The organism is Burkholderia sp. Bp9143 (genome assembly GCF_003853645.1).
Lineage (GTDB): Bacteria > Pseudomonadota > Gammaproteobacteria > Burkholderiales > Burkholderiaceae > Burkholderia.
Genome location: NZ_QTPO01000001.1, coordinates 1 through 225639, shown reverse-complemented (window position 1 = coordinate 225639; position 225639 = coordinate 1). Strand labels below are relative to the sequence as shown.

Genomic DNA, 225639 nt, shown 5'->3' with positions numbered 1-225639 from the left:
TGCATGACACCTCCGCTGATTTCGATGTGGATGGAGACCCCTGACCAGCAATTCGCGTGCCTTCCGTCGTCTCTGCCCGAGGATCCCGCTCCATTCATTTTTCAAATGCCCCCCAGCCGAATATTTAATTTCCCATCGTCGCGGCGGCCACCCATACTCGCGAACAAATCCGAGACATAACGTCCACGGCGGCCGGGCCCGCGCTGCGTGCACACGCTGCCGGTTCGCGCCCCATACATGGAAGGAGACAAGGCGTGCAACTGGAAGCCACCCACGGCGCGGGCATCGTGCTCGGCGCGGACGACGCATTGCATCGAACCGACACGGCCGCGCGCGATCCCGCGCTGAGCCCGCGGCTGCACAATTCCGACCTCGCGCCGACCAAGGCCGAGGGCCGGACCTGGGGCCGCTACAGCATCTTTGCGCTGTGGACCAACGACGTGCACAACATCGCGAACTACTCGTTCGCGATCGGCCTGTTCGCGCTCGGCCTGTCCGGCTGGCAGATGCTCGCATCGCTCGCGATCGGCGCCGTGCTCGTGTACAGCTTCATGAACCTCACCGGCTACATGGGCCAGAAGACCGGCGTGCCGTTCCCGGTGATCAGCCGGATGAGCTTCGGCATCTACGGCGCGCTGTTGCCCGCGATGATCCGCGCGGTGATCGCGATCGCCTGGTTCGGGATCCAGACCTATCTCGCGTCGGTCGTGCTGCGCGTGCTGCTCACCGCGATCTGGCCGGGCCTCGCCGCATTCGACCAGAACGCGATCCTCGGGCTGTCGACGCTCGGCTGGATCACGTTCGTCGCGATCTGGCTCGTGCAGATCGGCATCCTCACCTACGGGATGGAGATGGTCCGCAAGTACGAGGGGCTCGCCGGCCCGATCATCCTCATCACGACGCTGTCGCTCGCCGCGTGGATGTTCAGCCGCACCGGCGGCCATCTCGCGCTGTCGATCGGCAAGCCGATGACCGGCCTGAAGATGTGGACCGAGGTGTTCGCGGGCGGCGCGCTGTGGCTCGCGATCTACGGCACGCTGGTGCTCAACTTCTGCGATTTCGCGCGCTCGTCGCCGAGCGCGAAGACGGTGCGGGTCGGCAACTTCTGGGGCCTGCCGGTAAACATCCTGGTGTTCGCGACGATCAGCTTCGTGCTCGCGGGCGCGCAGTTCAAGCTGAACGGCCAGATCATCCACAGCCCGACGGAAATCATCGCGACGGTGCCGAACAAGCTGTTCCTCGTGCTCGGCTGCCTCGCGTTCCTGATCGTGACGGTCGCGGTGAACATCATGGCGAACTTCGTCGCACCGGCGTTCGTGCTGACGAGCCTCGCGCCGCACCGCCTGACGTTCCGTCGCGCGGGCCTGATCAGCGCGACGGTCGCGGTGCTGATCCTGCCGTGGAACCTGTACAACAGCCCGATCGTGATCGTCTACTTCCTGTCCGGCCTCGGCGCGCTGCTCGGCCCGCTGTACGGGATCATCACGGTCGACTACTGGCTCGTGCGCAAGCAGCGCGTGAACGTGCCGGATCTCTACACCGAAGCGCCGACCGGCGCCTATTTCTATACGCGCGGCGTGAACCGCAAGGCGCTCGCGGCACTCGTGCCGTCCGCGCTGATCTCGATCACGCTCGCCGTCGTGCCGGCCTTCAGCGCGATGACGCCGTTCTCCTGGCTGCTCGGCGCGGCCATCGCGGGCAGCGTGTACTGGCTGACGGCCGATCGCAAACGGCAATACGAGGCGCGCTCGGGCGAACATATCGCGGTCGCCTGCGCCCAACACTGAACGCAGCATACGGAGTGGGAGTGCACCGATGAGAATCCTGGTAGTCAACGTCAACACGACCGAGTCGATCACCGACGCCATCGCCGCGCAGGCGCGGGCCGCCGCGTCGCCCGGCACGGAGATCGTCGGTCTGACACCGCGCTTCGGCGCGGAATCGGTCGAAGGCAACTTCGAGAGCTACCTCGCGGCGATCGCCGTGATGGACCGCGTGCTGAGCTACGACGAGCCGTACGACGCGGTGATCCAGGCCGGCTACGGCGAACATGGCCGCGAAGGGCTGCAGGAACTGCTGACGGTGCCCGTCGTCGACATCACCGAAGCAGCCGCGAGCGTCGCGATGCTGCTCGGCCACCGGTACTCGGTCGTCACGACGCTCGATCGCACCGTGCCGCTGATCGAGGATCGCCTGAAGCTCGCCGGGCTCGACGCGCGCTGCGCGTCGGTGCGCGCGAGCGGTCTCGCGGTGCTCGAGCTCGAGGAGAATCCGGCGCGCGCGATCGACGCGATCGTCGGCCAGGCCGAGCGCGCGGTGAAGGACGATCACGCGGAAGTGATCTGCCTCGGCTGCGGCGGGATGGCCGGCCTCGACCGGCAGATCGAGGAATGCACGGGCGTGCCCGTCGTCGACGGTGTGTCGGCCGCGGTCGCGCTCGCCGAATCGCTGGTCCGCCTGAAGCTGAAGACGTCGAAGGTGCGCACCTATGCGCCGCCGCGTCCGAAGCGGATCGTCGGCTGGCCGGGCACCTTCGTCAAATGAGCGGCCGCGGGAACGCGTAGCGACATGCGCGGCGCACCGAAGCCGGACGGCCTGCCCGTCGACGCGTCCAACGCAACGGGCGCGCTCGACTTGCTCGACGCGCGGTTGATGCGCGTCCTGCTGGTGCTGCTCACCGAGCGCACCGTCTCGCGCGCGGCCGTGCGGCTGAACATGTCGCAGCCGGCGACGAGCGCGGCGCTCAAGCGCCTGCGCACGCTGCTCGGCGATCCGCTGCTGGTGCGCAGCCGCTACGGGATGGTGCCGACCGAGTTCGGCGCGCGGCTCATCGAGCCGCTGCGCAACGCGCTGCGCGTGATCGACTTCATCCGGATCCAGCAACCGACCTTCGATGCGCGCACGTCGGTGCGCACCTACCGGATCGGCTGCCCCGATTACCTGAACGTGTTGTTCGTGCCGAAGCTCGTCGCGCTGTTCCGCGAACGCGCGCCGAACGCGCAGCTCGTGTTCCATCCGCTCGGCGACGGCTTCGACGACGAACGCGCACTCGCCGACGGCGAGCTCGACGTCGTGATCGACAATCGCCCTGCCCGCTCGTCGCGATTCCGGCAGGACGACCTGTTCGACGATCGCATCGTGTGCCTGATGCGCGCGACGCATCCGCTCGCGCGGCGCGGCGCGATGACCGCCGACGAATTCACGCAAGCCGCGCAGCTGTGCCCGACGCCGTCGTGGCTCGAGGCGTCCGGCGCGATCGACCGCCAGCTCGAACGCGTCGGCCTGCGGCGGCGCATCGTCGTCACGCTGCCGCATTTCGAACTCGCCGCGCATGCGCTCGTGCGCTCCGACCTGATCCTCACCACCACGTACCGGCTCGCGCGCCACTACGCGAAGCTGCTGCCGCTCGGCGCGGTGACGCTGCCGGCCGAGCCGCCCGACATCGTGTACCGGATGACGTGGAACGAATCGGGGGCGTGCGTCGACGGCGTGCGCTGGCTGCGCGGGCTGATCGCCGAAGCGACGCGCAGCTGGCTCGACGCGGAGGCCGCACAGCCGGCCGTCGCGGCGGTTGCCGCGCATGCGGATGCATGGACGAAAGCGCCGATCACCGACGCCCCACCCGAACCGACGCGACGCACACGCCGCCCGCAGGCGACGCATTGCGGCGGCACATCGCAACGGCCGCGCGTCGCGCGCGCTGCGCGCATCCATCGCATCGTGACGAAGTCGCACTGAGTCACGCGTCGCGCATCGGTTGTGCAAGCAACTTGTATGCAACGACGGCGGCCGCGAGCGCGAGCACGCCGCTCACCGTCAGCGCGGCGGCGAATCCGCTCGCGAAGGCCACGGGCGCCGCGTCGGCAAGCGTATGGGCGGCCGACGGCGGCACGTGTGCAAGCGCCTGCGCGAGATCGCCGGCCAGCAGGCTCGACATGAACGGCGCGTCGACGAATGCCCGCACGCCCGGCGCGGCGGACAGCAGCCGGTCCAGGTGCGCATGCGTGCTGGCGGCCAGCACCGCGCCGAGCACGCCGACGGCCGTCACGATCGCCGAGAAGCGGGTGGTCGTGCTGATGCCCGACGCCATCCCGGTCCGGTCCGGCGGCACGCACGCCATGATCGCCTTCTGCGTGTCGCCGTTCATGATGCCGGCGCCGCAGCCCGTCACGAACATGCCGAGCGCGACGAGCCGGTAGTCGCCGCCGGCCGTCAGCGCCGCGGTCGCGAGATTGCCCGCGCCGATCAGCGCGAGGCCGCCCGCCAGCACGCCGCCGGACGACACGCGCGCCGCGAGCATGCCGCCGAGCGACGGTCCGGCGATCATCGCGAACGCGAACGGCAGCATCCCGAGCCCCGCGTCGATCGCGGACATCCCGAACGCGTTCTGCAGGTACAGCGGCAGGAACGTCATCATCACCTGCGCGCACGCCGCATAGCCGAACATCGCGAGCACCGCGCCGACGAAGCGCGGCTGGCGGAACAGCGCGAGATCGATCATCGGCCGCGCCTGCCAGCGCTCCGCGCCGATGAACGCGGCCAGCAGCGCGGCGGCGAGCGCGAACCGGCCGAGCGTCGCGGCCGACAGCCAGCCGTGCGACGGCGCGCCGATCAGCGCCGCGATCGCGCAGGCGAGCGCCGCGCCGAACAGCAGGCTGCCGGCGGCATCCACCCGTTTCGCGTGCGGATCGCGCGACTCGTCGATCGCTATGCGCGCGCCGGCCGCGAGCAGCGCACACACCGGCAGGTTCAGCAGGAACACCCAGCGCCAGCCGATCCACTGCGTGATCGCGCCGCCGACCAGCGGCGCGACGGCCGTCGCGAGCCCCATGCACATCCCCCAGATCGCCCACGCGCGGGCCCGTTCGCGCCCGTCCGGAAAGCGGTTCGCGATCACCGCGAGCGCGGCCGTCAGCAACAGCGCGGCCCCGCCGCCCTTCAGCGCGCGAGCGGCGATCAGCCAGCCGGCCGACGGCGCGATCCCGCAACCGAGCGACGCGAGCGAAAAGAGCGCGAGCCCCGCGCCGAGCATGCGTTTGCGCCCGAAGCGGTCCGCCAGGCCGCCGGCCGGCAGCAGGCAGGCGGCGAACGCGGTCATGTAGGCGCTCACGACCCATTCGATGTCGGCGAAACTCGCATGGAAGCCGCGCGCGATGCTCGGCAGCGACACGGCGACGACGTTCGTGTCGAGCACGATCAGCGAGCACGTGGCCGATGCGACCGCGAGCGTCGCGGCGGCCGGCAGGCGGGTGCCCGCGCGCGCGGCGGCAGGCGCGCCTGCGCGCGGGGCGGGGGAAGACTGGGACATCGACGGCTCCGGAGCAAGAGGAACGAGCCGTATGCTAGGCTGGGACCGTATTGCCTGTCATTGATACAGCCATGCAGTTTTATTGACGAAAAATGCAATCATGAATCCGCTCGAATTCCGTCACGTGCGCGCGTTCCTGAGCGTCGCGCAGCACCTGCATTTCGCGCGCGCGGCGGACGCGCTCGACATGGCGCCGCCCGCGCTCACGCGGCAGATCCAGGAAGCCGAGCGGCTGCTCGGCGTGCGGCTGTTCCAGCGGTCGCGCCGGGAGGTCTCGCTGACGGCGGCCGGTGAAGCCTTTCTCGCCGAGGCCACTGCCGCGCTCGAGCATCTGCAGCGCGGCTGCGAACTCGCGACACTGGCCGAGCGCGGCGAACTCGGCCGGATCGAGATCGGCTACGTGTCGTCGGCCGTCTATTCGGGCACGCTGCAGCGCACGGTCGGCGCGTTCCGCGCCGCGCATCCGCGCATCGAGCTGAACCTGCGCGAGGTGCCGATGGACGACGTCGCGAAGCAGCTCGACGCGGGCCGGCTCGACCTCGCGTACGTGCGTCCGCCGTTGCCGCTGCCGGGCGGGCTGCGGATCGTCACGCTGCAGCGTGACGTATTCGTTGCGGCGGTGCCGGCCGATTCGCGTTACGCATCGATGACTGCCGTGCGTGCCGCCGATCTCGCCGACGCACGCTTCGCGGTGCCCGAACAGGAACGCGGCACGCTCGAAGTCGCACGCCGCGGCCGCTTCGCACCGGTGATCGCCGCGCGGCCGGGCGGGTTGCTCGCGGTGCTCGCGTGCGTGTCGGTGAACGGCTGGGTCGCCGTGATCCCGGACGCGCTCGCCGGCTGCGTGTCGTTGCCGGGTGTCGTGTACCGGCCGATCGCCGGCAAGCCGATCATGTCCGAACTCGCGCTCGCGCACCGGCGCTTCGAGAAGGCGCCCGCGGTGCGTGCGTTCCTGCGCACCGTCCCTGCCGCAGGCTAGGGCCTGTTCCCGCCGATAACGGGCTTGCACAGGCCCCGGGCATTCCGGCGCGCCGCTGGCGGTTGCGCGCCGAGGCGGCCGCGGCCTTTGCTTCCCCTCCGCCATTCACCGCCTCCGCGTGAACTAGCGAATAAGCATTTCGCGATTCGATGTTTGTCGGCGCGAAACCGATTCCGTAATCTGCCCGGCAGCCGCGCGGTCCGCGCGCGGATCACCGAGGACTTGCCGCCGATGACTTCGCCCCCCGCCCCGGCCCGCCGCCGCGCACTGCTGCGCGTAGCCGCCCTGGCCGCCGCACCGCTTGCGGGCGCCGCCGCCCTGCCCGTCCGCGCGGCCGGCCCCGACCTGTCGAATGTGACACTGGTGCTCGGCGACCAGGCCGGCGGCCTGCGCGCGCTGGCCGAAGCCGCACATGTGCTCGACGGCGTGCCATACCGATTTCGCTGGGCCAATTTCCAGGGCGCCGCGCCGCTGTTCGAAGCGCAGCGCGCGGGCGCGATCGATCTCGCGCCGGCCGGCGACCTGCCCGTGCTGACGGCCGCGCTCGGCGATCCGGCGCTGCGGATCGTGGCGACGCGGGTCGGCTCGCCGGCGTCGCTCGGCATCGTCGTGCAGCCCGATTCGCCGGTACGGACCGTCGCCGACCTGAAGGGGCGCACCGTCGTCGTGTCGTCGGCGCGCGGCAGCATCTCGCAATACCAGCTGTACGGCGCGCTGCGCGAACATGGCCTCGCGCCCGGCGACGTGGACGTGCGCTTCGTGCTGCCGGTCGACGCGTTCGCCGCCTTCGAGGCGAAACAGATCGGCATCTGGGCGACCTTCGACCCGTATTACGGGAACGTGGTACGACGCGGCGCACGCATCGTGCGCGACGGCAGCGGGATCAATTCGGGGCTCGCGTTCCTCACGTCGCCGGTCGACACGCTCGACGATCGATCGAAGCGCGCGGCGCTGTCGGACGTACTCGCGCGGCTCACCCGTGCCGGCCAGTGGGCGCTCGCGCACCCGGCCGATTACGCGACCGTCTATGCGTCGCTCACGCGCCTGCCGCGCGATGCGGCCGCCGACATCGCACGCCGGGCGGCGCTCGCGCAGCGCGGCGTCACCGGCGCGGACATCGACGTGCTGCAGCGCGTCGCCGATCGCGCAGCCGCGGACGCGATCCTGCCGAAGCGCGTCGACGTCGCCTCGATCGCGGTGCGCAACCTGTCGGCCGCGTAACCGGCTTCGCACGCGCTCAGCGCGGCGTCGACATGTCGAGATCCGGCACGTCGTCGCCGAACGTCGACGCGACCAGCGTGCGCATCGCCGCGACCAGCAGCGTCGGCCCCGACTGGTTGAAGGTGCAACGCTCGCCCGCCGCCGGCACCGCCCGATGCAGCACCGCGCGCCATGCGCCGCGCCCGCCGTCGCGCTCGAACGCGCCGAACGGCAAGCGCTCGACGAGCGGCCCACCGTCCGCCCACGACGACGACGGCGCGTACGGCACCGGCGCGCAGCCCGGTTCGCGAATGGCCGTGCAACCCGCGCCGTCGACGCGCGGCGCGCCGAGGTCTTCCGCCATCGCCACCCAGAAATCGAGCGGCGCGCCGGCCAGGTCCTGAACTTGCATCGCGCTCTCCAGCGGTCTTGAAAACGTCATCCTAGCGCCGCCGCGCGCGGCCCGCCGACCACCGCTCGACCGGTGTTTTCCCCCGTGAGCCGTCCGCCGTGCAAATCCACCGATATGTGTTACGAATCGGCGATTCCTGCCTACAATGAACGCAACACCTGTCGTCCGGTCCGCGGTGGACTCGCTGGCCGGAACCGAATTCGCGCCGAACCGGGCCGGGCCCGTTCGGCAGACGACAACCGGAACCATACGGTGCAGCGCAGGCCGGATCTCTCGGGGAGCCGCAGCATGTCCACGCACGCCAGGAAGCCGCTGATCTCGCTCGTCGTGCCGTTTCATGACGAAGAAGAGACGATCGACGCGTTCTTTGCCGAAACGCTGCCCGTTCTCGAGTCGGTCGACGGCGTCCGCTTCGAGATCGTCTGCATCAACGACGGCAGCCGCGACTGCACGCTCGATCGGCTGCTTGCGGTCGCCGCCGCCGACACGCGCGTGCACGTGGTGGATCTCACGCGCCGCTTCGGCAAGGAGGCGGCGCTCACCGCGGGCCTCGACGAGGCGGCCGGCGCCGCGGTGATCCTGATCGACGCCGACCTGCAGGACCCGCCCGCGCTGATTCCCGCGATGATCGAACACTGGCGCGGCGGCGCCGAGGTCGTCGCCGCGAAACGCACCGACCGGATGTGCGATCCGTACCTGCAGCGCGCGGCGGCGGCGCTCTACTATCGCGTGCACAATGCGCTGTCCGAGGTGGAAATGCCGGAAAACGTCGGCGATTTCCGCCTGATGGATCGCGAGGTCGTCGATGCGCTGCGTGCGCTGCCGGAGCGGCGGCGGTTCATGAAGGGGCTGTTCGCGTGGGTCGGCTTTCGCACCGCGATCGTCGAATACACGCGTGCGCCGCGCAGCGGCGGCCGCTCGAAGTTCTCCGGATGGCGGCGCTGGAACTTCGCGCTCGAGGGCATCACGAGCTTCAGCACCGTGCCGCTGCGCGTCTGGACCTACGTCGGCCTCACGTTCGCGCTGCTGTCGCTCGTGTACGGCGCCTTCATCGTGGTGCGCACGCTGCTGTTCGGCAATCCCGTGCACGGCTACCCGTCGCTGATTTCCGTCGTGCTGTTCGTCGGCGGCATCCAGCTGATCGGCATCGGCGTGATCGGCGAATACCTCGGCCGGATCTATCACGAGTCCAAGCAGCGCCCCGTCTATCTCGTCAGGCGCCGCTACCGTGCCGAGCGGGATGCCGCCGCGCAGCCGGCGTCCAAGCTGCTGCAGTTCCCGCTCAAGCGCGCGCACGCGGCCCGCCGCCGGACGGCGATGCCGGTGGCCGCCGGCGTCGCCGCCCGCAGGGCGTCGTTCAAGTAGAACCGGGCCGCGGCAATTGGACATTCCGCAGCAATCGATGCGCTCGGCGAAGCGGCCGGTCGTCGCGTGGCTGACACCGCGACGCCTCGCCCTGTACAGCGCGCTGATGCTCGTGCTCTACGCGCTGTTCATCGCGATCTGGGCGACCGTCATTCGTCACGCGCACGGAACCCTGCTGTCGCGCGCCGGCGCCGACTTCTCGATATTCTGGACGGCATCGTATGTGATGCTGCACGGCTCGCCATCGCAGGCGTACGATTTCTCCGCATTCTCGCGGCTGTCGGCCGAGCTGTTCGCGAACCTTCGCCGCGACGCCTTCGCCCCGTGGCTGTACCCGCCCACCTATCTGCTGCTCGTGACGCCGCTGGCGCTGTTGCCCTTCGCGCTCGGCTATCCGCTGTTCGTCGCGTTCGGCGTCGTCGTGCTCGGCCTCGCCGCGTGGCGCGTATCCAACCTCGGCACGATTCCCGGCGCACGGCGCGCCGGCACACTCGCGCTAGTCGCCGCACCGTGCGTGTTCGTCACCGCGACGCTCGGGCAAAACGCATTCCTGACCGCGTCATGCGCGGCGCTGGCCGTCCATTGGGCCGATCGGCGGCCGATGTGGGCGGGCCTCTGCATCGGCCTGCTGTCGGTCAAGCCGCAGATGGCGTTGCTGTTCCCGTTCGTGCTGGTCGCGGCGCGCGCATGGCGCACGATCGCGTGGGCCGCGCTCGCCACCGGCACGTTCGCCGCGCTGAGCGTCCTGGTCTGCGGCCTCGATTCGCTGCGCCTGTTCATCGCCAGCGCCGGACTCGCGCGTTCGATCGTCCTCGAACATGGCGTCGTGTTCTGGCTCGTCTCGCCGACGCCGTTCGCGACGCTCCGCCTTGCGGGCGTGCCGCTCGGCACCGCGTATGCCGCGCATGCCTGTATCGCCGCGATCGCGATCGCGGCCGCCTGCATCGTGTGGGCGCAGTCGCGCGATACCCGCATACGCGCGGCCGTGCTGACGGTCGCGACGCTCACGGCCAACCCGTACGTGTGGCACTACGAACTCGCGTGGCTCGCCATCGCGATCGTCTGCATGCTGTCGATCGGCTGGCGCGACGGCTGGCTGCGCGGCGAACAGGCCGCGATCGCGCTGATGTGGGCGCTGCCGATCGCCGAATACCTGAACCCGTGGCTGCAGCTGCCGCAGATCGGCCCGGCCGTGACGCTCTTCGCGCTGCTCGTGCTGCTGCGCCGCGCGCGGCACGACGCTCACAACGCGAGCCGCGGCGGCACGTACACGCCGTAGTACGGCCCGACGCCCGTCGCGACGCCGGTCATCTTCACGCCGGCGACGAAGTGCCCCTGGATGTACTTGTAGGTGCCGCCGAGCGACACGTCGATGTGGAACGCCGCGAACGCGACGATCGGCACGTAGGTGCTGCTCGCCGTCTGCGTGACGACCGGCAGTACGACCGTCGCGCCGATCGGCACCGACGTATAGAGCGTCGCCTTGACGCCAGTCGCGAGATAGATGCTGTCGCCGATATTGAGCGTCGTCGGATTGCCGGTCACCATCAGGCCGCCCATCGTCGTCGTGTCGGTCGCGGTCGACTGGAACGACGTCCACTGGCCGCCCATGCACAGCGCGCCGTAGGTCTGGCCGTTGGTGATCGAGAACTCGTACGGCAGGCCCGTCAGCGGGTTGATCAGCGGCTGGTTGGTCAGCGAATTCCAGTACTGGTTGTACACGCACTGGTCGATCGCGACCGGAAAGAGCCCGCCCGCCGCCACCCCGCCGGGCGCGGCGAGCACCGCGATCGCGGTCGCGCTGCCGGACGCGCCGGGGATGCCGAGCAGCCCGCCGAGCAGCAACGGAATCGAGCCGCCGTTCACGCCGGGTGCGCGCGACACGGTCACCTGAACCGCCGGCACGTCGTATTGGCCGGGCGTGATGGTGGTCGCCTGCATCGATGCGGGGCTGCGCGTCACGTTCCAGTATCCGGTCGTCACCGTGCCGGTCGCCAGCGGCGCGCCGGCCGCCGAATTCTGCGCGATCACGCCGTTCGCCGCCGGCGCGGCCTGCGACCAGTTCAGCGCGCCGCCCGTCGGCGACATCATCGCGTCGGCCGCCGCGAGCGCGGCCGCGTCGGCAGCGTTCTGCAGCTGGTTGCGCACCGTGGCCACCCACGCGATGTCGATCGCCAGCGCGCCGAACGACAGCAGCGGAATCAGGAACAGCAGGAAGAACAGCGCGACGGCGCCGCGTTCGCGCGCGGCGCCGATGCATGGCGTGCCGGCTGCGTCATTCATAGAGCATCACCGAGCTGGCCGAGATCGTCACCGGGCCGGTCAGCGCACTGAATGCCGAGCCCAGCACCAGCCCGGAATACGTGTAGGTCACCGTCACCGTCAGCGCGGTGCCCGCCGTCGTGCCGTTCGCCTGCGTCACGGTCACGGTCGGCGTCGTTGCGGTGCCCCCGGTGATCAGGCTGTTCTGCGTGTAGGTCGACGCGACGTTGGCGATCTGTGTCGTGGTCAGCATCGGCACGCGCAGCACGACGCCCGCACGCGCGGCTTCGCGGCTCGCGTTCGTGATGACGGCCTTGTCGCACAGAAGCAGGCTCGTGTCGATGATGCCGATCAGCACCATCAGCAGGAACGGCAGCATCAGCACGAACTCGAGGGATACGACGCCGCGCGCGTGGCGGGCGCCCATCGCCCCGCGTGTCATTTTGCGGCCCCCGCGACGGGCGGCACGGCGCGCGGTTCGAGCGCGGCACCCGTCGACGGTCGCGCGGCGGCGGGTGCCGGGCGCGACGCCAGTTGCGCGCGCACGGCCTGGTAGACGCGCAGATTGTCGGCCACCGCGGATGCGGGCAGCTCTGCCGACAGCAGCTTCTTCGCCGAATCGGTGTTGCCGAGCACGCCATACGCGAACGCGAGGTTCTGGCGCGCCTGCCACGGCGCATCGGGCAACCCGGCCACGTCGAGCAGCACGTTCACGCCCTCGCGCGGCCGGTTGCTCAGCACGAGCGACAGCCCGAGGTCGACGCGCAGCCCCTGTGCATCCGGATGCGCGCGCAGCGCGTCCCGGTACACGGCCTGCGCGTCCGCATGGCGGCCCTGCAGGTCGAGCACCGTGCCGAGGCCTTCCGCCGCGAGCGGCAGGTTCGGCTGCGCGGCCAGCACGTCGCGGTAGCGCTGGGCGGCCTCATCGAGTCGACGCTGCCGCAACGCGACGCGCGCGAGCCCGACCTGCGGCCCGAGTTCCGCTGGGGCCTGCTGCCGTGCCTGCTCATAGAGAATCCGCGCACGCTCCAGATCGCCGGCGCGGTAGTTGACGTCGCCGAGCCCCAGGCGCGCCGGAAGCGAATCGGGATGCCGGGCAAGCACCTTCTCGTACAGCGTCGACGCGAGATCGACGTTGCCGCCGGCGAGCGCGCTGTCGGCAATGCGCAGTTCGGCCTGCGGGTCGTCGCTCTTGTGCGACAGTGCCGGCCTCGTCTGGATGCCCGGCGCGCAACCGCTGGTCAGCACGGGCAGCATGGCCGCGAATGCGAGCGCACGGATGACGGATCGTGTCATTTGAATACCTCGAGCAGGCGGATCGCCGCCGGGCCCGCCGCGATCAGGCCGACCGTCGGCAGGATGAACAGCATCATCGGCAGCGTGATCTTCGGCGCGAGCTTCGCGGCCTGCTCCTCGAGCGCGACGATCTGCTCGGTGCGCTCGCTGCGCGACAGGGTTCGCAGCGCCTGCGTGATCGGCGTGCCGAATCGCTGCGATTGCGTGAGCGTCGTGGCAAGCGAGCGTGCCGACGCAAAGTCGACACGTATCGAGAAATGCGTGAGCGCTTCGGCGACGTTGCCGCTCAGCGTCAGCTCATCCGCGCATACCGTCAGCTCGTCGGCGAGCGGCGGGCAAATGCGCTCGAGTTCGCGCGCGACGCGCCGCACACCCGATACGAGACTGTTGCCGGCCATCGTGCAGATCACGAGCAGGTCGAGCGCGTCCGGAAAGCACGCGGCGATGATCCGCCGACGTCGCCGGATCATCGCGCCGAGCACGTATTCGGGCACGATCACGCCGATCACGAATGCGGCGACCATCGCCACCGCGCGGATCACGAAGTATTCGCCGAAGCGTGGAATGTATGGGCTGAACACGATCGCGACGCCCGCGAGCAACACGCCGCAGCTCAGCTTGATGCCGATCATCGACGACACCGCACGCCGCTCGCGAAACCCCGCGCGCGTCAGCTGCAGCCCGAGCTTCGCCCGCTGCATCGGGTCGAGCACGGGCAACCGCTCGCCGAGCTGCGCGAGCCGCCGCGTCAGGTCCTGACGCACCTCGCCCGGCTGCAGCCGCCCCGGCACCAGCGACAGTGTGTGCTGTCCGGCCGCCTGCTGCACGCGCACGGCGATCCGCCGGCGCGTGCCGCCGCCGGGCGTCGCGAGCGCCACCGCGACGCACGCGAGCAACAGCAACAGTTCGAGGCCGCGGGCGGCCAGCATCGACATCGTCATCGCGCGGTATCCAGTTTCGAGATCTTGTGAATCGTCAGCAGTCCGATCGTCAGCAGCACCGCGGCGATCGTCAGCATCACGCGTCCGGCATGCGTGTCGAACAGCAGCATCACGTACGCGCGGTTCACCAGGAACAGCGCGCCGATCATCACGAACGGCACCGCTGAAATGATCTTCGTCGTGATCCGCCCCTCGGCCGTCAACGCGCGTGTCTTCAGGCGGATGTCGCGGCGCGTGCGGATGATGCTCGACAACTCGTCGAGCGTTTCGCCGAGGCTGCCGCCGGTTTCACGCTGCAGCAGCAGGTAAACGGTGAAGAACGAGAAATCCGCGATCATCAGCCGGTCTGCCGCGTGCGTCAGCACGTCTTTCAGATCCGCGCCGACACGCAGGCTGTCGCCCATCGTGCGGAAGGTCGAGCGCACCGGCTCCGCCGCGCTGTCGCCCACCGTGCTGATCGCCTGCGTGACCGGGATGCCCGCGCGCACCGCACGCACGATCAGGTCGATCGCGTCCGGGAATGCTTCGAGAAAACGCAGCCGGAACCGCTCGACCAGCGCGCGATAGCTGGCGCGCATCGCCACCAGCGGCAGCCCGACGTAGATCAGCGGATGGAGGATGCGTGGCAACGCGACGAGCTCCACCACGACGATCGCGGCAATCGCGCCGGCGATCGTGCCGGCGACGACGATCCGCATCCCGCGTTCGCCGCCAACCGCCCGCACGCGCGTCACGTAACGCTGCAGCCACGCACGCGCGCGGCTTTGCCGCCGCGGCAGGTTGAACAGCGCGACGCCGGGCGCGGCGGCCGCACCGGCCTCCCGGCCTGCCAGCGATGGTGCAAGGTGCTGCATCCGCGCGCGAATGCGCTGCTCCGGCGTGCGGCGCGCACGATCGAGCCACGCGGACAGCGCGAGGCCCGCCGCGAGGATCACGACGAATGCGCCAAGCGCGAGCAGGTCGGCGGCTCTCATTGCCGGAATACCTCGGTGAGCGCGTCCTCGACGCCGTAGTACGCGGCGCGCGGCGCGAACGCGGGCCGCAGCGACGACGCCTCGAACACGCCCTTCACCACCTCCCGCGTCGTGTCGCCTTCCTGGCGGAACGCGAACAGGTCCTGCGTGATCACCACCTCGCCCTCCATCCCGACGATCTCGGTGATCCGGGTCACGCGCCGCACGCCGTCGCGCATCCGCTCGACCTGCACGAACAGGTGCACGGCGCTCGCGATCTGGCGCCGGATCGACAGCAGCTGCAGGTTCGCGTTCGCCATCATGACCATGCTTTCGAGCCGGCTGATCGCGTCGCGCGGCGAGTTCGCATGGATCGTCGTCATCGAGCCGTCGTGCCCCGTATTCATCGCCTGCAGCACGTCGAACGCCTCCGCACCGCGGATTTCGCCGAGGATGATGCGGTCGGGCCGCATCCGCAGCGCGTTGCGCACGAGGTCGCGCTGCGATATACCGCCGAGCCCTTCCGTATTCTCCGGCCGCGTCTCGAGACTGACGACGTGCGGCTGCAGCAGTTGCAGCTCGGCCGCATCCTCGATCGTCACGATCCGCTCGTGCTCCTCGATGTGTTGCGACAGCGCGTTGAGCAGCGTCGTCTTGCCCGAACCGGTACCGCCCGAGATCACGATATTCAGCCGGCACGCGCACGCGATCTTCAGCACCTGCAGCATCCCGTGTGAAATATTGCCCTGATGTGCCATCCGCGCGAGCGTGATGTCGCGCTTCGCGAACTTGCGGATCGAGATCGACGCGCCGCGCATCGCGATCGGCGGCAGGACCACGTTCACGCGGCTGCCGTCGGCAAGACGCGCGTCGACCATCGGGCTGCTCTCGTCGACGCGGCGCCCGACCGCCGCCGCGATCCGCTGCGCGACGCTCGTCACGTGGGCGTTGTCGCGAAACTTCAGCGGCGTGAGTTCGAGCCGGCCCGCGCGCTCGACGTACACCTGGTCGGGACCGTTCACGAGAATGTCGGAGACGGTGTCGTCGGCGAGCAGCGGCTCGATCGGCCCGACGCCGAACATGTCGTTCAGGATCGCGTCGACGATCAGCACCTGCTCGCCCGCCGTGATCTTCAGGCGCTCGCGCTCGACCGTGTGCGCGGCCACCTGCTCGATGCCCGCGCGCACTTCGTCGCGCGTCTTCATCAGCGCCGCCGACATGTTCATCGACGTGAACACCGCGGTGCGAATCGCGTCGAACTTGCCGGAGCGAATGAGCGCCTCCTGGGTATCGGCCACCGCCAGCGCGCGCGCGGATGCGGATGCGGGAGCCTGGCTCGCTGTCGGGCCCGGCGCAGGTGCGCCGTCGCGCGGCGCGGCTAGGGAAGCCGCCGGCACGGGCTCCGGCGTCGGCCGTTTGCGGGTACCGAACGTCACGATCCCTTCCTCCATTTGACGAAGCGCGCGTACCACGGCTCGGCGACCGCCATCGATTCGCCGGTGATGCCGTTCGCGAGCAACCGGATCTCGTCCAGGAAACCACGGCGCTTCGTGCCCTCGATCGGCTCGCCGAGGTTCTCGGCGACCGCGAGCGTCTGCGGCTCGTGCGGCAGCTCGCGCAGCCTCACGCCGCCGAATGCGTCCTCGAAGTCGGTCTGCGCGACGCGTCCCTTGACCGGCTCGAGCGGGTTGTTCAGCATCATCGACAACAGCCGCTCGCCGGGCAGCTCCCTCACGAAGCGCGCAAGCCGTGCGGCTTCGTATGCGGCGTGCACCGAGCGATCGGCGACGATATAGACGAGATCGGACACCGCCAGGGCGTCCTCGAACAGTTTGCCGGCGCGGTTGCCCACGTCGAACAGCACGTAATGGAAGCGGTCCTTCAGCATGTCGACGAGCACCGCGATCGCATCGCCGCGCAGCGGCGCGTCTTCGCCGTACGCGAGTTCGGCCGACAGCACATGCAGGCGGTCGCCCTTCGTGACGAACATGCGGTCGAACAACGCGTCGTCGGGACGCTGTTCCATGTTCAGCAATTCGATCAGCCCGTTGTTGCTCGACAGCCCGAGTCTAGAGTTCGCGCCGCCGCCATGCAGGTTCAGGTCGACATAGGCCACGCGGCGGCGCTTCTCGCCCGCCAGGCAGCGCGCCAGGCTCACCGCAACCGTCGTCGTGCCGACGCCGCCGCGCGCGCCGACGAAGCTGACGATCTTGCCGGTGCGCGCCTGCACGACCGATTCCGTCGCGGTCAGCGCGCGCCGCATCAACTCGACGGTCAGCGGCTTCACGATGTAGTCCTGCACGCCGATGCCGAGCAGGTTGCGGAACAGCCCGACGTCGTTCTGCGTACCGATCGCGATCACCCTCACGGACGGATCGCACACGTCGGCGAGCCGCATCAGGTCCGAGACCGGCAGCACCGAATCCGACACGTCGACGATCAGCTGGCGCGGCGAGCGCTCGTGCTGCTGCAGCAACCGGATCGCGTCGTCGCAGTTGCCCGGCTGCACGTGGGAGCGCGTGATCGACAGATCCTGGGCGACGCGGCGGATCACGTCCTCGCTGCCGGCATCGGACACGACCGCGATGAGATCCGCCGCTCCGGCGGAGGCGGCACGCTTGGCGTTCTGGCGGTCGAGGACGTTCATGGGCGGCATCGCGATGGGCATCGGGAATGGGTCAGTGGCCGGGCGAGCCGGTCGTCGTCAACGACTTGTCCGATGCCGGCTGCTTCACGCGATCCTCGACGTAGCGGCGCACCGCGTCGGCGGCAACTTGCGCATCGGCACCGCCGTACGGCACGGGCGCGACCAGATCTTCCGGCCGCGCGAGCATCGCAGCGAGATTCGTGTAGGTCGCGCAGCCGAACGGCACGCCGGGCCGCCCGAACCCCGCATCGACGAGATGCGACGGCTGCATCAGCTTCGCGCAGTCGGGCGGCACCGCGTGCACGCCGTCGAACCCGATCGCGCGTGCATCGGGCAGGTTGACCGGCGGCGGCGCCGACAGGCAGCCTGCCAGCGCCAGCGGCAACAAGGCGGAGACGACGGTTCGAACTCGCATGCGCGCTCCTCCGGTCAGTACACGAAGCCCGCGGCGCCGACGAGACGCGGCGTGTCGCCCGACATCAGGTCGATCCCGAGATTGCGCTGGATCGCGAACTCGAGATCGCTGCTTGGCCGCGCGACGGTGTCGAGCGCCTGCTCGAGCTGGCCGGGGCCGGTCGGCTGCACGATGTACGGCGTCACGATCACGACGACTTCGGTCTTGTTGTCCTGGAAGTTCTTCGACGAAAACAGCCGGCCGATGATCGGCAGCCTGCCGAGCCCCGGGATCTGCGACACGGTATCCGCCGTCTGGCTCTGCAGCAGCCCGCCGATCGCGAAGCTCTGCCCGCTCGACAGCTCGACCGTCGTGTCGACGCGCCGCACGGTGAGCGCCGGCACCTTGATGCCGCCCGACGTCACGCTGTTGCTCGCATCGACCTCACTGACTTCCGGCCGCACCTTGAGGCTGATGCGGTTGTCGGCGAGCACGGTCGGCGTGAAGTCGAGCGACACGCCGAACGGCTTGTAATCGACCGTGATCACCCCCGTGTTGCCGGCCTGCGCAACGGGAACCGGAATCTCGCCGCCCGCGAGGAAGCTCGCGGTCTCGCCGGACATCGCGGTGAGGTTCGGCTCGGCGAGCATCGTGATCAGGCCTTCCTGGTCGAGCGCGTCGAGCACGACGTCGATCGACCAGCGCCCCGCGCGGAACCCGCCGAGCACCGAGAATGCGCCCGTCGGCGACAGGTTGAACAGGCCGTTCGTCGGATCGAACAGCGTGCGCCCGTTGAACAGCCCGCCGACGAAGTTGCCGGCGCCGCCCAGCGAACTCCAGTTGATGCCGAGCTGCTGCGTGACGTTGCGGCTCACCTCGGTCACCCGCACGCGCAGGTTCACCTGGATCGGGCGCGACAGCGTGAGCCGGTTGACGATCTTTTCCTTGTCGCGCAGGTACGGCGCGAGCGACTGCATCACGGCATCCGTGTCGGCCGCGCTCGGCACCTTGCCCGATACCATCAGCGAGCCCGGCGCGCCGGACACCGACAGCTTCAATTGCGGAAAACGGCTGTCGAGCACCGCCTGCAGCGACGCGGTGTCGACCTGCACGATCACCGTCCGGCGCAGGATCGGCCGATGGTTCGCGCCGAGCGCGATCAGCGTGGTGGTGCCGGCCTTCTTCCCGAATACGAACACGGTGCGCGGCGACGGCACCTGGATATCCGCGATGCTCGGGTCCGCGACGAACATCGCGGTCGCGGGTTCGGACAGCGTCAGCATCTCGCCCTTGCCGGTCGCGATCGACAACGCCGCGCCGGCATCCGCCGCCTGCGCGCGCTGCGCGAGCGCGACGCCCGGCGCGACGATGCAGGCCAGCCACCAGAAAGCGATCCAACGAACGATGGGCACCATGCGTGTTCCCGTCAAATGCCGGCCGCCGGGCGGCCAGCCCGAATCGTCACTGCGTCATTGCGGCGGCGCCATCCGTGGCGCCTGCGCCGTCGCGTCCGCGGCGACATTGGCGCCTGCGGGCGCAGCCGGCGCAACCGGCGTGCCCGGCCAACCAGATGGCAGCGGCGGCACGCCCGGCATGCCGGTGCCGCTGCCGTGCGATCCATCGTCGACCGACGAGCCGCGATAGATCACGACCGTGTTGCCCTGCGACGCCGGCCGCGTGCCGGCGTCCGTTCTCGCAGCCGGCGTCCGCTCGGCGCCGCGGGCCGCGCGCGACACGTCGCCGGCCCATACCGGCGGCGTATCGGGTTCCGCTTCGTCACCGCCCGTCGCCTGACGGCGATCGCGCGTCGCGAAGCTGCGCAGCGCCAGAGACAGCGAGCCGAGGCGCGTCGCGACCAGCACGACCTGCGCGGTGCGCGGCGCGACCTCGAGCGTGACCGTGCGCGCGCGGGCCGGCACGTCCGGTGCACTCGCAGGCGTCTTCGCACGCTGGAATTCCGAGCCGACCGCGAGCACGCGCGCGCGCCGCACGACTGTCTCCGCTTCGAACGTGCCGGGCGTCGTCGCGGATCCGCCGATCTCCTGCGTGAGCACCACGTCGACGAAGTCGCCCGGCTGGATCAGCCCCGCGTTGCCCGACACGTCGTCGACCGGCACCGAGATCGCGCGCATGCCGGGCTGCAGCGCGGCCGCGAGAAAATCCGGCGCGCCGGACGGAATCACGTTATCCGCGCGGATCGGCGCACCGGCGTCGACACGGTTGCGCAGCAGCGCGCCTTTCAGGTCCGCGTCCGGTTGCGACTCGACGAACGCACCGGCCGGCACCTGCGTGCGCGGCATGCGCTTCCACGCGAGATCGTTGTCGCGCAGCAGCAGCCCTTCGGGCAGGTCCGCCGCCGCGACGCGCACGCGTACCTCGGCCGCTTCGCCGGGCGCCGACGGCGTCGACGCGGCGACATACAGCTGGCGCAGGATGACCGCGCCGACCGCGGCAGCGATGATCAGCACGGCCATTCTCACGGGTTTGGGCATGGCGGCGTGCGTCCCCCGGTCTAGGTAAGCGAAACCGCGTGAGGAAGCGGCGCCCAGACGGCCAGCGCACCGCCGAGCGCGAGCGCGACGCCGTACGGCACGCCGCGCGTCGCGATCGCACCGGCCGGTGCGATGCGACGCTGCCGTGCCATGGCCACCAGTGCGGCGACGCCGCATGCGACGCCGCTCGCACCGATGAGCGTCAACACCGGGAGCGCCAGCGTCGGGCCCGCCCACAGGAATACGGCCGCCGCCAGCTTCACGTCGCCGCCGCCGATCCAGCCCGCTTGACGCAGGCCGCCGAACAGCAGCAGCATCGCCGCGGCGGTCGCCACATGACCGACGAGCGGCGCGAGCCCTTCGCGCGCAAGCGCCGCCGCGACGAAATACAGCAGCGCGAACGCCAGCACCGCGCGATTGGACAGGCGACGCGCGCGCACATCTTGCGTGGCGAGCGACACCAGCACGAGCGTCGCCGCCGACTGTACGAGAAAGAGCATCGGAGAGCCGTCCGTCGGCGCGCCCCGGCTGGATACGTCGTACCGCTGCGGATCCGTGTGTTCGTCGGCGGCGCGCGGGTTCAGGAGATCAGATCAGCGCCGTGACCTTGTTGATCAGCGCGGTGAACACGGCCGGCAAGCCGCCGGACGTGCTGCTGAGAATCACCCCGACTGCCGCGAGTGCGACCACGACGATGCCGGCGAGCACCGCGTATTCGAGCGAGCTGACGCCGCGTTCATCGCGCAGCAAGGTCTTGACGTATTGCAGCATGACAACCTCCGTGTGACGGGGTCGGTGATCGACCGTTGAATGTAAAGACGCGGCGTTGCTTCGGTGGCGCGCACTGCGTTCGCCCATTCATGACTCTTGCGGTAGCCCGGACATCGGGCCGTTCGCATCCCCCGGAATCCATTCGATCGCTGCCACGCGCGGCGTACGGCAATGGCGTCTGCCGCTAAGTCCACGCGTCTGTTGCATAGCCGCATTGGCACGATGCGGATCACGCTGATTCGTCTAGGGTATAGACAATTTTTTTGGCGATTTCAAATTATTTAGCGTCGGAATGCATTTATGGGAAACGGCCTTCAACGATGAAATACACGCGGATCATTTACCGCTTTTTCGCGGCGTGCAGTAAGAATGTTAATTCCGGGATGCATCGTTTCCGCCGCCACGCCATTCGATGATTTTTATTCAGCTTTTCGATACGCCGCGTGATTCGCATTTGCACATTTAAAACGAATTCGCACCTGCGTCGGCCGGAAACTTTTTCGCTCGAGCCAGCATGATCCGGGAAATATTGCGCACGCCGATCGCATTGCCCGATTCGGATTGGCGCCGCTGTCGCCGACGATCGGTTCGCCGCCGATCGGCATGCGGGACCCGCACGCCGCGCTCGCGCGTGCCGCCATTTCCAATCGGCGACACGCGTGATTTGCCAACCCGAAACGCGGCGATAAGCATCGTTCAAATCGTTGCTTGTCCCGCACCGTCCGTCGACATCCTCGATCTCGACTTCGATCGCCAGCTCTACCGCACGACGCTCGTCGGCGACGTGCCGGTCGGCCCCGACGGCCGGGCATCCGTCGCGCTCGAAGGCTCGCCGGTCGAGGCAGCGGCCGCGGTCGCACTGAACTGACCACCGCCTCGACAGCCGGCGCTCGCGCGCCGGCTTCCCTGATTCAATCCAGCCACACACCGTCGAACCGGTGCCCGCCGAGCGGCGAGAACGTCAGCCCGTGCACGCGCTTCGAGATCGGCAGCGACACGATCGACGTCGCGATCGGCGTGAACGGCACCTGATCCTTGAACACGACCTGCGCCTGCTCGTAGAGCGACGTGCGTTTCGCGACGTCCGCGTTCGTGCGCGCCGCACTGACGAGCCGCTCGAAATCCGCGTTGCACCACTTCGCGAGGTTGCTGCCGTGCACCGCATCGCAGCCGAGCAGCGTGCCGAGCCAGTTGTCGGGATCGCCGTTGTCGCCCGACCAGCCGTACAGGATCGCGTCGTGCTGCCCGTCGCGTTTCGCGCGGCGGTTGTATTCGCCCCACTCGTAGCTGACGATCTTCGCGCGCACGCCGATCCTCGCCCAGTCCTGCTGGATCAGTTGCGCCATCAACTGCGCGTTCGGGTTGTACGGGCGCTGCACCGGCATCGCCCACAGCGTCAGGTCGAAGCCGTTCGGGAATCCCGCTTGCGCAAGCAGCGCCTTCGCGGCGGCCGGATCGCGCGGCGCATCCTTCAGGCGCGGGTTGTACGACCATTGCGCAGGCGGCATCGGGTTCGTCGCGATCGTCGCGTCGCCGTTGAACACGGTCCTGATGATCGCCGTCTTGTCGATCGCGATGTCGAGCGCGCGCCGCACGTCGACGCGATCGAGCGGCGGATGCTGCGTGTTGTAGGCGACGAAGCCCACATTGAAGCCCGTCCCTGAAAACAGCGCCAGTTTCGGATCGCGCCGCACCGTCTCGAGATCGGCCGGCCGCGGGAATGCCGACACCTGGCACTCGCCGGCCGTGAGCTTCTGCAGGCGCGCGGCCGGATCGGGCGTGATCGCGAACACGAGATGCGCGAGCTTCACGTCGTCCGGCTTCCAGTAGTCGGGGTTCGCGTCGTAGCGGATCACCGCGTCCTTCTGGTACGCGCGCAACTGGAACGGCCCCGTGCCGACCGGGAGCTGGTTGATGTCGGCATCGCGATGGCGTGCCGTCAACTGCGACGCATATTCGGCCGACAGGATCGACGCGAACGCCATCGCGAGGTTGCGCACGAACACGACGTCGGGCTGCTTCAACACGAAGCGCACCGTATCGTCGTCGACCTTTTCGATGCGCTCGATATTGCGGTCGAACCCGAGATCGCTGAAGTACGGGAAGCTGACCGGATAGGCCTTGCGGAACGGATCGTCGGGATCGAGCATCCGGCGGAACGTGAACACGACGTCGTCCGCCTGGAACGGACGCGTCGGCTTGAACCACGTGGTCGTCTGGAATTTCACGCCGTGCCGCAGGTGGAACGTGTAGACGCGCTGGCCGGACGACACGTCCCAGCTCGTCGCGAGCGACGGCACGAGATCGAGCGTGCCGCGCTTGAACTGCACGAGCCCGTTGTAGATCGTGTACGTGCTCGCATCGAAATCGGTGCTGGTCGTGTGCTGGCCCGGATCGAAGCCGGCCGGGCTGCCTTCGCTGCAGTACACGAGCGTCTTGCCGGCCGGCGCCGCGAACGCGTGCGTGACCGCGCCGGCAAGCAGCAGCGACGCGGCCATGCCGCGCAGCGCCGCAACGGCAACGGATGTGCGCCGCGCACGATGCGCGGCCGATGAAACGAATGGAATCTTCATGGTGGCGGTCAGGGAAGGACTGTCATGCGAATGACGACCGCCGATCTTCGCGCGCCGCCCGCCGATCGCTTACCAATTAATTCCGCGTTGCTTATCGCCGCGGATGCATCCCGCTGCCGCTGCATGAAAATGTCCACGCGAGCGCCGGGGACATGCCCACGAACGCCGCTACAGCGGCCCGCCCCGCGTCGTGCGTCGACGCCGTTCGCGGCACCGCCTTCCGGCCCCCTGCAGGTTCTCCGGAATGGGCGCATCGTATCGATTGGTCAACGCCGGCAACGGTGCGCGGGGATTCGCCCGGCGTGCACGTTCCGGCGCGGCGTGCCTGCCGGCGCGCCGCCCCTTCCTGGAGGACCCACGATGTCGATCAGTCCCGATACGCCCACTCGTCCCGTGAAATCGCCTGGCCCCGATCACCCGATCACGGTCGAACCGCATCCGTCGCGCGTCGTGGTCAAGGTGGCCGGCAAGATCGTCGCCGATACGCGCCGCGCGCTGGCGCTGCGCGAGGCCAGCTATCCGGCCGTGCTGTACGTTCCGCGCGAGGACGCCGACATGGCGCTGCTGCAACGCACCGACCATGCGACGTACTGCCCGTACAAGGGCGATTGCGCGTATTACTCGATTCCCGCCGGCGGCGAACGCGCGACCAATGCGGTGTGGACGTACGAGCATCCGTACCCGGCCGTCGAATCGATTCGCGCGCATCTCGCGTTCTATCCGGATCGCGTCGACGCGATCGAGGAAAGCCCGCTCGGCACCGATTGAGCACGGCGGCGCGCTGCCGCCCCCGTCGTTCACGTATCGCCCGGCCGCTGATTTGCATATGCGGATTCATTGGTTGGCCGCCGGCCCGCACGGCCGTATCGTCCTGAATTCGGTGCGGGCCGGCCGATCGCGCGCATCGTCCGCATCCGGCTGCGTCCCGTGCCGATCGCGCTGCCAGCCCGTGCGCCCCGTGACCCCGCCAGCAGGACGCCTCGATGAACGACACACCGCACGCAAACCTTGAAACGACCCCGGCAAACCCGCGCCGCCGCCAATGGCTGCACGGCGCGGCCGCCGGACTGGCCGGGCTCGCGCTCGGCCCGCTCGCGGGCATGCCCGCACTGGCCCAGGGCAGCGACAAGCGGCTGCGCATCGGTTTCCAGAAGTACGGCAACTTCGTCGTGCTGAAGGCGCGCGGCACGCTCGAGAAGCGGCTCGCAAGCCAGGGCGTGGCGGTCCAGTGGCTCGAATTCCCGGCCGGCCCGCAACTGCTCGAGGGGCTGAACGCCGGCGCGATCGACGTCGGCACGGTCGGCGAAACGCCGCCGATCTTCGCGCAGGCCGCTGGCGTCGATTTCGTCTATATCGGCAACGAACCGCCCGCGCCGCACGGCGAGGCGATCGTCGTGCTGCCCGATTCGCCGATCCGCACCATCGCGCAGCTGCGCGGCAAGAAGGTCGTGTTAAACAAGGGGTCGAACGTTCACTACCTGCTCGTGAAGGCGCTGGAGCATGCGGGCCTCACGTATGCCGACATCCAGCCGATCTACCTGACGCCCGCCGACGCGCGCGCCGCGTTCGTGCAGCGCAGCGTCGACGCGTGGGTGATCTGGGATCCGTACCTCGCGGCGGCGGAACGGCAGCTCGGCGCACGCGTGGTCGCGAACGGCGACGGGCTCGTGCGCAACACCCAGTACTACCTCGCCGCGCGCAAGTATGCGGCCGCGCAGCCGCAGGTGCTGCGCACGCTGCTCGACGAAGTCGACGCGATCGATCGCTGGGGACGCGACCATGTTCCGGAAGTCGCCGCGCAACTGTCGCCGCTCATCGGCCTCGACGCGCCGACGCTCGAAGTCGCGCTCAAGCGCACCGGCTACGGTGTGCAGCCCGTCACCGATGCGACGCTCGCGTATCAGCAGAACATCGCCGACGCGTTCAGCACGCTGAAGCTGATTCCCGGCAAGGTGACGGTCGCCAACGCGCGCTGACGCACCGCCGACGCGACGCGTTACGGCGAACGCGTCGCGCCGGTCCGCCGCCATTCGTCGTAATCGGTGACGAGGCCCGCGTCGTCGACCGCGATATCGGCCGCATACGTGCCGCTCTCGTAGCGGTACACGTGCTCCGCCGTGCGCGCATAGCGCTGCTCGCCACGCACGATCTCGAACGCCGGAAAACGCAGCCACGCGGTGTGGATCACGGCCGACGCGCCGACCTCAAGCCCGAGACGCCGGATCGGCAGCGTATTGGTCGACGGACTGAAACCGAGATCGATGTCGGTCGCGCCCGCGAGGGCCGGCGCTTCGACGCCGTCGACCGTCCAGCGTCCCGCGTCGCATTCGATCGCGAGTTGCCGGGGCGGCGCAGCGCCGAGCCAATGCGTCACGCGCACCGAGCGCGTCAGCCAGTCGGCGCCGCACACGATCGCGTAGTCGACGCGAAACGGCGTGCCGTCGATCGCGCCCGCCACCGCTCCCGACAGGTCGATGCCCGCGCGCGTCTCGACGAGCCGGCACCATTCGCCCGCCTGCCACGTTTGCGCGATCTGCCATGCGACGCAGCGCGTCTGCGCCGCTTCGTCACGTTGCGTCATGTCGCCGTCTCCCGTCGATCGCTACGTCCGCCGCGTCACCACGCGTGCCGATAGATCGCCAGCGCGTCGGCTTCCGTCACCTCGCGCGGGTTGTTCACGAGCAGTCGCGTCTGCAGCATCGCATCCGACGCCATCCTCGGCAGGTCGCCCTCGCCGATGCCGACCTCGCGCAGCGTGCGCGGAATGCCCGTCGCGACGATCATTCGATCGATCTCGTCGATCAGTGCCTGCGTCCGCGCTTCGTCGCTACCGGTCGCCGACGGCGCGACGATCGCCGCGAGCTCCGCATACAGCGGCGCGGCAGCCGGTGCGTTGAAGCGCAGCACGTGCGGCAACACGAGCGCATTCGACAGCCCGTGCGGCACGTGGAAAATGCCGCCGACCGGATAGGCCAGCGCATGCACGGCCGCGACCGGCGCGTTCGCGAACGCCTGGCCGGCGAACATCGCGCCGACCAGCATCGCTTCGCGCGCGTGGCGATCGTTACCGTCGTCGCATGCCTTCAGCAGGTTGCGCGACAGCAGCGTCAACGCCTGCACGGCCAGCATGTCGGACACCGGATTCTTCAGCCGCGACGACGTATAGGCCTCGATCGCATGCACCATCGCGTCGATGCCCGTCGCGGCCGTTGCCGCGCGCGGCAGCCCGAGCGTCAGCTCGGCGTCGAGGATCGCGACGTCCGCGAACAGGTGCGGCGACACGACGCCCATCTTGCGCGCCTCGCCGACCGTGACGATCGACACGGCCGTCACTTCGGAACCGGTGCCGGCCGTGGTCGGCATCTGCACGAGCGGCAGCCGCGGCGTCGTCACCTTGTCGACGCCGTACATGTCGGCCAGCACCTGCCGCCCCGGCGCGAGCACCGCGATCAGCTTCGCGACGTCCATCGACGAACCGCCGCCGAGGCCGAGCACGATCTCCGCATCGGCCGCCACCGCCCGCGCGGTCGCTTCGAGCACGACGTGCTCGGGCGGATCGGCGACGACGTCGTCGATCACGGTCACTTGCCAGCCGTGCGCGGCGAGGCTCGCCAGCGCGGGTGCAAGCACGCCGCTGCGATGCAGGAACGCGTCGGTGACGACACACAACCGCGCGAGCGCCGGAAAGCGTTCGCACAACAGCGCGCCGAGCCGGCGCGCGGCGCCGAATTCGACGATCTGCGTCGGAACGGTACGGAATTGAAACGGGTTCATTGGGCGCCTCCCGGTGGCGTCGCCGTGCCGGTGTCCGGCTGCACCATGTAGCGCGTCACGTCGCGGCGATCGAGCAACGGAATGATCGCGCCGACACCGATCCGCTGGAAATGCGGCGTTTCCCGATGCGTGTCGAGGCCGTCGGCATCGCGGTAACGCTCGAGGATCACGATGTGGTCGGGGTCGACCGGCGACCGGAAGTACGCGTAGTCGAGGTTTTTCGGCTCGGCACGCGTGGCCGGCGCGAGTTCCGCGAGCAGTTCGATCACGCGGTCGCCGTTGCCGGGTTTCGCGAAGTAATGCGCGATGACCTGCAGGTAGGGTTCGTTCATGCTGCGCTCCGTATTCGCCAGCGGCCCGCCATGACGGGTCGTCATTCCACCAAGCGCGGTCGCTCGTCGATCCCGCTCGTCGAACGTGGCGGTCGGCGGCCCGACACGGCGCCGATGCCTCGACGTCGCATTGTATTGAATCGGCGCGGCGTGCGCAGCGCATCGTCATGCACGCGACGACAACGCTTCCCGCGAGCGGTTCGCGGCAGGCCCGCGCCTCACACCAGTCGGCCGCCCCCGTCGATATGCAGGATCTCGGCATTCATGAAGCCGTTGCCCAGCAGGAACGCGATCGCTTCCCCGACTTCGTCGGCGCGACCGACGCGTCCGCCCGGCAACGCCGACGCGGCCCCGCCGAGGATCGCGTCGCGCACTTCCGCGCCGAATGCGTCGTACAGCGGCGTATCGACGAAACCGGGGGCGACGACGTTCACGCGAATCGGCTTGAGCTCCAGCGCAAGCGACTGAGCCAGTGCTTCGACGCCGCGCACCGCCGCCGCGATGACCGACGTGCCTTGCCCGGACGGGCGGTCCGCCAGCTGACCGCCGGTGAGCACGATCGAGCCGGTCGCGGGCATCAGCGGCAGCGCGGCGCGGATCGCATACACCGGCCCGGCGATACGCTCCTGCAGCGCGGCGAGCAGGTGATCCGGATCGGTGTCGGCCAGCGTGCCGGCGATGAATCGTCCGGCCGTGACGACCAGGTGATCGACGCGCGTCATCGGCTCGAAGACGCGCTGCACGGCAGCCCGGTCCGCGATGTCCGCGATCGCGGTGCGCGCGCCGCCGATCGCCTGCGCGGCAGCCGCCAGCGTCGCGCCGGTGCGGCCGACCAGCGTGACGTTCGCCCCGCGCGCTTTCACGGCTGCGGCGGCCGCGAGGCCGATTCCGGAACTCGCACCGAATACCACCACGTGCGCGCCGTCCAGCGCCGGCGCTTGCATTGCCTCGTTCATGTCGACTCCTCGTCGGGGATTGAAGGTTCACGCACGTTAGGTCATGCTCTGACGAGACGGAATACGACGATTTCGAATAGGGCTCATGCCCGGGAGGAATAAGGTGGACTCGCTGCGTTCCATGCGCCTCTTCGTGCGCGCCGTCGAACTGGGCAATTTCTCGGCGGTCGCCCGCGAGGAAGGCACCGGCCAGCCGACGATCAGCAAGGTCATCGCCGCGTTCGAGCAGACGCTCGGCGTACGCCTGCTCGAACGATCGACGACGAGCGTCGCACCGACCGACGAAGGCCGGCGGTTCTACGAGCGCTGCAAGCGCGTGATCGACGAATACGCGAGCGCGGTCGCCGACGTGCGCGGACAGACGCTGCGGCCGGTCGGCAAACTGGTCGTCAATGCGCCGATGGGGCTCGGCGAGCTGCGGCTGAACGCCCTCGTGCTCGAATTTCTCGCGGCCTATCCGGAGATCGACATCGAGCTGCATCTGACCGATCGCGTGATCGACCTTGTCGAGGAAGGCGTCGATGTCGCGATCCGCCTCGGCCATGCGCTGCCGCCTGACGCCGTCGCGCGCTGCATCGCGTCGTCGCCGCGTCTGCTCGTGGCCGCTCCGCACTACATTGCGCAAGCGCCCCGGATTCGCCACCCGGATGACCTCGCGAAACACGACTACGTCGGCTACGCGCGCCCCGGCATCGGCACCGAACTGGCATTCGAAAAAGGCACGGAGACCATCAGCGTGCCCGTGCGCAGCCGGTATCGCGTCAACAGCTCTCTGGCTTTGCGCGAATGCTTCCTCGCGGGCCACGCGGTGGGCAGCGCGCCTGCATGGCTCGTTCAGGACCTGATCGACGGCGGACAGCTCGTCCGGCTGCTGCCGAAGTGGGAAATGACCGTGCCGCACGCGCTGCATCTCGTCTACGCGTCGCGCCGGTATCTGCCGCTCAGAACCCGCGCGTTCCTGCAGTTCATGACCGAGCGGATTCCCGCGCTGCCCGGGTTCCGGGCAACGGAGCACGCGCCGCGCCGCGCGCGCTGACGAATCGAGCGGCGCCGCGCGTTCGACGGCACCGATCCGCCACCGTTTCCCGAATCCCGACCATTGCATCGCGCGCGGGCGGCGCGGGCGGGCCCTTCGGCTAAAATGCCGCACTTTCCATCTTGTCCGGCCCGCTCGCCATGCAACCCGCTTCCCCCGCCCGATCCGCCTCCCACGGCGCCGACGCTGCAGACCCGTCGCACGACCTCGTCTATGGTCCCAATGACCGGCCGGGGCCGATGGTCACCTTCGTCGCCGCGCTGCAGCACCTGCTGGCGATCATCGTGCCGATCGTCACGCCCGGGCTGCTGATCTGCCAGGCGCTCGGCGTATCGAGTCGGGATACGACCCTTATCGTGTCGATGTCGCTGGTGATTTCAGGCATCGCGACGTTCGTGCAGTGCAAGCGCTTCGGCCCGCTCGGCGCCGGCCTCCTGATCGTGCAGGGCACCAGCTTCAACTTCGTCGGCCCGCTGATCGCCGGCGGCAGCGTGATGGTCAAGCAAGGCACGCCGGTCGAGACCGTCATGGCCGCGATCTTCGGCGTCGTGATCGCCGGCTCGTTCGTCGAGATGAGCGTGTCGCGCATCCTGCCGTTCGTGAAGCGCCTGATCACGCCGCTCGTCACCGGCATCGTCGTGCTGCTGATCGGCCTCACGCTGATCAAGGTCGGCCTCGTCAGCATGGGCGGCGGCTACGGCGCGATGGCCAACGGCACGTTCGCGAGCGCCCAGAACCTGACGCTGTCGTGCCTCGTGCTCGGCACCATCATCCTGCTGAACCGCGTGCCGATCGTATGGGTACGCAGCACCGCGCTCGTGATCGCACTGGTGATCGGCTATGCCGCGGCCGCGGTGCTCGGCCGCCTCGACTTCACCGGCGTGCACCAGGCCGCGCTGTTCCAGGTCCCGACGCCGCTGCACTTCGGCATCGGTTTCTCGTGGTCGTTGTTCGTGCCGATGCTGATCATCTATCTCGTCACGTCGCTCGAAGCGATCGGCGACGTCACCGCCACCAGCAAGATCTCGAAGGAGCCGGTCGAAGGGCCGGTGTGGATGCGGCGGATCAAGGGCGGCGTGCTCGTGAACGGCGCGAACTCGCTGCTGGCCGGCGTATTCAACACGTTCCCGAGCTCCGTGTTCGCGCAGAACAACGGCGTGATCCAGATCACCGGCGTCGCGAGCCGATACGTCGGCGTCTGGATCGCGGGCATGCTCGTGGTGCTCGGCCTGTTCCCGGTCGTCGCGGGCGCGTTGCAGGCCGTGCCGGAGCCCGTGCTCGGCGGTGCGGCGATGGTGATGTTCGGCGCGGTGGCCGCTTCGGGTATCAACATCCTGTCCGGCATCCAGCTCGATCGCCGCGCGCTGCTGATCATCGCGGTGTCGCTCGCGCTCGGCCTCGGCGTGTCGCAGGTGCCCGACATTCTGAACAGCCTGCCGCATGCACTGAAGAACGTTCTGGAATCGGGCGTTGCCACTGGCGGCATCTGCGCGCTCGTGATGAACTGGTTCTTGCCGGAACAGAAGTAACGCGACGGACTCCATGGCGACGCGGCCCGGCCGACGGGCCGCGTCGCGCTCCACGAGCCCGGCTTGGCCGGGCGCCCGACTCTCGCTAGAATCGGTTCATGCCTCAAGTCCCCGTCTCCACGAATGCGCCGGAAGCCAGTGCGATCCCCGTCAAGGAACGCGCGACCGTCGTCTGCTACCGCGAACAGCAGGTCTTGCTCGTTGCGCGCGTATCGTCGCGCTGGGCACTGCCCGGCGGCACGATCAAGCGCGGTGAAACGCCGCTCGAGGCCGCACATCGGGAACTGCTGGAAGAGACCGGCCTCACCGGTCAGACGCTCGTCTATTCGATGCAGTTCACCGGGCTCGCGAAGGTGCATCACGTGTTCTTCGCGGAAGTCGGCCCGGAGCATACAGCCCAGGCGAGCAACGAGATCGAGAAGTGCAAGTGGTTTCGCATCGACAGCGTCGACGAACTGCGCGCGAGCATCCCGACGAAGCGCATCGTCGAACTCGTCTACGAGCACGAAATCCTCGAGTAGGTAGACACCCCACCCCCACCGGCTCGCACGAGCCGATATGATGCGCCCACGGTCCGTCGTCGCGTTCCCTTCCGAGCGAGATGCAGATGAACAGTGCGTACACCTACCGCGGATACACCATCGATGTCCGCTGCGAATTCCGGCTCGACCAACCGCGCGACCACGCGCCGCCGCCCGACACGCTCCGGTTCGGGTTCGTGGCGGTCGTGCAGGTCCGTGCGACCGGCAGCGCGCCGCGCCTGCTGGCGCCGGTCCGGCTTGGCGACGACGGCGGCCACCTGTTCGACGACAGCGTCGATGCGCTGCGCGCAGGCCGGGCGGCCGGCGAAATCATCGTCGACGATCTGTTGGTCGATGCCGGCGCCGCCGATGGGCGGGCGCATTCCTGAGCAGGCGGTCGGCCTGGAACGTTCTGCGCGCCGGCGCTCAGTGCAGGCGCTTTCGTCGTAGTTCGTGCGTGGAATAGACGACGAGGAAGATACCCAGCATCGCGACGCCGGACGCCAGGAAGTCGTTTGCGGTTCCCGCGCTGTTCAGCGATTTCGGGAAGATGCCGAGACTCAGTCCCGCGGCAGCCAGGAGCACGCCTGCCGCCACACCCCACACCGGTCCGGTGGTCTTTTCGATTGTGTTTTTCATACAGCACCCGTCTACAGTCATTACCTGAACGGTGGCGGCGCATGGCGCCGCGTCCACCGCTCGTGCTTCGACTATAGCGGGGAAATAATCGGGGCGGATTCGGTGATTTCACCGATCAAGTTTTCGCCGATCGCAAACGCGCCGAGTCCCGGCGACTCACCATCCGCGGATTCGTTCTTCGCGAGCCGCATTCCCTTCCGTTGCGTCGCGAATACCCCTCGAATTGCGTCAGCCCTTACGCTCCGACGCAGAATTTACGCTTCGTTTCAAAGCTGTCCACATTCTGGACGCACCGCGAAGCTATGCTTCGTTGCACCCACAATTACATCGGAGGGGGATAAACAATGAAGAACACATTCTGGAAGGCCGCACTATGTGCGGCAATGGTGCCGTTTGCACTCGCAGGTTGCGGTGGCGGCGACGGCGGCGGCAGCGTGCAAACCGGCACGCTGCACGTCGCGATGACCGATGCTCCGTCATGCGGTTTCGATCACGTATTCGTGACCGTCTCGCAGGTTCGCGTCAATGCGAATGCGAATGCTTCCGATAACGATGCCGGCTGGTCGACGATCACGCTGGCGGCACCGCAGAAGATCGACCTGCTGTCGCTGACCAACGGCGTGCTCGCCGATATCGGCCAGACCGCGCTGCCGGCCGGCCAGTATCAGCAGGTCCGCCTCGTTCTCGCGCCGAACCAGGGCAACACCCTCGCGAACTCGGTCGTCCCGACGGGCGGCACGGAACAGGCGCTCGCGACGCCGAGCGCGACGCAAAGCGGCTACAAGATCATCCAGCCGTTCACGGTGCAACCGAACACGCTCGTCGACCTCGTGCTCGACTTCAACGCGTGCAAGTCGATCGTCCAGCGCGGCAACGGCACGTATGCGCTGAAGCCGGTCGTCACCGCGATCCCGACCGTCGTGAGCGGCGCGATCTCGGGCTACGTCGCATCGGCCGAAGCCGGCGCGACCGTGTATGCGGAACAGGGTGGCAAGGTGGTCCGGGGCACGGTTGCCGACAGCACCGGGAAGTTCGTGCTGTCGCCGCTGATCCAGAGCTCGACGCAAGGCAACTATGACGTCGTGATCGTGCAGAACAACTTCGCATCGGGCATCGTGCGCTCGGTTCCGGTCGTGGTGAACACGACCACGGCGGTTTCGGCGTCGAACGCCCCGATCGCGCTGCCGGCATCGACGATGAGCACGGTCAGCGGCACGGTGACGCCAAGCGCCGCCGCGTTCGTGCGGGCACTGCAGACCGTCGATGCGAACGCGTACGAGATCACGTCGACCAATGCGAACCTGGATACGGGTGTGTATGCGCTCAACGTGCCCGTGGCCGCACCGATCGTCGGCACTTACTCGGGCTCGCTGCCGGTCGCGCTGGCTGCGTCGCCGGCCGCCGCGGCACAATATACGATCGAGGCGGACGCAGCGTCGGGGGCAACGCAATCGACGAACGTCAACGCAACGACCAGCCAGTCGAACGTCAATTTCAGCTTCTGACGCATCGGCAGCATCCACGAAAGGGCCGCACGGCCCTTTCCTCAATAACGGGAGAACGAAGTGAAGAAAGGGGTTATCGCATTGCTCGCCGCGGCGAGCGTGGTCGGCGCGCTCAGCGGGTGCGTCGCATACGTTCCGGGTGCGCCGGTCGTCGTCGCGCCGCAAGGCGGACCGGGGAACGGGTTCTGCCCGCCCGGACAGGCGAAGAAAGGCAATTGCTGATTGCACGAGGCCCGCGGAAACGCGGGCTTTTTTCATGTGGCCTGCCCTGGAATTTTCGGACCCACTGAAACTTGAGAGAATGGCTTCCAACGGAGAAAAGGAAGTCATGAAGAAGAGCCCGTTCAGCGACGAACAGATGGTGACGATCCTGCGCGGGGCGGGCAAGGCACCCGTCGCCGAGGTCGCGAAGAAGCACGGAATCAGCGAGCAGACGAACTACACCCGGCGACAGCATTTCGATGGCCTGGAGGCGGCCGACGTCAAGCGACTCGAGCAGGAGAACGCATGGTCTGAGCCGAGAACGCCGACCGCCCGGTCGCGACAAACAGGAGCACGCGGCATTCCGCATGCTGCTTCGGTGTGGGCGGCATGACAGCGCAGTGCTTCGCGCCCAGGTGCCGCAAGATTCCATCCTGCCTACCATTCGGCAATGGTCACGTCGTATTCCTCGTCGTAGAAGGCGACAAGAAACTCCTCAGGCATCAGCCACGAGTCGACGCTCACCGTTTGCGCAACAATGTCAACGTCGACTTTCGCGTCGGCATCGACGGTCTTCATCGCATGCTCGATCGTCGAACGATCGTCTGCGTGGATTTCAGTTTTCATCGAGAACTTCACTTTTCACCTCTCCAGTCAACAACGTTCCAATAAAGCAGCTCCTCTCGGAAAACGGGTGCTCGAATCCTCGTTTTACTCGTTGAAGCCTACTTCCGCGACCCTTCCATATCCCGTGCCTCCGCCAGCAAAGTGGTGCCCCGTCGACGCCGTGCACATACCCCGATCGACACCACAAAATATTGTCGACAACCCGGGCTCAATGATCTCGGGAAGCGGTTGAGCCGAATGGACGCTCGTCACCGACGGGGCGCTCGCGACCTCCGTCATGGGATCATTGCCGCGCACTTGCCTCCCCTCTGAATCGCAGGCGATATTGCTTCGGCGTGACATTGAGCCGCCGCGAGAACGTCGTGCGCATGTGCGTCGCGCTATGAAAACCGCATTTGAATGCGACCGTCTTGAGTGGCGCATCCGTGTCCTCGAGGAGTTTCCTCGCCGAATCGACGCGAACCTGCTCGACAAATACCGAAGGCGTCACCTTCGCGTACTTCGCGAATACCCGCGACAACGTGCGCCGGCTCACCGAGGCCGCACTCGCCAGCGCCTCTATCGACAGCGTTTCGGTCATATGCTCGCTCACGTATCGATAGACCTTGCCGAGTATCGGATCCGCGTCCTTGCCGGCCCCGATATAGGGGCTGTACTGAGACTGGCCGCCCTCACGCTGGATATACACGACCAGACGCTTCGCAACCCGCACCGCCAGTTCATGCCCCCAGTCTTCAGCAACCAGCGACAGACATAAGTCAATGCCTGCGGTCACGCCCGCCGATGTGAAGAGCCGCCCGTCCCGAACGAAAATCCTGTCCGGCTGCACGCTGGCGTGTGGAAATTCGTTGGACAGGCGGCCCGCGTCCGACCAGTGGGTCGTCACTTCCTTGCCGTCGAGCAACCCCGCATGAGCGAGCACAAATGCGCCATTACAGACCGAGCCGAAGCGGCTTGCGCTGCGCGCCTGGTTTTGCAGCCACGCCAGAAACGCGCTCGACGGCTGAACATCCGGCAATTGCGGCCCGCCCGCTACCAGCAGCAGGTCCCATTGAATGTCACGATCGGAATAGCCCAGCGAGACGGCCAACTGCATGCCGTTCGAGCAGGTCACGGTGCCCGCCTGGTTCCCGACGAGCGTCACCTCGTATCGTTGATGCTCGGAAAGGAAAGTATTCGCCTCGGCGAACACGTCGAGGGGGCCTGCAACGTCGAGCGCCTGCGCACCTTCGAATACAACGATGGCAACTTTCATGTCGTGACCCTCACGGGTGTAACCCTGCTTCCGTTCGTACAGCCGGCCGGCGCCGGATCGATACAAACCGGTTCAACACCATGGCCGGAATCAACCCGCCATGAATCAGTTTGCTTCATTCCACTTGACTCGCCGGACGGCTACACCAAACGGCGATTGTGGCGCGCGTCATTCCCTGCTCAACCGGCATGGCTTGCGCGATCGCGCAACGCACCACGCGTCGCTGCCTGCTTGGTGCCGATCGCGCGCGAGGACATTTCGTTCTGCTCGATGATCTTCGTGATCTCGGCATCGGCTTGTGCACCATACTGCTCGAACACGCCGGTACGATAGGTCGTTTTCACGGCGGCACCAAGCTGCGTGCCGGAATCGTCGTGCGTATCGGCATCGACCACCATCGACAGCCCGATGCGCAGCGGATGCGCCGCGAGTTCGCGTGGATCCAGCTGGATGCGCACCGGAAGGCGCTGAACCACCTTGATCCAGTTGCCCGTCGCGTTTTGCGCCGGTAACGTGGCAAACGCGCCGCCGGTGCCGGCCGAGAACCCCTCGATCCTGCCGTGATACTCGATGCTCGAACCGTACACGTCGGCCGTCAGCGTGACCGGCTAGCCGATCCGCATCCGCGTGAGCTGCACTTCCTTGAAGTTCGCATCGACCCACACGCCGTCGAGCGGCACGATCGCCATCAGCGGCGTGCCGGGCGACACACGTTGGCCGACCTGGACCGACCGTTTCGCCACATAGCCCGTCACCGGCGCCGGCAACGTATTGCGCGCGTAAGCAAGATAGGCATCCCTGACTTTCGACGCTGCCGCCTGCACGTCAGGATGCTGTCCGACGGTCGTGCGGTCGGTCAGCGCGTGATTCGCGCCGGCTTGCTCGCGCGCTGCATCGCGTGCGGCCTGGGCAGCCTTGACGGCATCGCGAGCGTGGGCGATATCTTCAGCGGAAACGGCGCCCGTGCCCGCAACGGCCTCGCGCCGCCGCAGATCATCGTTGGCGCGAGCGAGATCCGACTCGCGTTGCGCCACATTCGCCGCATAGAAATCGTTGTTCACATACAGGCTGCTCACGCGGCGCACGGTCTGGCCAAGGGCCGCCTCGGCATTCACCAGCGCGATCTTCGCGTCGGCCGGGTCGAGCGTGACGACCGGGTCGCCGGCCTTCACGATCTGCGTGTCGTCCGCATTGACGGCGACCACCGTTCCGGTGACCTGCGGCGTCAGTTGCACCAGGTTGCCGCTCACGTACGCATCGTCGGTCGCCTGGTAATAGCGGCCGACGGTGAAATAGTAGGCCGCATACGCGGCCCCCGTTACCACGACGACCGCCGCCAGGAGGGCAAGCAGGCGCTTGCGCTTGCCCGGAGGCGTCGCGCCGGCGTCCTGGCCGGCCGGATCGGCTTGCGCGCCGCGGTTGGTTGCGCCGCCGCGGTCCACCAATTCGTGGTCGGGCGTGAGGGTATCGCTCATGTCAAATCTCCTTGCCGGTAAGTGAACGTGCCGTTCAATGCGCGGCGACGACGGGATGGGCGGATGCAACAGCATCCACGCTGTGGACGGTATCGGCCGACGTGTCGACGTAGCCGCCGCCGAGCGCCGACGCGAGTGCAATCTGCTGGTCGCGGCGGTTCATCTTCAGGTTCGCAACGGCTTCGTCCGCATTCAGCGCCGTGACATCGGCACTGAGCACGGTCAACTGGTTGGTCAGGCCGGCCTTGTACTGCGTGATCGCCAGCCGATCGGCGTCCTGTGCGGCCTGCCGTGCCGCGTTTGCATCGACGAGTTGCGCGTCGCTCGAGCGGATCTGCGCGAGCTGCGTCGCAACGTCGCTCAGCGCGCCAACCAGCGTTTGGTTGTAGGCGGCCACCGCGTAGTCGAACTCGGCATAGCGCCCTTTCAGTTGCGCGCGCAGTGCGCCTGCATCGAAGATCGGCAGGTGGATCGCCGGTCCGGCCGACGCCGTGCGGCTTGCCGCGCTCAGGAAACGGCCGAAGCCGAACGCGTCGAGGCCGATCGCGGCGCTCAGGTTGATGTCCGGATAGAACTCCGCCTTCGCTTCCTTGACCTGGTGCGTCATCGCGTCGACACGCCAGCGCGCGGCGACGAGGTCCGGACGACGGCTCACCAGGTCAGCCGGCAGGTTGTCCGGCAGGCGCACGTCGTTGCCAATGCCGAGCGCCGGCCGCTCGATCGCAAGGCCGCGATCCGGTCCTGCGCCGAGCAGCGCAGCCAACTGGTAGCGCGTGGTCAGAATGCTGCCGTCGAGTGCGGTGACACGGGCGCGGCTCGTTGCAAGATTCGCCTGCGCGGTCTTGCGCTCCACCTCCGTATCGAGGCCGGTCGCGATACGGCCGGCCGTGATGCGATCGATCTGCTCGCGGCGCGCGACTTCCTGTTGCGCGATGTCGCGCAGCACGTAAAGGCGGGCCAGCTGGTTGTAGGTACGTGCGATTGCGGTGTTCAACGTGAGCGTGACGAATTCAACGTCAGCCTTGCTCGCTTGCGCCTGCGACACGGCGGCCCTCAGGGCTTCGCGGTTCTTGCCCCACAGGTCGAGGTCGTACGACGCGCTCAGCAGGCCCTTGTTCTCGGTCCGCCAGGAACCGGCATACGGCGGCGGGATCATCGCCGTGCCGCTGTACTGCTGGCGCGTCAGCGAGTAGCTCGCGTCGACGCGCGGCAGCGTGTTCGCGTTCGACGCTTCGGCGAAGGCCTGCGCCTGGGCCACCCGCGCACGAGCCTGTTCGATCGTCGGACTGCCGCGCAGCGCCTCGGCGATCAGCGCCTTCAGTTGCGCATCGCCGAACTGGTCGGCCCAGTCGGCAGCCGGCCAGCGGCCTTGCTCGGCCGGCAGGCTGCGGGCCGTATCGAGCTGTTGCGGCACCACGATCCGCTTGTCGCTATGGATGCCCGCATAGTTCGCACATGCCGACAATACCGCCACGAAGATCGCCGACACGCCCAGTTTCAATGCGCGGGCGCCGATGTCGGATCCATTTGTCTGCGATTTCATTTTCTGACCTGTCAGATTAATGATTCAAAAAAAGGCGGGCACGCCCGCCACGCTCACTCGCCGATGAACTTGTGAAGCAAGCGAGACAGCTCTGCGAACTCGGCCTTCGTGAAGTTGCGCAGCCGGGCGTTCAACACATGCGGCGCGACTTCCGGAATCCGGGCCGCGACTTCCTCGCCCTTCTTCGTCAACGTGAGATTGACCACGCGGCGGTCGTCCGCGTCGCGGGAACGTTCCAGCAATCCCTTCGCTTCCAGCTTGTCCAGCATGCGCGTCATCAGGCCCGTGTCGATCCCGAGCAGCTTCGATAGCTCGAACGGCGTGGCGGCCATGCCGCTCCGCATCGACAGCAGAATGCCCATTTGCTGGCTGGTGATGTCGAGGTCCTTGAGCGCCGCGTCCATTTCGGCAACGATCAGGTTGCGCGCCTTGCTCAGCATGAATCCGACGCTATGCGTGAGCGTGAAGCCTTTGATCGTGTAATGGTCCATGGTGCCGTCCTATGTGGTTGATTCAGACAATGACTGCAATGTCAGAGTTTGTCAAGCAGGATTTCCGAATACCACGCCCGGTGTGTCGCGTTGCCCGGATTCGCGTCGGTCAGTGGCCGCCGGCACCCGCGGCACCCGCGCCAGCGCCCTTGCCTGGCTTGGTCACCCAGATCAGCGGGACGATCACGACAAAGATCACGCCCGATATCCAGAAGATGTCGTTCAGGCCAAGCATGGTCGCTTGTGCGTTGAGCGACGCCTCGAAGAAGGCTGCCGCCTTGGCGGTACCGGCGCCGAGCGCCGTCTGCAGATTCGCGATGCCGGCGACGTAGGTCGGGTTGCCCACGTCCGTTTGCTCGGCGAGCCGCGCATGATGGAGGATCGTCCGGTCGTTCCAGCCGGTGCTCAACAGCGACGTCCCGACCGCGCCGGCGAAAATGCGCACGAAGTTGGACAGGCCGGCCGCCGCCGGAATCTTCTCGGGCGGAAGCCCCGACAGGATGATGCCCGTGAGCGGCGTGAAGAAGAGCGCGGTGGGAATGCCTTGCAGCAACGTCGGCAGCACCAGCGTCCACGCGTCGACGCCGGTCGTATAGTTCGAGCGCATGAAAAACACGCCCGCGAAGCCAACGAAGGCCAGCGTGGCGAGCACCCGCATATCGGAGCGCGGCATGATCTTGCCCATCACGGGAGCCAGGATCACCGCGAAGATGCCCAGCGGCGCCGTCACGAGCCCCGCATCCACCGCGCGGTAGCCGAGAAAACCCTGGATCCACTGCGGCAGGATCACCAGGTTCGCGAAGAAGATCGCGTAAGCGACCGATATCGCGACCGTGCCGCCGAGGAAGTTGCGCCCGGCGAAAAGTCGCAGGTCGACGATCGGCTTTGCCTCGGTGAACTCCCAGATCAGGAAGAACACGAAGCTGATTGCCGCCATGATGGTCAGCGCCCAGATCACCGGCGAATTGAACCAGTCGAGGTCCTTGCCCTTGTCAAGCATGATCTGCAGCGACGCGACCCATGCGATCAGCGAGATCAGCCCCACCTTGTCGATCGGAAGCTTGCGCGCGGGTGTATCGCGATCCCGGTAGATCGCCCAGACCGTGCCGGCGGCGAACAGGCCGACCGGCACGTTGATGTAGAAGATCCACGACCAGCTGTAGCTGTCGGTGATCCAGCCGCCCAGCGCCGGCCCGGCGATCGGCCCGACCGTCGCGGTCATCGCCCACAGCGACAGCGCGCTGGAGTTCTTGTCCTTTGGAAAGGATGCCAGCAGCAGCGCCTGTGACAGCGGCACCAGCGGCCCCGCCACCGCGCCTTGCACGACTCGCGCGGCGAGCAGCACGAGCAGGTTCGGTGCAAGCCCGCACGCCGCGGACGACAGCACGAACAGCAGAATCGCCCAAACGAACAGCTTCACTTGCCCCACCCGCTGCGTGAGCCACCCGGTCAGCGGAATCGACACCGCGTTGGCCGCGGCGAACAGCGTGATGACCCACGTCCCTTCGTCGATCGACACGCCGAGGTTGCCGGAGAGCGTCGGAATCGCGACGTTCGCGATCGACGAATCCAGCACATTCATGAAGGTGGCGAGCGCCACGGCGAACGTGCCGAGTGCGAACCTGATGCCGGTCAGCGGCGCCGGCGCACGAGGTTGGGGCGACGAATTCATGTTGCATCCTTTAGTCTGAAATCGAACTGCCTGTCATGGGGTGGAAATATCTGATATGTCAGATATTTGGATAAAAAATTTCGCGTCAGCCATCGAGCAATTTGCGGACGAGCACGCTCAACGCATCGAGGTCGGATTGCGTAAAGTGCGCGAGCCGCCGTCTCCGTATCTCGGGGATGACTTGCGCGCTTCGGGCGATGGTTTCCCACCCTTCTTGCGTCAACGAAACGTCGACCACGCGTCGATCCTTGTCGCTGCGGTCGCGTTCCAGCAGGCCGCGACTTTTCAGCACGTCCAGCAACCGGGTCATGCGGCCGGGGTCGACGCCAACCAACTTCGCCAGCGCGGCCGGCGACCGCGCATCGTCGTAAGCCAGCGCCAGCAGAATGCCCAGTTGCCGCGCATTGATTCCGACTTCCTGGAGCCCCGCGTCCAGTTCCGCAGTCACCCTGTTGCAGGCCTTGCCGAGGGCGATGAGGAAAGGTTGGGTTCGCTCGGATACTTCGTTGACCGGGTCGGTCATCGGCCACCTCCATTTTCTGACATGCAAGATATCTGACATTGCAGATATGTTCAAGAATTTTTAAAGGGGCGCGAAGCAGTCGCGACGATGCAGCCCCAGAAGCGGCACTGACGGGATTTCCGTTCCGGTTTCTGCCTTTCCGAGGGCCGGGTCACGGCCCGCCGGACTCGCACAGCGCCACCTTGTCGGCATCCAGCGCTTCCGGAACGTATTCCCGGAGGAAATCGACGAACGTCCTGATCTTCGCGTCGAGGTATTGGCGCGACGGGTACAGCACGTAGGCCGTCAGTGTCTGTAACTGATATTCGGGCAACACGCGCGCCAGCACGCCGCTGCGAAGCGCCGGCAAAGCCGTCGACAACGGAAGCGCGCCGATTCCGATGCCATCCCGCAACGCAGCACCGAGCGCATCCGGCACGTTGACCTGAAAGTCCGCCGGCGGCAGCTTGAACGTTTCCCGGCCATTGGGGCCGTCCAGATGCCAGCGATCGCACGGAAACACGGACGTGACGATCTGCAGGCACGCGTGCCCGTCGAGCTCCGGCACCGTGCGCGGCGTGCCGTGTGCGCTCAGGTAGGCGGGCGCCGCGCACAGCACGCTGTGTACGGTGCCGAGCCGATGCGACACGAGGCCCGAGTCGGGCAGATCCGCCGAACTCAATTGCAATGACACGTCGTAACCCTCGTCGAGCAGATCGGGCACGTGATGCGACAACGTCAGCTCGACGGATACCGAAGGATTGCGTGCCCGATAGCGCACGACTGCCGGCACGACGTACGCCTGGCCGAAGCCCGTCGTCGCGTGCACATGCAGCTTGCCGGACGGCCGGGCCTGGGCATCCGCGGCCTCCGCTTCGGCCTCGTCGATGTACGCGAGAATCCGCTCGCATCGCTCCAGATATCGCTGCCCCGCCTCGGTCAGCGCGATGCGACGCGTGCTGCGGTTGAGCAGGCGCGTGCGCAAGTGCGTCTCCAGCTGCGCGATCGATCTCGATGCATGCGCGGTGGTGATGTCCTGGCGCCGAGCGGCGCTGGTGAAGCTGCCCTCTTCCGCAATGCCGACAAAGATCCGCATCATTTGCAGCGTGTCCATCAACACTTCCCTCGAATGAAATCGCCTCGCACCCGATTTTGTCCGGTCCTCAATAACGACCCGACATGGGTAACGGTCGGCGGTGCGGCCATCGCCTCCGACTCCCCCGGCTGCGCCCTTACTCGTCAATCGCCGCGTGCAGGAATTTCTCCTGGCGCGCGATGTGCATCGACTTGTAGCCGGGTGCGGTCGATGCCGTTGCCTCGGGTCCGATATAGCGCAGCGTGACAGGCGCCTTCACGATGTCCAGCAGTTGTTCCAGCACAAAATTCCACGAACCCTGGTTTTTCGACTCTTCCTGACACCAGACAACACACTTCAGATTCGGATAGTGCGCCAGCGCCGAACGGATCTGCGTCACGGGAAACGGATACAACTGCTCAACGCGGATCAACGCGATATTGTCCTTTTGCGCGTTGCGCCGGCGCTCCAGAAGTTCGTAATAGACCTTGCCCGAACACAGGATGACCCGGTCGACCTTGGACGCCGCTTCGGCCGTAGGTGCTTCAGCCAGAATCTCGTTGAATCGGCCCTTGGCGAGATCGTCCAGGCTGCTGACGGCCTCCGGATGGCGCAGAAGCGACTTGGGCGTCATCACGACCAGCGGGACGCGATCATGCAGCACGGCCTGCATCCGCAGCAGGTGGAAGATCTGGGCCGGCGTCGTAGGCTGAACCACCCGCATGTTGTTCTGTGCACACAGTTGCAAATAGCGCTCGAGGCGCGCGGACGCGTGCTCCGGCCCCTCCCCCTCCTGACCGTGCGGAAGCAGCATCGTTACGCCGCTTTGTTGCCCCCACTTTGCAGCCCCCGCGGACAGGAAGTTGTCGATCACGACCTGCGCGCCGTTCGCGAAGTCGCCGAACTGTGCTTCCCACAATACGAGCGCGTTCTGTCGAACAACCGAGTATCCGTACTCGAAGCCCAGAACCGCAGCCTCCGACAGCACCGAGTTGGTGACCGAAAATCGTCCTTGGTCATCCGACACATGATGCAACGGGACGTAGGTGCCTTCCGCCCGAATCGACCGTTTCTGATCATGGAGCACCGCGTGGCGATGGCTGAACGTGCCACGTTCACTGTCCTGCCCGCTCAGACGCACGTCGATGCCAGCGGCGAGAAGCGACGCAAAGGCCAGATGCTCGGCCATCCCCCAATCCAGCGGACGCTTGCCTTCCGCCATCTCGCGACGTGCAGTCATCACTTTTCCAACCAGCGGATGCAGCGCGTACTGCTCGGGAATGCGCGTGATGTTGCGTGCAAGTCGATGAACGAGGTCCGGCAAGGGCGGCGCGTAATAGATGCGGCCGACGTTTCCATCGAGCAGTTGCGGCCAGCTCACTTCTTCGTTCGCTTGATAGGCCGGCTTCCTCGCTTCGGCGGTTTGCGCGGCGTCGAGACGCTCACGGTAGTCATGGACATACTTCTCGACGTCTTCCGCCGTCAGAATCCCCGCGTCCACCAGTTTCCTTGCATAGAGCGCGCGGACACCAGGGTGGCCCGCGATGGAGCGATACATCAACGGTTGCGTGATGTTCGGCGTGTCCTGTTCCTGGTGGCCATGGCGGCGGAAGCAGACCAGCTCGATCACGACGCTCTTGCCGAACGTCGCACGAAAATCGATTGCCAGGCGTGTTGCGGCAACGACCGCCTCGGGGTCGTCGCCATTGACGTGCAGGATCGGCGCCTCGATCATCTTGGCAATGTCGGTGCAATAGAACGACGACCGGACATCCCGCGGGTCCGACGTGGTGAAGCCAACCTGGTTGTTCACCACCACATGTATCGTGCCGCCCGTGCCGTAGCCGCGGGTATTCGACAGGTTCATCGTCTCCATGACGATGCCCTGCCCCGAAATCGCGGCGTCGCCGTGAATCTCCACCGGCAGGACCGCACTCGCACCTTGCCCCAATACTTCGGCGCGCGCACGCGCGATACCCTGGACCACCGGGTTCACGATTTCCAGGTGCGACGGATTGAACGCAAGCGTGACCTCCGCCGGCCCGGTTGCCGTCGGGAGCAGGCCGGTAAAGCCCTTGTGATACTTGACGTCGCCCGCCGGAAGAAGGTTCGCGGTTTTTCCCTCGAACTCGTCGAACAGCGCAGCCGGCGGCTTCCCGACGATATTGACGAGAACGTTCAGGCGTCCACGGTGCGCCATGCCGAGAATCGAGCTCTTGACGCCCCTCGTCGCACCATATGCAACCAGTTCATCCAGCAGGACGATGAGCGACTCGCCCCCCTCGAGCGAAAAGCGCTTCTGACCGACATAGCGCGCATGCAGGTATTTCTCGAGGCCTTCGGCGGCCGTCAACCGCTCGAGGATGTGCAGCTTGTCACCGCGATCCAGGCGCGCGCTCGAACGCGACGACTCGAGACGCATGGGCCACCAGTCGCGCTGCTGCGGATCGGCCAGATGCATGAACTCGGCGCCCAGCGTGCCGCAATATGTCTCCGTCAGCGCCTGCACCAGATCGCCGAGCGTCGCGTCTTCGTCCGGGAAATGCGTGCCCGACATGCTGAACGTCGTGTTCAGGTCCGCCTGGGACAGATCGTAGTAAATCGGGTTCAATTCGGGCACGGGCACTGGCGCCGTCCAGCGCAGCGGGTCCAGATGCGCATTGCGGGTGCCTACCATGCGATAGGCCGAAATCAAGGCCTGCACGGCTACCTGCTTCCGGGCGAAACCGAGTACCTCGCTTTCCGAACGCCCGCCAGTGCGCGCCTTCTTGGCCAACTCGACGAAACGAGACACGACGGGTGCGTGCGCAACGTCGCCGGCACCCGATCCGTCAGCCGCCGGGACGCCCTGCAACGCGTCGAAATAATCGCGCCACTCGGCCGCCACAGTGTTTGGGTCCGCGAGGTACGCCTCGTATTGCTCCTCGACATAAGAAGCATTGCCTCCGAACAGGAAGGAGGTATTCCGGTTCCGCATCATCATGATGACTTTGTCCTCTGTCGGGCTCATGCCCGATATCTGCCACGAATGTATCCAAGGCAGCACCCGCTCCCGCCTTGGCCAAGCCAATGCATTCACAGGCACACGAAGACAAAGATCCACATCTGAAAGGAGGCAAGATCTCGTGCCACCCAGTTCGCGTCAATTCGTGCAAGACCCCGTGACTCAAGCCACCGGGTTCCCGTGCCCGCCAGGACCGGCCGTCTCCTGACCGCCGGTAAGGACAGTTTAGGTTCTGCGGGTTTTCACTGACGCGTTAGCTACGGCAGTTTCGGGACATTCAGCATTCATTTCCGGACATCACGTCAAGATCGCCGGTCATTCACAAGCATTGCCGATGAACGCGTCGTTCGTTTAATCCCGTTTCTGCGAGAGATCAGGGACATGACCGCAAGACCCGAGGTCAAGCAACGGCTGAACACGAAATAAGGTGTTGAAAGCGCCTTGTACCAGCACCTGTCTCGACTGGTTATCATCGGCGTGCAAGAGGGCTGCGCTATCATTCAGGCAGCGAGCTGGACACTGTACGAGGCTCTGAAGTACGACGCGCAGAAGATTCGCAACTTCGACTGGAGCAGCGATCCGATCCTGCGCTTCTCGGCGCCGATGATTCGCCGCGAGGGGATCCGCCACTCATGGACACACTGCTTTCGATGCGCGTGTTTACACGCATCGTTGAAACGGGCAGCCTCACGCGCGCGGCGGACACGTCAGGTCTGACGACACCGCGCGTGTCCGCGCTGCTGCGTACGCTGGAACAGCATCTCGGCTGTCGGCTATTGAACCGCACAACCCGCAGGCTGTCGCTGACCGAGGATGGGCAGGCGTACTACGAGCGTTGTGTCGCGGTGCTACGCGAGATCGACGAGATGGAGGCGTCGATGTCCCACTCGCGCAACGTGCCACGCGGCCGCCTGAAGGTGAACCTGCCATCCGCGATGGCCAAGCGGATCGTGGTTCCCGCACTGCCCGCCTTTCTCGTCGCCCATCCGGACATCACGGTGGAGCTCGGCGTGACCGATCGCCAGATCGACCTCGTCGGCGAGGGTGTCGACTGTGTCGTGCGGGTCGGCGCGCTCGACGACTCCGGGATGATCGCGAAGCGCATCGGCAGTCTCACGACCTGCACGTGCGCGTCGCCGTCGTATCTCGAACGATACGGCGTCCCGGAAACGATCGACGATCTGACCCAACACATCGCGGTCAGCCATGTGTCGGCCGACACCGGCCGGCCGCGGAGCTGGGATTTCGTCGTCGACGGCGACACGCACATCGTGCAGATGCGCGGCACGGTCGCGGTCAACGAGGCGGATACCTACATCGCGTGCGGACTCGCGGGCCTCGGATTGATCAAGACCACGCTGTTTTTCGTCGAGCCGTATCTGAAATCCGGCGCGTTGCAGGAGGTCCTGCCCAAGTTCAATCCGCCGCCGCGGCCGATCTCCGTGCTGTATCCGCCGAATCGGCACATACCGGCCAAGCTGAAGCTCTTCGTCGACTGGCTTGCCAGCGTATACGCGCAAATCCCGACACTTCAGGGCAAGCGATGCTGAGCGGCGGCGGACACGCACAGCACCGACACGTGGATCATCCCGTTGGCATCAAGCGCATGCGTCGGGTCACGGTGAGTGCGTCATCGCCGGTCGGCGCGATGAAGGCATTTTGTTGGCAATAGAAAGTGAATCGTGGCCAACGCAACGATATTCGGCCACGTTTCCGCGCCGACAGGCACACCGCGACGCGGGCTTCTCCTCGACGCCACTGCCAGACCGGGTCGATCATGATCGCCGGCTCCATGGACAATGCGCAATCGGACCAGCGTCATCGTTCTCCCGACGGCAACAGTCTTTGTGCAAGATCGGGATTTTTCAGGTGCGAGCCACTGCATAAGATGCGGGTCATCGGTCGCGGCGCTGTCGCCGATTCCGAAACCACCCTCACAGGAGCTCGTCATGAAATCGTTGATCCGTCTCGTTGCCGCAACTGCAGCGTTGTCCGTTTCCCTCGGCGCGTTCGCGCAGACGAGCGGCCAGGTGACTCGCGCGCAGGTGCGTGCGGAACTGGCCCAGCTCGAACAGGCAGGTTATCGTCCGTCCGCCGAAGAGCCGTATCCGGCCGATCTCGAGGCCGCCGAAGCCCGCGTGCACGCGCCCGACACGAGCGGTTTCGGCAACAATGCGGTGCCGGCCGCCCAAGTCGGCCACGCGTCTGCCGCGAAGACATCGCCGCGCGATTCGATCTTCTTCGGTCAATAACGTGCCGATCGGTCAGAAGCGGCGTGTGCCCGCGCCACACGCCGCTTCAGGTATGAAGAATACGCGACACTAACCGCCGCCCCTCCTCGCGCGGAGACAATTCCCCTCATTATCTTTCCTGTCTCATCGGAACACCCGCTGAATCAACGTCACCAGCACACCCGCCAGTCCCAGCACAGCGACCAGTCTGAAATAGTCGATATGTGCCAGCAAAGCCGATTCCCGGGCTAGCAACTGGGCGACCTGGGCCGTCGCCATCTGCGCTGCCGGCGCAGCATCGGTCACGGTGGCCAACGACTCCTGGAGCTTCTGAAATATCTCGACGTAAATGGGATCGTTCGACGCCACTCGTTCATTGAGAACGGCATAGTGCGCCGTCGTTCGCCATTGTTGCCCGAGTGTGGCCAGCGTGATGCCCAGCGCTACGCCGATTTGCGCAAGCATGTTCTTCATCTGTTGGGCATTCGCGAAAACCGACGCGTCATAGTCCAGTTCGCGGAAGGTGCTCACGGCAGCCACCGGCATGACGATCGGGATGAATAGGCTGTAGATGGCGAGCGCCGGCAGAATATCTCGCCACATATCGGCCTGACCATCGATCCCGGAGAGCAATGCGCCGAACACGGCAAGTGCAAGGAAAGCGACAACCAGAAACTTTCGTGGGGCGGGATGACGTGGCAAGGTCCGCATGACGACCCACCAGGCCAGCGCTCCTCCCGCAAAACCCAGTGCCTCGAAATTGCCCACGGTCGCCCAGGCAAAACCCAAGGTTCGCTGCAGCATCATCGGAACCATGTAGTTGTTTGCGCCAAGCATCATGTAGACAAACATGAACAAGGCCACGCCCGATACATAGCGAACGTTCAGCATGTGGCGTACACGCAGAATGGGGTTATCTCCGACATGCTGGGTGCGCCCATAGAACATCAGACCGACGACGGCCAAGGCCATCGCCACCCATATGAACAATACGTTCCCGTAGAAGTCGTAATAAAAGCGCTGCAGTGCGTAGAGGAGTAGAAAGCTTCCGCTTATCAGGAAAATCTGTGGCCACAGATCCGGTCGGGAACGAAGTTCCGGCTCGACCAGCGGCCGATCGTGCAGGACCACGGATGCCAGCAGCACGGCCAGTCCGCCCAATGCGGCAACGAGCCAATAGATGGCGCTCCATTTTTCATGGGATACCGCGAGAGAGGCCAGCCAAGGCGCCGCAGCCGTGTTCAGCGCCACACCACCGACAAGATACTTGATGCCGACGAAGCGCGCGGGTCCGGCAAGCGCGTGATGAACCATCATGCGGGCAGACGTGAACAGTGCCCCACCACCGAGCGCCATCACGGCCCGTCCCGCCAGGAATGACGAGAAGTCGTCACTGATCGCGCATAGCACGGCGCCTCCCGCGCAAATGGCGGTGGCGTACTGGACGAATCGACGTGGTCCAAGGCGCTCCACGAACCAGCGTTGCATGGAGATCGAGAGGATCGCCACGCTCGCGTAAACTGCCGCGGCGAGGCTGAAATCTTCGGGAGCCATGCCCAATTCGCCCATGAGCGGACCGGCGGCAAAAGCGGTCATTCCCGACTGCAGAAAATCGATGGTGACCAACAGAAAAATCGTGGCGTAGAGCAGGCGCCCTGGACCGCTGGGAGACATGACGAAGCCCCTCTTTATCCGCGAAGCCGTTATTGATTCGCCTGGATGATCTTCTGCACGACGTCGTCTGCACGCGCCAGTTCGCCGGCGAATACGTCAGTCTGGTAACCGTGGGCGCGAGATCCTGGAGCGACCAACCGTGTTCCGTTGCGCTGCTGCGTGTCGACCACGACTTTCATCGACAAACCCAGTTGCAGGGGATGTGTCGCAACCTGTTGGGGATCAAGCGCTATGCGAACCGGCACGCGCTGCACGATCTTTATCCAGTTTCCGGTGGCGTTTTGCGCCGGCAAAAGTGAAAACGCGCTGCCGGTACCGGCGTCCTGCCCGATCACCGTGCCCTGATAGACCACGTCGTCGCCGTACACGTCGGCATATAAACGGACGGGCTGCCCAATTCGGATATGCCGCAGCTGGGATTCCTTGAAGTTGGCATTGACCCACAGGCGGTCCAGCGGCACCACCGACATCAACGAGATCCCCGGGCTGATCTTCTGGCCTACCTGTGCGCTACGCTTGGTCACCACGCCAGTCACGGGCGCAGGCACCTCGGTCCGGTAAGCTGCCACATAGGCATCGCGCACCTGAGAGGACACAGCCAGGACATCGGGATGCGTAGCAAGCGTGGTGTGGTCGACCTGTGCAATGCTCGCAGCCAATTGATGGTTCGCGGCATTCAGCGCGGCGACAGATGCGCGTACGGCGTCTTCCGCATGTCGGGCCTCCTCGCCCGAGATGGCGCCACTGCCCACGAGTTCCTTCCGGTGAGCCAGATCGGCCTTGACCCTGACCAGTTCGATTTCCCGCAGTTGCTGGTTTGCGCGGCCCTGCTCGACAGCAGCATATTGGCTACGCACCTGGCGTACCGTCCTGGCCAGCAGAGCTTCGGCTCGCTCCAGCGCGAGCTTCGCGTCGGTATCGTCAAGCTTGACCAATGGGCTTCCCGCGGTGACGTAGTCGGTGTTGTCTGCATTAATGGCCGTGATGACACCACTGACCTGAGCGGTCACCGATACGACATTGCCGTCAACATAGGCGTCTTCCGTGGACTCCCTGTACCGGCCGGCAACGAGCCACCAGATGGCGATGCCGAGGGCGACCAGCACGACCAGGATCACAACCGCGATTCGCCAGCGAAGCGCACTCCCCCTGGCACCGCCCGAATCGCCCGGCGGCTTGCCGTCAGCACCAGAATCACCTGCGCTTGCATTCATGGTGAGCCCCCTGGTGTCAGGATTCGTCAGCGACGCGAGGATCGGGGGAGGCCGTCGGTACATAGCCTCCACCAAGCGCGCGAATCAGGTTCAATCGCAACTCGCGATCGCGAGCTCGGGATTCGATGACCAGGCGCTTCTGCAGCAATACCTGGCTTTCGGCGATCAACACCTGCAGATAATTGGCGACGCCATTGCGATACTGTCTGATGGCCAGGTCATACGCATGCTGGGCAAGTTGCAGGGCCTGGTTCTGCTCCGTCTCTTGCGCCTCGAGCCAACGCAGCGATACCAGTTGATCGACCACATCGTGGAGGGCATCGATCAAGGTCGCGTTATACGTCTCGACCGACTCGTCGTAGACGGCCTGCTTCAATGCGAGATTGCCGCGGCGGCGACCACCGTCGAAGATGGGCAGCGACACAGCCGGGCCGATACCTATCACCCGACTACCGGCCGACAGAAAGTCGTCAAAGCCGAGCCGTTGCAATCCGACGAAGGCATTCAGGCTGATGTTTGGATAGAACTGTGCCCTGGCCACCTTGATGTCCCGGCGAGCCGCTTCGACCCGCCATCGCCCCGCGACAACATCGGGGCGACGACCGATCAACTCGACGGGAAGATCAGTCGGCAATTGCACGATCCCGATTTTGGCCAGATGCGGTCGTTGTATGACCAGGCCGGCATCCGGCCCCTTTCCCTGAAGTGCTGCCAGCTGATTGTCGAGCAGGGCGATGGATTCGTTGAGCGACACAATGCGCTCGCGCGCAGCCGGCAACGCGGCCTCGGCCTGGGTCAGTTCCAGTTCGGAGTCGATCTGGGCAGCCACCCTTCGGCGCGTCAATGCCAACGTCTGCTCGCGTTGCTTCAGCGTGCTTTCGGCAAGGTCACGCAGATCGTAGGCGGCATCCAGGCGCAGATACGTTCTGGTCAACGTCGTGGTCAGCACCAGCCGCGCGGCTTGCAGATCGACCTCCGTGGCATGGGCATGATCCAGCGCCGCCTCCATGGCCGCACGATTCTTGCCCCAGAAGTCGAACTCATAGCTGACTCCCAATGTTGCGTCATTGACGGTTTGCCACGTGCCTGCAATCGGTGGCGGCACGGTACCTTTCTCGCTGAAGCGCAGACGCGCGCTGGTGGCGCTGGCGTTGATCTGCGGGTAGAGCGCGGCCTCGACGATGCCGGACACGGCCTGCGCAGCCCTGACTCGCGCCTCGGCAACGTGCAGGCTTGGCTGCCCCTGCAGTCCATCCCTTATGAACCGGTTCAACTGATCGTCGCCGAGGTCGGTCCACCACGCGTCCGTCGGCCAGGCCGCGGTCGAAAACGAAACCGATGAAAGGCTGTGCGCCACTTCCAGATTCTGCGGATCGATGGCCTCGGCGCGAGTGCGCAAGCCGCTCGAACTCGCGCACGCCGCAAGCAGAATGGCGGCGAGCATTGCAGGGACTCGCTGAATGAGCCCCCGTTTCATGAGGCAACCGTAACCATGATCTCGCATGTCCCCGTTCTTGTAGACGTGAACACTTCTCAGGGAGTCGCTTCGAGCGCCATGGAGTCATGCTGCCGATGAGGCCGGATGACATGGATAACCCCGGAGGACCTCAATGTCGCGAACACGTCGAGCATCGACTAAAGACCCCAGGGCCACATACAGTCGTCAACGGGTTCGTTCGCGACAGTATTGCAAAAAAAACACGCACACACGAGATCTGCCTTCCGAAGCGATGGTTCACCCGGCCCAATCCCATCGCACTCTTCCGCCGGACGCAAGCACGAACGCTCAAGTATTGAAGAGGTCGTGCCTGCCGCTTGGCGCCAAACCGCACCGCAAGTCACTGCTCGCGTAGCGGACGCCCGATCGAGCCCTACATCACGATTGACTCGACCGCTCGTCACAGGTGCAAGTAAACGTGCTTGCCAAATGCGCGTATCACTTCTTCATTCCGAGACAAGAAAATCCACTGGCCCACTCGAGTCGAAACGAGAAGCCCGGCGTCGATCAACGTCGCGATATGCTCCGATACGGTCGACTGTGATAGACCGCTGCGCGCATGAATCGCATTCGCCGAAACGCCATGACGAAGGTCGAGCGGCCCCCGCGCGAACACCTCGTTCGGCGTCTTCAGCCACCCCAGGATTTCACGCCGAAAGGGGTTCGCAAGGGCCTTATGAATCAGATTCGTATCAAACATGATGTGCAATCAAGGATTGGAATCGAAGTTGATGAAACGGAGCAAAGCGCGCGGTGGCAAATGAAATGCAAGACGCTGATTAAACTATTCCACGCCAACGCCCGCTTCCAGCACCGCTGTTCCAGAACGCGACATCGTCAGAACATGTCCGTGCCGTGCTGGCTCCCTGCATCCTGAATTTCTCCTCCTTGGCCAGGCCGAGCCGGGATAAACGGCCCCGTAACCATCGTCGAGTAGCTTTGACCCGGCCCCACCATCGGGAACACGTCGGCGTTCGGGTCAATCATCACTTCGAGAAAGGCGGGTCCATCAAACTCGATGAATGCCCGGAGCGTGTCCTCAAGCTCGCTCGTCGCTTCAACGCGACGGGCAAATTCAAACCCGTCGGCCTGTGCCGCCATCACGAAATCCTTGCGATGCAGCGCCTTGTCGCTCACGAACATCCGGCCATCGAAAAACAGACGCTGCCACTGCCGGATCATCCCGTCACCGCAATTGTTGAGGACCAGCACCTTCACGGGAACGCGATACGTACTCGCCGTTTCCAGTTCGCCGACATTCATCCGGATGCTGCCGTCACCGTCGATATCGATCACAAGGGCATCCGGCCGCGCCAGCTGCGCGCCGATCGCCGCGGGCAGCCCAAAACCCATCGTCCCCATGCTGCCGGACGTCAGAAAGCTGCGCGGCTCGACGAAATCGAAGAACTGCGCGGCCCACATCTGATGCTGGCCGACGCCCGTCGTGACGATGGCCCGCCCGCCGGTCATCTCGCCAAGCTTCTCGATCACGAACTGCGGCTGAATCGCCGCGTTGTTCCGGTCGTAGTTCATCCCGTGGCCACGCTTGAGTTCCGCCACACGGTCGAGCCAGTCAGAGGGGATTGGCACGACACGGTCATCCCGCATCAATGACAGCAACGCGTCCTTCGCATTGCCCACGTGACTCCACTGCGCTCGCTTGACCTTGTTGATCTCCGCCTCGTCGATGTCGATGTGGGCAACATGGCGCGCGCCCGGCGCGAACCGTTCGGGACGGCCGCCAACCACCCGATCGTCGAATCGGGCGCCCACCGCGATCAGGAAGTCGCAGTCTTCGACCGCGTAGTTCGCGCAGGCGGCACCATGCATGCCCAGCATGCCAAGCAACAGTTCGTGTCTCGCCGGCATCGCGCCCAGGCCCATGAGCGTGGTCACGACCGGAATCCTGTAGCGCTCCGCAAACTGCCGCAGTTCCGCCGTTGCGTCGGCCGCGACAATGCCGCCGCCCACGTACAGCAGCGGTCGCCTGCTTTGCGCCAGGAGATCGAAGAATTCGGCGCGCTTGCCCTCGTCGAGACGAGCGCCCCTTGCCACCATGCGAAGACGATCCGAGTACCCGCGAAACTGCAAGGTACCGTGTCCGAGATAGGGCCCCGTCCAGTTCTGGATGTCCTTGGGCACATCCACGACAACCGGCCCCGGACGGCCGGTGCGCGCGATTTCGAATGCGCTGCGCAGTGTCTGTTCCAGTTTCGCTGGGTCGGTCACCAGGAATACCTGCTTTGCACACGCCGACATGATGTTGAAGACGGGCGCCTCCTGGAACGCATCGGTGCCGATCATGGCGCGAGGCACTTGTCCGCATATCAACACGACGGGAACCGAATCACCGTTGCAGTCGGCGATCGGGGTCACCGCGTTCGTCGCGCCGGGGCCGGACGTCACCATGAACACGCCGACCTTGCCGCTCGCACGTGCGTAACCGGCAGCCATGAAGCCTGCGGCCTGTTCATTGGCCGGCACGACGAACCGGATCTGGCGCTCGGGGTTTTCCTTGTTCAGTTCGTTGTGACGAAACACGGCGTCGTAGGTGGGCAGGATTGCGCCCCCACTGTATCCAAACAGCGTATCGACGCCCTGCTCCTCGAGTACTCGCAGGATGATGTCGGCACCCGACATCAATTCGTCGGCGTGAGGCGGCTGCGGAAGGACTTGCGAAGTAACGCTCGGGTTTTGGGTCATGGCTGACTCGCATGGAAACCGGCGCTGACGGCGTCAGCAACCTGGATCAAAGAGGGATGTCCCTTCCAACTCGAGAACAGCGTATGTTCGACACCAGTTTGTGGACGATTGCGCCGACGGGTTTTCCGTATCCGGCCCGGTCCATCCAGCACTTTCTTGAGTGCGCGCCTGGAAGAATTGCGAAGGTGGGTGAGGAACATTTTGCCCACGATCGAACTTGCCCGCCTGCCCATGAAGCGTGTTTGAAGGCCAAAATGGGCCGCATCCGGGCCACGACGAATCGTGACGTCGCGCATCGCGCCGATGCGTGGTCGGCCAGCGACGATCGAGAAAAATGCAGACAACGCTTGCGTTCGGCTTTCTTCCAAAGCGGAAAAAGTCAATTACCGGACCGCGTGCCCCTGCGATCCGATCCTTGCGGTAAGCTGCCGCAACCCACGTTACTGCGGCCCGGCGCGCCGGTTTGTGCTCGGTTCGCAACGGCACCTTCCTGCCCGGACACGCAGATCAGTCACCAAGGACACTGGCATCCGTGAATCGCGCCGATACGCCCCAGCCTCTACCGGATATTCTCGAGCCGGGCTTGTCGGTCATATTCTGCGGCATCAATCCGGGGCTTCGTTCGGCATCGATTGGCCACCACTTCGCGAACGGAAGCAATCGGTTCTGGCGTGTCGTTCACCTCGCGGGGTTTTCTCCCGAACAGATTCGTCCCGAACAGGATCGCACGCTGCTTCGATATGGTTGCGGCCTCACCACGGCGGTTTCGCGTCCGACGGCGCGGGCCGACGAGCTGTCGCGCTCGGAGATCGCGACGGCCGCATCCGACTTCGAGCGGAAGATCGAACACTATGCGCCCCGATACATCGCCTTTCTTGGAAAAATCGCGCTGGCTGCCATGTCAGGCAAGCGCGAGATTCAGTGGGGGCCGCAACCCGATGCGTTCGGCGGTGCGCGCGCGTGGGTCCTGCCGAATCCAAGTGGCCTGAACAGGGCGTTCGACCTCGATGCGCTGGTGGCCGCCTACCGGGCATTTCGCGTTGCCGTCGCGTCCACGCCTTGAAGTTGTGCGTTGTTGCGCAGTGTCTCGGTAACGAAATCCACGAACGCCCGCACCTTGCCGCTGGCCCCTCGCCGCTCGACATGAAGCAGGTTCACCGGGATCGGCTCGGGCTCGAAATCCGTCAGGACAGGCTGAAGCCTGCCGTCGAGCACCTCGGGCGCCGCCTGATACGACAGCAACTGCGTCATCCCCACGCAATCGACGGCAGCCAGAACGGCAGCGGGAACCAGGTCGACGATCATCCGCGGCCGAAGCCGGACCGGCACCCGCGAACCGTTGTCGTCGAACACCCACTCGAACGGCAGCGAGACACCCGTGCATGACACGCAGTCGTGATGGATCAGGTCTCGCGGATGAACGGGTTCCCCATGTGCGGCGAGATAGTCGGGCGCCGCGTACGTTCTCCGCCGCACAAAACCCAATGGAACGGCGAATATCGACGAGTCTCCCAGGTGGCCGATCCGGATGGCGATATCGACGCCCTCCTCGAGCAGGCGCGTGGCTCGGTCGATATACACGGCGTTGATGCCGACATCGGGGTAACGCCGCACGAAGGCATTCGCGAGCGGCGCAATGAATCGCTGGCCGAACAGCACTGGCGCCGAAATGGTCAACGTGCCCACCGGGTTCTGGTGATCGACGGCAATATTCATCTCGGCGTCCGCGATCACGTCCAGCACCTTGCGGCAGGCATCGGCGTATGCCGTGCCCGCATCCGTCACCCGGATGACGCGCGTGTTGCGTGCTAGCAGTTGTGCGCCAATGCGGGCTTCCAGCGCATGGACCGCCCGCGAGACCGCGGCGGTCGACAGTCCAAGCTTCTCCGATGCGGCGGTGAAGCTGCCTCGATCAACGACGGCTACGAAGGCTTCCATCTCGCGCAACTTGTCCATTCCGACTCCCGACCTGACCGACCGAATCCGTGCATCGCGATTGTATGCGTGGCGTCCGGCCAGATGACCCTTCACAACATCACGTGGCACGAAAGTGCGTCAGGATGGCCGCTATCGGTCCATTTCGAGTCGGCATGAAGCGGCCACGTGTGCCGCGCGTCGTCAGCGAGGCTCGCCATATCGGCCGGACAGAAAAAGACTCTTTCGGGTTACGACGGTTGTGACGGCATCTGTCGTCGCCGTGGCAGATTTTGCTCACTCATTGGCCCAAAACCTGACTCGCTCACGCTTTGGGAAAGTCGCGCCATCTCCGACAATGATCTTCATCATCAGGTGGTCGCGACACGCCGGAAGAGCGGCCCGCGTCACCGGCGTCGAGCGTTTTCCACATCACGTCGCACCGTAACCGAACGAGAGTCCCCATCATGTTTTCCGCAATGCTTGAAGTGGCGCCCATACCCGAACAATTCGATGCCTATCTCGGCATGGCGAAGATGCTTCGGCCCGAACTCGAAAAGATCGACGGATTCGTCGACAACACCCGCTATGCGAGCCTGACGCGTGACGGATGGCTCCTGTCGCTGTCGAGCTGGCGCGACGAGAAGTCGCTGGTGCGCTGGCGTACGTCGACGAAGCACCACACCGTGCAGCAAGCGGCGCGCGATCGGATATTTTCCGACTACCACCTGCGCATCGGCCAGGTCGTCAAGGATACGTGCGTGCCCGCAGGACAAGTCCTGCAGGAACAGCGTCTGGACGTCACGGAGGTGGGCGCCGGCACGGCAGTGACGCTGCTCGATGCGACGTGCGCACCGCACTGGCCCAAGGAGGCCGGCGCGGAAGCCGTGGCCGGCCTGCTGGGACTCGACCGGGAGGCACCCGGGCTCGTCGCATGGGACGCGTTCGACGCGCTGTTGACGCCGGGTGACGTGATCGTGGTGGCGACGTGGCGCGACCAGGCCGCCGCCGACGCATTCGAACGCGACGCGAACCTGCCGCAGGGCATGCGCCTTCGGCATATCCGCATCGTTCGCGAGTACGGCATGTTCGATCGTCGGGAAGCACCTCAATACTTCGAGGCGGTGCGTCCTCATGCATGACGCACACCGTACGCCGATGCCGATTCGATCTGCCGTTAGCCCGCCCCCCTTATGAGCACCGCCAACCCTGTCACGACCGGAACAGCCGAATCGACCCTCGCGCGACCGTCGGCGCGCGTTCCGTTGCAAGAGCCGGAGACGCGGGGACAACCGGCCTCCAAGCAGGCGACACTGTCGCTTCGTGTCGCTGTCGGCCTGATCGGGATGCTGTTTGCATCCCTGCTCGCGATACTCAACGAACAGGTCACCGCGTCGGCGATGGCCGATATTCAGGGCGCGCTGTCGATCGGACATGACGACGGGACGTGGCTGACCGTACTGTTCGAAGCGACCAACGTCGCGACGATGGTGTTTGCTCCGTGGTTCGGGATCACCTTCACGCTGAAGCGATTCACGATCGGCGCCGTGCTCGCCACGCTGCTCCTCGGGGTTCTCTGCCCGTTCGCACCGAACCTGCTTGCGCTTTACGTGCTGCGTGTTCTGCAGGGGATCGCCGGCGGATGCCTGCCGCCGATGCTGATCGTCGTGGCGCTGCGCTACCTGCCGCCGAAGGTCAAGCTGTACGGGCTCGCTGGCTATGCGCTCACAGCAACCGTCGGGCCGGCGCTCGGCACGCCGCTCGCGGCGTTGTGGACGGAGTATGTCAGCTGGCGCATGGCCTTTCTTCAGATCGTGCCGCTTGGCGTCGCGAGCTGTGTCGCGATCCAGTTCGGGCTTCCAGCGGATCCGCTCAAACTCGAACGACTGGCTTCATTCAACTGGATCGGATTCCTCACCGGATATCCGGCCGTTACCATGCTCGTGATCGGGCTGCTGCAAGGCGATCGCCTGGACTGGCTCGATTCCGGGTTCATCTGCGCGATGTTTGCCGGGGGCGCGCTGTTGCTGGTGGCATTCCTTGTCAACGAATGGTTTCACCCGCTGCCCTTTTTCAAGTTGCAGATGCTGGGCCGCCGTAACTTCGCGCACGGCCTCCTGACGCTCGCGGGCGCCGTGGTGTTGCTCGTCGGCGTCGCTGCGATACCCGGCCAGTATCTCGCCCGGGTTCACACCTACCGTGCCTTGCAGACGGCCCCCCTGTCGTTGCTGGTTGCGGTGCCGCTCCTGATTACGCTGCCGTTGACGGCGGCCGTGCTGAACCTTCGTCAGGTTGACCGCCGATGGGTCCTGGGTATCGGGCTGTGTCTCATGGTCGCGACGTGTCTGATGGGGAGCTTCATGACCTCCGAGTGGATTCGCGACAACTTCTACCTGCTTCAGTCGTTGCAGATCGTGGCCCAGCCGATGGTGATCCTGTCGATCCTGATGGGCGTCACGACCGGCCTGCCGCCAACGGAAGGCCCTTTCGCGTCGGCGATGTTCAACTCGTTGAAGGCGTTCTCCGCGGCTGCGGCAACGGCCCTGATCGAAGGGCTGGGCACCGATCGTGAGCGCTTTCATTCGAACGTGCTGGTGGACCATCTGGGCAACAACCCGCTGGTGACGAGCCAGAGTATCGACGCCGCGCATGGCCTGGGCGAACTCGCACACCGGATCCACGAGCAGGCATGGGTCCTGACTTCAGCGGATCTTTATCGGGTCATGGCGGGTGTCGCCGTTGCCCTCCTTCTCCTTGTTCCGGTATTGCCCGTGCGGATCTATCCGCCGTGGAGCACTACACCAGCCGCGCCCCATTAAGGGACGAAATCATGTCGACTCTCACCCGTTCTCCTCTCAAGATTGCTTGCATTGCCGCCGCGGCCGTTGTGGTCGGCATTGCCGTATGGGCCTGTACAAGCCGCTTCTCCGCGCCGGGTACCGAAGCCACGAACGATGCCTATGTGCAGGCGGATTTCACGCTCGTGGCGCCACGCATCGCCGGTCAGATTTCCGACGTGCCGGTTGGCGACAACCAGTCGGTAAAGGCTGGCCAGTTACTGGTGCGCATCGATGATCGCGACTTCCGGGCAGCATTGGCGAGCGCGCAGGCGGACGTCGCGGCGGCCAGGGCGGCCGTTGCAAACTATGACGCCGAGATCGCGCGGCAGCCTTCGCTCGTCGAGCAGGCTCGCGCGACGCTGCGATCCGATCAGGCGGGTATCGCGTTTGCGCGAGCAAACGCGTCGCGCTACCAGAGCCTTTCGGAAGCCGGTGCGGGAACGACGCAGGAGCAACAGCGCGCGTCGAGCGCCCTTGACGAGCAACTTGCGCAGCAGGCCCACGACCAGGCCGCGTTGACGGCAACCGGGCAGAACCTCGACGTGCTGCGCACCCAGCGTGACAAGGCGGCCGGCGCGCTCGCGCGGGCCGAGGCGGCGCTCGAGCAAGCCACGCTCAACCTGTCCTATACCGAGATCCGCGCGCCGGTCGACGGCAAGGTCGGGCGGCGTTCGGCGCGGGTCGGCGCATTCGTGACACCCGGCGCGGCGATTCTCGCGATCGTCCCGCTCTCGGACGCCTATGTCGTTGCCAACTTCCAGGAAAACCAGATCACCGACATGCGGCGAGGCGCGGGGGTTCGTATCAAGGTCGACAGCTTTCCGGGCGTCGTGATTCGAGGCCATGTCGACGGTCTTGCGCCCGCTACCGGCGTGAGCTTCGCGCCGATCGCGCCCGACAATGCAACGGGCAATTTCACGAAAATCGTGCAGCGCGTGCCCGTCAAGATCACGATCGACCGCGGGCAGCAGGCGGCATCCGCATTGAGCGTGGGGCTTTCGGTCGAAGCGGAAGTGGCCGTCGGCGACCTTCGCGATGCACCCGCGAACGGAGGGAACGGGAAGTGAGCACGAGCGAAATCTCCGTCCGTGAGGCGGTCCTGGCGATACTCGCCAGTCTGGTGATGGCGGGATGCACCCTGGGCCCGGACTTCGAACGTCCGCGGACACCGACACCCGACGTCTTCAACCGCACGGAAACCGCGCAAGCATCGAGCAAGCCTGTCGAATCGCAATTCAGTCCGGATTGGTGGACGCTGTTCGACGATCCGATGTTGAACGCGCTGGAAAATCAGTTGGCCGGCGCGAATCTCGACGTCGCCGCGGCGTCGGCGCGTTTGCGGCAAAGCCGGGCCGAACAGCGCGTTGCGGGTGCGGCGGAATATCCGACGCTCGACGGCGCCGCGTCGTACAACCGCGAGCGTGGAAGCGAGAACGGCATCTTGTCGCTGCTTGGCGTCACGCCGACGCAAACTCAGCCGCAATCGGCCGCGGGCAGCACGCCGCTCGGCGTGGCGCCGCTGCCGGGATCCAAGGGTTCGCCGGCTTACAACCTGTACCAGGTCGGCCTGGATGCATCGTGGGAGATCGACATCTGGGGCCGGGCTCGACGCGGTGTCGAAGCGGCAACCGCGTTGACGGATGCGTCATACGAGGATCGCAATGCGGTCTTGCTGTCTTCCCGTGCCGAGCTCGCGCGTGACTATATCGAGTTGCGCGACACGCAGTCGCAGCTCCAGATCGCGAGACAGAACCTCGAGATTGCTCGCGACGCGGTGAAGCTGACGCAAGTCCGCGTGCGGGAAGGCGTGACGACGGACCTGGATGTCGCCAATGCGTCCGCGCAGGTCGAGTCGATTGAAAGTCTGATTCCGACGCTCGAATCGAAATGCGAGACCACGATCAACGCGATGGGCGTATTGCTCGCGAAGGAACCGGGTGCGCTGCGGCAGACGCTCGGCGAGCCGCGCGCCGTTCCGCCGCTTCCTGAAAAAGTGCCGATCGGTTTTCCGTCCGAACTCGTGCAGCGCAGGCCGGACATCAGACGAGCGGAGGCGCGGTTGCATGCCGCCACCGCGTCGATCGGAATGGCGAAAGCCGACTTTTATCCGCGCATAGCGTTGAATGGCAGCGCGGGATTCCAGAGCCTTCAGCTCTCGAGCCTCGCCAACTGGGCATCCGGTCAGTTCGTCGTGGGACCGTCGATTACGCTTCCGATCTTCGAGGGCGGACGTCTGAAGGGCATGCTCCACTTGCGCGAGGCACAACAACAGGAAGCCGCGATCAACTACCAACACACCGTGCTCGTCGCGTGGCGGGAGGTTGACGATGCGCTGGTCGTCTACGACGCCGAACAGCGCCGGCGCGATCGCCTCGTCACGGTGGTGTCCCTGAACCGGCGCGCGCTCGCGATCGCTCGGCAACGGTACAAGGCAGGCGCGGCCGACTATCTCGACGTGCTGAACGTGCAGAAGCAACTGCTCGAGGCGCAGAGCAATCTCGAGCGCAGCAAGGCGACCGCCGATACGAATCTCGTCACGCTTTGCAAGGCACTCGGGGGTGGGTGGGAATCGGCGTATCCGAGCTGAGCCGAGGCGTTTCTTGTAGCCATCCGGCCAGTGAGTTCCCTTCTCTCCTGGAGACAAGGGGAACTCGATAAGGAAGCGATTGACCGACGAGCCTACCCATATTTGCCCCAGCGGCAATCCAGGATCCGCTGCAATGCGTCGCCGGCAAAGCGGCGTCGAGAAAGTTTCCGACAAAACGCCCGCAAAGTTGTACCGATGGGCACTACTCGATTCGGGAGACTCCCTACAAGCCGCTGGACCGGCCAGCGCTTCATGGACACTCACGAGCCATGGCGTGCGTTGCGCCGCTCAAACGCTACAGGTGACAAGTCGCCGGCGAAACCGTGCCGGCGAAATGGGGTTGTAGAACATCTCCATGTCATCGAAGGCAATTGTGGTTGCCGTCACGGCAACCGCTCCGTCTCCGCCACCGGCTCGAGCAACGAATCGTCGTCCCCCGCACCGCGTTCGAAGCGCCGCGCCAGCCGGTCGAAATACAGGTAGACGACGGGCGTCGTGAACAGCGTGAGCAGTTGCGACAGGATCAGCCCGCCGACGATCGCGATGCCCAGCGGCACGCGCAACTCGGCGCCCGCGCCATGCCCAATCGCGAGCGGCAGCGCGCCGAACAGCGCGGCGAGCGTCGTCATCATGATCGGCCGGAAGCGCAGCACGCAGGCCTGGCGGATCGCCGCGGCCGGCGCGAGGCCCTGCTCGCGCTCGGCCACCAGCGCGAAGTCGATCATCATGATCGCGTTCTTCTTGACGATGCCGATCAGCAGGATGATGCCGATCATGCCCATGATCGACAGGTCCTGCCTGAAGAGCTGCAGCGCAAGCAACGCCCCGACGCCCGCCGACGGCAGCGTCGAGATGATCGTCAGCGGATGGATCGGGTTCTCGTACAGCATCCCGAGCACGAGGTACACGACGACCAGCGCGGCGAGAATCAGATACGGCTCGCTCGCGAGCGATGCCTGGAACGCCTGCGCCGTGCCCTGGAACGCGCCCGAAAGCGTGTCGGGCTTGCCCGCGGCCGCCTCCGCCGCGCGAATGGCCGCGACCGCGTTGCCGAGCGATTGCCCCGGCGCGAGATTGAACGAGATCGTCACGGCCGGGAACAGCCCCTGGTGGTTGACCGAGATCGGCGACACGTTGTTCTCGATGCTCACCAGCACGTTCATCGGCACGAGTTCGTTCGTCAGCGGAGAACGCACGTACAGGTGCGCGAGCGCGTCGGTCGTCAACTGGAAGGCCGGATCGACCTCCTCCACGACGTGATACTGGTTCAGCGACGTGAAGAGCGTCGCGATCTGGCGCTGGCCGAACGCGTCGTACAGCGTGTCGTCGATCGCCTGCACGGTGATGCCGAAGCGCGACGCGGTGTTGCGGTCGATCACGATCGTCGCGCTCGTCGCCGACGCCTGCTGGTCGGACGTCACGTCGGTCAGTTGCGGCAGCGTGGCAAAGCGCTTCGTCAGGCGCTGCGCCCACAGGTTCAGCTCCTGCACGTCCGCGTCCTGCAGCGTGTACTGGTATTGCGCGGCGCTGATCCTTCCGCCGACCTGGATGTCCTGCCTGACCTGCATCGACAGCGTGATGCCCGTCACCTTCGCCAGCTTCGGCCGCAACCGCGCGAGCACCTGCGCCGCGCTCGCCGTGCGCACGCCGAACGGCTTCAGGTTGATCATCACGCGCCCCTGGCTCACGGTGGGATTCGGGCCGATCCAGTAATAGGTGTTGTCGACGGCCGGATCGGCCTCGACGATGCGGCCGAGCTGCTGCATCTTCTGCGCCATCGCCTGCGGCGAGATGTCCGGCGCGGCCTGTGCGACGCCCATGATCAGCCCCGAATCCTCCTGCGGGAAAAAGCCTTTCGGCATGGAGACGAACAGCGCGGCCGTCAGCGCGACGGTCGAGACGGTCACCGCGAGCATCGTCTTGCGATGCGCGAGCGCCCAGTCGAGGCCGCGCTCGTAGCGGCGCTCGACCGCGACGAACGCGACCTCGAGCCAGCGTTCGAGCGTGCGCAGCCGGCCGCCGTCCGAGCCCGGCGGGCGAATCAGCCAGCCGCACAGCATCGGCGTGACGGTCAGCGACACCAGCGCCGACATCACGATCGCGACGCTGACGGTCACCGCGAACTCGCGGAACAGGCGGCCGACGATGCCGCCCATCATCAGGATCGGGATGAACACGGCGATCAGCGAGATCGTCATCGACACGATCGTGAAGCGCACCTCGCGCGCGCCGAGCAGCGCGGCACGCATCTTCGGCACGCCCTCCTCGATGTGGCGCATCACGTTCTCGATCACGACGATCGCATCGTCGACGACGAAGCCGACCGCGATCGTGAGCCCCATCAGCGACAGGTTGTCGAGGCTGTAGTCGAGCAGAACCATCACGCCGAACGTCGCGACCAGCGACAGCGGGATGGTGAGGCTCGGAATCACGGTGGCCCAGACGTTGCGCAGGAACGAGAAGATCACCATCACGACGAGCGCGATCGTCAGCATCAGCGTGAACTGCACGTCGTGCACCGACGCGTCGATCGTCTGCGTCCGGTCGCCGACCACCTGCACGTGCGCGGCCGCGGGCAGCGACGCCTCGAGCTGCGGCAGGCGCGCCGTGATATTGCGGATCGTCTGGACGACGTTGTAGCCCGGCTGCTTGTGCACGTCGATGATGATCGCGCGCTCGTGCTGCAGCCATGCGGCCTGCTGCGTGTCCTCCGCCGCCTCGACCACGGTGCCGAGATCGTCGAGCCGCACCGGTGCGCCGTTCTTGTAGGCCACGACCAGATTGCGGTAGCTCGCCGCCGACGTGAGCTGGTCGGTCGCATTGAGCACGACCGAGCGGTCCGGGCCGTTGAGGTTGCCCTTCGGCGCATTGACGGTCTGCACGCCGACGATCGAGCGGACGTCCTCCAGCGTGAGCCCGCGCGCCGCGAGCTTGTCCGGGTCGAGGCGGATCCGCACCGACGGGCGCTGCTGCCCGTGGAAATCGACGAGGCCGACGCCGGGCATCTGCGAGATCTGCTGCGCGAGGAAATTCTCCGCATAGCTGTCGAGCTGCGTGAGCGTCAGCGACGGCGAGGTCAGCGCGAGCGACAGCATCGTGAAGTCCGCCGGGTTGACCTTCTCGTAGGTCGGCGGATTCGGCATGTTCTTCGGCAGCGTGCCGCCGGCCGCGTTGATCGCCGTCTGCACGTCCTGCGCCGCGCTGTTGATGTCGCGCGACAGATCGAACTGGATCGCGATCGAGGTCGTGCCGAGCGAGCTCGACGACGTCATCTGCGTGATGCCGGAGATGTTCGACAGTTGCCGCTCGAGCGGCGTCGCGACCGAGGTCGCCATCGTGTCCGCGCTCGCGCCCGGCAGCTTCGCGACGACCTGGATGGTCGGAAAATCGACCTGCGGCAGCGGCGCGACGGGCAGCATGAAGTACGCGACGAGCCCGACGAGCAGCACCGCGAGCGCGAGGAACGACGTCGCGACGCGCCGGCGGATGAACAGTTCGAGCAGGCTCATGACGACGCATCCAGCGTGGCGGCCGGCGCGGGTGCCGCGGCTTCATCGCGCGCGTCGACGCGCTTCGCCGCGACGGGCGTGCCCGGATTGAGGCGGCTCTGTCCTTCGAACACGACGAGATCGCCGGCAGCGACGCCGCTCACGATCTCCGTCATCCCGTCGACCGCGGCACCCGTCCGCACCGCGCGCAGTTGCGCCTTGCCCGACGCATCGATCGCATAGAGCTGCGGGCCCGCCTGCGTGTTGACGATCGCACGGCTCGGCACCGCGAGCCGCTGGCGGTCGGTGCGCAGCAGCACCTGCGCGTTGACGAGCTCGCCCGGCCACAGCTTGCGATCGGTGTTGGCGAATGCGCCCTTCAGCCTGATCTGCCCGGTGGTGCGGTCGACCTGGCTGTCGATGAAGCTCAACGTGCCCTGCGCGAGCGGCGCGCCGCCCGCGCGTGCCGTGACGGACACGGGCAGCGGCGCGCTCTGCTGGCCGGCCAGCACGTCGGGCAGCACGTCCTGCGGCACCGAGAACTGCACGTCGATCGGCTCCATCTGCGTGACGGTCACGATGCCCGTCGCGTCGCCCGGATGCACGATCGCGCCGAGGTCGGCCTCGCGGGCGCCGACGCGCCCGGCGAACGGCGCCATCAGCGTCGTGAAGCCCAGTTGCAAGCGATCGTTCTGCACGATCGCCGCATCGGCCGCGACCGTCGCCGTCAGCGCCTTGACCTGCGCGCGCGCCGTATCGACGCTCTGCGTCGTCGCCGCGCCGATGCCGACGAGCTTCGAATAGCGGTCGAAATCGAGCCTTGCGTTCTCGAGGCTTGCCTGATCCTTGCCTTGCGTCGCCTCCGCCTGGTGCAACTGGGCAGTGAGCGGCCCCTGGTCGAGCTGCGCGAGCACCTGCCCGGCCTTGACGTCCTGTCCTTCCGCGAACAGCACCCGCTGCAACTGGCCATCGACGCGGACCTTCACGTCGACGGCGTTGCGCGCCTGCACGGTGCCGACCGCGACGGCGCGGATCGGGAAATCGGCCAGCACCGGACGGCCGGCGACGACGGGCACGGCCGGCGCGGCGGCATGCGCCGCGTGTTTCGGCCACTGCCACCAGACGATGAGTGCGAGCGCGGCGGCAGCGCCGACGGCGAACCCCGGCGAAAGGCGGCGGCCGTGCCGCGGCGGTTGTTGCGGAGGAAGATCGGCGGCGTGATTCATGGCGCGGGGGAATGGGATGAAGTGTCGGGCAGCGCGGCGGGAACGGTCGCGCTGGCCACGGCCGGCGTGCGTTCCGTCACGCCGAAGCCACCGCCGAACGCGCGGAACAAGCCGACGGAGGCCTGCAGCCGCGCCAGGCGCGTCTGCACGAGTGCGTCGTCGGACTGGTAGCGCGTGCGCTGCGTATCGAGCACGGTGAGGAAATCGACGGTGCCGCTGCGGTACTGCGCCTCGGCGAGTTGCGCGGCCTTGCCCGCTGCGTCGGCGGCCTCCTGATCGGCCGTCTCGACCTGCTGCTGCTGCGACGCGGCGCTCAGCATGTCCTCGACGTCCTGCAGCGCGGTGACGATCGTCTGCCGGTAGTCGGCGACGCTCTTCGCGGACGCCGCCTCGGTCGCGTGCAGTTGCCCACGCAGCGCACCGCCGTCGAAGATCGGCGCGGTCAACGCGGCGGCTACGCTCGCGAACGGGCTCGACAGGAAATGCGACAGCGCACTGCTGCTCAGCCCGCCGTCGGCCGTCAGCACGAGGTTCGGAAAGAACGCGGCGCGTGCCGCACCGACGTCGTAGTTCGCCGCCTGCAAGCGCGCTTCGGACGCGCGAATGTCGGGGCGCGTGTCGAGCAGGCTGGCCGGCAGGTTCGGGCGCGGCTGCGGCACCGCGATGCCCGCGAGCGGCACCGCCGCGACGTCGAAGCCTTCCGGCACCGCGCCGACGAGGGTCGCGAGCAGATGGAGGTTCTGCCCGAGCTGCTGGCGCAGCGCCGGGATCGTCGCGTCGAAGCTCGCGCGCGCGTTGCGCTGCTGCTGCACCTGCAGCTCGGTCGCGACGCCCGCCGCCTGCTGGGCCTGCAGCAACGCGAGGATGCGCGCGGCATTCGCCGAGATCGACTGCGCGAGCGCCACGCGCTGCCGCAGGCTCTGCACCTGGAAATAGGTATCGACGATCGAGGCGGTCAAGGTCAGCGCGACCGTGTCGCGGTCGAAGCCCGCGGCTTGCGCGAGCATGCCCGCCGCGTTCGCGTTGGCCGCGTTGCGGCCCCAGAAATCGATCTCGTAGCTCGCCTCGGCGAACAGGCTCTGGCTGCGGCTCGAACTTCCCGAGCCCGACGAACCGCTGCTGCCGCCGCGGCGATGACTGCGATCGAACGTGCCGTTCAGCGACAGCGACGGATAGAGCGGCGCGCCGGCCTTCTCCGCGTTGGCGCGTGCCTCGTCGACACTGGCAAGCGCCGACGCGAGCGAATAGTTGTGCTGCAGGCCGCGCTCGACCAGCGCATCGAGCGCGGTGTCGCCGTACGCGCGCCACCAGCCGCTCGCCACCGGCACGGTACCGGCGAGCGACGCCTGCGCGGCATCGTTCCACGCGGCGGGCGCGGCCGGCGCCGGCCGCTGGTAGGCGGGCACGAACGAGCAGCCTGCCAGCGCAAGCGAAGCCGCCAGCAACGTGGCGGCGGCCCGGCCTCGAAACGACCTGTGCGATGCGGCGCGCCGGGGCGGCGAACCGTTCGACCGAAGCATGAAGCGACTCCCTCGCGACTATGATGCGACGAGGATAGCGACGCGTTCCTGTCCGGCCTTTCGCTCGAAGATGAAATAAATTTCATGCGCGGCGGCGTGCGCGGCGAGCGCCGCGTGCCGGCTCAATCGCCCGCGCGCACCATGTAGCCGGCGCCGACGACGGTATGGATCAGCGGCTGCGCGAAATCGCGGTCGACCTTGCCGCGCAGCCGGTGCATGTGCATGTCGATCACGTTGCCGCGCGGCTCGAACTGGTAGTCCCAGGCCGCCTCGAGCAGCATGCCGCGCGTGACGACCTGCCCCGCATGACGCATCAGGCACTCGAGCAGCAGGTATTCGCGATGCTGCAGCTGCAGGTCGCGGCCGCCTCGGCTCGCGCGGCGCGTGCGGCGGTCGAGCGACAGGTCGGCCACGCGCAGTTCGTCTTGCAGCCGCGAGCGATCGGCTCGGCGCGCCAGCGCCTCGACGCGCGCCAGCAGCTCGGAGAACGCGTAGGGCTTGGCAAGGTAGTCGTCGCAGCCGGCGTGGATCCCGGCGACGCGGTCGCCCAGGCCCGCGATCGCGGACAGCATCAGCACCGGCGTCGCGCGATCGTGCTCGCGCAGGCGCCGCACCAGCTCGATGCCGTCGAGCCCCGGCAGCTTGCGATCGGTGACGATCACGTCGTAGATGCCCTCACGCGCAAGCGCGAGCCCGAGCGCGCCGTCGCCCGCCGTATCCACGACGTGGCCGCTCTCGGTCAGGCCGCGCGCGATGAACTGCGCGCCGCGCGCGTCGTCTTCGACGATCAGGATCCGCATGCTGGAACGAATTAGGTTAAATTTATTTCATGTTGGCGCGAACCGGATGTTGGACAAGCCGGTGCATACTGCCAGCGCCTAGTTTACGCTTCGCGCGCGGCCGGCGAGCCGATGCCCCTTCCCTGGCGGATTCCTGATGCCCACACTCCTGGTCGTCGAAGACGATCATCAGACCCTCGACGAAATCGTCTCCGCGCTCACCGACTACGGCTGGGCGGTCGAATCCGCGCGGACGGGCCGCGACGGCCTCATGCTCGCGGTCGCGAAGCGGTACGACGCGATCGTGCTGGACCGGATGCTGCCCGGCGGCCTCGAAGGGCTCGGCATGCTCGCGGCGATCCGCAGCGCCGGCGTGACCACGCCCGTGCTGATCCTGAGCGCGCTGTCCGCGGTCGACGAGCGCGTGCGCGGCCTGCGCGCGGGCGGCGACGACTACCTGACGAAGCCGTTCGACTTCATCGAGCTGACCGCCCGCCTCGACGCGCTGATGCGCCGCCGCGACGCGCCCGCGAGCGCCGAGCACGCCTACCAGGTCGGACCGCTGTCGCTCAACCTGCTGACGCGCGAAGTCACCTGCGCCGGGCGGCCGGTCGCGCTGCTGCCGCGCGAATACCTGCTGCTCGAATTCCTGATGCGGCACGCCGACCAGACCGTGAGCCGCACGATGCTGTTCGAGGCCGTCTGGGGCTATCGCCTCGACGAGCGCACCAACGTGATCGACGTGCATGTCAGCCGCCTGCGCAAGAAGCTCGATCCGACCGGCGCGCTGTCGCTGATCCGAACGGTACGCGGCTCGGGATATACGCTCCGTGCAACTGACTGACCTCCATCGCACCACCAGCTTCCGGCTCGCGACGCTGTTCCTCGCGATGTTCGGCATCGTGTCGCTCGTGCTGTTCGCGTACCTGTACGTCGAGATCACCGGCTTCGAGACGGAACGCGTCGACGACTGGCTCGTGCGCGAACACGCCGCCACCGTGCGCGACGCCAACGCCGACCTCGCCGCGCGCTTCACGCACCAGAGCCAGTTCGATCCGCGCCAGCAGCGGCCGTTCGGCCTGTTCGACGCGCAGGGCAAGCACGTCGCGGGCGGCTACATGGGCGACCGACCGCCGATCCCGGTTTTCGACAAGCCGTTCTCGATGCGGCTGACCGTGAGCGGGGAGCGCCACGTTCCAGGCCGCTGCATCGCCGCGCGGTTGCCGGACGGCCGCACCGCGCTCCAATGCCAGAACACGCGCGAGCTCGACCACTTCGACGAGGAACTGCTGCACGTGCTCGTGACGGCCGGGCTGCTGATGCTGCTGACGGGGCTCGTCGGCGCCGCGTTCGTCGGCGTCGGCGCGGTGCGGCGGCTCGACGCCGTCACGCGCTCGATCGAGGAGATCGTGTCCGGCAACCTGAGCCAGCGGCTGCCGGTCCATACGAAACACGACGACATGGGGCGGCTCGTGCATGTCGTCAACGGCATGCTCGACGAGATCGAGCGGCTGATGCACGAGGTCAAGGGCGTGTGCGACGCCATCGCGCACGACCTGCGCACGCCGCTCACGCGCCTGCTCGCGGGGCTCGAACGTGCGCAGCGGCGCGCGCGCAGCGAGGCCGACTATCGCGCCGCGATCGACGACACGATCGCCGAGGCCGGCAGCATCCTGCACACGTTCAATGCGCTGTTGCGCATCTCCGAGATCGAATCGCACGCACGACAGCAGAATTTCGCCCTCGTGGATCTCGCCACCGTCACCGACGACGTCGTCGAGTACTACGAACCGACCGCCGAAAACAAGCGCATCACGCTCGACTATCGGCGCGCGCCGGATGTTTCGTTCGAATTGCGTGGCGACCGCAACCTGCTGTTCGAGGCATTGGCCAATCTCGTCGACAACGCGATCAAGTTCGCGCCGGACGGCGGCCACGTGTCGATCCAGCCGTTTCGCGATTCGGCGGGGGTCGGCATCACGATCGCCGACGACGGCCCGGGCATCGCGCCGGACGAGCGGCAGGCGGTGCTGCAACGCTTCTATCGCGCGGAGACGAGCCGCCATACGGCCGGCAGCGGCCTCGGGCTCAGTCTCGCTGCCGCGATCGCGACGATGCACGGGATGACGCTGCGCTTCAACGACGTCGACGTCGGCTGCAGCGTCACGTTGCATGCGCCACGCGCGCGCGGAGAAGCGGCCGCGAGCCGGACAGCACGGCGCCGGTGAAGCCGGACGTGCCGACGCTCTGGCCTTTCAATATCCTTCGAGGCTCAAGCGTCAGGCACGGTACGACGCACAGGATTGCAGGCGAGCATCGACGCCCGCCCGCACAGGCGCCGCGACACGCGCCAGCACGTGCGCTCGCTCACTGTCGCGCGCGCAGCGCGGCTTCGACGAACGCGTTCGTGTAAGTCCGGTCGACCTTCACCGACGCGTAGGCCGGGTTGGCCGCGGTGAGCACCTGCCATTCCCGGGTCGCGCCGTCGTCCGGCATGCGACCGTCGTTCGCGAACATCGGGATCTCTTCCTTCAGCACCTTCAGGTATGCGGCGCGGTCCTTGCCGACGATCTCCGGTGGAATCACGGCCATGATCTGCTCGGGCGCATGCGTGTTGATGTACTGCAGCGTGCGCACGAACGCATCCGCCAGATGTCGCGCAATCTCCGGATGCGCACGGACGCGCGCGCTCGACATGTAGACCGTGCTCGACGGGAACAGCGCGCCGAGCGCCTGGCGCGTGCCGTCCACCGACGTCAGGTCCGCGAACACCGAGGCCACGCCCTTCGACTCGTAGACGTCGCCATCGGGGGTCGGCGCGACGACGAAATCGGCGGCGCCGTTGCGCAGCGCATCGACATTCTTCTCCTTGCCGTCGGTCCCGAGCCGCATGTAGTCGCCGATCGCATGACCGCCGGCCAGCACGAGCGCGTTGGCGACCGTGCTCTTCGACGACCCCGCGCCGCCCGCGATGAAGCGCGCGCCCTTGAGATCGGCCACGCTCCGGTACTTCTCCCTTGCCTGGTTCGCGACGAGCACCTTCGCGCCCGGTGTCACGCCGAGCGTGACGACCGCTTCCGTGTCGATGCCTTGCGCCTGGTTGACGACGTTGTGATGGTAGTACGCGACCACCGCATCGACGCGCCCGTCCTTCAGCATCTCGGCCGTCGACACGTCGTCGCGAATGTTCATGACGGTGACGGTCGCGTTGCCGTCGTTCAGGTAGCCGAGACGCTCGGCGAGCACGACGGGGAAGTTGCGGATCGCCTTGATCTCGTCGACGAGCAGGACGATGCGCGGCGGCGTGACGGTGGCAGCCCCGGCGGCGGGCGTGGACGGATCGGCGGCCCGTGCGTGACCGGCCAGCACGCATGCGCAGACGAGCGCGGCAGTGAGTTTTTTCATCGGATGTTCCATCGGAGCGAATGCTTCATGTTCATTGATTCACGGCGACGGGGTCGGCGATCACCACCTGCTCCTCGGTCCGCACGTTCTTCTTGCTGTCGCTGATCGCCTTCCATTCCGGATTGCTCTTCAGGCGCTCGCGCACCTTCGCGACCACGGCTTCGCGCGCGCTGAGCGCGGCCTCGTCCCTGTACTGCAGGACCACCATCGCGTTCCATGGCCGGCCCGCGGGAAACTGGCTCGTAAAGAGCGCGTAGCCGGACAGCACGCCTTCGTCCCGCCATCCGTCGAACTGCGGGATCACGTAGCTGTCCGCGTACTGCTCGTACTCGCCCGCCGACACCATCGTCTTGTACGGAATCACGACGTACACCGCGTTTGCCGCCGGCTTGCCCGGCATCTCCGCGCGCTTCGTATCCACCGGCGTCGTGCGGATCGCGGTCGTCACCGCGAGCGCCTTGCCCGACAGCGCCGCCGGCCGTGCCTGCTCGATCGTGCGCCAGCGATAGAGATCGTCCGGCGACGCGAACGTCAGCACGGCCATCGCGTCCCAGTTATCGGCGTCCGCATAGCGATTGAACAGCAGGCTGTACTGCCGGATGCGCCCGTCGTGCTTCCAGCGCGCGAGCTCGCGCGCGGTCGACTGCGCCAGTTCGTGGCGCAGCGCCGGCCGGTTCGCGGGCGTCGTCTGGTACGTGATGATCAGCGACAGCGCGGCGGTGTCGGACGGCGCCGCCGCATGCACCGCGCCGGCCTGAAGCGCGCCCGTCAGCGCAACGGCGGTGGCGACGGTGCGCCCGAATGCACGAATCGAAATGAGCTTCATGATGGTCTCGTCGAAGGCGAATGGTGGATGGCGATTGGCGCGTCAGAAATCGATCTTGGCGAGCATCTTCACGCTACGGTCCATGCCGGTACCGAGCGTGCCGGTCTGCACGGAGTTCCAGTAGCGCTTGTTGAACAGGTTGTCGACGGCCACCCTGAAATCGACATGCTTGCCGGCGATCCGCGTCGAGTAGCTCGCGCCGAGCGAGTAGATCGTGTAGCCCGGGATGTAGCCCTGGTTCTGCGGATTGACCGGGCGCTTCGTGACGAACGACGCGCGCACCGTCAGCGACAGGCCGGGCAGCCAGGACGGCCGGTGCGTCAGCGCGACGTTGCCGATCCACTTCGGCGTGTTTTCCGGCGTGCGGCCCTTGATCGTCATGTCGTTCACCGGGTTCTGCACCGCATGCAGGTACTGGATCGCCTCGGACACCGACCACTGGCGCGTGATGTCCTGCGTGAGCACCGCTTCAGCGCCCTGGTATTCGATCGTGCCGTCGTTCGCGAAAATCTGCGTGACCGAATTCGTCACCGCGTTCGCGCGCTTGATGTCGAACACGGACGCACTGACCTGCAGCCACCGGAAGTAGTGGTCGCGCACGCCGAACTCATACTGCGTCGACACGGCCGGCGCGAGGACCTGGTACGCATTCTTCGCGTTCGCCGGCGCGACGCCGCCGTCTTCGATCCCCTTCATGTAGCTGGCGAACAGCGTGGTGGTCGGCAGCACGTCGTAGAGGATGCCGAACGCGGGCGATCCGACCCAGCTCGCCGACGACACGAACCCGTCGTTCGCGGACGACCGGCTCTCGCGGAACCCGAGCAGAAATTTCCACTTCGCGCCGATGCCGACGACGTCGTAGGTATAGAGGCCCGTATCCGCGTTGACCTGCTTCGGCAGCGACGTATCCGGCTTCGTCGGCACCGGCGCGGGCAGCGCGATCGGATCGAAGATGTTGACGCGCACCGGCAGCACGATCGTGTTCTGCGCGGGCGTCTCCGCGATCCGCTCGCTGCGCGACACGCCGAACGTGATGTCGTGCGTGAGCGGGCCGGTCGCGAACTGGCCGAGCAGCTCCGCCCGCTTGTACTTGTTGAAATAGACCTGCGTCACCTCGTTCACGGTCGCGATGCCGCCCGCACCCGTAAATACGTTGTAGCCGCCGATCCGCGTCGTGAAGCGCGAGCGATCCGAATCCGACTGGCCGATCTCGGCGAGCACCTTCCAGCCCGGCGCGATGTCGTAGTCGACGCGGCCCTGCAGGTTCGTCGTCTTCGCCGAGAACACCGCCCATGGGCCCGACAGCAGGTTGCGCGGATCGGGCACGCGCGGCAGCGTAATGTGCCCGTTGACCGCCGTCGGCAGGCTGATGCTGCCCTGCTCGACGACCTCCTTGCGGAAGGTCTCGACGTCGAACTGGAAGTGCAGGCGATTGGTGACCTGCCAGTCGGCGCCGACACTGCCGAACCAGCCGCGCCCGGACGCGCCGTGCACGCCGTTCTCGAGATGCGTGTCGGACGCGTTCACGCGCAGGCCGAACTGCTTCTCGCTGCCGAAGCGATGGCTGACGTCGGCCGCGACGCCGATCTGCCCGAACGAATTGCCGAGCAGCGCGAGCGACGCGACGTCCTTGTCCATCGGCGCGCGCTTCGTCACCATGTTGATGATGCCGGCCGGGCTCGCGACGCCGAACATCAGCGCGTTCGCGCCCTTCAGCGTCTCGACGCGCTGCTTGTTCTCCGCCGGCACCGACATCACGTTCGCGGTCGGCAGGCCGCCGTTGAGCCGGTAGTTCGCGAACAGGTTGACCTTGATGCCGCGAATGCTCGCCGCATCGGCCGGGCTGCCGGACGAGTTGGTCGGCGTGACGCCGGCCTGGTTCTTCACCGCGTCGGTCACGCCCTCCTGCGCGGTCTGCAAGGTCCCCGCGCCCATCACTTCCTTCGTCATCGGCAGCGATTCCTTGTTGCCGAGCGCTTCCTCGTTGAGCCCGGCCGCGACCACCGACGTCGCCGCTTCGAGCCGCTTCGGTTCATATAGTGCGGCGGCGTCGGGGATCCGCTTGCGCAGTTCGTCGCGGATCGTCTCGACCTTCTTCACGAGCGTGGCCTGCTCGTCGCCCGCGCGGTAAGGCATCACGACCGCGAGCGCGCCGACGGTCCGGCCCGACGCATCCTGCAGCGGCAACTCCACCTCGAGACGATCGCCGTCGCGGCCGACCGCAAGATGCGTCTTGCCGGTCTCGATCACGTCGCGATCGTCCGCGTCGGCGGGCTTGCCGATGCGGCCGATATTCGACGCGATGATCGGCGCGTCCCCCCCGCCCGGACGCGCGACATGCATCGCGAGCGCCATCACGTCGCGACGCTTGCGGATCACGTCGTCGACGAGCGCCTGCGCATATGGATTGGGCGGAATGCCCGTGTTCGTCAGCACCGGATCGAACAGCTCGTTGCCGTAGCGAATCTGCCGGCTCAACTCGTCACGGATCACCGCGCCCGCGCGGATCAGCGCATCCTGGTCGAGCCCCGATCCGGGCGGATACGGGAACGTCACCTCGAGCTCGCCGATCACCTTGCGCGTGACGTCGAGCAACGGCAGATGCACTTCGACGTTCTGGTCCGCCCGCTTGTTGATTTCGACGAATGGCGTGCCGGTCTTCACCACATCGAGATCGTCGCGGTCCGATTTCGTGCCGATCCGCTTCGCGGACTTCGCTGCGACGATGATGCTTTCCGACTCGCCGGGGGGGCGCATGTGCAGGTCCAGCTCGACGAGCTCCGGATGCAGTGCGACCGTCCGCTCCACCAGTGACTGCGCATAATTCTTCGCCTGCCCGCGCTGCTGCACCTGGGCATCCGCGTGCGAACCGCCGTCGGCCTGCGCGTAGAGCGCCGGGGAAAACATCGCCATGACGGCCATTGCCACCATCGTCTTTCTGATCACGGTCTCCTCCAGGTTGCTATTGATATCGGTATTCGATCCGGTCGCGACGGGCGCCCGGTCAGATGTCCAGCACCAGCAGATCGCCCTTCGCGCGCGAGCAGCAGGGCGTGAAGTGCCCGTGCCGCTCGCGCTGCGCGTCCGTCAGCACGCAGTCGAGATGCTCGACCTCGCCGGCGATCACGCGCGTGACGCACGTGCCGCAGACGCCCTGCTCGCACGACGTCGGGATCCTGACGCCGTATTCGGCCAGCGATGCGGTGACGGTCTTGTGTCCGGGAATCCGGTACACCCTGCCCGTGCTCGCGAGCTGGACGTCGAACGCATGCGTCGACGCCGGCGTCTGCGCCTGCGACGCGAAACGCTCGTAGTGCAGTTGCGGCTCCGGCCAGCCGCGCTGCCGCGCCGCGTCCAGCACCCGGTCGATGAAACCGGCCGGGCCGCACACATACAGATGCGTGCGCGGCGACTGGCTGTCGAGCACGCGCTCGACGTCGAATCGCTGCGTGGGATGCCCGTCGCTGAAGTGGTAGCGCACGCGGCCCGCGAACGATGCGCGCGCGAGCCGCGGCAGGAACGCCGTGCGCAACCGCGAGCGTGTGCAATAGTGCACTTCGAAATCGGCGCGGCGCCGCGCGAGCCGCTCCGCCATCGCGACGATCGGCGTGATGCCGATGCCGCCCGCGAGCAGCAGCGAGCGCGGCGCCGATTCGTCCAGCGCGAAGTGATTGCCCGGCACGCCGATCTCGAGCAGGTCACCTTCGCGAAGGCGGTCGTGCATCGCCACCGAGCCGCCGCGCGAGTGCTCGACGCGCAGCACGGCGATCTGGTAGCGATGGCGCTCGCGCGGATCGTTGCACAACGAATACTGGCGCACGAGACCGTCGCCGAGATGCACGTCGATATGCGCGCCGGCCGTGAACGGCGGCAGCTTGCGTCCGGCCGGGTCCGTCAGCTCGAACGCGCACACGCCGTCGGCCTCGATCGTCTTGCTCGCGACGCGCACGGTGATGCGTGCGTGGTTCGGGGCCGTGCGCTGCGTGCGGCGCAGGAAGTTGCGGATGCCGGTGTAGGCGAGCACCGGCACGCATAACGCGGCGGCCAGCAGCAGCAGTTGCCCGAACACGCCGCCGATCGCGCCGGTGTGCCACGACAGCGCCCAGAAATAGAGCTTGTGCCCGATGCTGCTGTCCCGATACGGCACGTACCGCAGCACCTTGCCTGTGTACGCATCCATGAACAGCATCGTGCGGGCGTTCGCGTGCGGTGCGTCGCGATCGATCAGGTACATCTCGACCGGGTCGCGCGGCTTCTCGGGAATATGCAGCAGCGCATCCCGCGGCTCGGGCGACAACGACTGCGCGGTGCGCCAGAAGGTGTCGAGCGGCAGGCGCGCCGCGCCGTGCGCGGGCACGGCCGACTTCGGCGGCTTCGCGGGCGCCGGCGAGCCGACGATCGTGTAGATGCCTTGCGCATACCAGTCGAATGCCCACGGCAGCCCGGTCAGCACCATCGACAGCAGCACCACGCTTGCGTATGCGCCGATCGTGCGGTGCAGGCGGTACGCGGACACCGTGCCGCGCGTGCCGGACCGGAGCGTGAACGCATGCCGCCAGCCGTGGCGCGTGCGCGGCCACCAGAGCGCGACACCGCACACGATCATCGACAGGCCGAACACCATCGCGCTCGTGCCGGTAATCAGGCTGCCGTGCGGCATGAAGCGGAAGCGATGAATCTGCTCGATGGTGCCGAGCAGGCCGCCGTAGCGCGAGCGCTCGCCGAGCACGTCGCCGGTACACGGATCGACGTAGACGAAATGCTGATCGGTGAAGCGGACCATCGCGGACGGCATGCGCCGCGCATCGTGCTGGCCGGCGACGAGCCGGATGTAGTCGAGCGTCGCGCCCGGCCGCGACGCGGCCGCGTTCGCGGCGAGCGTATCGAGCGGCACGCGCGCCGTGCAGGCCGGCACCGTCAGCAGATCACGATTGAGCACCGGCTCGAGCTCGGGGCGGAACACGATCGATGCACCCGTGATCGCCATCGCCAGGATCACGAGGCCGACCGTCATGCCACACCAGCGATGGACCTGCAGAACGATGCGATGGAGTTCGGGTGTCATGAGGTTGCCCAGGCGACGACGTTGCATGGTCATCATCTTTGTCGGCAAACCTGAATGAAAGCTGAATTTGGGGGGATGTCGGGGTAAGTCCCGATTCGTCGCGCGTCGTTCGCATTGCCCGCGATACGCGGGCGTGTGACGAATCTGAACCGGACATGAACGCTACCTGAATTCGTGTTCAGAATGATCAGCATAAACCCCGCCCTGCCCCATGCCTCGCTTGTCACGGCGTACGCGCTGCGCTAGCCTGAAACTACCCTGACAGGCAGTTTTCATCATGAAGATCCTCATCCTGGAAGACCAGCGCAAGCTCGGCCTGTTTCTCAAGCAGGCGCTCACCGAACGCGCGTACACGGTGACGTGGGTCGAGAGCTGCGCACAGGCGCGCGAAGCGCTGTGCGAGTCGAGCTACGACGTGATCGTGCTCGACCTCGGCCTGCCCGACGGCGACGGCCTCGACCTGCTGCGCGAATGGCGCTCGGCCGGCTTCAACGAACCGGTGCTGATCCTGAGCGCGCGCGATGCGGTCGAGGATCGCGTGAAGGGGCTCGACGTCGGCGCCGACGACTACCTGCCCAAGCCGTTCAGCATCGAGGAATTGCTCGCACGCATGCGCTCGCTGCTGCGTCGCCAGTCGTCCGTCAAGGAAACCGTGCTGCAGCACCAGGGCATCAAGCTCGACCTGCTGAGCCGCACCGTCCACCTGAACGGCAAGCCGATCGACCTGACGAGCCGCGAGTTCGCGCTGCTGGAGATCTTCCTTCAGAACCCCGGCCGCATCCTGACACGCACGCTCATTGCCGAGAAGATCTGGGAATCGCATTACGATGTCGACACCAACCTGCTCGACGTCTACATGAGCCGGCTGCGCGGCAAGTTCGAGGCGCCGCTCGGCAAGCCGCTGTTCAAGACGGTGCGCGGCGTCGGCTACCAATTGATATGAAATCCATCGGCGCGCGCCTCGCGCTCAGCTACGTTCTCGCATCGACCGTCACGTTCGCTTCGCTGTTCCTGGCCGGACGGTACTTCATCGAAGGCCATGCGATCCACGCGCTGGACCTGCTCAATCAATCGGAATTCGAACAGATCCGCGCGAGCATCGCGCCGCTCGGCGCCACGCCGTCGGAAGTCGAGTGGCGCCAGCGCGTGCAGGCAATGTCGAGCGACAACCTGGAACTGTTCTTCACCGAGATCTACGGGCCCGGCGGCGCGGTCGTATTCCGATCGCCGGGGCTGCACGGGCACGATCTCGCGCCGTCGGGCCGGCAGCAGGCGTTCAATGAGAACGTCAAAGGCCTCGGCGAGCTGCGCGCCGGCAAGTTCGCGCTCGGCCCCTACACGGTCGTGATCGCGACGTCGAAGGGCCACGTACGCGTGGTGATGAGCGCGTACGAACGCACGTTCTACGGGCTGCTCGTCGTGATGATCGCGGTCAGCAGCGTGATCGGCTACGGATTGAGCCGGATGGCGCTGCGGCCGCTGCGGCTGATCCAGGACACGGCCGACCGCATCCGCTCCGACAACCTGAGCGAACGGATCCCGGTGTCGCGCGCGCGTGACGAGATCTCGGATCTCGCGCGCCTGCTCAACCAGATGTTCGACCGCCTCGAGGATTCGTTCAACCAGATCCGCCGGTTTACCGCCGAAGCGTCGCACGAGCTCAAGACACCGCTGACGCTGGTGCGCCTGCAGGCCGAGAAGCTCGTCGTCGACGGCCAGCTGACGCCCGGGCAGGAGCAATCCGTGCAGATCCAGATCAAGGAACTGGCGCAGCTCAATCGCATCATCGAGGACCTGCTGTTCCTGTCGCGCGCCGACGCGCGCGCGATCACGCTGGACCTGCGGCCGCAGGATCCGGAACCGTTTCTGCAAGGTTTCGCGCAGGACGCACACGTGCTCGCCGAATACCGCGAGCAGCGCTTCTTCCTCACGCATCACGGCAGCGGCCTCGTCGCGATCGAGCCGAAGTGGATCCGGCAGGTGCTGCTGAACCTGCTCAGCAACGCGCTCGCTGCCTCGCCCGCGGGCAGCCGCATCACGTTGCGCTCCACGCTGATGAACCAGTGCTGGCAGGTGTGTGTCGAGGATGAAGGGCCCGGCGTCGCGGCCGAACAGCGCGAGCGCATCTTCGAACGCTTCGTGCGCGTCAATCGTCCGGGCAACGAGGATAAAGGCAGCGGCCTGGGCCTCGCGATCTGCCGCAGCATCGTGGAGCTGCACGGCGGGCGCATCTTCGCCGAAGCCGGGCCCGGCGGCCGCGGGCTGACCGTGGTCTTCGAGATTCCCGCGACGACGGCGCCCGACACCGCCGGCAACGTCGCGGCCAGCACGTTCCACCCCACCGGCGCGGCCTGAGCGCGCCGCGTGCGTGCGTCACGGGTCACGCGTCACAGGTCGCGCTGGTACCCGACGTAATAGGAAAAGCGGTTGGTGTCGCTCACGTGCGTGATGCCGCGCCCGAACGAGAACAGGATGCGGTCGTGCTCGGTCATCCCGTAGATGCCGCCGAGGTTGAAGCCGACCGCCGACGGGTCGTCCACGCTCGCCGCGCCCGTATAGAAGACCTCGCCGCCGAGCTGGAGCCTGTCGCCGAACTTGCGCAACGCGGCCCAGCCGGCCGTCCAGTAGCCGTTCCGGCCCGCATGACGATTGACGACGTAACCGCCGCCGCCGAACGTCGTCCAGTCGCCGATCGATTTCTGCATCCACAGCGGCAGCAGCACGTGCGCATGCCCGTCACCGAGGCCGAGGCGATCGTTGCCGGTCGGCAGCGTGACGCTCGGCGCGAACGCGACCTGCGGACGCCAGCCCGTGTCGTCCTCGGTGATGAAGCGGTACTTCGCGCCCAGCTCGGTATCGCCGAAGCCGTAATGCGTGCGATCCCCGCTCGCGTGCATGAAGGCCATCCCGGCATTGACGCTGACCTGCAGGTTGTCCAGCAGCCCGTAATTGACCTCGACACCCGGCAGCAGCCCGGCGTGACTGCCCTGCCGCACGGTGCCCGACGCGGCGGTATCGATCTCGAAGTGCCCACGCTCGACAGGCTCGGGATCGTCGGTCACGAACGGCGGGCCGGCAAGCGCGGCATGACTGAACAGGCATGTGCCGACGGCGAGCATCGCGTGGACGAAACGCGTGCGACGCGGCGCGCGGCGCGCGGCCGGATCACGGGTGAATGGCATGAGGCGGATTCTCCTGAGCGAAAGGTGGGCCGGGCCGCGGGCGAACGCCCGCCGTCACGCGGCAACGCGATAGGTCGGATGAAAGACAGGGGGAACCGGAACAGACGCGGCGCGGCGACGGCCACGCCGAAGATGGAATGCCGGGCCGGTCCGTCACACGCGCGGACCGGCCCGGCGCGCGGCGATCAGTGACCCGCGTCGGAGAACTGCGGCGGGCGCCACTTGAGCAGCCGGTTCTCGAACTGCGTGAGCACGAACTCCGCGCCCAGCGCGACGACGGCGAGCACGATCATCGCGGCGAATACGCCGGCCGCGTTGAACGCGCCTTGCGCGGTCGAGATCAGCAGCCCGATGCCCTGCCTCGAGCCGAGGAACTCCCCGACCACCGCACCGACCAGCGCAAAGCCGAAGCTCACGTGCAGGCTCGCGAGAATCCAGCTCATCGCGGCCGGCAGCACGACCGTCAGCGTCACGTCGCGCTTCGATGCGCCGAGGATGTGCGCGTTCGCGATCAGGTTGCGGTCGGCCTCGCGCACGCCCTGGAACGCATTGGCGAACACCACGAAGAACACCATCACGACCGCCAGCGCGACCTTCGACGCCATGCCGAGCCCCAGCGCGATGATGAACACCGAGCCGAGCACCACGCGCGGGATCGAGTTCGCGATCTTGATGTAGAGGCTGAAGACGTCGGCGAGCAGCTTGTTGCGCCCCAGCGCGATGCCGGCCAGCACGCCGCCGACGCTGCCGATCAGGAAGCCGAGCGCGGTTTCCTCCAGCGTCACCAGCACCTGCACCCACAACGGGCCTTGCGACGTGCCCTCGATGAGCCACTGCGCGATCTGCGCGACGATCATCGACGGCATCGAGAAGAAGAACGGGTCGATCCAGCCCAGGCGGCCGCTCAGCTCCCAGCCGCCCAGCGTCACGACCAGCACGGCCACCCGGAGCACATAAACCAGCGCCTGGCGCCGACGCATGCTCGCCTGCGCCTTCACTTCCACCTGCCGCATTTCGCGCTCGTGCGCGGCACTTCCTGTCATTGACGTATTCATGCGATTCCTCGACGCGCCCTCGGGCGCTCAGATGTGGACCTCGTCGCGCAGATCGTTCCAGATCTGGCGCGACAGTTCGATAAAGCGCGGCGAATAGCGCGATTCCGCGACGTCGCGCGGCCGCGGCAGGTCGATTTCGTAGGACGTCTTCACGGTCGCGGGACCCGACGTCAGCACGAACACCTTGTCCGCGAGCGCGATGGCCTCCTCGATGTCGTGCGTGACGAACACCACCGACGCGCCGTTGACGCTCCACAAGTGCAGCAGCTCGTCCTGCATCAGCGTGCGCGTCTGCACGTCGAGCGCCGAGAACGGCTCGTCCATCAGCAGGATCTCGGGCTCGTTGATGAAGGTCTGCGCGAGCGCCACGCGCTTGCGCATGCCGCCGGAGAGCTGGTGCGGATAGTGACGCTCGAAGCGCGCGAGGCCGACGCGACGTATCCATTCCATCGCGCGTTCATACGCCAGTGCCTTCTTCTCGCCGCGATACAGCGGGCCGGCAGCGACGTTGTCGAGCACGCTCTTCCACGGGAACACCGCGTCGGACTGGAACACGAAGCCGATCCGGCGGTCGATGCCGGTGACGGGTTCGCCCCAGATCCTGACCGCGCCGGCGCTCGGCGTGGCGAGGCCCGTGATCAGGCTGAGCGTGGTCGACTTGCCGCAGCCGGTCGGGCCGACCACGGCGCAGAATTCGCCCTTGGCGACGGTCATGCTGAAATTCTGCAGCGCCATGATCGCCTTGCCTTCCGGGCTGACGAAGCGGCGGCTGACGCGATCGAGTTCAATGGCCGGGACGTCGGCCGGCGCGGCGACGGGGTCCGGCAGGGTTGCCGATGAGGCTGGGGCTGTCATGGAGTGCCACCTATGGAAACAGGTTGGAATCGACGCAGCGCCCGCGGCGGCCCGCTGCCGGGCCGCCGCGGCGCGCATGCTTACTTGATCTGCACGGCGTTGACGAACTCGGTCGTATAGGTCTTCGCCAGATCGATCTTGTGGCCCGACACGGCCTTGTCGAACGCCGACAGCACCTTCAGCACGGTCGCGGGGCCCGATTCCGGCATGCGGCCATCCGGAATGAACGTCACCTTGCCGGCCGCCAGCGCCTTCACGTACATCGCGCGGTCGCCCGCGTAGTAGTCGGCCGGCATCTGCGCGGTGATCTCGTCGGCGCTGTGCGTGTTGATGTAGCGCAGCGTCTTGACGAACGCGTTGGCGAGCTTCTGCACCGTTGCCTTGTGCGACTGCACCCAGCCGTTCTCCATGTAGAGGCTCGCGGCCGGGTACAGCCCGCCGAGCCACTTCTGCGTGCTTTCGGGCGAGCGCAGGTCGACGAGCACCTTCGCGTCGCCGCCGTTGACGAGGCGCGACACGGTCGGCTCGGTCGTCATGCCGCCGTCGATCTTGCCCTGCTTGATCGCGGCGATGAACGTATTGCCGGCGCCGACCGGCAGCGACGTCATCTCCGACGTCTTCACGCCGTGCGACACGCCGAGGTACTGCGTGAGAAAGTTGGTCGACGAGCCGAGCCCCGTCACGCCGAGCGTCAGGCCGCGGAAATCGGCGGGCGACTTGACCTTGTCGGCGACCTTCGTCGAGATCAGCTCGACTTCGCCCGGCGTGTGGCTGAACTGCACGACGGACTGGATGTACTTGCCCTTCGCCTGCAGGTCGATCGTGTGGTCGTAGAAACCGACGACGCCCTGCACGCCGCCGGCGATCAGCTCGTTCTCCGCATCGACGCCGGCCGCCTCGTTGACGAGCTCGACGTCGAGGCCCTGCTCCTTGAAATAGCCGAGCCGCTCGGCGAGCTTGGCCGGCAGGTAGATCTGCTTTTCCATGCCGCCGACCATCAGCGTGATCTTCTCGCCGGCTTGCGCGGCCGGGGCCAGCGTCCCGAGTGCCAGCGCGCCGAGGGCGATGTGCAGGACAGTGCGTTTCATGGGATGTCTCCTCCAGAGTCGATAGGTGTGGCGTACCGCCTGCCCTGCGCTTGCGCCTGTTTCCCGGCCGCGCGCAGGGGTTCACGGAACGATTTCAGTTATACGGAGCAACCTTAAAATCAGGCTGAACGGAAAATGAATCCCTGTTCAGGGATGACGCGACGTACGCGCGGACTGCGGCGGGACACGCGCGCGAGCCGGTCATTCGAGCTTCGCCAGCTCTTCACGCGCCTCGGCCGCGGTCAGCGGAAAGTACGCCGAATAGCGCACCGGCTCCTGACCCTCGCGGCTCAGGATGTAGCGCAGGAATGCCTTCACCGGCGGTGCGAGCGGCTGGTTCAGGCGGATGTACATGTAGCGCGTGAGCGGGTATCGGCCGCTCGCCGCGTTCCGCGCATCGAGTGCCACGTACGGCTCGCCTGCCGCACGCGCGACCGCCAGCGTCTTGAGGCCGGGAATGCCTTCCTCGAGTCCGCCGAAGCCGATCGCCCCCGGATCGCGGGCGATCGCGTGCGCGGTATCGTCGATCGATCCCTCGTGCACGGCTGCATTCCACGCGCCGCCGTGCAGCACCATGGCCTGCATCGACATCGCATTGGGCGCGACATGCGGCGGCATGTAGATCGCGATCGGGCGGTCGGCCCATTCGCCGGTCAGGCCGAGCTGGCCCCATCGCGTGATGCCCGGGTTGCGCTGCAGGATCGATGCGAGCTGCGCGAGCGTGATGCCGGCGAGCGGGTTGTCCGGGTGCACGAAGATCGCCTGCGCCGTGGTCCGTTGCGGCGTGTCGAAGCCGCCGCGCGCGACGCGGATCTCGAGCGGCGCCGCACGATGGCGGACCTGCGCATACGCGGCCCGTTCGTCCGGCCACAGCTCGCGGCCCATCGGCGCCATCTCCGTATCGCCCGCGAGCAGCGCGTGAAAGCCGTTCAGCGTGCCAAGATGCTCCCAGCGGCGGCCCTTGCGCACGCCGGCCTGCACGTGCGTGAACGCGTCGATCCACGTATCCATCAGCGACTTCATGCCGTCGCTGCCGATGCTGTCGATCGCGCCGTGCAGGCCGGCCACCGGGCGATAGTCGGGCAGCGCGGCATCGAGCGGCGGCAGGAAGCCGTCGAGCTTCGCGCGTTCCTGCGCGGCGGCGCTGGCATCGAGCGGCGCGAAATCCTTCCGCGCGGCAACGACCGCCTGCCCTTCGCTGCTCAGCGCGAACATCAGGAAGGCCTTGATCCTGGGCGGCAGCGGCGCGCCTGGGCGCCGGTTCACCGCGAGATAGGCCGCCTGCCCGTCGCGCGTCGCGACACGCACGAGCAGCGGCGACTTCATCATGTCGCCGGCAAACTGGTGCGCATACGGCTGCAATTCCGTCGGCAACGGCTCGCGCGCGAGCGGCGCGATGTCGGCGTCGCCGAACATCAGCGCGCCGAACGCCGTTGCGCTGCCGGCATGCCGCCAATGCGGCCCGCGCCGGATGCCCGGCTGGCGCTGTTCGAATGCCGCCAGCCAGGCGTCGAGCAGCGGCCCCATCGCGTCGTCGCCGACGCTGTCGAGCGTGCCGTTCAGGTGCGTCTGCGCTCGATAGGCCGGCAGCACAGCGGCGCTGTCGGCCGCTCGCGCGATGCCCGGTGCCGCGAACGCAAGACAGGCCAACATCAGGGCGGGACCGGCGCGACGCCCGCGTCGTAATGGCAGTGGCGCCGAACGCGCGTCCTGCAGGCGGGATGGATGCGGCAGCGACAGCATCGACGGCAATGCGCGCCGCGAGAAGAAATCGAAAGCAAGCACGAGTGTCTCCTGCCTGTGGTGGGAGATCGCGCAACGGCCCGGCTTCCGGTCGGGAATGCCGCCCCGCCGTCGCGCCGGGAGAAGCCGCCCCAACGTTACGGGCAGACGGTGAAGCGAACCTGAACCGATGCTGAATATTCGTTCATCCTCGGCGCGGACATTGCATGAACGGATTTTCAGGATGTCTTCAGACTGCGTTCATCCGGCGACACTATCGTTGGACCCAACGCATCGGCACGTACCCCGGTTTTCCGCAGTCCGGGCCGGCCGCACAATAGCGCGGTAGCCGTACACGGCTTGCTTCAATAAAGGAGGAGACAACACGTGAATCGAATCGAACCCCGTTCCGCGACCGGCCGGCTTGCGTCGTCCGGCCGCCTGCGTCGACTGGCCGTTTCCGCGGCTGCCACGGCTGTTGCATCCGTCTCGGCATCCTGGATGACGGGTGCCGCGGCGGCTGACACGCCGATGGTCGAGTGGGTCGTGCCCGCGCTGAAGACGGCGACACCGCAGACCAAGGAGCAGGCCGACGAAGGCATGAAGGTCGGCCGCGCGCTGCTCGAGCCGGAGATCCTGCAGCCGCGGCTCGACGCCGCGCTGCCGGACTTCCGGCCGCGCACCGACCTCAAGCTGTCCGGCACGTTCGCGGGCGCCGCATCCGACGTGCTCCCATCGCTCGTCAACCGCTGGATCGAAGGCTTCAGGAAGTACTACCCGAACGTCGACATCCACATTTCCCCGCCGTATGCGGGCAGCCTCGGCGCGAAGGAACTGGTCAAGGAGAAGCTCGACTTCGTGTTCGTGTCACGCGAACTGAAGCCGGACGACGTCACCGACTTCAAGGCCAAGTTCGGCTACAACCCGCTCAGCGTGCCGATTTCGGGCGGCTCGTACCGGCATTTCGGCTTCCTCGACGCGATCGGCTTCTTCGTCAACAAGGACAACCCGATCGAAAAGCTGAGCTACGCGCAGATCGACGCGCTCTACTCGCGCACGCACCTGCGCGGCGGCAAGCCGATCCAGACCTGGGGCGACCTCGGGCTGACCGGCGAATGGGCAGACAAGCCGGTGCATGTCTATGCGATCAAACCGTGGAACGGCTTCGAGGAATTCGTCCGGCAGCGCGTGCTGAGCGCCGACGGAAAGCGCGGCGAGTGGCGCGACGACATCCACTACGACAAGCTGGTGTTCCCGCTCGCGAAGGATGTCGCCGACGATCGCTACGGCATCGGCTTCTCGGGGATCGCGTATATCGACGCGCCGGTGAAGATGCTGCCGCTCGGCGAATCGGACAGCGGCCCGTTCACGGCGCCGACGTACGAGAACGTCGCGCTGGCGACCTACCCGCTGAGCCGCCTCATCTACTTCAACACCAACAAGGCGCCCGGCAAGCCGCTCAATCCGGCGATCGCCGAGTTCCTGCGCTATGTGCTGAGCAAGCAGGGGCAGCAAGCGGTGCTCGATCACGCGATGTACGTGCCGCTGCGCGCACGGCAGGCCGAAAGCGCTCGCGCGTTGCTCGCCAACTGACGCGGCAGCGCCCCTCTCCAGCCCCCTATCCGGCGCCGCCCCCGTCCTGCCGGGCGGCGCCGTCTCCAGGAGTCTTCACATGCACCGCTCTCCCAGAGCCGCTGCCGCTGCGGCCGCGCTGCTGCTCGCGTCCGCATCGCTGGCGCACGCCGGCGCGCCGGCCGCGCCCTACGCGCAGCAACTCGTCGACACCACGTTGTCCGCGCATCCCGAACTGACCATTCTTGCGCTGCACGTCACGCCGCCGGCCGGTGGCGAGAACGTGATCATCGCGTCGAACATCGGCCGGATCGGCAAGCCGGCCGACGCCGACGACCTCGCCGTACTCGACAGCGGGCAGCCGCGCGTCGAGCCGACGAAGACGGGCGACCTGTCGGTCGAGCTGCCGATGCACGACTCGGGCGGCAAGACCATCGGCGTCATCGGCTCGACGTTCCATTACACGCCGGGCAGCGATCGTGCCGCGATCATGCAGCGCGCCGAGCAGGTACGCGACGAGCTCGCCGCGCGCACGCCATCGCTGGCCGCGCTGTTCCAGCCGGCGCGTTGACGTGCGCCGCGCGCCGCTTGCCGCTCGCCTGAAATTTCATTCAGGAAAGCTTCAGGTCGCGTTCAGCTTCGTGGCCCACCATCATGACAAGGCGGAAGCCCCGTCGCACACGCAGCGCGACGGCACCGCCGACGACAGGCCGGCCCGATCCGCGCACGCCGGATACGCAACACATCTCATCGCCTCGCAGAGGGCGACTTCACGAAACCAACTTGGCAATCGGTTCAATCAGGAGACACTCATGAAACAGACGCAGAAGATCAGCGGGTTGCGCAGGACGGCGGCGGCATCGGCCGCGGCGATGATCGGCCTGGGAATGCTGGGCGCACTGACGTCGCCGCCCGCATTCGCATTGAAATACGCGGCGGTGGAGCACCATCTGAAAGTCGATCCGTCGATTCCGGCCTGGCACCCGGGCGAGGTCCAGTCGGTGCCGGAGGAGGAACTGCGTCTCGTCGGCGCGGACGTGATGGACGAAATCACGCTCGGCTGGATCAAGGCGTATCGCAAGGCGTATCCGCGCCTGAGCGTCACGATGGAAGCGAAGGCTTCCGGTGCCGGCGGCCCGGCGCTCACCAACAACACGGCGGACCTTGCGCCGGTCGGACGTGAACTGCTGCCCGCCGAGGAAAAGGCGTTCGTCGACAAGTACGGCTACAAGCCCCTCGCGATTCGCGTGGCCACCGGCAGTGTCGGCTCGCTCGGCAAGACAGCGACGTCGGTGATTCTGGTCGACAAGGACAACCCGATCAAGGGCCTGACGATGGCGCAGCTCGACGCGATCTACTCGAAGACGCGCAATCGCGGCCACGCCGATATCAACACCTGGGGCGACCTCGGCCTCGGCGGCGAATGGGCCGACCGGCCGATCCACCTCTATGGGCTGAAACCGGTCAACGGCATCGAGTACTTCCTGAAGCTGAACCTGCTGGAAGGCGGCGAATACAAGGACAACATCCAGTTCGTCAAGGGCAAGGGCTTCACGCACGCGTTCACCGTGGCCGCCGAGGACATGGCCTCGCATCCGGGCGGCCTCACCTACGCGCTGCTCGCGAACGTCACGCCCAACGTGAAGGTCGTGCCGCTCGCGGCCGGCGACGGCGGGCCGTACCTCGCGCCGACGCTGCAGAACGTGTACTCGCACAAGTATCCGCTGTCGCGCTACGTGTACATCTTCGTCAACAAGAAACCGGGCGAGCCGCTTCAACCGAAGATCAAGGAATTCCTGAAGCTGGTGCTGAGCCGCCAGGGACAGGATGTGGTCGCGAAGGAAGGCGTCTATATCCCGCTGACGCCGACGGTCGTGAAAGAGGAACTGGCAAAGCTCGACAGCGCGGATTGATCGCGTGACGCGGGCGGGCATCGGCTGATTGCACCGCCCGCGTCGTCCTTGTCCTTGTGTAGTGAAGCCGGGTCGGTTGCCGCATCCGACGCGTCGAGGCAAACGGCGTGGCGAGCACCTCGCCCGGTTCGTCGCGGCGCGATGCTCGGCCACTGCGGGATACGCACGCCGCCATCGGCGCAACGTCCTCCGCCATGCGCGCCGATCGTCGCATGGCCTCTCCCTGCCGCCGGCGCACCGGATTCCCTCCATTCAAGCTGCTTCAGCGAGGTTTCGATGACGTGGTCCACGAAGACAGGCCGCCACGATTGGGTCGGCATCGTGCTTTGCACGGCGGGCGTGCTGTCGCTGTTCATGGCGCTTCATTCCGCGTGCGCGGCGACTGGAACCGACGCACGACCGGCTCCGCGTGTTTCGTCCGTGTCGTCCGTTTCAGCGGATGCGCCGCAAAAGCCGTCCGTTCCCTCAAGCTGAATTTGCATTCAGATCGCGTTAACGCTCGTTCAAGGTGACGCCCCTACACTCGATTTCACCTGCTTCGACAACGCCCGCCGGGCCAAGAGAGGAGACACATGAAGACCCTGACCAAGACCTTGATCGCCGCGACGCTCGGCGTGATGTCGGCATCCGTGCTGTACGCCGCCGACCCCGCACCGCACCCGCGCAACTGGACGCCGCCGACGACGAAGATCTTCGCGCAGAAGCTGTCCGAACAGATCATGAGCCAGCATCCCGAGCTGCTCAGCGTGACGTTCCACGGCGTTCCGCCGGGCATGACCGACGCCTACACGATGTTCGCGGGCTCCTATCTCGACCGCATCGGCAATGCCGACGATCCGGACGACATCGACATTTCGAAGAAGGGCATCACGATCGTCGACCCACGCTGGCACCGTCCGAACGACACCGTCAAGAAGTTCGTGATGATGCTGCCGCTGCGCGACGCGAGCGGCCAGAACGTCGGCGAGATCGTGCTCGCCTACAAGAACGACGGTGCGAATGCGAAGGGCGAGAAGGCCTTCTTCCTCGCGTCGACGGCGCTGCGCGATGCGCTGGAGAAGCAGATTCCGACCTACGGCGCGTTGTTCGAGCCGGCAAAGTGAGCGACACGCGGTCCGCCGTCAGCTTGCGAAGCGTCCTTTCCCGCGTGGCGGGACGGACGCTTCCCTCACCGATCCATCCCTGTTCAGGAGGCTGAACATGCGTTTGCGAATTTCCGCGATCGCGTCGCTGACCATGCTCGCGGCCGCGGCCCTCTGCGCGACGGTCTCGCCGGCCGCCCATGCGGCGACATCCGCGGCTGACGCCGCCGGCGTGGCCGGTGCGCCGTTGCGGCTGGTCGGCAGCACCGCGCTGCCGGACTACAAGGGCGATTTCGACCACTTCGCCGCCGACATTGCCGGCGGGCGACTGTTCCTCGCCGGCGAGGACGGCGGCACGCTTGAAGTGTTCGACCTCGCCACCGGCAAGCACCTGCGTACGGTCAAGGGCTTCGACCAGCCGCACGCGATCCTGTACCTGCCCGACCTGAACCGGTTGATCGTCACCGACAGCGGCGCCGGGATGACTCGCATCGTCGATGCCGCGAGCTATCGCATCACGGGCTCGATCCCGCTCACCATCGGGGCGGATTCGATGCGCTACGATCCGTCGCGCCGCCACATGTACATCGTCACCGGCGGCAAGAACGCGGAGCCGAAGATGCAGCAGACGATCGTATCGGAAGTCGATCCGCGCACCGGGCGCCGCGTCGGCGACATGACGTTCGACACCGATTTCACCGAGGCGATGGCGGCCGAGCAGCACGGCCACCGCCTGTTCGTCAACGTGACCGGCAAGAGCACGCTGGCCGTCGTCGACAAGGCAACGCGCAACGTGATCGCCCGCTGGCCGATCGAGGGTGCGGAGCTGAACGCGCCGATCGCGTATGACGAGGCGCATCAACGTCTGTTCGTCGGTACACGCAAGCCGTTCAAGCTGCTGGTGCTCGATGCGGCCAACGGCAAGACGCTGGCGTCGTTCGATGCGCCACAGCGCACGAACGAGGTGATCTTCGACGCGGTGAACCGTCGCATCTACCTGGCGGGCGACGATTACCTGGGCGTGATCCAGCAGAAGGATGCGGACCACTACGAGGAAATCGCGCGCGTGCCGACTGCGAAGGGTGCCAAGACGGCGATCCTGGTGGCTGCCCGCAAGCGCCTCTATGTGGCAGTCTCACCGGGTGACGCGGGTTCAGGCGGGCAGTTGCTGCGCTTCGATGTGCTGCCGGGCGGCGTGAAGACGCTAGCCGGGAAGTAACAGTTGGCCGCGTTGCGCGTCGTGGCGAATCGGGACGTATCCACTTCGCCACGACGCCGGGAGGATGTCAGAAAGGGCGATGCGAGAGGAATCCGCATCGCCCTTTTGTTCGGTTGGCGACCGTAGCCAGCTCCCGCAAACGCTCACCGTTCACGCTCGGTCGGCATTCGCTCACGCTCTTGCACGAGCACCTGGGCGTGGAGTCCGCGGCGGACCGAGACCCATCGGAATACCCGGGAGCCTTGAATGGCGGAAGGCAGCCGACGCCAACCACCTCTCTCACAGACCCGCCAGGTAAGACTCCCTCAATCGCCGATGGTCTCCTACCCACGACTCTACCCATATTTGCGGGCTGCGATTCTAGGCGCGCGGCAAGAACCGGCGCGATCTATATGAATCGAGGAAATCGAACGCCTGGGCGCGCGTGACGGTCGCTGCGGTAGCGTTCGCAATAGGCCCCAGCATCGCCTTGAATATTCGGGCTACCTCGACCGCTCCCTTCGTCTTCCGATTTACTTCTACATGCCCTTCCATGTAGTCACTGCACAGCTCCCTGACGGTGTAGGCAGTTGGTAATGGACCGAGAGTCGTCACTTCTCTCTTTCGACGCAGTGAAGAAAGCTCGGCGCCAGAATCACGCTCAACCCGATTCCTTTCCCAAGCGGAGATTGCAGCAGCAAAAGCCATCGCGGGCCACTCGCCGAGCTTCACTTGTCGCATGCGGCCGTCGACCGGCGACTTGTAGACGCGTGCATCAAAGCGCATTCTTCCCTCGGCGTAGGTTTTCTGTACAACGCCACAGAAACCTACGCCGACGCAGCAAGTTTAGCTAAGCAGAGGCAAGCGTTGACGCCACGCCGGAGGCGACGAGAAGCTCTGAATTTTCATTAACATTCAACGACTTAAAGACATCAACGGATCAATCCAGACCACCTCGGACAAAGCCGAAATTTCGACTATTCGTTCTCTTCGAAGTAATGCCCGAACTTCACCTGCTTGGTTCGGATGTAACGCTCGTTTTCCTCGCGCACGGGCACCGCGAGCGCCACGCGTTCGCACACGGGAATGCCATGCTTCACGAGCGTGTCGAACTTCTTCGGGTTGTTGCTCATCAGGCGCACCGACGTCACACCGAGGATTCGCAGGATCGCGGCGGCCGAGTCGTATTCGCGGGCGTCGTCGGGCAGGCCGAGGTCGAGATTCGCCTCGACGGTATCGCGCCCCTGCTCCTGCAGCGCGTACGCGCGGATCTTGTTGCTCAGGCCGATGCCGCGCCCTTCGTGGCCGCGCAGATACAGCAGCACGCCGCGGTCTTCCGCTGCGATGTAGCGCAGCGCAAGATCGAGCTGCTCGCCGCAATCGCAGCGGAAGGAGCCGAACACGTCGCCGGTCAGGCATTCGGAATGCAGCCGCGTGAGCACGGACTGCTCGCCGGTGACGTCACCCATCACGAGCGCGAGATGTTCGGCATCGCTGCCCGATACGCGGAAAGCGTACGACGTGAACGTACCGTAGCGCGTGGGTAGCGACGCGGTGGCGACGAGCGTCACGCACTCGTCGGCCTGGCCATTGCCCTGCGTGGGCGATTGGGGACGCGAAGACATCATGAATTCAATCGAAACGATCAGGAATGTAGGAATTGTGTGGATAGTGCGTGACCGGAGTTTACCGCTAATCTGGAAACGTCACGCGACTGCCGCAGCAGGCCCGGCTATACTGGGCCCATCGGGTGCCGCGCATCACGCCCTGCCTTCCCTGCATCGACCTGCACACGGAGAAAGCAAATGAGCACGACTGTCGCGCAAATTCTCAAAGCCAAGCCGGATTCCGGCCGCACGATCTACACCGTCACGAAAGCCGATTTCGTCTACGACGCCATCAAGCTGATGGCGGAGAAGGGAGTCGGCGCATTGCTGGTCATGGACGGCGACGACATCGCGGGCATCGTCACCGAGCGCGACTACGCGCGCAAGGTCGTACTGCAGGACCGTTCGTCGAAAGCCACCCGCGTCGAGGAAATCATGACGGCCAAGGTGCGCTACGTCGAACCATCGCAATCCACCGACGAGTGCATGGCGCTGATGACCGAGCACCGGATGCGCCACCTGCCCGTCCTCCAGGACGGCAAGCTGATCGGCCTGATCTCGATCGGTGACCTCGTGAAAAGCGTGATTGCCGACCAGCAATTCACGATCAGCCAGCTCGAACACTATATCCATGGCACCCCGGCGGTCACGTCCGCCTGACCCGTCCCAGCAAAAAAGGCCCAAACGCGCGAGCGTCTGGGCGGGAAAGCCGCCGGAATGCGGCGACGGAGGTTCTGCTCTGCTGACGCAGACGCGCACAAGTGGCGCGCGTCCCGTCGGTCACATGCTGTGCTCGGGCAGACCCGGGGATATTCAGTTGCCGAAGTAGACGGCGTTCACGGGATTCGGGGCTTCACGCGTCATGCGGCGGCCCGACTGGCCTGCGCCCGTCGCCACCGCACCATAGCCGCTCGTATCGGCTTGAGCGAGCATCGGCTGGTTCGGCTGGATCCGTTGTTCCGCGGCCTGGATGTTCTGCGGATATTGCGGATCGCTCGCGAGCGGCTTGTAGCCGTTCTGTTCGAGTTGCACGAGTTCGGCCCGGACCTGGTCGCGGGTCAAGCCCTGCTCGGACTGTGCGAACGATGCGATCGGGGCGGCAAGAACGGATGCAGCGATCGCTGCGTAGATGATCGACTTCATGATGGACCTCCGAAATATGTTCTCTTTTGACGTCGCTCCCGGCGTGACTGTCTGAAGCGATGGATCAAGTGTAGTGCTCGCAATACCAAGGGAAAACCCTTGGTTTGAACATACAGCGTTGCATTTTTGGAAAAAATCGACCACCGTCGTCCCAAGAGATCGCGATCACTTAAATCATTTCCACAACAATGCCTGACGAACAGCCGACAGCCGAATCACCGATCCGGAAGGTTGTGTTGTAGAATCGTAAGGTTATATCCGTCAGTCAATATCCCATTCACCATGCAAGCGCCCACGCCCCTCTTGGTTTCGCCGTCCGGCCCAGCCGGCGTGCGCGCGCGCGCCGGCCATCCGGCGCACCCCTGCGTTCGACGCACGGCCCAGGCGCCGCTCGCCCCTGCCCGGCGCCTGATCTGACGGCACGGCCTCCTCCCGGAGCCAGGTCAGACAGGCTCCGGGCGATCCCCATAGGCACGCCCCGCCTGCCCCATGCCGATCATTTGGAGAACTGCCATGAAACAACGCCTTTACCAGTTGACCGAACTCGACGTCGCTCGCCTCGAGAAGCACGCCGAACACAACCCGCGCTTCCAGACAATGCTCGACGCGCTGCTCGAACGCGCGGACATCGTGCAGCCCGACGCCATCAAGGCAAACGTCGTGACGATGAACTCGCAGATCACGCTGCTCGACGAAGCGACCCAGGAGCAGGCCACCTGGACGATTGTTTATCCGGATGCCGCCAATCTCGAACTCGGACGCCTGAACGTCTTCTCGCCGGTCGGCATGGCGCTGCTGGGCACGCAGCGCGGTCAGTTGGTGAAGGTGCTGCAGCCGAGCGGCGTCGAAAAACTGATGAAGGTCGCGGCGATCGTGTTCCAGCCGGAAGCCAACGGCGAATACACGCGCTGACGCCGCTGCCGGCCGGCAGCGCACCTGTCGGCCACACCAAATAAGAAAGCGAGGCCCAGGGCCTCGCTTTTTTGCGTCCGGACGATACGTGCCTCCGTCGCAGTCTTCGTCGCTGCATTCGACGGGCGTAAAAAAAGGCGCCCGAAGGCGCCTTTTTCGATACTGCGAAGCTGGTTACCCAGCCGTCACGCTTAGAAGCGGTGACGCAGACCAACCGTTGCTGCGGTTTGGTTGATCGACGAGCTCGGCAGCGTGTTGACATCGCCGTTGTAGATCGATGCGCCAACGCCGTTCTTCGCAGCGCGCTGGTACACAGCTTGTGCGTAGACGTCGGTGCGCTTCGACAGCGAGTAGTCAGCTTGCAGGCCGAACTGGTTCCAGTGCGTGCTTTCGCCAGCAACCTTCGCGTTCGTGTACGTGTACGCTGCGCCCAGGCCCAGAGCCGGCGTCAGGTTGTACTTCGCGTTGACTTCGTAGTTGTCAGCGTGGAACGTAGCCGCGCCGTTAGCTTGGTTGTCGATACGCGATTGCGTCCATGCTGCGCCAACTTGCGCCGGGCCGAATGCGTATGCAGCAGCCGCGCCGTACGTGCGCAGGCGGCCTTGGCCGTTGAACAGAGCCGACGACGAGTCAACTGCGCCCGTGCTGTTGTTGTTCGGGTTGTTCGCTTGCGAGTAAGCTGCACCCAGCTTCAGGCCTTGGTACTGGTACGACACGCCGCCGCTGTAAGCACGGTTGTTGCCGAAGTTCGTGCTGTTCGAGAACGAGTACGTGCCGCCGAATTGCAGGCCAGCGTAGTTCGCGCTTGCGAACTTGATCGTGTTGTTAGCCGAGTAGCCGCCGTTCGTGCTCAGGTTGTCGTTGTTGAACGGGTGAGCGAAGTAGGTACCGCCCCACGAGCCCGTTGCGGTCAGCGGTGCCAGGTAGTCCTGGACGGAGTCGTACTGCTTACCCAGCGTAACCGTGCCGTACTGGCTCGACAGGCCGACGAAAGCCTGGCGGTTGAACATGCCGTTGTTGTTCGCGAACTTGCCGTTGCCGATGTTGAAGCCGCTTTCCAACGTGAAGATCGCCTTCAGGCCGCCACCGAGGTCTTCCGAACCACGCAGGCCGAAGCGGCTCTGGTCAATGCCCGAACCCATCGACCACAGCGACTTGCCTTGGCCGGCTGCGTTCTGGACGTTGCTTTGGTAGGTGATGCCTGCGTCCAGCACGCCGTACAGCGTGACGCTGCTTTGCGCGTGAGCGACGGTAGCGAACGATGCTGCAGCTGCTGCAACGATCAGAGTCTTGTTCATTCGTGGAGCTCCCTTCTAAAAAGAGGCAGGTCTCGCGACCTTGTTCATAAACGGTCTGCAACCGCCCGGGAACGCCATCGGTCCTTCTGGCCGCGCCCGGATAGTTGCCCGTTTGGGAACCGTGAGTTTAGGGGTGTACCCTAGGGGCGCGATCTGCAAATAAAGAAATAAGCTTTTCCAGAACTAGAAATAATGAAAGTGGGGACGCGTTATAAGTATTTGTTTTAACGTCCTTTTTTGACCTCTTGACGAAGCCTTTTTGGAGGCATTCATCGCACCATTCTTTCGTGTCATCGGCTTGACGGTTGCATAGAAACAACAAGCGGAATCGATGGAACCACACGAAAACGGTAATTTTTACCCAAAACAATCTCAAATATTGGGCTTGGCCACCTAAAACGCGGCGGTCGATCCGTAAACACACGGCCGCGCGGCCGGAGCCGCCCCCATTCGCCGTCGGCGCCTGCCCCAACGGGAGACCGGCGGCGACGCCCCGGCTATCGCCGGGTCGTAGTGACACGTGGTAACAGCCTTAACGGACCGCGTAACCCGGCCACCGAACCGGCGGGCTAATGTAAGGCAACCCCGATTACATATTAGAGGACCCGCCATGAATCGACGCTCGTTGTTGCGCGCCATCGGACTGTCCGCCGCCCTCGCCGCCACCGGCGGCGGGCTACGCACCGCCTCGGCCCAGCCCGTGCCGCCCGGGTACCGGCCGCCCGGACCGCCTCCGGGGCCCGGCAGGCCGCCTTATTCCGACCGCCCGGGCTACGCGCCGCCGGCACCGCGGCATGATCGCCGGCCACCGCCGCCGCGGCCGCACGGCTATGTCTGGACCGACGGCTACTGGCGCTGGCAGCGCGGCCACTATATATGGGTGTCCGGACGCTGGGTCGCCCGCCGCCCCGGGCGTCGGTGGGTGCCCGGCTACTGGCGGCGCCAAGGGCAGGTGTGGGTCTATGTCGACGGCACCTGGCGATAAGTCGTCCGGCGCGGGGCCGCATACGGCGGGCGGCCCCGCTCCACCCGCCGCAAAAAGACGGGCCGCACCATTCAAACGCCAATCGCCCCCCGTACGTCGCGCCCTTCGCAACTCCGCATACGCAAGCAACGCCATGAAAACGTTCGGATAACGCAATCACCCGATGCCGCCGCAACACACGCATTCCGTCGCCGGTTGCCACGCGACGGCACGACCTACTCCGTTGAACGCCCGCTGCGCTCCCGCTCGCGCGCGCGACGACGGGCGGCGCAAATCGCACGATGATGTTCGTCGGCCCAGCGGATCATCGCGTGCATCGGCGTCAGGAAAGAACGCCCGAGGTCCGTCAACGCATATTCGACGCGCGGCGGCACCTCGGCATACAGCGTGCGGCTGACGAATCCGTCCTGCTCGAGCCGCTTGAGCGTGCGAGACAGCATCTGCTTCGACACGTCGCCGATCGCACGGGCGAGTTCGTTGAAACGCATCGTGCCGCCGGACAGCGCCTCGATCACGAGCAGGCTCCATTGGTCGCCCATGCGGTCGAGCACATCGCGGATCGGGCACGGCTGATCGAGTTCGACGGATTCGTCGGCGGACGGAAATGGCATGACGGGATTCTCTTTCACGGGCAACGCATGGTCACCGCGGTGTGACCTGTTCACACCGCAGTGACTTCTTGTGACAGGTTCGCGGCAACTGTACCATTCGATCGACTCGATGGCCGCGCGGATTTTCCAGTTCTACGAAGCATGCGGACGCGCATCGCCGGCACCCCGTCGCCTGCCGCCGACGACGATCGGCGTCATCCACGGACGCACACCACGCACCGCGCGTCCGTTCACGAATCCCCAGACAAGGAACCTGGCACATGTCACCGCTCCGCTCCCCCGTCCGCGCCGTTGCCGCGTTCGTCCTGCTAGCCGCGTCGACGGCCGCGCTGGCCGCCGGCCCGGCCACGCGCGATCTGGCCGCCGAGGAAGCCAACCGCCAGCTCGTGCTGACGTTCTACGACCGCTTCTTCAACAAGCACGAAGCGGTCGAGGCGGCCGCCGTCGTCGCGGACGACTACAAGCAGCACAACCCGCACGTGCCCGACGGCAAGAAGCCGTTCGTGTCGTACTTCGTCGGCGCGTTCCAGAAGCACCCTCAATCGCGCGCGCGGATCGTCCGCAGCGCGACCGACGGCGACCTCGTCTATCTGCACGTGCATGCGACCGAGCGTCCGGGCGACCGCGGCGAAGCGGTGGTCGACATCTTCCGCGTGAAGGACGGCAAGATCGTCGAGCACTGGGACGTGATCCAGCCGGTGCCCGAACAAGCCGCGAACGCGAACACGATGTTCTGATCGGGCGGCCCGCGCACCGATGCGCGGCCAACACCTCGCGACACGGCACGGGCACGCAAGCAGTCGACAGCGTCGACATGATGTTCTTCGCGGCGGAGACGATCCCGGCGGCACCCGTCACGCACTCGATCGGTATACGCTGGGCGACTGGCGCAAAGACACGCTGCTCCCGCCTATCGAACGCGTCACCGATTCGCAGCTCGTGCTCTCGTGCAACGAGGACATCGACACGACGACGCTCGGCGCGATCGTGACCGTACAGACCCTGTGGACCGCCGCGCGCGAAGAACAGCAACCGCTCTACCGCGACCTGCTCGGCCCCGAGCGCACCGCGCGCAATTATCCGTTCCGCAGCCTGCGCAACGCGGGCGCGATGCTCGCGGCGGGTTGACTGGTCGGTGAGCATGATGGACCCGACGCAGATCATCCAGACCGGCGTCACGCACCGGCTGATCGATCCGCCCGCCAGCCCGCCGTGGAATCCGCACGAACGCCGCGACCCGCTCACGATGCTCGAGGCGTATACGATGAACACCGCGTATGCGCTGTGCTTCGACGACTGAACAGGCTCGCTGGAGGCGGGCAAGGATGCCGAGTCTCGCGATCCTCGACCGCAATCCGTTCGAGCACCCGATCGGCACGTTCGCGCAAATGCGCGTGATCGTGACGTGCTTCCGCGGCGAAGTCGTCTACGCGGCGTCGGGCTGGGCCGATCGAGCACTTGAGCGCGGCCTGAGCGCGGGCCGCGCGTACGTCAGGCGACGTCGAACGCGAGCACCTGCTCGGTCGTCAGCACGTCGCCGAACGTGTCCGACAGCGCGGCCAGCGTCGCACGATGGAGGTCGTGGTGCGGCATCGTGCCGCCGTCCGCGACGTCGAGATCACGCGTCGCGCATGCGTCGTCGACGATGATCACCGCATAGCCGAGCGGCACCGCATCGCGGGCCGCGCCGGCGACGCACGCATGCGTCATCAGCCCGGTGACGATCAGCGTGTCGATGCCGGCCGCCTTCAGACGCGCGTCGATGTCCGTCGTCGGGAACACGCTCACCGAGGTCTTCTTCACGACCGCGTGATGCGGCGCGGGCTGCAGGTCCGCATGAAAGCGGAAGCCGTCGCTGCCGTCGGCGAACAGCAGGCCGTCGGCCGCGCCCACGTGCTGGATGTGGAACACCGGGATGCCCGCGCGATCGGCGAACGCGATCACGCGCTGCGCGTTGCCCAGCGCACGCGGCCCGTCCGGAATCGGCAGGCGGCCGCTGAAATATTCGTTCTGGAAATCGATCACCAGCAGCGCGGTGCGAGCGGCATCGATCGACGTCGGCACGCTCGCGCCGGCCAGGGTACGGATGGTCGGATGTTGCATGGGTCGCTCTCTACTCCAGGTTGGCACATCGAACGGAACGACGGTCCGGCAAGGCCGGCGCCGCCGCACGCGGCCCCGCGGCAGGTTGCCGCCGTGGGCTGGCCTGCCGTGACCGCGAGGCGCCAGTGTCGGGCCGCACGCCCCCGCGCGACAGCGTCCCGCAAGACAATGTCCGACAGGATCGGGCCAACCTGCACGCAACCGTCCACGACAGCGCGGCGGCCAGCCACGAGAACAGCGGGTACGTGACCGTCAGCAGCGACAGCGTGCCGACGATCAGCACGGGCGGCCGGCCAATCCGGTCCGACACGATCGCCGCGACCGTATGCAGGCTGACGCTCAAGGTGCCGAACGCCGGAAAACGCGTGGAACGCCTCTCCCTGCTCCTCCCCGCTTTCCGGTCTTCACCTCGTGTGCGCTTCGTCGCGGCGCCGTATGACGCCCGCGCAATCCAGACCACGCAACTCGTCCGTTTGGATGGCACGAAGTACCGGCTTTGTTGCCATCATGGCCGTCACTCATCGCGCGGCGCCCCGCTACGGAGACACCATGAACGACACCGACGTGTCGGCCCCTGCATGAGCGGGCCCGCGCGCGTCCCCCTTCTCTCACAGGAGCAAACACGATGAAACGACTCGAAGGCAAGGTGGCGTTGATCACGGGCGGTGCCCGCGGCCAGGGCGAGGCGGAGGCACGCCGGTTCGTCGCCGAAGGCGCACGCGTGGTGATCGCCGACGTGCTGGACGACGCGGGCCAATGCATCGCGGCGGAACTCGGCGACGCCGCGCGCTACCAGCATCTCGACGTGACGAACGAAGACGACTGGCATACCGCCGTCCATGCGACGCTCGCGCATTTCGGTCGGCTGGACATCCTCGTGAACAACGCGGCGATCCTGAAGCTCGTGCCGATCGAATCGTGTTCGCTCGACGACTATCGCAAGGTGATCGACGTCAACCAGGTCGGCTGCTGGCTCGGCATGAAATCGGCACTGGCCGCGCTGAAGGATGCGGGTGGCGGCTCGATCGTCAACGTGTCGTCGACGGCCGGAATGGAAGGCGTGGCCGGCGGCAGCGCCTATGTGTCGAGCAAGTTCGCGGTGCGCGGGATGACGAAGGCCGCCGCACTCGAGTTCGGCCGCTACGGCATCCGCGTGAACTCGGTCCACCCTGGTGGCATCGACACCGCGATGGCACGCCCGCCGGAATACGCCGATTTCGACCCTTCGTCGATCTATGGCGGACTGCCGATCGCGCGCATCGGCAAGCCCGACGAAGTGGCGAGCCTCGTGCTGTTCCTCGCGTCCGACGAATCCGCGTATTGCACGGGTTCGGAATTCATCGTCGACGGCGGGATGCTCGCGGGCAGCACATTCCACTGATCCGCACCGCAGTCGACATGCAATGCGGTGCTCAATACCCCTTCGGCTGAATCGCCGGGGCGCCGACACCGCGCGCCGCCTGCCCGCCGCCGCGCACGAGGAAGCGCCCGCGCGGGCCGTACACGCCTTCTGCTTCCGGATACATCGTCAGCAACACGAAATACAGCAGCCCACCGACCACCAGCGACACCGGCACGCTGAGATCGAGCCCGCCCGCGAGATTGCCGAGCGGCCCGACGAACTGGCCCGGCAGGTTCACGAACGACAGTCCGACGAAGGCCGCCGGCAGCCATGCGCCCATCGCGCGCAGGTTCCAGCCATGCGTGAACCAGTAGTGACCGCCGCGCAGTCCGCGGTTGAACACCTGCAGGTCGTCCGCGAGATAGAAGCCGCGGCGCGTCACGTAGCCGATCACCATGATCGCCATCCACGGGCAGCTGAACGTGTCGATCAGCGTCGAGAACGTCGCGACGCTTTCGACCAGGTTGAACCAGAAACGGCCGACGAAGATGAACGCGATCGCGATCGTGCCGATCAGCAGCGTCGCGCGCACGCGGTTCAGGAAGCGCGGAAACATGCTCGACACGTCGAGGCCCGTGCCGTACAGCGCGGTCGTGCCGGTCGACATCCCGCCGATGATCGCGATCAGGCACATCGGCGGCAGGAACCAGCGCGGCGATACGGCGAGCAGCCCACCAACGTAGTCGTTCGACGCGATGAACGCGGGCGCCTTCGACGCGATGATCGTCGCGGTCGCGAGACCGAAGAAGAACGGCACGAAGGTCGCGAACTGCGCGGCGAACACGGCGCCCATCACGCGCCGCTTCGGCGTCTGCTGCGGAATGTAGCGCGCCCAGTCGCCGAGCGTCGACGCGAACGACACCGGGTTGCTCAACGCGACCAGCACCGCGCCGACGAACGCGGCCCAGAAGCCTGCACTGCCCGGGTTCAGCGTGCCCGCGTAGTTCATGTCGAACATCCCCGCGAACGCGAACAGGCCCGCGACGAACAGCAGGCTCGCCGCCCACACGGCGATCTTGTTGACCCACAGCATGAAGCGGAAGCCGTAGATGCAGACGATCAGCACGAGCACCGCGAACACCAGGTACGCGGCGCCGAGCGTGAAACCGTTGACCGGCACGCCGACCATGTCGTGCGCGCCGCCGACGAGCGCATCGCCCGAGCTCCACACCGCGAGCGAGAAGAACGCGATCGACGTGAGCAGCGCGAGGAACGACCCGACGATCCGGCCGTGAATGCCGAAATGCGCGCCGGACGACACAGGATCACTCGTGCCGTTGCGCGGGCCGAACAGGCTCATCGGCGCGAGGATGCAGGTGCCGGCGAGCACGCCGAGCACGATCGCGCACACGCCGGCCTTGAACGACAGCCCGACCAGCACGGGAAAACTGCCGAGCACCGACGTGGAAAACGTATTGCAGCCGCCGAACAGCAACCGGAACAGATCGATCGGACGCGCATAGCGCGATGCATCGGGAATGCGCTCGAAACCGAACGATTCGACTTGCGTAATCCTGCCTTCAGCCATTTGTCTCCAGCTCCTCTGGTGCGTCGTTACGGCCCGCGACCGCGGCCATACGACACATCGCCATCAATTCGCGGCCACTCTAAACCGGATCGGGCGGCGCAAATATCACGCATTCGAGACGTTTACGACGAAGGAGAACAATGTTTCGCGGCGGCGCATCGGCCGGTTGCCGCACCATGCTGGCGGCGCGGGCGATGCAAGGTGCGACGACCGATGCGCCGGGCTGCCGCCGGCGCGCGAGCCGCGTCCTACTGCCCCGACTGCGCGAGCGGCGCGACGGTCGTCACGCCGACTTCGGGAAGAGGTTGGGCCGACGATTCGCCTTTGCCGTCGTGACAGCCCGACAACGCCAGCAGCAGTGCACAGGCCGCGCCCAAAGGCGATGTCCTGCGTAGGGATAAGGAGAGCATGATGCCTCGCGACGGGTTAAACTGCCGCGCAGCATAAAAGTTGAAGTTAACTTCAAGTCAAGCTTTCCCGGAGGGCGTCATGGGTATCGACGAAACCCCGCAATGGCCGCTGATGTCGATCCGCGAAGTGGCCGCGCGCAGTGGCGTGCCGGCATCGACGCTGCGCTTCTACGAGACGCGCGGGCTCATCAAGTCGCACCGCAACGGCTCGAGCCATCGCCACTATTCGCGCGCGGTGCTGCGGCTGATCGCGTTCATCGTGTTCGCGCAGAAGATCGGCTACTCGCTCGACGAGATCGCCGAACAGCTCGTGAGCCTGCCGGAAGACACCGCGCCGACCAACAAGGACTGGCAGCGGCTGTCGCGCGGCTGGAAGCAGCGCGTCGCGAACCGGATCGAGGAACTGCAGCGGCTCTACATCAACCTCGACGAATGCATCGGCTGCGGCTGCCTGTCGCTGAAGCGCTGCAAGCTGACCAATCCCGAGGACCGCGCGGGCCGCAACGGGCCCGGTGCGCGGCGCTGGCTCGGCGATACGCCGCCCGACCTCGACTGACGCGTGCGGCCGGCGCGACGCTCGACGCCGCGCCGCTTTCCCGCCTCACCCGCCCCGCCAGCCGCCGCTCACCGCGATCGCCGTGCCGGTGAGGTAGCCGGTTTGCCCGAATGCTGACGGTTGGTAACCTTGGCATCACCGGGCACTGCATGGAGACAGGTCAATCACGCCTGCGCGCAGGCCGACTTCGCGCCGCGCGCGGCGCTCAGACGCGCAGGATGTTGAGCGCGACGTCGAGCACGGCCTGCCGGAACGCATCCTGCCGCGTGGGCAGCGACGTGAATTCCAGCATCAGGTGGCTGTACGACACCGTCGTGCCGACCGCGCTCGCGATCATGAAGAACAGCACGTTCGGATCGACCGGGCGGATCTCGCCGGCCTCGACCGCGTCGGCCAGCAGCGGAAACATCGCGTCGTGATACGGGCGCACGATCCGCTGCTGCAGGCAGTCGAGCCGCCCGCCCTCCTCGGTCGCCGCCGTCGAGAAGAACATGCCGACGTCCGGCTCCTCGAATTCGTGATCGACGCACAGCTCGATCGCGCGCCGCACGCGCTCGCGATGCGGCAATGACGACGTGCGCAACGCGCGCAACGCATCGAACAGCGGCTTGGCGAGGTCGACGATCTGCTCGACGACGGCCAGCCACAACGCCTCCTTCGTGCCGAAATGATGGGCGATCAGCGCGGCGTCGACGCCCAGTTCGCGCGCGACCTCGCGCACGCTCGTCGCATCGTAGCCGCGCTTCGCGAACGTGCGGCGCGCGGCCCGCAATATCACGTCCGGACCGACGGACGCCTCCGCCAGCGGCCGCCCGCGCGTACGCCGTTTCGATGGCGCGCGCTCAGTGACTTCAGCCACGTTTTTCTGCTCCCGTTGAATGAATCGAACGCCCGTGTTCGGGCCCCGGTTCCACATCGCCAAAACCGGGCCGCCTGCCCCGCTTCGTTGACACGCGAAGCCGGGAAGCGCTAGGATCATACCTTATTCATCACGTGATGATTTATCCATGACAACCCCTACTCGCATCGTGATCGTCGGCGGCGGCATCGCCGGATTGCAGCTCGCGACCCGCCTCGGCGAGCGTCTCGGCCGCACCGGGCGCGCCCAGGTCACCGTCGTCGACCGCAGCCCGACCCATGTCTGGAAGCCGATGCTGCACACGATCGCGGCCGGCACGCGCGACGTGCAGCAACAGCAGGTGATCTTCCTCGCCCATGCGCGCGATCACGGCTATACGTACCAGCCCGGCGAACTGAAGGGGCTCGATCGCGCGCGCCGCCGCGTGCAGCTGGGCGAGATCCGCTCGCAGGACGGCGAACTTGTGATCGACGCGCGCGAACTCGAATACGACGTGCTGATCCTCGCGCTCGGCAGCCAGGCCAACGATTTCGGCGTGCCGGGCGTGCGCGAGCACTGCTACTTCATCGACAGCCAGCAGCAAGCCGAAACCTTCAACGAAGCGCTGCGGATGCGCGTGTTCCGCAGCATCGCGCGCGACGAGCCGTTTCGCGTCGCGATCGTCGGTGCGGGCGCAACGGGCGTGGAGCTGGCGGCGGAATTGAGCCGGCTGCTGGAAGTAGCGCAGGCCTATGGGGATGCGACGGTGCGCGAGCGGCTGCAGCTCACGCTGCTCGAGAGCGGCCCGCGCATCCTCGCCGCGTTTCCGCCGAAGATTTCAGCGTCGGCGCAGCGGCGGCTCGAGCAGATCGGCTTTCACGTGCTGACGTCGACGCGCGTGACGGCGGCCGATGCGAACGGTTTCCACTACGGCGACGGTTCGTTCGCCGAAGCGGATCTGATGGTGTGGGCGGCCGGCGTGAAGGCGCCCGATTTCATGCAGGCGCTGGGCGGGCTCGACACGAACCGCGCGAACCAGATCCTGGTCGAGTCCACGTTGCAGGCCACGACCGACGAGCACGTGTTCGCGATCGGCGATTGCGCGAGCCTGCAGCCCGACGGCCATGAACGGCCGCTGCCGCCCACCGCGCAGGTGGCGACCCAGCAGGCCGAGCATCTCGCGAAGCACCTCCCCGCATGGCTCGACGGCAAGCCGCTGCCGCCGTTCGCGTTCCACGATTTCGGCGCGCTCGTGTCGATCAGCGACTACGACGCGTTCGGCACGCTCGGGCAATTCGGGTTCTTCCGCGGCGGCTTCATCCAGGGCCGTTTCGCGCAATTCAGCCACCTGATGCTGTACCGGCGGCACCAGCAGGCGCTGCACGGATTCTCCAAGGCGACGCTGCAGTGGATCGCCGAACGGATCAACGGCTGCGTGCAGCCGCGCATCCGCCTGTCGTGAGGCCGCGGGTCGCGGCATCGCGTAACGTTTCGAGGAAAACAAGGATGAGCAACAGTGCAGTAGCCTGGCTCAGGACCGTCGCCGCGATCGGCAGCTTCGACATGCCGTCCGTCTCATGGGCCGCCCCGCGACGGCGCAGCATCTCGCGCGATCGCCTGCCGTCGTGGGACGCGACAAGCCACCCGACGATCAGCGTGCTCGAGCGGCCCACGGCCGACACCGTGATGATTTCGTGGTGCGACGCGTGCACCGGCCACTACGGTTACCAGAAGTGGCGGCAGTTCACGACGCGCAAGCGCGGCGTCTGTGCGCTGTCGGGGCGGCCGATCGCGGCCGGCGACAGCGTCTATGCACCGCAATTGCTCGGCTCGGCGCCGGGCAACGCCGCCGCGATGGTGCTGGCGGCGTGTATCGACGAGGCGTGTGCCGTTTAAACGGTCGTCGCCCGACCGGCGCCATAGGCCGGATCGCCGTTCTGCCGTTCCAGTTCCGCGTCGAGATGCGCGGCATGCGCCTTCGCTTCGGACTCCGACATCAGCTCGCCCTCCCACTTCGCGACCACGGCGCTGGCGATCGAGTTGCCGACCGCATTGGTGGCCGAGCGCCCCATGTCGAGGAACGTGTCGACGCCGAGAATCAGCAACAGCCCCGCTTCCGGGATATCGAACTGGTGCAGCGTCGCCGCGATCACGACGAGCGATGCGCGCGGCACGCCGGCCATCCCCTTCGACGTCAGCATCAGGACCAGCAACATCGTGATCTGCGTGCCGAGCGACAGGTGGATGTTGTACGCCTGCGCGATGAACAGCGACGCGAACGTGCAGTACATCATCGAGCCGTCGAGGTTGAACGAATAGCCCATCGGCATCACGAAGCTCGAGATCTTGCGGCGCACGCCGAACCGGTCGAGCGCGTCGAGGATCTTCGGATACGCGGCTTCGGAACTCGCGGTCGCGAACGACAGCATGAACGCTTCCTTGATCAGCGCGAGCAGCTTGAACACGCGACGGCCGAGGAACAGCAGGCCGGCGATCACGAGCGTGCTCCACAGCAGGAACAGGCTGACGTAGAAGTCGCCCATGAACACCGCGAACTTCAGCAGGATCGACAGCCCGTTGATCGCGACGGTCGACGCCATCGCCGCCAGCACCGCGAGCGGCGCGAGCTTCATCACGTAGCCGGTGATCTTCAGCATCACGTGCGCGAGCTGGTCGATCGCGGCCACGAGGATCTTGCCGCGCTCGCCGAGCGCCGACAGCGCGACGCCGAAGAACATCGAGAACACGACGATCTGCAGGATCTCGTTGTTCGCCATCGCCTCGGCGATCGACTTCGGCACCATGTGGCTGACGAAATCCTTCAGCGTGAACTTGGACGTCGCGAGATGCGCGGATGCGCCGATGTCCGGCAGCGGCAGGCCGAGGTTCTCGCCGGGGCGCAGCAGGTTTGCCATCAGCAGCCCGAGCAGCAGCGAGATCAGCGACGCGGTGACGAACCAGCCGAACGCCTTCACGAACACGCGCCCCACCGACGATGCGTCGCCCATGTGCGCGATGCCGACGACGAGCGTGGAGAACACCAGCGGGCCGATCACCATCTTGATCAGCCGCAGGAACACGTCGGACACCAGGGAGATATAGCCGGCGATCTCGGTCGCCGATTGCTTGTCCGGAAACTGCGTGTAGATCATGTAGCCGATGAAGATGCCGGCCGCCATCGCAAGCAGGATCCAGACTGCCGCAGACATTCGTTTGTTCATAACGGAACTCGACGCACGGTGCAGGAATGAAAGAAGGAAATGCGCGCGCCGGTGCCGTGCCACGGCGCGCGTTGCGGGCCGGTCATGCCCTGCATTCCGGGCAGCCGCCACGCTCGATACTTCGAAAGTCCGCGAACGGACGCGCTGTCGCTGTCGCGGCCCCGGCGCTCGCGCGATGGCGAACGCCGGGACAGCCGTTCAGCGTGATGCGATCCAATCAGATCCGACCCGGTCAGTACCCGATCGCCGAACCGGCCGGGCGGCGCGGATCGTTGACGCCGTAGATGTAGCCGACGCGCACGTTGCCGGACACCGACGAGTCGTTGCCGGAACTCTGGTGGCTCACCGCCTCGGTGCCGGGCAGGCCGACCATGATCAGCTCGGCGGCGCCCCACGGCGTCTGCTCGGTCATCTTGTAGCCCATGTTGCGCAGGATCGCGACCGTATCGGGCGACAGGCCGCGGGTCTCGTAATAGACCTCGTCCGGCAGCCATTGATGGTGGACGCGCGGCGCACCGACCGCATCCTGCGGCGTCATCCCGTAGTCGATCACGTTCAGCACGGTCTGCAGCGTGATCGTGATGATGCGCGAGCCGCCCGGCGAGCCGACCACCATGAACACCTTGCCGTCCTTCTTCACGATCGTCGGCGCCATCGACGACAGCGGACGCTTGCCCGGCGCGATCGAGTTGCGCGTGCCCTGCACGAGGCCGAACAGGTTCTGCGCGCCGACCTTGACCGTGAAGTCGTCCATCTCGTCATTCAGGAAGAAGCCCGTGCCCGGCGCGATCACCACGGCGCCGAAGCGGCCGTTGACCGTGTACGTGGTCGACACCGCGTTGCCGTCGCGGTCGATGATCGAGTAGTGGGTCGTCTCCGGCTTCTCGTGCACGCCGACGCCCGGCTGCACGTCGACCGACGCCGTCGCCGTCTCGCCGCTGATCTGCTTGCGGATCTCGGCTGCATATTGCTTGCTCGTCAGCTTCGCGACCGGATTGTCGATGAAGTTGGGGTCGCCCAGCAGCGTGTTGCGATCCTCGTACGCGTGGCGCATCGCCTCGGTCATGTAGTGGACCACCGAAGCCGACTGGTAGCCGAACTTGCGCAGGTCATACCCTTCGAGGACGTTCAGCGTCTCGCACATCGTCACGCCGCCCGAGCTCGGCGGCGGCGCCGACACGAACTCGTAGCCGCGATACGTACAGGTCAGCGGCGCGATGTCCTGCGCGCGATACGATGAGAAATCGGCCGCCGTGATCAGCCCGCCGCCGCGCTTCGCGGCCGCTTCGACGATCTTCGGAATCTCGCCGTGATAGAACGCGTCGGGGCCCTGCTCCGCGATGCGCTCGAGCGTGCGCGCCAGGTCCTTCTGCACCAGGCGGTCGCCCGGCTGCAGCGGCGTGCCGTCCGGGCGCAGGAAGATGCGCGCGGCTTCCGGGTCCTTCTTGAAGCGGTCGATCGTCGTGTCGAGGATGTCCGTATCGCCGCGCGTCAGCACGAAGCCGTCGCGCGCGAGCCGAATCGCCGGCGCCATCACCTGCCGGCGCGTCAGCTTGCCGTACTTGCGCTGCGCGAGGTCGAGACCCGCGACCGTGCCCGGCACGCCGACCGCGCGATAGCCGTACAGGCTGTCGTCCGGAATGACGTTGCCCTTCGCATCGAGATACATGTTCGCCGAAGCCGCGGCCGGCGCCGTCTCGCGGAAGTTGATGAAGCGGTCGCGGCCGTCGGCCAGGTGCACGGTCATGAAGCCGCCGCCGCCGATGTTGCCGCAGCACGGATTGGTCACCGCTTGCGCGTAGCCGACCGCCACGGCGGCGTCCACCGCGTTGCCGCCTTCCTTCAGGATGTCGACGCCGATCTGCGACGCGAAGTGCTGCGACGACACGACCATGCCGTTCTTTGCTTCCACCGCGGGTTCCGAAGCGGCGAGCGCACCTGCGCTCATGGCCGACAACAGGGTGAGTACTACGAGCCGCCTCATGACGGAATCCTCCAGACGAATAACCGGGCGCATGCCGGGATGCGCGGCCCGTCCCGAGGGTGAGCCGACGCTGTTGATCCGGCATGTAATGAACAATACATTCCGGCGAGGCCGCGATCATAGCATCGGCATTTTCATCTCAAAACCTAGGGTTATCACTGAAATTATGCGCAGAATTACGCGCCGGTCGGCCGTGTGTTATGTTTGTTTTATTACACATATGAATGATCGATGCTCAGTGCGATGCGTCCCTCTAATCTGCAGCCGCACACGGCCCGCGGCGCGTCGATCGGCTAACATGGATGGAGTCGCCGGCAGACACGTGTGTCTGCCGTTTGTCATTTGAATACGAGCAAGCCGGAGTGCCCGATGGGGACAAGCATCAGGGCGTTGCTGCTATCGCAGATGGATAGCTTCACGCCGTCGGAACAGAAGGTCGCGCACGCGCTGCTGGATCGCTATCCGAGCCTCGGGCTCGGGCCGATCGCGAGCTTCGCGAAGCAAGCCGAAGTCAGCGACCCGACCGTGTTTCGCTTCGTCGTGCGGATCGGCTTTCCGAACTACTCGTCGTTCCAGCAGGCGCTGCACGACGAGATCGACACCGCGATGAATTCGCCGCTCGCACGGATGGATGCGTTCCACTCGGAATCCGGCATGCGCGACAGCCATGCGGCGATCTTCCAGCGGCTCTCGCAAGCGCTCGCCACCACGATCGAGGGACTCGATGCGGCGGCGTTCGACGAGGCGGTGACGCTGCTGGCCGATCCCGATATTCGCGTGTTCTGCGGCGGCGGGCGTTACACCGCGCCGCTCGCGTCGCTGTTTTCGTTCACGCTCGCGTATGCGCGCCCGCATGTGCACTACGTCGAGCCGAACGTGAATCTCGCGTCGGTCTCGCTGACGGACATGGGGCCCGGCGACGTGCTCGTCATTTTCGATTTCCGCCGCTATCAGAAGGACAGTGTCCGGTTCGCGCAGGCCGCGCACCTGCTCGGCGTGCGCGTGCTGCTGATCACCGACGAATGGCGCTCGCCGATCAGCGCGTTCGCCGAGATCGTGCTGCGGATCCAGGGGCGCCCGTTCGCGATGCTGCAGACCAACGTGCCCGCGCTCGCGCTCGCCGAGGCGCTGGTGATCGGTGTGACGAACCGACTTCCCGAGCTGGCGCGGCAGCGGATGGAGAAGATCGAGCGGCTCAGTACGGGCGGGATCGAGTGGGATACGAATCAGCGGGATTTGCCGGAGTGACGGTCGGACGTCATTCGGGCGCGGGCGTCAGCTCTCCACATCCTCGAGACTGAACACTTCCGTCTTGTCGTTGTACGAAAACACTTCGCCGTAACGCCCCCAGTCGATCACCGCGTCGAGCGTTTCCTCAGCCGCCTCGTCCGACAGGAAATCCTCGAGCTCCTGCTCGAAGCGCACCCGCGGCGCGCGATGGCCCGGGCGCTCGTTCAGCACCTTCCTGATCCGCGCCGCGAGCGGCACGTGCTTCAGCAGGTGATCCGCGAACATCAGCTTGCGCTCCTGCGTGCCGAACTCCGCGAACACGCGCGCCGGCGGCATCAGGAACACGTCGCCTTCCCGCACGTCCGCGAAGCCGAGGTACTGCAGCACTTCGGCGATCGGGAACAGTTCGTCCACTTCCAGATGCAGCGTGCGCGCGATTTCCGGCATGTCCGCGCGGCCGTGGTACGGCGCCATCGCGAGCGTCTCGATCAGGCCGGCCATCAGGTTGGTCGACACGCGCGGCATCCAGCTGCCGAGTTCCAGCCCCTTCTTCGTCGCCTCGTTGGTCTGGCGCGCGGTCATCTTCGCGTAGATGTCGTCGACGAGCTTGCGGAAATCCGGATCCAGCCGGTTGCGCGGATGCTTGAACGGCACCTTGATCTCGGCGATCACGCGGCCCGGGTTCGACGACAGCACGAGAATGCGGTCACACATGAACACCGCTTCCTCGATGTTGTGCGTGACGATCAGCACCGACTTGATCGGCATGCGGCCTTGCGTCCACAGGTCGAGCAGGTCGGTACGCAGCGTTTCGGCCGTCAGCACGTCGAGCGCGGAAAACGGCTCGTCCATCAGCAGGATCGTCGGGTCGACGACGAGCGCGCGCGCGAAGCCCACGCGCTGACGCATGCCGCCCGACAGCTCGCGCGGATACGCGTTCTCGAAGCCGTCGAGACCGATCAGGTCGATCGCGGCGAGCGCGCGTTCGCGCCGCTCGCGTGCGCCGACGCCGAGCGCCTCCAGCCCGGCTTCCACGTTCTGCAGCACGGTCAGCCACGGGAACAGCGCGAAGGTCTGGAACACCATCGCGACGCCTTCGGCCGGGCCGCGCAGCGGCTCGCCGAGATAGGTCACGTCACCGCCGGTCGGCTCGATCAACCCGGCAATGATCCGCAGCAGCGTGGACTTGCCCGAACCGGAGCGGCCGAGCAACCCGACGATTTCGCCCTCGCGCAGCGACAGGTTCGCATCGTCGAGCACGAGCAGTTCGCCCTGCGTCTTGTTGAAGCCGCGGCAGACGTGATCGACACGCAGGATTTCCTCGCCGAGACGCGGCGGCTGGAGCGGCTGGGACGTCTGGGCGGGGGCGTTGATAACGGTCGAATTTTGCATCGCGCTTACTCTCAATCCAGACGGAGCCGGGATTCCGCATAGGCGTACATCGGACGCCACAGCAGACGGTTGAACAACGTAACGAACAGGGACATCACGGCGATGCCCAGGATGATCTTCGGGAAATCGCCGGCCGCGGTGGTCTGCGCGATGTACGAGCCCAGGCCGTGCGCGACGACCTTCGTGTCGCCCCACTGCACGAACTCGGACACGATGCTCGCGTTCCACGCGCCGCCCGATGCGGTGATCGCACCGGTCACGTAGTACGGGAAGATGCCGGGCAGGATCGCCTGGCGCCACCACTGCCAGCCGCGAATGCGGAAATTCTTCGTCGCTTCCTTGTAGTCGTTCGGATAGGACATCGCGCCTGCGATCACGTTGAACAGGATGTACCACTGCGTGCCGAGCACGATCAGCGGCGACAGCCAGATGTCCGCGTTCAGGTGGAAGTGGACGATCACGATCACGAACACCGGGAACAGCAGGTTCGCCGGGAACGCGGCAAGGAACTGCGCGAGCGGCTGGATCTTCTCGGCGAGCGCGGGGCGCAGCCCGATCAGCACGCCGAGCGGCACCCAGACCACCGACGCGATCGCGATCAGCACCAGCACGCGCAGCAGCGTGATGAGCCCGAGCAGGATCACGTGGCCGACCTCGCCCATCGTCACGCCGGTCGCGACGAAGCTGACGACGCGCCACACGACGTACAGGGTCAGCAGGATCACGAACGCGCCCCACACGATGTCGCCGACGCGCGACGAGCGACCGTTCGACGCGACGCGTGCGCCGACACCCTTGAACGACGGCACGCGCAACGGAATCCGCGCGGCCTGCGACAGCAGCCAGCCTGCCGGCACGAGCAGCTGATGGATCAGGTGCGTGCGGCGCAGCATGTCGAGCAGCCAGGATTGCGGCGCATCGCCCGATGCGGTGTTCTCCATCCGGAACTTGTCGGCCCATGCGACGAGCGGGCGGAACAGGAACTGGTCGTACGCGAGGATCACGACCGACATCGCGACGATCACCCACCCCACCGCGCCGAGATTCTTGTCCGAGATTGCCTGCGCGAGATACGCGCCGATGCCCGGCAGCGTGATCGTCTGGTTGCCGACGGTGATGGCCTCCGACGCGACGACGAAGAACCAGCCGCCCGACATCGACATCATCATGTTCCAGATCAGCCCCGGCATCGAGAACGGCACCTCGAGCTTCCAGAAACGCTGCCACGATGTCAGGTGAAAACCGCGCGACACCTCGCCCAGGTCGCGCGGCACCGTGCGCAGCGACTGGTAGAAGCTGAACGTCATGTTCCACGCCTGGCTCGTGAAGATCGCGAAGATCGCCGCGAGCTCGGCGCCGAGCACGCGGCCCGGGAACAGCGCGAGGAAGAACGTGACCGTAAACGAGATATAGCCGAGCACCGGCACCGACTGCAGGATGTCGAGGATCGGTATCAGCACCATGCCGGCGCGGCGGCTTTTCGCGGCGAGCGTGCCGTAGACCAGCGTGAACACGAGCGACGCGACCATCGCGGCGAGCATCCGCAGCGTCGTACGCAATGCGTATTCGGGCAGGTTCGACGGATCGAGCGAGATCTTCTGCGTCTGCAGGGTCGCGATCGGTGCCATCGTCTGGTGGAAACCGACGATCGCCATCGCGAGCATGCCGATGATCAGCGGAAACGCGACCGCGTCCCAGCGGTTGGGGAGCACACGCCACGCGGACGCGTTGGCGGTGCGATTCGGATCGAAGAAACTGATATCCATCGGTAGCGTCTTGGTCGAATTGAAAATCGATGGGGGCGGCCGATCGCCGCGTCAGCGAGTGCGGCTCGGAACAGGTTCCCGGGCGTCGGGCGTGCGATCGCCGGCAGCCGGACAAGGCAGCGCGAGGCTGATGGTGCGCGTACGATGATCGGCCGCGCCGCTGGTTTCCGTTGCCGCGAGACTCGGCATGAGGGGCTCCGGAGAGGTGATTCGGTGTCGCAGGCTATCGGGCGGGCATGACGCAAATGTGACGTGTCACTTACAGGACATTGACAGGCCATCCGTCAGCGATCCGTCAGCGTCGCGCAAGCCGCGAGCGACCGCGTCCGGTCTCGTAATACGAGGGAATAAATCCGTCGCCGCATCGGTATGGCATGCGAAGGTGCCGGCTTACTCCAGGACGATCCGGCCGTCCGGTTCCGTCACACGAATGCGAGGCTCACATGTCTTCATCGACTCCCACCCGCCCGTCGCGCCGCAAGGCCCTGCAATGCATGGCGTTCGGCGGCCTCGGCACGCTGTTTACGCTATCGGGCGGCATCCTGACGCCGTTCGATCTCGCGCTCGCGCAAAGCGGCGCCGCGCTCCCCGCGGACAAGGGCCGGCCGCTGTTCGTGCAGATCAGCGACACGCACATCGGCTTCAACAAGGACGCGAATCCCGACGTCTCGGCCACGCTGCGGCAGACCATCGATCTCGTCAACGGGATGTCCGCCGCGCCCGCGCTCGCGATCCATACCGGCGACATCACGCACCTGTCCAAGGCGGCGGAGTTCGACCAGGCATCGCAGTTGCTGTCGGCGCTGCGCGTGCCGGAGCTGCACACGGTGCCCGGCGAGCACGACGTGACCGACGGCTCGGGCGCCGAATACTTCAGCCGGTTCGGCAAGGCGTCGGACAACCGCGGCTACTACAGCTTCGATCACGCGGGCGTGCACTTCGTCGCGCTCGTCAACGTGATGCACTTCAAGCCGAACGGGCTCGGCAGCTTCGGCGACGAGCAGCTCGCGTGGCTCGCGCAGGATCTCAAGGGGCAGTCGTCGAGCACGCCGATCGTCGTGTTCTCGCACATGCCGATGTGGACCATCTACGAACCGTGGGGCTGGGGCACCGGCGACGCGCCGCAGACGATGGCGCTGCTGCGCCGCTTCGGCTCGGTCACCGTGCTGAACGGGCACATCCACCAGATCGTGTCGAAGGTCGAGGGCAACATTACGTTCCACACCGCGCGCTCCACCGCGTTCCCGCAGCCGACGGCCGGCAACGGCCCGGGCCCGGTGCCGCTCACGGTGCCGCGCGACCGGCTGCCCGCGATGCTCGGCGTGACGACCGTCGACTTCGCCGGCCATCCGGTGGCTGCCTCGCTGCACGACACGACGCTGGCCTGATCCCTTGATCCCCTGATCCTGATAAGCAAGGAAACCGACATGACCTTCTTCAAGCCCTCGACGCTGGCGGCCGCGCTGATTCTGGGCACGGCCGCCGCCGGCACGCCGCTCGCCGCATTCGCGCAAACCCCGGCCGGCCCGCTCGTGACGATCCACAATTTCATGTTTTCGCCGATGTCGACCACCATCAAGGCCGGCACGACGGTCACGTGGAAGAACCTCGACGCGGAACCGCATACCGTTGTCAACGACGCGGGCGTCTTCCACTCGAATGCGCTGGACCAGGACGAGACCTACTCGTTCCGCTTCGACAAGCCGGGGGTGTACAAGGTGTTCTGCGGGATTCATCCGTACATGAAGGAGACCATCACCGTGGAATGACGCGGCGCGCCGCCAGACGCGCGACGATTCGACACCGCGGAGCGAAGCCCGTCGATCGCCTACACTGGTTCCAACCGGCCGGCCTCCCGCCGGCCGTCACCGACCGCGAGGCAAGCGATGACGGCAAGTCAACCCGCACACCCGAAGCTCCCCGGGCAGGTTGTGCTCGTGCTTCAGGGCGGCGGCGCACTGGGCGCCTACCAGCTCGGCGTATTCGAGGCGATGGACGCGTCGGGCATCCAGCCCGACTGGGTCATCGGCACGTCGATCGGCGCGATCAACGCGGCGCTGATCGCCGGCAACACGCCCGCGCACCGCGCGCAGCGGATGGCCGAGTTCTGGCGCCACGTGACCGAACGGACCGCAGTGAACGTGCCGGGCTTCCCGACCGGCTGGGACAAGATCGGCGCCGAACTCGCGGTCATCGGCGCGGGCATCCCGGGATTCTTCCGGCCGAATCCCGCCGCGTGGCTCGGGCCGCTCGCGCGGGTCGGCGTCGAGCACGCGTCGTACTACGTGGTCGAGCCGCTGCGCGACACGCTTGCATCGCTCATCGATCTCGACCTGCTGAACGCGCGGCGGCCGCGACTGACCGTCGGCGCGGTCAACGCGTGCACCGGCACGATGCGCTATTTCGATTCGCGCGACCGATCGCTGGACCTCGACCACGTGATGAGCTCGGGCGCGCTGCCGCCCGCGTTCCCGGCCGTGAGGATCGACGGCGCGCCTTACTGGGACGGCGGCATCTATTCGAATACGCCGGTCGAGGTGGTGCTGGACGATGCGCCGCGCCGCAGCTCGATCATCTTCTCGGTGCAGATGTGGAATCCGGTCGGGCCCGAGCCGCAAAGCATCTGGCAGGTGTCGGAGCGGCAGAAGGACATCCAGTACGCGAGCCGCACGGACGGCAACATCGCACGGCAACAGCAGATTCACCGGCTGCGCCACGTGATCAAGGAACTGGTGATGCGGCTGCCGGAGGCGGAACGCACGTCGGCCGATGTGAAGGCGCTCGCCGCGTGGGGCTGCCAGACGACGATGCACGTGATCAAGCTCGCGGCGCCGCGGCTCGACGGCGACGATCAGTGGAAGGACATCGATTTCACGCCTGACGGCATCGCGGCGCGCCGGCAGGCCGGGTTCGACGCGACGATGCAGGCGATCGCCGCGCGGCCCTGGGACCTGCCGATGGACCCGACGGAGGGGCTCAGCGTCTGGAGTCCGGAAGCGAACCGGATCGGCGAGCGGCACAACTGACGCCGCCGGCGCAACGTCCACGCGCGCTCCGTCCTGCCCGCTGTCGGCTTATAGTGCGCGCACGATGCCGCCGTCGACGCGAATGTTCTGCCCGGTGATGTAGCCGGCGCCTTCCGACAGCAGGAACGTCACGGTCTGCGCGATCTCCTGCGTCTTGCCGAAACGGCCGACCGGAATGCGGGCGACGATCTCGGGCGTCTCCGGCCAGCTGTCGATGAAGCCGGGCAGCACCGAATTGATGCGGATGTTGTCCTTCGCATGGCGCTCGGCATACAGGCGCGTGACGGAACTGAGCGCCGCACGCAGCGCGGACGACACCGGCATGGCCTGTTCGGGCGCGTCGGCCGCGAAGCTCGAGATGTTGACCACCGCGCCGCCGCCCTGCTTCAGGAAGACGGGCGTCACCCGGCGCAATACGCGAACGACGTTGAGCACGATCAGGTCGAGCCCTTCGTGCCACTTGTCGTCCTCGATGGCGAGCAGGTCGCCCTTCGGCGGATGCCCGGTGTTGTTGACGACCGCATCGATGCGGCCGTACTTCGCGAGCGTCTCGTTCACGAAGCGCTCGATGTCGGCGTCTTCGGTGACAGACCCCGCAACGCCGAAACCGCCGAGTTCCTTCGCGAGTTCGACCGCGCTGCCGGACCGCGACATCAGCGCGACGCGATAACCGTTGTTCGCGAGGTCGCGCGCGATCGCGGCGCCCATGCCCTTGCCCGCCGCCGTCACCAAAGCCACTTTCTCTACAGTCATGCCGTTCTCCCGGACAGGTCGGCTCAGCGCCGCAATCGTCGTTCCAAAGCGCCACTCTAGAACTCTATAATCGACTTGTCGAACGATGATTTCTCCATCCACCCTGTAGAATTTCTACTGCATGAAGGCGCTATCGCGTACTCGCCGGTTCCCGCCGCTCAATGCGCTTCGCGCGTTCGAGGCCGCCGCGCGACACCTCAATTTCCGGCTGGCCGCCGACGAACTCGGCGTGACCCAGGGCGCGGTGGCGCAGCAGGTCAGGCATCTGGAGGACGCCGTGGAGGTGCAGCTGTTTCGGCGCCTGCCCAGGGGGCTGGCGCTGACGCGCGAAGGGCTCGAGTATTTTTCGTCGGTCCAGCGTGCGCTGCAGATCATCTCCGACGCGACGGACGCCCTGGGGCAGCGCCCCACGGTTCTGGCGGTCAGCACGACACCGTCGTTCGCGTCGAAGTGGCTGATTCCGCGCCTGTCGGACTTCGGTCGCCTGCACCCCGACATCGAGGTTCGCGTCATCGCCGACGAAAGGCTTGCGTCGTTCCGGGCCGACGGCGTCGACATCGCGATTCGGCTGGGCAAGCCGCCATTCCCGGCCGGCCTGGTCGCGGAGCGGCTGTCTCCGCTCGATATCTTCGCCGTCGCCAGCCCGAAGCTGCTCGACAGCGGTCCGCCGATCCGGAACCCCGCCGACTTGTCGAAGCACGTGCTGTTGCACGACGCGCACGATCTGTGGCCCGAGTTCATCGACAAGCTCGGTGGCAAAGGGCTGGCCGATCCGACGAAAGGGCCGCGGTTCAGCCAGTCGCTGCTCGCCATCGACGCCGCAGTCGCGGGGCAAGGCATCGCGCTGACCAGCGAACCGCTCGTCGAGCGCGACATCGCGGAAGGCAGGCTGCGGCGCGTGTTCGATTTCTCGTTTCCGATGTCGCTCGGGTTTTACGTCGTGTTTCCGCAGGCCAATGCGCATTCGGAAGCGCTCGAGGCCATGCGCAGCTGGTTGTTCGCCCAGTACGCGCACGCGTGATCGGCTTGCCCCGCGAGCATGAATCAGCACGTGCTCAGCAATGCTGCAAACTTATCGGCGAGTGTCGGGCGCGAACGATGCGGCCAGATCGCACTGAGTTCGAACAGTGGCAGCGCGTCGACTTCCCGCACCTCGCACACGCGCACGCCGGCGAACTGGATCGCCTTGACGGATTGCGGCAACAGCGAAGCACCGCAACCAGCGGCAACGCACGCGAGCACCGTCAGCGATCGGTTGGCATCCTGAACGATGTTGGCTTCGCAACCGAACTTGCGAAACGCGCTGAGGATGCCAGCACGCACGACCGGCAGCTGTCCATGCGGAAACCACACCAAACCGATGCGCGCCAGTTCCGCGAGGCCGAGCTTGCCATCCTCGGCCAGCGGGTACGACGCCTGCACGACCGCGTGCAAGCGCTCGCGGACGATCAGCTTCTCGCGCATCCGGCCGCGTACGGCAACCGGCGTATGCAGCAATCCGATGTCGATCTCGCCGGATTCAAGCGCGCTGGCCTGCTCCGCGTTGCTCATTTCCCGCAATGTCAGCTCGACATCGGGAATCGCCGCGCGCAACGCCGCGATCGCCTTGGGCATGACCTCGAATAGCGCCGCGGATGCGAAGCCGATGGTCAGCCTGCCGCCACGTTGCGCGCCGATATCGCGCGCCCGTTTTTCCGCCGCTTCGATTCGCGACACACTCAGGCGAATGTCCTCGGCGATCGCTTCGCCCGCAGGCGTGAGCGCAGCGCCGCGGCGCGTGCGCGCGAGCAGCTTCACGCCCAGGTCCTTCTCCAGCCGCGTCATGGCCTGGCTGAGCGCCGGCTGCGCTATCCCAAGCTGTGCCGCCGCGCCCGTGACGCTTCCCGCATCGACGATGGCGAGAAAATACTTCAACGTGCGAATCGACTCCATGATCGACTTTCCATATCACAATGCTATGAATGAACAACACTTCCATAGTATGCACGCGTTCCTCACATTCCTAGAATGGCGTCAAATCGATTAACAGCGGCCGCCCATCAATCCTCGCGCGCGGCCAGCCCCCGGAGACGACCATGCGCTGGTATCAGGAAATCACGCCCATCGAGCGACGAACGTTGTGGAGCTGCTTCGGCGGATGGGCGCTCGACGCCGTCGATACGCAGGTGTTTTCCCTCGTCATCCCGTCGCTCCTGGCCACATGGGGCATCAGCAAGGGCCAGGCGGGATTGATCGGCGGCGCCACACTCGTGGCGGGCGCGCTCGGCGGATTGCTCGCCGGCATCCTGTCGGATCGCGTCGGCCGGGTGCGTGCGCTGCAGATCACCGTGATCTGGTTCTCGCTCTTCACGTTCCTGAGCGCATTCGCGCAATCCTTCGAGCAGTTGCTTGTGCTGAAGGCCCTGCAAGGCATCGGCTTCGGCGGCGAATGGACGGCTGGAGCCGTACTGCTCAGCGAAACGATGAATCCCAGGCATCGCGGCAAGGCCATGGGCATCGTGCAGAGCGCGTGGGGATTCGGCTGGGGCGCCGCGGTGCTGCTCTATATGGCGGTCTTCTCCTTCGTTTCGCCGCAGTGGGCCTGGCGCGTTCTGTTCGCGATCGGTCTCGTCCCGGCTCTCCTCGTTCTCTACCTGCGCCGCAATGTGGTCGAACCGCCACGCGAGCCGAAAATCGCACGCGACGCCGCCGCGCAGCGCGGCGTATTCAGCATCGTCGCGGGAATTTTCGATCCTGCGGTGATCCGCACCACCATCGTCGGCGGCGTGATCGGACTAGGCGCGCATGGCGGCTACCATGCGATCACGACCTGGCTGCCGACGTATCTCAAGACCGAGCGCCATCTCTCGGTGCTGGGTACCGGTGGCTATCTCACGGTCGTCATCGTGGCGTTCATCGTCGGCTGCTTCGTGAGCGCCTGGTTGCAGGACCGCATCGGGCGACGCTGGAACGTGATCCTGTTCGCCGTCTGCTGTACGGTGATGGTGAACGTCTACACGTTTCTGCCGATCGGCGACACCGCCATGCTGCTTCTGAGCTTCCCGCTCGGCCTCTTTTCGGCCGGCATTCCCGCGACGCTCGGCGCGCTGTTCAACGAGCTGTATCCGCAAGGCGTGCGCGGCACCGGCGTCGGCTTTTGCTACAACTTCGGCCGCATCGCATCGGCCGCATTTCCGGTGCTGATCGGTCACATGAGCGGATCGATGTCGCTCGGTGCGGCGCTGGGCATCGACGCCGGTGTCGCCTACGGCCTCGTCGTCGTTGCCGCGCTGATGCTGCCCGACACGCGGCGCCGGCTCGTTCCGCCGCGGCACGAGAACGGCGCGCAGGCCATATCGCGCAACTGAGTGCGCGCACGTTCGTGCATCGACGCATCGCTCAACGTCAATCCGATTTCAAGCCCCGAAACGATGGACCGCTTCCAGCCCGCAAACCCGGCCGCCCCCTTCGATGGCCTTTCCCCGGCATCCCTGACCTGGCTCGACGAGACCACGACGTGCATCAAGGGCATCGATACGCATGCGCACATCTTTGTGCAAGGCCTGCCGCTCGCAGCACGACGCCGTCATGCGCCCGACTATGATGCAACGCTGGATCAATACATCGCGCAACTCGCGGCGCACGGCCTGTCGCAGGGCGTTCTGGTGCAGCCGAGCTTTCTCGGCACGGACAATGCGTTCCTGCGCGCGGTATGCGAGCGCTATCCGCGACGCTTTCGCGGTGTTGCCGTTGTCGCGCCAGAAATTGCCGATGCCGAACTGGAAGCGCTGGACGCCGCACATATCGTAGGTGCGCGGCTGAACCTGATAGGGGTAGCACTGCCGGATTTCGGCGATCGCCGATGGTCCGCGCTCCTCGCGCGCTTCAATGCGCTGCGTTGGCACGTCGAAGTCCAAGCGAATGCGGAGGATTTGCCGGTCGTGCTCGATGCGCTGCTTCGCCATGATTGCACGGTGGTCGTCGATCATTTCGGGCGGCCCGACGCGCGTCTACGCGCCGCAGATGCCGGCTTTCGCTATCTGCGATCAACGGCCTCTTCCGGCAACGTATGGGTCAAGCTCTCCGCGGCCTATCGTAGCGCCGACAACTCGAACGGCACCGAGCATGGGCGCGCGCTCGCCACGGCATTGCTCGATTCGTTCGGTCCCGAGCGTCTGGTATGGGGTAGCGACTGGCCGCACACGCAGCATCGTCATCTGATCGACTATGACGGGGCCGTAGATGCGCTGGAATACTGGATTCCCGATCAGGCGGCGAGAGACAGGGTGATGACAGTTTCCGCCGCGGAACTTTTCAGGTTCTAAGGTCCTCTTGCATTTGCCGTAATCCGCAACTTGCCAGCTGCGCGGCGAGGCTGTCGTGGAATACGAGACGGACGGGCACCCGGGGGCCGGAACGTGGTCGGATACCCGTCGCGCCGCTTGCCGTTGATAACTGCGCTGCAGCGCTTCCGGAAGTCTTTCCTCGAGGTGACGATCTCGCTCCAGGTACGGCCATCCGCGGCGGTTTACGAATGGGTCACCGGCGGCCGCTGCGACATCGGGATCGCCAGCCCCAAAAGCGGCTTTCTCGGTGTCGAGGAAGAACCCCTCATGGCATGGCCCGGTGTCGTTGCGGCCCCCGCCAGCCAACGGTTCGCGCGATTGAAGCGCCCGATCGTGCCGGCCAACCTCGACGGCGAGCCGTTCCTTGCATTGGCGCTTGAGGACGGCACCCGTCATGTGATCGACCAGATCTTTGCCGATTCACAGGTGCACCTCCATCCAGATCGCGACCCAGTACGCCGAAACGCATGCATGCGCGAAGAGGTCATGAGCGGCCTTCGTGCGCTGCTCCATGCCGACAACTCATCAACCCCACTCCCATCAGTGCCATCGCACATATCGCCTTTTTCCGATATATGATTCGCCCATCGACGATACCCGTTTGCACCGGTTTTCCGAACACCACACCCTTTCCATGCCGACCGAACTCGACATCGACGCGATCCTGAAAGCGCTTTCGAACCCTGTGCGCCGGGAAATCCTCGTCTGGCTGAAAACGCCGGGCGCGCATTTCCCGGAGCAGACGCTGCCGTACGACCACGGCGTCTGCGCCGGGCAGATCGACGCGCGCTGCGGGCTGTCGCAATCGACCGTCTCCGCGCACCTCGCGACGCTGCAGCGCGCGGGGCTCGTGACGTCGACGCGGATCGGCCAGTGGGCGTTCTTCCAGCGCAACGAGGCCGTCATCGACGCATTTCTCGACGCCCTGCGCCGCGAACTCTGACCCAGGCCATGCGGGCCGCACGCCGCGCACGACGCGCCGGCCGTCCCGCCTTTCGTGAAGAGGTTTTCTGCCATGCCCACCCTGTTCGACCCCGTTACCCTCGGCGACCTGACCCTGCCGAACCGCGTCGTGATGGCGCCGCTCACCCGTGCCCGCGCCGGCAGCGCGCGTGTGCCGAACGACCTGATGGCGCGCTATTACGCCGAGCGCGCATCGGCCGGCCTGATCATCAGCGAAGCGACTTCGGTCACGCCGCAGGGCGTCGGCTACGCGGACACGCCGGGCATCTGGTCCGACGAGCAGGTGGAAGGCTGGAAGCGCGTGACGCAAGCCGTGCACGCGGCGGGCGGCCGTATCGTGCTGCAGCTCTGGCACGTCGGCCGGATCTCCGATCCAGTATTTCTGAACGGCGACCTGCCGGTCGCGCCGAGCGCGATCGCCGCGGGCGGCCACGTGAGCCTCGTGCGCCCGCAGCGTCCGTTCGTGACGCCGCGCGCGCTCGAACTCGATGAAATTCCGGGTATCGTCGCCGCGTACCGCAAGGGCGCGGAGAACGCAAAGAAGGCCGGCTTCGACGGCGTCGAGATCCACGGCGCGAACGGCTACCTGCTCGACCAGTTCCTGCAGGACAGCACCAATCGCCGCACCGATGCGTACGGCGGCCCGATCGAGAACCGCGCGCGCCTGCTGCTCGAAGTGGTCGACGCGGCGATCGACGTGTGGGGCGCGGGCCGTGTCGGCGTGCACCTCGCGCCGCGCGGCGACGCGCACACGATGGGCGATTCCGACCCGGCCGCGACGTTCGGCTATGTCGCGCGCGAACTCGGCCGCCGCAAGATCGCGTTCATCTTCACGCGTGAATCGTATTCGGGCGACCACCTGAGCCCGCGCCTGAAGGAAGCGTTCGGCGGCCCGCTGATCGCGAACGAGCAGTTCACGCTCGAATCGGCGCAGGACACGCTCGCGAGCGGCAACGCCGACGCGATCGCGTGGGGCAAGCTGTTCATCGCGAACCCGGACCTGCCGCGCCGCCTCGAGCTCGGCGCACCGCTGAACAAGCCGGTGCCGGAGACGTTCTACGCCGAAGGCGAAACGGGTTACACCGACTACCCGGCGCTCAGCGACGCGGCCTGACGGCCGGCGCCCCGTTCATGCGCGCACGTCCGCGCGCATGAACACGCGGCACGTCTCGTCGAGCCCACGTGCGACGTGATGCGCGCGGATCGCACGCAGCGTGTCGTCGAGCGATGCGTCGTCGATGCTGTGGAAGCCGAGGCGCGCATAGTACGGCGCATTCCACGGCGCATCGCGGAACGTCGACAGCACGACCAGTGCGATGCCGTCTTGCGCGGCGCGCGTCATGATCCGTTCGATCAGGCGCGCGCCGATCCGTTGCCCCGCATGCGACGGCGCGACATCCAGTTCCTCCAGATAAAGCCGCCGCGCATCGAGCAGCCGGTAGAACGCGAAACCCACGCACGTCCCCGCTTCGTCCGTCGCGACATACGCGCGACCGTCGTCGATGCGTGCGAGCACGTCGGCCGCATCGGTCGGCTCGCCTTCGGCGATGCCGGGCATGCCGATGTCGCGAAAGCGCTGGGCGGCGGCCACTTCCACGGCGGCCATCGCGGCCGCGTCTTCCCGCGTGGCGGGACGAATCCGGATCGGTACTGTCATCACAACGAGGCAGGCGGGCAAGAACGGCCGTCACTATAATCGAAACTTCATACCTTTCGAACGCCCTGCTCTCGAGGTTCGTCATGACGCTGTCCGCGCTCGCCGTGTTCGCCATCGCCCTGCTCGTCACCGCCGGCACGCCCGGCCCGAGCGTCGCCGCGCTCGTCGCACGCGTGCTGACGAACGGCGTGCGAGACGTGCTGCCGTTCCTCGCCGCGATGTGGATCGGCGAGGCGCTGTGGCTCACGCTGGCCGTCGCCGGGTTGTCCGCGTTCGCGCGCACGTTCGAGACGGGGCTGCTCGTTCTGAAGCTGCTTGGCGTCGCGTACCTGCTGTTCCTCGCGTGGAAGATGTGGACCGCGCCGACCGACACGAAGGCCGGCGACCTGCCGCACGGCCAGTCGCCGTGGCGCATGTTCGTCGCCGGCACACTGGTCACGCTCGGCAACCCGAAGATCATGCTGTTCTATCTCGCGCTGCTGCCGACGATCGTCGACCTCACGCATGTCGGCGTCGTCGCGTGGGCCGAGCTCGTCGGCACGATGCTCGCGATCCTGATCCTCGCCGACTGCTTCTGGTCGCTGCTTGCGGTGCGTGCGCGCGCGTTTCTCACTTCGGCACGCGCGAAGCGGATCGCGAACCGCACGAGCGCGACCGCAATGGCGGGGGCAGCGGTGGCGATCGCGACGCGTTAGCGGCTCATTCGCACGACATCTCGTCGTTGCGGAACGGGCCGGGCGACGGGCCGCCACGCCCGCCGCCGCCGCGCACCACAGCACGTTACGGCGTCCCGGCGCTGCAGCAATAGGCCAGCAGGAACGTCGCGGTGCCCGTGTCGCCCTGCACGATCGCGCGTATGTCGCCATTCAGCTTCGTCATCGCTGCCGTCACGTAATCCGGCGCGGGCAGCTTGGCCGTATTGAAGTCGTGCACCGCAACCGCGACCGGCCTGTTGTCCTTCGTCTTGGGCGAAGCCAGCGCCCGGTCTTCCGCGGCGAATCGCTGATCGCGCGTGGCGACCGCGCCGACCTGCCCCGCGCAATAGCCGTGCGTTCCCGACATGATGTGAATCGTGTGCCCATCGCCGCTCAGCCCGGCCGCGATGGTATTGAGTGCCGCTGCGACGTCCCTGACGGTGCAGGGGCCGTGAAAGCCCCAGATCTGCACCGCGTTCGGGGTGTCCTTCATGATGTTGACGAGCGTTGCCATGACCTCTCTCCTTGCAGTCTGCGTGGCGGAAGGTTCGCGTAGCTGCCGGCGCGGCTTTCCATGACGCCGTTCCCGAGCCGGCGCGATGCCGGGCACGCGGTGCCCGTTGCGCCCCGCCGAGTTGAAAAACATGCGGATATCCGCCGACGGGCTCGATCGAACCGTGCACGCCCACGGACAGTTCAACCTTATCCGTCGGCATCGGTTCGCAACATGGACCGCTCGTCACACCTTCGGCAACGGGCCGATCTTCACGGGAGCCAGTCGGTACTAGCAGCCCATCGATCGACACCGCTCGCCCGACGCGGGCGCGTGATCGTTGCACTCGACCAGCGCCCGCACCAACGCCCAGTCATCGTCGTCGCAGAAATCGAGCAGCATCGCACCACACGTCCCACGTTGCGCACGCAACCGCTCGGCGAGCCGTGCCTGAATCCCCTGCACCCGGCCGTCGCCGCGCGCGACCACCGACGGATTCGCACCCATCCCCGTCCCGCTGCAGAAATTGATCGCCCAGCGGCCGCTCTCCGGCGACGGCATGCCGCTCAGCAGCGCATCGATCACCCGCCACTTGTAGTGGATCGACCCGGCGACGGGCACACGGTACTCGTCCTGAATCACGAACGCCGCATCGGGATGATCGATCGTGAAAGTCGCGTTGTCGGGCCACGCGGTCAGGTCGATGCCCAGCGGCCGGCGACTGCGGAACCGCCGCAACAGCATCACCGTGCCGCGCACGTCGCCGAGCGCCGGCAGCGCGCCGCCCGCATGCCAGCGCAGTCGCGGGTGACGTGCGCAATGCGCATCGAACGTCGCATCGAAACCGCGCGTGCACGCATGCGCGGGCCATTCGTCCTTCACCGACATCACGATGCATTCGCGCGGATGCGCATCGAGAAAGCGCGTGCAGTCCGCGAGCACGTCGTCGAACGACATGCCGAGCGCGATCCCGCCGTGATGAATGTCGAACGCATCGCACCGGTGCCGGCAGCGGATGTCGAGCAGCCGCACGCCGTGCGCGAGTTGCGCCGCGAGCGGCGCGCGCTGCGTGCGTACGAGCGGATCGTCGACCGTATACGCACAGGTGTCATGGCTGCCCGGTAGGGTCAGCGTATGCAGCGGCCGCGCGTCGTCGAGTGCCGACATCCAGTCGGCCAGCGGCGTGGAGGCTTCGTGTCGCGAAGGGATCATGAATCGATGACTAACAAGGAAAGAAAGACGTGGGTGACCGCGTCGGATGTCGCCGTGCGGGCCGGCGTGTCGCGCTCCGCGGTGTCGCGCGCGTTCTCGCCGACGGCGAGCATCGCGCCCGAAACGCGCGAACGCGTGATGGTAGCCGCGCGTGCGCTCGGCTACCAGGTCAACCTGATCGCGCGCGACATGATCACGCAGCGCAGCAGCATGATTGGCGTCGTGACGGCCGGGTTCGAGAATCCGTTCCGCGCGCGGCTGCTGTCGGACCTGATGGCCGCGCTCGGGCAGCGCGCGTTCACGCCGCTCGTGACCAACGCGGATGACCCGCATCAGGTCCTGCAATCGCTCGAACGGCTGCTCAGCTACCGGATCGCGGGCCTCGTGATGACGTCCGCGTCGCCGCCGCTGTCGGTCGCACGACAGTATCTCGACCACCGGATCCCCGTCGTGATGATCAACCGCGAAGCGAACCTGCCGGGCGCGGATGTCGTCGTCAGCGACAACGCGGCGGGTGCCGCCCATGCCGCGCAACGACTCGTGCAGGCCGGCGCGCGCCGGCTCGCATTCGTCGGGCCGCGCACCGCGAGCTACAGCGCACGCGCGCGCGCGGACGCGTTCGAGCAGGCGCTGCAACGCGGCGACGCGTTCGATGCGACGCTCGTACGCGTCATCGATACGCGCACCGACACGCATGCATGCGGCATCGATGCCGCGCGGCAACTGTTCGCGTCCGGCGAGCGCCCGGACGGCGTGTTCTGCTCGTCCGACCTGCTCGCGCTCGGCGTGATCGACGCCGCCCGCGGCACATTCGGCCTGCGCATGCCCGACGACCTGCGCGTGATCGGCTTCGACGACATCCCCGCCGCCGAATACGACGCCTATCGGCTCACGACGCTGCGCCAGGATACGCAAGGCCTCGCGCACGCGGCCATCGACCTGCTCGCCGACCGGATCCAGACCTTCGACGGCGCCTCGCGCACGCGCGTCGTGCCGGTTACGCACGTGGTGCGGCATAGCTGCGCGTAACGCGTCGCGTCACTTCAGCCCGCCGGCGAAGCCGCGCAGCAGGTAACGCTGCACGTACCCGGCGACAGCAAGCGTCGGCAGCGACGCCAGCAGCCCCGCGCTCATCAGGTCGCCCCAGTCGATGCCGTTCTCCGTCACGTAGCCGGCAATCGCGAGCGGCAGCGTGAAGCGGCTCGGCGTCGACACGAACAGCAGCGCGATCAGGAACTCGTTCCATGCGGCGATGAACACGAAGATCGCGGTAGCGATCAGCCCCGGCGCGCACAGCGGCAGCACGATCTGCACGAGCCGCCGTGCGCGACCCGCGCCGTCGATGCACGCGGCCTCCTCGTATTCGACCGGCACGTCGCGCACGAACGCGAGCAGCATCCAGATCGCCATCGGCAGCGCATAGATCTGATAGGCGAGCATCAGCCCGAACGTCGAATCGAGCAGATGCAGCCGTTTCGCGAGCGCGAACAGCGGCACGGCGATCGTGATCGGCGGCATCAGCTTCAATGCCAGCACGAGCATCAGGAACAGCACATCCAGCCGCGCCGGAAACCGCAGCCGCACGAGCGCGTAGGCGGCCGGAAACGCGAGCGTCAGCGCGAGCAGCGTCGTGCCGAATCCGACCAGCAGCGAATTGGCGAGCGGCGCGCCGATACCGTTCGACCACACCGACGCGAAATGCTCGAGCGTCGGCGCGACCGGCCAGATTCGCAGCGGATGATCGAGGCGCTCGAGCGTCGGCATGAACGCCGCGCCTGCCATCCACAGACACGGCAGCAGCAACAGCGCGAGCGCGACGACGCGCAGCACCCACGGCACGGCGCGACCGAATGCGGCACCCGCTCGCGCGTGCGCGATGCCCGCGGATCGCGCCGTCATGCGCGCCGCTTGCGAACCGTCTGCCATACGTACCCCGAAACCAGCAGCGCGGACGCCGCGAGCATCAGCACCGACGCGGCACTCGCCGGCCCGACGTTGAAGAAGCGGAAGCCCGTGTCGTAGATGTAGGTCGACAGCGTCTGCGTCGCGTTGCCGGGGCCGCCGCCCGTCAGCGCATAGACCTTGTCGAACAGCTTGAACGTGTCGATCGAGCGCAGCAGCAGCGCGAGGCCGATCTGCGGCGCCGCGAGCGGCAGCGTGACGTCGCGCAGGCACTGCCATTCGCTCGCGCCGTCGGTGCGCGCGGCTTCGTACAGTTCCTGCGGGATCGATTGCAGCCCGGCCAGCACGATCAGGAACGCCATCGGCGTCCACTGCCACACGTCGACGAGCGCGAGCGACCACAGTGCGAGATGCGGATCGGACAGCCAGCGCACGCCTTCGATGCCGAACGCGGCGAGCAGCGCGTTCAGGAAGCCGTCGAAATTGAGCCAGTTGCGCCAGATCGCCGAGCACACGAGCGTGGACAGCATCATCGGCAGGATCGCGAGCGGCAGCGCGAGGCGCCGCCCCGGGAACGCGCGCACGAACAGCAGCGCGAGGCCGAAGCCGAGCGCGACCTCGACGAGCGACGCCGCGATCGTGAAGCGCAGCGTGTTGCCGAAGCCGGCCGCGAACGCGTCGTCGCCGAGCACCGCGCGATAGTTCGCGAGCCCGATGAACGCGCGCCGGCCGGCCGCATAGTCGACCCGGCAGAACGAGTCGATCAGCACCTGCGCGACCGGGTACAGCGCGAGCGCGGCCAGCACCAGCAGCGCGGGCCCGAGCAGCGCGACGAACGGCAGGCTGCGGCCGAGAGCTTTCATGCGCGGATTCCGGGCGATGCGTGGCGGGCCGTCACTTGCCGGCCACGGCCATCGCCTGCGCGATCTTCTGCTGCGCCTGGCGCAGCGCGGCGTCGGGGGCGGCCTGTCCGGTCAGCGCGAGCTGCAGCTGGTCGCCGAGAATGCTCTCGACCTGCTGCCAGTCCTTCACGCGCGGCCGCGCACGGCCTGCCTCGAGCGCCTTCAGCTGATCGGGATACCAGCGGTACTGGCGCACCAGCGCCGGATCGGTGAACACGCTGCGGCGCGTCGGCGGAATGCCGATTCCGGCGAGGCGCGTTTGCGTGTCGCGCGAGCTCAGGTAGGTCAGGAAATCCTGCGCGAGCTTTGCATGCGGCGCATCCTTCGGAATGCCCATCTGCCAGATGCCGAGCATCGGTGCCGGGCCGGCCGTCTGTCCGGGCGGCGGCTGCAGCGCGATCTGCCCGACCACGCGCGACTGCTTCGGATCGTCGAGCGCCGGAATCCACGCCGGCCACACCTCGATCGACTGCGCGGCCGTGCCACGCTGCAGCGCGTCGCGCACTTCGGCGGCGCCGTACACGTCGACGTCCTTCGGCGCGGAGGCCTTCAGCGCGAGGAACGTCTTCAGCGCGGCCTGCGATTCGCGCGAATCGATCGTCACGTTGCCGGCACGGTCGAACACGTCGCCGCCGTAGGCCCACAGGATCGGCAGGAAACCCGTCACGACCGGATTGCCCTTGGTACCGCGGAACACGACGCCCGACACGCTCTTGTCCGCGCCGCCGACGGTCTGCGCGATCTTCAGCACGTCGTCCCAGTTGCGCGGCGGCTGCAGCTTGTACTTCGCGAGCAGATCCTTCCGGTAAGCGAACATCTCGACGTTGCCGACGATCGGCAGCGCGTACAGCGCGCCCGCCGCGTTGCGGCCGAGCGCGACCGCGGACGGCACGAGATCGGCATCGGCAAGCGACGCCGGCAGCGGCTTCAGCCAGCCGTTGCCGATGAATTCGGGCGCCCACGTGTCGTCCATCATCACGAGGTCGTACGTGCCGGTGCCTTCGCGCATCGACAGTTTCAGCTTCTGGTACAGGTTCGCGTTCGGCAGCTTGAGCAGCTCGATGTCGGTGCCCGGATGCAGCTTCGTGAAGCCGGCGACGGCGTCGGCCAGGCCCTTGCCGTAGATATCGTCGCGGCCCGCGATGACGAGATCCGCCGCGAAGGCGTGCGAGGCGGCAAGGGACAGCGCAACGGCGGCGGACAGCGCGCGCAGGCGGCTCAGCAGGGTCATGAGGTCTCTCTCGATCGACGTGGTGGCGGGTCGGCCTCGCGTTGCACACGTGTGCAACGCGGGCGACGCTTCGGGCAGCCTGAAGCGAACGCCATTGTTCACGTCGATCGTTAAGAATTTGTGGCACGCGGCGGAACCGGCCGCCATCGCCGCCGGCCGCCCCGCGCGTGTCAGCCCGCGTGCGCCGTCAGAAGTTCACCCGAATCCCGGCCATCACCGCGAGTTGCCGGCTCGAATTGCTGTTCGCGAGCACCGGGATCTGCGCGTAGTTCACCGCATTGCCGTTCGCGTCGGTGCCGAGCCCCGTGCCGCTCGCGATCTGGCCGATCGCGACCGCATACAGCGCCGTGCGCTTCGACAGGCTGTAGTTCGTGCCGACGTTCACCTGGTGGAAGCGCGTCGTGCCGCGCCCGTCGGTGTGTGCCGCATTGAAGATGTACGCGACGCCGCCCTGCAGCGCGGGCGTGAACATGTACGTAACGTTCAGCTCGCCGATATCGAACGTGAACGCTTGCGTGCGCGGCTGCGCGTCGGTCGAGAAGTAGCGGCTGTCACCGAGCCGCGTGTGCGTGTAGGTCAGCGCGACCGTCGCCGCGCCGAGCGTCACCGAGCCGCCCGCGCCGAACGCGCGCATCGAGCCGGCGTCCTGCAGCAGGCAATACATCGCGCCCGGGTTGCTGCACGCGAAGTCGCCGATATAGCCGCTCGCGCCGCCGAGTGCCGCATCGAGCGGCTGGTGCAGGTCGAGATAGCCGACCGAGAACGCGACCGGCGCACGGGTATAGGTCGCCGCAACCGAATAGCCGCGCTTCGCGGAAAAGTCGCCGGCCTGCCCGCCGAAGCTGAACGTGCCGCCGAACGTCAGGCCGTTGAAGTCCGCGCTGGTGAATTTCACCGCGTTGTTGAAGTTGAACGCGGCGTTGAGGTTGTCGACGTCACCGAGGTGCGAGCCGTACGGCGTCGCCCAGTTGTTGCTCGATACATAGGCGCCGAGCATGTCCGTGTACGAGTCGTACTGCCGGCCGAGGCCGAGCGTGCCGATCGCATCCTGGCGCAGTCCGACCCATGCCTGCCGGCTGAACGCGGTGCCGCCCTGCAGCGCCTGCCCGTTCGCGGACAGGAACTGCTGCTCGAGCGAAAACACCGCGCTGAGCCCGCCGCCGAGCGGCTCGGCGCCCTGAAATCCGAAGCGGGACGGCACGAGGTTGCCGCCGCCCATCTGCCATGCATGGCCGCCGCCCGTGCTGCCGTCGGCGCGCGTGAACTGCTGGTTCGTCGAATAGATGATGCCGGTGTCCACCGTGCCGTACAGCGTCACGCTGCCGGAGGTCTGCGCGTGTGCATGCATGCAACCCAGCGTGGCCGCGACCGCGGCCAGTCTTCGTCCGATCTTCATGTCCCGCCCCTCTGATGTCATCGATTCGCAGTGCAAACCGATCGTGTTGTCGATATGGGTGGCAGGACTGTATCCAGCGAAAATTCGGGACCCCTATCCCAAATCAGCAAATGGTGAAGCGAACGGGCGACACGCGACGGCACTCGGCTGCACCGTCCCGGTGCGAAGACGTCATTCGGGGCGCAAGGTTTGCGACGGCAGCTCGCCGAACAGGTCGCGATACTCGCGCGCGAAATAGCCGAGATGCGTGAAGCCCCAGCTCGCGGCGGCCTCGCCGACGCCGAGCTGCTGCGCGGACGTCGTGCGCAGCAGGCGCCGCACCGCGTTCAGCCGGATGGTGCGCAGATAGCCGACGGGCGTGACGTCGGCGACGCGCTGGAAGCTCGTCTGCAGCGTGCGGCGGCTGCAGCGCAGCGCCCGGCACAGCTCGAGCACGGTGACAGGTTCCTCGGGCCGGTCGCGCAGATGCTTCTCGCAACGGCTGACGATATCGCTGTAGGTGGCGTGCGTGATGTCGCGGCGCTCGACGCCGATGCCCTGCTCGAGCGCATCGAGGAACATGCCGAGCATCGCGTCGCGGAACATCTTGCGGGTGGCCGCGTATTCGAGGCAGCCGGGGTTGCGCTGCGCATCGTCGATCAGCGACGACAGCCGCGCGCCGAGCGCGACGCCTTGCGCGTCCGACAGCCGCGTGACGTGCCGCAGCTTGCGCGCGCCGGCCGCGCCGAACTCGGCCTCGCAGAGTTCGTCGACCATGTCCGACGCGGCGCTGATCCCGACCAGCCCCATCCCTTCCGGCGTATGGAATTCGAAATCCTCGCCGGCGCGCAGCGCGAGCAGCGCATAGCCGTCGATCGGCTGGCCCTGGAACGTGCCGGCGAGCGGCACCGACAACGGCACCGCGAGCGACGTGCGCCCGGCCGGCGAGAGACCGGTTTGCGCGACACGCCGGTTGGTCGTCTCGCGGAAGAAATGGAAGTCGTCGTACAGCACCTGCGTGACGGTGCCCCTGAACCGGCCCGGCGTCATCTGGCGGTAGACCTGATGCCAACCCGCGATCGCGAGTCCGTGGTCGTGCACGTCTTCGTGTGAGCGTGACTGGAACAGCATCGGCATCTCCGGTAAAACCCTGATTCCACGTTGCGGCCGCACGGCGCGCAGCGGCACAGCTTACCCCCGCAAAATTCCGCGCAGTGCGGTTTCGAATGCAAGACAGGCCGCCGACAGCGCGGCGGCCTGCTCGCCGGTCACGCGGACATAGCGGCGAAACGCCGGCATCCGGTTCACGACCTCGCTGCCGCCGAACGGCACGACGGCGAGCGTCCAGCGCCCGTCGCACGCGTCGATCGTGCAGTCGGTCAGGTGCAGCGGGCGGAGCGCGTCGGCAAGTGACGAATCGGCGACGAGCGCGGCCACCATCCGCACGAATCCGGGGTCGCATCCCGGCACGGGTTCGGCCGCGACGCCGGTGCGCCGCAGCCAGCCGGTCTGCAGCACGCGTGCATGGCCCTGCCCGGCCGGACCGTCTGCGTTGATCGACACCTGCACGCTGACCGTATGCATCAGGAACTGACGGTCGACGCATTCGGCGATGTTCACGCGCACGCCGTTCGGCAACCAGGCCGTCGCGTCACCAGCCCCGCCGTCCACTTCGCGTACCGCACCGAGGTCGGCCAGCACGCGCGCGGCGATCGTGCCGGGCCGGTGGCCGGGCGGCGGTGCATCGGGCGCCGCGCGCCACCGGGCGAATGCGAGCCTCACGATGCGACGTGCTCGTTGCGCAGCACTTCTTCCACCGGCACCGGCTTGAACGGATGCCGGCGCTGCACGACGACCGTCCAGAACAGCGCATAGAGCGCGGTGAGCCCGAGCATCGCGCCGAACGGCACGTAGATGTCGCGCGCGTTCATGCCGGGCGGCGTGATGTACCAGATCGCGAGCACGATGCCGACGCTCGATACGATCTGCGGCAGCGGAAACAGCGGCGAACGGTACGGGCGCGGCAGATCCGGACGGCGGATGCGCAGCATCACGACCGACGCGGTGACGAGCAGGTACGCGGTGCCCCATGCGCAGGTCGCGGCGAGCACGAGGTGCATGATGCTGTCGAGATTGCCGTTGATCAGCCATGCATGGAAGATCGGCACGACCGCCGCCGCGACGATGCCGACCACCGGCGTCTTGAAGCGCGGATGCAGGTACGCGAAGCAGCGCGGCAGCGCGCCGTCGATCGCCATTCCGTACAGGATGCGCGGCAGCCCGGCCATCAGCGTGTTGATCGTCGCGGCGCCCGCGCACAGGAACGCGATGCCGAACCAGACGCGGCCGAAGGGCCCAAGCACCTGCAGCGCGAACGCGGGAATCGCGCCCGGCGTGTCGAGCAGGTGCGTGAGGCCGTCCGGGCTCACCGGCACGTTCGCGACCTGGCGGCGGATCGCCGCGCCGTACAGGAACATGCAGATCGCGACGCCGACGAGGCCAAGCGCCATCGCGCGCGGAATCGTCCGGCCCGGCGCCTTCATTTCCGGCGCGAGCGGCGTGACGAACTCGCAGCCGACGAACATGAACATCGCCATCCCGACCAGCGACAGCACGGCCGGCACCGACGTGCCGACTTCCGAGCCGCCGAACCAGCCGTCGAGATGCACGGCCGGCGCGGCCGCGAGGCCGAGGATCCCGAAGATCATCAGCGACAGCCACATGCCGGCCGTCAGCACGATCTCGAGCTTGCTGAACACCTTGATGCCGATGATGTTGGTGATCGCGAACGTGACCACGAGGGCGACGCCGACGAGCCACGAACTGTTGTGCTTCTCGAACGCGGCGTTCAGCGATTCGAAGTTCACGAGCGCCATGATGCCGCTCAGGATCGTCTCCGCCGTGCCGGCGAACACGTGCACGAGGAAATACGCGGAAATCGTGCCGGTGATCGCCCAGAAGCGGCCGAGCCCGCACGACAGGTAATCGTAAACCGAGCCGGCCGTCGGCAGCATCGCGGCGGCTTCGGAGAACGTCGTCGCCTGCGCCTGCATCATCACGAACGCGATGATCATCGCGACCGCGAACGCCCAGCCGCCCATCCCGAAGCCCGATGTCGCGGTGAGAATCACCGGGCTCGCCATGATGAGGCCGACGGCACTCGCCAGCGCGGTCGGAAAACCGACCGCGCCCGCCTTCAGCACCGTGCCGCCGCCCGTTTCAGCCGACGCACCGGCGGGCGTATCGCCCGCGGCGCCGGTCACTCCAGACCATCCGGACATCCTTGTCTCCTTCCTTTGTCGGCCGGCGCCGGCGCCGCGGCGCCCGCTCCGTTCCGTGCTTCGCGGTCGGCCCGGGACGGCGCTTCAGCGCGTCGGCACCCGGGCCCCTGTCGATCCAATCCTGATCCGATGTCGAAAAAATACGCAGGCAAAATAATCCGGTCATAGCGCAAATCGGCAAACCGGCGGTGGCGAGCGGGTTATCCCGCCCTCCACCGCCGGTTCGGTGTCACGCGCTTACGGCATCACGGCGTGTCGGCCTCACGCGAACGGCACGGCCTCGAAGCCCGCCGCGAGCGCGTCGACGATCCGGTCGAGTTGCTCGCGCTGGATGACGAGCGGCGGCGACAGGATGATCTTCGTGCCGACCGGACGCACCAGCACGCCGTGCTCGCGCGCCACTTCCGCGACCGCGTTCGCGTAGCCGGACAGCGGGTCGATCGGCTCGCGGGTCTGCTTGTCCGCAACGAGATCGAGCGCGAGCATCAGCCCCTTGCCACGCACCTCGCCGACCGCCGCGAAACGCTGCGGGAACGACTGCAGCGCCTCGAGCAGATATGCGCCCTGCTTCGCCGCGTTCGCCGGGAGGTCTTCCTTCACGATGATGTCGAGGCTCGCGATCGCGGCCGCGCATGCAACCGGGTGCCCGGCGTACGTGTAGCCGTGCATGATCGCGCCGCCGAAGTCCGCGTTCGCGGCGAATGCGTCCTCGATCCGCGCGTTCACGGCCGTCGCGCCGAGCGGCACGTAGCCGGACGAGATCCCCTTCGCGAGACACATGATGTCCGGGCGCACGCCCCAGCCGCGGCTGCCGAACATACTGCCGCTGCGGCCGAAGCCGGTCACGACTTCGTCGGCGATCAGCAGTACGCCGTAGCGGTCGCACACCTCGCGCACGAGCGGCCAGTAGTTGGCCGGCGGCACGATCACGCCGCCCGCGCCCTGCACCGGCTCGGCGATGAACGCGGCCACCGTGTCGGGGCTCTGGAACTGGATCTCGCGCTCCAGCATTTCCGCGCAGATCCGGCCGAGTTCCTCCGGATCCTGCGTGAACGGGTTGCGGTACAGCCACGGCGTCTCGACGTGGAAGCAGCCGGGCAGGTTCGGCTCGTAGTTGCGGCGGAACACCGTGTTGCCGTTCACCGACGCGCCGCCGAAGTGCGTGCCGTGATAGCCCTGCTTCAGCGAGATGAACTTGGTGCGGTCGGCCTGGCCACGCACCTTCCAGTACTGGCGCGCGATCTTCAGCGCGGTCTCGATCGAGTCGGAGCCGCCCGAGCTGTACAGCACGCGACGCATCCCTTCCGGCTCGAGCATGTCGATCAGCTTCTTCGACAGCTCTTCCGCGCGCGGATGCGAGATGCCGTCGAACAGCTGGAAGTATTCGAGCTCGTCGAGCTGGCGCACGATCGCGTCCTTCACTTCCTGGCGGTTGTGCCCGACGTTCACGTTCCACAGGCCGGCGACGCCGTCGACCAGTTGCTTGCCGGTTTCGTCGAACACGTAGCAGCCGTCGCCGCGCACGATGCGGATCGGCTTGCGCCGTTTCATTTCGTTCGGGTGCAGCATCGGGTGCCAGAACTTCGCTTCGTTGTAGCTCATTGCAGTCTCCACTTTCGGATCGGTTGAACCTGGATCGCGGGCGATCGAGGTTGTCGGGGTGTTCGTCGTTGGCGCAGCGTGTCAGTGCGCGATGCAGACGGATTTGGTTTCGGTGAAGCCTTCGATCGCGTACTGGCCGAACTCGCGGCCGATGCCCGATTGCTTGTAGCCGCCGAACGGCATCGACGGATCGAGCGGAATGTGACAGTTCACCCACACGGTGCCGGCCTCGATCTGCGGCACGAGGTTCATCACGCGCTTCAGGTCGTTGCTCCAGATGCTCGCGGCGAGGCCGTACGGCGACGCATTGGCGAGTCGCACGGCGTCGGCCGCATCGTCGAACGGCACGACGACGATCACCGGGCCGAACACTTCGTCGCGCACGATCGCGCTGTCCGGATGCGGATCGGCGATCACGGCCGGCTTCACGTAGTAGCCAGGCAGGTCGTCGGCCGGCGTGCCGCCCGCGAGGAACGTGAGACCCGCGCGGCGCGCGCCTTCGATGTGCTGGACGACCTTGTCGCGATGGTACGCGGAGACGAGCGGGTTGATCTGCGCGGTGGTGTCGAGGCCCGCGCCGAGCTTCATCGACTGCGCGACGCCCGCGAGGCCGTCCGCGAGCCGCGCGAACTTGCTGCGATGCACGTAGATGCGCGACGCGGCCGCGCACACCTGCCCCTGGTTGAAGAACGCGCCGGCGGCGACGCCGTCGAGCGCCTGCGCGACGTCGACGTCGTCGAGCATCACGATCGGGTTCTTGCCGCCGAGTTCGAGCGAGAAGCGCGTCATGTTCTGCACGGCCGCCGCGCCGACCAGCTTGCCGGTCGCGGTCGAACCCGTGAACGAGATCTTTGCGATCGACGGGTGGCTCGACAGCGCGGCGCCGCACGTGCGGCCGCCGGTGACGACGTTGAACACGCCGGGCGGCACGCCGGCTTCACGGGCGAGTTCGGCGAGGCGCAGCGCGGTGAGCGGCGTTTCCGGCGACGGCTTCAGCACGATCGTGCAGCCGGCCGCGAGCGCCGGAATCAGCTTCCACACCGCGATCATCAGCGGGAAATTCCACGGCACGATCGCGGCGACCACGCCGACGGGCTCCTTGCGCGTATAGGCCGTATAGCGCGCGCCGGGCGGGAACGGGATCGACACGTCGAGCGTCTGGCCGGTGATCTTGGTGGCCCAGCCGGCCATGTAGCGCACGTATTCGACGCTCGCGCCGACCTCGATCGCGCGCGACACGTGGATCGACTTGCCCTGGTTCAGCGTTTCGAGTTGCGCGAGCGTTTCGGCGTCGGCTTCGATCAGGTCGGCGAGCTTCAGCAGGATGCGCTCGCGGTCCGCCGGGCGCAGCCCGCTCCACACGCGGGTGTCGAAGGCGTGCTTCGCGCTCGCGACTGCGCGGTCGACGTCGTGCGCGTCGGCATCCGCGACCGTCGCGAGGCGCTCACCCGTCGCCGGGTCGTACACGTCGAGCCGCGCGGCCGCGTGCGCGGGCTGCATGGCGCCGTCGATGAAAAGGCCGAAGTCGCGTGCGACGAAGGTGCGCACGGTGTCGCTGACGGCGACGAAGTTCGTGGTGCTCATGGGTGTCTCGATGTTTGTCATGGCTGGGCCGCGTGCGCTCGGGCATGCGGGCGTCGAACCACTGTATCGACGGGGAATCGCGCCCGGTGAGCGCAAATTGGCAGCGCGTTGGGGGATCGAAACGCGGGTGACGCGGGAACGTGGAATGGCGGCGTGCGAACGCCGCGCTATCGTCGGATGAATGGCGCGGCGTGAATGCGGGTGCGGGTGCGGGAAAATTTACAGGAACAACGCACCCACCAGCTCCGTGCGGTTCGACACGCCGAGCTTCCGGTACATGCGCATCAGATGCGTCTTGATGGTCGGCTGGCCAAGCGCGAGATCGCGTGCGATCTCCTTGTTCGAGCGGCCGTCGCGCACGAGGCGCGCGATCTGCTCCTCGCGGTAGGTCAGCCGCTCTTCGCAGCCGATCCGGTGAATCCCCCGCCGCACGCGCAGCAGCGGACCCAGCGCGGCTTCGGCGACCGGCTGAAGCCGTGCCAACGCGTCGATCTCGCCCGGCGCGAACCGGCCCGCCGTGCTGTTGCCGTCCGCGTCGCCTTTTCCGAAACGCAGCAGCGAAAACGCGCCGACCGTCCGGCCCGCGTCGTCGCGCAGCCAGATCTCGACGACATCGGCGACATCGTGCCGCCGCAGGAAACGGGTCCAGTACGCGGACGCATCGCGTCGTTCATCAGGCAATTGGGACGCGAGCGTCACGACCGCGCGGTCGCCCGCCGCGCAGCGCGACGGGTGCAGCGGATCGAGCATCCGGTAGCGCGCGATGTAGGTGCGATGCATCGCCTCCGGCATCCCGAACAGCTCGAAATCGGCCGGCTCGCCGCTCACGTCGAGCCGGTAGAACACGATCGCGGACGGGCTCGCGAACGCGTCGAACGCGTCGACGCACGCGCGCAGCGCGCGCTGCCAGTCGGCGGCTTCGTGATCGGCGGGAACGGATGAGGTCGGCATGAGGGGAGCGGCCGGCGGCCGAACGCGTCGAAGTTCGGGCCAGCCTACCGGCGCCGAAATGGGCCGGTGAGCACAAATCGGCAATTCGTCCGCGGGTGGTGGATGACGGGCGTGCCGTGTCTCGACGACGGAATCGGCGACGGGAAATCATGCGCCGTGAGCCGTGCAATCGAAAACGGACGTCGAAGGCGGCGCGAAACATCGCGCGCATCGATCAAGCGCGATCGGAACGATCAGCGGTGTTTCCGGAGCGGCCGCGCGTGCGGCCTCGACGCGGAGGCGCGGCAGCGTGTGCGCCCCGCCCTGTCAGTCAGGGTCCGTGTCAGTGCGCGTTCGCGGCGAACGTATCGCAGACGCTGACTTCACCCGACTCCAGCCCGCGCCGCAGCCAGTACACGCGCTGCTCGCTGGTGCCGTGCGTGAAGCTCTCCGGCACGACGTAGCCCTGGCCTTGCTGCTGCAGCCGGTCGTCGCCGATCGCGGCCGCCGCCTTCAACCCCTGCTCGAAATCGCCGGGCTCCATCAGCCGCTGGTTCGCGCGCTGCGCATTGTTCGCCCAGACACCGGCGAAGCAGTCGGCCTGCAGTTCCATCCGCACCGACAGCGCGTTCGAGCGCGCTTCGCTCGAACGCCGGCGCGCGGCATCGACCTTGTCGGAAATGCCGAGCAGGTTCTGCACATGATGGCCGACTTCGTGCGCGATCACGTAGGCCTGCGCGAAATCGCCGCCCGCGCCGAACCGCTTGCGCAGTTCGTCGTAGAAGCCGAGATCGATGTACACGTTGCGGTCGCCCGGACAGTAGAACGGCCCCATCGCGGTCTGGCCGGTGCCGCACGCGGTCGGCGTCGAGTTCGTGAACATCACGAGCTTCGGCGGCTCGTACTGCGCATGCAGCTGGGTATTGAAGACGCCCGTCCACGTGCGTTCGATATTGCCGAGCACCTTGCGCGTGAACACCGCGCCGGGGTCATTCGCCGGCGCACCCTGGTGCTGCGTGGGCGCGGGCTGCGCCTGCTGCTGCCGGCCCTGCAGCGCCGACGCGCCTTCGAGCACGACGCGCGGGTCGATCCCGAAGAAATACGATGCGGCCAGCGCGACCACGATCGTGCCGATGCCGATCGTCGCGCGCCCGCCGCCGAAACCGCCGCCACCGCGTCGATCCTCGACGTTCACGCTTTCTCTTTCGTCGTCCAGCCTCATTGCCGGCCCCTCCCTGTTCTTGTCGATGGTCCGGCCGCGCGATGCGCGACCGGGCGATCAGCCACCGCGACATGCGCCATCGGCAGACGCGATGCATCCGTATCGGGCGCACGCGCACGCCGATCGTGCTGCCTGCCGCTCCGCTTGCACGACGGAATCGGCCGGCCGGCGCGCCACGCACCGGTGCGCGGGCTCGCCCGCGCTATTTTGCCGGGCTTTTGCGACATATCTCAAAAATACGGAGGATAGAGCGATTCGGCGCCGAACATCGTCAGTCTTTGCAAAATGGCCGCGACCGTGCCGGTGGCGCCGGGCGCCGACCTCGACCGTCCGGCCGGTTCGCGTTCATCCTTTCGGCGGATACCGGCGTGCATCGGCGCCGCCTAAAGTGACCGGAGACGACACCCTTCCGGAGAACGACATGACGCACCCGCAACCCCGTACGATCGCGATCACCGGCGCAGGCACCGGCATCGGCGCTGCGTGCGCGCGCCGCTTCGCCGCCCGCGGCGACCGCATCGCGCTGATCGGCCGGCGCCGGGCGCCGCTCGACGCACTCGCCGCCGAGACGGGCGGCCTCGCGCTCGCCGGCGACGCCGCGAGCACGACCGACTGGGCCCGCTTCCTGCCGGAGATCGCCGAGCGGTTCGGCCCCGTCGATGCGCTCGTCGCGTGCGCGGGCGGCCGCGGTCTCGGCCGCGCGGACGAAACCGACGACGCACAGTGGCGCGATGCGATGCATGCGAACCTCGACACGGCGTTCGTCAGCGCACGCGCGTGCGTGCCCGACCTGATCGCGCAGCGCGGCAGCATCGTGCTGGTCGCGTCGATCGCCGCGCTCGCGGCCGGACCCGGCGTATGCGGCTATACGGTCGGCAAGCATGCGCTGCTCGGGCTCGCGCGTTCGCTTGCCCGTGACTACGGGCCGCACGGCGTGCGTGCGAACGCGGTATGCCCGGGCTGGGTCCGCACGCCAATGGCCGATGCGGAAATGGAGCCGCTGATGTCCGCGTACGGCGACACGCTCGACGGCGCGTATGCGCGCGTGAGCGCCGACGTCCCGCTGCGGCGCGCGGCCGATCCGGACGAGATCGCGGCCGTGTGCGCATTCCTGGCCTCGCCCGACGCGTCGTTCGTGACCGGCGCGACGCTCGTCGCCGACGGCGGCGCGATGGTCGTCGATGTGCCCACGCTCGCGTTCGACAAGCTTTGATGCACGGGGATACGCCGCCCGCACGATCCATCGTCGATGCACGGGGACGCGCCGCCCGCGTGCGCATCGTCACGGGCAGCCGCGCTTGCCCTCGGGCGCGATCGCCCGTCCCCTCGCCCGGCGGTATGCGGTCGAGGTATTGCCGGTCGAGGCGTGATGGAAGGCGGCGCGTGCGCAGACAATAAAGGACATGACCCGCACGTGGGCCCGTTACCCGCCTGCGCCGCTCGCCGTCATCGCAGGCAGCCCAGCCCCGTCAGCGCCTCCTCCACCGCCGTATCGAGCGGCGTCGCCGGCTCGCGGCCGAGCACCGCCGTCACCCGCGCGTTATCCATCCGGAGCGGCTCGCGCCACAGATAGCGCATCTCGAGCATCTCGCGCATCGTCGTGACGAACGGCGCCGCGACCCACACGAGCCACCACGGGAATCGCCGCACCGTCGGCCGCATCCCGTGCCGTTGCGCGACGCGGCGCACGGCCTGCGCCATCTGCGTGCCGTCGTCGTCCCAGTGCCCGCCGAAGTGGAAGCGCGCGAACGGCTCCAGCGTGTCGCGTCGCTCGACCAGCTCGACCATCGTGCGCGCGACGTCCGGCAGGTACGCCCACTGATGGCCGACGCCCGGCCGGCCCGGCACGCTGATGGCCGCGACGGGTCGCCCGGCCTTGACGAGCCCCTGCCCGAACCAGTTGTTGCCCGCGTGCGCCCCGAAGAAATCGCCGGCCCGCACGATGATCGTCCGGACGCCCTGCGCGGTCGCGGCCTGCAACCGCCGCTCCATCTCGACGCGGATCGTGCCCTTGCGCGTCACCGGATGCTGCGGTGCCTCTTCGCGCAACACCGGAAACGCGTCGGGTCCGTAGTTGTAGACCGTCCCCGGCAGCACGACGGTCGCCTGCGCCACCGTCGCCGCCGCGATCGTGTTGTCGAGCATCGGCAGCACCTGCGTCGACCAGTTCCGGTACCCGGGCGGGTTCACCGCATGCACGATCACGCCGCAGCCGCGCGCCGCGCGAACCACCGCCTCGCGGTCGAGCGCGTCGCCGCGCATCCACGCGATCCCGTCGCGCTCCACCGTCTCGGCGTCGAGCCCGCGCTTGAGCGCGCGTACCTGCCAGCCGGCAGCGCGCAACTGACGCGCGACCTCGCCGCCGATGCCTCCGCTCGCGCCGAGCACGAGTGCCTGTCGTTGCGTTCCGCCTGCGTTCGCCGTCATTGCCGTTCTCCGTGAATGAACCGTTGTCAGCACGCATTCTGGCGCGAGGCCGCCTAACAAGGAATTGCCGAACCCGATCCATCAGCTATACATTTATGTATGACTATCGATCTGAACTGGGAACGTTACCGCACCTTCCTCGCCGTGCTGACGGAAGGCTCGCTGTCGGGCGCGGCGCGCGCGCTCGGCATCACGCAGCCGACGGCAGGCCGCCACGTCGCCGCGCTCGAAGCCGCGTTCGGCCAGACGCTGTTCACGCGCTCGCCGTCGGGGCTGCTGCCGACCGAGGCGGCCCTTGCGCTGCGCGGCCATGCCGAAGCGCTGCGCAGCGCGGCGGCCGCGTTCGAACGCGCGGCCGCGAGCCACGGCGCGGGCGTGCGCGGCACCGTGCGGATCTCGGCCAGCGACGTGATCGCGGTCGAGGTCCTGCCGCCGATGCTCGCGCAGTTGCGGCGCGATCATCCGGGGCTCGTGATCGAACTGGTGCCGACCGACCGCATCCAGGACGTCCTGAATCGCGAAGCCGATATCGCCGTGCGGATGGCGCCGCCCGCGCAGGAAGCGCTCGTCGCGCGGCGCGTCGGCGACATCGACGTCGGGCTGCATGCGCGCGACGACTACCTCGCACGCAACGGCACGCCGTCGACGATGGACGAACTCGCGCATCACACGCTGATCGGTTTCGATACGGTGACGCCGTTCATTCGCGCGGCCGGGCGCGGCCTGCCGTTGTGGAAGCGCGATACCTTCGCGCTGCGCACCGACAGCAATCTTGCACAACTCGCGATGATTCGCGCGGGCTACGGGATCGGCTTCTGCCAGAACCGGCTCGCGCAACGCGACGCGCGGCTCGTGCGCGTACTGCCGGACGGGCCCGCGATGAAACTGGAAACCTGGGTGGTCATGCACGAGGATCTGCGGACGAGCCCGCGTTGCCGGGCCGTGTTCGATGCGCTGGCGAACGGGCTGCGTGCGTATGCCGAAGGGACGGCCGACTAGGCCGTTCGCCCCCGCCGCGCGTGCGAATCGCCGCGAAGCGCGCTATTCGTAGATCTTGCCGGCGAAGAGGATGTCCGCCATGCGCCGCCACGGGTTGTCGGGCAGGTCGTAGCAGCGCAGCCCTTCCTCGGACGCTTCGGCCCAGTCGACCATCGCCTCCAGGTACTCGCCGATCGAGCGGTTTTCCCAGCCGAGCGCGGCGGCCGCGTACGGCGCCGGCGGCACGTCGGCCTCGAGCTGGCGCTCCTTGTGCCAGTCATGACCGAGCACGCGCAGGAAATGGATCAGCGAGCGCTCGTCGACCACCCGCTCGAGCGCGTGCTGCAGCCGCGCGGCCATCTCGCCTTTCAGTTCGTCGTTCATGCGTATCGCCCCCTGCTACGCAACGTTCAGAAAGCTTCCACCTCGCACCAACCGGGATACGCTTCCTCGACGATGAAGAAATCGTCGAAATAGACAGCCCGAGCCGTTCGAGCGACCTCATGCACGCATCGGCAGCGTCGCCGCCGAAGAACGGGCCGAGCGACACCAAGCGGTCCGACTCGTCGAAGCAGTCGGCGAAATTGAATTCGCGCATGACGGCAGACAGGTCGATCGCTTTCTCGACCAGCGCCGCGCGTCGAACGACAATCCCGAAATCTCTCGATATTTTCATCGGTACCGACTCCCGTCGAATACGTGCCTCTGCGCTCGCGCGCATGCCTGCTTCACATCAGCAACTGCCGCGACAGCACCTCGCGCGCCTGCGTGACCGTCTTGCGTTCGCCAGGCATCGGCGGCGTCAGCGAGAACACCGCGTCGGGCAGCGCCGGCAGCCGGTATTTCGCGCCGAGCCGCACGAGGCCCTCGCCGATCGCCGATGCGCACAGGCAGCCGACGCCGAGCCCCGCCGCCAGCATCGACTGCAGCCCCGCGACGCCCGACGCGCTGTGCACCAGCACGTACGGCGCGTGCTGCTCGGCGAGCGAGCGCACCGCGATCTGATGCATCATGCAGTCGTCCGGCAGCAGCACGAGCGGCAGCGGCTCGGGCAACTGCTCGGCGAGCGCGGGCGACGCGACCCACGACAGCGGCTCGCGCCGCAGCACCCAGCGCGTATCGGCCGATGCAGGCCGGAACGGGCCGCTCGACAGGTTCATCACGACGCCGAGATCGATCTGCCCGCGCGCATGGGCAGCTTCGATCTCCGCGCTCTTCATCGCACTCACGTGCAGGCTCAGTTGCGGGTAGCACTCCCGCAACCGCGCGAGCAGGCCCGCGACTTCATGCGTCCGGTAGTAGTCGGTGATCGCGACGCGCAACTCGCCCTTGATCGCCTGTCCGCGCACGTCGTCGAACGCGGCCTCGTTCAGCGCGACGATGCGCCGTGCATGCTGCAGCAGTCGCGCGCCGGCCGGCGTCGGCTCGACGCCGCGCTTGCTGCGCACGAACAGCGGCACGCCGGCGCGCGATTCGAGCTTGCGCACCTGCTCGCTGACCGTCGACTGTGACAGATGCAGCAGCGGCGCGGCTGCCGTAAGGCTGCCCGCATCCGCCACCACCGCGAACGTGCGTAATTGATCCAGGTCGAAACCGCGCATCGCCCTCTCCATCCATCGAATAACCCGATGGATGCTACCACCAATTCCCGCTTTTCCGAATCATCGACGGTCCGCAGAATATCGGTTCAACGGCCGGCCTGAAGCCCGTTTCGACGGGATTCAGCATGCGTTACGGCCCTCATTGCTTCGGACCTCCGTTCATGACCGACAACACCCTTGCCCCCTGCGCGCCGGCCGGCGCGGCCGCCGCGGCACCGTCGCGCAGCCATCACGGCTGGGCGCTCGTGGTCCTGCTGGTCGGTGCCATTCTGCCGCCGCTCGACTACTTCATCGTGAATCTCGCGCTACCGGCCATTCGCGACGGCATCGGCGCACGGCCTGCCGAGCTGCAGCTCGTCGTGTCGGCCTATGCGTGCGCGAACGCGGTCGTGCAGATCACCGGCGGGCGTCTGGGCGACCTGTACGGCCGCAAGCGGATGTTCATGATCGGGATGGCCGGCTTCGTCGTCGCATCGACGCTGTGCGGGCTCGCCGGCAGCGGCGCGGTACTGGTCGGCGGCCGCGTGCTGCAGGGCCTGTTCGCCGCGATCCTCGCGCCGCAGGTGCTCGCGACGATCCGCGGCGTATTCAGCCCGCAGGAGCAGGTGCGCGTGATGGGCTTCTACGGTTTCGTGTTCGGCCTCGCGGCCGTGATCGGCCAGCTCGGCGGCGGCGCGCTGATCAGCCTGCATCCGTTCGGGCTCGGCTGGCGCGCGATCTTCCTGGTCAATGTGCCGATCGGCATCCTCGCGCTGCTCGGCAGCTGGCGCTTCATCCCGGAAAGCCGGCCGCCGCGCGGCCTGCGCATCGACGTTCCCGGCACGGTGCTGCTGTCGCTGTTCCTGCTGATGCTCGTCTATCCGCTCACGCACGGACGCGACGCGGGTTGGCCGCTGTGGATGGTCGCGTGCGCCGCCGGCGCGCTGCCGATGCTCGGCGCGCTGCTGGCGGTCGAAGCGCGCCGGCTCACCGGCGGCCGCGATCCGCTGCTCGACGTGCGCCTGCTGCGCAACCCGGTCGTCGCGCTCGGGCTCATGCTCGCGTTCCTGTTCTACATGCTGAGCGCGTTCTTCCTGAGCTATGGGATCTATCTGCAGGGCTGCCTGAACTGGTCGCCGCTCGCATCGGGGCTGGCGATCCTGCCGCTCGGCATCGGCTTCCTCGCGAGCCCGCTGCTGATGCCGCGCCTCGTCGCCCGGTTCGGCGGCTATCGCGTGCTCACGCTCGGCTTCGCGATGCTCGCGGCCGGCGTCGCGACCGCCGCCGCAATGGCCGGCGAACACGCGCCCGGCCCGGGCTTTTATGCGGGCATCGCGTCGATCGGCATCGGGCAAGGCCTCGTGCTGCCGTCGGTCGTGCGGATCGTGCTCGCCGAAGTCGACGCGGCGCGCGCCGGGGTCGCATCCGGCATGGTCACCGCGATGCTGCAGATCGGCGCAGCCGTTGGCGCGGCGACGCTCGGCGGGCTGTTCTTCGCGCGGCTCGGCGCGCACCCTGGCGCGGTCGACTACGTGCAGCGGTTCAGGGCGGCGATGTGGGCGCTGACGGCCGTGCTGCTCATGTGCGTTGCGTTGTCGGCCGCGCTGGGGCCGATGCATCGGCGGGCGCGGGCCGGCGCGTGACGACACCGGGCCGGGAACACGTCGCCGGCGGCGAAACCGGAACGGTGCGTGCGCGGCCGCTTGCCGGCATCGGCATCGGGCTCACTTCACCGGTGATGCTTCTGTTGCGCGTGCCGCGCTTCCCATTCGGCCAGTTCGACGCGATAGCGCGCCAGTGCTTCGTCGTACAGGTCGAACACGCACGGCGAACAGCCGCTGTTGCAGCAGTCTTCCAGTTCGGGTTGTACGGGCGGGGTCGGACGCGGATCGTCGTCCGGCGTATCCACGGCGGCAGGCTTGGTCACGGCTTCAGTCACACGATGTCGGATGAACAGTATACGGTGAGGGGCAGCGCCATGCAGGCACGGGTGTCCACGGAGCCATGCATCGGCATCTACCGCCGACCAACAGGAGCCGCATCATGGCCGAAGCAGTGAATCCGCCGGAAGTCTGGGCGCCGTTCGGCGCCTTCTCGATGGCCGTGGTCCAGGGCGACGGCCGGATCGTTCATCTGAAGGGACAGGTCGCACTCGACCGGGACGGTCACGTCGTCGGTGCCGACGACATGCGCGCGCAGGTTCGGCAAACGCTCGGCAACATTCGCGACGTGCTCGCCGCGCTGGGCGGGCAGCTGCAGGACGTGATCTCGCTGGTTCACTACGCGACCGACATCAACGCGTTCATGCAGGCCAGCGACATCCGCAAGGCGTTCTTCGCGGAACCCTATCCCGTGACGACGACCGTCCAGGTCGAACGTCTGTACCGCCCCGATCTGCTGATCGAAATCGCGGCGATCGCGGAAATTCCGCGTGCGCGATTTCGCATGCCCTGACGCCGCACTCGCGTGCGACAGCCGCCCCCTACGCCACGCGGCCGCTCACCGGAATCGATGCGCCGGTGATCGCCTGCGCATCGGCCGACAGCAGGAACCCGATCGTCGCCGCGATCTGTTCCGGCCGGACCCAGCGCGAGAAATCCGCGTCCGGCATGTCCGCACGGTTCGGCGGCGTGTCGATGATGCTCGGCAACAGTGCGTTCACGGTCACGCCGCGATCGAGCAGTTCCGCCGCCAGCGCCTCGGTGAGCCGCGCGACACCGGCCTTCGCGGCCGCATACGCGCCCATCCCCGCGCCGGCCTTGAACGCCGCGCCCGCGCCGATGTTGACGATGCGGCCCGCCGGGCTCGCCACCAGGTACGGCAGCGCGGCCTTCGACGCATTCAGCGCCGTCTTCACGTTCAGTTCGTACATGCGGTCCCACGTGGCCGCGTCGCCGTCGGCGATCGTCTGCCACACGAACGCGCCCGCGATGTTCAGCAGCGCGTCGACCCGGCCGAATTCGCGATTCACGGCTTCAAGCGCGCGCGCAGCCGCCTGCGGATCGACGAGATCGATGCCGCCGATGCGCAGCGCATCGGCCGGCACGCCGGGCAATGCCTGCGCGTCCGGCGCCGCGCCGCGGCCGATCAGCGCGACGCGCGCGCCGCGCTGGCCGAGCCAGGCGGCCGTGGCGACGCCGAGATGGCCGAATCCGCCGGTGATCGCGACTGCCTTGCCTTTCAGGTCGTGTTCCATCGATGTGCTCTCCAGGGTCGAGGGGGATTGGATGATACGTGGTTCGGGGCGATGCCGGCCGCGACACGGACGTACCCGGCCGGCGTTTCGACAGCGTAGCGCCGTTCACGCTTCCGCGCGCGCGGCGACGAACGCGTGGCCGCCGACGAAGCCGGCCAGCTGCCCCCGCCGCGGCCATGACCGCGCGCACCGCGCATGCCGGCCGGCAGCCGGGCATAATGCGCGATCGCGATACGCCGCGCGGTGCGCCGCGATCGCATCGGCGTCTTGAGCAGCCTGCGCCGTTCCCGTCATGAAACCCGAACTTCACCCCGTCTATCCCATGCAAGTACTCGTCGTTGGCACCGGCAAGCTGGCAACCGAACTGCTCGACTCGCACCAGCTCGACCCGGCAACCTGTCGCGTGATGACCTGGTCGGACCGCGCACGCACCGAAACGCGTTCGATCGTCGTTCACGCCGGATCCGGCCGCGAGCTGCCTGCCGCGATCGAATTCTGCCGCGCCACGCGCTCGCCGCTCGTCGAGCTGTCCACCGGCTCCGACCTCGAAACCGGATCGCACGACTTCCCGGTCGTGCTCTGTCCGAATACGAACATACTGATGCTCAAATTCATGAGCATGCTGGAAACCAGCGGCCATCTGTTTCGCGACTGCCGCATCAGCGTGACGGAGTCCCACCAGGCCAGCAAGACGTCCGTGCCGGGCACCGCGGTCGGCATCGGTCAGTCGCTCGGCGTGCCCGCGCAGGACATCCGCTCCGTGCGAAACCCCGACGAGCAGCGCGACGCATTGCAGATCCCCGACGATCAACTTGGCCGCCATGCGTTCCACCGGATCCGAATCGAGGATGGCGCATGCAGCCTGCAGTTCGAATCGCGCGTGTACGGCGCGTCGCCTTACGCGGATGGCGTGTCGCGGATCGTCGAGGCCGTCCGGCAGCACGAACTCGAACCTCGCCGATACTCGATCGTGGAGTTCATCCACAACGGCTGGCTGTAGGCACAAGCGTGCGCGGGTCGGCCGACGGCGCCTCTGCCGGCACACCCGGCGGCCGCCACCGCGCAATCGTCAACGCACCCGTTAGCCGTTAGCCGTCGCCCAGCACGGCCCCGCTCTCCGGCAACGTCGCGCCGCCATCGACGACGATCGTCTGCCCGGTGATGTACGCCGCATCGGCCGACGCGAGAAACAGCATCGCGTTCGCGATGTCCTCCGGCTCGCCCATCCGCGCGAGCGGGATGTCGCGCGCGATCTGCGCGACGACCGACGCATCGCCGAGATTGCCGAGATTGCCGGCCGCCGGCGTGCGGATCATCCCCGGCTCGACGCCGTTGACCGTCACGTTGCGGCGCGCGAGTTCGAGCGCCGCCGCGCGGATGAAGCCGTTCACGCCAGCCTTCGACGCCGCGTAGTGCGCGAGCCCCGGATAGACGACGCGCGGCCCCGTCACCGACGACGTCACGAGCAGCCGCCCGGCTCCCGCGCGCTCGAATGCCGGCAACGCAGCCTGCGCAAGCCAGAAAAGCGCCGACAGGTTGACCGACAACGTGCGCTCGAGTGTCGGTTCGTCGATCTGCGCAAACGGGGTCAATGGAAAATATGCGGCGTTGTGAACGACGACGTCGAGCCGGCCGCCGTCGCGCTCGACCGCCGCGACGAGCGCGCCGAGTTCGTCGCGGCTCGCGGCGTCGACGCGATACGCACGCGCATCGCCGCCCGCGCTGGCGAGCGCGTCCGCCTGCGCGGCGGCCGCATCGCCGTTGAGATCGGCGAGCGCGACGAACGCATCGGATTCCGCGAAACGGCGGGCAATCGCCGCGCCGATTCCCTGCGCGGCGCCCGTGACCAGCACGACGCGTCCGCCGAAATCCGCACGCAGGCGGCCGCTGCCGAGCACGGCGTTCATCGCCGCGCCTCGCCGCCGAGCGGATGCACGGTCTCGTTCAGCACCTGCGCATGCGCGCCGATCGGGAAGTTCGACAGCGTGCCGAAATCGCCGCCCTGATAACCGAAGATCTTGCCGTCCGTCTTGCGTTGCGCGAGATCGATCAGCACGACGCCGAGCGTCGGCACCACCTTCTCGCGCCACACGAACAGATACAGTTGCTCTGCAATCCTGAAGTAATGGCAGCGATCCACGTCCGCCAGCCCGCCTTCGACGCCCTGCAGGCACTGCCACGCGTAGAAGTTCTCGTTCAGGTAGATGTGCTCGTAGCATTCGGTCGGGCTGTAGCGATACATCGTCCGCTTGCCGATCAGTTCGCGCGTGGGCCCGTGCAGCGGGCCCGGCCGCGCATGGCCGCCGAGCGTGCCGTGCCGGAACGTCGCGTCGACGCCCGTCAGCGGCAGCCCGCGCGCGACCCGCGTGAATGCGTCGACGTGCGTGTCGGCTTCGGTCGGCAGCGTGCCGATCACCGACGTCCACACGCCGTTGCCGACGTCGATCACGAGGCTGACCGACGTCGCGCGCGCCACCGGGTCGATGTAGTCGACGAAGTACAGGTCGTCGCGCAGCCGCGTGACGCGGCACGGCGCACGGCCACCCGTGTCGGTCGCCGCGTCGCGCCGTTGCAGCGCACCCGCCTCGAATGCATAGACGCGCCATGCGCCCGATGCGTCGCCGAGGGCCAGCGACCGCCCGACGAGCGCGTTCACGGGCGCGAGGATGTTCGCGTCCGCCGCGAAGCCGTCCGCGAGCGCGCCAACCTGGATGAATACCGGATCCTGTCGTTCCACCTGCCGTCTCCCGCGCAGCTTCAGGCCCGGCGGGCCGTATACGCTGCTCATGTGCACATGGTGCGGGCTGCGCGCGTCACGCGGTATCGGCCAAAAGGATGAAGGGCGCGCGGCGCCGGAACGCGCTAAAGTGCACGTGATCCGCGCCGCTGCTGGCGCGAGGAGCGCTCATGCACCGTGTCACCCATTACCGACGGACCGATGAAGGCATCGAGGCGATCAGCCTCGAGTCCGACCGCACGTTTCCGCGGCATGCGCACGACGAGTTCGGGGTCGGCGTGATCGTCAGCGGCGCGCACCGGTCCTGGAGCGGCCGCGGGCAGGTCGACGCGCTGGCCGGCGACGCGATCATGGTCAATCCGGGCGAGATGCACGACGGCATGCCGATCGAGACGGGCACGGGCCGGCGCTGGCGGATGCTGTATCTCGCACCCGCGCTGGTCGCGGGCGTCGCGGCGGAAGAAGGCCTCGGCGGCGTCGAGCTCGCGCATCCGGCCGTGCGCGACGCGCGGCTCGCGGCCGCGTTCGGCCGGTTGCATGCACGAATCGTCGCGGGAGATACATTGCCGCTCGCCCGCGACGAGGCGCTCGTGACGCTGGTCGCCGGGCTGCTTGCGCGGCATTCGAACCGCGTGCTGCCGGCCGCCGGCGTCGCGCCGGCGATCCGCGTGGCCCGCGAGCGGCTCGATGCGGCTCCCGCCGCACCTGTCTCGCTGGCCGAGCTCGCCGGCCTGAGCGGCGTGAGCCGCTTCCAGCTGCTGCGCGGGTTTTCGCGCGAACTCGGCATCACGCCGCACGCGTATCTGGTGCAGTCGCGCACGCGGCTGGCGCGGGCACTGCTCGCGAGCGGCCGGCCGATCGCGGATGCCGCGGCCGAAGCCGGTTTTGCCGACCAGAGCCACCTGACACGCGCGTTCGCACGCCAGTTCGGGATCACGCCGGGACGATTCACGCAAACCGGCTGACGGGCTTCGCGGTCCCGGCACGGCCGCCGCCGGTCGCGCGATATCGTCGATCGCTGCCGTTCAGCAACGACGATGGCGCTTGATGGCGGCGCTATCGGTCATCCGGAGACACCGGACGCAGTGCCGCTCCGCTCACCGGCGCCGCTGCAATTTCGTTCAAGACGCCCGCGCCGCCGCACGCGATGATGCGGCGCATGAAAACACGACTGATCGGCTATCTCTATCTCGCCGCCGCAATGGCAGGCGTCGGCAGCACCGTCATCGCGAGCCGCCTCGCGGCCGGTGGCCTGCCGCCGTTCGCGGCCACCGCGCTGCGCTTCCTGATCGCAACCCCGCTGCTGTTCGCGCTGATGCGGGCGCAGCGGATGCGATGGCCGCGCGTCTCCGCACGCGACGCCGTGCTGCTGGTCGTCCAGGCTGCGGCGGGCGGTGTCGGCTATACGGTGCTGCTGATCAGCGGCACGAAGCTGTCGTCGCCCATCGACGCGGGCGTGATGCTCGGCACGCTGCCGGCGATGTCGACGCTGATCGCGGCGATCGTGCTGCGCGAGCGGCAGACGCCGCGCGACTGGGGCGCGGCCGCGCTTGCCACCGCCGGTGTGCTGTTCGTCACGTTCGCGCCCGGCCAGGCCATGCCGTCGCTCCGGACACTCGCCGGCGACGCGCTGGTGCTGGCGGCCGTCGCTTGCGAGGCCGTGTTCATCCTGCTCAACCGGCGGCTGTCGGCGCCGTTGCCACCGCTCGCGCTGTCGACGGCGATGTCGGGCCTCGGCTTCGTGCTCGCGCTGGTGCCGGCCGCGTTCGAATGGCACGCGCTGGCGACTGGCTGGAACGTCGGCGCGGTGTCGGCGATCGCGTACTACGCATTGGTGCCGACCGTGCTCGGCTATCTGTGCTGGTATGCGGGTTCGGCGCGCACGAGCGGCACCGAAGCCGCGCTGTTCACGGCGGTCGCGCCGGTCTCGGCCGTGCTGTTCGCGGTCGCGCTGTTCGGCGAGACGCTGGGCGGCACGCGACTCCTCGGCATCGCGCTCGTCGTCGCGGGGATGCTGGTGGGTGCGATGCGGCGGCGTGAACCGCCGGCACGCGAAACGGATGCACGGTCGAGGTCGCCGGCGCGGCCGGCGGCATCCACGTCGGCCGCTACCGATTGATCCGCGTGAGCGACGACTGTAGGAATGTGTCCGCACACGGCAAAATCGTTGCGTCCCACAGCCCAAGATGCAATATTCGCGTGGCCGGGCCATTTGACAACCACCGAACAACAATTCGCAACGCCATGAACAAGAAGGAAGCCAAAACAAGAATCGCGGCGCTGCTGTCCGCGGGCGCGAGGAAAGCCGATGTGCTCGCCGAGCTGGCCGGACAGGGCCTCAAGGATCGCGTGCTCGCGCGCCTGATCGCGTCGCGCCCCGATCCCGAGCTGTGCAGGAAGAACAAGGTGCATACGTGGGTCCTGATCGGGCTCGGCATCGCGCAGTTGGTGATCAGCCTCGCACTCGCCTATCTCATCTTGGCGGACACACTCAGCGAAGGCGCCGCGCTGCTGTTCCTCGCACTGACGGTACCGCTGTCGCTGCTGTTCATCTGGGGCTTCGCGACCCATCGCGTCGGCGCGTATCACGCGTTCATCGTTCTGTCGCTGCTGCAAGTACCGAAGACCATCGCCGATCTCGGCCGCGACCCGTCGGCCGCGCTGCCGACCCTCGGGGTGACGGTCATCCTGGTCGGCTACGTCTGGTTCGTCCGCAACCGGCTGTTCCCCGACTTCGGCTGGTTCACGCCGCGCAAGGTCGAAGGCCGTTATGCGTTCGTGGAAAGCACCTGACGAAGCGCCCGCCTTCACCACACACCATGAAAAAGGCGCCGGGCCACCCCGCAATCGCGGGACGGCCCGGCGCCTTCTGCATTCCGGAACCCGGCAGCTTATTTGGCCTTCTCAGCCGTATCGCTGATTGCCTGACCACCCTTCGAAATGTCCTGCCCCATGCCTGCAACGGTATTGCAACCGGCGAGCGCGGCGGTCACCACCAGCAGCACTGCAGCAATCGTACGCGTCATTCTCATTCTCCTTCGAGTCAGCAAGCCCGACCGGGCGAATCGTATGCGGCGTGGTGCCCTGCGGTGCGCAGGACACGGGGCCTGACCTGATTATACGGAGACGGCCGCCGTGTGCCAGTGCCGTCCCGCGCATCACTCGGCCGGTCGCACAGATTTCCCTTGACTTCGTCGGCACGCGAACTAATATACGCACCGCGTATATTTTTCATCAGGTGCCGCCGATGACCGTTCCCCAGCAAGCCTTCCTGCGCGACGCGATGCGCCGCCTCAACATGACCCGCGAAGCGTTCGCGAGCCGCATCGGCGTAAGCCGCCGTGCACTGGATACATGGCTGTTGCCCGACGACTCGCAGGAATCGCGCGGAATGCCCGAGATCGTCGAACGCTTCGTGTCGGAAATCGTCGACCGCGCGGCACCGGATGGCGGGGACTATACGCAAAGCGTAGACAAACAGGGGCTCGCGAAGCAATTCCTGTTCGAAGGCAAGCCACAGCTGATCTCGGTGGACCAGTTCTCGCGCGACTCGGTCGAGGCGTTGTTCCGCGTCGCCGACGTCATGCAGCCGATCGCACGCCGCCACAAGATCTCGCGCGTGCTTGAAGGCGCGGTGCTCGGCAACCTGTTCTTCGAGGCCAGCACGCGCACGCGCGTGTCGTTCGGCGCGGCCTTCTGCCGGCTCGGCGGCTCGGTGTGCGACACGACCGGCTTCACGTTCTCGTCGATGGCCAAGGGCGAATCGATCTACGACACGAGCCGCGTGATGGCCGGCTACGTCGACGCACTCGTGATCCGCCACCCGGAGAAAGGCTCGGTTGCCGAATTCGCGCGCGCGACCAACCTGCCGGTGATCAACGGCGGCGACGGCCCGGGCGAACACCCGAGCCAGGCACTGCTCGATCTCTATACGATCCAGCGCGAGTTCTCGCGGCTCGGCAAGATCGTCGACGGCGCGCATATCGCGCTCGTCGGCGATCTGAAATATGGCCGCACCGTGCACTCGCTCGTCAAGCTGCTGGCGCTGTACCGCGGGCTGAAGTTCACGCTCGTGTCGCCGCCGACGCTCGAAATGCCGGCGTACATCATCGACCAGATCGCGACCAACGGCCACGTGATCGAGCAGACGAACGACCTCGCGGCCGGGCTGCGCGGCGCGGACGTCGTCTATGCGACGCGAATCCAGAAGGAGCGCTTCACCGATGAGTCGTTCGAGGGCTACACGCCGGATTTCCAGATCAACCAGGCGCTCGTCGACTCCTTCTGCAAGCCCGACACGCTGATCATGCACCCGCTGCCGCGCGACAGCCGGCCCGGCGCGAACGACCTGTCGGTCGACCTGAACCGCGATCCGCGCCTCGCGATCTTCCGGCAGACCGACAACGGCATTCCGGTGCGGATGGCGATCTTCGCGGTGCTGCTCGGCGTCGAGAATCTCGTCCAGCACTCGATGCGCGACGCGACGTGGCGCCCGCCGGCGTACCTCGGGCCGGAGGATGCGGTGTTTCACGGGATCGATTGACCCACATCCGGTATCGCGCGGCCGCCCTCGACTACTTCAGTTCAGGGGGCACGCACGGACTTAACGCACAACGCGCCGCCTTGCACGGCGCGTTTTCATTTTCGGCGCGGGTAACGCGAGGGCGGACAGCCCGCGTCAGCGAGCCCACGGATCGATCACGCGCAGGCCCGCCGATTCGAACGGCGCGACGTCGCGCGTGGCCACGATCAAGCCGTTCGCTGCGGCGGTTGCAGCGATAAGCCCATCGGCAGGTGCCATCGCGTTGCCCGCGGCACGCGCCTTCGCGCGAAGGCTCGCATACGCTTTACTGGCCGCATCGTCGAACGGCAGGATTCGGCCGCGAAACAGCGGCACGACACGCTGCTCGATGCTTTGGTGCAGCCAGTCCCGCCGTCGCCCTTCCGGCAAGGCTGCCACGCCGAAGCGCATTTCCGCGAGACTGATCGCGGCAAGAAACAGCGTCTCGACGTTCTGCGCGTCGAGCCAATCGATCACGGCCACACTCGGCTCGCGTCGCAGCGGCTCGGAAATGACATTGGTATCGACCAGAATCATTCGAAGCTCATCGGATCGGTCGGCGATCTGTCGCGCGGAACCTCGAAATCGATGCCTCCCGCTTCGCGCCCGATTTCAGCCAGCAGCGTTCCCAGCTTGGGCCGCCCGCCGGGCCGAACGGCCTGCTCGAGGATATCGCGCACCTCTGCTTCGGTACTGCGGCCATGCTGCGCCGCACGGATTCGAAGCGCGCGATGTACCTCGTCGGGCAAATTTCGAACGGTAATCACAGGCATGATGCACCCCACCACAATTGCTTTCAATGCATGCATGCTATCACCTTGCTGTCACTCCGGACGAATGAAGACACAACCACTGTAGCTCGCTCGGCAAGGCCTTCACACTCGGCCAGTCGGCCATCCTCCCCGCCCCGCCAGCCCGTAAAGCCTCCGTAACATTCGTCAACAATCCCCTCACAAACGCGAACAAGAACGCTTCTCATTTAAAAATAAATTACATAGAATGCCGCTTGAAAACAAATCGTAATAATTCCCGGCGGCATGCACATTTCCGTAGCGCGTCGTTCCCGGGGCCACACTGCGAGGTCGAAGCGCACCATGAAGTCCCGTCCTGAAGAGCAGAAGCTCGGCAAATTCACCACCCTGTGCAGCGTGCTCGCCGCGAGCCCTGCGTTCGCCGACGGCACGCCGCCGCCCGCCCCGGTCAGCAACGAAGGCCACCTCGCGCCGATCGAGGTCCAGGGCAAGACCGAGCACAGCTACAAGGCGGACTTTTCCGCATCCATGAAATTCACCGCGCCGCTCGTCGACACGCCGAAGTCGGTGACCGTGATCCCGCAGGAGCTGATCCGGAACAGCGGTGCGGCAACGCTGACCGAAGCGCTGCGCACGGTGCCCGGCATCACCTTCGGTGCCGGCGAAGGCGGCAACCCGCTTGGCGATCGTCCGTTCATCCGCGGCTACGACACGCAGGGCAGCATGTTCGTCGACGGGATGCGCGACACGGGCGCGACCACGCGCGAGATCTTCAACACCGAGCGCGTCGAGATCACCAAGGGCTCCGACGGCGCATACGGCGGCCGCGGCGGCGCGGGCGGCAGCATCAACCTGATCACGAAGGCGCCGCACCTCGGCACGACGGCCGCCGCGAGCGCAGGTTTCGGCACCGACCGCTATCGCCGCTTCACCGCCGACGGCAACTGGCAGTTCGCCGATCACGCGGCGTTCCGCCTGAACCTGATGAGCCACAACAATGACGTCGCCGGCCGCGACGCCGTCAACAACGAGCGCTGGGGCGTCGCGCCGTCGATCGCGTTCGGCCTCGGCACGCCGACGCGCGTGACCGCGAGCTACTACCACCTGTCGACCGACGACATGCCCGACGGCGGCATTCCGTACTTCTACACGACGTCGAACAAGCCCGCGAACGTCGACACGATTTATCCGGCGCCCGTCGACCGCCACAACTTCTACGGGCTGATCGACCGCGACTTCCGCAAGACCACGTCGGACATCAGCACGATCAGGATCGAGCACGACATCACGCCGGGCCTGACGGTGCGCAACACCACGCGCTACACGGAATCGACGCAGGACTACATCTGGACGCAGCCCGACGACAGCCAGGGCAACGTGGTCAACGGCAAGGTCTGGCGCCGCAACAACAACCGCAACAGCTCGATCAACAGCCTCGCGAACCTGACCGAGCTGTTCGGCGAATTCCGCACCGGCCCGTTCAAGCACAGCTTCACGACCGGCATCGAGCTCTCGCGCGAGTGGGGCAAGCGCGATTCGTACACGGTCGCGACCGACAAGGGCACGATCTGTCAGAAAGGCATCGGCGCGCCGTCCGGCTACAACTGCACGAGCCTGTGGTCGCCGAACCCGAACGATCCGTGGGCCGGTTCCGTCACACGCAACAACGACTATGCGCATGCGCGCACCACGACCAAGTCGATCTACGGCTTCGACACGATCGAGCTCACGCCGCGCTGGCAGATCAACGCCGGCGTGCGCGTCGACGATTACTCGACCCGCTTCACCGACACCAGGGCCAACGGCGGCAAGACCTACACGCGCGACGACACACTCTTCAACTGGCAGCTCGGCGCCGTGTTCAAGCCTGCGCAGAACGGCAGCATCTATGCGTCGTACGCGACGTCGTCGACGCCGGCCGGCATGCTGCTCGGCGAAGGCGACGAATCGGGCAGCGCGCTGAAGCCCGGCCGCGGCGGCGTCGGCCCGAACGCCGATCAGATGGCGCCCGAGAAGAACCGCAGCATCGAGCTCGGCACGAAGTGGAACGTGCTGCACGACAAGCTGTCGCTGACCGCCGCACTGTTCCAGATCGACACGACGAATGCGCGCGTGACGCTGCCGAACAACCAGTACGCGATGGTCGGCAACAAGCGCGTGCAGGGTCTCGAGCTCGGTGTCGCCGGGCAGATCACGAAGCAGTGGCAGGTATTCGGCGGCTATACGTACATGAAGAGCGCGCTGCGCGACAACGGCAAGGACAGCGCGAACAACGGCAACCGCTTCCCGAACACGCCGAAGCACAGCCTGACGATGTGGTCGAACTACGACGTCACGCCGAAATTCACCGTCGGCGGCGGCGCGTTCTACATGTCGGAAGTGTTCGGCGATCCCGCGAACCTGCGCGCGGTGCCGTCGTACTGGCGCTTCGACGCGATGGCGCAATACCGGATCAACAAGAAGCTCGACCTGCAGCTGAACGTGAACAACCTGTTCAACCGCACGTACTTCGATCAGGCGTATCCGGCGCACTACGCGTCGATCGCGCCGGGCCGCTCGGCGTTCGTCACGCTGAACGCGCGCTACTGATCGATGGAGACCGTCTCGCTGAAGGCGCTCGCGTCGGTGTCGCCGCGCGCGTTCGCCGACATCCTGGCCGGGCCGCCCGAGCGTGCCGCCGCATGGGTCGCGGCGGCCGCCGATAACGGGATCGTCGACGCGCAGGCCGTCTACGGCCAGTACCTGCTCGACGGGCACGGCGTCGCGCGCGATCCGGCTGCCGCATTCGGCTGGTTCCGGCATGCGGCGCGGGCCGGTCACCCGATGGCGATGAACATGCTCGGCCGCTGCTACGAGTTCGGTTGGGGCACGGCCGCGTGCGCGCCGGTGGCCGTGTACTGGTACCGGCTCGCCGCGCAGGCAGGGCTCGACTGGGGCATGTACAACTACGCGACGGCGCTCGCGCTCGGCAACGGCGTCGACGAGGATCGCGCCGCCGCGCTCGACTGGTTTCGCCGCGCCGCCGCGCTCGGCCATGCGAAGTCGATCAACCTGATCGGCGGCTTCTACGAGGACGGCTGGGTCGTGGACGTCGATGCCGACGCCGCGTTCGACCACTATCGCCGCGCCGCCGAGGCCGGCGATTTTCGCGGCCAGTTCAACTATGCGCGGCTGCTCGCGGAGCGCGGGCGCATCGACGATGCACTCGCCTGGCTCGCGCGCGTGCCGGCCACCGCTACCCCCGCGTTCGTCGCGAAGATGCGCGCGTATCTCGCGTCGTCGCCACTCGCCGCGTTGCGCGCGGCGGCGATGCGGTTGCCGTCTCACGGCATGGAATTCGAATCATGATGCTTCATATCCCCGGCGTGTTGACCAAGGCGCAGGTCGCGCAATGCCGCGAGATGCTCGATGCCGCCGACTGGGTCGACGGCAACGCGACGTCCGGCGCGCAGTCGGCGCTCGCGAAACGCAACCGGCAGTTGCCGGAAGGCTCGCCGGTCGCGCGTGCGGTCGGCGATGCGATCCAGGATGCGCTGGCCCGACATGCGCTGTTCTTTTCGGCGGCGCTGCCGTTGAAGGTGTTCCCGCCTCTGTTCAATCGCTACGAAGGCGGCGAGACGTTCGGCACGCATGTCGACAACGCGATCCGGCTGCTGCGCGGCACGGATTTTCGCGTGCGCAGCGACCTGTCGGCGACGCTGTTTCTCGAGGAACCGGATGCGTACGACGGCGGCGAGCTGTGCGTGGATGATACGTACGGCTCGCATCGCGCGAAGCTGCCGGCCGGCGATCTCGTGCTGTATCCGGCGTCGAGCCTGCATCGGGTGACGCCCGTCACGCGCGGGGAGCGCGTCGCGTCGTTCTTCTGGATCCAGAGCATGGTGCGCGACGACGGCGACCGCACGCTGCTGTTTCAGCTCGATACGCAGATTCAGGCGTTGTCGGCGGAAAAAGGCGCGAAGGATCCGATGGTCATTTCACTGACGGGGATTTATCACAACCTGTTGAGGAAGTGGGCGGATGCGTAGGGTGAACCGATAACGCCTCACCCGTGCGGAACAACATCGGCCGAGGGCGGCGCCCCGTCGCTTGCATCGGATCGCCACGCGCGTCTAAAATGACCATCGTCAAATGACCATGCTCATATCATGATGCCGCACGCTCCCGTATCGAAATCCGAATTCAAGGCTCGCGCACTCGAATACTTCCGGCTCGTCGAGGCTTCGGGCGAAAGCCTCATCGTCACCGATCACGGCAAGCCGACGCTCGAGATTCGGCCGTACCGCGCACGCGAGGCTCAGCCGTTGGACATATTGCGCGGCTCGGTCATGCGCTACGACAATCCTCTCGATCCGATTGCGGAAGATGATTGGGAGGCGTCACGGTGATCGTGCTGGATACGCATGCATTGGTGTGGTGGGTGGCGGGCGATCCTTCGCTCAGCAAGAAGGCTCGCGGCGCGATCGATCGCGCGCGCGGCGAAGGGACGCTCGCTGCTTCCGCGATCTCGGCATGGGAAATCGCGATGCTGGTGCGCAACGAGCGCCTCGCGCTGACGATGGACGTCGATGCGTGGCTAGCGACGGTTGCGCAGATCGACGGCATGCGCTTCGTGCCCGTCGATGCCGACATCGCCGCGAAGTCCACCGCGCTGCCCGGCACGTTCCACAAGGATCCGGCCGACCGCATGATCGTCGCCACCGCACGGCGCCTCGGTGCGCCGCTCGTCACCCGCGACGAAAAGATTCGCGCATACGAGCATGTCAGGACGCTCTGGTAAGCCGCATGCCGCCGGGCAGGCGAAGCCGATGCAATGCTTCCGCCCGGCGACTCGCATACCGGCGATTCATCTAATCAAATCACCTTCGACGAGCCACACCGGCGACACGACACTCATCGGCATCAGCGTGACGAATTACCCGCCGGAATCGTGGCATTGGCCGCTCGGCGGCCGAGATTGACCCGGGATGCCGAGTGAATCGCACGCCATCTCCGGCCCTGTCGAGAAAACCATGCTCAACGAACCCGTTCGCCGACATTCTTTCCGACGGTAGCGAGCACGCGTCGGTAACATCCGCACTTGCCGATCCATGCCCGCTCCCGCACAATCGGGCCACCTGCCTCCCTCCCCCCGCGCCGATGTCCTATGCGTCACTCGCCACCGGCGTCCTGCTCGCCGGCGGTCTCGGTCAACGCTTCGACCCAAGCGGTCTGCACAGCAAGCTGCTCGCGCTGCTTCCCGACGGCACGCCGGTCGCAGTCGCGGCCGCCCGTCATCTCGCGGCGGCCACGGCCGACGTGATCGCCGTCGTACGCCCCGGCGCCGAAAAACTCGCGATTCTGCTGAACGAAGCCGGCTGTCAGGTCGTCTATGCGCCCGACGCGACGCGCGGCATGGGTGCCAGCCTTGCAGCCGGTGTCCGCACCACGCCGGAAGCGACCGGCTGGCTGGTCGCGCTCGGCGACATGCCGTGGATCGCGGCGTCCACCTACGAAGCGGTCACACGCGCCCTCGATGCCGAAGACGCATCGATCGTCGCCCCCATGCATCGCGGCATGCGCGGCCATCCGGTCGGCTTCGCCGCGCACCACTTCGATGCGCTCGCCGCGCTCGACGGCGATGCCGGCGCCCGCGCGCTGTTCGCCAGCGCACCGGTGAACCTGCTCGACGTCAACGATCCCGGCATCCTGCGCGACGTCGATACGCCCGCCGATCTACGCTGACATCGGAGCGCGCCGGCCGCATCGCGCATCGCGGATGCGTGCCGTCGCGCGATCGGGCGCGATCCGTGCAGAGGCTTGCATGCCGCCGGCAATCCGCGTGCCGCCGCGAGAATCCCGCTGCAAACCCCCGCCCGATTGCCTATAACGGAGACGAGGCGCGCCCGCCGCGCCACCGCCGTCACGCATTGCGCGAGTTCCCCATGGACCACACGACCCCGATGCCCGAGCCCCCGGCCGACCCGAACCGCGATCCGGAAGACGATCCACTGTCGCCTCCGCCGCCGGGGCATCCTCACGACAATCCGCAGCAACCCAACGGGCCACCGAGCAAGGATCCCGTCTAGCCGTGCATCGGTACACGTCGGATTTTCCCGCGCGCGCTCCGAACGGTTCACGAAACCACGCGCCGGACGCTGCTGCCCCTACACCGCCGCGCCTTCCCGCGCCACACGCACCTCGTACGTCTTCAGGTGGTTGTACGCGATCCGCAACAGCGACAGCGCATCCGCCGCCTGCGGGTCGCGGCGCGCGAGCAGGTCGCCGATCACGTGATCGGCTTCGACCCGTGCGCGGTTCTCGACGTCGCGCAGCATCGACGCGGTCAGCGGCGACGGCGTCAGCACCATCCGCCGCATCCGCTCGACCGCGGCGGGCTCGGGCCGGTAACCGTTGTGGGCGGCGATCGCGCTGCACTCGTCGAGCATCGTCTCGAGCAGGCGTCGGCCGTCCGGCGCGGCAAGAATCTCGCCGATCGAACCGCGAAACAGCGACGTGCTCGCCGCGAGCGTCGCGAGGAACACCCACTTGTCCCACATCCGCGCGGCGATGTCGTCGCTGAGCGTCGCATCGAAGCCCGCGCCGCCGAGCACGTCGGCCACCGCGCGCACGCGTGCCGATTCGCCGCCGGCGAGTTCGCCGAACGACAGCCCGTGCGTGTCGTTCAGGTGCACGATCCGCTGCTCGCGATCGAGCGTCGCCGCGATCACGCACAGGCCGCCCAGCACCTGCGCGGCACCGAACCGGTCGCGCAGCACGTCGAGATGGCGCATCCCGTTGAGCATCGGCAGGATCAGCGTCGACGGCCCGACGAATGGCGCGAACGACGCGATCGCATCGTCGAGGCTGTAGGCCTTGCAGCTCAGCAGCACGAGGTCGAACGGCGCGGCCGTATCGCTCGCGCGCAGCGTCTGCACGTTCGCGAGCGTCAGGTCGCCGCGCGGGCTGCGGATCAGGAGCCCGTCGCGCGCGAGCGCGGCCGCGCGGCCGTCGCGCACCAGGAACGTCACGTCGCGCCCCGCCGCCGCGAGCCGGCCGCCGAAGTATCCGCCGACCGCGCCGGCCCCCACCACCAGAATTCGCATCGTTGCCTCCTTTCAGGTTCGTTCGACGTCGCCGCCCCGCGCCCGACCGTCCGGGCACGACGCGCCATCGCCATCGCCATCGCCATCGCCATCGCCATCGCCATCGCCATCGCCATCGCCATCGCCATCGCCATCGCCATCGCCCGACAGTATAGCGATGCCGAATATGTATATGCATAGATTCCCGTACCGCGCCCGATGGTGTCGGGCTGCGGCCGTTTCTAAGGGATTTCCCGTCTACGCCAACGTGCGTTGCGAGCCGTCAAAGAGTTATCCCGTCACGCCGTTCCGGCGCGCTTGTTCGACCGACCGACCTCACTACCCATGCGCACCCTTTCCCTGAACCAGAAACTCGCCTCGATGATCGTCATTCTGTGGCTTGGCCTGCTCGTGATCGCCGGCATCGGCGCGTGGCAAACGCACGCGTCGATGATCACCGACCGCCGCGACCAGCTGGCTTCGCTGGTCGCGCAGGCGACGAACGTCGCCGACCACTACTACAAGCTGTCGCAACAGAACGCATTGCCGGAAGCCGACGCGAAGCAGAAGGCGCTCGAGTCGATCGCCGCGATGCGCTACGGCACCGACGGCTACATCTCGATCAACGACTCGAAGCCGGCGATCGTGATGCATCCGATCAAGACCGAACTCAACGGCAAGGACATGTCGAATTTCACGGACCCGAACGGCAAGCATCTGTTCGTCGAGATCGTGAAGGCCGGCAACGGGGAAGGCGGCAAGGGCTTCGTCGAGTATCTGTGGCCGAAGCCGGGCGCCGACAAGCCGCAGGACAAGACCAGCGCGGTGCAGCACTTCGCGCCGTGGGACTGGTATCTGGTGACGGGCATGTACATGAACGACGTGCGTTCGGCCGTGCTCGCGAGCGTCGGCCGCTGGCTCGCGATGACGGCCGTGCTCGGCGCGATCGCGACCGCCGTGATGGTGCTCGTGCTGAAAAGCGTGCGCGCGAACCTCGGCGGCGAACTCGAAGTGGCGCTCGACGCCGCGCAGCGCATCGCGCAGGGCGACCTGACCGCACGCGTGAACGTGAAGCATGACGACCGCGGCAGCCTGCTGCATGCACTGCATACGATGCAGAGCGGGTTGATCGACATGGTGTCGCGCGTGCGGATGGGCACGGAGAACATCAACGTCGGCGCGGGCGAGATCGCGTCAGGCAACACCGACCTGTCGCAGCGCACCGAGGAACAGGCGGCCGCGCTCGTGCAGACCGCGTCGAGCATGGACCAGATGACCGCGAACGTGAAGCAGAACGCGGACAGCGCCGCCCAGGCCGCGACGCTCGCCGGCCAGGCCGCGCAGGTCGCGACGCGCGGCAGCGAGGTGGTCGACGATGTCGTGCGCACGATGAACGAGATCACCGACCGCTCGCACAAGATCGGCGACATCATCGGCGTGATCGACGGGATCGCGTTCCAGACCAACATCCTCGCGCTGAACGCGGCCGTCGAAGCGGCGCGCGCGGGCGAACAGGGCCGCGGCTTCGCGGTGGTCGCGGCCGAGGTGCGCTCGCTCGCGCAACGCTCGGCGACGGCCGCGAAGGAGATCAAGTCGCTGATCGTGTCGTCGAACGAAACCGTCGAGCACGGCGCGACGCTCGTCACGCGCGCGGGCGAGACGATGGCCGAGATCGTGCAGTCGGTGCGGCGCGTGAACGAGATCCTCGACGAGATCAGCCATGCGTCGCGCGAACAGAGTGCGGGGATCGAGCAGGTCAACCGTGCGGTGGGCGAGATGGACCAGGTCACGCAGCAGAACGCGGCACTCGTCGAGGAAGCCGCGGCCGCCGCGCATTCGCTGCGCGACCAGGCCGAAGCGCTGCGCGACGCGGTCACGCGGTTCGCGTTGCCGGCCTGACGTCGCCTCATCCGTCGGAATCCCGCGGAATCCGACGAATTCCGACGGATTCCGCCTGACGGGCCGGCAACGCGCGGTGCCGGCTCCGCGTCTCTTCCGCGTCTCTTCCGCGTCTACCCCGCGTCTACCCCGCGCCGCCCGGCCGGCCCACGGCCTTGGCACCACCGAACCCCATCCCGGCCGCCCGCTGGATCAGCTCGATGTCGTTGGTCACGCCGAGTTTCTTCATCGCGCTGATCTTCTGCGCACTGACCGTCTGCTTGCCCTTGTTCAATCGCTGCGCGATCGTCTTGATCGGCACGCCGGCCAGATAAAGGCGTATCACCTCGATCTCGCGCGTCGACAGTTTCACCGGCGGCTGGTCGTGTTCGGCGAGCGCATCGAGCGCGCGCCGGACGAGCGGCGACAGATAGCGCCCGCCGCTGTAACTCGAATGGATCGCGGTGACGATATGGCCGACTTCGTCGAACTTGCTGACGAGGCTCGCGCCGCCTTGCGCGAGGATCGAGCGGAAGATCACCGGATTCTCGTTCCCGACCAGCGCGACGATCCCGACGTTCGGGCGCGTGCGGCGCAGCCAGTCGAACAGCGCGAGGCCGTCCATCTGCACGTCGCCGCGGATCGCATAGTCGACCAGCACGATGTCGCACTCGAGGCTGCCAAGCGCCTCGACCAGTTCCCCCGGAGTCCGGGAGACGCCAACGAGATCGATCGCGCACGCGTCGCCGGCAATGTGTTCCATGCCCGCGAGCGTCAGCGGCCAGTCGTACGCGAAAACAGTGCGAATACTGAATTTCCCCATGCGCAGTTCCAGAAGGTTCGCCGGGCCGCGCGACACGGAATGCGTGCGCGGCCGGATCGGCGTTGAATCGACGTTCGGGATATTTTTATCCCGACCGTTATTCTAGGAAGCGGCGCACGACCGGGATATCGGACGGCGTATAGATTGGCCTGCTGGAACGTAATACGAGTTTGATATTTGCGCCGATTCGACCGTTCGGTGGCATCCGGAATCGGCCGGACGGCCAACGTTGCGGGTGGCGCGGGCAGCACGGACGGCCCGCGGGGTAAAATTGCGGCCTTTGCATGCCATTCCGGGCATACGGGCACCCGGCGACCGGCCAGGGGCAGCGCGCCGTTCCCGGCCGCGCGCCCCGCCCGTTCGCCGGCGGCCCGTACTCCCCGCTTCCTCCATGACCGAATCCGATCTGCAATCCGACGACACCACCATCCGCGAAGACGGCCTCTGGCGCGACAACGGCTGGACGGCCCGCATCATCAAGAACGAAGACGACGACGGCTGGGCCGTCGAGATGATCAAGGACGGCGAAGCCGAGCCCGCGCTCGTCGGCCCGTGGACGATGGGTCGCGACAAGAAGAACCCGAAGCCGATGGACGCGAACGCGTTCCGCACGCTGGTGAAGACCGCGACCGAGGTGCTGATGCGTCACGAGCAGCAGCGCCGCGCGATGCTGCACAAGGAAGTGACGGTGCAGGACGGCGACGGGCAGGATGTGTCGGTCACGCTCGACATCGTGCCGGACGAGTTCGAGCCGTATGCGCAGCTGAAGGCGTTCGACCCGTACGGCGACCTGCTGGCCGACGCGAAGGTGTCCGCCGGGTTCAAGCTCAACAAGGCCAGCGCCGCACGCTGGGTCGAATCGGGCTTCGAACGGCCGGCCTGACGCGGCCCACCGCGGCCGCGCGGGTGCAACCGGCGTCAGTCATGCAGTCCATGCGCGGTCATCAGGCGGTATAGCGTCGCGCGCGAAATCCCGAGCTCCGCCGCGGCGTTGGCATGCTGGCGCCGATGCCGCAACAGCGTTTCCTCGATCGTGCGCCGCTCGGCCCGCCGGCGCGATTCCGCGAGCGTCGGCGGCCGGTGCAACGTGTACTGGTCCAATTCGAGGTCGGCGGCCGAGATCAGCGGGCCGTTCGCCATGACGACCGCGAAACGGATCCGGTTGATCAGCTCGCGCACGTTGCCGGGCCACGCATGGTTGTGGATCGCCTCGATCGCGCACGGCATGAAGCCGCGAATCCGCTGCGAACTGTCGCCGCGATAGCGCTGCAACATATGCTCGGCGAGCAGCATGATGTCGCGGCCGCGCGCGCGCAGCGGCGGCTCGTCGATGCGCAGCACGCACAGCCGGTAGTACAGGTCCGGGCGGAACCGCCCCGCCTGCATCGCGGACTCGAGATCGACGTGAGTCGCGGACACGATCCGCACGTCCACCGGAATCGACGTGTGCCCGCCGAGCCGCTCGATCGTGCCCTCCTGCAGGAACCGCAGCAGGCTCGCCTGGCTCTCGAACGGCATGTCGCCGATTTCGTCGAGAAACAGCGTGCCGCCGTGCGCGGACTCGATGCGGCCGATCTTGCGCTGATGCGCGCCGGTGAACGCGCCGCGCTCATGACCGAACAGTTCGGCCTGCAGCAGCGTCGACGGAATCGCCGCGCAATTCACGACGACGAACGGCGCGTCGGCGCGCGACGAATGCTGGTGGATCGCCGCCGCGGTCAACTCCTTGCCGGTGCCGGATTCGCCGGCGATGAACACGGCGGCCTCGGTGTCCGCGACCTTGCGGATCGTCGCGAACAGGCGACGCATCGCGTCGCACGCGCCGATCATCACGCCGCCGGGCGGCGCGGCATCGACGGCCGGATCGCTTTCCGCCAGTTTCAGCATCCCGTACGCATGGCCGACAAGATAACCGATCGTCGTGTAGGCCATCGCATTGCACATGTAGTCGAAGCAGCACCGGCGGATCAGGTGCGCGATGGTGGCGTCGCGCAGCCGCTCGCTGTCGGCGAGCGCGACCCAGCCGATCCGCGGATCGCGCAGCAGCGCCTCGAACAACGCGACGTCGGGCGACGCGAAGTCGTCAAAATCGACGATGCCCGCATGCAGGCGGTTCGTCTTCACGAGATTGAGTGCGTCCGCAACGGATTTCGCGCGCCGCACATCCCAGCCGCGCGACGCGAGACAGTCGACGAGACCGGCGTCGGGATGCTGCGACAGGTATACGAGCGGGCGCGACAGCACGGCATGGTGACGCCGGACCGCGACGAACGGCGGCGTGCATGCGGCGCGTTCGCCGTCCTGCGGGTCTGACAGACTGATGGAGCAGCAATGGTTCACGATGGCCTCGTCGCGCAGGGTTGTCCGTGCAGGAAAGTTTCCTTGTCTGCCGAACACGACGCGATGCGTACCGATCTGCGGTTCGACGAACACCGCCGTCATCGGCACGCATGCATGCTGTGTTGTCGGGACGAATAGCCAGGCCGATCCGGATGCCCCCGACTGGCTTATGGCGAGTTGGCCAACCCGTATCCTGATCGCGTCACGTCGACCGCTCGCCGGTACGTCCATTGACGCAAGCGGCATGCCACGCGTTATTCCGCCGACGGCGGCGCGCCGCCGGCCGCGGCGATGCTCCATCAGATCGCGAGGGCCGGCATGTTTCGTTTCACGAATGTATCGCGACAACGGGCGTCGCCGTCCGACGATCGAATGACACGAAGCAACGCCGGAGGAATCGGCCCGCGCCGGCGGAATCGAAGCGCAATTGATTCAACCGTGAAACCGTCGACGGAATCACGCTGCGATCGACGGTTCGGGCGCGTGGCCAGAAGGAGTCAATCCGGATGCGGCCGACGCGCGTCACGGCGACATGACCCATCCCGCCGCTACGTGCCGAGCAGTTCCTTCTTGCGCAGATGCACGACATCGCGCATCGGCGGCGCGCCGAACAGCCGGCTGTATTCGCGGCTGAACTGCGACGCGCTTTCGTAGCCGACGGTCGCGGCCACCGACCCGACGTCGCCGCCCTGCCGCAACAGCAACCGCCGCGCCTCGTGCAGCCGCAGCTGCTTCTGGTACTGCAACGGGCTCAGCGTGGTCACGTGCTTGAAGTGATGGTGCAGCGACGACACGCTCATGTTGACCGCCTGTGCGAGCGTGTCGACGCGCATCGGCTCCGCATAGTGATCGCGGATCCATTCGATCGCGCGTGCGATCCGGTGCGTCTGGCTGCTCGCGACGGCCATGTGCCGCAGCCGCGCGCCCTGCCCGCTCGTCATCAGCCGGTACAGCAGTTCCTTTTCGATCAGCGGCGCGACCACCGGAATGTCGGCCGGCGTATCGAGCAGCCGCAACAGCCGCAGCGCGGCATCGAGCAGCGGCGGCGTCAACTCGGCGAGCGCGATGCCCTCGCCTTCCGGGCCCGCATCGTGCTCGGGCAGCCGCATCTCGGCCGCGAGTTCGACGATGCGCTGCAGATCGAGGGTGAGCGACAGGCACAGGTAAGGCGCGTCGGGCGACGCCTGCGTGACGCGCGAGAGGATCGGCAAGTCGATCGACGTAATCAGGCAATTCCGCGTGTCGTATTCGTAAGCCTGGCCGGCCACGATCACGCGCTTCGCGCCCTGCGCGGCGATCACCAGCGCGGCGCGCGACACGCCGCAGCCGAGATCGACCGGATGCGCATGCCGGTGCAGCATCAGCGCCGGCACGGCCGTCGAGTGGGAGCCGTCCGACGGCGCGAAACGGCCGATCAGCGACGCCAGTTCGCGCCGCCCGGATTCGCGCGACGCCGCGATATCGGTCATGTCCATGACGGACTCCTCGCTTCATTTCCCTGAGTCGCGGAAGCATAGCGAATCGCTCGCCGGCGCGCCCGGGATTTGCAGGATTGTTCAATAAATTTGCAGAATTGGGTAGACGTAAAGATCGGCCGTTCGCGCACACTGCCACCTGGTCCGGCGCATGCCGGGTTTTCCCCACGGAGACAAAAAATGCCCACCACGTTTGTCCTGAACGGCAAGAGTGTCACGCTCGACGCCGATCCGTCGATGCCCGTCCTCTGGGCGATCCGCGAGCACGCGGGGCTGACCGGCACGAAGTTCGGCTGCGGCATGGCGCAGTGCGGCGCGTGCACCGTCCATCTCGAAGGCCAGGCCGTGCGCTCGTGCGTGCTGCCGCTCGCCGGCATCGCGGGCAAGCACATCACGACGATCGAAGGCCTGCAGAGCAAGCCCGCGCAGGCCGTGCAGGCCGCCTGGGTGAAGCTGCAGGTGCCGCAGTGCGGCTATTGCCAGTCCGGCCAGATCATGTCGGCCACCTCGCTGCTCGAACAGAACCCGAAGCCGACCGACGCGGACATCGACGCCGCGATGAACGGCAACCTCTGCCGCTGTGCGACCTACGCCCGCATCCGGGCCGCGATCCAAGACGCGGCCGCGACACTGGGAGCCTGACCATGACGATCGAACTCGACAACCCCGGTTCGGTGCGACCGTCGCGCCGCACGTTCCTGAAGGCCGCGGGCGCCGCGGCCGCCGTCAGCCTGACGATCGGCTTCGAATGGGCCGGCCTCGGCCGCCGCGCGCTCGCCGCGACGGCACCCGCCGCCGACTTCGCGCCGAATGCGTTCCTGCGCATCACGCCCGACGGCGCGGTCACGGTCATCGCAAAACACGTCGAAATGGGCCAGGGTGCCTATACGGGCATCGCGACGATCGTCGCCGAGGAGCTCGACGCCGACTGGTCGAGCGTGCGCGTCGAAAGCGCGCCGGCCGATGCGAAGCGCTATGCGAACCTCGCGTTCGGCACGATGCAGGGCACGGGCGGCAGCTCGGCCATGTCGAACTCGTGGCAGCAATTGCGCGAAGCGGGCGGCAAGGCCCGCGCGATGCTCGTGTCGGCCGCGGCGGCGCGCTGGAAGGTGCCGACGGGCGAACTGACCACCGCCAACGGCGTCGTCACGCATGCGAAGAGCGGCAAGACGGCCGCCTACGGCACGCTCGTCGCCGACGCGTCGAAACTGCCGGTGCCCGACCAGGTCACGCTGAAGCAGCCGGCCGACTTCAAGCTGATCGGCCATCGCATTCCGCGCGTCGACGCGTCGGCCAAGTCGAACGGCACCGCGCACTTCACGCTCGACACCACCTTCCCCGGCATGCGCGTCGCGCTGCTGCAGCGCCCGCCGCGCTTCGGCGCGACAGTCAGGTCGTTCGACGCGACGGCCGCGAAGGCCGTGCCGGGCGTCGTGTCGGTCGTGCAGGTGCCGGGCGGCGTCGCGGTCGTCGCAAACGGCTTCTGGGCCGCGAAACAGGGCCGCGACGCGCTGAAGGTCGAATGGGATGAAACGAACGCCGAAAAGCGCGGCTCGGACGAGATCATGCGCGAGTACCGGCAGCTCGCCGCGAAGCCCGGCGCGTCCGCGCGCAAGGACGGCGATGCCGACGCGGCGATCGCGGGTGCCGCGCGCAAGATCAGCGCGACCTACGAATTCCCGTATCTCGCGCACGCGCCGATGGAACCCCTCGACGCGGTCGTCAAGCTGACGGCGAACGGTTGCGAGATCTGGGCCGGCGACCAGTTCCAGACGGTCGACCAGGCCAACGCGGCCAGGGTCGCGGGCCTGAAGCCCGAGCAGGTGCGGATCCACACGCTGTACGCGGGCGGCAGCTTCGGCCGGCGCGCGAACGCGTGGTCAGACTACGTGGTCGAGGCCGTGTCGATCGCGAAGGCGCTCGGCGCGGACGGCAAGCCGGTCAAGCTGCAGTGGACGCGCGAGGACGACATCCAGGGCGGCTTCTATCGCCCGATGTATTTCCACAAGCTCGACGCGGGGCTGACCGCCGACGGCCGGCTGGTCGGCTGGCGCCACCGGATCGTCGGCCAGTCGATCCTCGCGGGCACGCCGTTCGAAGCGTTCATGGTCAAGAACGGGATCGACGCGACGTCGGTCGAGGGCGCGGCGAACCTGCCGTACGCGGTGCCGAACGTGTCGGTCGAACTCACCACCACCAAGGTCGGCCTGCCGGTGCTGTGGTGGCGCGTGGTCGGCAGCTCGCACACGGCCTACGCGGTCGAGGCGTTCATCGACGAGGCCGCGCACGCGGCGGGCAAGGATCCGTACCTGTTCCGCCGCGACCTGCTCGCGAAGGAGCCGCGGATGCGCGCGGTGCTCGAGCTGGCCGCGCAAAAGGCCGGCTGGGATCCCGCGAAGCCGCTGCCGAAAGGCCGCGGGCGCGGGATCGCGGTGGCCGAGGCGTTCAAGAGCTATGTCGCGCAGGTGGCCGAGGTGTCGGTCGACGCCGACGGAAAGGTGAAGGTCGAGCGCGTGGTGTGCGCGGTCGACTGCGGGATCGCGATCAACCCCGACATCGTCGCCGCGCAGATGGAAGGCGGCATCGGCTTCGGGCTCGGCGCGGCGCTGCACAGCGCGATCACGCTGAAGGACGGCCAGGTCGAGCAGCGCAACTTCGACGGCTATCACGTGCTGCGGATGGCGGAGATGCCGAAGGTCGAGGTGCATATCGTGCCGTCGGCGGAGGCACCGACCGGCGTCGGCGAGCCGGGCGTCGCGCCAATCGGGCCGGCGGTCGCCAACGCGATCTTCGCGGCGACCGGCAAACGGCATTACGTGCTGCCGTTCGATTCGGGCGACACGGCGAAGGCTTGACGGGCGGGTGAAACGCCGGCCGCGTGACGGGAACGTCGCGCGGCCGGTTTTTTTATTGCCTGCGTATTGTCGAAATGCCGGCGAAGCGGGTTCCGATGTAGGGTTCGAAGTCGGCAAAAATCCCCGCCAACCTCTTGATTTTGCGTGGAAACCAGTTCATTCGAGCAGGGTTCGATGTAGGGTTCGCAGTCCACCCGACACCGACCAGCCGGAAGGAATCCGCGCGTTCCCCCACGTTACGCCGCCCGTAACGTCCGTAACGTTCCCGCTTGATGCTACGTAACAATCCTTCAATATTGCTCCGACCCCTCCAAAGCCCACCCCGCATCCCGCGTTAAAAATTCTTTTAGATTCAAGGCTGGCGCGCCGCCCACCCCGCCCCCACCACCCGTCGTTTCCTGACAGCCCAGCCCTGGCCCGGAAGTTGCGGTACATGACCCGCAAACACTCCTTTACGGACATGCGAGGGCCAACATGGATTGCAAATACCTGTACATCGACAACATAAAAATCAACTTCGTGCGCCGCACGATCGAAATCGACAACACAGTCGTCGACGTCACGCCGCGTGAATTCGATGTCGTCGAATTCCTGCTCGACAACATGAACAAGATCGTGCCGCGGCAAGCGATCCAGGAAGCGGTCTGGGGCCGCGAGCTCGGCGTGTCGTCGCGTACGCTCGACACCCATATCTCGCGCATCCGTTCGAAGCTGCGGCTCGATCACGACAAGAACCTGCGGATCATCCCGATCTATGCGGTCGGCTATCGGCTGGTGCTGTTCGGCGCGGCCATGACGCACGTCGAGCGCCACGATGCGGCGCCGCTACTGCGCGCCGCACCGCACCAGGCGCTGGCCGCCGACTACGCGTAACGCGCGACGGCTCACCCGCGCGCCGCCACTGCACGGCGCGCCGCCAAGGCTCCCCCAACGCGCGGCGCGTTCGACGTGCAGCGCTCGCGGCCCGGCACGCCTGCCCCGCCGCACCACGACCGCCGCCTCCGGGCGGCGGCCGCTTTTGTGCGTGCGACGCCGCACGCGGCCACGCCACCGCGCGACAGGCTTCGTAGCTCGCCGCCGCCCGCGCGGCCGGTAGACGCGCGCGACTACGGATTCCGGCGCGGCACGCGGCCGGCACCGTCCCTACAATCGACGCAGCAGCCGCGCGCCCCCTGCGCCGCCGGCCACCACAACCCGTCGCACCAACGCCGAATCCGCCCTGATCCCGCCGTGCCTGCGCTGTCCCTGACGAATGCCGACGCCGGCGACGCCGCGAACCGGGCCCTGCCCGCCGCTGCCCCCCCGGCCGCCGCGGCGCCCGCCGTCCCGCCCCCGCCGGCCGCGGTCGCGCTCGACGCGTCGCCCTGGCTGCCGCGCCTGTCCGCGGCCGCCGCGCGCGGGCTGTCGCATGCGTACGGCGCGACGGCCGCGGTCCCGGTCACGCTCGGCGAGCACGCGTACGAGGTGCGCTGGCGCGTCGATGCCGAACCGACCGCCGACGCGCATGCCTACCGCTTCGTCATCGGCCCGGCCGCCGGCACGCTGTGGGTCGATCCGGTCGCGGAAACCGCATGGCTCGGCGACGCGGCCGACCCGGCCGTGCCGGCCGTGATCCGCGCGGCGCTGCTCGCCGACCTCGCCGCGCCGCTCGCGGCCGTGCTGCAGGCCGCGACGCGGCAGCGCGTGGAACTGCTGCCACCGCCGGCGAGCGTGCCCGCATGGCGCACCGCGCCGGCCGCGCTGCGCTTCGAGCTGCGTCGCGCCGACGGTGCATGGCGTTGCCACGGCGCGCTGCTGTTCGATGCGCCGGACGCGCTCGCCGTGTTCTTCGCGGCGCCGGCGGCCGCGCGGCCCGACACGCTTGCCGCGTATGCGAGCCTGCCGGTGCCGCTGGTATTCGAGATCGGCCGGACCGAGTTGACGATGGCCGAGCTGGCCGACGTCGTCGGCGGCGACATCATCGCGATCGAGCGCTGGCGCGCGCACGAGCAGAACCTGCTGTGCATCGCGCGGGTGCCGGCCGCGCCGGCGTGGGAGATCACCGGACGGCCGTCGGGCAACCGGCTGACCGTCGAACGAATCAGGGAGATGCCTTTGGAACCGACCCGCACCGACACCCCGCCCGCGACCGGGCACGACGCGTCGCCGGACGACGCACCGCGCTCGCTCGACGGCCTCGCGGTCGACCTGCGTTTCGAATTGCCTCCGACGTCGATCCCGCTCGGCGAACTCGGCACGCTGCAACCCGGCGCGGTGATCGAACTGCAGCAAGGCATCAACCAGAGCGTGATCCATCTCGTCGCGAACGGGATGCTGATCGGCACCGGCCACCTGATCGCGGTCGGCCAGAAGCTCGGCGTACGCGTCGTCACGCTGACGCAGCCCGCGCCGCGCGAGCGCTGAACGATGGGCAGCCTGCCGAATCCGGTCGCGCTGATCGCGGTGATCGCCGCGCTCGGCATCGCGCCGTTCGCGGCGCTGATGGTGACGAGCTATACGAAGCTCGTGGTCGTGCTCGGCCTGCTGCGCTCCGCGCTCGGGATCCAGCAGGTGCCGCCGAACCTCGTGCTGAACGGTATCGCGCTGATCCTGTCGCTGTTCATCATGGCGCCGGTCGGGATGTCGATCCGCGACGCGCTGCAGGCACGCCACTTCGACGCGTCCGGGCAGCTGTCGACCGCCGATATCGGCGCGCTCGCCGATGCCGCGCTGCCGCCGGTCAAGGATTTCCTGGTGTCGCATACGCGGCAGCGCGACCGCGAATTCTTCGTGCGCACCGCGACGTCGGTCTGGCCGAAGAATCGCGCGGACGGCATCAAGGACGACGACCTGCTCGTGCTGGTGCCGAGCTTCACGCTCGCGGAGCTGACCAAGGCGTTCCAGATCGGTTTCGTGATCTATATCGTGTTCATCGTCGTCGACCTGCTGGTCGCGAACATCCTGCTCGCGCTCGGGATGCAGATGATCTCGCCAACGACGATCTCCGTGCCGTTCAAGCTGCTGCTGTTCGTCGCGCTCGACGGCTGGTCGCTGCTCGTGCACGGGCTCGTGCTGTCGTATCGCGTGTCGGGGGCGGGATGAATGCGCCCGGCCTGCGCGGCGCCGTCGCGAGCCTGTGCGCGACGATCGCACTGGCACTGGCACTCGCATGCGCGGGCATGCAGCCGCGCAGCGCGCACGCGGCGGGCAACGCCGCAGGCTTCGCGCAGCTCGCGCGCGCCTGCGCGCCGAACGTCGATCCCGACACGCTCGCCGCGCTGGTACGCACCGAGTCCGGTTTCAATCCGTATGCGATCGGCGTGGTCGGCGGCCACCTGACGCGCCAGCCCGCGTCGCTCGACGAAGCGCGCGCGACCGCGAGCGAGCTGGCCGCGCGCGGCTTCAGCTACAGCGTCGGTCTCGCTCAGGTTAACGAACGAAATTTCACGAAATACGGCCTCGACGACACGACGATGTTCGAACCGTGCCGCAACCTGCGCGCGGGCGGCGCGATCCTGACCGACTGCTTCGCACGCTCGTCGAACACCGGCCGTCCCGCGCAGGCCGCGTTGCGCGCGGCGCTGTCGTGCTACTACAGCGGCAACTTCACGACCGGGTTCTCCAGCGGCTATGTGAGCCGCGTCGTCGCGAGCGCGCGGCGCAACGCACGCGAAGGCGGCGTCGAGCCGATTCCGGTGGTCAGCGATACGCCGCCGCCCGCGCGGCAACGGCGCATGGACGCGGCCGCGACCACGCCGCCCGAACGCGCGCACAGGCTCGCGTCGCCCGCGGCATCCGCCGACGCGCCGTCGTGCCATGCGCGCCCGGTCGTGATGATGTGCCGTGGATTGTCGGCGAGCCAGGCGAAGCGGCTGTGCGTGAGGTGTCTCGATCAGTGAGCGGCCGCACGCGGCCGGGATGACGGGCACGACAGGCATGGCATGACACGGCGCGCTGCGTCATCCCGCTTCATGCGGCGCGCTGATGTTCCAGCCACGCCTGGAACATCAGCACCGTCCACAGCTGGTGCTGCCAGTTCATCCGGCCCGTCTGGTGCTGCCGCCACAAACGCTCGACCGCCTGCGCGTCGAAGAAGCCCTCGTCGCGCAGCCGCGACGGCTGCAGCAGCGCGTCGGCCCAGTCGCGCAGCGCGCCGCGCAGCCAGTGATCGACGGGTGCGCAAAAGCCCTGCTTCGGCCGATCGATCAGCGCCGACGGCACGTACTGGTCCAGCAGCCGGCGCAGCAGCGCCTTCGGCTGCCCTTCCGGCAAGCGCACCGACGCGGGCACGCGCCACGCGAATTCGACGACGTGATGATCGAGGAACGGCATGCGCGTCTCGAGACTCACCGCCATCGCCGCGCGATCGACCTTCGCGAGGATATCGGTCGGCAGGTACGTGAGCGTGTCGATCGCCATCGCCTGCTCGGCGAAGCTCAGGTGCGCGGGCCACGCGGACACCGTATCGAGCGGCGTCGGCGGCTCCTGTCCGGCGAGCGCGAGGCGCTCCGGATGATGCACCGACGACATCAGCAGCCGGTACAGCCCGATGCGGCTCTCGGCCGTCATCACGTGGCCGAGCTTGTGCAGCCGGTCGCCGATGCGCGTCGCCGAATCGCGTGCCTCCACGCCGCCCCATGCGCCCTGCGCGACCGCCGCCAGCTGGTCCGCATGATCGGGGCGCAGCGCATGCAGCGCGGCGGCGATCCGCGCGCGCACCGCCGCCGGCACGCGATGCAGCTTGCGCCACAGGCGCGGCGTCAGGAAGTAGCGCGTATAGCCGCCGAACAGCTCGTCGCCGCCGTCGCCGGACAGGCTCACCTTCACGTGCCGTCGCGTCAGCTCCGACACGAGGAAGGTCGGAATCTGCGACGCATCGGAGAACGGCTCGTCATAGATCGTCGGCAGTTTCGGCACGACGCCGAGCGCATGGTCGGCCGTCACGTAGAGCTCGGTATGCCGCGTGCCGAGGTGGCGCGCGACCGCCTTCGCATAGCCGGCCTCGTCGTAGCCGGCTTCGTGAAAGCCGATCGTGAACGTGTCGACCGGCTTCGCCGACTGCGCCTGCATCAGCGCGACGATCGCCGACGAATCGATACCGCCCGACAGGAACGCCCCAAGCGGCACGTCGGCTTCCATCTGCCGTGCCACCGCCTGGCGCAGGATCGCGTCGAGCTGCCCGACGGCCTCGTCGGCACTGCCTTCGAACGGCTGCTCGCGGCCGGCTTCGATCGCCTGCTCGAGCGTCCAGTACGCGCGCACGCGCGGCGTGTCGCGCGCATGCTCGAACTGGATGAAGGTGCCCGGCGGCAGCTTGCTGATGCCGCGATAGATCGTATGCGGCGCGGGCACGCTCGACTGGCGCAGGTACAGGCACAGCGCGTCGCGATCGATCGTGCCGTCGAAGCCCGGATAGCCGCGCAGCGCCTTGAGTTCCGACGCGAATACCAGTGCGTCGCCGATCCGGCCGTAGTAGAGCGGCTTCTCGCCGATCCGGTCGCGCGCGAGCGTCAGCACCCGCGACGCGCGATTCCACAGCGCGAACGCGAACATGCCGGTCGCGCGCCTCAGCGTCGCGTCGACGCCCCACGCGGCGATCGCCGCGATCAGCACCTCGCTGTCGGAGTGGCCGCGCCACGCCGGTGCGCGACCCGCGCGCTCGAGCGCCGCGCGCAACTCGCGATGGTTGTAGATTTCGCCGTTGAAGACCATGACGTAGCGGCCGCACGCGGATGCCATCGGCTGCCGGCCGTGGACCGACAGATCGACGATCGCAAGCCGCCGATGGCCGAGCGCGATACCGGCTTCCGGGTCGACCCAGAGGCCCTGCCCGTCCGGCCCGCGATGCGCGAGGCTCGCCGTCATTCGCGCGAGCGTGCCGCGCGCTGTCTCCTCATCGATGGCGACGCTATTCAGAAAGCCGTCGATTCCGCACATTTGATTTGTTCGCCCCTGTTGACCTGTTCCGTCAGCGGCGGCGCAACCTCGCAGGCCGCCGTCAGGCTGACGGTCGAGCCATATTACGAAGAAATAAATCAGCAATAATTCATGGGTGAATGTTGACCAGCTCCGGAAAAAAAACGGCGTCAAGCGCGGCGTGCGATCGGCCCGGTGAGCCGGAAACAGGTCCACATCACGGCGTATCGCCGGGCCGCGCACATGCCGGTGTTCCGGCCCCGACAGGTCGCGCGCGTCAGGCCGCGCCGGTCGCCCACTTCAGCAACTGCGCGACCTCGCGGAAATGCTGCTGCTGGATCGTGCCCTTTTCAGGCGTGCTCTCGTACAGCGCCTGCGCGAGGCCGGCGTTCGCGAGTGTCGGACGCAGCGCGTCGCGCGCGAGCCGCACGATCCGTTCGGCCGCCTCGCCTTCGCCACGCGCGAGCACCCATGGCAGCGTGCCGGGTCCGCCGTAATAGAGCGCGACCGCAACGCTCGACGAATAGACGACCACCGACGCGAAACCGATCCGGTCGGGCAGCGACGAGAACTGCGCTTCGCGCGCGAGCTGCCGGCGCTTCGCCTCGACATGCGGATCGCCTTCGTCTTCCTTGTGCTCGCGCCGCACTTCCTCGATCGACATCTTCATCTTCTGGCTGAACTCGCGTCGCTGGTGCACGATGTCGATCAGCGCCATCACGATATAGATCAGCGCGGCCCAGCCGAACAGCAGCATCAGCAGCTTCACGATCAGCGCGAGAATCGACATCGGCCGCGTGAAGCCGGACTGCACCGCCGGGTCAAGCGACTCGACGATCAGCCAGCCGAGCGTCGCGACCAGCAGCACGGTCTTCAGCAGCATCTTCGCGAGATTCACGAGGTTGCGCATCGACCACATGTTCTTCAGCCCCTCGGCCGGATTGAGACGCGACAGCTGCGGCACGAGCCGGCTCCACGCCATCACGCCGCCCACCTGCACGAAGCCCGCGAGCAGGCCGGCCAGCAGCCCGGCCGCGACGATCTGCGCGGACAACATGGCCCAGTCGCGCGCCGCGCCGTCGATCAGCACCGCGATCCGCGCGGACGGATCGGCCGCGCCGGCCGCGTCGAACACGAGCCGGAACAGCGCCTGCAGCCGCGCGAACAGCGTGCCGAGCCCCACCGCGAGCGCAACGCACACGCCGACGAAGAACGCCGATGAGATCGTCTCCGCGCTCTTCGGCACGTCGCCCTTCTGCCGCGCCTCGCGCAGGCGCTTCGCGGTGGGCTGCTGGTTCTTTTCGGCCATGGGCGCTCCGGTTCCGGCGGGCCGTCACGCGCCGCCATGCGCGGCGAACAGCGCGCGCAGCAGCGCCATCAGCCCGCTGTCGGGGCTCAGCAGCGCACGCAGCGACGCGTACACCACCGGCAGGAACAGCACCATCATCAGCAGCGCGAGCGCGCTCTTCAGCGGCTGCGCGAACACGAAGATGTTCAGCTGCGGCACCGCGCGCCCGACGAGGCCGATGCCGAGCTCGACGAGCACCAGCACGATGATCACCGGCGCGGCGAGCTTCACCATCCACTCGAAGATCGTGTCGGTCTGCCGCACGACGAAGGTCTCCAGCATCGACGAGAAATCGGGGCCGAGCGAGCCGATCGGCCACCACGCATACGACTGCGCGAACAACTGCACGAGCACCTGCAGGCCGCCCGCGGTGACGAACAGCGCGATCGCGACGAAATTGAGGAAGCCCGACGTCGGGCCGCCCTCGTGCCCGCCCATCGGATCGAAGAACGCGGCGCTGCCGCTGCCGGTCTGGAAATCGATCAGATAGCCGACGCCCTGGATCGCGAACAGCACCGCGCTAAACGCGCCCGCGAGCAGCATGCCGACCACCGCCTCCTTCGCGACGAGCAGGCACCACATCAGGAACGGCAGCGCGGCGACCTGCGCCGGGTCGATCACCGGCGCGACGAACGCGGCGATCACGACCGCGATCCCGTTGCGCACGAGGCCCGTGACGATCTGCTCGTTGAACACCGGCACGACGAACATGATCGGCAGCAGGCGCGGCATCACGTAGAGCAGCGGACGCAGCGTGCCGGCGATATCGTTGAAGTTCGCCGCGTGGTCTAGCATCGGCGCTCCGCGGCGGCGGGTGCCGGGTCGTCGGCGGGGTTGGCTGCAACGGTCGAGTCGGCCGTGTCGGCAGCATCGGCCGTATCGGCATCCGCCGGTCGCGACACCATCTCCGCATCGAACGCGGCGGCCATGTCCGGCTGCCCCGATGCATGCCCCTGCGCATCGCCCGCCCACACGCCGGCCGTCGCGAAGCGCCGCACCGCATGCGCGTCCGCGACCTCGTCGGCATCGCGTTCGACCCGCGCGGCGCGTGCCTGCAGCGCCTTCTCGCCGGCCTTGTCGAGCTTGTCTTCGGCGGCCTTCGCCTTGCGCGCGGCGCGCTGCAGGTCGGCGAGCGTCGCCTCGTGATCGCGATGCACGTGCGTGGCCTCGCTGACCGACGCGTTCGCGACGCCGATATGCCGGTCGAACGTGCGCGTATCGGCCGCCGCGTTCTGCAGCGCACGCGCCTCGCGCACGTCGTCGGCGAGCCGCGTCTGGATCGCGGCCTTCGCGGCGACCTGTTGCGCGAGCTGGGCGTGCGCGGCGTCGAGTGCGCGCCGGCTCTGCGCGGCGACGCCCTGCTGGCGCGCGGCCGCCACGCGCGCGATCTGGCTGCGCATCTCGCGCACGCGCTTCAGGCGTGCGAGCGTCGCGAGCACGAGGCGGTCGTCGGCTTCAGACATGGTCGTGCGCGAGTTTCGTCAGCTTCGCGAGCAGCGCGTCGAATCGCACGTCCTCATGCGACGCCTGCGCGCAGAACGCGCCGATCGCATCGCGCGCACGCAGCGCGAGATCGCCGAGCCGGTCGCTGCCTTCGCGATACTCGCCGATCTGCACGAGCAGCTCGATTTCCTGGTACTTCGCGATCAGCTCGCGCACGCGCGCGGCCGCTTGCTGATGCGCGCGGCTCGCGACGAGCGGCATCACGCGCGACAGGCTCGCGAGCACGTCGATCGCCGGATAGCGGTTCGCGAGCGCGATCTTGCGCGACAGCACGATGTGGCCGTCGAGGATCGATCGCACCTCCTCGGCGATCGGATCGGATTCCTCATCGCCTTCGACGAGCACCGTGTACAGCGCGGTGATCGAGCCGGTCGCGCCCTGCCCCGCGCGTTCGAGCAGGCGCGGCAGCACGGCGAACGTCGACGGCGGGAAGCTGCGCCGCGTCGGCGGCTCGCCGCTCGCGAGGCCGACCTCGCGCTGCGCGCGCGCGAAACGCGTCAGCGAGTCGACCAGCAGCAGCACGCGCTTGCCCGCGTCGCGGAAGTGCTCGGCGATCGCGGTCGCGACCAGCGCGGATTTCACGCGCTCCATCGCCGGGCGATCGGACGTCGACACGACGACGATCGAGCGCGCGCGCACCTCGGGCGACAGGCTGTGCTCGATGAACTCGCGCACTTCGCGGCCGCGTTCGCCGACCAGCGCGATCACGTTCACGTCGGCCTGCGCGCCGCGCGCGATCATCCCGAGCAGCGTGCTCTTGCCGACGCCGGACGGCGCGAAGATGCCGACGCGCTGGCCGACGCCGAGCGTCATCAGGCCGTCGATCACGCGCACGCCGGTCGGGAACGGCGTGTCGATCATCTTGCGCGCGAGCGGATTCGGCGGGTCCTGCTGCGTCGATACCCACGCGGCGCCCGTCACCGGCCCGAGATCGTCGAGCGGGCGGCCGAGCCCGTCGAGCACGCGGCCGAACAGCGCTTCGCCGACCGGAAACACATGCTCGCGCCCGGACGGCACGACGGTCGTCTCCGGCGACAGGCCGGCCACGTCGCCGAGCGGCGTGAGCAGCGTGGTCTGCCGCGAGAAGCCGACCACTTCGGCAAGCAGCGTCGGCTGGTTCGGCGTGCGCAACTCGCAGATCTCGCCGAGCCGCGCACGGATGCCGGTCGCGTTCAGGATCTGCCCGACCGCGTGATTGACGCGGCCCTGCACCGACACCGGCGAGAAAAACGCGAGCCCCGCGTCGAGATCGCCGACGAGGCGGCCGCGATCGAACGGCGCGGCATCGTCGTCGCTACCGGCGCCGAACGGCTGCGGATCGTCGAGCGGCGCGTTCATCGCGTCGTGCCCTTCAGCGCGTCGCGGCGGATCGCCTGGCGCAGCGCGTCGATCTGCAGATCGAGGCTCGCGTCGATGCGCCCGGACGGTGTCTCGACCGTGCACGCATGACGTTCGAGCTGCGCATCCTCGACGATGCGGATCCTCTGCCGGTTCGACTGGCCGGCGAACGCGCGCTCGAGCGCGTCGCGCATCTCGTCCTCGCGGCCCGGCGCGACCCGCACGATCAGGAACGCCTCGTCGCGCACGAGCGGCGCGATCCGCGCGAGCGCCGCCTCGTACAGCTTCTGCGTGCCCATCTCGCCGACGATCGCGCGCACGGCCTTCACGACGATGTCGGCCATCGAATCCTTCATCGACTCCATCGTGCGCGCGGCGGCCAGCGCCTGCGTGTAGGCCTGCGCCGCATGCTCGCGCTGCGCGCGGCGCATCCCTTCGTCATAGCCGGCCGCCTGGCGCTTGTCGAATTCGCGCTGCGCGTCGGCGACGATGCGCGCGGCCTCGTCGCGCGCGGTCGCGATCACCGCGGAGGCGTCGAGCAGCGCCGCGTATTCGCGCTCCTTGAGCACCTTGCGCTCCGACAGCAGCTGCAGGTTGTCGCTCGTGATCAGAAAAGCCAGTCCCATGACGCAAGCCTCTCGGGAATCAGAAACAGGAACAGCAATTCGCCGAACTGGTCGCGCTGCGCGCGGTTGAGCCAGTACGGCGCCTCGTCGTCGATCGCGCGGTTGAATTTCAGGCGCGCGCGCCGCGCGACCGCGTCGCCCGCCACGCCGATGAAATCCGCGAGCAACCGGCCGCCGCGCGCACGGATCACGACCGGCAGCGCGGCCGGATCGGCACGCCACGGTTCGAGCGTGTCCGCGAGCGCGCCGAATTCCGGCGCGCGCTCGAGCGCGAGCTCCAGCGCGTCGCCGCCGAGCTTCGCCGCGACTTCCGCGCGAATGCGCCGCACGGTCAGCGCGTCGCGCAGCCAGCCGCGATGCAGCAGCAGCCCCGCATACGACGCGAGCTGCTCGAGCGCCGCGCCGGGCAGCAGCGCGAGCCGGGCACACGGACTGGCGACGTCGAAGTCGTGGTGCCCGGCCATGCCGTTCGCGTCGAGCAGGTGGCGCGCCAGCAGCTTGCGGCCGGCCGGGCCGAACGCGTCGGGCGAGCGATAGCGCGCGGGCCACTCGGCCGGCACGCGCGTCACGTGCAGATAGCGGTCGGGCCGCAGGTTGAATTCGCAGACGAGCGCGTGAAACGCCGCACGCCGTCCGGCGGGCGGCAGCGCGAGCGGCTGCAGCCACGGCAGCGGCGCGGCGTCGGGCGTGGCGCCCGGCGGCAGCGCGGCGTGTTCGCTCATGCGCCGTCGCGCGCGCCGTCCGGCGTGCGCAGGCTGCCGCCCGACTGCGCGGTCCCGCCGCCCGAACCGTTCGCGCCGCGCGGCGTGCCGACCAGCCCGGCCAGCCGGGCGCCGAACATCCCGCGCCGCGCGGCCGACAGTGCGATCACCGCGCAGGTCAGCAGGATCAGCGCGAACACCAGCCAGCCGAGCGGCGAGCGCAGCCGCAGGATGTCCGACACCGCGCTGCCGATGCCGTCGACGCGCGTCGTGCGCGCGGCGGCCGGCTGCAGGAACAGCGACACGTTGTCGTACTGCAGCCCCTCGATGCTGTGCGCGACGAGATCCTTGACCATCGGCGCCATCGCGCGCAGGTCCACGCCGGGCCGGTAGCGGATGTACACGGCTGCCGACGACGGCTTGATCTTGTCCGCGAGCGGGTCGTTCTCCGGAATCACGACCTGCACGCGCGCGACCACCACGCCCTCGATGTCCTGCAGCGTGCGCGACAGGTCCTGCGACACGCCGTACAGGTAGCGCACGCGCTCCTCGGCGGGCGTCGACACGAGCCCCTGCTTCTGGAACAGCTCGCCAAGGCTCGCATAGCTCGGCTTCGGCAGCCCGTTCGCCTGCAGCACGGTGAGCGCCGACTGCATGTCGCCGTCCGCGACGCTCACCTGCCATGCGTTGCGATCCGACGTGTCGCGCGCGTCGTTGTCCTTCGACGCGCTGATGCCCGCGTCGCCGAGCACGGCGACCATCTGGTTCGCGTCGCGCTCCGACAGGCCGGAGTAAAGCTCCTTCTGGCAGCCCGCCAGCAGCGCGAGCAGCCCCGCGAGCAGCACACGCGCCGCCCGGCTGCGCCACGCATGGCTGCGCGGCGTCGAATCGATCGTCGTCATCGTTTGTCCGCTTCATCGCGCGCGCGGCCGTCGGCGGCCTGCGCGCTCGTCACTCCTGCGTCTTCAGCACCGTGTGCGTGAAGCCGTTCGCCGCCTGCGCGACCGACAGGCTCAACTGGTATTCCGAAATCGTGGTGGTCGCCGTCCACTGGAAATCCATCGCCTGCACCATCGTCATCAGCGGATCGCTGCGGTTGTCCGCCATCGACGTCAGCATCTCGGTGCGATGCTTGTCGATGTTCGCGTACCGCGTGTCGAGATCGTTGCCGTACGTGCGCAAGCGCTCGACGAGCGACGAATGGTTCGCCTGTGCGGGCGTCGCGGGCGTCATCTGCACCGCCGGCGCCGCATCGGCCGGCGCGCGCGACATCGCGACGCCCGACGCCGACGGCGACGCCGCGGCCGGCGACGCACCCGGCTGCATCAACGCATCGAACTGGCGCACCTGCGCCGGATCGGACGCCGTGCCCGCCTGCTGCACGGCACCCGCGAGCGCGGCCGCGCCTGGCGGTGCCGCGCCTACGCCTGTTACCGACATGATCGTGTCCTCCTTGACCGGCAGCGCCGGGAACTTGCCGGCCGGCACGCGCACACGCCCCGCCGGGCGCCCGTCACGGGCGGCCCCGGCATCTGGCGTCGCGCGGCACGGCCGGCGACCGGCGTCATGCGCGGCCGGCGGAACTCAGGTGTTGCGCAACCTGGGCGTTCGCCGTCCCTTCCTGCGCGGTCACTGCGTTGCTGGTTTCGAACGTCGCGGTCGACTGCTGAACCTGGAAGTTGATCTTCGTCAGTTCGAGCTGCGTCTTGGTCAGGTCGTCCGCCTGCTGCTGGACCTGGTTCGTGTTGTTGGCACCAGTCGGGGGGGTACTCATGTTTCGCTCCTTTGCGTGAACGTCGGTGAACTTCTTCCCTCTTCCGGCGGCGGCCCCATGCCCCGCCGGCGACGTGACGCGCCGCATGCGCGCGGCGTGTCGCGTAATGCGCGCACCGCGCGACACGCGATGCGCAGGTCCTGTCGCGGCGCTAGTGCGCCGCCTCCTTCGATGCACCGGCCGCGGCAACCGCCGGTACCGCCGGCGCATCCGGCAACAGCGTCGGCCCCGGCACCGGCTGCGCGACGCCGGCCGCCGCGCCGCTCGCGAGCGGCGGCACGGGCGGCGCCGGCGCCTGCCCGGGCGCGTTCGCGGACGGGCCGCCGAGCGGCATCGTGATGCGTTGGCCATTACGTTCGAACACCACTTCGTCCGGGCCGATCGACACGACGGTCGGCCCTTCCTTCAGCCGCGCGCCTTCGAAATAGCGGCTGCCGTCGGCCGTCTCGATGTAGCGCTGGTCGCCGTCGCCCGCGAACACGGTCGTGATCTCCGGAATCCCCGCGATGCCGCCGAGCGTCGTCGCGGTGCGCGGCGCGGCGGCATCGGCGTCGCGCACGTGGTCGACCACCTCGAGCGCCGGGCGCGCGTCCTTCATGTAGTTGCGGATGCGCGGCTCGATCTGCGCGCGCTCGGCCGCCCCCGTCAATTCGATCCGGCCGCGGCCGAGATAGGTGACCGTCAGCGCCGTGTCGCTGAAATACGTCTGCGCGGTCGCGACGAGATCGCTGACCACGTAGATGTTGCCGAGCGCCGCGTTGTCGACGCCCGCGACGATCTGCGCGACGCGTTCCCGCGCGGCCGGATCGCTCACGTAGCCCGACACGATCACGCCGTCGTCACGCGGCGCGACGGCGAGCTCCGGATACGCATGCAGCAGCAGCTGCAGCCGGTGCGTGCGCGCGAGCACCGATTCGTGCTGCCACGGCAGGCGCCCCGACCACGCGACGAAGCCGTAGCCGAGCGCGCCGAGCAACACGCCGATCCACAGCGCGACGACCGCGATCACGAGTCGCCGGCTGCCGAGACGGCGCAGGCCGCCCGTCAGCCAGCCGAGCCACGCGGCCTCGCGCGCGGCATCCGGCGCGTCGGCCTCGTCGGGCACCGCGACGCTCGCCTGCGCGTGACGCGCGATGCCGAGCTTGATCGAGCCGACCGTCACGACGTCCTGCGGCGTCATCGAGCGGCGGCCCGCGCCGAGCGGCTCGTCGTTGAACAGCACCGGTGCGCCGCCGTCTCCGCCGTGGTTCTGCACCGTCACCGCGAGCGCGCCGACCTGCAGGCACACCTGTTTCGCGCCGATCTCGCGATCGGGCAGGATCACTTCGCAGTCGGCCGCGGTGCCGACCCAGTTCGCGCCGCGCGCGAGCGACATCGTGCGGCCGTACATCGGTCCGCTGAGGAAGCACAGGTTCCACGGCGACGCGAGCGCGGCCGACCCGGCCGCGGCGCCCGCCGCGCCGCCGGCCAACGCGCCGTCGCCGTGCGGGTCAATGATGGTCGTCGACATGGGTGGATGCTCCTGCGGTCGTCGCCACGGGCTGCGACGCCGAATCCTTCGGCGGCGGCGGCAGCGCGGGCGGGCCGAACTTCGTGCCGGGCAGCGGCGCGGGCGTGAGCGGCACCGCGATGTCGTTGTCCGGCGGGCGATACATCGACGTGCCGTTCGAACCGGCCGGCCCGTCCGCGCCCGGGTTCACGGGCGAGCCGTCCGGCGCGTACATCGACGCGGTCGTCACCACGCGCGGCGTCAGCAGGTAGAACCGCTCCATGTGGTTGCCCGACTTGTCGGTGTACTTGAACAGGTTGCCGATCAGCGGGATGTCCGACAGCCACGGCACGCCGCTCTTGTTCAGCCGCACCTCGTCGTCGTTGAAGCCCGCGATCAGCAGGCTCTTGCCTTCGTCGATCATCGTCTTGGTGACGATGTTGCGCTGCTGGATCACCGGCACGTTCGACACGGCCTGCCCCGGCACGATGTTGCCGTCCTGGATGTCGATCGACATCATCACGCTCTGCGGATTGCCCGATACGGCGGCCGCGTTGCGGATCGCCTCGTCGACGATCATCGGCGTCACCTTGATGCTGGTGCCGGTCGTCACGCTGTACAGCGACGAATCCTGGTAGCCCTGCACCTGCACGTAGAACTGCGTGAGGTTCTCGAGAATGGCCTCGGTGTTGTCGAGCGCGAGCACCTTCGGCTTCGAGCGCAGCTGCGCCTGCCCCTTCTGCGCGAGCGCGTTCACGCGCGTAAGAAGGTAGTTGCGCAGCGAGCCGCCGATCGACGCGGTCAGCGCGATGCCGGTCGGCAAGAAGGTGCCGGTCTGCCCCGCCTCAGACGTGCCGATGCCGAACGTCAGCGGCGGATTGCCGGCGCCGTTGAACTGCGTGTTGCCGTTCAGCGGGTTCTGGCCGTTGCCGATCTGCACGTCGCCGTGCGTCGTGTGCAGGCGCCAGTCGATCCCGAGGCTGTCGAGCGAATCCTCGTTGATGTCGATGATCGTCACGTTGATCTCGACGATGCGCGGCCGCTCGTCGAGCTGGTTGATCAGCGACTGGTAGCGATACATGTTCTCCGGCAGATCGCGCACGATCACCGCGTTGATCGCCGGGTCGGCGACGATCTGCGGCAGCGTGTCGCCGCCGCCTCCGTTCGAGAACGGCGAGAAGCCGCCGGCAGCGCTGTCTGCACCGCCATAGCTGCCATAGCCGCCCTGCCGCGCGCCGCCGGAAATATCGGGGAAATCGAGCCGCGGCACCGCGATCGTCAGCCCCGAGCCGAGCTTCACCTGGCGCGCGGCCTGCCCGAGCGGCGTGCTCGACGGCAGCTCGTTCGTGCCGCCGCCCTTGCCGAACAGCCGGCGCAGGATCGTCGCGACGCCCGGCACCGTCACTTCCTTGCCCGAGCGGTTGATCGTGAAGTCGGACGCCCAGCCGTACCTGAGCCGGAACGCGCGGATGTCCGCATGCGCGCCGTTCGCCGACGGATCGCCGACCGAGCCGACCGCCTGCCGCACGAGCTCCACGTAGCGGCGCGGGCCGGCCACGTACACGCTGTTCGCGCGGTCGTTGATCACGAGCGTGTAGCGCTTGTCGGGAATCTGCATCGCCTGCAGCGCGCGGCCGATCTCGCCGGCCGCGTTCGGCGGGATCGGGATCATCTGCGTCTGCGACTGGTCGGCCGGGTCGACGTACAGGAACGATCCGTCGTAGTACCACGTGAGCCCGTAGGTCGAGCAGATCGTGTCGAGCGTCTGCTGCGGGGTGCCCGCGAAGCGGCCGCTGATCACGCCGTCGACCTTCGGATCGACCACGGCCGTCACGCCTTGCGACGATGCGAGCTCGCGAATGAAGTCGCCGATCTTCTTGCCGTTCGCGACGATCGTGAACGGCTTGTTGCGCCAGCGCAGTTCCGCCGCGCGCGCCGGCTGCGCGACCGTCATGCACAGCGATGCCGTGAGCAGCGCGGTCGCGCACATGGCGAGCGCGGCCCGTTGCAGGCGGCGCGGTTGAAACCGGATCGGGGCGACGCGTCGACGCATCAAAACACTCCTGTGGAAGAAACGAACATGCGTTCCAGCGCCTGCTGCGCGAAGCGCAGCACCTCGCTGCCGAGCCAGCCGGACAGCAGCACGAGCGCGACCATCACGGCGATCAGCCGCACCGCGATGCCGATGTTGGCGTCCTGCACCTGCGTGACGGCCTGCAGGATCGCGACGACGAGCCCCGTGACGGTAGCGATCAGCACGATCGGCAGCGACAGCAGCAGCACCAGCATCAGCGCCTGCCGGGTCAGGTCGAGGATCGTCGAGCTCGTCATTGCGCGACTCCCGGCGCACGTACGCCGGCGCCCGCGCCGAGCGTGCCGTCGTCGGGCGGGTTCTTCACCCAGCCGACCGTATGAAGCTGCACGTCCTCCTCGACCTCCTGGTACGACAGCACCGCGAGTTCCGGCAGCACCGGCTGCAGGATCGTCTTCACGTAGCGGCGCGCGCCGAGCGCAACCATCACCGCGAGCCGCGCGGCGCCCTGCGGGTTGCCGTGCCCGGCCGTCTGCGATGCGGTTGCGGCCTGCACGATCGCGCGTACCTGTTCGCCGATGTCCTGCTTGATCGCGCTCGACAGCGCGAGGAAATTGCCCTGCTTCGTGCGCATCACCGCGTTCTCGATCCGCTCCTGCAGGTTCTGCTCGAACAGCACGACGCGCAGTTGCCGCGTCGCGCCTGCATGACGATCGGTGATCATCCGGCGCAGGTCGACGCGCACGAGCTCGACCAGCGCGATCACGTCGTCCGGCTCGTTCGGCGCCCACGTGATCAGGCTCTCGAAGATCACGCGCAGGTTGCGGATCGGCACCTGTTCGGCGAGCAGCCGGCGCAGTACCTCGGTCACGCGCTGCAGCGGCACGAGCCGCGTCAGTTCGCCGACGAGTTCCGGGTGCTCGCGGCGCACCAGGTGCACGAGTGCCTGCGTTTCCTGGATGCCGAGCAGCTCGTCCGCATGCTGGCGCACGATCTGCTCGACGTGCGCGGCGAGCGCGCCCTCGCTCGTCAGCCACTTGCCGTCCGGCGCCGCGCCGTCGGGCTTGATCCACAGCGCGGTCGCGAACGGGCCGAACGCCTCGGCCGGCTGGCGCTCCGCGCGCTCCGGCAGCGGCGCGACGCCGTCCCACAGCAGCCAGCCCGGCTTCAGCGCGCCATGCGCGGCGAGCACGTCCTGCAGATAGATCCGGTACGTGCCGGCCACCGCCCCTTCGTCGTCGTTCAGCGTGATGCGCGGAAACACCGTGCCGATATCCGCGTCGACGCGCGCCTTCGCGCTCGACAGCGCGGTCTGCAGATGCGCGAGGTTCAGCGTCGTGCGCAGGTCGTCCGACAGCGACACCGCGATCAGCGACGTGACGCCCGCGGCATGCGACACCTTCGCGGGCTGGCCGTCGTCGGTCGCGCCGATGCGGCCCGCGATATGAATCAGATTGAAGCTCGGCGCGGTCGTCTTGCGCTTCAGCTGCGTGAAGGCGAACGCGCCGAGGCCGAACGCGATCAGCGCGAACGACCACTTCGGAAAACCCGGCACGACCAGGAAGCCGGCCAGCACCAGCGCCGCGATCAGCAGCGCGCGCGGGTGCGCGCCGAGCTGCTCGCCCAGCTGTTCGCCGAGCTGGCGCTGCCGCGTGTCGCGCGTCGCGACGCGTGTCGTCACGATGCCGGCCGCGATCGACACCAGCAGCGACGGGATCTGCGACGCCATCCCGTCGCCGACCGTCAGGATCGCGTAGCGCTGCACCGCCTCGCCGATATCCATCCCGTGCATCAGCGTGCCGACGGCGATGCCCGCGACGATGTTGATGAATGCGATCACGAGGCCCGCGATCGCGTCGCCCTTCACGAACTTCATCGCGCCGTCCATCGCGCCGTGCATCTGCGATTCCTGCTCGAGCTTCTCGCGGCGCTCGCGCGCTTCGTCGGCGCTGATGATGCCCGCGCGCAGATCCGCGTCGATGCTCATCTGCTTGCCCGGCATCGCGTCGAGCGAGAAGCGCGCGCCGACTTCGGCAACCCGTTCCGAGCCCTTCGCGATCACGATGAACTGCACGACGGCGATCACGAGGAACACCACGCCGCCCACCACGACGTTGTTGCCCACCACGAGCCGGCCGAATGCGTCAATCACGTGGCCCGCGTTCGCGTGCAGCAGGATCAGCTTGCACGACGCGATGTTCAGCGCGAGCCGGAACAGCGTGGTGAACAGCAGCAGCGCGGGAAACGACGAGAAGCTGACCGCAGACGGCACATAGGTCGACACCGTCAGCAGCACGACGCTCGCGGCGAGGTTCAGCGAGATCATCCCGTCGAGCGCGGCCTGGGGCAGTGGCAGGATGAACAGCGCGACCACCGACACGATGAACGCGGCGAGAAACAGGTCGGCGCGCGGCGACGCCCCGAGACGTCGCCCGGACACGCTGCGGCCGGCGGAAAAGATCCGCTGCCAGTCGCGAGGGAGCGCCTTCGGTTCTGCCATCGTGCCGTCGTCCTGTCGTTGTCGCCGGCGGGCGCGGGCCGTCATGCCCCGCGTCGCGCGGACCGTTGAATGGGACGAGTGTAGCGACGCGAAACCGCGTAAAAAGGGATGCGCCTCGTAGCGTCGCGGCGGTTTTCCGGCGACGATCGGATCGGACTACGAAACCCGGCGATGCCTGTGCGCGCGCATCGCCGGAACCGCTTCCATCGCGCGGCGGGCGCCGCGCGGGTAGACAGGGTCAGGACTCCAGACGGCGTGCGGCGAGATACGCGAGCTGCGCGCGGTTCTGGACGTTGAAGAGCTTTTCGAGCGAACGGATATGGTGACCGACCTTGTGCAGCGACGTGCGCAGCGCGCTCGCGATCTCCTGGTCGGACAGCCCGTGCACGAGGCGCTCGAGCACCTGCTGCTGCTCGTCGCCGAGCGCGAAGCCGCGCATGCGCGCGATGCGCGCCTCGAGAAACGGCAGCGCGACGCGATGCACGGCGAGGCTCACCGACAGCGCGCCGCCGATCACGCGATCGTCGATCCAGTCGGTGCCGTGGGCTTCCGACGTCACGTTCACCGCGACGCGCAGGTCGAGCCGCGGCGCCGACAGGCTGAAGATCACACCGCTGTTCATGGCGTGCGCACGCAGATGGCCGGCCAGCGCGAGCACCTTGCGGTCGCCGCTGCCCTGCGCGGACGACTCGATCTCGTCGAGCCGCCACGCGACCGGAAAGCCGCTCTGCCGCACCTGCGCGAAGCGCGGGTCGCTCTCGTAGAGCATGCCCTCGATATACGGCTGCATGAACGTCGCGGGTGCGAGGTCGCGCAGCAGATGCGCGCACAGGATGCGCCGCCCGATCATCTCGTACGCACCGTAGCCGAGCGTGCTGAAGCCAATTTGCCGCAATCGGGCATGGCATTGGGCGAAATCGACGGGAGTCGCGTCGGATTTACCGGGCGCAATTTGAATGCCGGTAAAAACGTCGCGCTCGAATGGTTGAATTTCCTTCGAATAAGCGGCAGCGGCCGCGATATCGGCTTGCGAGAACCACTCGACGCGGGGCGCGTCGTCAGCATATGTCATGAGGAGCCCACCCTTTCCCAATATGTGAAACTGCCCCGTCACGATCTGGTCTTTTCTTTATGATTTTCTGGTCGTCTCTATACCGGTGCGAATATGAACCTTTCGCCCGAATTAGTATTACGGCATATTACGCGCACACAGGCATTTTTGTACAATGCCCCCGCGTTTCGTCTGGATGACGATCGGCGCATATCATAAAGATGCTCGATCGCATCGTCGCGAGCGCCGTGCACGACACGGCTGCCGCCGCGCGATGCGCGTCGATTCCGAGGGATGGCTCATGTCCGATATTGCATTGCAAGAAGAAGCGGTCGCCCCAACCTTGCCCCGTCCGCCCCGGCGGACGGTCGCCTGCACCGACGCGTCGAGAGCGCGCCCGGTGCAGGTCGTCTGGTGCGACGACGTCAAGCGCGGCGACATCGCGCAGCCGCACGCGCCGAAGCTCGGCGTCGCCGATACGCTCGCGCACGCGCAGAGCACCGCGGAGCGCAACCGGATCGTCGCAAGCCTGCTGCACCTGACGGGCTTCTCGACGTTCGCGTATTTCGCGCTCGAATTCTCGCGGGAGCGCGTCGAAAGTCTCTACCTGCACGAGGCGTTCACGCCGACCACCTATCGCGGCGACTACGTTCGGCACAACCATCACGACATCGATCCGCGCACGCTCGACGCGCGCGTGTGCAACATGCCGATCGTGTGGGACCTGCAGCAGTTGCGCCGCGAACACCGCGAGCGCGACAACGGCCCGTGCGTGACGCCGGCCGCGCTCGACGGTTTCCTGCAGACGATGCAGGACGACGGCATGTGCAGCGGCATCATGTATTCGATGGCCGTGCCCGGCACGCGGCTGCATGCGTTCATGAGCTTCACCGCACCACGCCGCACGCGCGAGTGGATCACGCCGGCGACGATCGAGCAGGCGTTGTCGATCGGGCTGTCGGTGCACAAGTTCGCGTCGCCGCAACTGATCGCGACGTCGCGCGAACGCACCGTGAACGGGCTCACGCCGTTCGAGCAGGAACTGCTGCTGGGCATCGCGGAAGGCGCGTCGGACAAGGAGATCGGCCGGCGCCTCGACACCAGCGCGCACAACGTCGACTATCACCTGCGCAAGCTGCGCAAGCGCTTCGGCGTCGCGAACCGGATCCAGCTCACGTACCTGACGTCGAAGCTCGAGCTGATCTGACGCGCACGCCATTTGCCCGCGTAAACGCACATGCCGGCCTCGCGGGCCGGCATGTGCGGGTTGCGGCGCGGTGCCGGCTCCGGCGCCGCTGCCTGATAGACGCGCGCCGTTACTTCAGCAGCGTCATCTGCACGACCTTGACGATCACGAGACCGACCGCGATCACCAGGTAGCCGCGCAGCACGGCCATCCAGACGCGCGTCGCGACCGTCATGTTCTGCGGCGCGAGCGTGTCGAGCGGCGGCATGCGCCACGTGGCACGCAGCGCGCGATCGATGCCCGGCTCGACGACGCGCTTGTTGCGGCGGATCAGCACCGTCGCGAGATAGCCGGCAATCGCGAGCACCGTGCCGCCGACCAGCACGTCGACGATCGCTTCGCCGCTGATGTCGGGATACATCACCGACGCGGTCAGGATGATCGACAGCAGCACGAGCACCCAGATCACCGCGCCCGTGAAGATGTTGAGCTTCGTCGAGTTGACCCACGGGCCGAGCACCTGGCGATCGTTGCAGAGCACGAGCAGGAACACCGTCGCGCTCGGCAGCAGCACGCCGGCGAGCGTCTGCACCGCTTCGGTCAGCAGGCCGAGCGGGCTGCCCGGGATCAGCACGAGCGCGGCAGCGGCCGCGACGATCCCGAAGTAGACGAGATAGAAGCCCTTCGCATCGGACACGCCGCGATGCAGCGAGTGTCGGATCTTGAACACGTCGCCGATCGCGTACGCGGTCGACAGCGACACCGCCGCCGCGCCGATGATGCACGCGTCGAGCAGCGCGACCGCGAACAGCGTCGCGCTCGTGCGGCCCGCATACTTCTCGAGGCCCGCGATCACGCCGCCCGCGTCGGTGAAGCTGCCCGCTTCCGGATGACCGCCGAACAGCGCGGCGCTGAAGCCGATCATCGCGACCGCGCCGATCAGCACGAACGCGATACCGATCCACAGATCGACCTTCTCGTACTTCATGAAGCGCGGCGTGATGCGCTTGTCGATCACGTAGCTCTGCTGGAAGAACAGCTGCCACGGTGCGACCGTCGTGCCGACGACGCCGATCACGAGCAGCATCACGTCGGACAGCTTCGCGTGCGCGGGCCAGTTCGGCACGAAGAAGTCGCGCGACATCTGCGCCACCGGCGGGTGGATCGACACGAGCACCGGCACGAGCAGCAGGCTCAGCACGCACAGTACGATCGCGAACCGCTCGAAGCGCCTGAAGTCGCCGGTACTCACCGCCGCCATCGTCAGCGCGGCCGCCACGCACACGCCCGCAACCTTCGGGAGCCCGAAGAAAGCCAGCACGAACGTGATGCCGATGAACTCGGTGACGATCGTCAGCGCATTGAGCAGGAACAGGTCGATCACGCTGAACGCGCCCCAGAACTTGCCGAAGCGCTCGAAGATCAGGCGCGCATGGCCGACGCCCGTGACCGCGCCGAGACGCAGCACCATTTCCTGGTTCACGTACAGCACCGGCACGAGCAGCAGCAGCGTCCACAGCAGCGTCGTGCCGTAGTTCTGACCGGCCTGCGTGTAGGTGCCGAATGCGCCGGCGTCGTTGTCGCCGACCATCACGATCAGGCCGGGGCCGATGATCGCGAGCAGCGTGCGCAGGCGCGCCCACCACGTGCCGCGCGCGGCGGTGTCGTGATGCGCGATGGTGCCGAGCGCGCCGCGGATGTCACCCAGGTGGGCTTCGTCGAGCACGGCGGTGCGTTCGACGGCGATCGGTGGAGAGACGTTGGATGGCGTGGACATGATGAATTCCGTACGGCTGGTTTTTTTATCCGGTCAAGCGTGTGGTCTTGGAATACGCGCGCGGAACGGGCCCGTGCGCGCATGCCGAGACGCGCTCGGCGTTTCGGTTCAGTAGAGCAGCGATTTCAACCGGGTGAACAACCGGGAGAACACCCGCGGACGGGCGTCGAGCATCAGCATCGCGTCGTAGTGCGGGCGCGATTCCGTGACGTGCGGAAGATTCGACAGCAGAAGGCCGAAGTTCATGGTCTGGCTCCTGGCGGCAACGGCATGCATGCCTGCCGCGTGGTGGGCGCGGGGCCAGTCCGGGGCCTGAACGACGTGTCAGGCTAGTCGGCCGGAATGTCCCTGCGACCCGGGTTCAAAAGGGTCTGTGCGTGCAAAGGGCATATGGGACAACTGTCACTGTCGTTCATGGCGGCTCCTGTGCGGTGTTCCGGAGAACACGGTTGGCCGCCGCCCGGCGCGCGGGCCGCCGTTCGGGCGCATGCGACATGCATGCGCGAACGCGGCCGCGCACCGGGCGGCGGCGAAACCGGGCAGCGCATGCGCGAACGCATCACGCTAACCGGCGCGAATCAGGGTGCACGTAGGGGGTTACTGCGAAATACTGCTGCGCGCACCGTTTGCCTGGGGGACAAACGGCGGCTTCGATGAGGCGCGGACGTCGGTCGCTCAGGCGGAAACTTCGTTCGAAGATCGACTACTGCAGGCGTCCAAGGCGGCGGCCCCAAGAGTGAAGATGGCGGATTCTATGGACCGGCCGAAACGGAAGTCAACCCTTTGAAGCGGGCTTGACGGAATATTTTTTCGGGCTCATGCGAACTGAAAGATTCGCGCCCCAAATGACGCGCCGCAACCTTTCAGCGCGTCGGACCGCATGCGCCGCCGATGCGTGCGAGCAACAGTCGCCGCGCACCGCCGGCGGGCGGTCGTGCCGTGCATCGACCGGCCCGGGCATGGCGGCGCTGGCGGTGCGAGATGCGCAACGTCGCCGCCTTTTTTGCTTGCACCGCAGCAAAACTCGCGACTACAATCCGCCGCAATTCATCAAGGGAGTCCCTTCGTGGACACATGCTCCAGTTGCAGTTCGATGCCGGTCCAGGCCGGCCAAGCCATCGCGAGATAGCAGCCAGACGCATGTCATTCGCCGCTAGCTCGCATTCGTCGGGTTAGCGCGCTTCCTCCCGGGCCGGCATCGCCGGATTGTCCGTGTCGCACGCTCCGTTACGTTCCAACCGCCGATCGCCGGTCGCATCATGCACCCGCGCTCGATCACGTCGTCCGGCATGCGCCGGACCGGACGGAGGCACGTCATGTTCTTTCAATCGTTCGCGGTCAGACTCAAGCGATTCGCTCGCGTCGCGTGCGACCGCTCGTTCGTTTCGGTCCTTTCGCCACTCGCCCACACGCTCGGCAACTGGCGCGGCACCGCGCTCGCGCCCCTGTCGGCGGCGCCCCGGCCGCTCGACTGCGCGCTGGTCGGCGCGATGGCGGCTGCCGTCGTGCTCGTCGCGCTGCTCTGCACGACCGCGTCGCGCCTCGGCTTCGCGCAGGTATGGCGGATCGGCGGCTGGCTGCCGTAACCGGCTGCGCGGAACGCGCCGTGTGCCTGCGCGCCGTCGCCCGCCCCTGCTCCATCGCTTCACGTTTCCATTTCTTCAGCCTAACTAATCAATCGAATAACGGAGCCCGCATGAAGAACCGCTTCGAATCCGCACGGCGCACACCGCGCCTCGACGCGCTCGCCGCGCTGTTGCTGTCGCTCGCCGCCGCGCCCGCGTTCGCGCAATCGTCGTCGCCGGCCGCGGCCGAACCGGCGGCCGGTGCCAGCGACGCTGCCGCCGCCCCCGCACAGGCCGCCGATGCCGCCGCGCCCGCTCCCACCGGTTTCTGGGAACGTTCGAACCTGCTCGGCAACATGGGCGGCCTGCGTGACGTGCTCGGCGATCACGGCGTCACGCTGAACCTGCAGGAAACCAGCGAATACCTGTACAACGCCGCGGGCGGCACGCAGCGCGGCGGCGCCTATCAGGGGCTCACGCAATTCGGCTTCAACGTCGATACGGAGAAGGCGATCGGGCTGCCGGGCGGCACGTTCAACGTATCGGCGCTGCAGATCCACGGCACCAACCTCACGCAGCGCTATTTGCGGACACTGCAGACCGCGACCGGCATCGAGGCGAATTCGACGACGCGCCTGTGGGAACTCTGGTACCAGCAGGCGCTCCTCGACGGCAAGGCCGACGTGAAGGTCGGCCAGCAGAGCGTCGACCAGGAATTCATGGTGAGCCAGTACGCGGCGACGTTCATGAACGCGACGTTCGGCTGGCCCGTGCTGCCGTCGACCGACCTGCCGTCCGGCGGCCCCGCGTATCCGCTGTCGTCGCTCGGCGTGCGGCTGCGCGTGAAGCCGGCCGACGCGTGGACCGCGCTGGTCGGCTTGTTCGACGGCAATCCGGCCGGCCGCAGCGACGGCGACGCGCAGGTGCTGAACGCGCACGGCACCAACTTCAACCTGCGCAGCGGTGCGTTCGTGATCGGCGAACTCCAGTACGCGCTGAACGCGCCGCCCGCCGATCCGAAGGCGCCGCAACTGGCCGGCCTGCCGGGCACGTACAAGCTCGGCTTCTGGTATCAGTCGCAGCACGCGAACGACCCGCGCGTCGGCACCGACGGGCTGTCGCTCGCGAATCCGGCCAGCAACGGGATTCCCGCCACGCATCGCGGCAATTACGGTTTCTATGCGGTCGCGGATCAGATGGTGTGGCGGCCGTCGGCGGACAGCCCGCGCTCGGTCGGCGTGTTCGCGCGCGTGATGGGCGCGCCGGGCGATCGCAACATCGTCGATTTCGCGGCGAATGCGGGCGTGACGCTCAAGGCGCCGTTCAAGGGCCGCGACAACGATACGGCCGGCATCGCGGTCGGCTACGCGAAGATCGGCTCGCATGCACGTGCGCTCGACGGCGACACCGGCACCTATACGACGCCCGGCTATCCGGTGCGCCGCGCGGAAACGGTGATCGAGGCGACTTACCAGTACCAGGTCGCGCCGTGGTGGCAGCTGCAGGCCGACCTGCAGCACTTCTTCCGGCCGGGCGGCGGCATCCCGAACCCGAATGCGGCCGGCGCGCGCATCGGCGACGAAACGGTGATCGGCGTGCGCACGACGATCACGTTCTGACACCCGCGCATGCGACACGGGCCGGACTGCCGCTTGCGCGGCGATCCGGCCCGTGCGCGTTCAGATGCCGGCGTGCCACGCACGCCGCGCGTCACTCGCCATACAGCCCGAGCAGTTTCAGCGTGACGCCGTTGGTCCAGCCGAAACCGTCCTGCAGCGGATATTCGCCGCCCCCGCCGCCGCCCGCGCCGGCGCCTTCGACCACGTACTTCTCGACGAGCTTGCCTTCGGTTGCATACACATGCTTCACGTCGGCCAGGAAGCGCGTGCCGATGTCCTTCGCGAGCGCCGGTTCGCCGTAACGGCGCAGCCCGTCGATCGCGATCCACTGCAGCGGCGCCCAGCCGTTCGGCGCATCCCACTGCTGGCCCGTGTTCTCGGTCGTCGTCGCGAGGCCGCCCGGCTGCAGCAGCGTCTTGCGCACCTCGCGCGCGGTCGCCTTCGCGCGCTCGGGCCAGGCGACACCCGCGAACAGCGGATACAGCGCGGCGGCCGTCACGCCGTCGCGCGGCTTGCGCAACGGCCAGTCGTAGTCGCCGTAATAGCCGCGGCGGTTCCACAGATAGTGGTTGATCGCGGCCGCGCGCCGCGCCGCCCGTCCGGAAAAGTCCGCGACGCACGCGACGTCGTGCGTGACCGTGCAGCCCTTCACGATCGTCGTCTCGAGATGGAACATCAGGCTGTTCAGGTCCACCGGCACGATCGACGTCGTGCGGATCGTCGCGAGCGTCCTGCCGTCGCCGAACCAGCGCGAGCTGTAGTCCCAGCCGCTTTCGGCGCCCGCGCGCAGGTCGCGGTACACCTCGTTCGCGGGGCGATTCGGCACGGCCTTCGCGGTCGTCACATCCTCGAGATACGACTCGTCGCGCGGCGTGTCGCTCGCGTCCCAGTAGCGGTTCAGCACCGCGCCGTCCGGCATCGCGACCACGTTGCGCGCGGCCTGCCCGCGCGGCGTCGTGCTTTCGCCCTGCATCCAGTACGCATGCTCCTTGCGCAGCGCCGGCAGGTACTTCTGGTAGACCTTGTCGCCTTCCGCCTGCGCGGCGAGCGTAACCATGTAAGCGAAGAACGGCGGCTGCGAGCGGCTCGCGTAGTACGTGCGGTTGCCGTTCGGGATGTGGCCGATCGTGTCGATCAGATGCGCGAAGTTGTCGAGCATGTCGTCGACGAGATCCTCGCGCCCCGACACCTGCAGCCCGAGCATCGTGAAATAGGTATCCCAGTAGTAGCCTTCGCGGAAGCGGCCGCCCGGCACCACGTACGGCTTCGGCATCGGGATCAGCGAGCCGTATGGCGGCACCGTCGCGCTGGTGCGCGTGAGCTGCGGCCACAGCCAGTCGATGTGCTGACGCAGTGTCTGGTTCGCCGGCGGCGTGACCCCGCCCTCCGGCGGCGGCGTGAAGTACTGGTCGACGAACGCCTTCAGCGAGAAGCCCGGCTGCGACTTCTGTTGCTGATACAACTGCACGATCGTCGCCGGATCGGCGTTGGGCGTCGCGTCGACGAAGGTCTTCTGGTCGGGATAGAGCTGGGCGGTCTGCACCGCGACGAACAGGTCGCCGTAGAGCTGGCTCGGCGGCGGCAGCAGCGTGCCGGAGGCCGGGCTCGCGAGCGCCGCCGTGGCGGGCGCGGCGGACTGGCTGGCTGCCTGCATCGCGGCTTGATTGGCACTGTCGGCTTGCGCGGCGCAACCGGCGACGGCGAGGTAAGCGACGGCGAGAATGGCAGCCCAGCGCAGACGCGGCGCGGGCACGGGCGGATGCGAGGCAGGATGCGATGCGGTCGATGCGGCACGACGTAACGTCATGACGTGTCCCCTCCTTTCGATGGTGAGTGGATCGGCAGGGGTCTCGTTCGCGCGTGCGCTCGTCTCGATGGCCGTCGATCGATGCGCGTCGTTGTGTTCCGCAGATGAGCTCCGACTGTCGCACGAAACGCGCATCGCACGCAAGTTTCGCGGCCGGGCCCGCAGGCGCGCGTCATGTGTCATGTCATCAGCCGCGGTCGTCTCTTTTTCCGCGCACGGTAACAGGAACGACTGTTGCAACATGCGGAACAAGCGTTGTCTCACGTGACGCAACGACCACATTGTGGGCATAATGGCGTCTTTACCGCGCGCCCTGCCCATGTCGCCCGTCTTTCTAGCACCGCTCATCGTTGCCTGTGCGTTGTTCATGGAAAGCGTCGACGCCAACATCATCGTCACCGCACTGCCCGCGATGGCGAGGGACTTCGGGCACAATCCCGTCACACTGAACATTGCGATCACGGCCTACGTGGTCGGCCTCGGCGTATTCATCCCGATCTGCGGATGGCTTGCCGATCGCTTCAGCGCACGTTCCGTCTTCCGCACCGCGATCGGCATCTTCGTCGCCGGCTCGCTGATGTGCGCGGCCGCCAACTCCCTCGGCGTGCTCACGTTCGCGCGCTTCGTGCAGGGCGTCGGCGGCGCGATGATGGTGCCGGTCGGCCGGATCATCATCTTCCGCGCGGTGCCGCGCTCCGAACTCGTGCGCGCGATGAACTACCTCGCGATTCCCGCGCTGTTCGGGCCCACGGTCGGGCCGCTCGTCGGCGGCTTCATCACGACCTACCTGCACTGGCGGATGATCTTCTTCATCAACGTGCCGATCGGCATCTACGGGATCTACCTCGCGAGCAAGCACATCGCGAACACGCACGAGGCCGATCCCGGTCCGCTCGACTGGTTCGGCTTCCTGCTGTCGGCGAGCGGCGCCGCGCTGCTGCTGATGGGCCTCACGCTGATCGACGGCTCGCTCACGTCGCGCGGCAACGCGATCATGATGTGCGTGGCCGGCGCGGTGATGCTCGCGCTCTACGTGCCGTACGCGCGCCGCAAGGAACGGCCGGTGCTCGACCTCAGTTTCCTGAAGATCCCGACCTACCACGCGAGCGTGGTCGGCGGGTCGCTGTTCCGTATCGGCCTCGGTGCGGTGCCGTTCCTGCTGCCGCTCGCACTGCAGGAAGGCCTCGGGATGAGCGCGTTCCACTCCGGGCTGATCACCTGCGCATCCGCGTTCGGCGGCGCGGTGAGCCGCTCGACGGCCACCCATACGCTGCGCCGCTTCGGCTTTCGCACGGTGCTGATCTACAACGCCGCGTTCGCCGGTCTCGCGATCGCCGCGTACGGCCTGTTCCATCCGGGCATGGCGACCTGGGCGATCTGGACGATCGTGCTGGTCGGCGGCATCTTCCCCGCGCTGCAGTTCACGAGCCTCAATTCGATGATCTACGCGGATATCTCGCAGGCCGACGCAGGTCGCGCGACGAGCCTCGGCAGCGTCGTGCAGCAGATGTCGCTCGGGCTCGGCGTGACGGTCGCCGGCCTCGTGCTGCACGTGTCGCACTGGCTGCAGGGGCATCAGACGATGGTGTGGTCGGATTTCTGGCCCGCGTTCGTCGTGGTCGGGCTGTGTTCGTTCGCGTCGATTCCGATCACGCGGCGGCTGCCGCCCGGCGCCGGCGACGAAGTCGCGCGCGGCAAGCGGCAATAGCGGCAATAAATGGGCAGTCTGGCGGGGAAAAGGCAGGCGGCGGAAAAACCGGAAAAACAGAAAAAATCAGCGGACATCCACACGGGGCCGGTGCACAGCCGCATGGATGTCCGCTCAGGGCTCCGGGTCTCTCGTTGGGGGTTGAGAATCCCGGATCTGCTTCCTGCGTGCCATTGACATATGTGCGTCGGAAGCCGAATCGTTGCGCGCATATTTCGTCGCGCCATGACTGCACTATAAGGAAAGTCGCGCCGCGCATCTGTCAACCATTGTCAGACGCGTCGCGTGCGCGCGTCGCACACGTGTGCCGCTTTCGCGCTAAAGTGGTGCCCGCCCGCCACCCTCAGCTGCCGCTCCGATGCTTACGCTCTCGCCCGCCGCCGCCCGCGCGCTGCATCTCGCCGCGCAGGGCCTGCTGACCCCGCCCCGCCGCAAGGCCACCAAGGCCGACGTGCTCGACACGATCCGCCGGATGGCGCAGTTACAGATCGATACGATTCACGTCGTCGCGCGCAGCCCGTATCTCGTGCTGTTCAGCCGTCTCGGCGATTTCACCCCGCAGTGGCTCGACGAACATCTCGCCGAGGCGCGCCTGTTCGAATACTGGTCGCACGAAGCATGCTTCCTGCCGGTCGAGCAATTCGGGTTGATGCGCTACAAGATGCTCGATCCGTCGGGGATGGGCTGGAAATACGCGGCCGACTGGCACGCGCGGAACCGCGCCGACATCGAGCGGTTGCTCGCGCGGATTCGCGACGAAGGCCCCGTGCGATCGGCGGATTTCATTCGCGAAGACGGTGCGAAAGGCAACGGATGGTGGGACCGCAAGCCCGAGAAAAAGCATCTGGAAGTGCTGTTCACGACCGGTCACCTGATGGTGTCCGAGCGCCGCAATTTCCAGCGCATCTACGACGTGCGGGAGCGCGTGCTGCCCGGCTGGGACGATGCGCGCGACCTGCCGCCGCGTGACACGGTGCTGCCCGCGCTGCTCGACTACACGTGCCGCGCGCTCGGCATCGTGCGCGCGGACTGGGTGGCCGATTACTATCGGCTGCCGCGCCGTTCGTACCGCGCGGAGCTCGAGCGGCTCGCGGACGCGGGCGAGCTGATTCCTGTAGAGATCGCCGACTGGAAGGAGCCGGCCTACGTGCATCGCGCGCTCGAAGCGCTGCTGCCGGCCGCCGCGGCCGACACGCTGCGCTCGACGGTCACGACGTTGCTGTCGCCGTTCGATCCGGTGGTGTGGGACCGGCGGCGCGCATCGACGCTGTTCGGGTTCGACTACACGATCGAGTGCTACACGCCCGCGCACAAGCGGCGCTACGGCTATTTCTGCCTGCCGGTGCTGCATCGCGGCCGGCTGATCGGGCGCGTCGACGCGAAAGCGCATCGCGCGCTCGGCACGTTCGAATTGAAGGCGGTGCATGTCGAGCCGGGCGTGCGGTTCGGCACGGGGCTCGCGGCCGACGTCGCGAAGGCCGTGAAGAAGCTCGCGGCGTGGCATGGCACGCCGAAGGTGACGGTCGCGCACGCGCCGCCCGAATTGACGAAGGCGCTGGCCGGTGCGTAGTGCCGGTGGAGTCGCGCCGAGCGGCGACGACGCGTGGGCCGCGTGCTGCCGCTCAGCTCCACCTGGCCGTGCAACTCAGTCGCGCAGCTTGCGAAACCGCGGCGTGCCGTCCGGAAGGTTCTCGTTGAACATCGCTTCCGGCCGTACCCACAGGCCGCGCGCATGCGGCCACAGATGCTCGTACACGACCACCGACTCCTCGGTTTCGGAATGACGGGCGACGCCGATGTAGCGATACAGCCCGCCCTTGTAGTGACGATGCGTGGCGAGCTGTTCGGCTTCCTGTTCGGTCATGATCTGCTTCCTTTCGGCAAAAACGAAAGCGCGTATTGTATGCGTTCGTATGCGCTCGCCGCGCGTCAGCGTTTCGCGTAGATATCGGGACGGCGGATCTCCATCAGCCGCTCGGGATTCGCGGACGGCCCAAAACCGACCGGCCGGTACAGCGCGTGCGCGTCGGTCGTCACGAGCATGATGCGGCGCAGGCTCTGCACCATCTGCTGCGCGAATACGTGGTCGATCAGCGCACGGCCGTAGCCATTGCCGCGTTCGGCCGGCAAGACGAACACGTCGCACAGGTACGCGAACGTCGCGTGGTCGGTCACGAGCCGCGCGAACCCGACGAGCCGGTCGTCGACATACGCGCCGAAGCACAGCGAGCCTTCGATCGCACGCTCGACGACGTCGCGCGGAATGCCCTGCGACCAGTACGCATCGCGATGCAGGAATTCGAAGATCGCATCGATGTCGAGTTCGCGCTTGTCGGTGGAAAATCTCAGCGTGGCGGGGGTGGCTGCGGGCACGTCGGCTCTCCGGAAGGATCGGGGCGGAGCAGCAACGATAGCGCGGTGTGGGCCGGGCCACAAGCGACGCCCGACCTGACATGCACATCAAGGAATCGTGCAGCCAACGTAGCCCGATTCGATGATATCGTCGCCTGCTCGATCAACCTCCCGCATCGCCTCATGCCCTATCGACTCATCGCGTTCGACTTCGACGGCACGCTCGCCGATTCGCTCGACTGCTTTCTCGCGGCGCTGACGGAGGCATCGCGCCTGCACGGCTTTCGCGACGCGACGCCCGAGCTGCGCCCCGCGCTGCGCGGCATGTCGGCGCGCGAGATCATCCGCGCGCTCGAGGTGCCGATGTGGAAGGTGCCGCGCGTGACGATCGACATGCGGCGGCTGATGCGTCCGCGCATCGCGCACGTGAAGCTGTTCGCCGGCGTCGACGCGACCTTCGACGCGCTCGCCGCACGCGGCATCCGCATCGCGATCGCAACGTCGAACACCGAGGACATCGTGCGCGACCGGCTCGGCCCGCACGCGAGCCGCTGCGTCGATACGTTCGCGTGCGGCATTCCGCTGTTCGGCAAGGCGCGCCGGCTGCGCGCGCTCGTGCGCGAAGCGGGCATCCCGCCCACCGACGTGCTGTACGTCGGCGACGAAATCCGCGATGCCGAAGCGGCACGCCGTGCGCGCGTCGCCTTTCAGGGCGTCGCATGGGGTTACACGGCCCCCGACGCGTTGCAAGCGCATTGCGCGACGCCGTTGCTGCCGCGTCTCGACGCACTGCTCGATCGCGTGTGAGGGTGCCGTGCGAATCGCGCGGCCGATTCGACGCGTCGTGAAGCAACCACGCGACGCCCTGCCCGCACGACGATGAAACGCCGATGACACGCGAGCACCTCGCATCGATTTCATGCGCGCCGCGCACGCAAAAATTGCCGCCGCGATGTACCCGACAGGTACGCCCTACCTGTCCGCGCGCGCACCCATCGATTCGTCTTACCAACCGTTACACAAACCACAGCGCGGTTGCACCTGCTACCGGACCGCTCTCCTAGAATCAGTCGGGCCGGGAAACACTTCGAACGCCGCCGCGGCAGAGCGGCGAGCGACTCCGGCCCGGGCGCGCCCGGTCTCTCTCGCACAGCTGCGGATCACGCGATCCGTCCGTTAATCAGAGCCCCGATCGAAAGGAGGTCCCATGAACCGCTTTCCCCAAGTCTCGCGCCTTGCATTGTCTGCCGCTGGCCTGCTTCTTGTCGCCGTGACGGCGACCGCGCAAACCGCGCAACCGGCGCCGGCCGCACCGGCCGCCGCCACGCAGACGCGCATCCACGAAGCCGACCAGACCTTCATCACCGACGGCACGAAAACCGTGTCGACCCAGCACGACGCCGCACGCATCGCCGATTCGCGCACGTCGGACAGCCAGGTGAAGGCGTTCGCGCAACGCGTGTCGACCGACGACGAGAAGATCATCCAGGCGATGCGCGCGGCCAGCCCGCGCGGCGTCGACGTGCCGGCCAACGATCCCGACACGGCCGTGCTGGACAGCATCAAGAACCTGCGCGGCGCGGAGTTCGACAAGGCGTACATCGAGCAGGTCGCGCTCGCCGGCGAGCAGAAGGCGATCTCGGCATTCCAGGCCGAAATCGCGTCGGGCCGCGACACGAAGCTGAAGGAAGTCGCACGCCAGGCGCTGCCGATCCTGCAGGCGCACTACGCGGACGCGGAGAAACTCGCTAAGCGTCATCACCTCGCATCGGCGCAGTAACGCGATGCCCCGCCGCGCATCGCGCGCGGCACGCCGCTTCCCCCTCGTCGCGTCGCCGTCCCCCTCTCCGGCGGCGCGACGCCTGCGCCACCCGCTTCACGTTACGTCGCGAGCTTCGCCCGCAACCGCTCGCGTACCTCAGGCCATTCGTCGTCGATGATGCTGAAGCGCACCGAATTGCGCTTGCGCCCGTCGGGCATGATCCGCTCATGACGCACGATCCCTTCCTGCTTCGCGCCGAGCCGCAGAATCGCCGCGCGTGACTTCTCGTTCAGTTCGTCGGTCGTGAACTGCACGCGCACACAGTGCAGCGTGTCGAACGCGTACGCGAGCAGCAGCCATTTCGCTTCGGTATTCGCGCGCGTGCGCTGCGCCGATTCGCTCAGCCACGTATGACCGATCTCGAGCTTGCGATTCTTGCGGTCGATCTTCCAGAAACGCGTGCTGCCGATCGCGCGGCCCGACGCACGCTCGACGATCACGAACGGCATCACGGTGCCGGCCGCGCGGCCTTGCAGCGCGGTGTCGATATAGGCGTCGACCGTATCCTCTCCCGGCACGACCGTGACCTTCAGATTCCACAATTGACCGTCCGCCGCGGCATCGAGCAGCGCCTGCCGGTCGGCTGCCTCGAGCGGCCGCAGTTCGACGCGCTCGCCGGTGAGGGTCGGTTGTTCGACAGAAGATGAAGCGTCGGTCATGACGGGTTCCGTTTCCGTGAAAGTGGCGACAAGGATGCGCGCCGCGAAACGCCCATCATACGACCAGCGTCAGCCCGGCAGCGCGGCAAGCCGTTGGCGAATCGCCGTCGCTTCGCCGCGCAGCGCATCGGCGAATGCGTCGACGAGCAGGCTCTTCGGCCGGTGCTCGGGCACGATCACGCTGACGCGGTACGGAAACGAGCGTGTGAGCGGCCGCACGTGCAGGTCGCGCCCGACGAAATCGAGCGCGGTCAGCGGATTGACGATCGCGGCACCGAGCCCCTGCCGCACGAACGCGCACACCGACACAGCCGACGGTGTCTCGACCACCGAACGCGGCGCGACGCCGAGCTGCGCGAACGCCTCGTCGATCAGGATCCGGTACGGGTCGTTCAGCGACAGGCTCACGAACGGGCGATCGGCGAGATCCGCAAGATCGATCGCGCGCCGCGCGAGCAGCGGATGGCCGTCGGGCAGCACGCAGACCTCGTCGACTTCGAGCAGCGGCGTGAGCACGGTGCCGGCCGGCGCGACGTCGTGTTCGGTCAGCCCGAGATCGTAGCGCTGCGCGGTCAGCCACTCCTCGAGCACCGGCGACTCCTGCGTCGCGACCGACACGCTGACGCCCGCGTGTGCGTCATGGAAACGCCGGCAGGCGCCAGGCAGGATCGCGTGCGAAAACGCCGGCAGCGCGATCACCGACAACTGGCCGTCGCGAAACTCGCGCAGCCGCGCGGCCGTCGCCGCGACACGCTCGAGCCCCACATACGCGAGCCGCACGTCGTCGAACAGCGTGAGCGCGGCCATCGTCGGTCGCAGCCGGCCGTGCGAGCGCTCGAACAGCGCGAAGCCGACCACCTGCTCCATCCGCGCGAGCTCGCGGCTGATCGTGGGCTGCGACGTATAGAGCATCTCGGCCGCACGCGTCGTGCTGCCGGTAACCATCAGCGCTCGGAAGACCTCGATGTGCCGGTGTGTGAGCATGACCATATATATCAAAAATGAATCGAATGTCGACAAACAGGCATTTTACTGTATAGCTATTCAGGCGCATCATTCACGCTATCCGTTCATTCGATCCGATTTCTCCGCCATGTCCCTCGATTCCCGCCAGCTCGCGACGCTCGCGCAGCAATACGGCACCCCGCTGTGGGTGTACGACGCCGACGTCATCCGCGACCGCATCGCCCAACTGCGCCAGTTCGACGTGATCCGCTATGCGCAGAAGGCTAACTCGAACCTGCATATCCTGAAGCTGATGCGCGAAGAAGGCGCGTGCGTCGACGCCGTGTCGCTCGGCGAGATCGAGCGCAGCCTCGCGGCGGGGTTCAGTCCGGCAGGCGAACCGGAAGGCGTCGTGTTCACGGCCGACCTGATCGATCGCCCGACGCTCGCGGCCGTGCTGAAGCATGGCGTGACCGTGAATGCCGGCTCGCTCGACATGCTCGCGCGCGTCGGCGAGCATGCGCCCGGCCATCGCGTGTGGCTGCGCGTGAATCCCGGCTTCGGCCACGGCCACAGCAACAAGACCAACACCGGCGGCCCGCAGAGCAAGCACGGGATCTGGATCGACGACGTGCCGCGCGCGATCGAGATCGTGCGCCAGTATGGGCTGAAGCTGGTGGGCATCCACATGCATATCGGCTCGGGCGTCGACTACGGCCACCTGTCGCAGGTATGCGACGCGATGGTCGACCTCGTCACGTCGCTCGGCCACGACGTCGAAGCGATCTCCGCCGGCGGCGGGCTGTCGATTCCGTATCGCGACGGCGAGCCGCGCGTCGACGTCGGTCACTACTTCAGCCAGTGGGATGCCGCGCGCAAGCGGATCGAACGGCATCTCGGCCACGCGGTGCGCATCGAGATCGAGCCGGGCCGCTTCCTCGTCGCCGAGGCGGGCACGCTCGTCACCGAAGTGCAGGCCGTGAACCACCGGCCGAAGCACGACTTCGTGCTGATCGACGCGGGCTTCAACGACCTGATGCGCCCGTCGATGTACGGCAGCTACCACGCGGTGTCCGTGCACGCGCAGGATGGCGCGCTGCCGGCCGGCCGGCCGCTCGTCGACATCGCGATCGCGGGGCCGCTGTGCGAATCCGGCGACGTGTTCACGCAGGATGCGGGCGGCGTGGTCACGCACCGCAAGCTCGCGCAGCCGCAGATCGGCGACCTGCTGTTCCTGCACGATGCGGGCGCATACGGCGCGTCGATGTCCTCGAACTACAACAGCCGGCCGCTCGCGCCGGAAGTGCTCGTCGATCGCGGCACGCCGCGGCTGATCCGCCGCCGGCAGACGATCGACGAACTGCTCGCGCTCGAAACGTTCGAGTAACACGCATAACACGCGCACGCGCGTTCGACGACTCGAACGCCAACGGCCAGGCTTGCCGCTACCGGCATGCCTGGCCGTTTTGCTTTTCGGCGGTTGTCCTCGGGGCAACCGCTCGACCACGTCGTAGCACCTGATGCTGCACACCCCGTGCAACCGCAGCAGATCGCTTGCACCGGGTTCCATGCACGGAGAAAAACATTCCACGCCGCGTGGAAAGTCCGTGCATTTTTGGAAGCACTTTCCTTTTTGACAAAACTAAGATTGCCCTCAGTCGTTCAGCATTTGCGTCACCGGATACGCATCGACGATGCAGCCGGTCTCCCCCACTCGCAAGCCGCACGGGCACTCATGAACACGATGCTTGAACTCTTCGCCGCGCACCGCTACGCCACCGTGCGCGAACGCATGCCGTAACGCCTCGCGGCACACGGCTCGCGCCGTCTCTCGCCGCATCTTTTCCCGCGCCGCATTCGACTGCGGCCCGCTTCCCGCCCACGGCGACGCCGCCCGTCGCCGCGGATGCGCTCACCCTGAATTTTCGACAACGACGTTTCGACAACAACCCGGAGACAACCATGAAGCCCTTCACCCCGACGCTCAAGCAAACCCTCGCCGCCGTCCTCCTCTGCGTGGCGGCCACGGCATCGCACGCGGCGGACCTGCTCGACACCGTCAAGCAGGCCGGCGTGCTGAAGATCGCGCTCGAAGGCACCTACCCGCCGTTCGACTATCGCAATGCCGAAGGACAACTCGAGGGGTTCGATGTCGACGTCGCGAAGGCGGTCGCCGCGCGGCTCGGCGTGAAGCCGCAGTTCGTCACGACCGAATGGAGCGGGATTCTCGCCGGGCTGCAGGCCGGCAAGTTCGACGTGATCGTCAACCAGGTCGCGATCACGCCGTCGCGCCAGCAGGCGCTCGACTTCAGCACGCCGTATGTGTATTCGTCCGCGCAGCTGCTGCAACGCCAGAACGACACGCGTGCGTTCAAGTCGCTCGACGAGCTGAAGGGCAAGAAGGTCGGCGTGACGATGGGCAGCAACTACGTCGATCTCGTGAAGACGGTGCCCGCGATCGATCTGCAGGTCTATCCGGGCACGCCGGAGAACCTGCGCGACCTCGCGGCCGGCCGTATCGACGCGGCGGTCAACGACCGCCTGATGCTGAGCTACCTGATCAAGAACTCGCACCTGCCGCTGCGCCCGGGTTCCGTGCTCGCCGGCGGCGAGGACCGGATGGGCATTCCGTTCCGCAAGGGCAATCCGAAGTTCGCGAAGGCGATCGACGATGCGGTCGCGTCGCTGCAGCAGGACGGCACGCTGAAGAAGATCTCGATGCAGTGGTTCGGCTCGGACACGACGAAGCCCATCACGCAATAACGCAGCCGCCACGCGCCCGCGCGCACGAACGCGCGGGCCGGCCGCCGCCTACCCGAAACACAAGCGGCACACGACACACAATCAGGAGACACGCGATGGAAGCACTCGATCTGGTCATTCAAACCCTGCCCGTGATGGTGAAGGGCGCGCTGCTCACGCTGAAGTTCGCGGTGGCGTCAATGGCGCTCGGCCTCGTCGTCGGGCTCGTCGTCGCGATCATGCGGATCGGCAGCAACCGGTTCGCGTCCGGTCTCGCGCAGGGCTACGTCAGCCTGATGCGCGGCACGCCGCTGCTCGTGCAGATGTTCGTCGTCTACTACGGGCTGCCGGATCTCGGCATCACGCTCGACCCGACGACGGCCGGCATCTTCACGCTGACGCTCAACGCCGGCGCGTACCTGTCGGAAAGCATGCGCGGCGCGATCCTCGGCATCGGCCGCGGGCAATGGGCGGCCGCGCACAGCCTCGGCCTCACGCACGTGCAGACGCTGCGCTACATCGTCTGCCCACAGGCGCTGCGCCTCGCGGTGCCGAGCCTCGGCAACACGCTGATCAGCCTGATCAAGGACACGTCGCTCGTGTCCGTGATCACCGTCACCGAGCTGCTGCGCTCGACGCAGGAAGTGATCGCCGCGACGTTCCAGCCGCTGCCGCTCTACCTCGCGGCAGCCGCGATCTACTGGGTGCTGAGCACGCTGCTCACGCGACTGCAGGGCCGCGTCGAGACGCGCCTCTCGCTGCCGTCCACGCATTGAGCCTGCGCGCGTCTTTCAACCCGAAACTCAACCACGGACAACCCATGATTACGCTCGACAACGTTTCCAAGTGGTATGGCAAGCATCAGGTCCTTTCCGCATGCAGCGCGGCGGTATCGAAAGGCGAAGTGGTCGTCGTCTGCGGGCCGTCGGGCTCCGGCAAGTCGACGCTGATCAAGACGATCAACGGCCTCGAGCCGTTCCAGAAGGGCAGCATCGTCGTCGACGGCATGCGGCTCGGCGATCCGGCCGCGAAACTCGCGCAACTGCGCGCGCGGGTCGGCATGGTGTTCCAGCATTTCGAGCTGTTTCCGCACCTGTCGATCACCGACAACCTGACGCTCGCGCAGGTCAAGGTGCTCGGCCGCCGCAAGGACGAAGCGATCGAGAACGCGATGAAGCTGCTCGATCGCGTCGGCCTGAAGGCGCATGCGAGCAAGTATCCGGGGCAGTTGTCCGGCGGCCAGCAGCAACGCGTCGCGATTGCGCGCGCGCTGTCGATGAACCCGGTCGCGATGCTGTTCGACGAGCCGACCTCCGCGCTCGACCCCGAGATGATCAACGAAGTGCTCGACGTGATGGTCGAACTCGCACGCGACGGCATGACGATGGTGTGCGTCACGCACGAAATGGGCTTCGCGAGAAAGGTCGCGCATCGCGTGATCTTCATGGACCAGGGCGCGGTGGTCGAGGATGCGGCGAGCGATGCCTTCTTTGCCGCGCCGCGCTCCGAACGCGCGCGCGACTTCCTCGACAAGATCCTGCACTGACCGCGCGACGGCTTCGCTCCGAAATGACCGACTCTCAAAGGACGACATCTTGAACCAACCGCACTCGACCGACACCCTGCTCGCACACGAAGGCCGCACGCACGGCCAGCCCGGCTCGCCGGTGAACCCGCCCGTGTATCGCCAGTCGACGCTGCTCTTTCACGGCACCGACGCGCTCGACGCGGTGCGCGGCACGCCGCTCGCGTACGGGCGTCACGGCAGCCCGACCACGCGGGCGCTCGAAAAGGCGCTCGCGCGCCTCGAAGGCGCGCACGCCGCGCTGCTGACGCCGAGCGGGCTCAGCGCGATCACGACCGCGCTGCTCGCGGTGCTGAATCCCGGCGACCATCTGCTGATGGCCGATTCGGTATACGACCCGACCCGCTCGTTCTGCGACGAGACGCTGGCACGCCTCGGCATCGAGACGACCTACTACGATCCGTCGATCGGCGCCGGCATCGCGTCGCTGATGCGGCCGAACACGCGCGCGGTCTTTACCGAATCGCCGGGCTCGCTGACCTTCGAGGTGCAGGACATTCCCGCGATCTGCCGCGTCGCGCATCAGCACGATGCGGTCGTGCTGCTCGACAACACGTGGGGCACGCCGCTGAATTTCCGCTCGTTCTCGCACGGCGTCGACGTGTCGATTCACGCGGCGACCAAATACATCGCCGGACACTCCGACGTGCTGATGGGCGTGATCCTGACCACCGAAGCGCTCGCGCAGAAAGTCACGCGCTGCTACCGGCAGCTCGGGATGACCGTCAGCGGCGACGACGCGTATCTCGCGCTGCGCGGCCTGCGCACGCTGTCGGTGCGCCTCGAACGCCACCAGCGCAACGCGCACGTGCTGACCGAATGGCTCGCGCGGCAGCCGGAAGTCGCGCAGATCCTGTATCCGGCCCGGCCGGGCGACGCCGGCCATGCGCTTTGGCAGCGCGACTTCACGGGCGCCTGCGGATTGTTCGGCCTGGTGCTGCATCCGCAGCCCGACGATGCGGTGCGCGCGCTGCTCGACGGCATGACGTGCTTCGGCATGGGCTACAGCTGGGGCGGCTTCGAAAGCCTGATCATCCCGTCGAATCCGTCGCGTCACCGCACCGCGACGCAATGGACGGCGGCCGGCCCGCTGCTGCGCATCCACGCGGGGCTCGAGCATCCGGACGACATGATCGCCGACCTCGACGCCGGTTTCGCGAGACTGCGCGCCGCCGTGGCCGCGCTCGCGGAAGCCTGACCTCGGGCGCGTCGCACGCATTACCCCGCACGATCCTTTTTCTTCAACGTTCGACCACCACTGATAGCGAGGCCATCATGAAAGACACGCTGTTCATTCTCCGCCCAGGCTTTTTCAAGGACTCCGAAGGTCCGTTCTACTGCGGCGATTCGGTTGCCGTCGAAGGGCTGCTGAGCTTCTATCCGCAGTTACGCGACGCCGTCGCGGTCGAGTACGTCGACGCGCTGCGGCCGCGCCGGCCGATCGTCGCGCTGATCGGCGAGGACAATCAATCCGCGCCGGTGCTCGTGCTCGGCGACGGGCAGGCGCCGAAGGATGACGCGATCGGGATTCGCGAACACAACGGCCGCCGCTTCATCGATTCGCCGGCCGATATCCGGCGCTACCTGTCCTCGCAATACGGCGTCGCGCACGTCGCGTAAGCATGCCGGCGCCCGATCTCGACGGGTGCCATCGAACGGGGCGCGCGGCAAGCGTGTCCCGTTCGCCGTTTCCGGCACGCACGTCGCCACGCGCGTGCCATGTACTCGGCCACGCGGATTCACCGCTACCGATGACCGGCCAGGGCACCCCACCCTCGGCCGCATGAACTTCGACGCAACGCGACACCGGCTGCCGGCACACCCCGGGGCCCGCCGCGACCGGCGTCAGCCGGGCGAACTGCAGGCAGGCGCGAACGCGAATGCCGCCGGTTCGGACGGCACGTGGCGCGCAAGCCACAATGCGGCCTCGGTCCGGTTGCTCACGCCGATCTGGCGGAACAGCGCATACAGGTGATTCTTGATCGTGCCTTCCGCGACGTTCAGCACGCGGCAGATCTGCTTGTTCGACTTGCCTTCGGCCAGCAGCCGCAGCACGTCGCGCTGGCGCGGCGTGAGGCGCTCGAATGCGCGATCGTCGCCGGCCGGCACGCCGCCCGGACGCGCCTGCGTCGCACCGCCGTCGTTCGGCGGCACGTAGATCGCACCGGCCGCGACCCGGCCGAGCGCATCCGCGAACTCGTCGGCGCTCGCGTGCCGGTCGATGATGCCGGCCGCCCCCGCCAGCAGTGCATCGGCGATCGTGCGGCGGCACACGGCCGCCACCACGCACAGCCACGGCGCGCCGGCGAACGCCTCGTTCAGCACGCTCGGCCAGCTCGGCCGCGCGGCGTGCTCGTCGCATTCGATCGTGATGGCCTCGACCGTCTCGGGCAGCAACGCATCGCGCAAGCGCAAGACGTCCTCGGGACGGCGGGCCGACCAGACATGCCAGTCGACGTCGCGTTTACACAGTACGTCCGCCACACCCGCGACGAATAACGGCGGGCTATCGATCATCAGAACGTTCATTGCGCGGTTTCCTCGAAATCGGGATGCTCGGTTTAGGTTTTTTTGCTTCCCTACCCGGCGTTTTTTTTACCGCTGTTTCACGCACCGCGCACTAGGCCCGTCGCTCCGTGACGAATGGCCTAATTCGTCCACACCGAGCCCCGCCACGCATGCCGATGCCCGTCGCGAACCGGCCCGGGCCGCCGGACATGACGGACGTCATATTTGGTAAACGTCTTCAATTTCGTAACGTGAATAACGACAGCGAATTTCCGTTGTCTTCCACGCGAAGAGGAGTTTATTCATGGACGCGAATTTCATCGGCTCAGTGATTAACGCTTTACCCATGGACCAAATGATCGCCGGCCCGTTAAAAGCGATGATCAGCGCGCAGACGCAGGCCGCGAAGAGCTACGCGGATTTCCTGATGCAGGTCTGTATCCAGGGCGGCAAGGCCGTGGCCGTCCAGTTCGATTACGACGAGACGCTGGTGGACGAAAGCGGCGTGTCGAAGGGCGTCGTGCAGAAGACGATGCGCATCCCGTTGCTCGCGGCGATCGTGCACCCGATCATCGCGATCGAGGAAGGCACGATCGACTTCGAGATGGAGATCACGCAGTCGGAGAAGTCGTCGTCGTCGACCGAGGCCGGCGGCGAATTCCAGGCGAAGTTCGGCTGGGGGCCGATCAGCGTCAGCGTGTCCGGGCGCGTGTCGCACAAGGCGGAGCAGACGCGCAGCACCGACACGCGCGCGAAATACTCGATCCATACGCAGGTAAAGCGCCAGTCGCCGCCCGAGGCGCTGATGCGCGTGATCGACTTCCTGACCGAAGCCGCGACCAAGCCGGTCGTCACCGAAGGCAACGCGAAGGCCGTGAAGCCGCTGCCGACGACACCGACCGACGGCAAGCTGGTCGGTGATGCGTCGGGGGCGGGCGGTAGCGCGGCCGCGCCTGCCGGCGCGGGTGCGGATGCCCAGCAGCCGGCGCACGCGTAAGCGGGCGGACCGGCCATGTTCAGGCTCTTCAGACGGTCGCGCCGCGCGGGCGGCGGCGGGCACGACGACGGGGATACGCGTCCGGGCGGCGGCACGGCCCGGCATGAACCGGACAGGCCGGTCCCGCCGCCGGCCGCGCCGGCAGCGGGCCATACCGGCGCGGTGGCGGGCGCCGCTGCACCGGTGTCGGTAACCGACGATCCGGCGCGCCACGCGTCGCCCGATGCCGCTGGCTGGCCGGCCGGTGCCGCGCCGGGCACGAACGACTCATCGACCGCCCCGCCCGGCGCGTCCACCGGCGGCTTGCCGCCCGCTCCACCGGCCCCACCCATCCCGCCGGCGCCGCCCGCCGCCCCACCCGGCACGCCGGCCGACGACGAACGCCCGCCGCCGCGCGGCATCGCGCTCGACGAGATCGCGCGCGGGATGCAGCACGCCGCCGCTGCCGCGAACCAACTGCTCGCGCACCAGTACACGGCCGTGCTCGACCAGTTCTTCGACCTGCGCGACGACGGCCTGCTCGCGCCGCGCGAGGTCACGGTCGCGCTCGACGCGGAGCACACGATGCCGGTGCCGCTCGTCGCGCTCGCCACGCCGCGCGGGCTCGCGCTCGACCGGATGATCGTGCACCTGACCGTGCGCGGCGACTTCACCGAGGCGGTGCCGGCCGGCGGCGTCGCAGGCGACGACGACCAGCGCGGCCGCTTCTACGTGACGTTCGCGCCGCGCTCCGGAAAGAAGGACGCCCAGGGCAATGCGCGGCAGCGCGACACCGAGCACATCGACATCGAAATGCAGTTCGCGGCGCTGCCGCCGCCCGAAGCGATCATGCGCGTGATCGACGAATACACGCATCGCCTGGTGCCGCGCGCACGGCCGGGCGTCAAGGAGAACGACGATGGCGAACCAGCCTGAACGCACCGGCGAGCAAGGCATCGCGCTGATCAAGCAGTTCGAGGGGCTGCGGCTCGCGCGCTATCTCGACGCGGTCGGCAAGCCGACGATCGGCTATGGGCACCTGATCCTGCCGAACGAGCGCTTCGCGCGCCCGCTCACGCCGGTCGAAGCCGAGGCGCTGCTGCGGCGCGACCTGCGCGGCGCCGAGCTGAACCTGCGCAAGCTGCTGCGCGTGCCGGTCACGCAGCAGCAGTTCGATGCGCTGATGTCGTTCGTCTTCAATCTCGGCGCGGGCCGGCTGCGCTCGTCCACGCTGCTGCGTTACCTGAACGCCGGTGCGAGCGCGCGTGCGGCCGACCAGTTCCTCGTCTGGAACAAGGCGGGCGGCAAGCCGCTCGCGGGGCTCACGAAGCGCCGCCAGGCCGAGCGCGCGCTGTTTCTGTCGTGAGCACCGCGAAGCCGCACTGGCCGAACGTCACGGGTCGCCGCGCATGCCGTTCGCGCCATTTCGCATGTCGTCGGCTGCCCGTAAGCTGAAACCGTCACCGAAGTCTTGCCGCACCCGATCCGTTCCAATCATTCGTCATCCGCCACGCGTCACGACAGGAGCCCACATGAACGTCACTCGCCCGCCCGGCCGCACGATGCCGCCCCGCCTCGCCGTTTCGCACGCCGTGCGCCGCGCGCTGGGTGCCGCCTGCATCGCCGTCGCCGTTGCCGCCTTGGCGGCGGTCGCCCCGCAAGCCGCCGTCGCCGCCACCGCCACCGCCGATCCGCTGCCTGCCTACGCGGCCAACCTGCAGCGCACGTCGGTGTCCGGGCTGTCGTCCGGCGGCTTCATGGCCGCGCAGTTCGACGTCGCGTACTCGAGCCGGCTGATCGGCGCCGGTATCGTCGCGGGCGGCCCGTTCTATTGCGCGGGCGTGAACGCGCTGATCCCGCCGGCGGTGGCCGCGACCACGCTGTGCATGCAGCCGATCGGCCCCGCGCCGTCCGCGGCCGATGCATGGCTCGCCGCGCGCACGTTCGCGCAGCGTGGCGAGATCGACGATCCGGCCGCGCTGCGCGGTCAGCGCATCTACGTGTTCAGCGGCGCGAAGGATACGGTGGTGTCGACGCGCGTCGTCGACCAGACCGCGCGCTTCTACACGCTCGCGCAGGTCCCGGCCGCGAACCTCCAGTACCGCCAATCGCCGGAGGCCGGGCATGCGTTCATCACGAACCGCCCCGAGGACAACGCGTGCGGTGCGAACGCGAGCCCGTATATCGACAACTGCGACTTCCAGCAGGCGCACGACATCGTGCGCTGGATCTACGGCACGACCGACAAGCCGCTCAATCCGCCGGCCGCGCAGGCAGGCGGCAAGCTGCTGAAGTTCGACCAGCGCGCGTTCGATCCACAACGTGCCGCGTCGCTAGGCGATACCGGCTACGCCTACGTGCCGGCCGATTGCGAGCGCGTGACCTGCGCGGTGCACGTGGTGTTCCACGGTTGCGTGCAGAACGTCGCGGCCGTCGGCGAGAGGATGATTCGCGGCGTCGGCTACAACGAGATCGCCGATACGAACCGGCTGATCGTGCTCTATCCGCAAGTCGAGAAATCGGCCGTCAATCCGCTCGGCTGCTGGGATTTCTGGGGCTATACGAGCGCCGATCCGCTCCACCCCGGTTTCTACCGCCGCGACGCGCCGCAGATGGCCGCCGTGATGCGGATGGTGCAGCGCCTCGGCGCCGCGCGTCAGTAATCCGCGTATCGGCCGCCGTCACGCCGTCATCGCCCCTTCTTCACGAGGAATCGCCATGTTCTCGACGTTCATCGCCCAATGGGAACGCGCGCACGCCGACGCGCTCCAGCTGTTCGGCAAGGCCGCCGCGCAGACGACCGACACCGGCGGCACACCCGGCGGCCCCGCGTGGCGCGCGTTCGCGCACACCGCGCTGCTCGCCGGCCACCGCTACACGGATGCCTGCCAGGCCGCGACCGACGCGTGGTGGCGCGGCCAGCTCGAGCGATTCGCGCTCGGCGGTTCGGCCGCCGCGGTCAAGGAGCTGGCGGCCCTGAACGCGGATCTCGCGACGCGCTTCACGCAAAGCCATCTGCAGCATGCGGGCGCGATGGCCGATGCGGCCGCGCAATACCTCGACGATCTCGGCCGCACGCGCGGCCCGGCCGATGCCGCGATGGCGCTCGGCCGCCTCGCCGGCGACCTGCAGGCCCAGGCGCGTGCGCATGCGCTGCACGTCGCGTCGCTCGCGAACGGCGTCGCGCCCGCGCTTGCTCAGTGGGCCGACCGCACGCTGCGCGATGAACGCGGCACGCCCGATCAGGAGCAAGCGTCATGAACATCAAGCTCCGCTTCATCAATCGCTCGAACGACTGCGGCAACAGCGAGGTCGTGCTGTTCCAGCGCGACGTGATCCCCGATCTCGACGCGTTCGCGATCGCATGGAAGGTGATCCGTTATTGCGGGCGCGACTGCTTCCATCCGTTCGACTACTCGACCGATATCGACGTCGCGCTCGGCGACGAGCACGGCAACTTCTCGCCGCGCGTCACGGCGCCCGCCGGCGTGCGCCTCGTGGTGGACGCGCAGTCGACCGGACGCGGCCGGCTCGTGCCCGACCCGGCCGACGCGTCCGCCGGCGACATCGAGGTCGTCAACCGGATGCGGCGCGGCGCGGTGAACGTCAACGCGTTCAGCGCGGGCCGGCTGATCGCGGTGAAGGAAGCCGTCGCGCCCGGGCAGAAGGCCGTGTTCCGCTTCACGCCGACGCTGTGGATCGGCGTGGCGTCGCAGGTGCAGGAAAGCCGCGCGCTGCACGCGGCGGTGATGTCGAGCGCGAACACGCTGCTGCCGCTGGCAGGCGTCGCCGCGGCCGACATCGTGATGACGGGCGGCGGCACCGGCGCCGACGCGCAGCCGTTTGCGTTCGCGCTCGAACATGTCGTGCGCGCGTAGCGCCGCCCGATACGGATCGAACCGGCTTGACGGCACGGCTTCGCGGCCGGGCCGGCGGGAAAGGTGTGCGGCAGACCGACTGCCGTTTTTTCAAACTCAAGGAGCAACGACGTGGATATCCAACTGAACCTGATCAACCGCTCGAACGACGCGAACAACTCGAGCGTCGTGATCTTCCAGAAGAACGTGGCAACCGACTTCGACGAACTCGCGATCGCGTGGAAGGTGATCCGCAATTGCGGCCAGGGCGACAACCATCCGTTCAAGTTCCCGATGACGATGAGCGTGAGCGCGAGCGACAGCTGGGGCAACTACATGCCGCAGCAGGTCGCGGCGAACGGCCAGGTGTTCCAGGTCGTGCGCTCCAGCTCGGGCGACGTGCTGCAGCTCGGCGGCGACCCGGGCGCGAGCGCCGAGGTGCAGGTGCGCAACGATCTGCCGGCCGGCGCGATCAACGCGACGATCTACAAGGACGGCAGCGCGCTCGCGCGCAAGACGTCCGTCGCGCCGGGCCAGAAGGCCGTGTTCCAGTTCAAGCCGACGATCTGGATCGGCGTCGCGTCGCAGATCGAACAGGGCGCGCTGATGAATTCCGCGGTGATCTCCGACATCAACACGGAACTGTCGCTGCTCGGCATCGCGAGCGCCGACATCGTGATGACCGGCGGCGGCCCCGGCCCGCGTTCGATGCCGTTCACGTTCCGGCTGGAAAACGTGGTGATGGCGTAACGGTCCGTGCGCCGGCAACTCACGGTCGGCGCCCGCTCAATCAGTTATCCGAATCGAATCAAGGTGACTCATGGACATCAATCTCAACTTCGTCAACCTGTCGAACGACGTCAACAACAGCCAGATCGTGATCTTCCAGAAGAACGTGTCGACGGACTTCGACGAGCTCGCGATCGCGTGGAAGGTCATCACCAACTGCGGACGCGGCGACAACCATCCGTTCGTGTTCCCGATGCTGACGACCGTCTCCGCGAGCGATGCCGACGGCAACTACATGCCGCAAAAGCGCGCGGACAACGGACAGGTCTTCAACGTGTCGCGCTCGACGTCGGGCAACGTGCTCGCGCTGGCCGGCCCGGCCCCGACATCACGCGAGATCCAGTTGCGCAACGACCTGAGCCAGGGGGCGATCACCGCGTCGGTCTTCAAGGACAACCGGCTGCTCGCGCACAAGACGGGCATCGTGCCGGGCCAGAAGGCCGTGTTCGAATTCAAGCCGACGCTGTGGATCGGCACCGCGTCGCAGATCGAACAGGGCGCGGTGATGAATTCGGCCGTGCTGTCCGACATCAACACCGAACTGTCGCTGCTGGGGATCAAGAGTGCCGACATCGTGATGACGGGCGGCGGCGGCGGCACCACCGCGACCGCGTACCAGTTCCGGCTCGCAAACGTGGTGATGGGGTAAACGGCGCGCGCGCGACGGCGAACGGGTTGCTCCCGTCGCGTCGTCGCGCGGCCGCAGTGCGTGAATCAGCTCGCGCGCTGCACGGGCGCCATCCTCGAGAAGTACTTCGCACCCGCCACGCAGCCGACGACCACGACCGTCACGACGAGCATCGACGGCGGCACCGTCTCGTGCAGCAGCCCGGCCGCGAGCAGGAAGCCGAAGAACGGCTGCAGCAGCTGCAGCTGGCCGACGCCCGCGATCCCGCCGAGCGCGAGGCCGCGATACCAGAACACGAAGCCGATCAGCATGCTGAACAGCGACACGTACGCGAGCCCCCACAGCGCGGCGGCGTCGACACCGTCGAACGTCGCGGGCCATGTGAACCACGCGAGCGGCAGCATCACCGGCAGCGACAGCACGAGCGCCCACGAGATCACCTGCCAGCCGCCGAGCTGGCGCGACAGGCGCGCGCCTTCCGCATAGCCGAGACCGCACGCGACGATCGCGGCCAGCATCAGCGCATCGCCCAGCACCGACGCGCTGCCGCCGTTGCGCAGTGCGAACGCGGCCACCGCGCCGCTGCCGACCAGCGAGAAGACCCAGAACGGCAGCCGCGGCCGTTCGCCGCCGCGCCAGACGCCGAACAACGCCGTCGCGAGCGGCAGCAGCCCGACGAACACGATCGCGTGCGCGGACGTCACGTGCTTGAGCGCGAGCGCGGTCAGCAACGGAAAACCGACCACGACCCCGAGCGCGACGACGAGCAGCGACGCGGTCTCGGCACGCGTCGGCCGCTTCTGCTTCAGCGCGACGAGCAGGAGCAGGCCGAGCACGCCGGCGATCGTCGCGCGCGCGAACGTGAGGAACAACGGGTCGAGGCCCTGCACCGCGACGCGCGTCGCGGGCAGCGAGCCACTGAAGATGATCACGCCCAGCAGGCCGCTGAGCCATCCGTCGGTCGTCTTTTGCACGGGAAATCCTGATCGGAAAAAGGTGGATGACCGATGATCCGCCGCCCGCGAAAAGCGCGTAAGCTACAGTCCAATACAATTTTGACAAACTGTACTGGACAACCGTCCGTACAGTTAGCGCTTGCCATGAACCGCTTCGTGCCAGACCCTGCTCCGCCCACGCCGTCGCGCACGCGCGTGGAAACCGTGATGGATACGCTGCGCGCTCGGATCGCGAGCCGCGCGCTGATGCCCGGCGCGCGCGTGCCGTCGATCCGGATGATGGCCGACGCGCTGCATGTATCGAAATCGACCGTCGTCGACGCCTACGAGCGGCTCGCGAGCGAAGGCGTGCTCGTCGCGCGGCGCGGCTCCGGCTTCTACGTGTCGGGCCACGCGCCGCCGCTCGCGCTCGCGGAACTCGGCCCGCGGCTCGATCGCGAACTCGACCCGCTGTGGCTGTCGCGCCAGTCGCTCGAGGCCGCGCCGAGCTCCGTGAAGCCCGGCTGCGGCTGGCTGCCGTCGTCGTGGCTGCCGGACGAAAGCCTGCGACGTGCGCTGCGCGCGGTGTCGCGCGACGAACCCGACGCGCTGACCGACTACGCGACGCCGCTCGGGCTGCCCGCGTTGCGCCAGCAACTCGCGTGGCGGCTCGCGCAGCACGGCGTCCATGCGGATCCTACGCAGATCATGCTGACCGACGGCGGCACGCATGCGCTCGATCTCGTATGC

216 protein-coding genes and 5 pseudogenes are annotated in these 225639 nt (G+C 67.3%); 101 read left to right on the top strand and 120 right to left on the bottom strand.

Features of this window, described 5'->3' with window-relative positions:
- The first annotated feature begins 254 nt into the window (after positions 1 to 254).
- The 3 genes from DIE23_RS01115 to DIE23_RS01105 are packed head-to-tail and all read left to right on the top strand — an operon-like array spanning position 255 to position 3738.
- Entirely contained in the window at positions 255 to 1787 is a 1533-nt protein-coding gene (locus tag DIE23_RS01115) for an NCS1 family nucleobase:cation symporter-1 (RefSeq protein WP_124610406.1), read from the top strand.
- 28 nt (positions 1788 to 1815) lie between these two features.
- On the top strand, positions 1816 to 2544 hold the full coding sequence (locus DIE23_RS01110; protein WP_124610405.1) for an aspartate/glutamate racemase family protein: 729 nt from the start codon (positions 1816 to 1818) through the stop codon (positions 2542 to 2544).
- A 24-nt stretch (positions 2545 to 2568) separates the two neighbouring features.
- A complete protein-coding gene (locus DIE23_RS01105; RefSeq protein WP_124610404.1) occupies positions 2569 to 3738 on the top strand; it encodes a LysR family transcriptional regulator in 1170 nt (389 codons plus the stop codon).
- A gap of 1 nt (position 3739) precedes the next feature.
- Here the strand turns inward: DIE23_RS01105 and DIE23_RS01100 are convergent, their stop codons facing one another.
- Positions 3740 to 5308: an MFS transporter gene (locus tag DIE23_RS01100; protein ID WP_124610403.1), complete on the bottom strand. Its 1569-nt coding sequence runs from the start codon at positions 5306 to 5308 to the stop codon at positions 3740 to 3742.
- Positions 5309 to 5408: 100 nt separating this feature from the next.
- On the opposite strand from DIE23_RS01100, the gene DIE23_RS01095 reads away from it, so the two are divergent.
- A complete protein-coding gene (locus tag DIE23_RS01095) occupies positions 5409 to 6287 on the top strand; it encodes a LysR family transcriptional regulator (RefSeq protein WP_124610402.1) in 879 nt (292 codons plus the stop codon).
- Positions 6288 to 6518: 231 nt separating this feature from the next.
- A complete protein-coding gene (locus DIE23_RS01090; protein ID WP_124610401.1) occupies positions 6519 to 7508 on the top strand; it encodes an ABC transporter substrate-binding protein in 990 nt (329 codons plus the stop codon).
- 16 nt (positions 7509 to 7524) lie between these two features.
- On the opposite strand, the gene DIE23_RS01085 is transcribed toward DIE23_RS01090, so the two are convergent.
- Positions 7525 to 7899 (bottom strand): phage protein NinX family protein, encoded by a 375-nt coding sequence (locus DIE23_RS01085; RefSeq protein ID WP_124610400.1) that lies wholly within the window; start codon positions 7897 to 7899, stop codon positions 7525 to 7527.
- Between the two features lie 288 nt (positions 7900 to 8187).
- Between DIE23_RS01085 and DIE23_RS01080 the strand changes: the two genes are divergently transcribed.
- Both DIE23_RS01080 and DIE23_RS01075 read left to right on the top strand, forming a co-directional pair.
- Positions 8188 to 9264, top strand: a complete 1077-nt coding sequence (locus tag DIE23_RS01080) for a glycosyltransferase family 2 protein (RefSeq protein ID WP_124610399.1) — start codon at positions 8188 to 8190, stop codon at positions 9262 to 9264.
- Between the two features lie 16 nt (positions 9265 to 9280).
- Complete coding sequence (locus DIE23_RS01075) at positions 9281 to 10543, top strand: glycosyltransferase family 87 protein (protein WP_260435916.1); 1263 nt, start codon at positions 9281 to 9283, stop codon at positions 10541 to 10543.
- Here the strand turns inward: DIE23_RS01075 and DIE23_RS01070 are convergent.
- The 12 genes from DIE23_RS01070 to DIE23_RS01015 all read right to left on the bottom strand — a co-directional run bounded on the left by DIE23_RS01070 (position 10507) and on the right by DIE23_RS01015 (position 21020).
- Positions 10507 to 11547: a TadG family pilus assembly protein gene (locus DIE23_RS01070; protein WP_124610398.1), complete on the bottom strand. Its 1041-nt coding sequence runs from the start codon at positions 11545 to 11547 to the stop codon at positions 10507 to 10509. The genes DIE23_RS01075 and DIE23_RS01070 overlap by 37 nt on opposite strands.
- Positions 11540 to 11968, bottom strand: coding sequence for a TadE/TadG family type IV pilus assembly protein (locus DIE23_RS01065; RefSeq protein WP_124610397.1), 429 nt, complete (start codon positions 11966 to 11968; stop codon positions 11540 to 11542). The genes DIE23_RS01070 and DIE23_RS01065 overlap by 8 nt, the downstream gene beginning before the upstream one ends.
- Complete coding sequence (locus DIE23_RS01060) at positions 11965 to 12822, bottom strand: lipopolysaccharide assembly protein LapB (RefSeq protein WP_124610396.1); 858 nt, start codon at positions 12820 to 12822, stop codon at positions 11965 to 11967. Before DIE23_RS01060 ends, DIE23_RS01065 begins: the two co-directional genes overlap by 4 nt.
- Positions 12819 to 13763, bottom strand: coding sequence for a type II secretion system F family protein (locus tag DIE23_RS01055; protein ID WP_124610395.1), 945 nt, complete (start codon positions 13761 to 13763; stop codon positions 12819 to 12821). Before DIE23_RS01055 ends, DIE23_RS01060 begins: the two co-directional genes overlap by 4 nt.
- Positions 13760 to 14737 (bottom strand): type II secretion system F family protein, encoded by a 978-nt coding sequence (locus tag DIE23_RS01050; protein WP_124610394.1) that lies wholly within the window; start codon positions 14735 to 14737, stop codon positions 13760 to 13762. Before DIE23_RS01050 ends, DIE23_RS01055 begins: the two co-directional genes overlap by 4 nt.
- Positions 14734 to 16152: a CpaF family protein gene (locus DIE23_RS01045; protein ID WP_124610393.1), complete on the bottom strand. Its 1419-nt coding sequence runs from the start codon at positions 16150 to 16152 to the stop codon at positions 14734 to 14736. Before DIE23_RS01045 ends, DIE23_RS01050 begins: the two co-directional genes overlap by 4 nt.
- On the bottom strand, positions 16149 to 17372 hold the full coding sequence (locus DIE23_RS01040; RefSeq protein WP_124610392.1) for an AAA family ATPase: 1224 nt from the start codon (positions 17370 to 17372) through the stop codon (positions 16149 to 16151). Before DIE23_RS01040 ends, DIE23_RS01045 begins: the two co-directional genes overlap by 4 nt.
- Positions 17373 to 17394: 22 nt before the next feature.
- Complete coding sequence (locus DIE23_RS01035; RefSeq protein ID WP_124610391.1) at positions 17395 to 17778, bottom strand: CpaD family pilus assembly lipoprotein; 384 nt, start codon at positions 17776 to 17778, stop codon at positions 17395 to 17397.
- Positions 17779 to 17792: 14 nt separating this feature from the next.
- Complete coding sequence (locus tag DIE23_RS01030; protein WP_124610390.1) at positions 17793 to 19172, bottom strand: type II and III secretion system protein family protein; 1380 nt, start codon at positions 19170 to 19172, stop codon at positions 17793 to 17795.
- 54 nt (positions 19173 to 19226) lie between these two features.
- Positions 19227 to 20249, bottom strand: a complete 1023-nt coding sequence (gene cpaB / locus DIE23_RS01025) for a Flp pilus assembly protein CpaB (RefSeq protein ID WP_124610389.1) — start codon at positions 20247 to 20249, stop codon at positions 19227 to 19229.
- A 20-nt stretch (positions 20250 to 20269) separates the two neighbouring features.
- Positions 20270 to 20749, bottom strand: coding sequence for a prepilin peptidase (locus DIE23_RS01020; RefSeq protein ID WP_124610388.1), 480 nt, complete (start codon positions 20747 to 20749; stop codon positions 20270 to 20272).
- A gap of 88 nt (positions 20750 to 20837) precedes the next feature.
- A complete protein-coding gene (locus tag DIE23_RS01015; protein ID WP_044843866.1) occupies positions 20838 to 21020 on the bottom strand; it encodes a Flp family type IVb pilin in 183 nt (60 codons plus the stop codon).
- 724 nt (positions 21021 to 21744) lie between these two features.
- Between DIE23_RS01015 and DIE23_RS01010 the strand changes: the two are divergent.
- A pseudogene (locus tag DIE23_RS01010) lies at positions 21745 to 21888 on the top strand (TauD/TfdA family dioxygenase); the annotation flags it as partial.
- 43 nt (positions 21889 to 21931) lie between these two features.
- Here the strand turns inward: DIE23_RS01010 and DIE23_RS01005 are convergent.
- Positions 21932 to 23593 carry an ABC transporter substrate-binding protein gene (locus DIE23_RS01005; protein ID WP_124610387.1) on the bottom strand — a complete coding sequence of 554 codons (1662 nt, stop codon included), beginning with the start codon at positions 23591 to 23593 and terminating at the stop codon, positions 21932 to 21934.
- A gap of 360 nt (positions 23594 to 23953) precedes the next feature.
- Here DIE23_RS01005 and DIE23_RS01000 point away from each other — a divergent pair, with 360 nt between their 5' ends.
- Both DIE23_RS01000 and DIE23_RS00995 read left to right on the top strand, forming a co-directional pair.
- Positions 23954 to 24361, top strand: coding sequence for a DUF427 domain-containing protein (locus DIE23_RS01000; RefSeq protein ID WP_124610386.1), 408 nt, complete (start codon positions 23954 to 23956; stop codon positions 24359 to 24361).
- 215 nt (positions 24362 to 24576) lie between these two features.
- Positions 24577 to 25569: a sulfonate ABC transporter substrate-binding protein gene (locus DIE23_RS00995; RefSeq protein ID WP_124610385.1), complete on the top strand. Its 993-nt coding sequence runs from the start codon at positions 24577 to 24579 to the stop codon at positions 25567 to 25569.
- A gap of 20 nt (positions 25570 to 25589) precedes the next feature.
- On the opposite strand, the gene DIE23_RS00990 is transcribed toward DIE23_RS00995, so the two are convergent.
- The 4 genes from DIE23_RS00990 to DIE23_RS00975 all read right to left on the bottom strand — a co-directional run bounded on the left by DIE23_RS00990 (position 25590) and on the right by DIE23_RS00975 (position 28655).
- The gene (locus DIE23_RS00990) at positions 25590 to 26174 is read right to left on the bottom strand and encodes a putative glycolipid-binding domain-containing protein (RefSeq protein ID WP_124610384.1); all 585 of its coding nucleotides are present in this window, start codon (positions 26172 to 26174) and stop codon (positions 25590 to 25592) included.
- Between the two features lie 35 nt (positions 26175 to 26209).
- Positions 26210 to 27367, bottom strand: coding sequence for an iron-containing alcohol dehydrogenase (locus DIE23_RS00985; protein WP_124610383.1), 1158 nt, complete (start codon positions 27365 to 27367; stop codon positions 26210 to 26212).
- Positions 27364 to 27699: a putative quinol monooxygenase gene (locus DIE23_RS00980; RefSeq protein WP_124610382.1), complete on the bottom strand. Its 336-nt coding sequence runs from the start codon at positions 27697 to 27699 to the stop codon at positions 27364 to 27366. Before DIE23_RS00980 ends, DIE23_RS00985 begins: the two co-directional genes overlap by 4 nt.
- A gap of 218 nt (positions 27700 to 27917) precedes the next feature.
- Positions 27918 to 28655, bottom strand: coding sequence for an SDR family oxidoreductase (locus DIE23_RS00975; protein WP_124610381.1), 738 nt, complete (start codon positions 28653 to 28655; stop codon positions 27918 to 27920).
- A gap of 103 nt (positions 28656 to 28758) precedes the next feature.
- Between DIE23_RS00975 and DIE23_RS00970 the strand changes: the two genes are divergently transcribed.
- The 4 genes from DIE23_RS00970 to DIE23_RS00955 all read left to right on the top strand — a co-directional run bounded on the left by DIE23_RS00970 (position 28759) and on the right by DIE23_RS00955 (position 32130).
- Positions 28759 to 29691, top strand: coding sequence for a LysR family transcriptional regulator (locus DIE23_RS00970; RefSeq protein ID WP_124610380.1), 933 nt, complete (start codon positions 28759 to 28761; stop codon positions 29689 to 29691).
- Between the two features lie 140 nt (positions 29692 to 29831).
- Positions 29832 to 31220, top strand: coding sequence for a nucleobase:cation symporter-2 family protein (locus DIE23_RS00965; RefSeq protein ID WP_124610379.1), 1389 nt, complete (start codon positions 29832 to 29834; stop codon positions 31218 to 31220).
- A 98-nt stretch (positions 31221 to 31318) separates the two neighbouring features.
- Positions 31319 to 31741, top strand: coding sequence for an NUDIX hydrolase (locus DIE23_RS00960; RefSeq protein WP_124610378.1), 423 nt, complete (start codon positions 31319 to 31321; stop codon positions 31739 to 31741).
- An 86-nt stretch (positions 31742 to 31827) separates the two neighbouring features.
- Positions 31828 to 32130 (top strand): hydrogenase maturation factor, encoded by a 303-nt coding sequence (locus tag DIE23_RS00955; RefSeq protein ID WP_124610377.1) that lies wholly within the window; start codon positions 31828 to 31830, stop codon positions 32128 to 32130.
- Between the two features lie 37 nt (positions 32131 to 32167).
- On the opposite strand, the gene DIE23_RS00950 is transcribed toward DIE23_RS00955, so the two are convergent.
- On the bottom strand, positions 32168 to 32380 hold the full coding sequence (locus DIE23_RS00950) for a hypothetical protein (RefSeq protein ID WP_124610376.1): 213 nt from the start codon (positions 32378 to 32380) through the stop codon (positions 32168 to 32170).
- Positions 32381 to 32724: 344 nt separating this feature from the next.
- On the opposite strand from DIE23_RS00950, the gene DIE23_RS00945 reads away from it, so the two are divergent.
- The 3 genes and pseudogenes from DIE23_RS00945 to DIE23_RS00935 all read left to right on the top strand — a co-directional run.
- A complete protein-coding gene (locus DIE23_RS00945; protein ID WP_124610375.1) occupies positions 32725 to 33885 on the top strand; it encodes a DUF4382 domain-containing protein in 1161 nt (386 codons plus the stop codon).
- A 60-nt stretch (positions 33886 to 33945) separates the two neighbouring features.
- Positions 33946 to 34107: a hypothetical protein gene (locus tag DIE23_RS00940; RefSeq protein ID WP_011881889.1), complete on the top strand. Its 162-nt coding sequence runs from the start codon at positions 33946 to 33948 to the stop codon at positions 34105 to 34107.
- A 106-nt stretch (positions 34108 to 34213) separates the two neighbouring features.
- Positions 34214 to 34393 (top strand): annotated as a pseudogene (locus tag DIE23_RS00935) (transposase); the annotation flags it as partial.
- 131 nt (positions 34394 to 34524) lie between these two features.
- Here DIE23_RS00935 and DIE23_RS00930 read toward each other — a convergent pair.
- From DIE23_RS00930 to DIE23_RS00890, 9 genes and pseudogenes are all read right to left on the bottom strand, one after another.
- Entirely contained in the window at positions 34525 to 34725 is a 201-nt protein-coding gene (locus DIE23_RS00930; protein WP_124610374.1) for a copper chaperone, read from the bottom strand.
- A gap of 271 nt (positions 34726 to 34996) precedes the next feature.
- The gene (locus DIE23_RS00925; RefSeq protein ID WP_124610373.1) at positions 34997 to 35968 is read right to left on the bottom strand and encodes a GlxA family transcriptional regulator; all 972 of its coding nucleotides are present in this window, start codon (positions 35966 to 35968) and stop codon (positions 34997 to 34999) included.
- 179 nt (positions 35969 to 36147) lie between these two features.
- Positions 36148 to 37443 (bottom strand): annotated as a pseudogene (locus DIE23_RS00920) (HlyD family efflux transporter periplasmic adaptor subunit).
- Between the two features lie 34 nt (positions 37444 to 37477).
- Positions 37478 to 38986 carry an efflux transporter outer membrane subunit gene (locus DIE23_RS00915; protein ID WP_124610372.1) on the bottom strand — a complete coding sequence of 503 codons (1509 nt, stop codon included), beginning with the start codon at positions 38984 to 38986 and terminating at the stop codon, positions 37478 to 37480.
- A 53-nt stretch (positions 38987 to 39039) separates the two neighbouring features.
- Entirely contained in the window at positions 39040 to 39477 is a 438-nt protein-coding gene (locus DIE23_RS00910) for a MarR family winged helix-turn-helix transcriptional regulator (protein ID WP_124610371.1), read from the bottom strand.
- A 109-nt stretch (positions 39478 to 39586) separates the two neighbouring features.
- Positions 39587 to 41149, bottom strand: coding sequence for a DHA2 family efflux MFS transporter permease subunit (locus DIE23_RS00905; protein ID WP_124610370.1), 1563 nt, complete (start codon positions 41147 to 41149; stop codon positions 39587 to 39589).
- Between the two features lie 85 nt (positions 41150 to 41234).
- On the bottom strand, positions 41235 to 41672 hold the full coding sequence (locus DIE23_RS00900) for a MarR family winged helix-turn-helix transcriptional regulator (protein WP_185646364.1): 438 nt from the start codon (positions 41670 to 41672) through the stop codon (positions 41235 to 41237).
- 151 nt (positions 41673 to 41823) lie between these two features.
- Positions 41824 to 42765: a LysR family transcriptional regulator gene (locus tag DIE23_RS00895; RefSeq protein ID WP_124610368.1), complete on the bottom strand. Its 942-nt coding sequence runs from the start codon at positions 42763 to 42765 to the stop codon at positions 41824 to 41826.
- 118 nt (positions 42766 to 42883) lie between these two features.
- Complete coding sequence (locus DIE23_RS00890) at positions 42884 to 45709, bottom strand: 2-oxoglutarate dehydrogenase E1 component (RefSeq protein ID WP_124610480.1); 2826 nt, start codon at positions 45707 to 45709, stop codon at positions 42884 to 42886.
- Between the two features lie 653 nt (positions 45710 to 46362).
- On the opposite strand from DIE23_RS00890, the gene DIE23_RS00885 reads away from it, so the two are divergent.
- Positions 46363 to 47280, top strand: coding sequence for a LysR family transcriptional regulator (locus DIE23_RS00885; protein WP_124610367.1), 918 nt, complete (start codon positions 46363 to 46365; stop codon positions 47278 to 47280).
- A gap of 34 nt (positions 47281 to 47314) precedes the next feature.
- Here DIE23_RS00885 and DIE23_RS00880 read toward each other — a convergent pair whose 3' ends face one another.
- Positions 47315 to 47509, bottom strand: a complete 195-nt coding sequence (locus DIE23_RS00880; RefSeq protein ID WP_124610366.1) for a hypothetical protein — start codon at positions 47507 to 47509, stop codon at positions 47315 to 47317.
- Positions 47510 to 47679: 170 nt separating this feature from the next.
- Here DIE23_RS00880 and DIE23_RS00875 point away from each other — a divergent pair, with 170 nt between their 5' ends.
- Positions 47680 to 47982: a DUF4148 domain-containing protein gene (locus DIE23_RS00875; RefSeq protein ID WP_124610365.1), complete on the top strand. Its 303-nt coding sequence runs from the start codon at positions 47680 to 47682 to the stop codon at positions 47980 to 47982.
- 123 nt (positions 47983 to 48105) lie between these two features.
- On the opposite strand, the gene DIE23_RS00870 is transcribed toward DIE23_RS00875, so the two are convergent.
- From DIE23_RS00870 to DIE23_RS00845, 6 genes are all read right to left on the bottom strand, one after another.
- Entirely contained in the window at positions 48106 to 49635 is a 1530-nt protein-coding gene (locus DIE23_RS00870; protein WP_124610364.1) for an MFS transporter, read from the bottom strand.
- 29 nt (positions 49636 to 49664) lie between these two features.
- Positions 49665 to 50849: an efflux RND transporter periplasmic adaptor subunit gene (locus tag DIE23_RS00865; RefSeq protein ID WP_124610363.1), complete on the bottom strand. Its 1185-nt coding sequence runs from the start codon at positions 50847 to 50849 to the stop codon at positions 49665 to 49667.
- Positions 50850 to 50865: 16 nt separating this feature from the next.
- The gene (locus DIE23_RS00860; protein ID WP_260435914.1) at positions 50866 to 52293 is read right to left on the bottom strand and encodes an efflux transporter outer membrane subunit; all 1428 of its coding nucleotides are present in this window, start codon (positions 52291 to 52293) and stop codon (positions 50866 to 50868) included.
- A gap of 454 nt (positions 52294 to 52747) precedes the next feature.
- A complete protein-coding gene (locus DIE23_RS00855; protein ID WP_124610361.1) occupies positions 52748 to 53047 on the bottom strand; it encodes a helix-turn-helix transcriptional regulator in 300 nt (99 codons plus the stop codon).
- Positions 53048 to 53184: 137 nt separating this feature from the next.
- Entirely contained in the window at positions 53185 to 55050 is a 1866-nt protein-coding gene (ilvB, locus tag DIE23_RS00850) for a biosynthetic-type acetolactate synthase large subunit (protein ID WP_124610360.1), read from the bottom strand.
- Positions 55047 to 55433, bottom strand: a complete 387-nt coding sequence (locus DIE23_RS00845) for a hypothetical protein (RefSeq protein WP_124610359.1) — start codon at positions 55431 to 55433, stop codon at positions 55047 to 55049. The genes ilvB and DIE23_RS00845 overlap by 4 nt, the downstream gene beginning before the upstream one ends.
- A 149-nt stretch (positions 55434 to 55582) precedes the next feature.
- On the opposite strand from DIE23_RS00845, the gene mug reads away from it, so the two are divergent.
- Positions 55583 to 56113 (top strand): G/U mismatch-specific DNA glycosylase, encoded by a 531-nt coding sequence (gene mug / locus DIE23_RS00840; RefSeq protein ID WP_124610358.1) that lies wholly within the window; start codon positions 55583 to 55585, stop codon positions 56111 to 56113.
- Here the strand turns inward: mug and DIE23_RS00835 are convergent.
- Entirely contained in the window at positions 56074 to 57006 is a 933-nt protein-coding gene (locus DIE23_RS00835) for a LysR family transcriptional regulator (RefSeq protein ID WP_124610357.1), read from the bottom strand. The two genes, mug and DIE23_RS00835, sit on opposite strands and share 40 nt — an antisense overlap.
- Before the next feature lie 425 nt (positions 57007 to 57431).
- Here DIE23_RS00835 and DIE23_RS00830 point away from each other — a divergent pair, with 425 nt between their 5' ends.
- Genes DIE23_RS00830 through DIE23_RS00815 form a run of 4 tightly spaced genes read left to right on the top strand, consistent with a single transcriptional unit; the run spans position 57432 to position 62391 of the window.
- Positions 57432 to 58106, top strand: a complete 675-nt coding sequence (locus DIE23_RS00830; RefSeq protein WP_124610356.1) for an antibiotic biosynthesis monooxygenase — start codon at positions 57432 to 57434, stop codon at positions 58104 to 58106.
- A 51-nt stretch (positions 58107 to 58157) separates the two neighbouring features.
- Positions 58158 to 59783 carry an MFS transporter gene (locus tag DIE23_RS00825; protein WP_124610355.1) on the top strand — a complete coding sequence of 542 codons (1626 nt, stop codon included), beginning with the start codon at positions 58158 to 58160 and terminating at the stop codon, positions 59781 to 59783.
- A gap of 11 nt (positions 59784 to 59794) precedes the next feature.
- Entirely contained in the window at positions 59795 to 60871 is a 1077-nt protein-coding gene (locus DIE23_RS00820) for an HlyD family secretion protein (protein ID WP_124610354.1), read from the top strand.
- Positions 60868 to 62391 carry an efflux transporter outer membrane subunit gene (locus tag DIE23_RS00815; RefSeq protein ID WP_185646363.1) on the top strand — a complete coding sequence of 508 codons (1524 nt, stop codon included), beginning with the start codon at positions 60868 to 60870 and terminating at the stop codon, positions 62389 to 62391. The genes DIE23_RS00820 and DIE23_RS00815 overlap by 4 nt, the downstream gene beginning before the upstream one ends.
- Positions 62392 to 62651: 260 nt before the next feature.
- Here DIE23_RS00815 and DIE23_RS40795 read toward each other — a convergent pair.
- From DIE23_RS40795 to DIE23_RS00795, 5 genes and pseudogenes are all read right to left on the bottom strand, one after another.
- Positions 62652 to 62775, bottom strand: a pseudogene (locus DIE23_RS40795) (IS3 family transposase); the annotation flags it as partial.
- The gene (locus DIE23_RS00810) at positions 62775 to 65900 is read right to left on the bottom strand and encodes an efflux RND transporter permease subunit (protein ID WP_124610353.1); all 3126 of its coding nucleotides are present in this window, start codon (positions 65898 to 65900) and stop codon (positions 62775 to 62777) included. The pseudogene DIE23_RS40795 and the gene DIE23_RS00810, both read right to left, overlap by 1 nt.
- Positions 65897 to 67105, bottom strand: coding sequence for an efflux RND transporter periplasmic adaptor subunit (locus DIE23_RS00805; protein ID WP_124610352.1), 1209 nt, complete (start codon positions 67103 to 67105; stop codon positions 65897 to 65899). Before DIE23_RS00805 ends, DIE23_RS00810 begins: the two co-directional genes overlap by 4 nt.
- A complete protein-coding gene (locus tag DIE23_RS00800) occupies positions 67102 to 68625 on the bottom strand; it encodes an efflux transporter outer membrane subunit (RefSeq protein ID WP_124610351.1) in 1524 nt (507 codons plus the stop codon). The genes DIE23_RS00805 and DIE23_RS00800 overlap by 4 nt, the downstream gene beginning before the upstream one ends.
- A 122-nt stretch (positions 68626 to 68747) precedes the next feature.
- A complete protein-coding gene (locus DIE23_RS00795) occupies positions 68748 to 69425 on the bottom strand; it encodes a response regulator transcription factor (RefSeq protein ID WP_124610350.1) in 678 nt (225 codons plus the stop codon).
- 136 nt (positions 69426 to 69561) lie between these two features.
- On the opposite strand from DIE23_RS00795, the gene DIE23_RS00790 reads away from it, so the two are divergent.
- Together DIE23_RS00790 and DIE23_RS00785 are read left to right on the top strand one after the other, a co-directional pair.
- Positions 69562 to 70248: a response regulator transcription factor gene (locus DIE23_RS00790; RefSeq protein ID WP_124610349.1), complete on the top strand. Its 687-nt coding sequence runs from the start codon at positions 69562 to 69564 to the stop codon at positions 70246 to 70248.
- Positions 70235 to 71632, top strand: a complete 1398-nt coding sequence (locus DIE23_RS00785; RefSeq protein ID WP_124610348.1) for an ATP-binding protein — start codon at positions 70235 to 70237, stop codon at positions 71630 to 71632. Before DIE23_RS00790 ends, DIE23_RS00785 begins: the two co-directional genes overlap by 14 nt.
- Before the next feature lie 139 nt (positions 71633 to 71771).
- On the opposite strand, the gene DIE23_RS00780 is transcribed toward DIE23_RS00785, so the two are convergent.
- The 4 genes from DIE23_RS00780 to DIE23_RS40670 are packed head-to-tail and all read right to left on the bottom strand — an operon-like array spanning position 71772 to position 78727.
- Entirely contained in the window at positions 71772 to 72809 is a 1038-nt protein-coding gene (locus DIE23_RS00780) for an ABC transporter substrate-binding protein (RefSeq protein WP_124610347.1), read from the bottom strand.
- Positions 72810 to 72840: 31 nt separating this feature from the next.
- Positions 72841 to 73635 (bottom strand): hypothetical protein, encoded by a 795-nt coding sequence (locus DIE23_RS00775; RefSeq protein WP_124610346.1) that lies wholly within the window; start codon positions 73633 to 73635, stop codon positions 72841 to 72843.
- Between the two features lie 42 nt (positions 73636 to 73677).
- On the bottom strand, positions 73678 to 76581 hold the full coding sequence (locus tag DIE23_RS00770; RefSeq protein WP_260435913.1) for a TonB-dependent siderophore receptor: 2904 nt from the start codon (positions 76579 to 76581) through the stop codon (positions 73678 to 73680).
- 58 nt (positions 76582 to 76639) lie between these two features.
- Positions 76640 to 78727 (bottom strand): PepSY domain-containing protein, encoded by a 2088-nt coding sequence (locus tag DIE23_RS40670; RefSeq protein WP_311767797.1) that lies wholly within the window; start codon positions 78725 to 78727, stop codon positions 76640 to 76642.
- Positions 78728 to 78977: 250 nt separating this feature from the next.
- Between DIE23_RS40670 and DIE23_RS00760 the strand changes: the two genes are divergently transcribed.
- Positions 78978 to 79643, top strand: a complete 666-nt coding sequence (locus tag DIE23_RS00760) for a response regulator transcription factor (protein ID WP_124610345.1) — start codon at positions 78978 to 78980, stop codon at positions 79641 to 79643.
- On the top strand, positions 79640 to 81055 hold the full coding sequence (locus DIE23_RS00755; RefSeq protein WP_124610344.1) for an ATP-binding protein: 1416 nt from the start codon (positions 79640 to 79642) through the stop codon (positions 81053 to 81055). Before DIE23_RS00760 ends, DIE23_RS00755 begins: the two co-directional genes overlap by 4 nt.
- 32 nt (positions 81056 to 81087) lie before the next feature.
- Here DIE23_RS00755 and DIE23_RS00750 read toward each other — a convergent pair whose 3' ends face one another.
- The 5 genes from DIE23_RS00750 to DIE23_RS00730 form a co-directional block, all read right to left on the bottom strand.
- Complete coding sequence (locus tag DIE23_RS00750; RefSeq protein ID WP_124610343.1) at positions 81088 to 81882, bottom strand: hypothetical protein; 795 nt, start codon at positions 81880 to 81882, stop codon at positions 81088 to 81090.
- 185 nt (positions 81883 to 82067) lie between these two features.
- Positions 82068 to 82895: an ABC transporter permease gene (locus tag DIE23_RS00745; protein ID WP_409364217.1), complete on the bottom strand. Its 828-nt coding sequence runs from the start codon at positions 82893 to 82895 to the stop codon at positions 82068 to 82070.
- 69 nt (positions 82896 to 82964) lie between these two features.
- Complete coding sequence (locus DIE23_RS00740) at positions 82965 to 83792, bottom strand: ABC transporter ATP-binding protein (RefSeq protein WP_124610341.1); 828 nt, start codon at positions 83790 to 83792, stop codon at positions 82965 to 82967.
- An 80-nt stretch (positions 83793 to 83872) separates the two neighbouring features.
- A complete protein-coding gene (locus DIE23_RS00735) occupies positions 83873 to 84880 on the bottom strand; it encodes an ABC transporter substrate-binding protein (RefSeq protein ID WP_124610340.1) in 1008 nt (335 codons plus the stop codon).
- 201 nt (positions 84881 to 85081) lie between these two features.
- Positions 85082 to 86665, bottom strand: a complete 1584-nt coding sequence (locus tag DIE23_RS00730) for a substrate-binding domain-containing protein (RefSeq protein ID WP_260435912.1) — start codon at positions 86663 to 86665, stop codon at positions 85082 to 85084.
- 324 nt (positions 86666 to 86989) lie between these two features.
- On the opposite strand from DIE23_RS00730, the gene DIE23_RS00725 reads away from it, so the two are divergent.
- The 3 genes from DIE23_RS00725 to DIE23_RS00715 all read left to right on the top strand — a co-directional run bounded on the left by DIE23_RS00725 (position 86990) and on the right by DIE23_RS00715 (position 90087).
- Entirely contained in the window at positions 86990 to 88195 is a 1206-nt protein-coding gene (locus DIE23_RS00725) for a PstS family phosphate ABC transporter substrate-binding protein (protein WP_260435911.1), read from the top strand.
- Positions 88196 to 88274: 79 nt separating this feature from the next.
- On the top strand, positions 88275 to 88745 hold the full coding sequence (locus tag DIE23_RS00720) for a hypothetical protein (protein WP_124610339.1): 471 nt from the start codon (positions 88275 to 88277) through the stop codon (positions 88743 to 88745).
- A 241-nt stretch (positions 88746 to 88986) separates the two neighbouring features.
- Complete coding sequence (locus DIE23_RS00715) at positions 88987 to 90087, top strand: PstS family phosphate ABC transporter substrate-binding protein (RefSeq protein WP_124610338.1); 1101 nt, start codon at positions 88987 to 88989, stop codon at positions 90085 to 90087.
- On the opposite strand, the gene DIE23_RS00710 is transcribed toward DIE23_RS00715, so the two are convergent.
- A complete protein-coding gene (locus DIE23_RS00710) occupies positions 90024 to 90443 on the bottom strand; it encodes a hypothetical protein (protein WP_124610337.1) in 420 nt (139 codons plus the stop codon). The genes DIE23_RS00715 and DIE23_RS00710 overlap by 64 nt on opposite strands.
- A gap of 216 nt (positions 90444 to 90659) precedes the next feature.
- Here DIE23_RS00710 and DIE23_RS00705 point away from each other — a divergent pair, with 216 nt between their 5' ends.
- A complete protein-coding gene (locus tag DIE23_RS00705) occupies positions 90660 to 91190 on the top strand; it encodes a hypothetical protein (protein WP_124610336.1) in 531 nt (176 codons plus the stop codon).
- A 97-nt stretch (positions 91191 to 91287) separates the two neighbouring features.
- Positions 91288 to 92388, top strand: coding sequence for a YncE family protein (locus DIE23_RS00700; RefSeq protein ID WP_124610335.1), 1101 nt, complete (start codon positions 91288 to 91290; stop codon positions 92386 to 92388).
- Between the two features lie 360 nt (positions 92389 to 92748).
- Here DIE23_RS00700 and DIE23_RS00695 read toward each other — a convergent pair whose 3' ends face one another.
- Both DIE23_RS00695 and ribA read right to left on the bottom strand, forming a co-directional pair.
- Positions 92749 to 93153 (bottom strand): hypothetical protein, encoded by a 405-nt coding sequence (locus DIE23_RS00695; RefSeq protein WP_260435910.1) that lies wholly within the window; start codon positions 93151 to 93153, stop codon positions 92749 to 92751.
- A gap of 191 nt (positions 93154 to 93344) precedes the next feature.
- Complete coding sequence (gene ribA / locus DIE23_RS00690; RefSeq protein WP_044846712.1) at positions 93345 to 93995, bottom strand: GTP cyclohydrolase II; 651 nt, start codon at positions 93993 to 93995, stop codon at positions 93345 to 93347.
- A 177-nt stretch (positions 93996 to 94172) separates the two neighbouring features.
- Here ribA and DIE23_RS00685 point away from each other — a divergent pair, with 177 nt between their 5' ends.
- Positions 94173 to 94634: a CBS domain-containing protein gene (locus DIE23_RS00685; RefSeq protein ID WP_124610334.1), complete on the top strand. Its 462-nt coding sequence runs from the start codon at positions 94173 to 94175 to the stop codon at positions 94632 to 94634.
- Between the two features lie 153 nt (positions 94635 to 94787).
- On the opposite strand, the gene DIE23_RS00680 is transcribed toward DIE23_RS00685, so the two are convergent.
- Positions 94788 to 95117: a DUF4148 domain-containing protein gene (locus DIE23_RS00680; RefSeq protein WP_124610333.1), complete on the bottom strand. Its 330-nt coding sequence runs from the start codon at positions 95115 to 95117 to the stop codon at positions 94788 to 94790.
- Between the two features lie 513 nt (positions 95118 to 95630).
- Here DIE23_RS00680 and DIE23_RS00675 point away from each other — a divergent pair.
- Positions 95631 to 96029, top strand: coding sequence for a GreA/GreB family elongation factor (locus tag DIE23_RS00675; RefSeq protein ID WP_124610332.1), 399 nt, complete (start codon positions 95631 to 95633; stop codon positions 96027 to 96029).
- A gap of 191 nt (positions 96030 to 96220) precedes the next feature.
- On the opposite strand, the gene DIE23_RS00670 is transcribed toward DIE23_RS00675, so the two are convergent.
- On the bottom strand, positions 96221 to 97327 hold the full coding sequence (locus DIE23_RS00670; protein WP_124610331.1) for a porin: 1107 nt from the start codon (positions 97325 to 97327) through the stop codon (positions 96221 to 96223).
- 610 nt (positions 97328 to 97937) lie between these two features.
- Here DIE23_RS00670 and DIE23_RS00660 point away from each other — a divergent pair.
- On the top strand, positions 97938 to 98312 hold the full coding sequence (locus DIE23_RS00660; protein ID WP_124610329.1) for a YXWGXW repeat-containing protein: 375 nt from the start codon (positions 97938 to 97940) through the stop codon (positions 98310 to 98312).
- A gap of 215 nt (positions 98313 to 98527) precedes the next feature.
- Here DIE23_RS00660 and DIE23_RS00655 read toward each other — a convergent pair whose 3' ends face one another.
- A complete protein-coding gene (locus tag DIE23_RS00655; protein ID WP_124610328.1) occupies positions 98528 to 98923 on the bottom strand; it encodes a helix-turn-helix domain-containing protein in 396 nt (131 codons plus the stop codon).
- Positions 98924 to 99183: 260 nt separating this feature from the next.
- On the opposite strand from DIE23_RS00655, the gene DIE23_RS00650 reads away from it, so the two are divergent.
- The 3 genes from DIE23_RS00650 to DIE23_RS39945 all read left to right on the top strand — a co-directional run bounded on the left by DIE23_RS00650 (position 99184) and on the right by DIE23_RS39945 (position 100223).
- Positions 99184 to 99660 (top strand): nuclear transport factor 2 family protein, encoded by a 477-nt coding sequence (locus DIE23_RS00650; RefSeq protein ID WP_124610327.1) that lies wholly within the window; start codon positions 99184 to 99186, stop codon positions 99658 to 99660.
- A gap of 202 nt (positions 99661 to 99862) precedes the next feature.
- Positions 99863 to 100051: a hypothetical protein gene (locus tag DIE23_RS39950; RefSeq protein ID WP_260435909.1), complete on the top strand. Its 189-nt coding sequence runs from the start codon at positions 99863 to 99865 to the stop codon at positions 100049 to 100051.
- A gap of 13 nt (positions 100052 to 100064) precedes the next feature.
- A complete protein-coding gene (locus DIE23_RS39945) occupies positions 100065 to 100223 on the top strand; it encodes a hypothetical protein (protein ID WP_260435908.1) in 159 nt (52 codons plus the stop codon).
- 191 nt (positions 100224 to 100414) lie between these two features.
- Here the strand turns inward: DIE23_RS39945 and DIE23_RS00635 are convergent, their stop codons facing one another.
- Positions 100415 to 101026, bottom strand: coding sequence for a cysteine hydrolase family protein (locus DIE23_RS00635; protein ID WP_124610326.1), 612 nt, complete (start codon positions 101024 to 101026; stop codon positions 100415 to 100417).
- A 10-nt stretch (positions 101027 to 101036) separates the two neighbouring features.
- Positions 101037 to 101369 (bottom strand): hypothetical protein, encoded by a 333-nt coding sequence (locus DIE23_RS39940; protein WP_260435907.1) that lies wholly within the window; start codon positions 101367 to 101369, stop codon positions 101037 to 101039.
- Positions 101370 to 101651: 282 nt separating this feature from the next.
- On the opposite strand from DIE23_RS39940, the gene DIE23_RS00625 reads away from it, so the two are divergent.
- Positions 101652 to 102407, top strand: coding sequence for a glucose 1-dehydrogenase (locus DIE23_RS00625; protein ID WP_124610325.1), 756 nt, complete (start codon positions 101652 to 101654; stop codon positions 102405 to 102407).
- A 31-nt stretch (positions 102408 to 102438) separates the two neighbouring features.
- On the opposite strand, the gene DIE23_RS00620 is transcribed toward DIE23_RS00625, so the two are convergent.
- Both DIE23_RS00620 and DIE23_RS00610 read right to left on the bottom strand, forming a co-directional pair.
- A complete protein-coding gene (locus DIE23_RS00620) occupies positions 102439 to 103956 on the bottom strand; it encodes a cytosine permease (RefSeq protein WP_124610324.1) in 1518 nt (505 codons plus the stop codon).
- A 269-nt stretch (positions 103957 to 104225) separates the two neighbouring features.
- A pseudogene (locus tag DIE23_RS00610) lies at positions 104226 to 104366 on the bottom strand (efflux transporter periplasmic adaptor subunit); the annotation flags it as partial.
- A gap of 79 nt (positions 104367 to 104445) precedes the next feature.
- Between DIE23_RS00610 and soxR the strand changes: the two are divergent.
- Positions 104446 to 104922 carry a redox-sensitive transcriptional activator SoxR gene (gene soxR, locus DIE23_RS00605; protein ID WP_011659121.1) on the top strand — a complete coding sequence of 159 codons (477 nt, stop codon included), beginning with the start codon at positions 104446 to 104448 and terminating at the stop codon, positions 104920 to 104922.
- A 205-nt stretch (positions 104923 to 105127) separates the two neighbouring features.
- Here the strand turns inward: soxR and DIE23_RS00600 are convergent, their stop codons facing one another.
- Positions 105128 to 105781 (bottom strand): TetR/AcrR family transcriptional regulator, encoded by a 654-nt coding sequence (locus DIE23_RS00600; protein WP_124610322.1) that lies wholly within the window; start codon positions 105779 to 105781, stop codon positions 105128 to 105130.
- A 148-nt stretch (positions 105782 to 105929) separates the two neighbouring features.
- Here DIE23_RS00600 and DIE23_RS00595 point away from each other — a divergent pair, with 148 nt between their 5' ends.
- Both DIE23_RS00595 and DIE23_RS00590 read left to right on the top strand, forming a co-directional pair.
- Positions 105930 to 107222: an NAD(P)/FAD-dependent oxidoreductase gene (locus DIE23_RS00595; RefSeq protein ID WP_124610321.1), complete on the top strand. Its 1293-nt coding sequence runs from the start codon at positions 105930 to 105932 to the stop codon at positions 107220 to 107222.
- Positions 107223 to 107266: 44 nt separating this feature from the next.
- The gene (locus DIE23_RS00590) at positions 107267 to 107656 is read left to right on the top strand and encodes a DUF3331 domain-containing protein (RefSeq protein WP_124610320.1); all 390 of its coding nucleotides are present in this window, start codon (positions 107267 to 107269) and stop codon (positions 107654 to 107656) included.
- Here DIE23_RS00590 and DIE23_RS00585 read toward each other — a convergent pair.
- Entirely contained in the window at positions 107653 to 108981 is a 1329-nt protein-coding gene (locus DIE23_RS00585; RefSeq protein ID WP_124610319.1) for a dicarboxylate/amino acid:cation symporter, read from the bottom strand. The genes DIE23_RS00590 and DIE23_RS00585 overlap by 4 nt on opposite strands.
- A 232-nt stretch (positions 108982 to 109213) precedes the next feature.
- Positions 109214 to 110965 carry a gamma-glutamyltransferase gene (gene ggt, locus DIE23_RS00580; RefSeq protein WP_124610318.1) on the bottom strand — a complete coding sequence of 584 codons (1752 nt, stop codon included), beginning with the start codon at positions 110963 to 110965 and terminating at the stop codon, positions 109214 to 109216.
- Between the two features lie 369 nt (positions 110966 to 111334).
- Between ggt and DIE23_RS00575 the strand changes: the two genes are divergently transcribed.
- Positions 111335 to 112213: a MurR/RpiR family transcriptional regulator gene (locus DIE23_RS00575; protein WP_124610317.1), complete on the top strand. Its 879-nt coding sequence runs from the start codon at positions 111335 to 111337 to the stop codon at positions 112211 to 112213.
- A 27-nt stretch (positions 112214 to 112240) separates the two neighbouring features.
- Here the strand turns inward: DIE23_RS00575 and DIE23_RS00570 are convergent, their stop codons facing one another.
- Positions 112241 to 113587, bottom strand: coding sequence for an AAA-associated domain-containing protein (locus DIE23_RS00570; RefSeq protein ID WP_124610316.1), 1347 nt, complete (start codon positions 113585 to 113587; stop codon positions 112241 to 112243).
- A gap of 11 nt (positions 113588 to 113598) precedes the next feature.
- Positions 113599 to 115353: an ABC transporter permease subunit gene (locus tag DIE23_RS00565; RefSeq protein WP_124610315.1), complete on the bottom strand. Its 1755-nt coding sequence runs from the start codon at positions 115351 to 115353 to the stop codon at positions 113599 to 113601.
- Between the two features lie 443 nt (positions 115354 to 115796).
- Between DIE23_RS00565 and DIE23_RS00560 the strand changes: the two genes are divergently transcribed.
- From DIE23_RS00560 to DIE23_RS00550, 3 genes are all read left to right on the top strand, one after another.
- A complete protein-coding gene (locus tag DIE23_RS00560; protein WP_124610314.1) occupies positions 115797 to 116741 on the top strand; it encodes a metallophosphoesterase in 945 nt (314 codons plus the stop codon).
- Positions 116742 to 116780: 39 nt separating this feature from the next.
- Positions 116781 to 117122 (top strand): cupredoxin domain-containing protein, encoded by a 342-nt coding sequence (locus tag DIE23_RS00555; RefSeq protein WP_124610313.1) that lies wholly within the window; start codon positions 116781 to 116783, stop codon positions 117120 to 117122.
- 117 nt (positions 117123 to 117239) lie between these two features.
- Positions 117240 to 118379 (top strand): patatin-like phospholipase family protein, encoded by a 1140-nt coding sequence (locus DIE23_RS00550; protein ID WP_124610312.1) that lies wholly within the window; start codon positions 117240 to 117242, stop codon positions 118377 to 118379.
- A gap of 48 nt (positions 118380 to 118427) precedes the next feature.
- Here DIE23_RS00550 and DIE23_RS00545 read toward each other — a convergent pair whose 3' ends face one another.
- On the bottom strand, positions 118428 to 119132 hold the full coding sequence (locus DIE23_RS00545) for an SDR family oxidoreductase (protein ID WP_124610311.1): 705 nt from the start codon (positions 119130 to 119132) through the stop codon (positions 118428 to 118430).
- 121 nt (positions 119133 to 119253) lie between these two features.
- Here DIE23_RS00545 and gcvA point away from each other — a divergent pair, with 121 nt between their 5' ends.
- Positions 119254 to 120153: a transcriptional regulator GcvA gene (gcvA, locus tag DIE23_RS00540; RefSeq protein WP_124610310.1), complete on the top strand. Its 900-nt coding sequence runs from the start codon at positions 119254 to 119256 to the stop codon at positions 120151 to 120153.
- A gap of 23 nt (positions 120154 to 120176) precedes the next feature.
- Here gcvA and DIE23_RS00535 read toward each other — a convergent pair whose 3' ends face one another.
- Complete coding sequence (locus DIE23_RS00535; protein ID WP_124610309.1) at positions 120177 to 121064, bottom strand: LysR family transcriptional regulator; 888 nt, start codon at positions 121062 to 121064, stop codon at positions 120177 to 120179.
- A 143-nt stretch (positions 121065 to 121207) separates the two neighbouring features.
- On the opposite strand from DIE23_RS00535, the gene DIE23_RS00530 reads away from it, so the two are divergent.
- The 5 genes from DIE23_RS00530 to DIE23_RS00510 all read left to right on the top strand — a co-directional run bounded on the left by DIE23_RS00530 (position 121208) and on the right by DIE23_RS00510 (position 125534).
- Positions 121208 to 122479: an MFS transporter gene (locus DIE23_RS00530; protein ID WP_124610308.1), complete on the top strand. Its 1272-nt coding sequence runs from the start codon at positions 121208 to 121210 to the stop codon at positions 122477 to 122479.
- Positions 122480 to 122542: 63 nt separating this feature from the next.
- Entirely contained in the window at positions 122543 to 123436 is an 894-nt protein-coding gene (locus tag DIE23_RS00525) for an amidohydrolase (protein ID WP_124610474.1), read from the top strand.
- A gap of 117 nt (positions 123437 to 123553) precedes the next feature.
- Positions 123554 to 124036: a LysR substrate-binding domain-containing protein gene (locus tag DIE23_RS00520; RefSeq protein ID WP_185646362.1), complete on the top strand. Its 483-nt coding sequence runs from the start codon at positions 123554 to 123556 to the stop codon at positions 124034 to 124036.
- A 55-nt stretch (positions 124037 to 124091) separates the two neighbouring features.
- Entirely contained in the window at positions 124092 to 124400 is a 309-nt protein-coding gene (locus tag DIE23_RS00515; protein WP_044846683.1) for a helix-turn-helix transcriptional regulator, read from the top strand.
- Positions 124401 to 124472: 72 nt separating this feature from the next.
- On the top strand, positions 124473 to 125534 hold the full coding sequence (locus DIE23_RS00510; protein ID WP_124610306.1) for an alkene reductase: 1062 nt from the start codon (positions 124473 to 124475) through the stop codon (positions 125532 to 125534).
- 15 nt (positions 125535 to 125549) lie between these two features.
- Here the strand turns inward: DIE23_RS00510 and DIE23_RS00505 are convergent, their stop codons facing one another.
- The gene (locus DIE23_RS00505; protein ID WP_124610305.1) at positions 125550 to 126077 is read right to left on the bottom strand and encodes a GNAT family N-acetyltransferase; all 528 of its coding nucleotides are present in this window, start codon (positions 126075 to 126077) and stop codon (positions 125550 to 125552) included.
- An 83-nt stretch (positions 126078 to 126160) separates the two neighbouring features.
- On the opposite strand from DIE23_RS00505, the gene DIE23_RS00500 reads away from it, so the two are divergent.
- Positions 126161 to 126772, top strand: coding sequence for a LysE family translocator (locus tag DIE23_RS00500; RefSeq protein ID WP_124610304.1), 612 nt, complete (start codon positions 126161 to 126163; stop codon positions 126770 to 126772).
- 85 nt (positions 126773 to 126857) lie between these two features.
- Here DIE23_RS00500 and DIE23_RS00495 read toward each other — a convergent pair whose 3' ends face one another.
- Both DIE23_RS00495 and DIE23_RS00490 read right to left on the bottom strand, forming a co-directional pair.
- Positions 126858 to 127286, bottom strand: coding sequence for a hypothetical protein (locus DIE23_RS00495; RefSeq protein ID WP_124610303.1), 429 nt, complete (start codon positions 127284 to 127286; stop codon positions 126858 to 126860).
- A 270-nt stretch (positions 127287 to 127556) separates the two neighbouring features.
- On the bottom strand, positions 127557 to 128477 hold the full coding sequence (locus DIE23_RS00490) for a phosphatidylinositol-specific phospholipase C (RefSeq protein ID WP_185646361.1): 921 nt from the start codon (positions 128475 to 128477) through the stop codon (positions 127557 to 127559).
- Positions 128478 to 128483: 6 nt separating this feature from the next.
- Between DIE23_RS00490 and DIE23_RS00485 the strand changes: the two genes are divergently transcribed.
- Positions 128484 to 129506, top strand: a complete 1023-nt coding sequence (locus DIE23_RS00485) for a LacI family DNA-binding transcriptional regulator (protein WP_124610302.1) — start codon at positions 128484 to 128486, stop codon at positions 129504 to 129506.
- Between the two features lie 9 nt (positions 129507 to 129515).
- On the opposite strand, the gene DIE23_RS00480 is transcribed toward DIE23_RS00485, so the two are convergent.
- From DIE23_RS00480 to DIE23_RS00430, 11 genes are all read right to left on the bottom strand, one after another.
- On the bottom strand, positions 129516 to 130376 hold the full coding sequence (locus tag DIE23_RS00480) for a carbohydrate ABC transporter permease (RefSeq protein ID WP_124610301.1): 861 nt from the start codon (positions 130374 to 130376) through the stop codon (positions 129516 to 129518).
- Positions 130373 to 131242 carry a carbohydrate ABC transporter permease gene (locus tag DIE23_RS00475; RefSeq protein WP_124610300.1) on the bottom strand — a complete coding sequence of 290 codons (870 nt, stop codon included), beginning with the start codon at positions 131240 to 131242 and terminating at the stop codon, positions 130373 to 130375. The genes DIE23_RS00480 and DIE23_RS00475 overlap by 4 nt, the downstream gene beginning before the upstream one ends.
- Before the next feature lie 31 nt (positions 131243 to 131273).
- Positions 131274 to 132512 carry an ABC transporter substrate-binding protein gene (locus DIE23_RS00470; RefSeq protein ID WP_124610299.1) on the bottom strand — a complete coding sequence of 413 codons (1239 nt, stop codon included), beginning with the start codon at positions 132510 to 132512 and terminating at the stop codon, positions 131274 to 131276.
- A 187-nt stretch (positions 132513 to 132699) separates the two neighbouring features.
- A complete protein-coding gene (locus DIE23_RS00465; protein WP_124610298.1) occupies positions 132700 to 133908 on the bottom strand; it encodes a porin in 1209 nt (402 codons plus the stop codon).
- Between the two features lie 171 nt (positions 133909 to 134079).
- The gene (locus tag DIE23_RS00460; RefSeq protein ID WP_124610297.1) at positions 134080 to 135018 is read right to left on the bottom strand and encodes a helix-turn-helix domain-containing protein; all 939 of its coding nucleotides are present in this window, start codon (positions 135016 to 135018) and stop codon (positions 134080 to 134082) included.
- A gap of 60 nt (positions 135019 to 135078) precedes the next feature.
- Positions 135079 to 135669, bottom strand: coding sequence for a DUF3156 family protein (locus DIE23_RS00455; protein ID WP_124610296.1), 591 nt, complete (start codon positions 135667 to 135669; stop codon positions 135079 to 135081).
- Positions 135666 to 137168 carry an APC family permease gene (locus tag DIE23_RS00450; protein ID WP_124610295.1) on the bottom strand — a complete coding sequence of 501 codons (1503 nt, stop codon included), beginning with the start codon at positions 137166 to 137168 and terminating at the stop codon, positions 135666 to 135668. Before DIE23_RS00450 ends, DIE23_RS00455 begins: the two co-directional genes overlap by 4 nt.
- A 261-nt stretch (positions 137169 to 137429) precedes the next feature.
- A complete protein-coding gene (locus DIE23_RS00445; RefSeq protein ID WP_124610294.1) occupies positions 137430 to 138770 on the bottom strand; it encodes an aspartate aminotransferase family protein in 1341 nt (446 codons plus the stop codon).
- Positions 138771 to 138851: 81 nt separating this feature from the next.
- Positions 138852 to 140354 (bottom strand): aldehyde dehydrogenase family protein, encoded by a 1503-nt coding sequence (locus tag DIE23_RS00440; RefSeq protein WP_124610293.1) that lies wholly within the window; start codon positions 140352 to 140354, stop codon positions 138852 to 138854.
- A gap of 219 nt (positions 140355 to 140573) precedes the next feature.
- Positions 140574 to 141305 carry a helix-turn-helix transcriptional regulator gene (locus tag DIE23_RS00435; protein ID WP_124610292.1) on the bottom strand — a complete coding sequence of 244 codons (732 nt, stop codon included), beginning with the start codon at positions 141303 to 141305 and terminating at the stop codon, positions 140574 to 140576.
- Positions 141306 to 141627: 322 nt separating this feature from the next.
- Entirely contained in the window at positions 141628 to 142506 is an 879-nt protein-coding gene (locus tag DIE23_RS00430) for a neutral zinc metallopeptidase (protein ID WP_124610291.1), read from the bottom strand.
- Between the two features lie 421 nt (positions 142507 to 142927).
- Here DIE23_RS00430 and DIE23_RS00425 point away from each other — a divergent pair, with 421 nt between their 5' ends.
- Positions 142928 to 143719: an SDR family NAD(P)-dependent oxidoreductase gene (locus tag DIE23_RS00425; protein ID WP_124610290.1), complete on the top strand. Its 792-nt coding sequence runs from the start codon at positions 142928 to 142930 to the stop codon at positions 143717 to 143719.
- Between the two features lie 233 nt (positions 143720 to 143952).
- On the opposite strand, the gene DIE23_RS00420 is transcribed toward DIE23_RS00425, so the two are convergent.
- Positions 143953 to 144933 (bottom strand): NAD-dependent epimerase/dehydratase family protein, encoded by a 981-nt coding sequence (locus tag DIE23_RS00420; RefSeq protein ID WP_124610289.1) that lies wholly within the window; start codon positions 144931 to 144933, stop codon positions 143953 to 143955.
- A 99-nt stretch (positions 144934 to 145032) separates the two neighbouring features.
- Here DIE23_RS00420 and DIE23_RS00415 point away from each other — a divergent pair, with 99 nt between their 5' ends.
- A complete protein-coding gene (locus tag DIE23_RS00415) occupies positions 145033 to 145932 on the top strand; it encodes a LysR family transcriptional regulator (protein ID WP_124610288.1) in 900 nt (299 codons plus the stop codon).
- Between the two features lie 42 nt (positions 145933 to 145974).
- Here the strand turns inward: DIE23_RS00415 and DIE23_RS00410 are convergent, their stop codons facing one another.
- Positions 145975 to 146295 (bottom strand): hypothetical protein, encoded by a 321-nt coding sequence (locus tag DIE23_RS00410; RefSeq protein ID WP_124610287.1) that lies wholly within the window; start codon positions 146293 to 146295, stop codon positions 145975 to 145977.
- Positions 146296 to 146639: 344 nt separating this feature from the next.
- Positions 146640 to 147512, bottom strand: a complete 873-nt coding sequence (locus DIE23_RS00405) for a LysR family transcriptional regulator (RefSeq protein ID WP_124610286.1) — start codon at positions 147510 to 147512, stop codon at positions 146640 to 146642.
- A 161-nt stretch (positions 147513 to 147673) separates the two neighbouring features.
- Between DIE23_RS00405 and DIE23_RS00400 the strand changes: the two genes are divergently transcribed.
- Complete coding sequence (locus DIE23_RS00400; protein WP_124610285.1) at positions 147674 to 149134, top strand: MFS transporter; 1461 nt, start codon at positions 147674 to 147676, stop codon at positions 149132 to 149134.
- Between the two features lie 86 nt (positions 149135 to 149220).
- Here DIE23_RS00400 and DIE23_RS00395 read toward each other — a convergent pair whose 3' ends face one another.
- Positions 149221 to 149430: an oxidoreductase-like domain-containing protein gene (locus DIE23_RS00395; RefSeq protein ID WP_409364215.1), complete on the bottom strand. Its 210-nt coding sequence runs from the start codon at positions 149428 to 149430 to the stop codon at positions 149221 to 149223.
- A gap of 104 nt (positions 149431 to 149534) precedes the next feature.
- Here DIE23_RS00395 and DIE23_RS00390 point away from each other — a divergent pair, with 104 nt between their 5' ends.
- Entirely contained in the window at positions 149535 to 149945 is a 411-nt protein-coding gene (locus tag DIE23_RS00390) for a RidA family protein (protein ID WP_124610284.1), read from the top strand.
- A gap of 28 nt (positions 149946 to 149973) precedes the next feature.
- Here the strand turns inward: DIE23_RS00390 and DIE23_RS00385 are convergent, their stop codons facing one another.
- Positions 149974 to 150687, bottom strand: a complete 714-nt coding sequence (locus DIE23_RS00385) for an SDR family NAD(P)-dependent oxidoreductase (RefSeq protein ID WP_124610283.1) — start codon at positions 150685 to 150687, stop codon at positions 149974 to 149976.
- A 322-nt stretch (positions 150688 to 151009) separates the two neighbouring features.
- Here DIE23_RS00385 and DIE23_RS00380 point away from each other — a divergent pair, with 322 nt between their 5' ends.
- Positions 151010 to 151687: a dihydrodipicolinate reductase C-terminal domain-containing protein gene (locus DIE23_RS00380; protein WP_124610471.1), complete on the top strand. Its 678-nt coding sequence runs from the start codon at positions 151010 to 151012 to the stop codon at positions 151685 to 151687.
- Positions 151688 to 151775: 88 nt separating this feature from the next.
- Here the strand turns inward: DIE23_RS00380 and DIE23_RS00375 are convergent, their stop codons facing one another.
- Together DIE23_RS00375 and DIE23_RS00370 are read right to left on the bottom strand one after the other, a co-directional pair.
- The gene (locus DIE23_RS00375) at positions 151776 to 152594 is read right to left on the bottom strand and encodes an SDR family oxidoreductase (RefSeq protein WP_124610282.1); all 819 of its coding nucleotides are present in this window, start codon (positions 152592 to 152594) and stop codon (positions 151776 to 151778) included.
- Positions 152591 to 153424: a MoaF C-terminal domain-containing protein gene (locus DIE23_RS00370; RefSeq protein ID WP_124610281.1), complete on the bottom strand. Its 834-nt coding sequence runs from the start codon at positions 153422 to 153424 to the stop codon at positions 152591 to 152593. The genes DIE23_RS00375 and DIE23_RS00370 overlap by 4 nt, the downstream gene beginning before the upstream one ends.
- A gap of 170 nt (positions 153425 to 153594) precedes the next feature.
- Between DIE23_RS00370 and DIE23_RS00365 the strand changes: the two genes are divergently transcribed.
- The 3 genes from DIE23_RS00365 (at position 153595) to DIE23_RS00355 (ending at position 156217) form a co-directional block, all read left to right on the top strand.
- The gene (locus tag DIE23_RS00365) at positions 153595 to 154389 is read left to right on the top strand and encodes an AraC family transcriptional regulator (RefSeq protein WP_124610280.1); all 795 of its coding nucleotides are present in this window, start codon (positions 153595 to 153597) and stop codon (positions 154387 to 154389) included.
- 194 nt (positions 154390 to 154583) lie between these two features.
- Positions 154584 to 155543, top strand: a complete 960-nt coding sequence (locus DIE23_RS00360) for a DMT family transporter (RefSeq protein ID WP_124610279.1) — start codon at positions 154584 to 154586, stop codon at positions 155541 to 155543.
- Between the two features lie 125 nt (positions 155544 to 155668).
- Positions 155669 to 156217, top strand: coding sequence for a permease (locus tag DIE23_RS00355; protein WP_124610278.1), 549 nt, complete (start codon positions 155669 to 155671; stop codon positions 156215 to 156217).
- Positions 156218 to 156315: 98 nt separating this feature from the next.
- Here the strand turns inward: DIE23_RS00355 and DIE23_RS00350 are convergent, their stop codons facing one another.
- Positions 156316 to 156450: an entericidin A/B family lipoprotein gene (locus DIE23_RS00350; protein WP_059449563.1), complete on the bottom strand. Its 135-nt coding sequence runs from the start codon at positions 156448 to 156450 to the stop codon at positions 156316 to 156318.
- Positions 156451 to 156671: 221 nt separating this feature from the next.
- Here DIE23_RS00350 and DIE23_RS00345 point away from each other — a divergent pair, with 221 nt between their 5' ends.
- A complete protein-coding gene (locus DIE23_RS00345) occupies positions 156672 to 157967 on the top strand; it encodes an aspartate carbamoyltransferase (protein ID WP_124610277.1) in 1296 nt (431 codons plus the stop codon).
- 135 nt (positions 157968 to 158102) lie between these two features.
- On the opposite strand, the gene DIE23_RS00340 is transcribed toward DIE23_RS00345, so the two are convergent.
- Both DIE23_RS00340 and DIE23_RS00335 read right to left on the bottom strand, forming a co-directional pair.
- Positions 158103 to 158522 (bottom strand): type II toxin-antitoxin system VapC family toxin, encoded by a 420-nt coding sequence (locus tag DIE23_RS00340; protein WP_124610276.1) that lies wholly within the window; start codon positions 158520 to 158522, stop codon positions 158103 to 158105.
- On the bottom strand, positions 158519 to 158758 hold the full coding sequence (locus tag DIE23_RS00335) for a FitA-like ribbon-helix-helix domain-containing protein (protein ID WP_124610470.1): 240 nt from the start codon (positions 158756 to 158758) through the stop codon (positions 158519 to 158521). The genes DIE23_RS00340 and DIE23_RS00335 overlap by 4 nt, the downstream gene beginning before the upstream one ends.
- A gap of 321 nt (positions 158759 to 159079) precedes the next feature.
- Between DIE23_RS00335 and DIE23_RS00330 the strand changes: the two genes are divergently transcribed.
- The 6 genes from DIE23_RS00330 to DIE23_RS00305 all read left to right on the top strand — a co-directional run bounded on the left by DIE23_RS00330 (position 159080) and on the right by DIE23_RS00305 (position 164461).
- Entirely contained in the window at positions 159080 to 161326 is a 2247-nt protein-coding gene (locus DIE23_RS00330; protein ID WP_124610275.1) for a TonB-dependent siderophore receptor, read from the top strand.
- A 3-nt stretch (positions 161327 to 161329) separates the two neighbouring features.
- A complete protein-coding gene (locus DIE23_RS00325) occupies positions 161330 to 162085 on the top strand; it encodes a tetratricopeptide repeat protein (protein ID WP_124610274.1) in 756 nt (251 codons plus the stop codon).
- Complete coding sequence (locus DIE23_RS00320; RefSeq protein WP_124610273.1) at positions 162082 to 162765, top strand: Fe2+-dependent dioxygenase; 684 nt, start codon at positions 162082 to 162084, stop codon at positions 162763 to 162765. Before DIE23_RS00325 ends, DIE23_RS00320 begins: the two co-directional genes overlap by 4 nt.
- 120 nt (positions 162766 to 162885) lie before the next feature.
- Positions 162886 to 163125 carry a type II toxin-antitoxin system Phd/YefM family antitoxin gene (locus DIE23_RS00315; protein WP_010089452.1) on the top strand — a complete coding sequence of 80 codons (240 nt, stop codon included), beginning with the start codon at positions 162886 to 162888 and terminating at the stop codon, positions 163123 to 163125.
- Positions 163122 to 163517, top strand: coding sequence for a type II toxin-antitoxin system VapC family toxin (locus DIE23_RS00310; RefSeq protein ID WP_124610469.1), 396 nt, complete (start codon positions 163122 to 163124; stop codon positions 163515 to 163517). Before DIE23_RS00315 ends, DIE23_RS00310 begins: the two co-directional genes overlap by 4 nt.
- 359 nt (positions 163518 to 163876) lie before the next feature.
- Positions 163877 to 164461, top strand: a complete 585-nt coding sequence (locus DIE23_RS00305) for an NTP transferase domain-containing protein (protein ID WP_124610468.1) — start codon at positions 163877 to 163879, stop codon at positions 164459 to 164461.
- Positions 164462 to 164883: 422 nt separating this feature from the next.
- Here the strand turns inward: DIE23_RS00305 and panE are convergent, their stop codons facing one another.
- Positions 164884 to 165822: a 2-dehydropantoate 2-reductase gene (panE, locus tag DIE23_RS00300; RefSeq protein WP_124610272.1), complete on the bottom strand. Its 939-nt coding sequence runs from the start codon at positions 165820 to 165822 to the stop codon at positions 164884 to 164886.
- A gap of 324 nt (positions 165823 to 166146) precedes the next feature.
- Here panE and DIE23_RS00295 point away from each other — a divergent pair, with 324 nt between their 5' ends.
- Complete coding sequence (locus tag DIE23_RS00295; RefSeq protein ID WP_124610271.1) at positions 166147 to 167700, top strand: methyl-accepting chemotaxis protein; 1554 nt, start codon at positions 166147 to 166149, stop codon at positions 167698 to 167700.
- A gap of 124 nt (positions 167701 to 167824) precedes the next feature.
- Here the strand turns inward: DIE23_RS00295 and DIE23_RS00290 are convergent, their stop codons facing one another.
- Positions 167825 to 168502 (bottom strand): response regulator transcription factor, encoded by a 678-nt coding sequence (locus DIE23_RS00290; RefSeq protein WP_124610270.1) that lies wholly within the window; start codon positions 168500 to 168502, stop codon positions 167825 to 167827.
- 391 nt (positions 168503 to 168893) lie between these two features.
- Between DIE23_RS00290 and DIE23_RS00280 the strand changes: the two genes are divergently transcribed.
- Positions 168894 to 169385, top strand: a complete 492-nt coding sequence (locus DIE23_RS00280; RefSeq protein WP_124610269.1) for a hypothetical protein — start codon at positions 168894 to 168896, stop codon at positions 169383 to 169385.
- A gap of 35 nt (positions 169386 to 169420) precedes the next feature.
- Here the strand turns inward: DIE23_RS00280 and DIE23_RS00275 are convergent, their stop codons facing one another.
- Positions 169421 to 170842: a sigma-54 dependent transcriptional regulator gene (locus DIE23_RS00275; protein WP_260435906.1), complete on the bottom strand. Its 1422-nt coding sequence runs from the start codon at positions 170840 to 170842 to the stop codon at positions 169421 to 169423.
- A 548-nt stretch (positions 170843 to 171390) separates the two neighbouring features.
- A complete protein-coding gene (locus DIE23_RS00265; protein WP_124610267.1) occupies positions 171391 to 172317 on the bottom strand; it encodes an AraC family transcriptional regulator in 927 nt (308 codons plus the stop codon).
- A 180-nt stretch (positions 172318 to 172497) separates the two neighbouring features.
- Between DIE23_RS00265 and DIE23_RS00260 the strand changes: the two genes are divergently transcribed.
- From DIE23_RS00260 to DIE23_RS00235, 6 genes are all read left to right on the top strand, one after another.
- Positions 172498 to 172959 carry a (2Fe-2S)-binding protein gene (locus DIE23_RS00260; protein ID WP_124610266.1) on the top strand — a complete coding sequence of 154 codons (462 nt, stop codon included), beginning with the start codon at positions 172498 to 172500 and terminating at the stop codon, positions 172957 to 172959.
- Between the two features lie 2 nt (positions 172960 to 172961).
- The gene (locus tag DIE23_RS00255) at positions 172962 to 175172 is read left to right on the top strand and encodes a xanthine dehydrogenase family protein molybdopterin-binding subunit (RefSeq protein ID WP_124610265.1); all 2211 of its coding nucleotides are present in this window, start codon (positions 172962 to 172964) and stop codon (positions 175170 to 175172) included.
- 474 nt (positions 175173 to 175646) lie between these two features.
- Entirely contained in the window at positions 175647 to 176045 is a 399-nt protein-coding gene (locus DIE23_RS00250; RefSeq protein WP_124610264.1) for a winged helix-turn-helix domain-containing protein, read from the top strand.
- A 357-nt stretch (positions 176046 to 176402) separates the two neighbouring features.
- Complete coding sequence (gene sctQ, locus DIE23_RS00245; RefSeq protein WP_124610263.1) at positions 176403 to 177575, top strand: type III secretion system cytoplasmic ring protein SctQ; 1173 nt, start codon at positions 176403 to 176405, stop codon at positions 177573 to 177575.
- Between the two features lie 3 nt (positions 177576 to 177578).
- The gene (gene sctR, locus DIE23_RS00240; RefSeq protein ID WP_124485378.1) at positions 177579 to 178253 is read left to right on the top strand and encodes a type III secretion system export apparatus subunit SctR; all 675 of its coding nucleotides are present in this window, start codon (positions 177579 to 177581) and stop codon (positions 178251 to 178253) included.
- Positions 178250 to 179050, top strand: a complete 801-nt coding sequence (locus DIE23_RS00235; RefSeq protein ID WP_124610262.1) for a lytic transglycosylase domain-containing protein — start codon at positions 178250 to 178252, stop codon at positions 179048 to 179050. Before sctR ends, DIE23_RS00235 begins: the two co-directional genes overlap by 4 nt.
- Positions 179051 to 179120: 70 nt before the next feature.
- On the opposite strand, the gene asnB is transcribed toward DIE23_RS00235, so the two are convergent.
- The 15 genes from asnB to DIE23_RS00160 form a co-directional block, all read right to left on the bottom strand.
- The gene (gene asnB / locus DIE23_RS00230; RefSeq protein ID WP_124610261.1) at positions 179121 to 181088 is read right to left on the bottom strand and encodes an asparagine synthase (glutamine-hydrolyzing); all 1968 of its coding nucleotides are present in this window, start codon (positions 181086 to 181088) and stop codon (positions 179121 to 179123) included.
- Positions 181089 to 181344: 256 nt separating this feature from the next.
- The gene (locus DIE23_RS00225) at positions 181345 to 182376 is read right to left on the bottom strand and encodes an EscU/YscU/HrcU family type III secretion system export apparatus switch protein (protein WP_124610260.1); all 1032 of its coding nucleotides are present in this window, start codon (positions 182374 to 182376) and stop codon (positions 181345 to 181347) included.
- Between the two features lie 24 nt (positions 182377 to 182400).
- On the bottom strand, positions 182401 to 183210 hold the full coding sequence (gene sctT, locus DIE23_RS00220) for a type III secretion system export apparatus subunit SctT (protein WP_124610259.1): 810 nt from the start codon (positions 183208 to 183210) through the stop codon (positions 182401 to 182403).
- Positions 183204 to 183878, bottom strand: a complete 675-nt coding sequence (locus tag DIE23_RS00215) for a hypothetical protein (protein ID WP_124610258.1) — start codon at positions 183876 to 183878, stop codon at positions 183204 to 183206. Before DIE23_RS00215 ends, sctT begins: the two co-directional genes overlap by 7 nt.
- Positions 183871 to 185256: a type III secretion system ATPase SctN gene (gene sctN / locus DIE23_RS00210; protein ID WP_124610257.1), complete on the bottom strand. Its 1386-nt coding sequence runs from the start codon at positions 185254 to 185256 to the stop codon at positions 183871 to 183873. The genes DIE23_RS00215 and sctN overlap by 8 nt, the downstream gene beginning before the upstream one ends.
- Complete coding sequence (sctL, locus tag DIE23_RS00205) at positions 185253 to 185882, bottom strand: type III secretion system stator protein SctL (RefSeq protein WP_124610256.1); 630 nt, start codon at positions 185880 to 185882, stop codon at positions 185253 to 185255. Before sctL ends, sctN begins: the two co-directional genes overlap by 4 nt.
- Positions 185864 to 186604, bottom strand: a complete 741-nt coding sequence (locus tag DIE23_RS00200; protein ID WP_124610255.1) for a SctK family type III secretion system sorting platform protein — start codon at positions 186602 to 186604, stop codon at positions 185864 to 185866. Before DIE23_RS00200 ends, sctL begins: the two co-directional genes overlap by 19 nt.
- Entirely contained in the window at positions 186601 to 187485 is an 885-nt protein-coding gene (sctJ, locus tag DIE23_RS00195; protein WP_124610254.1) for a type III secretion system inner membrane ring lipoprotein SctJ, read from the bottom strand. Before sctJ ends, DIE23_RS00200 begins: the two co-directional genes overlap by 4 nt.
- Positions 187486 to 187534: 49 nt before the next feature.
- Positions 187535 to 188023, bottom strand: coding sequence for a hypothetical protein (locus DIE23_RS00190; protein WP_124610466.1), 489 nt, complete (start codon positions 188021 to 188023; stop codon positions 187535 to 187537).
- A 124-nt stretch (positions 188024 to 188147) separates the two neighbouring features.
- Positions 188148 to 188357: a hypothetical protein gene (locus DIE23_RS00185; RefSeq protein ID WP_059468365.1), complete on the bottom strand. Its 210-nt coding sequence runs from the start codon at positions 188355 to 188357 to the stop codon at positions 188148 to 188150.
- Positions 188358 to 188508: 151 nt separating this feature from the next.
- Complete coding sequence (gene sctD, locus DIE23_RS00180) at positions 188509 to 189867, bottom strand: type III secretion system inner membrane ring subunit SctD (protein WP_124610253.1); 1359 nt, start codon at positions 189865 to 189867, stop codon at positions 188509 to 188511.
- Entirely contained in the window at positions 189848 to 191899 is a 2052-nt protein-coding gene (gene sctC / locus DIE23_RS00175; RefSeq protein WP_124610252.1) for a type III secretion system outer membrane ring subunit SctC, read from the bottom strand. The genes sctD and sctC overlap by 20 nt, the downstream gene beginning before the upstream one ends.
- A complete protein-coding gene (sctS, locus tag DIE23_RS00170) occupies positions 191899 to 192177 on the bottom strand; it encodes a type III secretion system export apparatus subunit SctS (protein WP_006396581.1) in 279 nt (92 codons plus the stop codon). The genes sctC and sctS overlap by 1 nt, the downstream gene beginning before the upstream one ends.
- A complete protein-coding gene (gene sctV / locus DIE23_RS00165) occupies positions 192174 to 194378 on the bottom strand; it encodes a type III secretion system export apparatus subunit SctV (RefSeq protein WP_124610251.1) in 2205 nt (734 codons plus the stop codon). The genes sctS and sctV overlap by 4 nt, the downstream gene beginning before the upstream one ends.
- Before the next feature lie 238 nt (positions 194379 to 194616).
- Complete coding sequence (locus DIE23_RS00160) at positions 194617 to 195450, bottom strand: autoinducer binding domain-containing protein (protein ID WP_124610250.1); 834 nt, start codon at positions 195448 to 195450, stop codon at positions 194617 to 194619.
- A 280-nt stretch (positions 195451 to 195730) separates the two neighbouring features.
- Here DIE23_RS00160 and DIE23_RS00155 point away from each other — a divergent pair, with 280 nt between their 5' ends.
- Positions 195731 to 196636, top strand: coding sequence for a LuxR family transcriptional regulator (locus DIE23_RS00155; protein WP_124610249.1), 906 nt, complete (start codon positions 195731 to 195733; stop codon positions 196634 to 196636).
- Positions 196637 to 196745: 109 nt separating this feature from the next.
- Here the strand turns inward: DIE23_RS00155 and DIE23_RS00150 are convergent, their stop codons facing one another.
- Positions 196746 to 198392, bottom strand: a complete 1647-nt coding sequence (locus tag DIE23_RS00150) for an Nramp family divalent metal transporter (protein WP_124610248.1) — start codon at positions 198390 to 198392, stop codon at positions 196746 to 196748.
- Positions 198393 to 198500: 108 nt separating this feature from the next.
- Complete coding sequence (locus DIE23_RS39365; RefSeq protein WP_185646360.1) at positions 198501 to 198638, bottom strand: hypothetical protein; 138 nt, start codon at positions 198636 to 198638, stop codon at positions 198501 to 198503.
- Positions 198639 to 199708: 1070 nt separating this feature from the next.
- Between DIE23_RS39365 and DIE23_RS00145 the strand changes: the two genes are divergently transcribed.
- Both DIE23_RS00145 and DIE23_RS00140 read left to right on the top strand, forming a co-directional pair.
- On the top strand, positions 199709 to 199978 hold the full coding sequence (locus tag DIE23_RS00145) for a hypothetical protein (protein WP_124610247.1): 270 nt from the start codon (positions 199709 to 199711) through the stop codon (positions 199976 to 199978).
- Positions 199979 to 200088: 110 nt separating this feature from the next.
- On the top strand, positions 200089 to 201576 hold the full coding sequence (locus DIE23_RS00140) for a carbohydrate porin (RefSeq protein ID WP_124610246.1): 1488 nt from the start codon (positions 200089 to 200091) through the stop codon (positions 201574 to 201576).
- Between the two features lie 91 nt (positions 201577 to 201667).
- On the opposite strand, the gene treA is transcribed toward DIE23_RS00140, so the two are convergent.
- Entirely contained in the window at positions 201668 to 203383 is a 1716-nt protein-coding gene (treA, locus tag DIE23_RS00135; RefSeq protein WP_124610245.1) for an alpha,alpha-trehalase TreA, read from the bottom strand.
- A 319-nt stretch (positions 203384 to 203702) separates the two neighbouring features.
- Between treA and DIE23_RS00130 the strand changes: the two genes are divergently transcribed.
- Positions 203703 to 205091, top strand: coding sequence for an MFS transporter (locus DIE23_RS00130; protein ID WP_124610244.1), 1389 nt, complete (start codon positions 203703 to 203705; stop codon positions 205089 to 205091).
- A gap of 358 nt (positions 205092 to 205449) precedes the next feature.
- Positions 205450 to 206661 (top strand): winged helix-turn-helix domain-containing protein, encoded by a 1212-nt coding sequence (locus DIE23_RS00125; RefSeq protein WP_124610243.1) that lies wholly within the window; start codon positions 205450 to 205452, stop codon positions 206659 to 206661.
- Between the two features lie 75 nt (positions 206662 to 206736).
- Here the strand turns inward: DIE23_RS00125 and DIE23_RS00120 are convergent, their stop codons facing one another.
- Together DIE23_RS00120 and DIE23_RS00115 are read right to left on the bottom strand one after the other, a co-directional pair.
- A complete protein-coding gene (locus DIE23_RS00120) occupies positions 206737 to 206955 on the bottom strand; it encodes a DUF1653 domain-containing protein (RefSeq protein WP_006751720.1) in 219 nt (72 codons plus the stop codon).
- A 65-nt stretch (positions 206956 to 207020) separates the two neighbouring features.
- Complete coding sequence (locus DIE23_RS00115) at positions 207021 to 207464, bottom strand: GNAT family N-acetyltransferase (protein ID WP_124610242.1); 444 nt, start codon at positions 207462 to 207464, stop codon at positions 207021 to 207023.
- Positions 207465 to 207626: 162 nt separating this feature from the next.
- Between DIE23_RS00115 and DIE23_RS00110 the strand changes: the two genes are divergently transcribed.
- Together DIE23_RS00110 and DIE23_RS00105 are read left to right on the top strand one after the other, a co-directional pair.
- The gene (locus DIE23_RS00110) at positions 207627 to 208250 is read left to right on the top strand and encodes an HAD hydrolase-like protein (protein ID WP_124610241.1); all 624 of its coding nucleotides are present in this window, start codon (positions 207627 to 207629) and stop codon (positions 208248 to 208250) included.
- Between the two features lie 400 nt (positions 208251 to 208650).
- Positions 208651 to 209223 carry a DUF4142 domain-containing protein gene (locus tag DIE23_RS00105; protein ID WP_124610240.1) on the top strand — a complete coding sequence of 191 codons (573 nt, stop codon included), beginning with the start codon at positions 208651 to 208653 and terminating at the stop codon, positions 209221 to 209223.
- A 101-nt stretch (positions 209224 to 209324) separates the two neighbouring features.
- Here the strand turns inward: DIE23_RS00105 and DIE23_RS00100 are convergent, their stop codons facing one another.
- Positions 209325 to 209924: a GNAT family N-acetyltransferase gene (locus tag DIE23_RS00100; RefSeq protein ID WP_124610239.1), complete on the bottom strand. Its 600-nt coding sequence runs from the start codon at positions 209922 to 209924 to the stop codon at positions 209325 to 209327.
- Positions 209925 to 209993: 69 nt separating this feature from the next.
- On the bottom strand, positions 209994 to 210908 hold the full coding sequence (locus tag DIE23_RS00095) for a LysR family transcriptional regulator (protein WP_185646359.1): 915 nt from the start codon (positions 210906 to 210908) through the stop codon (positions 209994 to 209996).
- A gap of 109 nt (positions 210909 to 211017) precedes the next feature.
- Here DIE23_RS00095 and lysA point away from each other — a divergent pair, with 109 nt between their 5' ends.
- From lysA to DIE23_RS00060, 7 genes are all read left to right on the top strand, one after another.
- Positions 211018 to 212256, top strand: coding sequence for a diaminopimelate decarboxylase (lysA, locus tag DIE23_RS00090; protein WP_124610237.1), 1239 nt, complete (start codon positions 211018 to 211020; stop codon positions 212254 to 212256).
- Positions 212257 to 212403: 147 nt separating this feature from the next.
- Positions 212404 to 212670, top strand: coding sequence for a hypothetical protein (locus DIE23_RS00085; RefSeq protein WP_124610236.1), 267 nt, complete (start codon positions 212404 to 212406; stop codon positions 212668 to 212670).
- 161 nt (positions 212671 to 212831) lie between these two features.
- Positions 212832 to 213632, top strand: coding sequence for a transporter substrate-binding domain-containing protein (locus tag DIE23_RS00080; protein ID WP_124610235.1), 801 nt, complete (start codon positions 212832 to 212834; stop codon positions 213630 to 213632).
- A gap of 95 nt (positions 213633 to 213727) precedes the next feature.
- Positions 213728 to 214387 (top strand): amino acid ABC transporter permease, encoded by a 660-nt coding sequence (locus tag DIE23_RS00075; protein ID WP_124610234.1) that lies wholly within the window; start codon positions 213728 to 213730, stop codon positions 214385 to 214387.
- Positions 214388 to 214431: 44 nt separating this feature from the next.
- Complete coding sequence (locus tag DIE23_RS00070) at positions 214432 to 215157, top strand: amino acid ABC transporter ATP-binding protein (protein ID WP_124610233.1); 726 nt, start codon at positions 214432 to 214434, stop codon at positions 215155 to 215157.
- A gap of 49 nt (positions 215158 to 215206) precedes the next feature.
- A complete protein-coding gene (gene metC / locus DIE23_RS00065; protein WP_124610232.1) occupies positions 215207 to 216394 on the top strand; it encodes a cystathionine beta-lyase in 1188 nt (395 codons plus the stop codon).
- A gap of 77 nt (positions 216395 to 216471) precedes the next feature.
- Positions 216472 to 216816: a DUF3088 domain-containing protein gene (locus tag DIE23_RS00060; RefSeq protein WP_124610231.1), complete on the top strand. Its 345-nt coding sequence runs from the start codon at positions 216472 to 216474 to the stop codon at positions 216814 to 216816.
- Positions 216817 to 217041: 225 nt separating this feature from the next.
- Here the strand turns inward: DIE23_RS00060 and DIE23_RS00055 are convergent, their stop codons facing one another.
- Positions 217042 to 217725, bottom strand: a complete 684-nt coding sequence (locus DIE23_RS00055; RefSeq protein WP_124610230.1) for a response regulator transcription factor — start codon at positions 217723 to 217725, stop codon at positions 217042 to 217044.
- 283 nt (positions 217726 to 218008) lie between these two features.
- Between DIE23_RS00055 and DIE23_RS00050 the strand changes: the two genes are divergently transcribed.
- The 8 genes from DIE23_RS00050 (at position 218009) to DIE23_RS00015 (ending at position 223975) form a co-directional block, all read left to right on the top strand.
- On the top strand, positions 218009 to 218701 hold the full coding sequence (locus DIE23_RS00050; protein ID WP_124610229.1) for a DUF2589 domain-containing protein: 693 nt from the start codon (positions 218009 to 218011) through the stop codon (positions 218699 to 218701).
- Positions 218702 to 218716: 15 nt separating this feature from the next.
- A complete protein-coding gene (locus tag DIE23_RS00045; protein WP_260435904.1) occupies positions 218717 to 219616 on the top strand; it encodes a DUF2589 domain-containing protein in 900 nt (299 codons plus the stop codon).
- Complete coding sequence (locus tag DIE23_RS00040) at positions 219600 to 220046, top strand: lysozyme (protein WP_124610228.1); 447 nt, start codon at positions 219600 to 219602, stop codon at positions 220044 to 220046. The genes DIE23_RS00045 and DIE23_RS00040 overlap by 17 nt, the downstream gene beginning before the upstream one ends.
- 166 nt (positions 220047 to 220212) lie before the next feature.
- Entirely contained in the window at positions 220213 to 221343 is a 1131-nt protein-coding gene (locus DIE23_RS00035; RefSeq protein WP_124610227.1) for a poly(3-hydroxybutyrate) depolymerase, read from the top strand.
- 55 nt (positions 221344 to 221398) lie between these two features.
- Positions 221399 to 221941, top strand: a complete 543-nt coding sequence (locus DIE23_RS00030; RefSeq protein WP_124610226.1) for a hypothetical protein — start codon at positions 221399 to 221401, stop codon at positions 221939 to 221941.
- The gene (locus DIE23_RS00025) at positions 221938 to 222558 is read left to right on the top strand and encodes a hypothetical protein (RefSeq protein WP_124610225.1); all 621 of its coding nucleotides are present in this window, start codon (positions 221938 to 221940) and stop codon (positions 222556 to 222558) included. The genes DIE23_RS00030 and DIE23_RS00025 overlap by 4 nt, the downstream gene beginning before the upstream one ends.
- 111 nt (positions 222559 to 222669) lie before the next feature.
- The gene (locus DIE23_RS00020; protein ID WP_124610224.1) at positions 222670 to 223287 is read left to right on the top strand and encodes a hypothetical protein; all 618 of its coding nucleotides are present in this window, start codon (positions 222670 to 222672) and stop codon (positions 223285 to 223287) included.
- Positions 223288 to 223357: 70 nt separating this feature from the next.
- Complete coding sequence (locus DIE23_RS00015) at positions 223358 to 223975, top strand: hypothetical protein (RefSeq protein WP_059600109.1); 618 nt, start codon at positions 223358 to 223360, stop codon at positions 223973 to 223975.
- Positions 223976 to 224040: 65 nt separating this feature from the next.
- Here DIE23_RS00015 and DIE23_RS00010 read toward each other — a convergent pair whose 3' ends face one another.
- On the bottom strand, positions 224041 to 224928 hold the full coding sequence (locus tag DIE23_RS00010; RefSeq protein ID WP_124610223.1) for a DMT family transporter: 888 nt from the start codon (positions 224926 to 224928) through the stop codon (positions 224041 to 224043).
- A 126-nt stretch (positions 224929 to 225054) separates the two neighbouring features.
- On the opposite strand from DIE23_RS00010, the gene DIE23_RS00005 reads away from it, so the two are divergent.
- A partial coding sequence (locus DIE23_RS00005) for a GntR family transcriptional regulator (RefSeq protein ID WP_124610222.1) occupies positions 225055 to 225639 on the top strand: 585 nt, incomplete at its 3' end.

Bases quoted from the DNA above. Each gene is read 5' to 3' on its own strand.
- DIE23_RS01110 (WP_124610405.1), top strand. From the start codon at position 1,816: ATGAGAATCCTGGTAGTCAACGTCAACACGACCGAGTCGATCACCGAC.
- DIE23_RS01105 (WP_124610404.1), top strand. From the start codon at position 2,569: ATGCGCGGCGCACCGAAGCCGGACGGCCTGCCCGTCGACGCGTCCAAC.
- DIE23_RS01100 (WP_124610403.1), bottom strand. From the start codon at position 5,308: ATGTCCCAGTCTTCCCCCGCCCCGCGCGCAGGCGCGCCTGCCGCCGCG.
- DIE23_RS01095 (WP_124610402.1), top strand. From the start codon at position 5,409: ATGAATCCGCTCGAATTCCGTCACGTGCGCGCGTTCCTGAGCGTCGCG.
- DIE23_RS01090 (WP_124610401.1), top strand. From the start codon at position 6,519: ATGACTTCGCCCCCCGCCCCGGCCCGCCGCCGCGCACTGCTGCGCGTA.
- DIE23_RS01085 (WP_124610400.1), bottom strand. From the start codon at position 7,899: ATGCAAGTTCAGGACCTGGCCGGCGCGCCGCTCGATTTCTGGGTGGCG.
- DIE23_RS01080 (WP_124610399.1), top strand. From the start codon at position 8,188: ATGTCCACGCACGCCAGGAAGCCGCTGATCTCGCTCGTCGTGCCGTTT.
- DIE23_RS01070 (WP_124610398.1), bottom strand. From the start codon at position 11,547: ATGAATGACGCAGCCGGCACGCCATGCATCGGCGCCGCGCGCGAACGC.
- DIE23_RS01065 (WP_124610397.1), bottom strand. From the start codon at position 11,968: ATGACACGCGGGGCGATGGGCGCCCGCCACGCGCGCGGCGTCGTATCC.
- DIE23_RS01060 (WP_124610396.1), bottom strand. From the start codon at position 12,822: ATGACACGATCCGTCATCCGTGCGCTCGCATTCGCGGCCATGCTGCCC.
- DIE23_RS01055 (WP_124610395.1), bottom strand. From the start codon at position 13,763: ATGACGATGTCGATGCTGGCCGCCCGCGGCCTCGAACTGTTGCTGTTG.
- DIE23_RS01050 (WP_124610394.1), bottom strand. From the start codon at position 14,737: ATGAGAGCCGCCGACCTGCTCGCGCTTGGCGCATTCGTCGTGATCCTC.
- DIE23_RS01040 (WP_124610392.1), bottom strand. From the start codon at position 17,372: ATGCCGCCCATGAACGTCCTCGACCGCCAGAACGCCAAGCGTGCCGCC.
- DIE23_RS01035 (WP_124610391.1), bottom strand. From the start codon at position 17,778: ATGCGAGTTCGAACCGTCGTCTCCGCCTTGTTGCCGCTGGCGCTGGCA.
- DIE23_RS01030 (WP_124610390.1), bottom strand. From the start codon at position 19,172: ATGGTGCCCATCGTTCGTTGGATCGCTTTCTGGTGGCTGGCCTGCATC.
- cpaB (WP_124610389.1), bottom strand. From the start codon at position 20,249: ATGCCCAAACCCGTGAGAATGGCCGTGCTGATCATCGCTGCCGCGGTC.
- DIE23_RS01020 (WP_124610388.1), bottom strand. From the start codon at position 20,749: ATGCTCTTTCTCGTACAGTCGGCGGCGACGCTCGTGCTGGTGTCGCTC.
- DIE23_RS01015 (WP_044843866.1), bottom strand. From the start codon at position 21,020: ATGCTGCAATACGTCAAGACCTTGCTGCGCGATGAACGCGGCGTCAGC.
- DIE23_RS01005 (WP_124610387.1), bottom strand. From the start codon at position 23,593: ATGAAGATTCCATTCGTTTCATCGGCCGCGCATCGTGCGCGGCGCACA.
- DIE23_RS01000 (WP_124610386.1), top strand. From the start codon at position 23,954: ATGTCGATCAGTCCCGATACGCCCACTCGTCCCGTGAAATCGCCTGGC.
- DIE23_RS00995 (WP_124610385.1), top strand. From the start codon at position 24,577: ATGAACGACACACCGCACGCAAACCTTGAAACGACCCCGGCAAACCCG.
- DIE23_RS00990 (WP_124610384.1), bottom strand. From the start codon at position 26,174: ATGACGCAACGTGACGAAGCGGCGCAGACGCGCTGCGTCGCATGGCAG.
- DIE23_RS00985 (WP_124610383.1), bottom strand. From the start codon at position 27,367: ATGAACCCGTTTCAATTCCGTACCGTTCCGACGCAGATCGTCGAATTC.
- DIE23_RS00980 (WP_124610382.1), bottom strand. From the start codon at position 27,699: ATGAACGAACCCTACCTGCAGGTCATCGCGCATTACTTCGCGAAACCC.
- DIE23_RS00975 (WP_124610381.1), bottom strand. From the start codon at position 28,655: ATGAACGAGGCAATGCAAGCGCCGGCGCTGGACGGCGCGCACGTGGTG.
- DIE23_RS00965 (WP_124610379.1), top strand. From the start codon at position 29,832: ATGCAACCCGCTTCCCCCGCCCGATCCGCCTCCCACGGCGCCGACGCT.
- DIE23_RS00960 (WP_124610378.1), top strand. From the start codon at position 31,319: ATGCCTCAAGTCCCCGTCTCCACGAATGCGCCGGAAGCCAGTGCGATC.
- DIE23_RS00955 (WP_124610377.1), top strand. From the start codon at position 31,828: ATGAACAGTGCGTACACCTACCGCGGATACACCATCGATGTCCGCTGC.
- DIE23_RS00950 (WP_124610376.1), bottom strand. From the start codon at position 32,380: ATGAAAAACACAATCGAAAAGACCACCGGACCGGTGTGGGGTGTGGCG.
- DIE23_RS00945 (WP_124610375.1), top strand. From the start codon at position 32,725: ATGAAGAACACATTCTGGAAGGCCGCACTATGTGCGGCAATGGTGCCG.
- DIE23_RS00925 (WP_124610373.1), bottom strand. From the start codon at position 35,968: ATGAAAGTTGCCATCGTTGTATTCGAAGGTGCGCAGGCGCTCGACGTT.
- DIE23_RS00915 (WP_124610372.1), bottom strand. From the start codon at position 38,986: ATGAAATCGCAGACAAATGGATCCGACATCGGCGCCCGCGCATTGAAA.
- DIE23_RS00910 (WP_124610371.1), bottom strand. From the start codon at position 39,477: ATGGACCATTACACGATCAAAGGCTTCACGCTCACGCATAGCGTCGGA.
- DIE23_RS00905 (WP_124610370.1), bottom strand. From the start codon at position 41,149: ATGAATTCGTCGCCCCAACCTCGTGCGCCGGCGCCGCTGACCGGCATC.
- DIE23_RS00900 (WP_185646364.1), bottom strand. From the start codon at position 41,672: ATGACCGACCCGGTCAACGAAGTATCCGAGCGAACCCAACCTTTCCTC.
- DIE23_RS00895 (WP_124610368.1), bottom strand. From the start codon at position 42,765: ATGGACACGCTGCAAATGATGCGGATCTTTGTCGGCATTGCGGAAGAG.
- DIE23_RS00890 (WP_124610480.1), bottom strand. From the start codon at position 45,709: ATGATGATGCGGAACCGGAATACCTCCTTCCTGTTCGGAGGCAATGCT.
- DIE23_RS00885 (WP_124610367.1), top strand. From the start codon at position 46,363: ATGGACACACTGCTTTCGATGCGCGTGTTTACACGCATCGTTGAAACG.
- DIE23_RS00880 (WP_124610366.1), bottom strand. From the start codon at position 47,509: ATGATCGACCCGGTCTGGCAGTGGCGTCGAGGAGAAGCCCGCGTCGCG.
- DIE23_RS00875 (WP_124610365.1), top strand. From the start codon at position 47,680: ATGAAATCGTTGATCCGTCTCGTTGCCGCAACTGCAGCGTTGTCCGTT.
- DIE23_RS00870 (WP_124610364.1), bottom strand. From the start codon at position 49,635: ATGTCTCCCAGCGGTCCAGGGCGCCTGCTCTACGCCACGATTTTTCTG.
- DIE23_RS00865 (WP_124610363.1), bottom strand. From the start codon at position 50,849: ATGAATGCAAGCGCAGGTGATTCTGGTGCTGACGGCAAGCCGCCGGGC.
- DIE23_RS00860 (WP_260435914.1), bottom strand. From the start codon at position 52,293: ATGCTCGCCGCCATTCTGCTTGCGGCGTGCGCGAGTTCGAGCGGCTTG.
- DIE23_RS00855 (WP_124610361.1), bottom strand. From the start codon at position 53,047: ATGTTTGATACGAATCTGATTCATAAGGCCCTTGCGAACCCCTTTCGG.
- ilvB (WP_124610360.1), bottom strand. From the start codon at position 55,050: ATGACCCAAAACCCGAGCGTTACTTCGCAAGTCCTTCCGCAGCCGCCT.
- DIE23_RS00835 (WP_124610357.1), bottom strand. From the start codon at position 57,006: ATGGACAAGTTGCGCGAGATGGAAGCCTTCGTAGCCGTCGTTGATCGA.
- DIE23_RS00830 (WP_124610356.1), top strand. From the start codon at position 57,432: ATGTTTTCCGCAATGCTTGAAGTGGCGCCCATACCCGAACAATTCGAT.
- DIE23_RS00825 (WP_124610355.1), top strand. From the start codon at position 58,158: ATGAGCACCGCCAACCCTGTCACGACCGGAACAGCCGAATCGACCCTC.
- DIE23_RS00820 (WP_124610354.1), top strand. From the start codon at position 59,795: ATGTCGACTCTCACCCGTTCTCCTCTCAAGATTGCTTGCATTGCCGCC.
- DIE23_RS00810 (WP_124610353.1), bottom strand. From the start codon at position 65,900: ATGAGCCTGCTCGAACTGTTCATCCGCCGGCGCGTCGCGACGTCGTTC.
- DIE23_RS00805 (WP_124610352.1), bottom strand. From the start codon at position 67,105: ATGAATCACGCCGCCGATCTTCCTCCGCAACAACCGCCGCGGCACGGC.
- DIE23_RS00800 (WP_124610351.1), bottom strand. From the start codon at position 68,625: ATGCTTCGGTCGAACGGTTCGCCGCCCCGGCGCGCCGCATCGCACAGG.
- DIE23_RS00795 (WP_124610350.1), bottom strand. From the start codon at position 69,425: ATGCGGATCCTGATCGTCGAAGACGACGCGCGCGGCGCGCAGTTCATC.
- DIE23_RS00790 (WP_124610349.1), top strand. From the start codon at position 69,562: ATGCCCACACTCCTGGTCGTCGAAGACGATCATCAGACCCTCGACGAA.
- DIE23_RS00780 (WP_124610347.1), bottom strand. From the start codon at position 72,809: ATGAAAAAACTCACTGCCGCGCTCGTCTGCGCATGCGTGCTGGCCGGT.
- DIE23_RS00775 (WP_124610346.1), bottom strand. From the start codon at position 73,635: ATGAAGCTCATTTCGATTCGTGCATTCGGGCGCACCGTCGCCACCGCC.
- DIE23_RS40670 (WP_311767797.1), bottom strand. From the start codon at position 78,727: ATGCAACGTCGTCGCCTGGGCAACCTCATGACACCCGAACTCCATCGC.
- DIE23_RS00760 (WP_124610345.1), top strand. From the start codon at position 78,978: ATGAAGATCCTCATCCTGGAAGACCAGCGCAAGCTCGGCCTGTTTCTC.
- DIE23_RS00755 (WP_124610344.1), top strand. From the start codon at position 79,640: ATGAAATCCATCGGCGCGCGCCTCGCGCTCAGCTACGTTCTCGCATCG.
- DIE23_RS00750 (WP_124610343.1), bottom strand. From the start codon at position 81,882: ATGCCATTCACCCGTGATCCGGCCGCGCGCCGCGCGCCGCGTCGCACG.
- DIE23_RS00745 (WP_409364217.1), bottom strand. From the start codon at position 82,895: ATGCGGCAGGTGGAAGTGAAGGCGCAGGCGAGCATGCGTCGGCGCCAG.
- DIE23_RS00740 (WP_124610341.1), bottom strand. From the start codon at position 83,792: ATGACAGCCCCAGCCTCATCGGCAACCCTGCCGGACCCCGTCGCCGCG.
- DIE23_RS00735 (WP_124610340.1), bottom strand. From the start codon at position 84,880: ATGAAACGCACTGTCCTGCACATCGCCCTCGGCGCGCTGGCACTCGGG.
- DIE23_RS00720 (WP_124610339.1), top strand. From the start codon at position 88,275: ATGCACCGCTCTCCCAGAGCCGCTGCCGCTGCGGCCGCGCTGCTGCTC.
- DIE23_RS00715 (WP_124610338.1), top strand. From the start codon at position 88,987: ATGAAACAGACGCAGAAGATCAGCGGGTTGCGCAGGACGGCGGCGGCA.
- DIE23_RS00710 (WP_124610337.1), bottom strand. From the start codon at position 90,443: ATGAACAGCGACAGCACGCCCGCCGTGCAAAGCACGATGCCGACCCAA.
- DIE23_RS00705 (WP_124610336.1), top strand. From the start codon at position 90,660: ATGAAGACCCTGACCAAGACCTTGATCGCCGCGACGCTCGGCGTGATG.
- DIE23_RS00700 (WP_124610335.1), top strand. From the start codon at position 91,288: ATGCGTTTGCGAATTTCCGCGATCGCGTCGCTGACCATGCTCGCGGCC.
- DIE23_RS00695 (WP_260435910.1), bottom strand. From the start codon at position 93,153: ATGCGCTTTGATGCACGCGTCTACAAGTCGCCGGTCGACGGCCGCATG.
- ribA (WP_044846712.1), bottom strand. From the start codon at position 93,995: ATGATGTCTTCGCGTCCCCAATCGCCCACGCAGGGCAATGGCCAGGCC.
- DIE23_RS00685 (WP_124610334.1), top strand. From the start codon at position 94,173: ATGAGCACGACTGTCGCGCAAATTCTCAAAGCCAAGCCGGATTCCGGC.
- DIE23_RS00680 (WP_124610333.1), bottom strand. From the start codon at position 95,117: ATGAAGTCGATCATCTACGCAGCGATCGCTGCATCCGTTCTTGCCGCC.
- DIE23_RS00675 (WP_124610332.1), top strand. From the start codon at position 95,631: ATGAAACAACGCCTTTACCAGTTGACCGAACTCGACGTCGCTCGCCTC.
- DIE23_RS00670 (WP_124610331.1), bottom strand. From the start codon at position 97,327: ATGAACAAGACTCTGATCGTTGCAGCAGCTGCAGCATCGTTCGCTACC.
- DIE23_RS00660 (WP_124610329.1), top strand. From the start codon at position 97,938: ATGAATCGACGCTCGTTGTTGCGCGCCATCGGACTGTCCGCCGCCCTC.
- DIE23_RS00655 (WP_124610328.1), bottom strand. From the start codon at position 98,923: ATGCCATTTCCGTCCGCCGACGAATCCGTCGAACTCGATCAGCCGTGC.
- DIE23_RS00650 (WP_124610327.1), top strand. From the start codon at position 99,184: ATGTCACCGCTCCGCTCCCCCGTCCGCGCCGTTGCCGCGTTCGTCCTG.
- DIE23_RS39945 (WP_260435908.1), top strand. From the start codon at position 100,065: ATGATGGACCCGACGCAGATCATCCAGACCGGCGTCACGCACCGGCTG.
- DIE23_RS00635 (WP_124610326.1), bottom strand. From the start codon at position 101,026: ATGCAACATCCGACCATCCGTACCCTGGCCGGCGCGAGCGTGCCGACG.
- DIE23_RS00625 (WP_124610325.1), top strand. From the start codon at position 101,652: ATGAAACGACTCGAAGGCAAGGTGGCGTTGATCACGGGCGGTGCCCGC.
- DIE23_RS00620 (WP_124610324.1), bottom strand. From the start codon at position 103,956: ATGGCTGAAGGCAGGATTACGCAAGTCGAATCGTTCGGTTTCGAGCGC.
- soxR (WP_011659121.1), top strand. From the start codon at position 104,446: ATGGGTATCGACGAAACCCCGCAATGGCCGCTGATGTCGATCCGCGAA.
- DIE23_RS00595 (WP_124610321.1), top strand. From the start codon at position 105,930: ATGACAACCCCTACTCGCATCGTGATCGTCGGCGGCGGCATCGCCGGA.
- DIE23_RS00590 (WP_124610320.1), top strand. From the start codon at position 107,267: ATGAGCAACAGTGCAGTAGCCTGGCTCAGGACCGTCGCCGCGATCGGC.
- DIE23_RS00585 (WP_124610319.1), bottom strand. From the start codon at position 108,981: ATGAACAAACGAATGTCTGCGGCAGTCTGGATCCTGCTTGCGATGGCG.
- ggt (WP_124610318.1), bottom strand. From the start codon at position 110,965: ATGAGGCGGCTCGTAGTACTCACCCTGTTGTCGGCCATGAGCGCAGGT.
- DIE23_RS00575 (WP_124610317.1), top strand. From the start codon at position 111,335: ATGGGGACAAGCATCAGGGCGTTGCTGCTATCGCAGATGGATAGCTTC.
- DIE23_RS00570 (WP_124610316.1), bottom strand. From the start codon at position 113,587: ATGCAAAATTCGACCGTTATCAACGCCCCCGCCCAGACGTCCCAGCCG.
- DIE23_RS00565 (WP_124610315.1), bottom strand. From the start codon at position 115,353: ATGGATATCAGTTTCTTCGATCCGAATCGCACCGCCAACGCGTCCGCG.
- DIE23_RS00560 (WP_124610314.1), top strand. From the start codon at position 115,797: ATGTCTTCATCGACTCCCACCCGCCCGTCGCGCCGCAAGGCCCTGCAA.
- DIE23_RS00555 (WP_124610313.1), top strand. From the start codon at position 116,781: ATGACCTTCTTCAAGCCCTCGACGCTGGCGGCCGCGCTGATTCTGGGC.
- DIE23_RS00550 (WP_124610312.1), top strand. From the start codon at position 117,240: ATGACGGCAAGTCAACCCGCACACCCGAAGCTCCCCGGGCAGGTTGTG.
- DIE23_RS00545 (WP_124610311.1), bottom strand. From the start codon at position 119,132: ATGACTGTAGAGAAAGTGGCTTTGGTGACGGCGGCGGGCAAGGGCATG.
- gcvA (WP_124610310.1), top strand. From the start codon at position 119,254: ATGAAGGCGCTATCGCGTACTCGCCGGTTCCCGCCGCTCAATGCGCTT.
- DIE23_RS00535 (WP_124610309.1), bottom strand. From the start codon at position 121,064: ATGGAGTCGATTCGCACGTTGAAGTATTTTCTCGCCATCGTCGATGCG.
- DIE23_RS00530 (WP_124610308.1), top strand. From the start codon at position 121,208: ATGCGCTGGTATCAGGAAATCACGCCCATCGAGCGACGAACGTTGTGG.
- DIE23_RS00525 (WP_124610474.1), top strand. From the start codon at position 122,543: ATGGACCGCTTCCAGCCCGCAAACCCGGCCGCCCCCTTCGATGGCCTT.
- DIE23_RS00515 (WP_044846683.1), top strand. From the start codon at position 124,092: ATGCCGACCGAACTCGACATCGACGCGATCCTGAAAGCGCTTTCGAAC.
- DIE23_RS00510 (WP_124610306.1), top strand. From the start codon at position 124,473: ATGCCCACCCTGTTCGACCCCGTTACCCTCGGCGACCTGACCCTGCCG.
- DIE23_RS00505 (WP_124610305.1), bottom strand. From the start codon at position 126,077: ATGACAGTACCGATCCGGATTCGTCCCGCCACGCGGGAAGACGCGGCC.
- DIE23_RS00500 (WP_124610304.1), top strand. From the start codon at position 126,161: ATGACGCTGTCCGCGCTCGCCGTGTTCGCCATCGCCCTGCTCGTCACC.
- DIE23_RS00495 (WP_124610303.1), bottom strand. From the start codon at position 127,286: ATGGCAACGCTCGTCAACATCATGAAGGACACCCCGAACGCGGTGCAG.
- DIE23_RS00490 (WP_185646361.1), bottom strand. From the start codon at position 128,477: ATGATCCCTTCGCGACACGAAGCCTCCACGCCGCTGGCCGACTGGATG.
- DIE23_RS00485 (WP_124610302.1), top strand. From the start codon at position 128,484: ATGACTAACAAGGAAAGAAAGACGTGGGTGACCGCGTCGGATGTCGCC.
- DIE23_RS00480 (WP_124610301.1), bottom strand. From the start codon at position 130,376: ATGACGGCGCGATCCGCGGGCATCGCGCACGCGCGAGCGGGTGCCGCA.
- DIE23_RS00475 (WP_124610300.1), bottom strand. From the start codon at position 131,242: ATGAAAGCTCTCGGCCGCAGCCTGCCGTTCGTCGCGCTGCTCGGGCCC.
- DIE23_RS00470 (WP_124610299.1), bottom strand. From the start codon at position 132,512: ATGACCCTGCTGAGCCGCCTGCGCGCGCTGTCCGCCGCCGTTGCGCTG.
- DIE23_RS00465 (WP_124610298.1), bottom strand. From the start codon at position 133,908: ATGAAGATCGGACGAAGACTGGCCGCGGTCGCGGCCACGCTGGGTTGC.
- DIE23_RS00460 (WP_124610297.1), bottom strand. From the start codon at position 135,018: ATGCTGTTCCAGTCACGCTCACACGAAGACGTGCACGACCACGGACTC.
- DIE23_RS00450 (WP_124610295.1), bottom strand. From the start codon at position 137,168: ATGTCCGGATGGTCTGGAGTGACCGGCGCCGCGGGCGATACGCCCGCC.
- DIE23_RS00445 (WP_124610294.1), bottom strand. From the start codon at position 138,770: ATGAGCTACAACGAAGCGAAGTTCTGGCACCCGATGCTGCACCCGAAC.
- DIE23_RS00440 (WP_124610293.1), bottom strand. From the start codon at position 140,354: ATGAGCACCACGAACTTCGTCGCCGTCAGCGACACCGTGCGCACCTTC.
- DIE23_RS00435 (WP_124610292.1), bottom strand. From the start codon at position 141,305: ATGCCGACCTCATCCGTTCCCGCCGATCACGAAGCCGCCGACTGGCAG.
- DIE23_RS00430 (WP_124610291.1), bottom strand. From the start codon at position 142,506: ATGAGGCTGGACGACGAAAGAGAAAGCGTGAACGTCGAGGATCGACGC.
- DIE23_RS00425 (WP_124610290.1), top strand. From the start codon at position 142,928: ATGACGCACCCGCAACCCCGTACGATCGCGATCACCGGCGCAGGCACC.
- DIE23_RS00420 (WP_124610289.1), bottom strand. From the start codon at position 144,933: ATGACGGCGAACGCAGGCGGAACGCAACGACAGGCACTCGTGCTCGGC.
- DIE23_RS00415 (WP_124610288.1), top strand. From the start codon at position 145,033: ATGACTATCGATCTGAACTGGGAACGTTACCGCACCTTCCTCGCCGTG.
- DIE23_RS00410 (WP_124610287.1), bottom strand. From the start codon at position 146,295: ATGAACGACGAACTGAAAGGCGAGATGGCCGCGCGGCTGCAGCACGCG.
- DIE23_RS00405 (WP_124610286.1), bottom strand. From the start codon at position 147,512: ATGCGCGGTTTCGACCTGGATCAATTACGCACGTTCGCGGTGGTGGCG.
- DIE23_RS00400 (WP_124610285.1), top strand. From the start codon at position 147,674: ATGACCGACAACACCCTTGCCCCCTGCGCGCCGGCCGGCGCGGCCGCC.
- DIE23_RS00390 (WP_124610284.1), top strand. From the start codon at position 149,535: ATGGCCGAAGCAGTGAATCCGCCGGAAGTCTGGGCGCCGTTCGGCGCC.
- DIE23_RS00385 (WP_124610283.1), bottom strand. From the start codon at position 150,687: ATGGAACACGACCTGAAAGGCAAGGCAGTCGCGATCACCGGCGGATTC.
- DIE23_RS00380 (WP_124610471.1), top strand. From the start codon at position 151,010: ATGCAAGTACTCGTCGTTGGCACCGGCAAGCTGGCAACCGAACTGCTC.
- DIE23_RS00375 (WP_124610282.1), bottom strand. From the start codon at position 152,594: ATGAACGCCGTGCTCGGCAGCGGCCGCCTGCGTGCGGATTTCGGCGGA.
- DIE23_RS00365 (WP_124610280.1), top strand. From the start codon at position 153,595: ATGCACCGTGTCACCCATTACCGACGGACCGATGAAGGCATCGAGGCG.
- DIE23_RS00360 (WP_124610279.1), top strand. From the start codon at position 154,584: ATGAAAACACGACTGATCGGCTATCTCTATCTCGCCGCCGCAATGGCA.
- DIE23_RS00355 (WP_124610278.1), top strand. From the start codon at position 155,669: ATGAACAAGAAGGAAGCCAAAACAAGAATCGCGGCGCTGCTGTCCGCG.
- DIE23_RS00350 (WP_059449563.1), bottom strand. From the start codon at position 156,450: ATGACGCGTACGATTGCTGCAGTGCTGCTGGTGGTGACCGCCGCGCTC.
- DIE23_RS00345 (WP_124610277.1), top strand. From the start codon at position 156,672: ATGACCGTTCCCCAGCAAGCCTTCCTGCGCGACGCGATGCGCCGCCTC.
- DIE23_RS00340 (WP_124610276.1), bottom strand. From the start codon at position 158,522: ATGATTCTGGTCGATACCAATGTCATTTCCGAGCCGCTGCGACGCGAG.
- DIE23_RS00335 (WP_124610470.1), bottom strand. From the start codon at position 158,758: ATGCCTGTGATTACCGTTCGAAATTTGCCCGACGAGGTACATCGCGCG.
- DIE23_RS00330 (WP_124610275.1), top strand. From the start codon at position 159,080: ATGAAGTCCCGTCCTGAAGAGCAGAAGCTCGGCAAATTCACCACCCTG.
- DIE23_RS00325 (WP_124610274.1), top strand. From the start codon at position 161,330: ATGGAGACCGTCTCGCTGAAGGCGCTCGCGTCGGTGTCGCCGCGCGCG.
- DIE23_RS00320 (WP_124610273.1), top strand. From the start codon at position 162,082: ATGATGCTTCATATCCCCGGCGTGTTGACCAAGGCGCAGGTCGCGCAA.
- DIE23_RS00315 (WP_010089452.1), top strand. From the start codon at position 162,886: ATGATGCCGCACGCTCCCGTATCGAAATCCGAATTCAAGGCTCGCGCA.
- DIE23_RS00305 (WP_124610468.1), top strand. From the start codon at position 163,877: ATGTCCTATGCGTCACTCGCCACCGGCGTCCTGCTCGCCGGCGGTCTC.
- panE (WP_124610272.1), bottom strand. From the start codon at position 165,822: ATGCGAATTCTGGTGGTGGGGGCCGGCGCGGTCGGCGGATACTTCGGC.
- DIE23_RS00295 (WP_124610271.1), top strand. From the start codon at position 166,147: ATGCGCACCCTTTCCCTGAACCAGAAACTCGCCTCGATGATCGTCATT.
- DIE23_RS00290 (WP_124610270.1), bottom strand. From the start codon at position 168,502: ATGGGGAAATTCAGTATTCGCACTGTTTTCGCGTACGACTGGCCGCTG.
- DIE23_RS00280 (WP_124610269.1), top strand. From the start codon at position 168,894: ATGACCGAATCCGATCTGCAATCCGACGACACCACCATCCGCGAAGAC.
- DIE23_RS00265 (WP_124610267.1), bottom strand. From the start codon at position 172,317: ATGGACATGACCGATATCGCGGCGTCGCGCGAATCCGGGCGGCGCGAA.
- DIE23_RS00260 (WP_124610266.1), top strand. From the start codon at position 172,498: ATGCCCACCACGTTTGTCCTGAACGGCAAGAGTGTCACGCTCGACGCC.
- DIE23_RS00255 (WP_124610265.1), top strand. From the start codon at position 172,962: ATGACGATCGAACTCGACAACCCCGGTTCGGTGCGACCGTCGCGCCGC.
- DIE23_RS00250 (WP_124610264.1), top strand. From the start codon at position 175,647: ATGGATTGCAAATACCTGTACATCGACAACATAAAAATCAACTTCGTG.
- sctR (WP_124485378.1), top strand. From the start codon at position 177,579: ATGGGCAGCCTGCCGAATCCGGTCGCGCTGATCGCGGTGATCGCCGCG.
- DIE23_RS00235 (WP_124610262.1), top strand. From the start codon at position 178,250: ATGAATGCGCCCGGCCTGCGCGGCGCCGTCGCGAGCCTGTGCGCGACG.
- asnB (WP_124610261.1), bottom strand. From the start codon at position 181,088: ATGTGCGGAATCGACGGCTTTCTGAATAGCGTCGCCATCGATGAGGAG.
- DIE23_RS00225 (WP_124610260.1), bottom strand. From the start codon at position 182,376: ATGGCCGAAAAGAACCAGCAGCCCACCGCGAAGCGCCTGCGCGAGGCG.
- sctT (WP_124610259.1), bottom strand. From the start codon at position 183,210: ATGCTAGACCACGCGGCGAACTTCAACGATATCGCCGGCACGCTGCGT.
- DIE23_RS00215 (WP_124610258.1), bottom strand. From the start codon at position 183,878: ATGTCTGAAGCCGACGACCGCCTCGTGCTCGCGACGCTCGCACGCCTG.
- sctN (WP_124610257.1), bottom strand. From the start codon at position 185,256: ATGAACGCGCCGCTCGACGATCCGCAGCCGTTCGGCGCCGGTAGCGAC.
- sctL (WP_124610256.1), bottom strand. From the start codon at position 185,882: ATGGGACTGGCTTTTCTGATCACGAGCGACAACCTGCAGCTGCTGTCG.
- DIE23_RS00200 (WP_124610255.1), bottom strand. From the start codon at position 186,604: ATGAGCGAACACGCCGCGCTGCCGCCGGGCGCCACGCCCGACGCCGCG.
- sctJ (WP_124610254.1), bottom strand. From the start codon at position 187,485: ATGACGACGATCGATTCGACGCCGCGCAGCCATGCGTGGCGCAGCCGG.
- DIE23_RS00190 (WP_124610466.1), bottom strand. From the start codon at position 188,023: ATGTCGGTAACAGGCGTAGGCGCGGCACCGCCAGGCGCGGCCGCGCTC.
- DIE23_RS00185 (WP_059468365.1), bottom strand. From the start codon at position 188,357: ATGAGTACCCCCCCGACTGGTGCCAACAACACGAACCAGGTCCAGCAG.
- sctD (WP_124610253.1), bottom strand. From the start codon at position 189,867: ATGTCGACGACCATCATTGACCCGCACGGCGACGGCGCGTTGGCCGGC.
- sctC (WP_124610252.1), bottom strand. From the start codon at position 191,899: ATGCGTCGACGCGTCGCCCCGATCCGGTTTCAACCGCGCCGCCTGCAA.
- sctS (WP_006396581.1), bottom strand. From the start codon at position 192,177: ATGACGAGCTCGACGATCCTCGACCTGACCCGGCAGGCGCTGATGCTG.
- sctV (WP_124610251.1), bottom strand. From the start codon at position 194,378: ATGGCAGAACCGAAGGCGCTCCCTCGCGACTGGCAGCGGATCTTTTCC.
- DIE23_RS00160 (WP_124610250.1), bottom strand. From the start codon at position 195,450: ATGACATATGCTGACGACGCGCCCCGCGTCGAGTGGTTCTCGCAAGCC.
- DIE23_RS00155 (WP_124610249.1), top strand. From the start codon at position 195,731: ATGTCCGATATTGCATTGCAAGAAGAAGCGGTCGCCCCAACCTTGCCC.
- DIE23_RS00150 (WP_124610248.1), bottom strand. From the start codon at position 198,392: ATGTCCACGCCATCCAACGTCTCTCCACCGATCGCCGTCGAACGCACC.
- DIE23_RS39365 (WP_185646360.1), bottom strand. From the start codon at position 198,638: ATGAACTTCGGCCTTCTGCTGTCGAATCTTCCGCACGTCACGGAATCG.
- DIE23_RS00145 (WP_124610247.1), top strand. From the start codon at position 199,709: ATGTTCTTTCAATCGTTCGCGGTCAGACTCAAGCGATTCGCTCGCGTC.
- DIE23_RS00140 (WP_124610246.1), top strand. From the start codon at position 200,089: ATGAAGAACCGCTTCGAATCCGCACGGCGCACACCGCGCCTCGACGCG.
- treA (WP_124610245.1), bottom strand. From the start codon at position 203,383: ATGACGTTACGTCGTGCCGCATCGACCGCATCGCATCCTGCCTCGCAT.
- DIE23_RS00130 (WP_124610244.1), top strand. From the start codon at position 203,703: ATGTCGCCCGTCTTTCTAGCACCGCTCATCGTTGCCTGTGCGTTGTTC.
- DIE23_RS00125 (WP_124610243.1), top strand. From the start codon at position 205,450: ATGCTTACGCTCTCGCCCGCCGCCGCCCGCGCGCTGCATCTCGCCGCG.
- DIE23_RS00120 (WP_006751720.1), bottom strand. From the start codon at position 206,955: ATGACCGAACAGGAAGCCGAACAGCTCGCCACGCATCGTCACTACAAG.
- DIE23_RS00110 (WP_124610241.1), top strand. From the start codon at position 207,627: ATGCCCTATCGACTCATCGCGTTCGACTTCGACGGCACGCTCGCCGAT.
- DIE23_RS00105 (WP_124610240.1), top strand. From the start codon at position 208,651: ATGAACCGCTTTCCCCAAGTCTCGCGCCTTGCATTGTCTGCCGCTGGC.
- DIE23_RS00100 (WP_124610239.1), bottom strand. From the start codon at position 209,924: ATGACCGACGCTTCATCTTCTGTCGAACAACCGACCCTCACCGGCGAG.
- DIE23_RS00095 (WP_185646359.1), bottom strand. From the start codon at position 210,908: ATGCTCACACACCGGCACATCGAGGTCTTCCGAGCGCTGATGGTTACC.
- lysA (WP_124610237.1), top strand. From the start codon at position 211,018: ATGTCCCTCGATTCCCGCCAGCTCGCGACGCTCGCGCAGCAATACGGC.
- DIE23_RS00080 (WP_124610235.1), top strand. From the start codon at position 212,832: ATGAAGCCCTTCACCCCGACGCTCAAGCAAACCCTCGCCGCCGTCCTC.
- DIE23_RS00075 (WP_124610234.1), top strand. From the start codon at position 213,728: ATGGAAGCACTCGATCTGGTCATTCAAACCCTGCCCGTGATGGTGAAG.
- DIE23_RS00070 (WP_124610233.1), top strand. From the start codon at position 214,432: ATGATTACGCTCGACAACGTTTCCAAGTGGTATGGCAAGCATCAGGTC.
- DIE23_RS00060 (WP_124610231.1), top strand. From the start codon at position 216,472: ATGAAAGACACGCTGTTCATTCTCCGCCCAGGCTTTTTCAAGGACTCC.
- DIE23_RS00055 (WP_124610230.1), bottom strand. From the start codon at position 217,725: ATGAACGTTCTGATGATCGATAGCCCGCCGTTATTCGTCGCGGGTGTG.
- DIE23_RS00050 (WP_124610229.1), top strand. From the start codon at position 218,009: ATGGACGCGAATTTCATCGGCTCAGTGATTAACGCTTTACCCATGGAC.
- DIE23_RS00045 (WP_260435904.1), top strand. From the start codon at position 218,717: ATGTTCAGGCTCTTCAGACGGTCGCGCCGCGCGGGCGGCGGCGGGCAC.
- DIE23_RS00040 (WP_124610228.1), top strand. From the start codon at position 219,600: ATGGCGAACCAGCCTGAACGCACCGGCGAGCAAGGCATCGCGCTGATC.
- DIE23_RS00035 (WP_124610227.1), top strand. From the start codon at position 220,213: ATGAACGTCACTCGCCCGCCCGGCCGCACGATGCCGCCCCGCCTCGCC.
- DIE23_RS00030 (WP_124610226.1), top strand. From the start codon at position 221,399: ATGTTCTCGACGTTCATCGCCCAATGGGAACGCGCGCACGCCGACGCG.
- DIE23_RS00025 (WP_124610225.1), top strand. From the start codon at position 221,938: ATGAACATCAAGCTCCGCTTCATCAATCGCTCGAACGACTGCGGCAAC.
- DIE23_RS00015 (WP_059600109.1), top strand. From the start codon at position 223,358: ATGGACATCAATCTCAACTTCGTCAACCTGTCGAACGACGTCAACAAC.